Source organism: Rhizobium ruizarguesonis (genome assembly GCF_017357285.1).
Lineage (GTDB): Bacteria > Pseudomonadota > Alphaproteobacteria > Rhizobiales > Rhizobiaceae > Rhizobium > Rhizobium ruizarguesonis.
Genome location: NZ_CP071681.1, coordinates 230,687 through 461,372, shown reverse-complemented (window position 1 = coordinate 461,372; position 230,686 = coordinate 230,687). Strand labels below are relative to the sequence as shown.

At 61.0% G+C, this 230,686-nt stretch carries 196 protein-coding genes, 1 pseudogene and 1 riboswitch (2 of these 198 cut by a window edge); of the genes and pseudogenes, 91 read left to right on the top strand and 106 right to left on the bottom strand.

The annotated features are described in order from the left end of the window. Positions 1-542, top strand: the 3' portion of a protein-coding gene (locus J3P73_RS33200) for an ABC transporter ATP-binding protein (RefSeq protein WP_027688735.1). Its footprint begins 247 nt before the window's first position; 542 of the gene's 789 nt are visible here — the last part of the coding sequence; the start codon falls outside the window, past its left edge; it ends in the stop codon at positions 540-542. Further along, entirely contained in the window at positions 539-1,309 is a 771-nt protein-coding gene (locus J3P73_RS33195; protein WP_024320203.1) for an ABC transporter permease, read from the top strand. Before J3P73_RS33200 ends, J3P73_RS33195 begins: the two co-directional genes overlap by 4 nt. A gap of 87 nt (positions 1,310-1,396) precedes the next feature. Here J3P73_RS33195 and J3P73_RS33190 read toward each other — a convergent pair whose 3' ends face one another. Next, complete coding sequence (locus J3P73_RS33190; RefSeq protein ID WP_130666018.1) at positions 1,397-2,323, bottom strand: alanine--tRNA ligase-related protein; 927 nt, start codon at positions 2,321-2,323, stop codon at positions 1,397-1,399. A gap of 90 nt (positions 2,324-2,413) precedes the next feature. Between J3P73_RS33190 and J3P73_RS33185 the strand changes: the two genes are divergently transcribed. After that, entirely contained in the window at positions 2,414-2,845 is a 432-nt protein-coding gene (locus tag J3P73_RS33185) for an antitoxin Xre-like helix-turn-helix domain-containing protein (RefSeq protein ID WP_018070805.1), read from the top strand. Continuing rightward, positions 2,842-3,324: an RES family NAD+ phosphorylase gene (locus J3P73_RS33180; RefSeq protein WP_130707073.1), complete on the top strand. Its 483-nt coding sequence runs from the start codon at positions 2,842-2,844 to the stop codon at positions 3,322-3,324. Before J3P73_RS33185 ends, J3P73_RS33180 begins: the two co-directional genes overlap by 4 nt. Before the next feature lie 186 nt (positions 3,325-3,510). On the opposite strand, the gene J3P73_RS33175 is transcribed toward J3P73_RS33180, so the two are convergent. The 6 genes from J3P73_RS33175 to J3P73_RS33150 all read right to left on the bottom strand — a co-directional run bounded on the left by J3P73_RS33175 (position 3,511) and on the right by J3P73_RS33150 (position 8,949). Next, positions 3,511-3,912, bottom strand: a complete 402-nt coding sequence (locus J3P73_RS33175; RefSeq protein ID WP_226306592.1) for a type II toxin-antitoxin system VapC family toxin — start codon at positions 3,910-3,912, stop codon at positions 3,511-3,513. A gap of 5 nt (positions 3,913-3,917) precedes the next feature. After that, on the bottom strand, positions 3,918-4,172 hold the full coding sequence (locus tag J3P73_RS33170) for a type II toxin-antitoxin system Phd/YefM family antitoxin (RefSeq protein ID WP_024320200.1): 255 nt from the start codon (positions 4,170-4,172) through the stop codon (positions 3,918-3,920). A 162-nt stretch (positions 4,173-4,334) separates the two neighbouring features. Further along, positions 4,335-5,321: a 4-hydroxythreonine-4-phosphate dehydrogenase PdxA gene (gene pdxA / locus J3P73_RS33165; RefSeq protein ID WP_027688738.1), complete on the bottom strand. Its 987-nt coding sequence runs from the start codon at positions 5,319-5,321 to the stop codon at positions 4,335-4,337. Positions 5,322-5,352: 31 nt separating this feature from the next. Beyond that, the gene (locus J3P73_RS33160) at positions 5,353-6,486 is read right to left on the bottom strand and encodes an iron-containing alcohol dehydrogenase (RefSeq protein WP_024320198.1); all 1,134 of its coding nucleotides are present in this window, start codon (positions 6,484-6,486) and stop codon (positions 5,353-5,355) included. A 358-nt stretch (positions 6,487-6,844) separates the two neighbouring features. Beyond that, positions 6,845-8,032, bottom strand: coding sequence for a sialidase family protein (locus tag J3P73_RS33155; protein ID WP_207580098.1), 1,188 nt, complete (start codon positions 8,030-8,032; stop codon positions 6,845-6,847). 11 nt (positions 8,033-8,043) lie between these two features. Then, positions 8,044-8,949, bottom strand: a complete 906-nt coding sequence (locus J3P73_RS33150) for a dihydrodipicolinate synthase family protein (protein ID WP_018070812.1) — start codon at positions 8,947-8,949, stop codon at positions 8,044-8,046. Positions 8,950-9,276: 327 nt separating this feature from the next. Between J3P73_RS33150 and J3P73_RS33145 the strand changes: the two genes are divergently transcribed. The 7 genes from J3P73_RS33145 (at position 9,277) to J3P73_RS33115 (ending at position 16,802) form a co-directional block, all read left to right on the top strand. Next, positions 9,277-10,911 carry an ABC transporter substrate-binding protein gene (locus J3P73_RS33145; RefSeq protein ID WP_130680618.1) on the top strand — a complete coding sequence of 545 codons (1,635 nt, stop codon included), beginning with the start codon at positions 9,277-9,279 and terminating at the stop codon, positions 10,909-10,911. Positions 10,912-11,040: 129 nt separating this feature from the next. Next, positions 11,041-11,997, top strand: coding sequence for an ABC transporter permease (locus tag J3P73_RS33140; RefSeq protein ID WP_003552254.1), 957 nt, complete (start codon positions 11,041-11,043; stop codon positions 11,995-11,997). A 2-nt stretch (positions 11,998-11,999) separates the two neighbouring features. Next, positions 12,000-12,956, top strand: coding sequence for an ABC transporter permease (locus J3P73_RS33135; RefSeq protein WP_027688742.1), 957 nt, complete (start codon positions 12,000-12,002; stop codon positions 12,954-12,956). Then, the gene (locus J3P73_RS33130) at positions 12,953-13,960 is read left to right on the top strand and encodes an ABC transporter ATP-binding protein (protein ID WP_018070816.1); all 1,008 of its coding nucleotides are present in this window, start codon (positions 12,953-12,955) and stop codon (positions 13,958-13,960) included. The genes J3P73_RS33135 and J3P73_RS33130 overlap by 4 nt, the downstream gene beginning before the upstream one ends. After that, positions 13,960-14,952, top strand: a complete 993-nt coding sequence (locus J3P73_RS33125; RefSeq protein ID WP_025398453.1) for an ABC transporter ATP-binding protein — start codon at positions 13,960-13,962, stop codon at positions 14,950-14,952. Before J3P73_RS33130 ends, J3P73_RS33125 begins: the two co-directional genes overlap by 1 nt. Next, positions 14,949-16,013: a four-carbon acid sugar kinase family protein gene (locus J3P73_RS33120; protein ID WP_130707076.1), complete on the top strand. Its 1,065-nt coding sequence runs from the start codon at positions 14,949-14,951 to the stop codon at positions 16,011-16,013. The genes J3P73_RS33125 and J3P73_RS33120 overlap by 4 nt, the downstream gene beginning before the upstream one ends. A gap of 24 nt (positions 16,014-16,037) precedes the next feature. Beyond that, positions 16,038-16,802 carry a FadR/GntR family transcriptional regulator gene (locus J3P73_RS33115; protein WP_027688744.1) on the top strand — a complete coding sequence of 255 codons (765 nt, stop codon included), beginning with the start codon at positions 16,038-16,040 and terminating at the stop codon, positions 16,800-16,802. A gap of 84 nt (positions 16,803-16,886) precedes the next feature. Here J3P73_RS33115 and J3P73_RS33110 read toward each other — a convergent pair whose 3' ends face one another. From J3P73_RS33110 to J3P73_RS33075, 8 genes are all read right to left on the bottom strand, one after another. After that, positions 16,887-17,339 (bottom strand): DUF421 domain-containing protein, encoded by a 453-nt coding sequence (locus J3P73_RS33110; RefSeq protein ID WP_018070819.1) that lies wholly within the window; start codon positions 17,337-17,339, stop codon positions 16,887-16,889. A gap of 10 nt (positions 17,340-17,349) precedes the next feature. Beyond that, on the bottom strand, positions 17,350-18,582 hold the full coding sequence (locus J3P73_RS33105; protein WP_130707077.1) for a protein-L-isoaspartate(D-aspartate) O-methyltransferase: 1,233 nt from the start codon (positions 18,580-18,582) through the stop codon (positions 17,350-17,352). A 290-nt stretch (positions 18,583-18,872) separates the two neighbouring features. After that, on the bottom strand, positions 18,873-19,160 hold the full coding sequence (locus tag J3P73_RS33100) for a MurR/RpiR family transcriptional regulator (RefSeq protein WP_018070821.1): 288 nt from the start codon (positions 19,158-19,160) through the stop codon (positions 18,873-18,875). Between the two features lie 124 nt (positions 19,161-19,284). Next, positions 19,285-20,277, bottom strand: coding sequence for an inositol 2-dehydrogenase (iolG, locus tag J3P73_RS33095; RefSeq protein ID WP_130674366.1), 993 nt, complete (start codon positions 20,275-20,277; stop codon positions 19,285-19,287). Positions 20,278-20,319: 42 nt separating this feature from the next. Further along, positions 20,320-21,123 (bottom strand): TIM barrel protein, encoded by an 804-nt coding sequence (locus J3P73_RS33090; RefSeq protein ID WP_027688747.1) that lies wholly within the window; start codon positions 21,121-21,123, stop codon positions 20,320-20,322. 84 nt (positions 21,124-21,207) lie between these two features. After that, positions 21,208-22,002, bottom strand: coding sequence for an ATP-binding cassette domain-containing protein (locus J3P73_RS33085; RefSeq protein WP_130707078.1), 795 nt, complete (start codon positions 22,000-22,002; stop codon positions 21,208-21,210). 2 nt (positions 22,003-22,004) lie between these two features. Beyond that, positions 22,005-23,126, bottom strand: coding sequence for an ABC transporter permease (locus J3P73_RS33080; RefSeq protein WP_018482320.1), 1,122 nt, complete (start codon positions 23,124-23,126; stop codon positions 22,005-22,007). Positions 23,127-23,250: 124 nt separating this feature from the next. Next, the gene (locus J3P73_RS33075; protein WP_018067898.1) at positions 23,251-24,198 is read right to left on the bottom strand and encodes a sugar ABC transporter substrate-binding protein; all 948 of its coding nucleotides are present in this window, start codon (positions 24,196-24,198) and stop codon (positions 23,251-23,253) included. A 174-nt stretch (positions 24,199-24,372) separates the two neighbouring features. Between J3P73_RS33075 and J3P73_RS33070 the strand changes: the two genes are divergently transcribed. Continuing rightward, positions 24,373-25,368: a LacI family DNA-binding transcriptional regulator gene (locus J3P73_RS33070; protein ID WP_130707079.1), complete on the top strand. Its 996-nt coding sequence runs from the start codon at positions 24,373-24,375 to the stop codon at positions 25,366-25,368. A gap of 368 nt (positions 25,369-25,736) precedes the next feature. Here J3P73_RS33070 and J3P73_RS33065 read toward each other — a convergent pair whose 3' ends face one another. Then, positions 25,737-26,747: an IS30 family transposase gene (locus tag J3P73_RS33065; protein ID WP_017968913.1), complete on the bottom strand. Its 1,011-nt coding sequence runs from the start codon at positions 26,745-26,747 to the stop codon at positions 25,737-25,739. A gap of 431 nt (positions 26,748-27,178) precedes the next feature. Between J3P73_RS33065 and J3P73_RS33060 the strand changes: the two genes are divergently transcribed. Both J3P73_RS33060 and J3P73_RS33055 read left to right on the top strand, forming a co-directional pair. Then, positions 27,179-27,796 carry an outer membrane protein gene (locus J3P73_RS33060; protein WP_130698737.1) on the top strand — a complete coding sequence of 206 codons (618 nt, stop codon included), beginning with the start codon at positions 27,179-27,181 and terminating at the stop codon, positions 27,794-27,796. Positions 27,797-28,043: 247 nt separating this feature from the next. Then, positions 28,044-28,955, top strand: a complete 912-nt coding sequence (locus J3P73_RS33055; protein WP_024320181.1) for an acetamidase/formamidase family protein — start codon at positions 28,044-28,046, stop codon at positions 28,953-28,955. A gap of 17 nt (positions 28,956-28,972) precedes the next feature. Here J3P73_RS33055 and J3P73_RS33050 read toward each other — a convergent pair whose 3' ends face one another. The 4 genes from J3P73_RS33050 to J3P73_RS33035 form a co-directional block, all read right to left on the bottom strand. Further along, positions 28,973-29,875, bottom strand: coding sequence for an NAD(P)H-binding protein (locus J3P73_RS33050; protein WP_207580268.1), 903 nt, complete (start codon positions 29,873-29,875; stop codon positions 28,973-28,975). Between the two features lie 93 nt (positions 29,876-29,968). Then, positions 29,969-30,826 (bottom strand): helix-turn-helix transcriptional regulator, encoded by an 858-nt coding sequence (locus J3P73_RS33045; protein ID WP_018069403.1) that lies wholly within the window; start codon positions 30,824-30,826, stop codon positions 29,969-29,971. A 90-nt stretch (positions 30,827-30,916) separates the two neighbouring features. Then, complete coding sequence (locus tag J3P73_RS33040) at positions 30,917-31,819, bottom strand: proline iminopeptidase-family hydrolase (protein ID WP_130776486.1); 903 nt, start codon at positions 31,817-31,819, stop codon at positions 30,917-30,919. A gap of 64 nt (positions 31,820-31,883) precedes the next feature. Beyond that, on the bottom strand, positions 31,884-32,696 hold the full coding sequence (locus J3P73_RS33035; RefSeq protein ID WP_018069401.1) for a helix-turn-helix transcriptional regulator: 813 nt from the start codon (positions 32,694-32,696) through the stop codon (positions 31,884-31,886). 128 nt (positions 32,697-32,824) lie between these two features. Here J3P73_RS33035 and J3P73_RS33030 point away from each other — a divergent pair, with 128 nt between their 5' ends. Genes J3P73_RS33030 through J3P73_RS33010 form a run of 5 tightly spaced genes read left to right on the top strand, consistent with a single transcriptional unit; the run spans position 32,825 to position 38,793 of the window. Beyond that, positions 32,825-33,715, top strand: coding sequence for a proline iminopeptidase-family hydrolase (locus J3P73_RS33030; protein ID WP_018069400.1), 891 nt, complete (start codon positions 32,825-32,827; stop codon positions 33,713-33,715). Positions 33,716-33,766: 51 nt separating this feature from the next. Further along, a complete protein-coding gene (locus J3P73_RS33025; RefSeq protein WP_018069399.1) occupies positions 33,767-34,705 on the top strand; it encodes an ABC transporter permease in 939 nt (312 codons plus the stop codon). Then, a complete protein-coding gene (locus J3P73_RS33020) occupies positions 34,702-35,553 on the top strand; it encodes an ABC transporter permease (RefSeq protein ID WP_130657710.1) in 852 nt (283 codons plus the stop codon). Before J3P73_RS33025 ends, J3P73_RS33020 begins: the two co-directional genes overlap by 4 nt. Next, positions 35,550-37,259 (top strand): dipeptide ABC transporter ATP-binding protein, encoded by a 1,710-nt coding sequence (locus J3P73_RS33015; protein ID WP_018069397.1) that lies wholly within the window; start codon positions 35,550-35,552, stop codon positions 37,257-37,259. Before J3P73_RS33020 ends, J3P73_RS33015 begins: the two co-directional genes overlap by 4 nt. A gap of 19 nt (positions 37,260-37,278) precedes the next feature. Then, a complete protein-coding gene (locus J3P73_RS33010; protein ID WP_018069396.1) occupies positions 37,279-38,793 on the top strand; it encodes an ABC transporter substrate-binding protein in 1,515 nt (504 codons plus the stop codon). Positions 38,794-38,877: 84 nt separating this feature from the next. Here the strand turns inward: J3P73_RS33010 and yghU are convergent, their stop codons facing one another. Then, the gene (gene yghU, locus J3P73_RS33005) at positions 38,878-39,753 is read right to left on the bottom strand and encodes a glutathione-dependent disulfide-bond oxidoreductase (RefSeq protein WP_018069395.1); all 876 of its coding nucleotides are present in this window, start codon (positions 39,751-39,753) and stop codon (positions 38,878-38,880) included. A gap of 211 nt (positions 39,754-39,964) precedes the next feature. Here yghU and J3P73_RS33000 point away from each other — a divergent pair, with 211 nt between their 5' ends. Then, a complete protein-coding gene (locus tag J3P73_RS33000) occupies positions 39,965-40,213 on the top strand; it encodes a type II toxin-antitoxin system ParD family antitoxin (protein WP_018069394.1) in 249 nt (82 codons plus the stop codon). A 6-nt stretch (positions 40,214-40,219) separates the two neighbouring features. Here the strand turns inward: J3P73_RS33000 and J3P73_RS32995 are convergent, their stop codons facing one another. Further along, positions 40,220-41,068 (bottom strand): NAD(P)-dependent oxidoreductase, encoded by an 849-nt coding sequence (locus J3P73_RS32995; protein WP_050566539.1) that lies wholly within the window; start codon positions 41,066-41,068, stop codon positions 40,220-40,222. 221 nt (positions 41,069-41,289) lie between these two features. Between J3P73_RS32995 and J3P73_RS32990 the strand changes: the two genes are divergently transcribed. From J3P73_RS32990 to J3P73_RS32980, 3 genes are all read left to right on the top strand, one after another. Continuing rightward, complete coding sequence (locus J3P73_RS32990) at positions 41,290-41,757, top strand: universal stress protein (RefSeq protein WP_018069392.1); 468 nt, start codon at positions 41,290-41,292, stop codon at positions 41,755-41,757. A gap of 117 nt (positions 41,758-41,874) precedes the next feature. Continuing rightward, a complete protein-coding gene (locus J3P73_RS32985; RefSeq protein WP_018069391.1) occupies positions 41,875-42,789 on the top strand; it encodes a DnaJ C-terminal domain-containing protein in 915 nt (304 codons plus the stop codon). 2 nt (positions 42,790-42,791) lie between these two features. Next, positions 42,792-43,115 (top strand): chaperone modulator CbpM, encoded by a 324-nt coding sequence (locus tag J3P73_RS32980; RefSeq protein ID WP_026236977.1) that lies wholly within the window; start codon positions 42,792-42,794, stop codon positions 43,113-43,115. Between the two features lie 43 nt (positions 43,116-43,158). Here J3P73_RS32980 and J3P73_RS32975 read toward each other — a convergent pair whose 3' ends face one another. Genes J3P73_RS32975 through J3P73_RS32965 form a run of 3 tightly spaced genes read right to left on the bottom strand, consistent with a single transcriptional unit; the run spans position 43,159 to position 45,331 of the window. Beyond that, positions 43,159-44,088 carry a phosphatidate cytidylyltransferase gene (locus J3P73_RS32975; RefSeq protein WP_018069389.1) on the bottom strand — a complete coding sequence of 310 codons (930 nt, stop codon included), beginning with the start codon at positions 44,086-44,088 and terminating at the stop codon, positions 43,159-43,161. Continuing rightward, a complete protein-coding gene (locus J3P73_RS32970; protein ID WP_130718475.1) occupies positions 44,085-44,705 on the bottom strand; it encodes a lysophospholipid acyltransferase family protein in 621 nt (206 codons plus the stop codon). Before J3P73_RS32970 ends, J3P73_RS32975 begins: the two co-directional genes overlap by 4 nt. After that, positions 44,702-45,331 (bottom strand): CDP-alcohol phosphatidyltransferase family protein, encoded by a 630-nt coding sequence (locus J3P73_RS32965; protein WP_165417484.1) that lies wholly within the window; start codon positions 45,329-45,331, stop codon positions 44,702-44,704. The genes J3P73_RS32970 and J3P73_RS32965 overlap by 4 nt, the downstream gene beginning before the upstream one ends. Before the next feature lie 207 nt (positions 45,332-45,538). On the opposite strand from J3P73_RS32965, the gene J3P73_RS32960 reads away from it, so the two are divergent. From J3P73_RS32960 to J3P73_RS32930, 7 genes are all read left to right on the top strand, one after another. Further along, complete coding sequence (locus J3P73_RS32960; RefSeq protein WP_024320165.1) at positions 45,539-46,525, top strand: BMP family protein; 987 nt, start codon at positions 45,539-45,541, stop codon at positions 46,523-46,525. Between the two features lie 8 nt (positions 46,526-46,533). After that, positions 46,534-47,946, top strand: coding sequence for an amidase (locus J3P73_RS32955; protein ID WP_130674350.1), 1,413 nt, complete (start codon positions 46,534-46,536; stop codon positions 47,944-47,946). Beyond that, positions 47,943-49,475, top strand: coding sequence for an ABC transporter ATP-binding protein (locus J3P73_RS32950; RefSeq protein ID WP_207580097.1), 1,533 nt, complete (start codon positions 47,943-47,945; stop codon positions 49,473-49,475). The genes J3P73_RS32955 and J3P73_RS32950 overlap by 4 nt, the downstream gene beginning before the upstream one ends. Further along, on the top strand, positions 49,465-50,514 hold the full coding sequence (locus J3P73_RS32945; RefSeq protein WP_130718481.1) for an ABC transporter permease: 1,050 nt from the start codon (positions 49,465-49,467) through the stop codon (positions 50,512-50,514). Before J3P73_RS32950 ends, J3P73_RS32945 begins: the two co-directional genes overlap by 11 nt. After that, a complete protein-coding gene (locus tag J3P73_RS32940; RefSeq protein ID WP_130689177.1) occupies positions 50,511-51,455 on the top strand; it encodes an ABC transporter permease in 945 nt (314 codons plus the stop codon). The genes J3P73_RS32945 and J3P73_RS32940 overlap by 4 nt, the downstream gene beginning before the upstream one ends. 25 nt (positions 51,456-51,480) lie before the next feature. Beyond that, the gene (locus J3P73_RS32935) at positions 51,481-52,770 is read left to right on the top strand and encodes an amidohydrolase family protein (RefSeq protein WP_130718483.1); all 1,290 of its coding nucleotides are present in this window, start codon (positions 51,481-51,483) and stop codon (positions 52,768-52,770) included. Between the two features lie 442 nt (positions 52,771-53,212). Then, on the top strand, positions 53,213-54,205 hold the full coding sequence (locus tag J3P73_RS32930; protein ID WP_018069380.1) for a carbon-nitrogen hydrolase family protein: 993 nt from the start codon (positions 53,213-53,215) through the stop codon (positions 54,203-54,205). 335 nt (positions 54,206-54,540) lie between these two features. Here J3P73_RS32930 and J3P73_RS32925 read toward each other — a convergent pair whose 3' ends face one another. The 3 genes from J3P73_RS32925 to J3P73_RS32915 all read right to left on the bottom strand — a co-directional run bounded on the left by J3P73_RS32925 (position 54,541) and on the right by J3P73_RS32915 (position 57,209). Continuing rightward, the gene (locus J3P73_RS32925) at positions 54,541-55,425 is read right to left on the bottom strand and encodes a protein-L-isoaspartate O-methyltransferase family protein (RefSeq protein WP_018069379.1); all 885 of its coding nucleotides are present in this window, start codon (positions 55,423-55,425) and stop codon (positions 54,541-54,543) included. Between the two features lie 272 nt (positions 55,426-55,697). Beyond that, a complete protein-coding gene (locus J3P73_RS32920) occupies positions 55,698-56,396 on the bottom strand; it encodes a ribonuclease activity regulator RraA (RefSeq protein WP_130674346.1) in 699 nt (232 codons plus the stop codon). 27 nt (positions 56,397-56,423) lie between these two features. Beyond that, complete coding sequence (locus tag J3P73_RS32915) at positions 56,424-57,209, bottom strand: SDR family oxidoreductase (RefSeq protein ID WP_207580096.1); 786 nt, start codon at positions 57,207-57,209, stop codon at positions 56,424-56,426. Positions 57,210-57,306: 97 nt separating this feature from the next. On the opposite strand from J3P73_RS32915, the gene J3P73_RS32910 reads away from it, so the two are divergent. After that, on the top strand, positions 57,307-58,179 hold the full coding sequence (locus J3P73_RS32910) for a LysR family transcriptional regulator (RefSeq protein ID WP_130657697.1): 873 nt from the start codon (positions 57,307-57,309) through the stop codon (positions 58,177-58,179). Between the two features lie 6 nt (positions 58,180-58,185). Here the strand turns inward: J3P73_RS32910 and msrA are convergent, their stop codons facing one another. Beyond that, complete coding sequence (msrA, locus tag J3P73_RS32905; protein ID WP_003551975.1) at positions 58,186-58,695, bottom strand: peptide-methionine (S)-S-oxide reductase MsrA; 510 nt, start codon at positions 58,693-58,695, stop codon at positions 58,186-58,188. Between the two features lie 185 nt (positions 58,696-58,880). Between msrA and J3P73_RS32900 the strand changes: the two genes are divergently transcribed. The 6 genes from J3P73_RS32900 to J3P73_RS32875 all read left to right on the top strand — a co-directional run bounded on the left by J3P73_RS32900 (position 58,881) and on the right by J3P73_RS32875 (position 65,443). Further along, positions 58,881-60,026, top strand: a complete 1,146-nt coding sequence (locus J3P73_RS32900; protein WP_130689173.1) for an extracellular solute-binding protein — start codon at positions 58,881-58,883, stop codon at positions 60,024-60,026. Continuing rightward, positions 60,026-60,916, top strand: a complete 891-nt coding sequence (locus J3P73_RS32895) for an ABC transporter permease (RefSeq protein WP_018069373.1) — start codon at positions 60,026-60,028, stop codon at positions 60,914-60,916. The genes J3P73_RS32900 and J3P73_RS32895 overlap by 1 nt, the downstream gene beginning before the upstream one ends. Beyond that, on the top strand, positions 60,913-61,740 hold the full coding sequence (locus J3P73_RS32890; protein ID WP_018069372.1) for an ABC transporter permease: 828 nt from the start codon (positions 60,913-60,915) through the stop codon (positions 61,738-61,740). Before J3P73_RS32895 ends, J3P73_RS32890 begins: the two co-directional genes overlap by 4 nt. Positions 61,741-61,765: 25 nt before the next feature. Beyond that, positions 61,766-62,848 carry an ABC transporter ATP-binding protein gene (locus tag J3P73_RS32885; RefSeq protein ID WP_130692045.1) on the top strand — a complete coding sequence of 361 codons (1,083 nt, stop codon included), beginning with the start codon at positions 61,766-61,768 and terminating at the stop codon, positions 62,846-62,848. A gap of 331 nt (positions 62,849-63,179) precedes the next feature. Continuing rightward, the gene (locus J3P73_RS32880; RefSeq protein WP_130689171.1) at positions 63,180-64,970 is read left to right on the top strand and encodes a methyl-accepting chemotaxis protein; all 1,791 of its coding nucleotides are present in this window, start codon (positions 63,180-63,182) and stop codon (positions 64,968-64,970) included. Further along, positions 64,970-65,443 (top strand): chemotaxis protein CheW, encoded by a 474-nt coding sequence (locus tag J3P73_RS32875; RefSeq protein ID WP_018069369.1) that lies wholly within the window; start codon positions 64,970-64,972, stop codon positions 65,441-65,443. Before J3P73_RS32880 ends, J3P73_RS32875 begins: the two co-directional genes overlap by 1 nt. A gap of 151 nt (positions 65,444-65,594) precedes the next feature. On the opposite strand, the gene J3P73_RS32870 is transcribed toward J3P73_RS32875, so the two are convergent. The 16 genes from J3P73_RS32870 to J3P73_RS32795 all read right to left on the bottom strand — a co-directional run bounded on the left by J3P73_RS32870 (position 65,595) and on the right by J3P73_RS32795 (position 81,173). Then, complete coding sequence (locus J3P73_RS32870; protein WP_024320151.1) at positions 65,595-66,428, bottom strand: inositol monophosphatase family protein; 834 nt, start codon at positions 66,426-66,428, stop codon at positions 65,595-65,597. Positions 66,429-66,533: 105 nt separating this feature from the next. Continuing rightward, positions 66,534-67,427, bottom strand: a complete 894-nt coding sequence (locus tag J3P73_RS32865; protein WP_130657692.1) for a ribokinase — start codon at positions 67,425-67,427, stop codon at positions 66,534-66,536. A 23-nt stretch (positions 67,428-67,450) separates the two neighbouring features. After that, positions 67,451-68,098, bottom strand: a complete 648-nt coding sequence (locus J3P73_RS32860; RefSeq protein ID WP_130705728.1) for a TenA family protein — start codon at positions 68,096-68,098, stop codon at positions 67,451-67,453. A 2-nt stretch (positions 68,099-68,100) separates the two neighbouring features. Continuing rightward, positions 68,101-68,943 (bottom strand): BtpA/SgcQ family protein, encoded by an 843-nt coding sequence (locus J3P73_RS32855; RefSeq protein ID WP_018069364.1) that lies wholly within the window; start codon positions 68,941-68,943, stop codon positions 68,101-68,103. 35 nt (positions 68,944-68,978) lie between these two features. After that, positions 68,979-69,752 carry a glutamine amidotransferase gene (locus J3P73_RS32850; protein ID WP_018069363.1) on the bottom strand — a complete coding sequence of 258 codons (774 nt, stop codon included), beginning with the start codon at positions 69,750-69,752 and terminating at the stop codon, positions 68,979-68,981. A 36-nt stretch (positions 69,753-69,788) separates the two neighbouring features. Further along, positions 69,789-70,868: a phosphotriesterase family protein gene (locus J3P73_RS32845; RefSeq protein ID WP_130676584.1), complete on the bottom strand. Its 1,080-nt coding sequence runs from the start codon at positions 70,866-70,868 to the stop codon at positions 69,789-69,791. A 4-nt stretch (positions 70,869-70,872) separates the two neighbouring features. Beyond that, a complete protein-coding gene (locus tag J3P73_RS32840; RefSeq protein WP_018069361.1) occupies positions 70,873-71,877 on the bottom strand; it encodes an ABC transporter permease in 1,005 nt (334 codons plus the stop codon). Further along, complete coding sequence (locus tag J3P73_RS32835; RefSeq protein ID WP_024320145.1) at positions 71,874-72,695, bottom strand: ATP-binding cassette domain-containing protein; 822 nt, start codon at positions 72,693-72,695, stop codon at positions 71,874-71,876. The genes J3P73_RS32840 and J3P73_RS32835 overlap by 4 nt, the downstream gene beginning before the upstream one ends. Beyond that, positions 72,692-73,645, bottom strand: a complete 954-nt coding sequence (locus J3P73_RS32830) for an ABC transporter substrate-binding protein (RefSeq protein WP_018069359.1) — start codon at positions 73,643-73,645, stop codon at positions 72,692-72,694. The genes J3P73_RS32835 and J3P73_RS32830 overlap by 4 nt, the downstream gene beginning before the upstream one ends. Positions 73,646-73,683: 38 nt before the next feature. Next, on the bottom strand, positions 73,684-74,706 hold the full coding sequence (locus J3P73_RS32825) for a LacI family DNA-binding transcriptional regulator (protein WP_018069358.1): 1,023 nt from the start codon (positions 74,704-74,706) through the stop codon (positions 73,684-73,686). A 254-nt stretch (positions 74,707-74,960) separates the two neighbouring features. Next, complete coding sequence (locus J3P73_RS32820; RefSeq protein ID WP_027688776.1) at positions 74,961-76,031, bottom strand: ABC transporter ATP-binding protein; 1,071 nt, start codon at positions 76,029-76,031, stop codon at positions 74,961-74,963. Further along, positions 76,028-76,855, bottom strand: a complete 828-nt coding sequence (locus J3P73_RS32815) for a carbohydrate ABC transporter permease (protein WP_027688777.1) — start codon at positions 76,853-76,855, stop codon at positions 76,028-76,030. The genes J3P73_RS32820 and J3P73_RS32815 overlap by 4 nt, the downstream gene beginning before the upstream one ends. Continuing rightward, entirely contained in the window at positions 76,852-77,754 is a 903-nt protein-coding gene (locus tag J3P73_RS32810) for a carbohydrate ABC transporter permease (RefSeq protein ID WP_027688778.1), read from the bottom strand. The genes J3P73_RS32815 and J3P73_RS32810 overlap by 4 nt, the downstream gene beginning before the upstream one ends. 175 nt (positions 77,755-77,929) lie before the next feature. Then, positions 77,930-79,162 (bottom strand): ABC transporter substrate-binding protein, encoded by a 1,233-nt coding sequence (locus tag J3P73_RS32805; RefSeq protein WP_207580095.1) that lies wholly within the window; start codon positions 79,160-79,162, stop codon positions 77,930-77,932. A gap of 62 nt (positions 79,163-79,224) precedes the next feature. Beyond that, complete coding sequence (locus J3P73_RS32800) at positions 79,225-80,127, bottom strand: sugar phosphate isomerase/epimerase family protein (protein ID WP_027688780.1); 903 nt, start codon at positions 80,125-80,127, stop codon at positions 79,225-79,227. An 11-nt stretch (positions 80,128-80,138) separates the two neighbouring features. Beyond that, positions 80,139-81,173 (bottom strand): Gfo/Idh/MocA family protein, encoded by a 1,035-nt coding sequence (locus J3P73_RS32795; RefSeq protein WP_130698437.1) that lies wholly within the window; start codon positions 81,171-81,173, stop codon positions 80,139-80,141. Positions 81,174-81,309: 136 nt separating this feature from the next. On the opposite strand from J3P73_RS32795, the gene J3P73_RS32790 reads away from it, so the two are divergent. Both J3P73_RS32790 and J3P73_RS32785 read left to right on the top strand, forming a co-directional pair. Then, entirely contained in the window at positions 81,310-82,353 is a 1,044-nt protein-coding gene (locus J3P73_RS32790) for a substrate-binding domain-containing protein (RefSeq protein WP_024320137.1), read from the top strand. 50 nt (positions 82,354-82,403) lie between these two features. Continuing rightward, positions 82,404-82,652: a type II toxin-antitoxin system Phd/YefM family antitoxin gene (locus tag J3P73_RS32785; RefSeq protein ID WP_245002766.1), complete on the top strand. Its 249-nt coding sequence runs from the start codon at positions 82,404-82,406 to the stop codon at positions 82,650-82,652. A gap of 44 nt (positions 82,653-82,696) precedes the next feature. On the opposite strand, the gene J3P73_RS32780 is transcribed toward J3P73_RS32785, so the two are convergent. Further along, positions 82,697-84,031 (bottom strand): LLM class flavin-dependent oxidoreductase, encoded by a 1,335-nt coding sequence (locus J3P73_RS32780; RefSeq protein WP_207580094.1) that lies wholly within the window; start codon positions 84,029-84,031, stop codon positions 82,697-82,699. Between the two features lie 321 nt (positions 84,032-84,352). On the opposite strand from J3P73_RS32780, the gene J3P73_RS32775 reads away from it, so the two are divergent. Next, positions 84,353-85,570 (top strand): SfnB family sulfur acquisition oxidoreductase, encoded by a 1,218-nt coding sequence (locus tag J3P73_RS32775; protein ID WP_130829027.1) that lies wholly within the window; start codon positions 84,353-84,355, stop codon positions 85,568-85,570. 81 nt (positions 85,571-85,651) lie between these two features. On the opposite strand, the gene J3P73_RS32770 is transcribed toward J3P73_RS32775, so the two are convergent. Both J3P73_RS32770 and J3P73_RS32765 read right to left on the bottom strand, forming a co-directional pair. After that, positions 85,652-86,860: an acyl-CoA dehydrogenase family protein gene (locus J3P73_RS32770; protein ID WP_207580093.1), complete on the bottom strand. Its 1,209-nt coding sequence runs from the start codon at positions 86,858-86,860 to the stop codon at positions 85,652-85,654. Positions 86,861-86,938: 78 nt separating this feature from the next. Continuing rightward, positions 86,939-87,985, bottom strand: a complete 1,047-nt coding sequence (locus J3P73_RS32765; protein WP_207580092.1) for a substrate-binding domain-containing protein — start codon at positions 87,983-87,985, stop codon at positions 86,939-86,941. Positions 87,986-88,220: 235 nt separating this feature from the next. Here J3P73_RS32765 and J3P73_RS32760 point away from each other — a divergent pair, with 235 nt between their 5' ends. The 11 genes from J3P73_RS32760 to J3P73_RS32710 all read left to right on the top strand — a co-directional run bounded on the left by J3P73_RS32760 (position 88,221) and on the right by J3P73_RS32710 (position 101,150). Continuing rightward, a complete protein-coding gene (locus J3P73_RS32760) occupies positions 88,221-89,705 on the top strand; it encodes a sugar ABC transporter ATP-binding protein (RefSeq protein WP_207580091.1) in 1,485 nt (494 codons plus the stop codon). Then, positions 89,702-90,763 carry an ABC transporter permease gene (locus J3P73_RS32755; RefSeq protein ID WP_207580090.1) on the top strand — a complete coding sequence of 354 codons (1,062 nt, stop codon included), beginning with the start codon at positions 89,702-89,704 and terminating at the stop codon, positions 90,761-90,763. The genes J3P73_RS32760 and J3P73_RS32755 overlap by 4 nt, the downstream gene beginning before the upstream one ends. 17 nt (positions 90,764-90,780) lie before the next feature. Then, entirely contained in the window at positions 90,781-92,178 is a 1,398-nt protein-coding gene (locus J3P73_RS32750; RefSeq protein WP_207580089.1) for an LLM class flavin-dependent oxidoreductase, read from the top strand. A 122-nt stretch (positions 92,179-92,300) separates the two neighbouring features. Continuing rightward, positions 92,301-93,911, top strand: coding sequence for an ABC transporter substrate-binding protein (locus J3P73_RS32745; RefSeq protein ID WP_130698442.1), 1,611 nt, complete (start codon positions 92,301-92,303; stop codon positions 93,909-93,911). A gap of 40 nt (positions 93,912-93,951) precedes the next feature. Beyond that, positions 93,952-94,941 carry an ABC transporter permease gene (locus J3P73_RS32740; RefSeq protein WP_130692017.1) on the top strand — a complete coding sequence of 330 codons (990 nt, stop codon included), beginning with the start codon at positions 93,952-93,954 and terminating at the stop codon, positions 94,939-94,941. Continuing rightward, complete coding sequence (locus tag J3P73_RS32735) at positions 94,938-95,762, top strand: ABC transporter permease (RefSeq protein ID WP_130698444.1); 825 nt, start codon at positions 94,938-94,940, stop codon at positions 95,760-95,762. The genes J3P73_RS32740 and J3P73_RS32735 overlap by 4 nt, the downstream gene beginning before the upstream one ends. Beyond that, on the top strand, positions 95,759-96,544 hold the full coding sequence (locus J3P73_RS32730; RefSeq protein WP_130692013.1) for an ABC transporter ATP-binding protein: 786 nt from the start codon (positions 95,759-95,761) through the stop codon (positions 96,542-96,544). The genes J3P73_RS32735 and J3P73_RS32730 overlap by 4 nt, the downstream gene beginning before the upstream one ends. After that, a complete protein-coding gene (locus J3P73_RS32725; protein WP_207580088.1) occupies positions 96,541-97,323 on the top strand; it encodes an ABC transporter ATP-binding protein in 783 nt (260 codons plus the stop codon). Before J3P73_RS32730 ends, J3P73_RS32725 begins: the two co-directional genes overlap by 4 nt. An 11-nt stretch (positions 97,324-97,334) precedes the next feature. Then, positions 97,335-98,429: an aminotransferase class V-fold PLP-dependent enzyme gene (locus J3P73_RS32720; RefSeq protein WP_130698446.1), complete on the top strand. Its 1,095-nt coding sequence runs from the start codon at positions 97,335-97,337 to the stop codon at positions 98,427-98,429. 72 nt (positions 98,430-98,501) lie between these two features. Next, on the top strand, positions 98,502-99,365 hold the full coding sequence (locus J3P73_RS32715) for a glycerophosphodiester phosphodiesterase (RefSeq protein WP_197726625.1): 864 nt from the start codon (positions 98,502-98,504) through the stop codon (positions 99,363-99,365). Between the two features lie 129 nt (positions 99,366-99,494). Continuing rightward, positions 99,495-101,150 (top strand): GGDEF domain-containing protein, encoded by a 1,656-nt coding sequence (locus tag J3P73_RS32710; protein ID WP_207580087.1) that lies wholly within the window; start codon positions 99,495-99,497, stop codon positions 101,148-101,150. Between the two features lie 75 nt (positions 101,151-101,225). On the opposite strand, the gene J3P73_RS32705 is transcribed toward J3P73_RS32710, so the two are convergent. The 7 genes from J3P73_RS32705 to J3P73_RS32675 all read right to left on the bottom strand — a co-directional run bounded on the left by J3P73_RS32705 (position 101,226) and on the right by J3P73_RS32675 (position 108,413). Beyond that, positions 101,226-102,035, bottom strand: coding sequence for an inositol monophosphatase family protein (locus J3P73_RS32705; protein WP_130698449.1), 810 nt, complete (start codon positions 102,033-102,035; stop codon positions 101,226-101,228). Then, on the bottom strand, positions 102,035-103,039 hold the full coding sequence (locus J3P73_RS32700) for a LacI family DNA-binding transcriptional regulator (RefSeq protein WP_130692005.1): 1,005 nt from the start codon (positions 103,037-103,039) through the stop codon (positions 102,035-102,037). Before J3P73_RS32700 ends, J3P73_RS32705 begins: the two co-directional genes overlap by 1 nt. Beyond that, positions 103,023-103,802 carry a glycerophosphodiester phosphodiesterase gene (locus tag J3P73_RS32695; RefSeq protein WP_130692003.1) on the bottom strand — a complete coding sequence of 260 codons (780 nt, stop codon included), beginning with the start codon at positions 103,800-103,802 and terminating at the stop codon, positions 103,023-103,025. Before J3P73_RS32695 ends, J3P73_RS32700 begins: the two co-directional genes overlap by 17 nt. Continuing rightward, positions 103,802-104,857: an ABC transporter ATP-binding protein gene (locus J3P73_RS32690; RefSeq protein WP_075223663.1), complete on the bottom strand. Its 1,056-nt coding sequence runs from the start codon at positions 104,855-104,857 to the stop codon at positions 103,802-103,804. The genes J3P73_RS32695 and J3P73_RS32690 overlap by 1 nt, the downstream gene beginning before the upstream one ends. Next, positions 104,857-105,699 (bottom strand): carbohydrate ABC transporter permease, encoded by an 843-nt coding sequence (locus tag J3P73_RS32685; protein ID WP_207580086.1) that lies wholly within the window; start codon positions 105,697-105,699, stop codon positions 104,857-104,859. Before J3P73_RS32685 ends, J3P73_RS32690 begins: the two co-directional genes overlap by 1 nt. Before the next feature lie 2 nt (positions 105,700-105,701). Then, the gene (locus tag J3P73_RS32680; protein WP_207580085.1) at positions 105,702-107,003 is read right to left on the bottom strand and encodes a carbohydrate ABC transporter permease; all 1,302 of its coding nucleotides are present in this window, start codon (positions 107,001-107,003) and stop codon (positions 105,702-105,704) included. 63 nt (positions 107,004-107,066) lie between these two features. Continuing rightward, on the bottom strand, positions 107,067-108,413 hold the full coding sequence (locus tag J3P73_RS32675) for an extracellular solute-binding protein (RefSeq protein ID WP_018069329.1): 1,347 nt from the start codon (positions 108,411-108,413) through the stop codon (positions 107,067-107,069). 247 nt (positions 108,414-108,660) lie between these two features. On the opposite strand from J3P73_RS32675, the gene J3P73_RS32670 reads away from it, so the two are divergent. Next, the gene (locus J3P73_RS32670) at positions 108,661-109,119 is read left to right on the top strand and encodes a YbaK/EbsC family protein (protein WP_018069328.1); all 459 of its coding nucleotides are present in this window, start codon (positions 108,661-108,663) and stop codon (positions 109,117-109,119) included. A gap of 84 nt (positions 109,120-109,203) precedes the next feature. Continuing rightward, entirely contained in the window at positions 109,204-110,199 is a 996-nt protein-coding gene (locus J3P73_RS32665; protein WP_130707123.1) for a Tim44 domain-containing protein, read from the top strand. Positions 110,200-110,226: 27 nt separating this feature from the next. Here the strand turns inward: J3P73_RS32665 and J3P73_RS32660 are convergent, their stop codons facing one another. Continuing rightward, positions 110,227-111,258: a hydroxyacid dehydrogenase gene (locus J3P73_RS32660; protein ID WP_024320113.1), complete on the bottom strand. Its 1,032-nt coding sequence runs from the start codon at positions 111,256-111,258 to the stop codon at positions 110,227-110,229. 277 nt (positions 111,259-111,535) lie between these two features. On the opposite strand from J3P73_RS32660, the gene J3P73_RS32655 reads away from it, so the two are divergent. The 7 genes from J3P73_RS32655 to cydX all read left to right on the top strand — a co-directional run bounded on the left by J3P73_RS32655 (position 111,536) and on the right by cydX (position 119,472). Next, positions 111,536-112,135 carry a HupE/UreJ family protein gene (locus J3P73_RS32655; protein WP_018069325.1) on the top strand — a complete coding sequence of 200 codons (600 nt, stop codon included), beginning with the start codon at positions 111,536-111,538 and terminating at the stop codon, positions 112,133-112,135. A 290-nt stretch (positions 112,136-112,425) separates the two neighbouring features. Further along, entirely contained in the window at positions 112,426-113,004 is a 579-nt protein-coding gene (locus J3P73_RS32650; RefSeq protein WP_024320112.1) for a GbsR/MarR family transcriptional regulator, read from the top strand. A gap of 4 nt (positions 113,005-113,008) precedes the next feature. Next, positions 113,009-114,745, top strand: coding sequence for a thiol reductant ABC exporter subunit CydD (cydD, locus tag J3P73_RS32645; RefSeq protein ID WP_207580084.1), 1,737 nt, complete (start codon positions 113,009-113,011; stop codon positions 114,743-114,745). Continuing rightward, entirely contained in the window at positions 114,742-116,433 is a 1,692-nt protein-coding gene (locus J3P73_RS32640; protein ID WP_130775659.1) for an amino acid ABC transporter ATP-binding/permease protein, read from the top strand. Before cydD ends, J3P73_RS32640 begins: the two co-directional genes overlap by 4 nt. 74 nt (positions 116,434-116,507) lie before the next feature. Beyond that, positions 116,508-118,088: a cytochrome ubiquinol oxidase subunit I gene (locus tag J3P73_RS32635; RefSeq protein ID WP_130693476.1), complete on the top strand. Its 1,581-nt coding sequence runs from the start codon at positions 116,508-116,510 to the stop codon at positions 118,086-118,088. A gap of 6 nt (positions 118,089-118,094) precedes the next feature. Next, positions 118,095-119,249: a cytochrome d ubiquinol oxidase subunit II gene (gene cydB, locus J3P73_RS32630; RefSeq protein ID WP_130773282.1), complete on the top strand. Its 1,155-nt coding sequence runs from the start codon at positions 118,095-118,097 to the stop codon at positions 119,247-119,249. Between the two features lie 100 nt (positions 119,250-119,349). Next, a complete protein-coding gene (gene cydX, locus J3P73_RS32625; protein WP_018069319.1) occupies positions 119,350-119,472 on the top strand; it encodes a cytochrome bd-I oxidase subunit CydX in 123 nt (40 codons plus the stop codon). Between the two features lie 43 nt (positions 119,473-119,515). Here the strand turns inward: cydX and J3P73_RS32620 are convergent, their stop codons facing one another. The 5 genes from J3P73_RS32620 to J3P73_RS32600 all read right to left on the bottom strand — a co-directional run bounded on the left by J3P73_RS32620 (position 119,516) and on the right by J3P73_RS32600 (position 125,716). After that, positions 119,516-121,519, bottom strand: a complete 2,004-nt coding sequence (locus tag J3P73_RS32620) for an aldo/keto reductase (RefSeq protein WP_163884663.1) — start codon at positions 121,517-121,519, stop codon at positions 119,516-119,518. 38 nt (positions 121,520-121,557) lie between these two features. Then, a complete protein-coding gene (locus J3P73_RS32615; protein ID WP_130705711.1) occupies positions 121,558-122,640 on the bottom strand; it encodes an ABC transporter ATP-binding protein in 1,083 nt (360 codons plus the stop codon). A 24-nt stretch (positions 122,641-122,664) separates the two neighbouring features. After that, on the bottom strand, positions 122,665-123,501 hold the full coding sequence (locus J3P73_RS32610) for a carbohydrate ABC transporter permease (protein ID WP_130707128.1): 837 nt from the start codon (positions 123,499-123,501) through the stop codon (positions 122,665-122,667). Beyond that, positions 123,498-124,358 (bottom strand): carbohydrate ABC transporter permease, encoded by an 861-nt coding sequence (locus tag J3P73_RS32605; RefSeq protein WP_130764339.1) that lies wholly within the window; start codon positions 124,356-124,358, stop codon positions 123,498-123,500. Before J3P73_RS32605 ends, J3P73_RS32610 begins: the two co-directional genes overlap by 4 nt. Before the next feature lie 83 nt (positions 124,359-124,441). Continuing rightward, positions 124,442-125,716, bottom strand: a complete 1,275-nt coding sequence (locus tag J3P73_RS32600) for an extracellular solute-binding protein (protein WP_075223652.1) — start codon at positions 125,714-125,716, stop codon at positions 124,442-124,444. An 84-nt stretch (positions 125,717-125,800) separates the two neighbouring features. On the opposite strand from J3P73_RS32600, the gene J3P73_RS32595 reads away from it, so the two are divergent. From J3P73_RS32595 to atzF, 8 genes are all read left to right on the top strand, one after another. Then, positions 125,801-126,718, top strand: coding sequence for a helix-turn-helix domain-containing protein (locus J3P73_RS32595; RefSeq protein WP_207580248.1), 918 nt, complete (start codon positions 125,801-125,803; stop codon positions 126,716-126,718). A gap of 213 nt (positions 126,719-126,931) precedes the next feature. Next, positions 126,932-127,040, top strand: a riboswitch (guanidine-I (ykkC/yxkD leader). A 74-nt stretch (positions 127,041-127,114) separates the two neighbouring features. Then, on the top strand, positions 127,115-128,188 hold the full coding sequence (locus tag J3P73_RS32590; protein ID WP_018069314.1) for a putative urea ABC transporter substrate-binding protein: 1,074 nt from the start codon (positions 127,115-127,117) through the stop codon (positions 128,186-128,188). 65 nt (positions 128,189-128,253) lie between these two features. After that, on the top strand, positions 128,254-129,072 hold the full coding sequence (locus tag J3P73_RS32585; RefSeq protein ID WP_024323449.1) for an ABC transporter permease: 819 nt from the start codon (positions 128,254-128,256) through the stop codon (positions 129,070-129,072). Then, positions 129,069-129,899: an ABC transporter ATP-binding protein gene (locus J3P73_RS32580; RefSeq protein ID WP_018069312.1), complete on the top strand. Its 831-nt coding sequence runs from the start codon at positions 129,069-129,071 to the stop codon at positions 129,897-129,899. Before J3P73_RS32585 ends, J3P73_RS32580 begins: the two co-directional genes overlap by 4 nt. Further along, positions 129,896-130,717, top strand: coding sequence for an urea amidolyase associated protein UAAP1 (locus J3P73_RS32575; RefSeq protein WP_130792198.1), 822 nt, complete (start codon positions 129,896-129,898; stop codon positions 130,715-130,717). Before J3P73_RS32580 ends, J3P73_RS32575 begins: the two co-directional genes overlap by 4 nt. 11 nt (positions 130,718-130,728) lie before the next feature. Further along, on the top strand, positions 130,729-131,379 hold the full coding sequence (locus tag J3P73_RS32570) for an urea amidolyase associated protein UAAP2 (RefSeq protein ID WP_075223650.1): 651 nt from the start codon (positions 130,729-130,731) through the stop codon (positions 131,377-131,379). A gap of 3 nt (positions 131,380-131,382) precedes the next feature. Beyond that, the gene (gene uca / locus J3P73_RS32565; protein WP_207580245.1) at positions 131,383-134,922 is read left to right on the top strand and encodes an urea carboxylase; all 3,540 of its coding nucleotides are present in this window, start codon (positions 131,383-131,385) and stop codon (positions 134,920-134,922) included. A gap of 1 nt (position 134,923) precedes the next feature. Continuing rightward, the gene (atzF, locus tag J3P73_RS32560) at positions 134,924-136,729 is read left to right on the top strand and encodes an allophanate hydrolase (protein ID WP_207580243.1); all 1,806 of its coding nucleotides are present in this window, start codon (positions 134,924-134,926) and stop codon (positions 136,727-136,729) included. 97 nt (positions 136,730-136,826) lie between these two features. Here the strand turns inward: atzF and J3P73_RS32555 are convergent, their stop codons facing one another. From J3P73_RS32555 to J3P73_RS32545, 3 genes are read right to left on the bottom strand one after another with little or no spacing between them, the layout of a single operon-like run. After that, positions 136,827-137,237, bottom strand: coding sequence for a VOC family protein (locus tag J3P73_RS32555; protein WP_075223647.1), 411 nt, complete (start codon positions 137,235-137,237; stop codon positions 136,827-136,829). An 18-nt stretch (positions 137,238-137,255) separates the two neighbouring features. Further along, positions 137,256-138,353, bottom strand: a complete 1,098-nt coding sequence (locus J3P73_RS32550; RefSeq protein WP_130718513.1) for a Gfo/Idh/MocA family protein — start codon at positions 138,351-138,353, stop codon at positions 137,256-137,258. Between the two features lie 10 nt (positions 138,354-138,363). Then, positions 138,364-139,374, bottom strand: coding sequence for a Gfo/Idh/MocA family protein (locus J3P73_RS32545; RefSeq protein ID WP_024323457.1), 1,011 nt, complete (start codon positions 139,372-139,374; stop codon positions 138,364-138,366). 365 nt (positions 139,375-139,739) lie between these two features. On the opposite strand from J3P73_RS32545, the gene J3P73_RS32540 reads away from it, so the two are divergent. Further along, the gene (locus J3P73_RS32540; protein WP_207580242.1) at positions 139,740-140,900 is read left to right on the top strand and encodes a fumarylacetoacetate hydrolase family protein; all 1,161 of its coding nucleotides are present in this window, start codon (positions 139,740-139,742) and stop codon (positions 140,898-140,900) included. A gap of 1 nt (position 140,901) precedes the next feature. Here the strand turns inward: J3P73_RS32540 and scpA are convergent, their stop codons facing one another. After that, positions 140,902-143,040 (bottom strand): methylmalonyl-CoA mutase, encoded by a 2,139-nt coding sequence (scpA, locus tag J3P73_RS32535; protein WP_207580240.1) that lies wholly within the window; start codon positions 143,038-143,040, stop codon positions 140,902-140,904. Positions 143,041-143,273: 233 nt separating this feature from the next. Here scpA and J3P73_RS32530 point away from each other — a divergent pair, with 233 nt between their 5' ends. After that, entirely contained in the window at positions 143,274-144,632 is a 1,359-nt protein-coding gene (locus J3P73_RS32530; RefSeq protein ID WP_207580235.1) for an LLM class flavin-dependent oxidoreductase, read from the top strand. A gap of 1 nt (position 144,633) precedes the next feature. Here J3P73_RS32530 and J3P73_RS32525 read toward each other — a convergent pair whose 3' ends face one another. The 5 genes from J3P73_RS32525 to J3P73_RS32505 form a co-directional block, all read right to left on the bottom strand. Continuing rightward, entirely contained in the window at positions 144,634-145,287 is a 654-nt protein-coding gene (locus J3P73_RS32525; protein ID WP_032995493.1) for a methionine ABC transporter permease, read from the bottom strand. After that, positions 145,268-146,353 carry a methionine ABC transporter ATP-binding protein gene (locus J3P73_RS32520; RefSeq protein ID WP_207580232.1) on the bottom strand — a complete coding sequence of 362 codons (1,086 nt, stop codon included), beginning with the start codon at positions 146,351-146,353 and terminating at the stop codon, positions 145,268-145,270. Before J3P73_RS32520 ends, J3P73_RS32525 begins: the two co-directional genes overlap by 20 nt. A gap of 89 nt (positions 146,354-146,442) precedes the next feature. After that, positions 146,443-147,282, bottom strand: a complete 840-nt coding sequence (locus tag J3P73_RS32515; RefSeq protein WP_075223642.1) for a MetQ/NlpA family lipoprotein — start codon at positions 147,280-147,282, stop codon at positions 146,443-146,445. A 241-nt stretch (positions 147,283-147,523) separates the two neighbouring features. Continuing rightward, positions 147,524-148,084 carry an FMN reductase gene (gene msuE / locus J3P73_RS32510; protein WP_207580228.1) on the bottom strand — a complete coding sequence of 187 codons (561 nt, stop codon included), beginning with the start codon at positions 148,082-148,084 and terminating at the stop codon, positions 147,524-147,526. 216 nt (positions 148,085-148,300) lie between these two features. Continuing rightward, positions 148,301-149,503 (bottom strand): MFS transporter, encoded by a 1,203-nt coding sequence (locus J3P73_RS32505; RefSeq protein ID WP_024323464.1) that lies wholly within the window; start codon positions 149,501-149,503, stop codon positions 148,301-148,303. Positions 149,504-149,859: 356 nt separating this feature from the next. On the opposite strand from J3P73_RS32505, the gene J3P73_RS32500 reads away from it, so the two are divergent. Together J3P73_RS32500 and J3P73_RS32495 are read left to right on the top strand one after the other, a co-directional pair. Then, entirely contained in the window at positions 149,860-150,318 is a 459-nt protein-coding gene (locus tag J3P73_RS32500; RefSeq protein ID WP_130691971.1) for a helix-turn-helix domain-containing protein, read from the top strand. Positions 150,319-150,345: 27 nt separating this feature from the next. Continuing rightward, on the top strand, positions 150,346-152,295 hold the full coding sequence (locus tag J3P73_RS32495; RefSeq protein WP_130698467.1) for an SARP family transcriptional regulator: 1,950 nt from the start codon (positions 150,346-150,348) through the stop codon (positions 152,293-152,295). A 119-nt stretch (positions 152,296-152,414) separates the two neighbouring features. On the opposite strand, the gene J3P73_RS32490 is transcribed toward J3P73_RS32495, so the two are convergent. Genes J3P73_RS32490 through J3P73_RS32475 form a run of 4 tightly spaced genes read right to left on the bottom strand, consistent with a single transcriptional unit; the run spans position 152,415 to position 157,635 of the window. Next, positions 152,415-153,842 (bottom strand): arabinose isomerase, encoded by a 1,428-nt coding sequence (locus J3P73_RS32490; RefSeq protein WP_207580227.1) that lies wholly within the window; start codon positions 153,840-153,842, stop codon positions 152,415-152,417. Between the two features lie 30 nt (positions 153,843-153,872). Beyond that, positions 153,873-154,877 (bottom strand): ABC transporter permease, encoded by a 1,005-nt coding sequence (locus tag J3P73_RS32485; RefSeq protein WP_130698469.1) that lies wholly within the window; start codon positions 154,875-154,877, stop codon positions 153,873-153,875. Then, positions 154,874-156,439: a sugar ABC transporter ATP-binding protein gene (locus J3P73_RS32480; protein WP_207580226.1), complete on the bottom strand. Its 1,566-nt coding sequence runs from the start codon at positions 156,437-156,439 to the stop codon at positions 154,874-154,876. The genes J3P73_RS32485 and J3P73_RS32480 overlap by 4 nt, the downstream gene beginning before the upstream one ends. A gap of 26 nt (positions 156,440-156,465) precedes the next feature. Continuing rightward, on the bottom strand, positions 156,466-157,635 hold the full coding sequence (locus J3P73_RS32475) for a sugar ABC transporter substrate-binding protein (protein WP_130698471.1): 1,170 nt from the start codon (positions 157,633-157,635) through the stop codon (positions 156,466-156,468). 194 nt (positions 157,636-157,829) lie between these two features. Here J3P73_RS32475 and J3P73_RS32470 point away from each other — a divergent pair, with 194 nt between their 5' ends. Then, positions 157,830-158,696, top strand: coding sequence for a helix-turn-helix transcriptional regulator (locus J3P73_RS32470; RefSeq protein WP_163884656.1), 867 nt, complete (start codon positions 157,830-157,832; stop codon positions 158,694-158,696). Between the two features lie 721 nt (positions 158,697-159,417). Here J3P73_RS32470 and J3P73_RS32465 read toward each other — a convergent pair. Continuing rightward, on the bottom strand, positions 159,418-159,564 hold the full coding sequence (locus J3P73_RS32465) for a DUF1127 domain-containing protein (RefSeq protein ID WP_003552150.1): 147 nt from the start codon (positions 159,562-159,564) through the stop codon (positions 159,418-159,420). A gap of 717 nt (positions 159,565-160,281) precedes the next feature. Here J3P73_RS32465 and J3P73_RS32460 point away from each other — a divergent pair. Beyond that, complete coding sequence (locus tag J3P73_RS32460; RefSeq protein ID WP_207580225.1) at positions 160,282-161,211, top strand: TauD/TfdA dioxygenase family protein; 930 nt, start codon at positions 160,282-160,284, stop codon at positions 161,209-161,211. Positions 161,212-161,406: 195 nt separating this feature from the next. Here the strand turns inward: J3P73_RS32460 and J3P73_RS32455 are convergent, their stop codons facing one another. Further along, complete coding sequence (locus J3P73_RS32455) at positions 161,407-162,687, bottom strand: FAD/NAD(P)-binding protein (protein ID WP_245002780.1); 1,281 nt, start codon at positions 162,685-162,687, stop codon at positions 161,407-161,409. Between the two features lie 249 nt (positions 162,688-162,936). Here J3P73_RS32455 and J3P73_RS32450 point away from each other — a divergent pair, with 249 nt between their 5' ends. The 3 genes from J3P73_RS32450 (at position 162,937) to J3P73_RS32440 (ending at position 164,908) form a co-directional block, all read left to right on the top strand. After that, a complete protein-coding gene (locus J3P73_RS32450; protein WP_024323470.1) occupies positions 162,937-163,146 on the top strand; it encodes a hypothetical protein in 210 nt (69 codons plus the stop codon). Between the two features lie 125 nt (positions 163,147-163,271). Further along, a complete protein-coding gene (locus tag J3P73_RS32445) occupies positions 163,272-163,511 on the top strand; it encodes a hypothetical protein (protein ID WP_024323471.1) in 240 nt (79 codons plus the stop codon). Positions 163,512-163,702: 191 nt separating this feature from the next. After that, positions 163,703-164,908, top strand: coding sequence for an MFS transporter (locus J3P73_RS32440; protein WP_245002779.1), 1,206 nt, complete (start codon positions 163,703-163,705; stop codon positions 164,906-164,908). 78 nt (positions 164,909-164,986) lie between these two features. On the opposite strand, the gene J3P73_RS32435 is transcribed toward J3P73_RS32440, so the two are convergent. The 7 genes from J3P73_RS32435 to J3P73_RS32405 form a co-directional block, all read right to left on the bottom strand. Further along, positions 164,987-166,789: an adenine deaminase gene (locus J3P73_RS32435; RefSeq protein ID WP_207580223.1), complete on the bottom strand. Its 1,803-nt coding sequence runs from the start codon at positions 166,787-166,789 to the stop codon at positions 164,987-164,989. A gap of 568 nt (positions 166,790-167,357) precedes the next feature. After that, positions 167,358-168,563, bottom strand: coding sequence for an L-2-hydroxyglutarate oxidase (lhgO, locus tag J3P73_RS32430; RefSeq protein ID WP_130707147.1), 1,206 nt, complete (start codon positions 168,561-168,563; stop codon positions 167,358-167,360). Positions 168,564-168,755: 192 nt separating this feature from the next. Then, positions 168,756-170,192: an HlyD family type I secretion periplasmic adaptor subunit gene (locus J3P73_RS32425; RefSeq protein WP_130663029.1), complete on the bottom strand. Its 1,437-nt coding sequence runs from the start codon at positions 170,190-170,192 to the stop codon at positions 168,756-168,758. Further along, positions 170,189-172,333 carry a peptidase domain-containing ABC transporter gene (locus J3P73_RS32420; protein WP_130755214.1) on the bottom strand — a complete coding sequence of 715 codons (2,145 nt, stop codon included), beginning with the start codon at positions 172,331-172,333 and terminating at the stop codon, positions 170,189-170,191. The genes J3P73_RS32425 and J3P73_RS32420 overlap by 4 nt, the downstream gene beginning before the upstream one ends. A 43-nt stretch (positions 172,334-172,376) precedes the next feature. Next, entirely contained in the window at positions 172,377-172,685 is a 309-nt protein-coding gene (locus J3P73_RS32415) for a hypothetical protein (protein ID WP_130657632.1), read from the bottom strand. A gap of 67 nt (positions 172,686-172,752) precedes the next feature. Further along, a complete protein-coding gene (locus J3P73_RS32410) occupies positions 172,753-173,973 on the bottom strand; it encodes a GTP-binding protein (RefSeq protein WP_130657631.1) in 1,221 nt (406 codons plus the stop codon). 22 nt (positions 173,974-173,995) lie between these two features. Beyond that, entirely contained in the window at positions 173,996-178,795 is a 4,800-nt protein-coding gene (locus J3P73_RS32405; protein ID WP_245002778.1) for a DUF4082 domain-containing protein, read from the bottom strand. A gap of 7 nt (positions 178,796-178,802) precedes the next feature. On the opposite strand from J3P73_RS32405, the gene J3P73_RS37845 reads away from it, so the two are divergent. Then, the gene (locus tag J3P73_RS37845; RefSeq protein WP_245002777.1) at positions 178,803-179,138 is read left to right on the top strand and encodes a hypothetical protein; all 336 of its coding nucleotides are present in this window, start codon (positions 178,803-178,805) and stop codon (positions 179,136-179,138) included. Positions 179,139-179,665: 527 nt separating this feature from the next. On the opposite strand, the gene J3P73_RS32400 is transcribed toward J3P73_RS37845, so the two are convergent. Further along, complete coding sequence (locus tag J3P73_RS32400) at positions 179,666-180,850, bottom strand: GTP-binding protein (RefSeq protein WP_207580222.1); 1,185 nt, start codon at positions 180,848-180,850, stop codon at positions 179,666-179,668. 102 nt (positions 180,851-180,952) lie between these two features. Continuing rightward, the gene (locus tag J3P73_RS32395; protein ID WP_207580221.1) at positions 180,953-187,987 is read right to left on the bottom strand and encodes a DUF4082 domain-containing protein; all 7,035 of its coding nucleotides are present in this window, start codon (positions 187,985-187,987) and stop codon (positions 180,953-180,955) included. A 639-nt stretch (positions 187,988-188,626) separates the two neighbouring features. On the opposite strand from J3P73_RS32395, the gene J3P73_RS32390 reads away from it, so the two are divergent. After that, positions 188,627-189,934 carry an exopolysaccharide biosynthesis protein gene (locus J3P73_RS32390; protein ID WP_018071895.1) on the top strand — a complete coding sequence of 436 codons (1,308 nt, stop codon included), beginning with the start codon at positions 188,627-188,629 and terminating at the stop codon, positions 189,932-189,934. Between the two features lie 76 nt (positions 189,935-190,010). After that, positions 190,011-191,519 carry an O-antigen translocase gene (locus J3P73_RS32385; protein WP_130705798.1) on the top strand — a complete coding sequence of 503 codons (1,509 nt, stop codon included), beginning with the start codon at positions 190,011-190,013 and terminating at the stop codon, positions 191,517-191,519. Between the two features lie 72 nt (positions 191,520-191,591). On the opposite strand, the gene J3P73_RS32380 is transcribed toward J3P73_RS32385, so the two are convergent. From J3P73_RS32380 to J3P73_RS32355, 6 genes are read right to left on the bottom strand one after another with little or no spacing between them, the layout of a single operon-like run. Then, positions 191,592-192,809 carry a DegT/DnrJ/EryC1/StrS family aminotransferase gene (locus tag J3P73_RS32380; protein WP_130774386.1) on the bottom strand — a complete coding sequence of 406 codons (1,218 nt, stop codon included), beginning with the start codon at positions 192,807-192,809 and terminating at the stop codon, positions 191,592-191,594. After that, on the bottom strand, positions 192,806-193,777 hold the full coding sequence (locus J3P73_RS32375; protein WP_130707152.1) for an NAD-dependent epimerase/dehydratase family protein: 972 nt from the start codon (positions 193,775-193,777) through the stop codon (positions 192,806-192,808). The genes J3P73_RS32380 and J3P73_RS32375 overlap by 4 nt, the downstream gene beginning before the upstream one ends. Continuing rightward, positions 193,774-194,493, bottom strand: coding sequence for an acyltransferase (locus J3P73_RS32370; protein ID WP_130705801.1), 720 nt, complete (start codon positions 194,491-194,493; stop codon positions 193,774-193,776). The genes J3P73_RS32375 and J3P73_RS32370 overlap by 4 nt, the downstream gene beginning before the upstream one ends. Next, a complete protein-coding gene (locus J3P73_RS32365) occupies positions 194,483-195,586 on the bottom strand; it encodes a DegT/DnrJ/EryC1/StrS family aminotransferase (protein ID WP_130705802.1) in 1,104 nt (367 codons plus the stop codon). Before J3P73_RS32365 ends, J3P73_RS32370 begins: the two co-directional genes overlap by 11 nt. Continuing rightward, a complete protein-coding gene (locus J3P73_RS32360; RefSeq protein ID WP_018071889.1) occupies positions 195,583-196,620 on the bottom strand; it encodes a Gfo/Idh/MocA family protein in 1,038 nt (345 codons plus the stop codon). Before J3P73_RS32360 ends, J3P73_RS32365 begins: the two co-directional genes overlap by 4 nt. Further along, entirely contained in the window at positions 196,617-197,123 is a 507-nt protein-coding gene (locus J3P73_RS32355) for an acyltransferase (RefSeq protein WP_130657623.1), read from the bottom strand. The genes J3P73_RS32360 and J3P73_RS32355 overlap by 4 nt, the downstream gene beginning before the upstream one ends. A gap of 551 nt (positions 197,124-197,674) precedes the next feature. On the opposite strand from J3P73_RS32355, the gene J3P73_RS32350 reads away from it, so the two are divergent. Next, on the top strand, positions 197,675-198,439 hold the full coding sequence (locus J3P73_RS32350; protein WP_018071887.1) for a response regulator transcription factor: 765 nt from the start codon (positions 197,675-197,677) through the stop codon (positions 198,437-198,439). A 224-nt stretch (positions 198,440-198,663) separates the two neighbouring features. Here the strand turns inward: J3P73_RS32350 and J3P73_RS32345 are convergent, their stop codons facing one another. The 7 genes from J3P73_RS32345 to J3P73_RS32315 form a co-directional block, all read right to left on the bottom strand. Next, positions 198,664-199,653: a glycosyltransferase family 2 protein gene (locus tag J3P73_RS32345; RefSeq protein ID WP_130657621.1), complete on the bottom strand. Its 990-nt coding sequence runs from the start codon at positions 199,651-199,653 to the stop codon at positions 198,664-198,666. Positions 199,654-199,747: 94 nt separating this feature from the next. Then, positions 199,748-200,794, bottom strand: coding sequence for a glycosyltransferase family 8 protein (locus tag J3P73_RS32340; protein ID WP_245002776.1), 1,047 nt, complete (start codon positions 200,792-200,794; stop codon positions 199,748-199,750). Then, positions 200,791-201,843: a UDP-glucuronic acid decarboxylase family protein gene (locus J3P73_RS32335; protein ID WP_018071884.1), complete on the bottom strand. Its 1,053-nt coding sequence runs from the start codon at positions 201,841-201,843 to the stop codon at positions 200,791-200,793. Before J3P73_RS32335 ends, J3P73_RS32340 begins: the two co-directional genes overlap by 4 nt. Before the next feature lie 45 nt (positions 201,844-201,888). Further along, a complete protein-coding gene (locus J3P73_RS32330) occupies positions 201,889-203,382 on the bottom strand; it encodes a sugar transferase (RefSeq protein ID WP_130657816.1) in 1,494 nt (497 codons plus the stop codon). Positions 203,383-203,389: 7 nt separating this feature from the next. Then, positions 203,390-204,256, bottom strand: a complete 867-nt coding sequence (locus J3P73_RS32325; RefSeq protein ID WP_018071882.1) for a WecB/TagA/CpsF family glycosyltransferase — start codon at positions 204,254-204,256, stop codon at positions 203,390-203,392. A gap of 625 nt (positions 204,257-204,881) precedes the next feature. Beyond that, positions 204,882-207,008 (bottom strand): right-handed parallel beta-helix repeat-containing protein, encoded by a 2,127-nt coding sequence (locus J3P73_RS32320; RefSeq protein ID WP_207580220.1) that lies wholly within the window; start codon positions 207,006-207,008, stop codon positions 204,882-204,884. Continuing rightward, positions 207,005-208,324 carry an O-antigen ligase family protein gene (locus J3P73_RS32315; protein ID WP_130773234.1) on the bottom strand — a complete coding sequence of 440 codons (1,320 nt, stop codon included), beginning with the start codon at positions 208,322-208,324 and terminating at the stop codon, positions 207,005-207,007. Before J3P73_RS32315 ends, J3P73_RS32320 begins: the two co-directional genes overlap by 4 nt. Before the next feature lie 451 nt (positions 208,325-208,775). On the opposite strand from J3P73_RS32315, the gene J3P73_RS32310 reads away from it, so the two are divergent. The 7 genes from J3P73_RS32310 (at position 208,776) to fcl (ending at position 216,584) form a co-directional block, all read left to right on the top strand. Then, positions 208,776-208,934 carry a hypothetical protein gene (locus J3P73_RS32310; RefSeq protein ID WP_018493932.1) on the top strand — a complete coding sequence of 53 codons (159 nt, stop codon included), beginning with the start codon at positions 208,776-208,778 and terminating at the stop codon, positions 208,932-208,934. Positions 208,935-208,943: 9 nt separating this feature from the next. Then, a complete protein-coding gene (locus tag J3P73_RS32305; protein WP_130718565.1) occupies positions 208,944-209,894 on the top strand; it encodes a glycosyltransferase family 2 protein in 951 nt (316 codons plus the stop codon). Further along, the gene (locus tag J3P73_RS32300; RefSeq protein ID WP_207580219.1) at positions 209,891-210,991 is read left to right on the top strand and encodes a glycosyltransferase family 4 protein; all 1,101 of its coding nucleotides are present in this window, start codon (positions 209,891-209,893) and stop codon (positions 210,989-210,991) included. The genes J3P73_RS32305 and J3P73_RS32300 overlap by 4 nt, the downstream gene beginning before the upstream one ends. Continuing rightward, the gene (locus tag J3P73_RS32295; protein WP_130774388.1) at positions 210,985-212,127 is read left to right on the top strand and encodes a glycosyltransferase family 4 protein; all 1,143 of its coding nucleotides are present in this window, start codon (positions 210,985-210,987) and stop codon (positions 212,125-212,127) included. The genes J3P73_RS32300 and J3P73_RS32295 overlap by 7 nt, the downstream gene beginning before the upstream one ends. Beyond that, positions 212,124-214,322: a GumC family protein gene (locus tag J3P73_RS32290; protein ID WP_130691935.1), complete on the top strand. Its 2,199-nt coding sequence runs from the start codon at positions 212,124-212,126 to the stop codon at positions 214,320-214,322. Before J3P73_RS32295 ends, J3P73_RS32290 begins: the two co-directional genes overlap by 4 nt. A gap of 101 nt (positions 214,323-214,423) precedes the next feature. Then, positions 214,424-215,527 carry a GDP-mannose 4,6-dehydratase gene (gene gmd / locus J3P73_RS32285; RefSeq protein WP_018483890.1) on the top strand — a complete coding sequence of 368 codons (1,104 nt, stop codon included), beginning with the start codon at positions 214,424-214,426 and terminating at the stop codon, positions 215,525-215,527. Then, on the top strand, positions 215,520-216,584 hold the full coding sequence (fcl, locus tag J3P73_RS32280) for a GDP-L-fucose synthase (protein ID WP_130691933.1): 1,065 nt from the start codon (positions 215,520-215,522) through the stop codon (positions 216,582-216,584). Before gmd ends, fcl begins: the two co-directional genes overlap by 8 nt. A 580-nt stretch (positions 216,585-217,164) precedes the next feature. Here the strand turns inward: fcl and J3P73_RS32275 are convergent. After that, positions 217,165-217,431, bottom strand: a complete 267-nt coding sequence (locus tag J3P73_RS32275; protein WP_018483888.1) for a DUF2277 domain-containing protein — start codon at positions 217,429-217,431, stop codon at positions 217,165-217,167. 442 nt (positions 217,432-217,873) lie between these two features. Next, positions 217,874-217,984, bottom strand: a pseudogene (repC, locus tag J3P73_RS32270) (replication initiation protein RepC); the annotation flags it as partial. A 424-nt stretch (positions 217,985-218,408) separates the two neighbouring features. Between repC and J3P73_RS32265 the strand changes: the two are divergent. From J3P73_RS32265 to fhuB, 3 genes are read left to right on the top strand one after another with little or no spacing between them, the layout of a single operon-like run. Continuing rightward, positions 218,409-219,221: an ABC transporter ATP-binding protein gene (locus J3P73_RS32265; protein WP_130692165.1), complete on the top strand. Its 813-nt coding sequence runs from the start codon at positions 218,409-218,411 to the stop codon at positions 219,219-219,221. A gap of 13 nt (positions 219,222-219,234) precedes the next feature. Next, a complete protein-coding gene (locus J3P73_RS32260; RefSeq protein ID WP_207580218.1) occupies positions 219,235-220,113 on the top strand; it encodes an iron-siderophore ABC transporter substrate-binding protein in 879 nt (292 codons plus the stop codon). Then, positions 220,113-222,083 (top strand): Fe(3+)-hydroxamate ABC transporter permease FhuB, encoded by a 1,971-nt coding sequence (gene fhuB / locus J3P73_RS32255; protein WP_130774438.1) that lies wholly within the window; start codon positions 220,113-220,115, stop codon positions 222,081-222,083. Before J3P73_RS32260 ends, fhuB begins: the two co-directional genes overlap by 1 nt. A 261-nt stretch (positions 222,084-222,344) precedes the next feature. On the opposite strand, the gene J3P73_RS32250 is transcribed toward fhuB, so the two are convergent. The 6 genes from J3P73_RS32250 to J3P73_RS32225 form a co-directional block, all read right to left on the bottom strand. After that, positions 222,345-224,489 (bottom strand): TonB-dependent siderophore receptor, encoded by a 2,145-nt coding sequence (locus J3P73_RS32250; RefSeq protein ID WP_130774437.1) that lies wholly within the window; start codon positions 224,487-224,489, stop codon positions 222,345-222,347. A 264-nt stretch (positions 224,490-224,753) separates the two neighbouring features. After that, positions 224,754-225,635, bottom strand: coding sequence for an alpha/beta hydrolase (locus J3P73_RS32245; protein WP_130774436.1), 882 nt, complete (start codon positions 225,633-225,635; stop codon positions 224,754-224,756). Positions 225,636-226,391: 756 nt separating this feature from the next. Then, positions 226,392-227,624 carry an amidohydrolase family protein gene (locus J3P73_RS32240; RefSeq protein WP_130707168.1) on the bottom strand — a complete coding sequence of 411 codons (1,233 nt, stop codon included), beginning with the start codon at positions 227,622-227,624 and terminating at the stop codon, positions 226,392-226,394. Positions 227,625-227,633: 9 nt separating this feature from the next. Then, a complete protein-coding gene (locus J3P73_RS32235; RefSeq protein ID WP_130722659.1) occupies positions 227,634-228,983 on the bottom strand; it encodes an 8-oxoguanine deaminase in 1,350 nt (449 codons plus the stop codon). A gap of 37 nt (positions 228,984-229,020) precedes the next feature. Then, positions 229,021-230,217, bottom strand: coding sequence for an amidohydrolase (locus tag J3P73_RS32230; protein WP_130773224.1), 1,197 nt, complete (start codon positions 230,215-230,217; stop codon positions 229,021-229,023). 18 nt (positions 230,218-230,235) lie between these two features. After that, positions 230,236-230,686, bottom strand: partial view of a questin oxidase family protein gene (locus J3P73_RS32225; protein WP_018071851.1) — the end only. Its footprint extends 587 nt past the window's final position; 451 of the gene's 1,038 nt are visible here — the last part of the coding sequence; its start codon lies beyond the right edge, outside the window; the stop codon is at positions 230,236-230,238.

Genomic DNA, 230,686 nt, shown 5'->3' with positions numbered 1-230,686 from the left:
TCGCCTTCGTCTTTCAGGACGCAACGCTGCTGCCGTGGCGGACTGTGAGGGAGAATGTCGCGCTGCCGCTGCAGGTGGGGAAGAAGAGCGTCTCGCGATCGGTCGATCCACGGCCCGACCACTGGATCGAACTGGTCGGCCTGTCGCATCTGGCCGACCGCTATCCGCATCAACTGTCCGGGGGCCAGCGCCAGCGCGTCGCCATAGCGCGCGCGCTTCAATGCGAGCCGGATATCCTGCTCATGGACGAACCCTTCGGTGCGCTCGACGAGATCACCCGCGAACGACTGAACGACGAGCTTCTGGACGTCTGGCGCCGGACCGGCACGACCATCCTGTTCGTGACCCACAGCGTCATCGAGGCGATCTATCTCGGCGGACGCGTGCTGGTCCTGGCGGCCAATCCGGGCCGCGTTCAGGCGCTGATCGATCTGACGCCGCTGAAAGACGAGCGCGGCCTCTGTCGGCGCGAAAGCCTCGATGTCCAGGAGACCGCAGCCCATCTGCGCCGATTGCTGCAGCAGGGGAGTTCGGCTGCATGACGCATCGTCCGTTGTCGTTCGCCGAGGCAATCGGCCTTCCTGTTATCGGCGCCCTCTCGTTGCTTCTCGCCTGGCAATGGCTGGTGCCGGCTCTCGGTATTCCGGCCTATATCGTTCCAACGCCGCTGGCGATCCTGCGCACGCTTGGCATCGAATGGCGCTTCCTGCTGTCGAATGCGATCCCGACATGGGGCGAGGCGGGTCTCGGTTTCCTCCTGGGCAACGGTCTCGCTGTGATCATGGCGATTGCCTTTGTCTATAATCCGCGCTTCCAGGCCGCCTATTTTCCCGTTGTCCTGCTCTTCAATACCATCCCCGTGCTGGCGCTTGCGCCGATCATCATCCTCATTTTCGGCCTCGGCATGCTGCCAAAGGTCATCATCGCCGCTCTCATCTGCTTCTTCCCAACCCTGGTGAATACGGCTCGGGGCCTCAATCTGGCAACGGCGAGCGAGCTTGACCTGATGCATGTGCTTTCGGCGAGCGGGTGGGAGACGTTCTGGCGCCTGCGCGCGCCACGATCTGCCCCCTTGCTTTTTGCGTCGCTGCGCATTTCGGCAACCACCTGTGTGATCGGCGCGATCGTCGGGGAGTGGATCGGTTCGAACCAGGGGCTGGGCGCTGTCATCATCCAGTCGACATTCAACTATCAGGCGGAAAGGCTTTTTGCCGCCGTCGTGCTCGCCTCTTTCTCCGGCATCGTCTTTTTTGCCGCTGTTGCCCAGATCGAGCGGATTTTCCGTCGGCTGCAGCCGGGGCAGAGCTGAAAGCGTTCAATGCGGGCGCTGCAACGCTGACGCTTTCCAGGATATGACAAGGTCCCCGCTGTTATCTGCAGGAGGCCTTGCCCGTTGCTACTCCTCCATGCTCTCACGGATGTCGGAGAGATCAATGCCATGGGTGTCGAACCACCAGTCGGGACTCATGTCGGAATGGCGGTCACGCAGACGCAGATATTTGGCGCGCAGCCGCTTCTGGCGTTCGACCTCTTCCTTGAAGAAGGGGCGATCGAGCGTGCCGCCCATCTTGTGGATGCGACGGAGCAGTTTTCGCAAGACGTATCCCTGCTCCTTATTGCCCGGCCGGTAGCCGCTTTCCACGATCGTCATGACCGTCTCGCGCAGCGTTCCGAGCGCATCGACTTGCGGCGTGCCGTTGACGATCATGTCGAGACGTTCCGCGCCGAAGCCGACGTCGATGCAGGTTCCGAGCGGATTGACGATGTTTCCGATCTCGACGCCATCCTTATAGAACTCAGTGCAGTATCCGCTGATGCTGCCATCGCTCCACATGCATTCCGGATCCGGCACGATGGGCACGCGCGCCCCATAGAGCGGCGTCCATTCCACCAGACGGTCGGGATGGATCGTCACATGATCCGGCACGAGCCCCAGCGTTCCCAGAAACTCGAGCCAGAAATCGATGGCGTTGCCGACGGTCATTTCCCTGAAGGAGAAAAGGCCGAGCATGGTGAAATGGAGAAGATGGGTTCCGTCGCCGATCTCGTCGAGGTCGCCCATGCGCAGGCAAGCCTGGCTGTTTGCGACGGTTCCACTATGGGAGGGATCGGAGAAGAGGGGCTTGTACTGCTGCATTCCAGCGCTGCAGAAGAGCGTGGTATCATCATGCGGCCGTACGGATTGGATGCGTATGAAATCGATGCCCTTGGAAAGGCAGAACTGTTGATATTGCTGGATCAGGCGTCCCGCGGTGACATAGGCAACCTCCTTCGTTGTTCGTGTGCCTTTGGAAAAGATAGTGGTCTCCGGCGTGCACGGCAACCTGCCGCTATCGAGGATAAGCCGAATGGCGCTCTTGAAGATTGGCTCACTTGAGGCTAAATATAGCCTCAAGTGGAAAGGAGCTTTGCCATGATGGGATTTGCAGTCATCGCCGACGTTCTCGGACTGCCCGCCAGGGAACCCGCATCGCGCTCAGCCTTTGGCCTGCTCTCCAGCATTGAGGAAGGCTTGCCGGTCAAGGCGCTTGATCGCATGGCGCTGCTTCTGGCGCCTGATGATACCCAGTTCAAATATAGGCTCGTTCCAAAGGCCACCTATGAGCGGCGCAAGTCCAAGCATCGGCTCTCCTCCGACGAGGGCATAAAGCTCGCCCGTCTGGCGCGCGTCTGGGGATCGGCGCTGGATGTCTGGCAGACCGAGACCGAGGCCCGCGATTTCCTGTTTCGGCCGCATGCAATGCTGGAGGACAGGCGGCCAATCGACGTGGTCATCCAGAGCGAGATCGGCGGCGAGCTCGTGCTCGATATTCTCGGAAGCCTGAAATACGGCAGCGCTGCGTGAGCGCACAGGTTCTTGACCGCACACTGACATCCGTCCGCATCGGAGATCCCAACGGAAGCTATCCGATCTTCGACGCCACCGGCTCGACCATCGCGCCGGGACGGTGGAACACGTCGGGCAGCGCGATCATCTATACGAGCGAGCACTATTCGACGGCGCTGCTCGAAAAGCTCGTCCACGGCAGCGGGCGACTGCCACCCAACCAGCACTATGTCACGATCACCCTACCGCGTGGGCTTAGCTACGAGGTCTTCTCCGAGCCCGCGTTGCCCGGCTGGGACAGTATGCCGGCGAACGTCAGTAAGGCTTTTGGCGAACGCTGGTGCCAGGAAAAACGCAGTGCCGTCCTGCTGGTCCCAAGCGTCGCCGCCCGCGTCGACCGCAACATATTGATCAACTCGGCCCACCCGGAATTCCCATCGATCACGGCGAGCCTCCACCAACCGGTCTTCTGGGATCGTCGCTTGTTCGGCATGTGACGGGTTGCGGTGCAATCAACGTTTCCGCAGAGCAGATCAAAACGCCGGACAGATGAGGCTTGGTCAGCAGATCATGATGCTGCCACCAAATGCATTGATAGGAGCTCTCGGCCGACGTAGCCAAGGCCTTTATCCAATGGCACAGCAGGCCATTTTAAACGAGGAGGAGGTGGCTGCCTCGACTGCTCACGCGCCCGTCTCCCATGGATTTATCACCGCTGCGCCGGTATCGCCGAAATCGCCGACATTGCGAGTGACGACAATCAGATCATGAACGATCGCGGTTGCGGCGATCAGCCCGTCGATATCGCCACGCGGCCGGATGGCGGCGATGCGGCCCCATTCGACGGCGATCTCGTCGGTCACCGGCAGGATCCGGTCGCCATGATCATAACGTAGCTTGCGCAGCCACTCGGTGAGATGCGCCGCGGTCTTCGGATCAGATTTCTGTTTGAGGGCAATTCCGCGCATGATCTGGCCAAGCGTCAACGCACTCAGGCGGATGGTGAGCGGATCGACGGAGCGCAGCCACGAGACCGCCTGCGGCGTGCCGCGTCGCGCCTCCGAGACGATGTTGGTGTCGACCAGCTACATCAGAGGGGGACGTCGCGGCTTGGCGTCTTGTTGCGTGCTTCGACCGCATCGGCGAACTCATCGTCCCAGGCGGGGCCACCGATCAGGTCGTCGACGAGCGTCGGCCTGCCGGCGCGCAGGGCGTCGTAGTCGCGGGCGGACAGAACGACGGCCGTGCGTTCGCCACGCACGGTCACCACCTGCGGCCCTTCTTGTCGGGCCTTCTGCACGACCTTCGAAAATTGGTTTTTGGCGTCCTGTAGTTGCCATTCCACCGAATCCGCTCCTAGCTAGACTGTCTAGCTGTGTACGCGCAGAATGCTTGTGCGTAAACCGCGGGACGTTCCACAGAGTCCGGTTCTGCTATTAGGTGTCATAACGAAGCTCGACATCATTGTGTCGGCAACGGCGCTTGTCGGTCCTTCTGGAAGTCGCGATCACGCCCTCAGCCGCGGCGAGCGGGCCATGAGCCGGGCGTAGGCGATGGCCGAGAGCATGTTGACGTGGTTGGCCTTGCCGGTGCCGGCAATGTCGAAGGCGGTGCCGTGATCGACCGAGACGCGGTCGATCGGCAGACCAAGCGAGACGTTGACCGCCGTGTCGAAGGCCACGAGCTTGATCGGGATATGGCCCTGGTCGTGATACTGGGCGATGACAAGATCGAAGGCGCCGTTATAGGCACGGGCGAAAACCGTATCGGCCGAGATCGGCCCGACGACGTCGATGCCCTTTGCCCGCGCCTGCTCGACGGCGGGTGCCAGAAATTCCATGTCCTCAGTGCCGAACAGGCCGTTTTCGCCGCAATGGGGATTGAGGCCGGCAACGGCGATGCGCGCCTTGCGGCCGAGCCGCAGGAAATGATTGTGGCCGGCTTCGATTGTCGCCAGCACCCGCTCGGTCTTGGCGCGCTCGATCGCACCCTTCAGCGAGATATGGGTGGAGACGTGGATGGTGTTCAGCCGCTCGGAGGCAAGCAGCATGAAGGAGCTCTTCGACCCGGTGAGATGCGCGAGCAGCCCGGTATGGCCGTCATGGTGATGGCCGGCAAGGTTCATCGCCTCCTTGTTGATCGGCGCGGTGACGATGACATCGGCTTCACCTGACATTGCGAGATCGACGGCGCGAGTGATATAGCGCACCGAGGCATCACCGGCGACGGGGCTGACCTTGCCGATCTCGGGTAGGGCCGCGCCGAGCGCGACCTCGTCGACGGCGATCCTGTCGTCACCGGGTGCATCGGCAGGCCCGAACCGCAGCCCGGCGCCGGTGACCCGGTCGGCGCGCTCCAGTGCTTCGACATTGCCGACGATGACGAAATCGCGGCGCTCCTCCCTTGGAAGGGCAGCCAAGGCCTTGACGATCACCTCGGGGCCGACACCAGCCGGATCGCCGAGCGTCACAGCGACTTTCGCATTCCTGTCCATCGATCGAATTCCTTCTAAAAAACCTTACCGCTTAAAAGGCGGCCGCGTAAATCGCGCGAATGTCGGCGCGAGAGAGATCGCGCGGATTGTTGTCGAGCAGACGGCGAATGGCAAAGGCGTCGTCGGCCATGGCGTCGAGATCGGTTTCCGGCACACCGAGGCCGGAGAGCTTCATCTCGATGCCGAGTTCGCCGCAGAAAGCATAGGCCGCATCGAAGACGGATGTGACATTCCCGGAGGTTTCACGCCCAAGCGCTTCCATCACCGCCTTGGTTTTCTCAGGCGCGGACGGTGTATTGAAGGCGAGAACATGCGGGAAGATCAGCGCATTGGCCGCGCCGTGGGCGACATGCCAGCGTGTGCCGAGGGGATAAGCGAGCGCATGGCCGCCGGCGGTGTTGACCGGGCCGAGGCAGAAGCCGCCGTAAAGCGAGGCGAGCGACAGGCCGGCACGCGCCTCGGCGTCATTGCCATCCTTGACGGCGCGGGCGAGATATTTGCCGACGAGGCGCGTTCCCTCGATCGCATAGATGTCGACCATCGGATGGGCCTTGCGGTTGGTGAAGGCCTCGACGCAATGGGCCATGGCATCGACGCCGGTTGCCGCCGTCGTGCGGGCCGGGACGCTGAAGGTCAGGGCCGGATCGATGACGGCGATGTCGGCCAGCATATGCAGGCTTTCCACGGCAAGCTTTGCCATCGTCGCGGGATCGGTGACCAGCGCCCGGATGCCGGCCTCGCTGCCGGTGCCCGATGTCGTTGGCACCTGGGCGAGCGCCACCTTGCGCGGCCCATGCACCTTGTTCGGCCCAACGACCTCGTGCAGCGTCTGGGCGGAGCCGGCAAGCACGGCGGCAAGTTTTGCCAGGTCCATGGCGCTGCCGCCGCCGAAGCCGACGATCAGCTCGGCATCCGCGGCGTTTGCCGCCGCCAGAACTTTTTCGAGATTGGCCGTATCCGGTTCAGGCGTCACTTCGGCAAAGACCGCAACCTCGCCCTTCAGCTCCAGCACGTCGATGCGCGAAGCGTTGAAGGCATCCGAGATGACGAGTGTGCGCCGATAGCCCTTTTCATCAGCCCATTTGCCGAGCTTTCCCGCCGTGCCGACGCCGAATTCGATCAGATGCGGCCGAACTATTGTGATCGGCGAATCCAAGCTGGCCATGAACCAGTCCTCCCTGCAAGATCTTGCGGCAATATCGTCGCCCTCTTTAATGTAAAGTTGTAAGATCATTGTCAAGCCAGCATTCCGGCGAACGCAATTTTTTATCATCCGATGTGCGCTCGGTCGTGCGCTTTAAGGCGGCGTTGCACGCTCGTATCGATAAAGATATCAGCGTGTTATGAAATATGTGACGATGAAAAAGGCATGTCAGACACAGCTGGTCATCATCTGTGCGGCGGGGGTGATTAATCCGACCCTGTTGTCAATTTTCCTGTCAGCAATTCCACAGCCGCTGTGATCCTGCATCCTTTCGCACGTGAGCGGATGCAGGTTTACAATTTTCCGGCCGCCGCTTTATTTACGGCAGGAATTGCGGGGCGAGGCTGATATGTTTGATGGCTCGCCGGTAGTAGGTGTAGGCAATATGGAGCGTGCCGTCACCGCCCTGGACGATCGACGGATAAGAGAATTCGCGGTTCAGCGAATCCTTCGAATTGTTGCTGAGACAGAAGCCGTCGCCGGTGTCGAGATCGATGCGATGCGCAAAGCTCCTGCCGCCATCCCTTGATATTGCCAGGCTCAGCGGCGCACGCGGCACACCCCAGACGGCCTTGCGTGCGCTGTTATCGGCAACGACGGCGGTCTCTCCAGCCTCGCCACCCTCGATTTCGTCATAAAGAGACTGGCGCCGTGCATCCGACATGGCGGCATTCGAATGGTTGTAAACCATTGCGATTGCTCCGTCATTCAGGATTGTGGCCTGGATCGAGGAGTTGTTGTTCGGCAATTCGGCGGGCTCGGGCGCACTCCAGGTCTCGCCGCCATTGGAGGATCGGCTGGACAGGATGTTTTCGGCGAAACGGTTGCGGTAGAAGGCGATCATCTCGTCGCCGCCAAGCGGCAGGATGTTCATATGCACCGCGCCGATACTGTCTGGAATATCGCGCATCTGCCAGCTCGCGCCGCCATCACGCGACATCAGCACCGCAGCCGTATCGGCATCGCCGCTCCAGCGCTGGCCGTTCAGGCCAACGCAGCGAAAGACCGGAAGCAGCCAGTCGCCCCTGCCATTGACGACGATCTGCTGGCGAACAAAGGTGCCGGGGCTGTCGCAGAGGATACGAACCGGGCCGAAGGTCTGGCCGTCATCGCCTGAAATCCGGTATTTGACAACTGAACCGTCCTGATTTCCGGAAGTCTGCGAGGTATAGAGCAGCCATATCCTTCCGTCTGGAGCGTTGAAAATCAACGGGTTCTGTTCGGATTTCTCTGGGTCGTCGCTCATCTTTTCCGGCACGGACCAGCGCTCGGAGCCCGGCGCCAGCCGCGACATGTAAATCGAGATATCACCCATGCCCTCCATCGTGCCGCCGAACCAGACGCAGGTCAGCGTGCCGTCGGGCAGAAAGGCGAGATTTGCGGCATGGTTCTGGATGCAGGGGGAGGGCAGATAGGCATCTGCGCGGCCCCCGACAGTCGGGTGAGGAGCGATGGCCCCGGTCATCAGGGCCGGAACGGCTTCCGGAGGCAGGCCGGTAAAACTCATGACGGATCTCCTCAAGGCAGCTTGGCATAGCTTTCGGCGAGTGCAGCATAGTCGGCATCGCCGAGCGGCATCAGCGGCGCGCGTGTGCGCTTCCAGGCGGGATTGCCGGTCTTCAGCCCCACCATTGCCTTGATGGTCGGGATCTGGACGTAGGAATTGGAAAGCGTTCGATAGGCGTTGATGCGCGCTTGCGCCGCTTCGACATCGGCGGCGCGCGCCTCGTCGTGGACATGGTCGTAGACGGTGCGCAGCGAATTCGCCACGAGATTGGAGGTCGCGGTGATGCAGCCGGCACCGCCCGCTTTCAGCAACGGCAGCAGTAGCGGATCGGCACCCGCCAGCACCGAAAAACCTGGATAGGCGGCGATGATCGCCTGCATGTTGTTGAAATCACCGGCAGATTCCTTTATGCCGACGACCGTTTCCGGGAAGGCCGCAATCAGGCGCCCGATCAGCGGAATGGAAAGCGGAACGCCTGAGACCTGCGGAATATGATAGAGGATGACCTGCAAGCGGGTGTCGGCGACCTTTTCCAGCACCTGCGAATAGGCGGCGAAGAGGCCGTCGTCGGAGACACCCTTGTAGTAGAAGGGTGGCAGCATCACCACCTTGGTGACACCAAGCGACAGCGCGTGCCGGGTGAGTTCCACAGTCTCGGGAATGGCGACGACGCCGGTGCCCGGCAAAAGCCTGTCGGCAGGAATGCCGGCCTTCAGTGCTGCTTCCAGAATGGCGCGGCGCTCGGCTCCGGAGAAGGAATTGGCCTCGCCCGTCGTGCCGAGCAGCGCCACGCCATGGCATCCCTCGGCCAGCAACTGCCGGCAATGGTCGGTGAAAAGGGCGAAATCCGGCCTATTGTCTGCCGTCAGCGGCGTTGCGGAGGCGCTGAAAACGCCGGTAATCCTGTGCTGGCTCATTTCCGCCCTCCTCGGCGCGTCCTGTCTTGCCGATCCGTGTTCGAACCGGGGGCTGCGCGTTCCAATTGTCATCCGTCTGTCGCGATGGAGTGCAAAGAACTTTTATATTGCCGCGCTTTTGTCAAGAAGACAAAATGCCGTGACGCCGCTGCAAAAAGTTATCTATCTGTTATAACTTATATATTTTCAGGAGAAAATTTTGTTCGAACTGAAAATGCGATTTTTTGTTGACATATTTACAATAACGAGAGAACGATACGGAACGGATTGTGCTGCGCCTGGCAGGTGCAGGGAGAGCGCTGCCGAATTCACTCTGGGAGGAATGCCATGTCTGATCAATCGGATAAAACCAATATATCACGTCGCAACGCGCTGAAGCTCGGCCTTGCAGCCGGCGTCGGCCTCACCGTATTCGGGATGAATGCCCGCATCGTGCTCGCCGATGAGGGCCAGGTCCTGAAGGTCGCAAATCCGGCCTTCGACCAGGACTGGTCGCCGCTGCGCGGCGGCGGCAGGACGTTCCGCTGGAATTCCATCTGGTGGGCATCGCCGATGTATTTCGACAGCGAAGGCAATATCAAGCCCTACGTCTTCACCAGCTGGGAATCGGCCGACAACACCGTATGGACCTTCAAGATCGATCCGAAGGCTGTCTTCTCCGACGGCAGCAAGATTACCTCGGCCGATGTCAAGGGATCGTGGGAAGTCTCCTCGATGCCGAACACCAAGAACCAGCGCGCCGACCAGGTGCTGAGCAGGGTCAAGGGTTACGCCGAAATCGCCGCCGGCTCCGGCAACGAACTGACCGGTGTCGCGACACCCGACGAAGGAACGGTCGTCGTGACGCTGGCTGCTGCAGACCCGATCTTCTTCATGCGCCTGGCAAACCATATCGCGCCGATCACCAAGGCGTCGCAGTCGCGCGGCAGCGACGGCGAGGAGATCATCGATTGGTACAAGCCTGACAGTAAGCCGGTCTTCTCGGGTCCGTTCAAACTCACCAGCATCGACATCGACGCCGGCAAACTCTCCTTCGAGCCGAATGAGAACTTCTTCGGACCGAAGCCAAAGCTTGCCCGTATCGATATCACCTCGATCGAGGACAATGTCACCGCGACGTCGCTGATCAAGTCGGGCGAGTTTAACGCCCATACCGAACTGATCACCTCGACCATCATCCAGGATCTCGGCCCGGAATTTTCCGCCGGCCCGCTGATTCCGACCAGCCAGCACTTCTGGTTCAACATCTCCCGTGCGCCGATGGACGATCCGAAGGTTCGTCAGGCGCTGATCATGGCCGTCGATCGCGATGGCCTGTTCAAGGCTTCCTATCCCGACGGGCCGCACAAGAAGGCGGACCAGATCCTCAACTCGGTCCCGGGTGCGGAGAATTCCGGCTTCGAGCCCTATCCCTACGATCCGGCGGCTGCCAAGAAGCTGCTTGCGGAATCGACCTATGGCGGCCCGGAGCGCCTGCCGAAGATCCTGTTCGTCGGCATCTCGGGGCCAGCCATTCAGGCTGCCGCCCAGTTCATTGCCGAGCAGTGGCGCCAGAATCTCGGCATCACTGCCGTCGACATGAAGCCGCAGCAAGATTCCTATGCGGGTCCGGATCAGAACTCGGTCCAGATCTTCCGCGACGACGTCGGCACCCGCGTGCCGGATGCCGTCTCCTATCTGGCGGGCAGCATCGCCTCGACCTCGTCGAACGCGCAGAACAAGCTCGGCGGATACAAGAACGACAAGGTCGACAGTGCCCTTGCCGAGGCAACGACCAAGGCTGCGGATGATCCGCAGCGCATTGCTCTCGCCCAGGAAGCCCAAAAGGCGTTCCGCGAGGATTGGGCTTTCATTCCATGGTATTCTCAGGCGATGTCGCGCTGGGCCACCAAGGAGGTCAAGGGCCTGGAAAAGAACCTTGACTGGCAGGTCGTCGAACCCTGGAACATTTCCATCGGTTGATCCGGCGCAACCGCCTCAATCGGCAGTAACCCGCGCGAAGGCCGCAAGGCCTTCGCGCAAGTTTCAAGAAGAAGAGATGCGATCGCAGCCAAAAGCGGGAACGCATCGAACAACAGGTGGGAGGTGGCCTTGCTGCGCTACGTGCTAACCCGATTTGCCATCTGGATTCCGTCCGTTCTGGTGGTGATGCTGGCCGTTTATGCGCTGGCCTTCTATGGCGCCGGCGATCCGATCAAGCTGATCTTCCTGCGCGCGCCGGGCGACGTCGCCTATAATCCGCAGCGCATCGAAGCCATTCGCGAAAGTGCCGGCCTCAACAAGCCCTTCATCGTCCAGTTCGGCCTTTACATCTGGAACCTGCTGCACGGCCAATTCGGCAACTCGCTGACATCGGGCCGCTCCGTCTGGGCGATGGTCTCGGCCGCCGCACCCGTCTCCTTCCAGCTTGCCCTCTGCTCCATCATCCTGACCGCCGTCGTTGCAATCCCGCTCGGCATGATCGCCGCGCTCAACCAGAATTCGCGCATCGACTATGCCATTCTGGGCTCCGCACTCTTCCTCTGGGCGATCCCGGCCTATGTCGCCGGTCCGCTGCTGATGGTCGGCCTCATCGTGCTTCTGCCGGGTGCGAGCGTGCCTTACGGCTGGGGCGGGATCCTCGATGTCCGTATCCTGCTGCCGCTGCTCGTCCTTTCCTTCCAGCCGATCGCGCTGATCGTGCGCCAGACGCGTGCCGCCGTCATCGAGGTCCTGTCGGAGGATTTCGTCCGGACCGCCCGCGCCAAGGGCGTACCCGAAATCATCGTGGCGCTCCGCCATATCCTGCGGCCGGTGCTGACGCCCGTCGTCACGCAGCTCGGCCTGATCATGATCACCATCGTCAACGGCGCGATCTTCGTCGAACTCGTCTTCGGCCTGCCGGGCCTCGGCCGGTTGACGGTGCAGGCGCTGATCAATTCCGATTATCCCGTCATTCTGGCGATCACTCTGATCGGATCGTTCCTGGTGATGGTCTCGAACCTCCTGGTGGATGTGCTCTATCCGCTGCTCGATCCGCGCGCCAATGATTCAAGAAGGAGCCGCTGACCATGTCCGCCATCCCTCTTTCCACCATCGAAACCGTCGAAGAACCGGTCAGCCTGTGGCGCGACGCCTGGTATCGACTGAGGCGCAACCGGCTTGCCATCTTCGGCCTCGTCATCGTCGTGATCCTCGCCTTCACGGCGATCTTCGGGCCTTACCTCACTCCCTATGATTATCTGAGCCAGGATCTCAACGCCCGCAACGTCCTGCCGTCGATGAGCCACCTCTTCGGAACCGACGATCTCGGCCGCGACGTGTTCAGCCGGGTGGTCTTCGGCACGCGCACCGCTTTCCTCGTCGCCGTCATCGTCACCGTCTTCGCCGTGCTGATCGGGCTGGTGCTCGGGGCCGTCGCCGGTTTCTTCGGCAATCCGTTCGATCGCGTCATCATGTGGCTGACCGACGTGACGATGTCGGTTCCCAACCTGCTGCTCGTCGTCGTCATCAACGCCTCGCTGAAGTCGCCGATCAGCAAATGGATGGAGGCGCGTTACCTCGCGACCCTCAATCCCTTCTACCGCGAAACCATGTGGGTGGATTTCATCCTCGTCTTCGGCTCTATGGCGCTGATCTCCTGGCCGCCTTACGCCCGTCTCGTCCGCGCCCAGGTGCTGTCGATCCGCAGCCGGCCCTATATCACCGCGGCCCAGGCGCTCGGCCTATCAAACTGGATCATCATCAAGCGTTATGTCATTCCGAATGCGCTGGGGCCTTTGATCGTCTCGGTCAGCGCCGGCCTGGGCACGGCGATGGTGCTGGAAAGTGCTTTCAGCTTCCTTGGCGTCGGGGTCAATCCGCCGACGCCGAGCTGGGGTAACATGATCTCGGACGGCCTGCGTGTCTGGCAGCATTATCCCCACCTTCTCGCCGCTCCGGCGGCCGTGCTCGGCCTTGCCTCGGTTGCCTTCAGCTTCCTTGGCGACGGCCTCAACGACGCGCTCAATCCGCGGGGCAGCAAATGATGGACATGAAAAGCACCAACCGCCTGCTCGATGTCAGGGGCCTCACCGTCGAAATCGATGGCCGCAATGGCCCCGCCATCGTCGTCGACGGCATCGATCTCCATGTCGACAAGGGTGAGACGCTTGGTGTGGTCGGCGAATCCGGCTGCGGCAAGAGCCTGACCATGCTGAGCCTGATGCGGCTCCTGCCGAACAAGATCAAAGTCACCAAGGGATCGGCGACATTCGACGGCCGCGACCTGCAGACGATGTCGAATAGAGAGCTGCGCAAGGTGCGCGGCGGCGATATCGGCTTCGTCTTCCAGGATCCGATGACATCGCTGAATCCCGTCATGCGCGTCGGCGATCAGATCTGCGAGCCGCTGATCTATCACCGCGGAATGAAAAAGGCGGAGGCCCGCAGACGTGCCGTCGAGCTTCTGCGCCTTGTCGGTATTCCTGGCCCGGAAGAGCGCCTGCAGGCCTATCCGCACGAACTTTCCGGCGGCATGCGCCAGCGCGTGATGATCGCAATCGGCCTTGCCTGCAATCCCAAGCTTTTGATTGCCGACGAGCCGACGACGGCGCTCGACGTCACCATCCAGGCCCAGATCGTCGATCTGGTGAAGGATCTCAGGACCAAGCTCGGCATGTCGGTTGTCTGGATCACCCATGATCTGGCGCTGATCGCCGGCCTCGTCGATCGTGTCGCCGTGCTCTATGCCGGCACGGTGGTCGAAGATGCGCCGGTCGACGAGCTCTATGCCCGCCCGAGCCATCCCTATACGCGCGGCCTGCTGTCTTCGATCCCGAAGCTCTCGGACCCGCCGGCAAGCCGGCTGAGCTCGATCGGCGGCACGCCGCCGGAGCCTGGCCGCCGGCCGAAGGGTTGCCCATTTGCGCCGCGCTGCCCGCTTGTGGAGAACATCTGCCGCGAGAAGGTGCCGCGGCTGGAACCGTTGAGCGGCAGCAGCAATCACCGCGCCGCCTGTTTCGTCGTCCAGAGAATGCAGGAGGCCGCGTGATGGGTGCTCAGCCACTGCTCAAGATCGAAAATCTGGTCAAGCATTTCCACGTCAAGCTCGGCGCCTTCGGTGAACGCTCGGCAACCGTCTATGCGCTCGACAATGTCAATCTCGACATCATGGAAGGCGAGACGCTGAGCCTGGTCGGCGAATCCGGCTGCGGCAAGTCGACGACCGGTTTCACCATCCTCAACCTCTACAAGGCGACCAGCGGCAAGGTCGTTTACAAGGGCCAGGATCTCGCGACGCTCGACGAAAAGCAGATGCGGCCCTTCCGCCGCGACCTGCAGATCGTCTTCCAGGATCCGTATTCGACCCTCAATCCGCGCATGACGGTGGGCGAGGCGATCGGCGAGCCGATCCTCTTCCACAAGCTCTGCACCAAGGCCGAGCTGAAGGACAGGGTCGCGACGCTGCTCACCGATGTCGGCCTGCCGACGCGGTTTGCCCAGCGTTACCCGCATGAGCTTTCCGGCGGCCAGCGGCAGCGAGTCGTGATTGCCCGCGCGCTCGCCTGCCAGCCGAAATTCATTGTTTGCGACGAGGCGATCTCGGCGCTCGACGTGTCGATCCAGGCGCAGATCATCAACCTGCTGCTCGATCTGCAGGAAAAATATGGGCTGACCTATCTCTTTATCGCCCATGATCTCGCAGTCGTGCGCCACATCAGCACCCGTGTCGGCGTCATGTATCTCGGGCGGCTCGCCGAACTTGCCACCCGCGAGGAGCTCTTCGACAATCCGCTGCACCCCTATACCAGGGCGCTGCTGTCGGCCGTTCCGGAGACCGATCCCGAACATGAGCGCACCCGCCAGCGTCAGATCCTGCAGGGCGATGTGCCGAGCCCGCTGAACCCGCCGACCGGCTGCCGCTTTCACACGCGCTGCCCGATTGCCATGGATGTCTGCAGCAAGGTCATCCCCGCGTGGCAGGAAGCAAAACCCGGCCATCTCGTGGCCTGTCACGCCGTCAACACCGGACAGACCGCATGACGCTGAAGGCCGTTATCGTCGCCGATGATCTGACGGGTGCGCTCGATACCGGCACGCCCTTCGTCGACGCCGGACTTTCGGTTGCGGTCGCCGTCGATGTCGAGGCTGCCCAGGATGCGATCGCCACCGGCTGTGATGTCGTCGTCGTCAACACCGCTTCGCGTGCGCTTGGCGAACCGGAAGCTGCCGAGAGGGTCCGCTTCGCGACCGCGGCACTTCGTGGCGTGAAGCCCGCAGTCGTTATGAAGAAGATCGACTCCCGGCTGAAGGGCAATGTCGCGGCGGAGAGCCTGGCGCTGGCCGATGCGCTCGGCCTGGAGACTATCCTGGTGGCGCCCGCTATTCCCGATCAGGAGCGTCTGACCTTTAGGGGCTGTGTTGTCGGCCGCGGCGTCGACAAGCCACTGCCGATCGCCGATCTGTTCGAAGGCCGTACGGGCAATGTTGCTGTTGCCGATGCAAAGGACGATAGTGATCTCGACCAGATCGTTGCCGATCATGACTGGCGGCTGACGCTTGCGGTCGGCGCACGGGGTCTGGGTTCCGCACTTGCCCGCCAGCTCGGCGAGACGGGGCAGCAATCGGTGCCGGAGTTTGCGGCGACCCGGCGTACCCTGTTCGCCTTTGGCTCGCGCGACCCGATTACCGCTACCCAGATGGACCGGCTCGAAGCCTCGGGTGTCCTGCGCATGGTGGTGGACGCGCCGATGGGGCAGGTCGAAGTCGGGGAGGGTATGGCGCTGCCGGCGCTGCTGCGTTGCACCGGCGATATGGCGGCCGATGCGGCATTGGTCGCCCGCCGTTTTGCGGCAGGCGTCAGATCGGTCATCGACGATACCAAGCCTGACATGCTGATGGTCGGCGGCGGCGACACGGCGCTTGCCGTTTTCCAGGCGCTCGGGGTCAGAGTTCTGGCGCCGAAGGGCGAAATCGAGGCCGGCGTGCCGTGGTTCGATGTCACGGCCGTCGACGGACGGCATTTTCGGTGCGCGGTGAAGTCCGGGGGCTTCGGCAAGCCCGATAGTTTGCTAAGACTGGTTCTTTGGAATCGGGCGGCATAGTAAGATACCGCCGGGGAGAATGACGTGGCTGAAGTGAATGGCGAACCTTTGAACGCGGAAGCCGGCCCGCCGGGTAAGCCTGAACGCGGCAAGGCCGTCAAGCTGGTCGATCGCGTCTTCGACCAGTTGCTCGAGCGTATCCGCGGCGGAAACTATCCGCCGGATTCACGCCTTCCCGGCGAGCATGAGCTTGCCTCGATGCTGGGTGTATCGCGGCCGATCGTCCGCGATGCGCTGGCGCGCCTGCGCGATCAGGGCATGGTCTATGCCCGGCAGGGCGCCGGCACCTTCGTCAGCGCGCATGGATCGCCGACGACGCAGCTTGCCTATTCGCCGGTCAAGACGATCGCCGACATTCAACGCTGCTACGAATTCCGCCTGACGATCGAGCCGGCGGCGGCCTATTTCGCCGCCAAACGCCGCAATGAGCAGGCCATTCAGAAGATCGCCAGCGCGCTTGCGGATCTGCGTGAGGCGACCAGCCATCAGCTTCACCGCACCGACGCCGATTTCCTCTTCCACCGCGCGGTGACGGAAGCTGCCAACAATCATTATTACACGGCCTCGATCGATGCGCTGAAGGCCCATATCGCCGTTGGCATGCATCTCCACGGCCTCTCTTTGCTCGGCCCCCGCCAAGGGTTGGAACAGGTCTATGAAGAGCATAACGCCATCTACAAGGCGATCGCCGATGGCCGGCCTGACGATGCACAAAGACTGATGAAGGCGCATCTCGAAGGTTCTCGGGATCGCCTGTTCGAGGGCAGGGTGCTCGACCTATCCTTCTGACGCGCATTCCCAAGCGCCAAGCAGCTCGGAAATGGCAAGAGAGTTCATGCCCTTAAAGCGGGATGTCTCCTTCGTCGTCGATTGTCAGCCGGATTTCTGCTTCTTGATGATGCTGATGTTGCCGCTCACTTCGAGGATGGCAAATTTTATCTCCGTAACGCTCTCAATGCCTTCCTGGCTTCGAGCCGCTTGCATGACGTCCTCCTTCTGCAGTCGGGCGCCTTTGAGCGCGCGCTCATCGTAGACGCCATCCGTCACCAGAACGGTTGGAACGCCATCGATGATATGAGCTGCGCGAGGCCACCACCTCTTCACGTAAGACAGGCCGATGTCGGTCGTAAACAGCGTGAGGATCAAGACGACGGCGTTGGTGATCGAGAAGTCATCGCCCAGCATCGCCTGCTGGGTGGTCTCGGAAATCACCAGCACGATCACCAGATCAAACGGCGTCATCTGAGCCAATGTCCGTCTTCCCGACAAGCGGATGATCACGAGCAGGGTGAAATAGATTGCCAGTCCGCGTAACACCGCATCCACCGTGCCGCCCTCATGGAAAGATGAAAGTGGATTGGCTGCGCGTCTCTCCATCCATGCCGATGATGGTAGGACGCGGGCCCGGGAGTTGCGTTTGCAGACGGAACACGATCCGCGTCGGTCCTGCCGGGTCGGCAGGAAACACATAGCCTATCCGGCCTTCGCGCACGAAAGTCGCCTTTTGGGGTGGATCGATGCCCTGAACCGAGAAGGTTTGCAGAAAGGCGGCATCGATCGTGAAGACCCTGTCTTCGGATGACGGCGTGAAGTTCACGGTCATATTCTCGGGAGCATTCCATCGGGAGATGACGGGAAAGTCCACGGACCCATCGGCCAACAGAAGAGTTTGCCGCGAAAATGGACCGCCTCTTCCAAGCAAACCCAGCAAGCAGGTCAGCAGAAGAAGCGTGAACACGATCCAGGAAATACGTTGAACCGCCCAGTAAGTTTGCTGAAATTCGGTGTAATCGACCACACCTTCCGGCAACGCGGGCAACGGGTGTATCTTTCCCATGCCCCCTCCCTGTGCGTCTTGCGGAGAACTTGGCTCGGAGGCAAGCGTTCCCTCCAATGAGGGGGCCGTGGCCGTGTACATCGGATGGGTAGCAGTCCAGGCATCTTCGCCGATCAAGGGAACGAAGAGCACCCCGCCGAGATCTTCTTCTTCGAACGCGGCGTCCCCGGTACGCGTGACCCGTTTCAGGCGCTGCGCGTCACAGCGGCCGACCGGAATGATGAGCCGCCCTCCGAGGCCCAACTGCTCTTTCAAGGCGGTTGGCACCTCTGGTGCGCTCGCAGAAACAATAATGGCATCGAAGGGGGCGGCCTCCGCCCAGCCCTTGCTGCCATCGCCGACGCGAACGTCAATGTTGCGGTATCCCAGTTTCTCAAACCGTTGCTTGGCCTGAAGCGCCAGCGCTTCGTGGCGCTCGATGGAATAGACGTGCCTTGCTACCCGGCTCAGGAGGGCTGAAGCGTAGCCGGAACCTGTTCCGACCTCGAGCACTGTGTCACCGGCATCAAGATTGGCCTTTTCGAGCATCAGAGCCACGATGAACGGCTGCGAAATTGTCTGGCCTTGGCCGATCGCCAGCGGTGCATCCTCGTAGGCGAATTCCTCGGAGCCTGGAGGAACGAATTTTTCGCGCGGCACCGTGCGCATGGCTTCGGTCACGCCTGGATCACGAATGCCACGACGCGTAACGTGGTGCTCCACCATGCGATCTCGGACGCGCGTCATATCCATGGATCAGTTCCACTGTCGCCGACTGCACCTTGGGCAAACTTATGGGTGGTGCAGAATGTAAAACAAATGGGCGACCGGGGAGTTCCTGAAAGGAGCAGGTTTTCGGCAAGCGCCAAGGGAATAGCAAAGCGACACGCAAGCGTGTCGCACTTGAAAATAGAATGTACCCGATTCCACGAACAGAATCCCAATCAGGCGCGGGAAGACGTCAAAGTGCCACGTAAACGCGAGCGCTGATTTTTCAGCACGCGGAACGGCCGTTCGTCGAACAGGGATAGCCAGACAGCCCCCTAGCGATGATTTGCGGAAATCTTGCGAAGATGATCTCTTATCATCGCGCGAAACTCGCGCAATGTTCGAAACCCGATGTGCTGTGCAAGTCGGTGAACCGTCGTTTGAGAAACCCTGCAATTGCGGGCAATCGCAGCGGCACTTTCGAATGCAATCATTTCCGGCCGTTCTATAATCTGCCTCGCGACCTGTTCGAGACTGTTGGGAAAGACGATCTGCCGTTTGGCGATCAGGTACTTCAGTTCCTGCAGTGTCGCGGGAGGACGGTGGTCTCTATCCTGTAGCATTGCGCTTCACCTTCCAAAGATCCGTCTTCCAGCAATCTCGGTGCGACCCGGATGCATATGGAAGGCGGCGCGTCATCCCCGGTGGCGATGCGGCCATGTGAGGACATGGCCGCATCGAAACTTGTTAATCGACCCGCACCGGCCTGCCCGTCTGCCAGCTCACGGTGGCGGCCTCCGCCAGTTTCTGAGCCTGGAGGCCATCAATTCCGCCGGGCTTCGGCGAACGGTTGCCGCTGTCGATCGCATCAATGAAGGCATTGATCTCGTTGGCGTAGGCCTGGGCGTAGCGTTCAAGGAAGAAATACTGGACGGGATCGCCGCTAACACCATTCGCATTGGAAAGCTCGACGCTGGTTGCATGGATATTCCTCGCCGCAAGCATGCCTGTAGCTCCGTGGACTTCGATGCGCTGGTCGTAGCCATAAGTCGCCCGGCGCGAATTGGTGATAACGGCAATGCGCCCGGAAGCCGTCTGCATCTGCACGGCTGCAGTATCCACATCGCCCTCGGCTCCGATCGCCTTATCAACGAGCGAGGATCCAAGTGCATTCACGACGACGAATTCTTCCCCCATGAGGAAACGGGCCATGTCGAAGTCATGAATCATCATATCGCGGAACAGGCCGCCGGAGGATTTGACGTAATCAGCCGGCGGCGGCGCGGGATCTCGGCTGGTGATCGTCACGATCTCGATTTCGCCGATGTCCCCGTGGCGCAGGCGCGCTTCCACGTTGGCGAAGTTCGGGTCAAACCGGCGATTGAAGCCGATCATCAAAGTCGACTTGTTCTTCTCGACGACGTCGAGGCAGGCATTGATGCGCTCGACCGACAGGGACACCGGCTTTTCGCAGAGGATAGCCTTGCCGGCCTTCGCCGCCGCCTCGATGAGATCGGCGTGGCTGGGGGTCGGTGTCGCAATCAGGATCGCATCGACGTTTGAGGACGTGATGACATCCTCCGCGTCGGCAACCTCGGCGCTCGTCTGCGCGGCAAGTGACTGCGCCGATGCTCTGAAGGCATCCGCCACATAGACGAGCTTCGCCTTCGGGTTCGCCGCAATAGTCGCGGCATGCACCTTGCCTATTCGGCCGGCGCCGATCACTCCAAACCTGATCATTGATATTTCTCCATGACGTCTAAGTGTTGACTATCGAAATCTTCAAACCGTGAAGGCGTCGCGGAAACGGGCAAGCGCCGTCTCATCGTCGCCGGAAGCCCAGGCCTCCATGCCGATCGTGCCGCGATAGCCCATATCCTTGAGCGCACGAGCAATTGCCTTGTAGTTGATCTCTCCGGTACCCGGCTCCATGCGGCCCGGAACATCCGCCACCTGGATTTCGCCGATATGGGGCAGAGCGCGCCGGCATAGCTCGATTAGGTTTCCTTCGCCGATCTGAGCGTGATAGAGGTCGAGATTGAGCTTCAGCGCCGGCCGGTTTACTGACGAAACGAGCGCAAGCGTATCTTCGGCCTTGGCAAACGGTGTCTTGGGGTGATCGACTGCTTCGTTGAGGTTTTCGAGCACGAAAGTGACGCCCTCTTTCTCGCCGAGGTCGGCGATACGGCTAAGCGTGTCGTGCGCCTTGAGCCACATGGCGCCCGTCACTTTGTCGGCCTTGACCACCGGCAAACCCTGGCCGTCAAGACCGGTCCCGTGCAGGTTGAGGCGCGGGCAATTGAGCTCCCTGGCGACCGGGATCGATTGCTTCGCAGTTCGCAGCAATTCGTCTGCGCCCGCGTCATCGGCAAGCGTTCCAGTCACATAGCCCGTCATTGACGAGAAGACCGCTCCTGATCTTGCAAGGGCGGCGATGTCATGTTTCGTCCAATCCCAGATCTCGGCGTGAAAGCCGAGTTCGGTGATGCGCTTGAGCCTATCGACGACGGGCAGCGACTTGAAGACCATCTCGGCACAGACCGCGAGCGTGAAGGGGGATGAGGCATTCGGCGAGCCGTCGTTCATGACCGTATTCCATGATTGATGATTGAGTGAAAGGCGGCGACGGCCCTTGAAAACCAATCGAACGCCGCCTCGGAACCAAGCCGGCTAGATCGTGCCACCGAGTTCTTCGGACAATTGCTGCAGTTCCTTGCCGCCGGCCATGAGGTTCTGAAGCTCATCCATCGCGATGTCCGCCTTACCAAAGGTGCCAAGCGTCTGGCCGCGATTGAGGATGGTGAAACGGTCCGCGACGGCATAGGCATGGCGGACATTGTGGGTGATGAAAATGACGCCCAATCCTTTCTGTCGAACTTGGTGGATGTATTTCAGCACCATCGAGGTTTGCGCCACGCCGAGCGCCGAAGTCGGCTCATCGAGAATGAGGATCTTGGCGCCGAAGTAGACCGCACGCGCAATCGCAACGCATTGGCGTTCGCCTCCAGACAGAGTGCCCACTGCCTGATTGGGATCGCGGATATCGATGCCGATCTTGTGCATCTCCTCACGCGTGACATTGTTGCAGTGTGTAAGGTCGAGGTGACGGAAGGGGAAGAAGCCCTTGCGGGGCTCTCGTCCCATGAAGAAATTGCGGGTGATCGACATCAGCGGGATCATGGCGAGATCCTGATAGACGGTCGCGATGCCAGCATCGAGCGCATCGCGCGGGCTGCTGAAATTGACAGGCTTGCCTTCGACCAGGAACGCGCCGCCGCTTGGACGGACAACGCCGGAGAGCGTCTTGATCAAAGTGGATTTGCCCGCGCCATTGTCTCCGAGGAGACAAAGCACCTCTCCGGCCGACACATGCATCGATACGCCGTTGAGAGCAATCACCGAGCCGTAGTGCTTGACAATGTCGGTCACTTCAATGATCGGCATTCGAATATTGGCATCAGCCATGATCAGCGCTCCCCGGTAACCTTGCGGCGGATGAAATTGTTGAAAAGAACGGCCAGCAGCAGCATCGAGCCCAGGAAGACCTGAAACCAGTCGGAATCGAACTTGGTGTAGGTCAGACCGATCGAGACCGAGCCGAAGATGATCGCGCCGAAGAAGGCGCCAATCGCCGAACCATAGCCGCCTGTCAGCAAGCACCCACCAATGACGGCGGCAATGATCGCCTCGAACTCTTTCTGAAAGCCGCGTCTGGCATCCGTGGAGCCGGCATCGAGCACAGTGATGATGGCGACCAGAGCCGCCGCGCATGCCGTCAGCGCAAACAGGCCGGTCTTGACCCTGTGGACCGGGACGCCAGAGTTTCTCGCCGCATTGGGATCACCACCGGCGGCAAAGATCCAGTTGCCCATGCGAGTGCGCAGGAGGACCCAGGTCGCAGCCAGGGCAAGCGCCACGAACCACAATACCGATACCGGGATGCCCGTGACCTTCGGCATGCCGTTGGGGAACTTGTCGATCAGGTCGTGATCCGCAAGCCAGACAAAGACGCCCTTCAGCGCATCGCCGGAAAAAAAGCCAAGCAGCGGACTGTCCTTGACGCGGTCGCCGATGCCACGAAGCTGCGTTGAGCCGCCTGTCGCCCATTTCAGGCCGACGAGCGTCAAGCCACGGAGAATGAAGAGGAATGCCAGGGTCACGATGAAGGACGGAAGGCGCGTGTGAATGACGATCTGCCCGTTGATCGCCCCCATGAACGCGGCAAAAAGCATCGTCATGACGATGGCAACCGAAAGCGGCTGGCCGAAATTCGTAAGGATGACGCCGAAAATCAGTCCCGCAAAGGCCACCATCGAGCCGATCGAAAGATCAAACTCGCCGCCGATCATCAGAAGGGCCGCCGCAATGGCCAGAATCCCCAATTGCGACGCCGGCGCCATGATGGTCATCAGGCCGGAAAGCGAGAACATGGTACGGTCGGCGGTGAGAAAGAAAAAGACGATGACGAGAACAAGGCCAGCCACGGCACCAAGCTCGGGCCGCCGCATCATGTGCGTCAAAAAACTTACTTGTTTGACGCGCTCATCGGCCTTCGGCGCAGCCGCCGTTCTCTGCTCAAGCGAAGCCATAACTCCTCCCACGGATCATAATTTAGGGTAGCGTTGGCGCTGCTCGGCAGCGCGGTCAGTCGGCCAAACCCCCTCCCCATCAAGGGGGAGGAGATTCTGGGAGAATGCCCTTCGGCAATTCCGGTTAGCGAATACCCTTGGCGGAAAGATCCACGACTTGGGCCGCCTTTTCCTTAGTGATAAGGTTCGGGCCGGATGGAACATTCCCCCCCGGGATAAGCCCGTATTTGGCATAGTTGGCCAAGAATACGACCGGTAGATAGCCCTGCAGGAACTGCTGCTGATCGATCGCGAAGGCAGCCTTACCGTCGGCCACGGCCTTCAGGAAATCAGCTGAAAGGTCGAATGTCGCCACCTTGATCTTGCCGGTCATTCCGACATCCTCGACGGCCGCGAGCGAAGGCTCGCCGGCCGTACCGGCACCAAGCGCCATGACAGTATCGACGGCAGTATTGGAACTCAGCGCTGCCTTGACCTTCGCACGGACATCAGCCGGATCGTTGCTGACGGGTAGAACCGTGACCTTGCCGCCGAAACCGTCGGCAAAGCCCTTGCAGCGCAGATCGAGCGAAACATTGCCGACCTCCTGGTTCACGCACAGGCCTTCCTTGCCGCCCAGCTCATGCAGTTTCCCACCGGCGGCTTTGCCGGCGGTATATTCGTCCTGGCCGACATGCAGCAGCGCTCCCAACTCCTTTGAAACGTCGGAACCGGAATTGATGGAAATAACCGGGATACCGGCGGCGACAGCCTTCTTGATGGATGGACCGAGTGCTGAGGCGTCTGGAATGGAGACGATGAGCCCATCGGGCTTCTGATTGACGGCCGCATCGATGAGCTGCCCCATCGACACCATGTCGAAAGTTTCCGGAGCGCGATAATCGACGCTAATACCCATGTCCTTCGCCGCTGCGTTGACGCCGTTCTTGACGACGGACCAGAAAGGATCATTGGCCTGGCCGTGGGTGACGGCGACGATGCGAATGTCAGCGGCATTGGCTATTGCCGAAGAGCACATGAGCGCAGCAGCAACGGCCGCGCCCGCGAGAAGCGATTTCAAACCGAATTTCATTTTACCCTCCCAAAAACAGTCCGCACTACGCGAACCTCCCAATGCTACCGGTTGCAACTCCATTTGCACCCGGTAGCAAGCTCGATAAAACTACTTTATTGTCGACAAAAATCAAGCATCCATTCCATTTTTATTTTTTTGTGGAATATTCATTCCATTCAGGAGGAGACGGCCATGCGTAAACGGGCGACAGCGAAAGAGGTGGCGGAAGCCGCCGGCGTGTCGAAATGGACCGTCATTCGTGCGTTCACGCCGGGTGCGTCGATTACGGAAGCAAGCCGACAAAAGGTGCTTCAGGCGGCCGAGGTTCTCAACTATTCGCCTAACCTGCTTGCCCGCAGTCTTGCGACGAACACCACCCATCAGGTGGCCGTCTTCGTCGATGACTTTGCCAATCCGCACAAGCTTCCGGTTCTGGAGATGTTGACCGAGCGCCTGCAGGCGGAGGGTCTGCTGACAGTATTGATCAACATCAACCGCCATTTCGATCACGTTCACGCCTTGATCAACGCCGACCAACGACAATTCGATGCCGTGATACTGTTCGGTACGGCCTTTCGCGAGGAAACGCTCGGTGAGCGACGGCTTGGCCGAGGTTTCCCGCCGATGTTCGTTCTTGCAAGAGACAGCCAAATCCCTGGCGTTCCCGCGATTGCCTGCGATGCAGAACTCGCTCTCGGCGAGATCGTCGATTACCTGTTTAACAAGGGATATCGCCGTCCCGGTTTTATGACGGGAGCGAGAACCTTGTCGACCGCGCTGGGCAGGCGCCATCACTATGCAAGTTTTTGGCGCCGGAAAGGCATCGAACGCGTCACCGAATTAGCCGCGGAAAGATACAGCGCCCAAGCTGGCGCAGAGGCGGCGCGCATCTATTTGAGCACGACTGCGCCCGAGTCGCGCGTCGACGTATTGATGTGTGAAAATGACATCTTGGCGCTGGGAGCGATGGATGTCATCCGTAGCGAGTTCGGCCTAAGAATTCCGCAAGACGTGGCAGTCGTCGGCTTCGATAACATCGAACTCGGCGAGGCTCCCGCCTACGAATTGACCAGTTACCAACAGCCCACCGAGGCGATGATCAATGCCCTGGTCGCTATGATAACCGGAAAAGACGACAGCGAAACGGTTGTCATGCCCGGGCGCCTCGTGCTGAGATCATCGGCATGAAATGACCCCAAGACGCGGCCGCGAAGCATCCGTGCGAAGCACTTCCGACGGACTGACCATCCTTCAGAATGGGATGTACCAAAAGACACCGCTTTGGGCGGCCTGCCTGCAACTCGAATCCGACATGCAAGGCGACATCCTCATGCACTGAGGAACACCCGGTCATTCCGCAGCCGGCTGACTCGGCGATGACCTTCGATAGAATCTCGATCCGTTGCAGGTCGCGCTCGCTCATCGATATCAGTCCCATCCGCAATCTCCACCGTCATCAAACCCGGGGAGTGTGACATTCTAACTTTGCAGAAACAGGACACTTCAACTTTGCGGGGTGAGTTCATGCTGAACCGCGACCTGCGGGCTTTGAGAGGCTAACCGGTGCGCCGGATTTGGGCGAGGAGTTTCTGGCGGAAGACTTCTGCCGGTGTTTTGTAGCCGAGGCATTTGCGTGGCGTTGCGTTCAGGCGGTTGCAGATCTCGGTCAGATCGCGGTCGCTGAGAGACAGTGGATCGACCTCTCTCGAAAGCCATTTCCTGGCCCGTCTATTGGTGTTCTCGACGGTGCCCTTCTGCCACGGGGATTGCGGATCGCAAAACCATGTCTGCGCTCCGATGCTGGCCTGCAGGTAAGGCCAGTCAGTGAACTCCGTGCCACGATCGAAGGTGATCGAGCGGCGGGCGAGGTGGGGCAGGGATTGCAGCACCTGGATCAGGCCGTCCATCACCGGCCTCGATTGCCGGTCATTGTTGCGCAGCAAGACGGCAAATCGGCTGACCCGTTCGACCAGCGACGTCACGTTGGCCTTTCCGAACTTCTTGCGAAACTGGATGAGATCGCATTCCCAATGCCCGAACTGTTTGCGCTCGGCGACGGCGTCTGGCCGGTAGAGAATGTTGACATCCGGGGTGAACCGCCTGCCATGGCGGCGTCTGGCGTGGCGCGGCCTGCGTCTGGCACGATGCTCCGGCAGGTGTCGCCACAGTTTGATCGCGTGACCGTCCGAGGAATAGGCGAACTTATAGATCGTCTCATGGCTGACGGAGATCGGATGGCGCTCAAGCTGCAATCGGCCAGCGATCTGTTGTGGCGACCAGCCATGCATGATGCGCTCGATCACCGATTGGCGCAGCTGCGAGAACCGGGCAAGTTTGCGCAGCTTGGCACGCCGTTCTCGCGCCATGTCATTGGCCATCACGCAGTAGTAACCGTTGAGGTCCGGCATCTCACGATCCTCGAACGTATTGCGGCGCAGCTCACGGAAAATGGTTGAGCGATGCCGGTGCAGCTTCTCGGCGATCACGTCAACGCTGATCCCAGCCGTGCGCCAGCGGGCAATCTTGCGGCGTTCCTCCATATCGATCTGGGAGTAGGTGCGCTTCATATCTCGTTCCTTGCAGGGATAAATCGTTGTTATCTATTGCAAGTCGCGCTTCATCCTTGAACCCACCCCGGCTACACAACAAAGTGGCGTAATGCATGTTATGGAACTACAATACCCGTTTAATTACAATGATTTAATTTTTAGCCTCTATTTATGACCGCAGTTTTGCGGCCGCAAAGTTGAAGTTTCTCCAAAGTTGGAATGTCACATTCTCCGAATAGCGCGGCCAGCGATCGACATTTTTCCGGTGGCTCGCTCGAAGCCCCGCGCGACCTTGGCGGAAGCGCCGCGTCCAAGACGCGCACGGTCACAACATATCTCAACAATAAAGTGCAAACCGCAACACCGAACCGCAGCATAGTGCATCGGTCCCAGCCGACTTGCCGGTTTGCTGAAGCCCTCTCCAATAATCGAAATGACGAGGCACTTTAATGTACACAAAGATAATCGTGTTGGCCGCCGTGGCTTTCTCGGCGGTGCCGGCCATTGCCGCCGATGCCGTGGTTCAGGATCCTGCTTACGTTCAACAGGAACAGACCCAGTCGGCCTTCGACTGGTCGGGATTTTATCTCGGGCTTCAAGGCGGATACACCTCGACACATGCGAGCTACCTCAACGGATCCGAGCAGGATCTCGATGGAGGTTCGACGGGTATTTACGGCGGCTATAATTTCCAGCACGGTCCTTTCATCTTCGGTATCGAGAATGACTTCAACTACAACTGGAAGGATGGAAGCGACGTTTCCCTCAAATGGGACGGCTCGGCGCGTGGTCGCGTGGGATATGCCCTGGACCGTACGCTGATCTACGGAACCGGGGGTTTGGCGGCCGCGGGTGGAGAAGTCGACGTGCCTGGAATTGGCAAGAAGGACGACATTCTGATTGGCTGGACCGCCGGTGGCGGTGTGGAACGGGCCCTAACCGACAACATAATGATGCGGGCTGAATATCGCTATGACGACTTCGGACGCAAGGATTTCGGTTCGGCGCTCGGCGATTTCGAGGTGAATCAGCAAAAGGTAACAATCGGCACCAGCTTCAAATTCTGAACGTCGATCTGATCACGCTTCGACTCGGTCGAGGCGTGATCATCCGCGAATCCGGCCCGGTGCGCACAAAGATAGGCTGATTTGACGGCCTGCCCATCGGCCCCGGAATTGCGGCCGACCTGTATTTTTCGGGCGGTGCTGCGGATATTGGCATTGCAGGCAATCTCTGATCTAGTCTCGAACTCTCTCCGCCGGGCAGTTCAGCCGCAGGCTCATCATATTCGAAACGAGCGAGAGCTGTATTCTCATGACCACTCACCGCTTCATTCCGACGATCTTTCACAATGTCATCGGTTCTCTTCCGCCGGCCCTGCACATCGCCGACGGCGACACCGTCGTCACTGAAACGCTCGACGCCGCCGGGCATGACAAGGATGGCATCAAGCAGACATCCGGCCCCAATCCGATGAACGGCCCGATCTTCGTGGAAGGTGCTGAGCCCGGAGATGTGCTGAAGGTCGAGATCATCAGCATGATCCCGACCAGGGACACGGGTTTTACCCGCAGCGTCGTCGCGGCCAGTGTGGTCGATCCGGAGGCGGTTCGCGACCTGCCGCCGCGCGATATCGCCATCTGGGCGATCGACCGTGAGGCATTGACCGTCCGGCTTTCCGAGCCGGTCGGCGGCCTCGAAAATTTCGTTCTGCCGCTTGCCCCGATGATCGGCTGTTTCGGCGTGGCGCCCAGCCTCGGCCAGGCGATATCGACCGCAACCAGCGGCGAATATGGTGGCAACATGGACTATCGGCTGTTCGGCCCCGGCACCACCGTCCGCTTGCCCGTATCGGCCCCCGGCGCCCTGTTCTTTCTTGGTGACTGTCATGCCGTGCAAGGGGATGGCGAGATCGTCGGAACCGGCATCGAGACGACGTTCGAGGTCACCGTGCGTCTGACGGTGGAAAAGAAGGCCGGACTGGTCTGGCCGCGCGGCGAAACCGCTGACGACATCTTCACCATCGGCAACGCCCGGCCCCTCGATCAGGCGCTCCAGCACGCGACCAGCGAAATGCTGAACTGGCTGGCCTCGGATTATGGCCTCGACAAGACGGCGGCCAGCCATCTGCTCGGCCAGGTGGTGCGCTATGACGTCGGCAACGTCTTCGATCCGGCCTATACGATGGCTTGCCGTGTTGCCAAGAAGTGGCTGACCCGCGGATAGGTCGCTCAGGTTGAACGTCACACGATATCTTGCCGGATTTCAGGACGAAATGACTCGAGGGCAACGGCAATATCCGTGCGGCCACGGCGGATTTCGCCGACACCGGCTTCGGCTCCGATCAGGCCTTTATTGTGCGCCTCGGCGAGCCTGACGATCAGCTCCGCGTAACTTTCCGAAAGCCCCGACCGCATCAGCGTTGCCGGCCAATTGGCGCGTGGCAGTTCGTGTGCAACGACGCTCCGCGCCAGCACCTGGCCTAAAGCCGCGGCGATGTCGAGCGCCGTGTATTCCCGCGGCCCTTCGCCATGGACAATCCGCGGCAAAGGGCCATGATCCTCATCGGTCAGCAGAAGGTCGGCGGCCATATCGCCGATATCGGCGGCGGAGACGGTCGCGAAAGGTCGCGACAGCGGCAGGTGCATGCTTGGCATCACACCGGTCTCACCGGCGATCGTCAGGTAGCGTGCCCAGTTTTCCATATGTTCGGCCGAACGCAGAAAGACCATCCTGGCGCTGCACTCCCGGAACCGCTCCTCCATCGCACGGAAGAGGCTGGTTATGCCGGTATCGATCGTCAGATGCGCGCCGTAATCCGAGATTGCCAGGATGCACGGCGGCCGGGCGGCATCGATCGCCTCCGCCATCCGCTCGATCGACTGCAGCATCTGGCGGCTGGCATCGGCGGCGCGAGGATTGATCGGGCAGATGAGCTGTACAGCCGTCGCATCTCTCATCGCGACGGCCATGGCATCGGCATCGCCGACCTCGGCCATGGCGATCTCGCATCCGAGCGCCGCAAGGGGTGCGGCTTTAGCGGGATCACGGAGCACTGCCCTGACGGGTGCGCCCTTGGCCCGAAGTCTTGTTATCGTTGCCTTGCCGACCTTGCCGGTGGCGCCAAAGATGACAAACATGATCATTCCTTCGACTGAGAACAGAGGAAGGAAGATGTACTGCCGCCGGGGGTATTGCCTGCGCATTCGGCCGATCCGTTGCAGGATCGGCCAATTTTTTTAATTGCGCGAGCGGGTAATGGTGCCGGGGCTGATGCCAAGCAGCCGCTTCATGCTGTTTGCCATATGGCTTTGATGCGCAAAGCCGGCCTCAAGCGCAATCTGGCTCAAGGGCAGGCCGGAACTCCGGATCAGCACCTCGACGCGAGCCACCCGGCGGTGCAGCACATACCGATGCGGCGGCATACCGAAACTGTTTCGAAACTGTGTCTTCAGATGCGAGAGGCTCAGTCCGGCAAGACCTGCCAGTTCGGCAAGCGAAAGCGACGTGTCGAGATTATCCTCGATGTAGTCGGCAAGCATCCGCTTCTGACGGGGCGAGAGCGCTCTGCCGTTATCCACCGGACGAGAGGTATCGCCGCTGGCCTCGACCAGACGGAGCGCGAGGGCCGTCGCCAGCGTATCGGCATAGAGGTTATCGGACGGCACATCCGCTTCGAGTTCCGCTTTCAAGGCCCAGGCGATTGCCTCGAGCCGCGGATCACGGAGCTGAAATTGCGGCACGATTGTCGTCGCGGGATCGCGGCCGAGATCGATCGCAGCCCGATGGAAAAGATCCTTGCTGATCCTCAGCCGCAGGATCATGCATTCGCGGTCGTCCTCCCAGACACCATCGAGCCCGGCCGGCACCACATCGATATCGCCATGCTTCTGCAGTCGGCGATGCTCCCGCCCGTCGCAGCGGCATTGCGCCCGCACCGGCCGGCCGACATGGATTCCGAGGCGATGATAGGGCGTGCCTGAAATATGCGTGCGGCCAGGCGGGATGCGCACAAGATCGGCCTCCAGACCGCGCCAGCCGCGCGCCCTGCTCGTTGCGAGGATTGTCGCGCCGCCTGTCTGCGGATGATCGTTCATCGGCCCGTTTCCTTCGCTCTCGAAGGGACAGACTATCCCAAGCGTCGCCTTCGCGGCAAGAAACGGTGTTGCCGGCGTGGGCGGGTTTTCTCAATCGTGCCGTGACAGGAAACCGGAAACGGTTGCCAGGCAAAGCTGCTTTTCCTCGACATGCGGCATATGGCTGGAATTTTCGAAGAGCACCCATTCGCAGCCGGGAACCCGTTCGAGATAGGGCCTGACCACCAGGGGTGTTGCCTCGTCGTATTTTCCCGAGATCAGCAGCGTCGGGGCTTCGATGCGGTCCAGCCTGTTCTCGATCGTCCAATCCTTCATCGTGCCGATGACGTGAAATTCGGTCGGGCCGTTCATGTTGCGGTAGACGGTGTTGTCCTCGTCCATGATTGCAAAGGTCCGCGCCACTTCAGGCGGCCACGGCACCACGCGGCAGACATGGCGGTCATAGAAGACGCGTGAGGCGGCGATATATTCCGGATCGGTGAGGCTTCCTGCCAGTTCATGCTTCAGCAGCGTATCCTGCACCTCTCTCGGCAGTTCCTGCCTCAGCCGGTTCGCCTCCGAAACCCAGGTGTGCATGTTGGCCGGCGAGTTGGCGATAACAAGTGCCTTCAGGCCTTGCGGCCGGCGCACCGCATGTTCGGCGCCGAGCATGCCGCCCCAGGACTGGCCGAGGAAGGCGTAACGATGCTGAATGCCGAGATGGGAAAGCAGCGCGTCCAGTTCTTCGAGAAACAGGCCGACCGTCCAGAAATCCGGGCCTTTTTCCGGAAGTCGGGTGGAATTGCCATTGCCGAGTTGGTCGTAATGGATGACGGGACGGCCGTCGAGGGCGGCGATATCCTTGAAGGAATCGACATAATCATGCGTGCAGCCGGGCCCGCCATGGGCAACGACGAGGGGCAGCTTGCCGCTGTCCAGCGAACCGGTGACGCGATACCAGGTGCGATAGTCGCGAAAGGGCAGATAGGCTTCATTGGTCGTGACTTCGCCCACTGGTATCTCCATCTCTTAGCAGTGATGAAAAAGCATAACGCGGCGGCGACTGTGAAGGCAGCTATCACAAGTTATAGGGTGGCCAATTATGGGTCGGCCGGTCTTCGAGCAGGCGGTAATGGGTGGCGCGAACCACCGCCTGGGTGCGGTTGCGGGCGCCGAGTTTCTTTGCCGCGGCGTTCAGGTGCATCACCACAGTCGGCACGGAACGGTCGATGATGCGGGAAATTTCCTTGGCAGAATAACCTTCCGCGGAATGGCGCAGGCACTCACGTTCCCGCTCGGTCAGGCGGATCGTACCGACGCTCTTCGCCCGCGTGTCGAAAAGCGAATAGGCGGTCTCATGGAAAACATGGGCAAGCAGATTGAAGTCGGCGATATAGCGTAATGCGTGCCGTTCGAAATCTTTGTTTCGACCGAAGCGGATGCCGGTGACGGTCGCATAGTCGCCGCGTGGCATATGAACCGGCACGGTGACGCCGGTCGACATATCGCGTTCACTCAAATAGCGCGTCACCGGCGCGGTGTCGTCGTTCATGAAACGGTTGATCAGCGTGTCAGCGTCCGGGTCATAGTTCCAGAAGAAAGGTGCGGAGGTGCGTAGCGCCACCTGCTGCACCGGATCGATACGGAAATAGCCGCGATTGAACCAGTAATCGTGCATGTCGTCCGAGATATTCCGCAGCTTCAGCAGCGATGGTATCATGATCGCGCCATCGAGATCGTAGGGCACCGGCGTATAATCATAGATCAGCGCCTCGAAGCCGATCTGCTTCATCGCCTCGAAGGCCTGGTCGATCCGGCCGTCCAGCGTTTCGTGTGCTGTAAACTGCCGTCTGATCGTTCCAATGTCGTCAAGAATGGGCTCGTCAAGCATGGGCTACTCCCAGGTTCGGCATGGCGCCCACCCTATCACTTCTTATAGCTGGCACAGAATGGGATTTAAGGTAAAAATTTAGCCATGCCCAAATATTGAGCAAGCGAAATCTTCTGCCGGAGCGATCAATGTGGCGTGAAATACGGCCGGACGAGCGATTCGAGATCGATGTCGATGGCTATCGCGTCGTTGCCTATAGTTTCGGGACCGGCACAGAGACGGTTTTTTGCCTGAACGGCGGGCCGGGCCTGCCCTGCGATTACCTGCGCGAGGCGCATTCCTGCCTCACCGACAAGGGCTATCGTGTCATCGCCTTCGATCAACTCGGCACCGGCGCCTCCGACCGGCCGGACGATCTCTCGCTCTGGACGATCGGCCGTTATGTCGAGGAGACCGAGACGGTGCGTAAAGCGCTGGGGCTCGGCAAGGTCCACATGCTCGGCCATTCCTGGGGCGGCTGGCTGGCGATTGAATATGCGCTGACCTATCCCGAGAACTTGAAGACGCTGATCCTCGAGGATACCGTCGCCGACATGCCGCATCTGATCTCGGAACTGGAACGGCTGCGCGCAGCGCTCGGTCCCGAAACAGTGTCGATGATGCAGAAGCACGAGGCGCAGGGCACCTACAATCATCCGGAATATCTCGCGGCCGTCACCATCCTCAACTATCGCCACGTCTGCCGTCTGCCGGAATGGCCGGCACCGGTGCGGCGCTCGCTCGACGATTGGAACATGGCGCCCTACGAGACGATGCAGGGACCGAACGAGTTTCTCTATATCGGCAACCTCAAGGACTGGAACCGCATCCCCGATCTGCCGCGACTGACGCTGCCGGTGCTCATCACGACGGGCGAGCATGACGAGCTGACGCCAGCCTGTGCGCTCAGGATGAAGCTTGCGCTGCCGAATGCCGAGCTGAAGGTATTTGCCAACGCCAGCCATATGCCGTTCTATGAGAACCCGCAGGATTACTATCCGGCGCTTCTCGATTTTCTCGACCGGCACAAGGCAGGCTGATGCAAGAGGGAGCGGACCGAACCCGACGAAGACAAAGGGGCGATCGCCGTCATGCATCGCTATAAATTCGTTCTGACGCGACCGCTGCAGTTCCTGCCCGTGATCTTCGGCATCAGCGTCATTACTTTCATTCTGGTCCGGCTGATCCCCGGCGATCCGGCGCGCAATATCCTCGGGACGCGTGCGACGCCGGCGGCCCTTGCCAGCATTCGCGCCCAGTATGGCCTCGACCAGCCGATGTGGCTGCAATATGTCTATTTCCTCAAGAACCTCGCCAATGGCGAGATGGGCAAGTCAATCCTTTACAAGATCGACGTGCTGAAGCTGATCGTCACCCGTATCGAGCCGACACTCGCCCTCGTCGTCTCCAGCGTCGTGCTTTCGGTCCTGATCGCAGTGCCGATGGCGGCGATTGCCGCACGCAATGCCGGCCGGGCACCGGACCACGCGGTGCGCATCGTCTCGACCTTCGGCATCGGCTTTCCGCCCTTCTGGCTGGGGTTGATGCTGATCATCCTCTTCAGTGTCGAACTCGGTGTGCTGCCGGTTTCGGGCTATGGTGCAACGATCGGCGAAAAGCTGTCGCATCTGGTGCTACCGAGCCTGACGGTCGCGCTGTCGCTCTCGACCGTGCTGACGCGCAGCCTGCGGGCGGCGATGATCGAGCAACTGAAATCGGATGTCGCGACCGCGGCGCGCGCCCGCGGCATGCCCGAAGGCATCGTCTTCTGGCGGCATGTGCTGCCGAATTCGCTGGTGCCGACGATCAATCTGCTTGCCGTCAATATCGGCTGGCTGATCGGCGGTACGGTGGTGGTCGAGAGCGTCTTTGCGCTGCCCGGCATGGGACAGTTGCTCGTCAGGGCAATTTTCTCGCGCGACTACATGGTGGTGCAGGGCGTCGCCATGGTCTTTGCCTGCGCCACCGTGCTCATCAACTTCATCGCCGACATCGTCACTGTCGCCGTCGATCCGAGGGTGAAGCTATGAGCATCGAGGCGATTGCCCCCACCTCCCCCGGCTGGCGCCAGTTCTTCGGCCGGCGGCCGATGCTTGTGCTCAGTGCCGGCCTGCTGCTGTTCTTTGTCCTGCTGGCGATCGGCGCGCCCATCGTCGCGCCTTACGACCCGATCATGCAGAACGCCGAGGTGCGCCTGCAGGCGCCTTCGCTGTTGCATCCCTTCGGCACCGACAATTTCGGCCGCGATATTCTCTCCCGCGTCATCTGGGGCGCGCGCCTCGACCTGCAGATGGCGCTGATCGGCGTCATCTTTCCCTTCCTGATCGGCACGACGGTCGGCACCATCGCCGGTTTTTTCGGCGGCATCGTCGATGCGCTGTTCATGCGCCTCGTCGATATCATCCTCGCCTTCCCTTTCCTGGTGCTGATGCTGTCGATCATTGCGATCCTCGGACCGGGCCTCGGCAGCTTCTATATCGCGATGGCGCTTGTCGGCTGGGTTTCCTATGCGCGGCTGATCCGGGCGCAGATGCTGGTGCTGAAGGGCAGCGACTATGCCGTTGCCGCCGTCAGCCTCGGCTTCAGCCGGCCGCGCATCATGTTCCGCCACCTGCTGCCGAACGCGATCGCCGGTTCGATCGTCTTTTCGATGTCCGATGCGACGCTGGTGCTGCTCAGCGGCGCTGCCGTCAGCTACCTCGGCCTCGGCGTCCAGCCGCCGATTGCCGAATGGGGTGTCATGGTCGCGGAAGGACAGAGCTTCATCACAACAGCATGGTGGATCACGCTGTTTCCTGGCCTCTCCATCGTCTGCCTCGCCTTCGGCTTCAGCATGCTGGGTGACGCGCTCGGCGAACTGCTGGGGGTGCACGAATGAGCGGCTCCGTGCTGTCCGTCCGTGATCTCACCGTCAGGGCGCATGTCGATTCCGGCCCGCGCACGCTGCTCGATGCGGTCTCGCTCGACCTCGGCAAGGGCGAGATCCTCGGTCTTGTCGGCGAGAGCGGCTCGGGCAAGAGCCTGTTCTGCCGTTCCCTTGTGCGCCTGCTGCCCTCCTCGCTGCTGAAGATCGAAAGCGGTAGCGTGCTGCTCGAAGGGCGTGACCTCATGCGGATCGATGATAGCGAGATGCTGAAAGTGCGCGGCGGCGAGATCGGCATGATCTTCCAGAACCCGACCAGCCATCTCGACCCGGTGATGCGAATCGGCGATCAGATCGCCGAGGGCATCCGCTATCACCAGGGCCTCGGCGCCCGCGAGGCCCGCACTGCGGCGACGGAAATCCTGGCGCAGGTCGGCTTCCCCGATCCGAAGCGCCAGTACGACAGTTATCCGCACGAATTTTCCGGCGGCATGCGGCAGCGGGCGATGATCGGTGTGGCGCTGTCCTGCAATCCGAAGATCCTGATCGCCGACGAGCCGACCACGGCGCTTGACGTGACCATTCAGGCGCAGATCCTGCGGCTGTTGATTGACATTCGCGATCGGCGCGGCCTGTCGATCATTCTGATCACCCACGATCTCGGTATCGTCGCCCAGACCTGCGACCGCATCGCCGTGCTGCGCGGCGGCAAGCTACTCGAAGAGGGGCCGAAGCGGACGATTCTGGCGCGGCCGCAGCATCCCTATACGATCAACCTGATCAACAGCCACCCTTCCCTGCCGGGCGAGATATCAGCGCCGCTGCTCGAGATTGCCGAGGCCAGCAAACCGGCCAGGCCATTGCTCGAAATCGACGATCTCCACGTGCGTTTCAGAGCCGGCGGCGCCCTGCTCAGGGGCGGTGCCAAGACGGTCAGCGCCGTTGCCGGCGTCAGCCTGCAGATCATGCCGGGCGAGACGGTCGGCATCGTCGGCGAATCCGGCAGCGGCAAGAGCACGCTTGCCCGCGCCGTGCTCGGCCTCACACCGCTTTCCTCGGGTCACGTCACCTTCGACGGCGTCGATCTGGCGCTGCAGAAAAGCGCTGGCCTGGCAAAGCTCAGGCGCGAGACGGCGATGGTGTTCCAGGACCCATACAATGCGCTCAATCCGAGGCTGACGATCGGCCAGATGCTGGCCGAGGTGCTGAAGGTGCAGGGCAAGGTCGCCAGGGCCGATATCCCGGCGCGGATCGGCGAACTGCTCGATCTCGTCGGCCTCGAACGCGAATTCGCCGGCCGCAAACCGCGCAGCATGAGTGGCGGCCAGTGCCAGCGCGCCGGCATCGCCCGAGCCCTCGCCGTCGATCCGAAGCTGATCATCGCCGACGAATGCGTGGCCGCCCTCGACGTCACCATCCAGGCCCAGATCATCGAGCTCTTCCGCGAGCTCACGGCGAAGATGAACCTCACGCTGATCTTCATCGCCCATGATCTCGCGATCGTCCGCAATCTATGCGAACGGGTCGTCGTGATGTATCGCGGCGAAATCGTTGAGGAAGGTCGTTCCGAAGAGGTCTTCGCGCGGCCGAAGCATCCCTATACGGCGGCGCTGATCGCCGCCATTCCCGACATCGATCCTGACAAGCGGCTGCTTCAAGACGCCGACGGCAAGGACGATCCGCATTCGATGCCGATCCTGCCCATCAAACGCATGCCATAACAACGAAGGGAACGAACTCATGACAAACAGGTGGAAATCAATCGGGCTTGCAGCCTTGCTCGCCGGTCTGACGCTCAGCGCAAGCTATGCCGAGGCCGCCGGTGTACTCACCATCGGCCGCCGCGAGGATTCGACGACATTCGATCCGATCAAGACCGCGCAGAACATCGACAACTGGGTGTTCTCCAACGTCTACGACGTGCTGATCCGCGTCGACAAGACAGGCACGAAACTGGAGCCGGGCCTTGCCGAAAGCTGGACCGTCTCTGATGACGGGCTGACCTACACGTTCAAGATCCGCGACGCAAAATTCTCGGACGGTTCGCCGCTGACGGCGGAAGACGCGGCCTACAGCCTACTGCGCATCCGCGATGACGCTGCCTCGCTCTGGAGCGATTCCTATAAGGTGATCGACACGGCAGTGGCGACCGACGCACACACGCTGACGATCAAGCTCAAGAACCAGTCCGCGCCGTTCCTGTCGACGCTGGCGCTGCCGAATGCCTCGGTCATCTCCAAGAAGGGCATGGAATCGCTGGGCGCCGATGCCTATGGCGAAAAGCCGATCGCATCCGGCGCCTTCGTGGTCGAGGAATGGCGGCGCGGTGACCGCGTCATCCTGAAGAAGAACCCGAATTTCTGGCAGGCGGACCGGGTGAAACTCGACGGTGTCGAGTGGATCTCGGTGCCTGACGACAATACCCGCATGCTGAACGTTCAGGCCGGCGAGCTGGATACGGCGATCTTCGTTCCCTTTTCTCGCGTCGAGGAGTTGAAGAAGGACCCGAACCTCAATGTCGATATCGACGCTTCGACCCGCGAGGATCATCTTCTGATCAACCATGCGCATGGCGCGCTCGGCAAGAAGGAAGTCCGCCAGGCGCTTGACCTCGCGATCGACAAGAAGGCGATCGTCGATACCGTCACCTTCGGCCAGGGCACGGTCGCCAACTCCTATATTCCAAAGGGCGCTCTCTATTATTATGCCGACAATCTGCAGCGGCCTTATGATCCCGAAAAGGCAAAGGAGTTGCTGGCGGCCGCCGGCGCCTCGGACCTGACGCTGAACTATCTGGTGCGCGCCGGCGACGAAGTCGACGAACAGACGGCCGTTCTGGTCCAGCAGCAGCTGCAGAAGGCCGGCATCACGGCCAATCTGCAGAAGGTCGATCCGAGCCAGGAATGGGACATGACCGTGGCCGGCGACTACGACGTCTCGGTCAACTACTGGACCAACGACATTCTCGACCCGGACCAGAAGACCACCTTCGTCCTCGGCCACGATTCCAACAACAACTACTCGACCAATTACAAGAACGAGGCGGTGAAGGAATTGGTTGCCAAGGCGCGTCTCGAGCTGGACCCGAAGAAGCGCGAACAGATGTATGTCGATCTGCAGAAGATGGCCAAGGACGACGTCAACTGGATCGACCTCTATTACAGCCCCTATATCAACGTCTCGCGCAAGAACATCGAGAACTTCTACCAGAACCCGCTCGGCCGGTTCTTCCTGGAAGACACGGTCAAGAACTGAGTTCGGGCAGTATGCAAATGCTCCGCCGCCGTAAAGGCGGCGGAGCTTCATTTATTGCTGCGACAAATGGCCGGGGCCGCTTGCTTACTCGGCGGCGGCGAGCTTGTCCTGCGTCCTGGTGTCGAAGTCGCTGGCGTCGTGGCGCTCGTGCAACTGGCTCGAGGGGTCGCCGGAGAGCCGGTTGACCATCCGGCCGCGTTGGACGGCCGGCCGGCTGTAGATGGTGTCTGCCCAGCGCAGCACGTTCTTATACTCTTCGACCTGCAGAAACTCGGCTGCACCGTAGGTCCAGCCCTTCACCAGGCCGCCATACCAGGGCCAGACCGCAATATCGGCGATCGTATATTGGCTGCCTGCCAGATATTCGCTTTCGGCAAGGCGACGATCGAGCACGTCGAGCTGACGCTTCACTTCCATGGCGAAGCGGTCGATCGCATATTCGATCTTCGTCGGCGCATAGGCGTAGAAATGGCCGAAGCCGCCGCCGAGATAAGGTGCGCTTCCCATCTGCCAGAACAGCCATGACAGGCATTCGGCGCGCTCGCTCGGTTCGGTCGGCAGGAAGGCGCCGAATTTTTCAGCGAGATAGGTCAGGATGGCACCGGATTCGAAGACGCGGATCGGCTTTGGCCCACTACGGTCCATCAGCGCCGGTATCTTGGAATTGGGATTGACCGCGACGAAGCCGCTTCCGAACTGGTCGCCATCGCCGATCCTGATCAGCCAGGCGTCATACTCCGCACCTTCATGGCCAAGGGCCAGCAGCTCCTCGAGCATGATGGTGACCTTCTGGCCGTTCGGCGTTCCGAGCGAATAGAGCTGCAGCGGATGGCAGCCGACCGGAAGCTCCTTGTCATGCGTCGGCCCTGATATCGGGCGGTTGATGCTGGCGAATTGGCCGCCATTCGCCTTGTTCCAGGTCCAGACCTTCGGGGGCGTATAATCGGAAGTACCGCTCATCTTTCAAACTCCTGGTATTGATCGGACAGAGCGCGACGCCAGTTGGGCTGCCGCATTTTTCCTGACATAGCAGAGGCGACGAGGTTTTGTCAGAGGTGTCGAAGCGCTTCACACAATCGTCAGAGCGCCGGCCATATATCAATTTACGCTGTGAACACTAGGGTTTTGTAAGTACCAAAAATTGGCATATTGGACTCAAAGGAGATTCAGGATGGCTAGAAATACGTCCATATCGCTCAGTGACCATTTCACCAGCCTCATTGATACGCAGGTTCAGGCTGGCCGCTATGGTTCAGCCAGCGACGTTGTCCGGGCGGACCTTCGCCTCCTCGAAGAACACGAAGCCAAAGTGAAGGCATTGCAGGACGCCTTGATTGAAGGCGAAGAATCCGGCGCTGCCACGCCCTTCGATTTCGATGCGTTCAACGCTCGCAAACGGGCGGCGTTCGAGGCGAAATGACAGGCGTCATATTTTCTCCCGCCGCGCGATGATCTCGTCCAGCTGCCCCACGAGCACGCGATCGCCCTCGACGTCGCTCGCCATCCTGGAGAAGACATCCGCCATGCCGCGGAAAATGGTCGCCGCCGGATCATCCTCTCCGAGGAAATCGGCAATCTCCTGCATTTCGGCGACCCATCGATAGGCTTTCGCATACATGTCGGGAATGGATCCCGACAGCTTGCGATCGACGTCGGGAAGGCTTTCGGAGAGTTCGGCCATCAGGCTTTCGGCAGCACCCGAACGCGATGCCGCAAGCAGCACGGCGGCGCCAAGGCCGGTAAATCCCTTGTTGATGCCGGCATAACACATTTTCAGCGCAGAGGCGGCGCCGAGCGGTCCGTCGAGCCTGCGGATCTGCAGGCCGCAATCTTCGAGCAGCCTGCTTCGCTTGGCGGGGTCGCCGCTGATATAGAGGGTCGGTCCTGATTTGCCGGGAATCGGTGGCCCGCCGATGATGGCGCCGTCCAGTACCTCGACGCGGCTGCCTTCGAAGCGTGCGGCCAATGCCTGCATCGTTTTCGGCGCAATCGCGTTGAGGTCGATGAAGGGCGGCGGCTCGGGCAGCGTCGACGATATCTCCGCCACCAATTCGGCGACCCTGATCGCCTCCGCCGGCGGGACGATCGACAGGATCAGATCGGCCCTCGTCAGTTCCTGGCGGCTAACTGGAACCATGCCGGCCGCCTTCGCCCGGGCAATCGTCTGCTCGCTCCTGCCTTGGAGATAGGTCGGCACCATGGCGCCATGGGCAATCAGCCGTCTGGCGACAGCGCTTCCCATCGCGCCAGATCCGATAATCGCAATATTCGGCATGTGAACCTCGATGAGTGTCGACATCATGTTAGATTGCCGCTCTGGGCGTGCCGTCAACTCGCGAAGATGTCGCGGCAGGTCTTGTCCTTGAGTCAGAACTGCGTTCGTGTGCGCGCCGCCGTTGCGACATTGCGGCATTTCTGTTTGATATCAGTCAATGTTTAGCCGCTCGACGATCAGTATGATCGGCGCGACCATCGCATTCAAGGATATGGATTTCAATGTATCGAACGATCATCTGCGGCATCGGCATGGGTTCCAGGCAGACGGCAATCCGCATCCTGCGCCGGGCTGCAGCGCTGGTGGATGAAGGCGGAAGCGTCATCGTCATGCACGTCATCGAGAATATCCCGCACCGTCACCTGATGGACCTTCCCGAAGAATTCGAAACGAACGCCATCGTCGACGCCGAAAAGAAACTGTCATCGCTCTGCAAGGAGCTGGAAATACCGGCGGTCATCGAGGTTCGCATCGGTGTTGCGGCCTCCCTGCTGGTGTCTTCGGCAAGGGAGAAGTCGGCCGATCTCATTCTGCTTTCATCGCATGTGCCCGATATCACCGACTACGTCTTCTCCTCGATCGTCGAAAAGGTCGTGCGCCACGCCGGATGCTCGGTTCTTGTCGATCGGCGGCCAGCGCCAGCGCATGAAGGCTCAGCATCGCAAGCGGAAGATGTGGCACCGCTCTAACCTCCACAAGGCCTCCTGAAGAGCAATCCGGGCGGCCTCCCCTCCCCGATGGCGGCCCGGCAACCTATATCATTCCCAAATCAACCGGCAGTATTCGCTGCCTGACCGGAGATATGTATGAGCCAGGATCCATATGAGCTTCTGGGCGTAAAGCGGGATGCGACGCAAAAGGATATTCAAAGCGCGTTCCGCAAGCTCGCCAAGAAACTTCACCCCGACCTCAACCCCGGCGACAAAAAAGCCGAGGAACGGTTCAAGGAAATTTCGGCCGCCAACGAGATCCTGAGCGACGAGGAAAAACGCGGCCGCTTCGATCGCGGCGAGATCGACATAACCGGCGCCGAGCGGGCGCAGCGCAACTATTACCGCGACTATGCCTCGAAGAGCGGCCCTAGCGATCCCTATCACAACAGCGCAGGCTTTGCCGATTTCGGCGACGCCGACGATCTGTTCGCAAACTTCTTTTCGCGACGTACCGCCGGCGGCCAGGCCCGCAGTCATGGCCGGGACAGCCATTTCTCGATGGAGGTTGGCTTTCTCGACGCCGTAAACGGCACCAGGACGGAGATCAAGCTGCCTGAGGGCCCAGCGCTCGATGTACAGATCCCGCCGGGAACGCGCGACGGCCAGACTTTGCGGCTCCGCGGCAAGGGCGAGCCGGGTATCGGCGGTGGGCCGGCGGGCGATGCCCTCATCGACATCCGTGTGCGGCCGCACCGCTTCTTCACGCGCGACGGCGACGACATCCGGCTCGAACTGCCGATCTCGCTCGGCGAGGCCGTGCTCGGCGGCAAGGTTCGTGTGCCGACGCCGTCAGGGCCTGTCAATCTGACGCTGCCGCCTCATTCCAACACCGGCAAGGTCCTGCGTCTCAAGGGCAAGGGTGTTGCAAAACGCGGCGGTGAACATGGCGACGTCTACATCTCCCTGAAGATCGTGCTGCCCGATGCCCCGGATGAACGACTGACGGCCTTCGTCCAGGAATGGGCGACGGCAAACCCATACGATCCGAGAAAGAACATGGAGGCCTGATCATGGATGATCTCGAATTCCGTCTTTACTTGAAAATCGACATCGTCCAGCTCGACCTCTGGGTCGAAGAGGGTTGGCTGATCCCGGAGACGTCAGGAGGCCAACGGCAATTTCGTGACGCCGATGTCGCACGCGCCCGGCTGATCCTGGACCTCATGGGAAACATGGGTGTCAACGAAGCCGGCGTCGATGTCGTCATGGACCTGGTCGACCAGTTGCACGGCCTCAGGGGCACGATGGGCAAGCTGATGACCGCCATCAGCAAGCAGGAGCGGGATGTTCAGCGCCGGCTGTTCGAGAGCCTCGAGGAAATCGACCGGTTTTAAACGATCGGCCGCATGCCTTCGAATATTCGCCTGTCCCCAGTTCTCAGGTGGTGAACCAATAGCGGATGATGTGAAAGAATAACGGGGCGGCGAAGGTGATGGAATCCAAGCGGTCGAGCACGCCGCCGTGACCCTCAATCACATAGCCCCAGTCCTTGGCATTGAGGTCGCGCTTGATGGCCGAGAGCACGAAGCCGCCGAAGAAGCCGGCGACGACGATGACCGTGCTGATGGCAGCTGCCTGCAGCGGGGAGAAGGGTGTCAGGCGATATAGCAGTGTTCCCACGAGGATGGCCGAGGCGCCGCCTCCGACCAGCCCTTCGATCGTCTTCGACGGGCTGATGTTCGGCGAGAAACGGTGCTTTCCGAGCAGCTTGCCCCAGACATACTGGAAAACGTCGCTGAGCTGCACGACCACGACCAGATAGACGAGAAGAAGTGCCGGCGGCGTACCAGTCTCCAGCATAAGGAGTGCGGGTGCGTGGCTGATCGAATAGACCGTCAGCATCAATCCCCATTGCACCCTGGCGCTGCGGGCGAGGAATTCGTTGACGTCGCCCGTCAGGGTCGCCACTGCCGGCAGGATCAGGAAGGCATAGACCGGGATGAAGATGGAAAAGAGGCCGTACCACTCGGTTCCGAGCAGCACGTAATGGATCGGCAGCACCACGAAGAACGACAGGAAAAGCGCCAGATGATCGCCGCGTCGCGATGGCGTCAGCGTCCAGAATTCGCGAAGCGCCATGAAGGATAGAAATGCGAACAGGACGACCGTCGACGTTTCGCCGAGCAGGATCGCGCCGCCGAACACGGCAACCATGATCCACCAGGAGCGGATACGGGCGTTGAGGTTCTGAACGGTGGCGACGGAGCCGGGTTCTGTCGCGCGTCGCTGCAGGGTGAAACCGATGGCGGAGGCGACGGCAAGCAGGCCGAGGATAGCGGCTAGCACGAGAGAGAACATACTGGTCATGCGGTGTGCCCCCCATCCGCGAGCTCGATGACAGCGGCACGGGCGCGCGCCAGGAATGCAGCCTTTTCCTCGCCCTGTTCGACGCGCAAGGGTTTGCCGAAGCGCGCCGTGCAGGTGATCGGCACGATCAGCATGCTTCCCTTGGGCAGGATGCGCTGGAGGTTGTCGAGATGGATCGGCACCAGATCGACATCGGGGAAACGGCAGGCAAGGCGAAAGATGCCGCTGCGGAACGGGGCGATCTCATCGGTGGTGCTTCTCGTTCCTTCCGGGAAAATCAGGACTGAGCGCCCCTCCTCAAGCAGGCGCTCTATCGGAGCCAGCGGGTCGGTGTCCGGCGGAGGCTTGCGGTCTATCAAGACGGCGCGCAGGCCTTTCTCTGCGATGAAACGGCGAAAGGCGCTCGTTCCCCAATAGTCCCGCGCCGCAACCGGATGGGTCATCCGGCGCACCGGCCAGGGCAAGGCGGCCATGACGGCGACGGTATCGATATGGCTGTTGTGATTGGCGAAATAGATGCGCCGACTGGGATCGGGCGCGCAGCCCCGCCACTCGCTTCGAGCGCCGACCAGGATACGGACGAGCAGCACGAGAAACCGACGGATAATCGCGATCATAGTCTCTCCAGGGAAAGTTTCAGCCTCAACGTCCGGGTGATGCAGGTGACGAGGCTGCCGGCCGCGATGATCGCGGATGCAAGGATCAGCGACCAATGGCTGGGGGATATCAGCGTCTCGATGCTCTGGGCGACGACGCCCGCCGTCAGCACCGCCATGCGGCGTTGCTTGGCCATGATGCCGCTGAAATCCTGAGGAAGACCCACCGATCCTCCGAACACCCTGATATAGGCGGTAAGGGCTGCGAGCAGCGCAGACAACCAGCCAAGCCAGCCAAAGCCGCAGGCATAACCAGCCGCGATCAGAAACAGGCTGTCGGCGACCCGGTCGGGGAATTCATTATAGAGCGGCCCGCTCTTGGTTTTCTTGCCGCCTTCGATCGCGACCATTCCGTCCAGCAGATTGCAGACGAGCCGCAGTTGTACCGAGATCGCCGCGCAGACCATGGCTAGAGGATGTGTTGTGAAAACGATGAGCGCTGCGCCTATACCCGCGAATACGACCGACAGCAGCGAGATGCCGTTCGGTGTCGCGCCGCCCCGCGCCAGCCACGCGCTGAGGCCGATGGCCCAGGACGACGACCGGCTCGCGATCGGTCGCCGCGAGGCGCCCTCTTCTTCCCCCATTTCATGTCCCCCAACCCCAATGATCCTTGCATATCCTGCCGATGTCGTCACGCCAAGATATGACACCCTGTAAATCCAGCCCATCGCCTCCGCGCTTCGGCGAACATGGGTCGAACAGCCTGATTTTTAAGCCCGTTTACTGCTTGACACATTTTTGGGCGCTACTATGATTTTTGAACCAAATGGTAAAAAAAGGGGAGCAAAACAATGACCAAAGACATGCTGATTTCACGCCGGGCAGTGATCGCGTCGGGCATTGCGCTCGGCGTCAGCGGCTTCGCCCCGCTGGCAAGGGCGGCTGCGCCACTGAAGGTTGCCGGCATCCATGCGTCGCCAGTGGAAAATGCCTGGAACTCCTGTCTGCACAAGGCACTGCAGGACGCGGCCAAGGAAGGCGTCATCGAATATGTCTTCTCCGAAGGCGTCTCTGGCACCGATTATCCGCGCGCCATGCGCGAATATGCCGAACAGGGCAACAAGCTGATTATCGGCGAGGCCTATGCGGTGGAAAAAGAGGCCCGGCAGGTCGCGGCCGATTATCCCGATACCGCTTTCGTGCTGGGTTCGAGCGGCGAGCAGGCCGGCGACAATTTTGGCGTCTTTGGCACCTGGAACCATGACGGCGCCTATCTTGCCGGCATGCTGGCGGGCAAGATGACCAAGTCGAATGTCGTCGGTTCGGTCGGCGCCATTCCGATCCCCGAGGTCAACATGCTGATCAATGCATTCGCGGCCGGCGTCAAGGCGGTCAACCCGGACGCAAAGCACCTCGTCTCCTTCATCGGCACCTTCTTCGATCCGCCGAAGGCCCGCGAAGCCGGTCTTGCCCAGATCGACGCCGGCGCCGACATCCTGTTCGGCGAGCGCATCGGTACTGCCGATGCCGCCAAGGAACGCGGCATCAAGTCGGTCGGCTCGCTGATCGACTATACGCCACGTTATCCGGATACGGTGTTTGCCAACGCCATGTGGTATTTCCGCCCAATCCTGGACGCTGCGATCGCCGATGTTGCCGCCGGAAAACCGGTCGGCAGGAACTACACGTCCTACGGCCTGATGAAGGAAGGCGGCAGCGACATCGTCTTCGTCAAGGGCGTGGCACCTGCCGATGCGGAGGCTGCGATGGAAGCCAAGCGGGCAGAGATCAAGGCCGGCACCTTCGAAGTTCCGAAGATGATGGACGAACCGAAGTAATTCGGCTCATGCAAGGCGATGCGACGGATCTGGCGGCAGTGATCAGGCATGGCAGCCTGAGCGCTGCGGAGGCGATGCAGGCTTCTCTTGCCTCAGCCGTGCTGCAGGAGCCGCTCGGCGCCATCGCCTATCTCGATGCCGCCATGGGCTTCGCTTCGGCCGAGGCCCGCGACAGTGAGCGGCGGAGCGCGCCCGATCGCTTTGCCGCCAGGCCCTTTGCCGGGGTGCCAACCCTGGCGAAGGATCTCGGCGGCCCCTTCGCCGGGCTACCGGTAACGGCAGGTTCCGGTCTCTTCGAAAGAAAGGGCGGCGAAGCGGACTCCGATCTGGCTGCCCGTTTCCGCGACGCCGGCTTCTGTCTGTTCGGCCTGACGACGAGCCCAGAATTCGGCCTGTCGCTTGCGAGCGAACCGGCAATCGGGCCGATCTGCCGCAATCCGCTCGATCCGGCACGGACCGCGGGCGGCTCTTCCGGCGGTGCGGCGGCAGCGGTTGCTGCCGGGATCGTGGCGATCGCGCATGCCACCGATGCCGGCGGCTCGATCCGTGTGCCCGCCGCCTGCTGCGGCCTTGTCGGAATGAAGCCGACGCGCGGCGCCATTCCGGGCGGGCCATCCTTCGGCAATCACCTCGCCGGTATCGCCAGCGAACTTGCGATCTGCCGTTCGGTGCGGGATACGGCCTTGATTTTCGCCACGCTAAGCGGCAAATCGCGAGGACCTTTTCCGGACCCCTCCCCTGTCGATATCGACAATGGCCGTTTGCGGATCGGCCTGCTTGTTGATACCGGCTCGGCCTATCCGACGGAGGACGATCGGCTCGCAGTCGTCGAGGATGCAGCCCGCGCGCTGGAGAGCGATGGACACGAGATCGTTCCGCTCGCCTGGGCCGAGTTCGAATGGAGCGTCGCTGCCGGCGGCCGCGCCTTCGCCGATATCGTCTCCGTCAACCTTGCGGCACTCATCAAGGCGGCGGCTCTGGATGAAAGCAGGGCCGAGCCTCTGACCCAGGCCTTCGCGGCGCGCGGACGAACGCTTCCGGCGACATCGCTCTGGAAGACGCTTGATGATGCCGTCCTGGTAAGCCATAGGCTCTGGGAACTGTTCGACAGGGTCGATTGCATCCTCATGCCGATGCTGTCCTCCGCGCCTCTTGCGATCGGTTCCTTTCCGTCCGATCATGCCGACACGGATCTGCATCTCGAGCGGATGACGGCATTTGCGCCGCTTGCCTGCCTCGCCAATATTTCGGGTTTTCCTGCTTTGACACTGCCTTTCGGACAGGATGAGCACGCCATGCCGCTGCCGGTGCAGATCATGGCGCCGATGGGGTACGAGCCGCGTCTGCTGTCGCTTGCCGCACGCCTGGAGGCCGAGGGGCGGTGGCAGCATCGTTTTCCCATTGCGGGATTGCCGTCATGACTGGGCCCGTGCTGGAAATTGTTGGCGTCAGCAAGCGCTTCGGCGACAATCTCGCCAATGACGATATTTCGATGACGCTTGCAAAGGGCGAGGTCGTGGCCCTGCTTGGCGAGAACGGCGCGGGCAAGACCACGCTGATGAACATCCTTTTCGGCCATTACATGCCGGATGCAGGCCGGATCCTGATCGAGGGCACGGAGGTGCCGCAGGGCAAGCCGCGTGCCGCAATCCGCGCCGGCGTCGGCATGGTGCATCAGCATTTCTCGCTGGCGCCCAATCTGACCGTTCTCGAAAATGTCATGACCGGCACGGAAAGACTGTGGTCATGGCGCTCGGGAACAACAGCGGCGCGGAAGAAGCTGCTCACAATTTCCGAGCGCTTCGGCCTCAAGGTCGATCCGGATGCCCGCCTTGGCGACCTGTCGGTCGGCGAGCAGCAGAGGGTCGAGATCCTCAAGGCGCTCTACAACGATGCCCGCATCCTGATCCTCGACGAGCCGACGGCGGTGCTGACCAACATCGAGGCCGAGCGGCTGTTCACGACGCTGAAGGAAATGGCCCGCCAGGGCCTGTCGCTGATCTTCATCTCGCACAAGCTCGACGAGGTCATGGCCGCGGCCGACCGCATCGTGGTCTTACGCGGCGGCAAGATGGTTGCTGAGCGCAAGGCATCGGAAACCAGCAAGGCGGAACTGGCCGAACTGATGGTCGGCCGCCGCGTGACGCGGCCCGTGCGCGAGCCGTCGACACCGGGTGCCGTTGCCCTTGAAGCTGCCAATGTGACGGTGCGCACCGGCGGCGTTGATCGGCTGAAATCGGTCAGCTTCCGGCTGCACCAGGGCGAGATCCTCGGCATCATCGGCGTTTCAGGCAATGGCCAGGCGACATTGGCGCATCTTCTCTCCGGTATGCTGGCGCGCAGCGGCGGCGACCTTCTGCTCTTCGGGGAAGCCGTCGGCAATCTTGGTGTTTCCGATGTCGTCGACGCCGGTATCGGCCGCATTCCCGAGGACCGTAACGAGGAGGGCGTGATCGGCGAAATGGCGATCTGGGAAAACGTCGTGCTGGAGCGCATCGCATCGCCGGGTTTTTCGCGCAATGGCCTCGTCAACCGCAAGGCGGGCATGGCTTTCGCGACCGAAATTATCGACGGATTCGATGTCCGCGGCGGCGGCCCGGCCATCCGCACCCGGCTGCTCTCGGGCGGCAATATGCAAAAGCTTATTCTCGGCCGCAACCTGCATCGGCGGCCGCGCATCCTGATTGCCGCGCAGCCGGCGCGCGGTCTCGACGAAGGGGCCGTGGCCGCTGTCCACGCGCGCCTGCTCGAAGCCCGCCGGCAGGGTACCGCCGTGCTGCTGATCTCGGAAGACCTCGACGAGGTGATCGCGCTTGCCGATCGCATCCAGGCGATCGTCGGCGGGCGCCTGTCTCCGCCCGTCGAGGCCGAAAGCGCCGACGCCCGCAAGCTGGGGCTGATGATGGCCGGCGAATGGCAGGAAACCCCAGAGGCCGGCCATGCGATTTGAGCGCCGCGAGCACCGCCCGCTTTACCTGCTGATCGTCACGCCTGTCGTTGCGGTGATCGCAGCGCTGGCGCTTTCGGGTATCCTGATCGCTATTGCCGGCGCGCCTGTTCTCGATGCCTATTGGCGCATCCTGACCGGTGCTTTCGGCTCGCGCCTCTCGGCAACCGAAACGCTGACGCGGGCAACGCCGCTGATGCTGACAGGACTTGCTGCCGCCGTCGCCTTCCGGGCGCGGCTCTGGAATATCGGTGCCGAAGGCCAGTTCTATCTCGGCGCCATCGCCGTTGCGGCGGCAAGCTCGAAGCTGCTCGGCAATCTTCCCGCCCCCATTCTCATTCCGCTGCTGCTGCTGGTCGGCGCGATTGCCGGCATGGTGCTGATCCTGATCCCGCTCTGGCTCAGGCTGCGCTTCTCCGTCGATGAGGTCGTCACCAGCCTGCTCTTGAATTTCATCGCCGTACTCTTCGTCTCGATGCTGATCGATGGCGTTCTCAAGGATCCGCTGGCCTTTGGCTGGCCGCAGTCGCAATCCGTCAGCGATCATGCCATGCTGCCGAAGCTGATTGCCCGCTCGCGCCTACATATCGGCTTTGCGATCGCGATCGGGCTAGCCATTATCGTCCATTTCGTCCAGTCGCGCACCGTGTTCGGAATGCAGTCGCGCGCCGCAGGTCTCAACCCCGGCGGGGCCGTCTTCGCAGGCGTCCCGCTCGGCAAAACGCTGGTGAAGGTCGCCTGTCTCTCCGGCGGGCTTGCGGGGTTGGCGGGAGCGATCGAGGTCATGGGCGTCAAGGGTTATGTGACGACCGACCTGTCGCCAGGCTTCGGCTATGCCGGTATCGTCGTCGCCATGCTCGCCAATCTCAATCCGCTCGGTGTCGTCTTCGCCGCCATTTTCACCGCCACCATGTTCGTGGGCGCGGACGGCATGAGCCGCGGCCTCGGCATCCCGACCTATATCGCCGATGTCACGGTGGCGCTGTCGCTGCTGACGATGCTGATCGCATTGTTCTTCACCCAATACAGGATCCGGCGCTGATGCAGCTGTTCGACATCATCGCCTCCGCCGGGCTCTGGGCGGCGATCCTGCGGATCGCCACGCCGCTGATTTTCGGCACGCTCGGCGCACTGCTTTGCGAACGGGCGGGCGTGCTCAATCTCGGCATCGAAGGCATCATGACCTTCGGCGCGATGATCGGCTGGCTTTCCGTCTACCACGGCGCCGATCTCTGGGCCGGCCTGCTGATTGCGGCTGTGGCCGGCGGCGTCTTCGGCCTGCTGCATGCGGGGCTGACGGTGACGCTCGGCCTCTCCCAGCATGTCTCCGGTCTCGGCGTCACGCTGTTTGCCTCCAGCTTCAGCTATTATGTCTTCCGGCTGATCGTGCCGCTTGCCAATACTCCACCCACCATCGTGCCGTTCCAGCCGATCGCCATTCCTGGTCTCTCGACATTGCCCTTCATCGGGCCGGCCTTCTTCACGCAGACGGCGCCGACCTATCTCGCAATCCTTATCGCCCTGCTGATGGCCTACATCATCTTCCGCACGCCCGTGGGGCTTGCAATCCGCATGACCGGCGAGAACCCGCATGCAGCCGAAGCCCAGGGCGTCAATCCGATGAAGGTGCGCTATGGCGCGGTCATCATGGGAAGCGCGCTGATGGGAATGGGCGGCGCTTTCCTGACACTGTCGGCCTTCAACAGCTTCTTCCCCACAATGGTGCAGGGACGCGGCTGGATCTGCATCGCGCTCGTCGTCTTCGCCTCCTGGCGGCCTGGCCGCGCGCTTTTCGGCGCCCTGCTCTTTGCCTTCTTCGATGCCTTCCAGCTTCGGCTGCAAACCGCACTCAGTGGGCTCGTGCCCTATCAGCTGTTTCTGATGACGCCCTATATCCTTTCCATTGCCGCCCTTGCCGTCATGGCCCGCCGCGCCCGCGTTCCACAGGCGCTGATGCAGCCCTATCGGCGCGGCGAACGCTGAACCACTTCCGTCCAATGAGGCTCCGATGCTCGATCTGATCGTCAGAAATGCAAATCTACCCGATGGCCGAAGGGGTATCGATATCGGCATCCAGGGCGGCAAGATCATCACTGCCGAGCCCAATCTCCAGGCGCAGGCGCAAGAAGAGATCGACGCGTCAGGCCGGCTGGTCAGCCCGCCTTTTGTCGATCCGCATTTCCACATGGACGCCACCCTGTCGCTCGGCCTGCCGCGCATGAACGTATCCGGCACGCTGCTCGAAGGCATCGCGCTCTGGGGGGAGTTGCGCCCGATCGTGACGAAGGAGGAACTGGTTGATCGTGCGCTGCGCTATTGCGATCTGGCGGTCACGCAGGGCCTGCTCTTCATTCGCAGCCATGTCGACACCAGCGATCCCAGACTGGTGACCGTCGAGGCGATGATCGAGGTTCGCGAGAAGGTCGCGCCCTATATCGATCTGCAGCTGGTCGCCTTTCCCCAGGATGGCTATTACCGCTCGCCGGGCGCAATCGATGCGCTCAACCGCGCCCTCGACATGGGCGTCGATATCGTCGGCGGCATTCCGCATTTCGAACGGACGATGGGGGAAGGTACGGCGTCGGTCGAGGCGCTCTGCCGCATCGCCGCCGATCGCGGCCTGCCGGTCGACATCCATTGCGACGAAACCGACGATCCGCTCTCGCGCCATATCGAGACGCTGGCTGCGGAAACCATCCGCTTCGGCTTGCAGGGGCGCGTCGCCGGCTCGCATCTGACCTCGATGCATTCGATGGACAATTATTATGTTTCCAAGCTCATTCCGCTGATAGCGGAGGCCGAGATCAACGTCATCCCCAATCCGCTGATCAACATCATGCTGCAGGGCCGGCACGACACCTATCCGAAACGCCGCGGCATGACCCGTGTGCGGGAGCTGATGGATGCCGGGCTCAATGTTTCCTTCGGGCACGACTGCGTCATGGACCCCTGGTATTCGATGGGGTCGGGCGACATGCTGGAGGTCGGCCATATGGCAATCCATGTCGCGCAGATGGCCGGCATCGACGACAAGAAGAAGATCTTCGACGCGCTGACCGTCAACTCGGCGAAGACGATGGGCCTTGCAGGCTACGGCCTGGAAAAGGGATGCAGCGCCGACCTGGTCATCCTTCAGGCCAGCGACACGCTGGAAGCGCTGCGGCTGAAACCCAACCGCCTGGCGGTGATCCGCCGCGGCAAGGTCATTGCGCGGTCGGCGCCACGCATCGGTGAGCTTTTCCTGGACGGGCGCCCCGCACGGATCGACGGCGGGTTGGATTACGTGCCTGGTTATTGAGCTGCGGCGGAGGCTTTCCTGCTTACCGGAGCAGCTTCCATCTGCGCCAACACAAAAGGTCCGCGAAGTCGCCCACCCTCTAACCTAAATGTGAAAAACAAGTATCTTGTGATGCACTATTCGCTTTCGGCACGGGCGTTGCGAGCGGTTTAGCTTGCTGAAGATATTTCCGTGAAGCATTCGCTTCGCCTGACCGTCGCATGGTTTTGCGACATCACAAATATCAGCCGCAAAACCGTCGCTTTAGATTATCGCAACAGCTTGACGAATCAGCACCCGCTCGACAATTTTATTTCGGCGTGGCTTGCGCCTAACCTCCCAGACCTTCCCCAGCATGGTCTTGAACGGAGGCAAAGGGACTTTCGTCTCAGGCCGCTGTCTTGGTCCGATCGTTTCGGGCGGGTTGCTGGGGAACTGCGTCCGAGACGTGAAAGGCCTGACAATGACGCAAAACGGAAATCTCAAACGCCTTGTACGTGCTCGCGCAGCCAAAACCGGCGAATCTTACACCGCAGCTCTTCAACATATCCGCCAACTACCGGACGAGCCCGTGATCCGTTCAATACGGATCGCTGTCGCCCAGACATCGCTGTTCAACGATCCTCGTGATATTTCGGCGCTCCGTGCCAGCGGATCGGAAATGCGCCGCCTTATGGAGGAGGCGCATACGACAGGCGCTCGACTCATACACTTCCCCGAGGGCGCGACCTGTTCGCCTAACAAGCGCATCATGTCTGAGAATGGACCTCGGGAAATTGGCCCGTCCGATTGGACTCGCTGCGAATGGAGTGTTTTGCGGGAGGAACTGGAGGCAACCAGAAAATTTGCGAGTGAACTTAAGCTATGGACGATATTCGGCTCCGTCCATCAGCTCACTTCGCCACATCGACCGCATAACAGTCTCTATGTGATATCCGATCGTGGAGAGTTGGTGACACGTTACGACGAGCGTCTGCTATCGAATACGAAGGTCTCTTTTATGTACTCGCCGGGAAAAAATCCGGTGACCTTTGAGGTGGATGGTCTCCGTTTCGGCTGCTCGATGGGCATGGAACTGCATTATCCGGAAATTTTCACAGAATATGAACGGCATGATGTCGATTGCGTACTGTTCTCCACCACAGGCGAGACGCCTTCAAAGCCTTCACTGGCTTTCGCTGCGGAGGCATTAGGACACGCTGCTAGTAATTCCTACTGGATCAGTTTTTCAGCTCATGCGCCGCAGAGCGTCACGGTCCCTTCCGGAATAGCTGCGCCTGATGGGCAATGGGCGGTGCGATGCCCCACAAGTGGGGAAGCTGCGATCGCTGTTACGACCATCAGAAATGATCCAGTGTCTCCTGCAAGACCTTGGCGGCGAAACGCTCGTGCCGACCTTTACACGCCTCACCAGATAGATGGTGATCCGAGGAGTGACGGTCGCAACCTATTCTGACGAATAGGCACTGGTCAGCGGGGTGGGTTACCCGCTGACCTGCCGCTGCACGGTAAGGACGAATTTCCTGCCTTGTCGCGGAGATCCTGACTTTCGAACGCGGCAAAAGTCGGGATTTTTGCAACACACGGGTAGCGGCACAGATTGGTGGGAAGCGGGCGGTCTTCTTCCCATTGGGTTTCGCGGGATACCCACCATTCGGTATTGCAGAAGTCGGTCGCAGATCGTCGATTTCTGCGGCTGATATTTGCGACAGAAAATCCCTGGAAAATCAGCGCTTCCGGTACTGTCGCGGAATTTAGGAATTACGCGACAGTATGATGCCGAACCGTCGCCTAAGCATAGGCTAGGCACCAGCCGGGAGCGCGAACCCAACATCGCTCGGCCGGCACCTCATCAGTACGATACAGCCGGGTCACCCGCTTGTGCTCCCCGCTCTCGAACGCCGCCGCGAGCGCTTTTTCCGATTCCTCATCGCGCATTCCTTCACAGGGGAAGATGGCGACCGGCGAAATCCATTGCGCGTGAAATTCCTCGCCCCTACGCGTCACGAGGAACACAGCTCCGCGTAGGTGCATGTTGCTCCAATTGCTGCTGCTAAATCCAAGATCGGTCGTAAGCGGTAGGATCAGCCTTCCACCATTATTGAGCCGGTCCAGCCAGATATTCGCGGGCTGGGTCGCGCCGGCGTTCACATAGATCACATCGGCTGAATCAAACGCTACGGAGCTGCCATCGCCCTGGACCACGGAAACGATCGGATAGGCAGCGAGATTTGCTTTCGCCCGCGCAGCAAGCTCCTGCTTGAACTCAATCGCCGTCACCCTGCCGGATGCGGCAACGAGGTTCGCCATGATCGCAGAATAGTAGCCGGCACCAGCGCCAACATGCACGATGTGCTCGCCTGCTCGCAGGGCGGCCTGCGAAAGCAGGAAGGCATGAAGTGAAGGTTGTCCGTTGTTGATGTGACGCTCAGGGACTATACCAACAACGTCATCCGTATAGAGGTAGACCGGGTCGGCGGTGGGGGTCGGAACATAGGCTTTTCGCATTCGGAAGATCGGCCACGGACCGGGACCAAGGAAATCTTCTCGCGGTACTTCGGCAAAGGCTGCTTCAACACGTTCATCGACAACTCTCACAGCCCCCGTGATCTGCTTCGCATAAGCTCGCCGCACGATCTTCATTTCGTCAGGTGTCATCGGCAGAACCAACTCCATGGATTCCTGTCGCGAAAGTCCCGAAACATGTGACAGATATGATCCAAGTCAATGTGGACCTGCAAAGTCCGCTCCAGGCGTCCTCGCCTCCTGCCATGAACGGCCGAGATGGGGTTGGAGCCGGCCGTTCAAATGTCGCAAAAATCCTAAGTTCGCGACAAAAATCGCCACCGCAGAAAAGTCCGGGAAATTTCTGTCGCAAAAGTAATTCACGTTTTGGGTTACGAGCTGGGCTAAACCGTGGCCACTACAATCCGCCTTGGCCCGGAGCTTTACTTCTTCGAGGCCTCGTAAAGCGCTTTTGTTTCGGCGTTCATCGGGTACAGGCCGGGCAGCGGCACGCCTTCATCGATCTTCGTCATGATCCAGGCTTCCATGCGCTCCTGTTCCGGCGCTTCATCAAGCACCGCCTCGAGCAGATCGGCCGGGATCAGCACCGCACCGTCCTGGTCGACGACGATGATGTCGTCAGGGAAAACAGCCACGCCGCCGCAGCCGATCGGCTGCTGCCAGGCGACGAAGGTGAGGCCGGCGACCGAAGGGGGTGCTGCGACGCCACGGCACCAGACCGGCAGGTTGGCATCGAGCACGCCGGCAAGGTCGCGCACGACGCCGTCGGTGACGAGGGCGGCAACACCCCTCTTCTGCATGCGGGCGCAGAGGATATCGCCGAAGATGCCGGCATCGGTGACGCCCATCGCATCGACGACGGCGACACAGCCTTCCGGCATCGCCTCGATCGCGGCGCGCGTCGAGATCGGCGAGGCCCAGGATGCCGGCGTCGCCAGATCTTCGCGGGCAGGCACGAAGCGCAGGGTGAAGGCCGGACCGACGATGCGCGGCTGGCCTGGCTTCAGCGGAACGGCGCCACGGATCCAAACGTTTCGCAGGCCTTTCTTCAGAAGAACGGTCGTCAGGGTCGCCGTCGAGACGGTCTTGAGGGTTTCTATCGCTTCAGCGCTGAGGGCCATCGGGTATCGGTTCCAATTCGGTTTCTGTCAGATGCTCTGGATCATGCCGCCATCGACGCGGATCACCGATCCGGTAAGATAGGAGGCAGGCTCGCTTGCCAGGAAGGTGACGACATTGCCATATTCTTCCGGCCGGCCATAGCGGCCGAGCGGGATGCTGCCGGTGCTCTCAGCGACAACGTCATCGATGGAGCGGTTTTCGCGTTTGGCCTTCTGCTCGTCGAGGAAGGTGATGCGGCCGGTGGCAATCCGGCCCGGCAGGACGATGTTGACGGTGATGCCGTCGCGCCCGACCTCGCGCGCCAGTGTTTTCGACCAGCCGACCAATGACAGGCGCAGCGCATTGGAGATGCCGAGATTGGGGATCGGCGCGACCACGCCCGACGAGGTCGAGGTGACGATGCGCCCCCATTTGCGTGCCCGCATCTCAGGCAGCACCCGATCGGTAATGGCAATGACAGAGAGGACCATGCTCTGGAAATACTGGTTCCAGACCGTCGGATCCTGGCCGGAGACGGTGGTCGGCGGTGGGCCGCCGGTATTGTTGACGAGGATATCGACCGGTCCGAACTGGCGCTCGATTGCAGCGACATGCGCATCGATCGAACCGAGATCGAAAAGATCCCATTGCAGTGCCAGCGCCTTGCCACCTTCGGATTCGACCGCAGCCGCGGTCTTCTCAGCGGCGGCGAGATCGATATCCGCTGCGGCAATTCTGGCGCCTTCGCGCGCAAGCTTGGCGGCAATTGCACTGCCCAATCCGCCGCCGGCGCCAAGCACCAGGGCCGTCTTGTCCTTCAGGCCGAAATCCATTTCATCCATCTCCTCATAGGGTCTGGCCATCTTTCGGAGCAATGGATCGTAAATAAAATATCGCTTTTGCTTCGTTCAGGAGATAGAAAAACTATCGATGGACACACGTTTTCTCGAAACCTTCGTTGTCGTTGCCGAGCGGCACTCTCTGGCGGAGGCCGCCCAGCGGCTGAACCTCACGCCCGCCGCTGTTGCCCAGCGTATCCGCGCCTTGGAGGCCGAGCTCGGGGTGCGGCTGCTGGTGCGCTCCGGCCGCGTGATGCGGCCGACGGAGGCCGGTTTTGCCATTCTCGAACGTTGCAGGGATCTGGTGCGCGACACACGCGACCTGAAGGCGATGGCCGGCACCTCGACGATTTCGGGCGAGATGCGGATCGGGGCGATCAATACGGCGCTGACTGGTATCGTTCCCGGCATTCTCCACCGCCTTGCGCAGGACTATCCGCTGATCGAGATCTTCCTCAAGCCGGGCGCGTCGATGGACCTCTATGCCGAGGTTTTGAACGGCGCGCTGGACGCGGCCTTCATTATCGAGCCGCGATTTCCGATGCAGAAGACGCTGACTTTCAACAAGCTACGCCAGGAACCCCTGGTGCTGATCGCTCCGCGGCACTGTGAGGGGGCGGATCCGTTTGAACTGTTGAAGTCTCTGCCCTTCATCCGCTACGACCGCAACCAGTGGGGTGGTCACATCGCCGATGAATTTCTGCGCGAGAGCGGCATCCATCCAGTCGAGCGTTATGAACTCGACGCGCTGGAGGCGATCGCGGTGATGGTAGACCGCGGCCTCGGAATCTCGATCGTGCCGGATTGGGCGCCGCCCTGGCCGGCGGGATTAGATATCGTCAAGCTGCTCCTGCCCCGCTCGTCCGCCGTGCGCACCGTCGGCATCGTGGTGACGCGATCCTCGCCACGGGCAAATCTCGTCGCCGCGCTTCTGGAAACCAGCCGCGCGGCGATGGGAGCCTGATCAATTTCAGGCGATCTTCTGGCGAACCGGCAGCTTCCAGCCGGGCCGGACGAAGTGGCAGGTATAGCCGTTCGGAATCCGCTCCAGATAATCCTGGTGCTCGGGTTCGGCTTCCCAGAAATCGCTAACCGGCACGACTTCGGTGACGACCTTGCCGGGCCACAGGCCTGATGCGTCGACATCGGCGATCGTATCCCTGGCGACGCGCTCCTGCTCAGGGGTGACGTAGAAGATTGCCGAGCGGTAGCTCAAGCCAACATCGTTACCCTGGCGGTTGCGGGTGCTCGGGTCGTGGATCTGGAAGAAGAATTCGAGGATTTCCCGATAGCTGATCCTTGAGGGATCGAAGATGATCTCGATCGCCTCGGCATGGGTTCCGTGGTTGCGGTAGGTGGCATTCGGCACATCGCCGCCGGTATAGCCGACGCGGGTCGAAATCACGCCCTTGTATCGGCGGATCAGGTCCTGCATGCCCCAAAAGCAACCGCCGGCGAGGACTGCACGTTCTTCGGTCATTGGATATCTCCTTTTCCGCAAGAGATAGTATCTCCTGCCGCCGATTTCCACATGGCGCAAAGAGCACAGCTGTGCAATTTCCTCCAGATACGCCCGATCTGTCATGTCGATGTTACGCGCCGGCGCTAGCAAGGCCTTGGACAATCCTGCGGAGGCTGAGCCTCGACACCTGATGGAGACGGGTTATGAATAGACGCGAATTTCTGATCACATCGTCAGCTGCAGCCGGTCTGCTGGCTCTTCCGCGTTTCGCATCGGCTGCGGCCGGCACGATCGATCTCTACAGCGGTTCGGATGCCAATATCGTCGACCTCTGGAACAACACCATCCGCCCGGCCTTCGAAAAGGCGCATCCCGGCGTCGCGTTGAAGGTCACCGATGCCGGCGACAATAATGGTCTGCGCGCCATCGCCGACCGTGCGCTCGCCGCTCTGAAGACGAAGACCGATCCGCAGGCCGACCTTTTCGAGCAGTTCGATCCGCGCCTGCCGTCCGGCGGCATCGATGCCGGGCTCTGGGTCAAGTTCTCCGGCGAGAACATCGAGGGCTACGACCACATCAATCCGCTTGCCTTCGACACACCCTACTCGCTGCCCTATCGCGGTTCGCAGGTCCTTCTCGCCTACGACACGACCAAGCTCGATCCGAAGGATGCACCGAAGAGCTGGGATCAGCTCACCGCCTGGATCAAGGCCAATCCGGGCCAGTTCATCTACAACAGACCCGACAAGGGCGGTTCGGGCGGAAACTTCGTCCGCCGCGCGATCCATGAGGCCAATGGCCGCGATCCGAAGAAGTTCAAGATCGACAATTTCACCGCCGACTTCGCCACTGAGACGCTGACGCCGGCCTGGAAGATCCTCAACGACCTCGCCCCGGCGCTCTATGACAAGGGCGCCTATACCGCCGGCAACACCCAGTCGATACAGCTGCTCGCCCAGGGCGTCGTCACCATGGTGCCGGTCTGGTCGGACCAGGTGCTGCAGGCGATCTCGCAGGGCGTACTGCCTGATACGACCGGCCTCGTGCAGCTTAGCGATCTTGCGCTTTGCGGCGGCTTCTCCAGCATCACCGTCTTCTCGAACGGCGCCAACAAGGATGCGGCGCTGAAGCTTGCCGCATTCATGCTGACGAAGGAAATGCAGGAAGCGATCATTACCGAGATCGGCGGCTTCCCCGCCATCTCTTGGGATCACATCTCCGACGACCTCCGCAAGAAATATGCCGACGTCATTCCGTCGACCATCCCGACTTTCCCGGGCGGCGATTGGGAAAAGGCGATCGCCGACGGCTGGTACCGCAATGTTGCGCCAAGCATCAGCCGCACCTGATGTCCGCTGACACTGCGCCGGCGGTTCTGCGCCGTCACCGGTCCATCAACAGGGGGAGCTCGATCGGGCTCCTTCTCGTTGCCCTACCGGTCCTCCTGCTCGCATGGCTGATCGTCTTTCCGATCCTTTCGGCGGTCGTCGGCACGATCTTCGTTCGAGGCCCTGACGGCGCGACGGAATTCTCACTTGCCTCCTATCGCTTCTTCTTCACCGACGGCTACAGCCTCGGCAATTTGTGGCTGACGCTCTGGACCACCGCCGTCTGCGGCATTCTGCTTCTGGCGATCGGCCTTCCGATCGCGCTTTACCTCCGGTTCTCGCAAGGGCGCCTTGCCGCCTATGTGCAGGCTCTTGCGATCTTCCCGATGTTCGTGCCGTCGATCATTCTCGCCTATGCGCTGATCAGGACGATCGGGCCAAACGGCACCGTCGATCTTTTGCTGAACGCCGTCAGCCTGCCGAAGCTGCGCACGCCCTATCTGACGCCGTGGGGACCGGTCATCGGCCTCGTCTGGGACAATCTTCCCCTGACGGTGCTGATGCTAACGGCGGGGCTCTCCTCCATTTCGAACAGTGTGATCGAGGCCGCTCGCGATGTCGGCGCAGGCCCGCTCCGGCTGTTCATCTCGATCATTCTTCCGCGCATGGGCAATTCCCTGCTGGTGACCGCGTCCTTCGCTGTGCTCGGCATCTTCTCCGCCTTCACCCTGCCCTATGTGCTCGGCTCGGCGTCGCCGGAGATGATGGGGCCGTTCATGCAGCGCACCTTCGCCGACATGAACGACCCGCTGAACGCCATGACCCAGGCCGTCATCACATTCGGCTTCTGCCTGGTCTTCGGTATCTTCTATATCAGGTCGATCGCCCGCAACCGCGAGGCCCAGCCGTGAGTGCCGGCAGATCGAGCTTCGGCCTGCGATTCGACTGGATCGGCTTGCTCTTCGCGTGCCTGCTGACGCTGTTCATCGCGCTGCCGCTGATCGTCGTCGGAACATGGGCTTTCACCGAGGTCTGGCGTTATCCATCGGTGATCCCGCAGCAATTCGGCCTGCGTTTCTGGGGCCAGACGCTGGCACGTCCGGATGTCTGGGACGCGCTCTTCCTCAGCCTGCGGTTGACGACGACGGTGACAATTCTTTCCGCTGTGATCTGCCTTCCCGCGGCTTACGCCTTCGCGCGCATGCGTTTTCCCGGCAGGAACGTCCTGTTTCTGTCGTTCCTCGCATCGCATGCCTTTCCGAAATTCGGCCTGCTCGTTGCCATTGCCGGCATCTTCCTGCAGCTCGGCCTGATCAGCACCTTCTGGGGCGTCGTGCTGATCCAGCTGGTCGGCACGCTGATGCTGATGATCTGGATTCCGGTCGCAGCCTTCCAGAATGTCGACCGGCGCATGGAAGAGGCGGCGCGCGATGCGGGTGCCACACCGCTGCGCGTCTTCTGGTCGATCACCCTGCCGCAGGCCGCACCGACGATATCAGCCGCACTGCTTTTGACCTTCGTCGGCACCTTCTACGAGACCGAAGGCGCCTGGCTGATCGGTGCGCCCGAGATTCGCACCATGCCGGTGCTGATGATCAGCTTCATCAACAACCAGATCGTCGTGCAATACGGCGCCGTACTGTCAGTCATGCTGTGGGTGCCGTCCTTTATCGCGCTGATGTTTGCGCGCCGCGTGATCGGTACCGGCGCCTTTGCGAGGGGCTTCGGCGCATGAGGTCAGTTCAAGGAAGGGTTTGAGAATGGCACATCTTTCGATCGAGGGCGTTTCGAAGCTGTTCGGGACCACCTTTGCCGTTCGCGACTTCTCGCTCGAAGTGGGCGACGGCGAGCTCGTCTGCCTGCTCGGCCCATCCGGTTCCGGCAAGTCGACGCTACTCAGAATGATCGGCGGCTTCGAGCGCCCGAGCAGCGGAACGATCCGCATCGATGCGAAGGATGTGACAACGCTGCCGCCCGAGCGGCGCCCGACCGGCATGGTGTTCCAGAGCCATGCGCTCTGGACGCACATGGATGTCTTCAACAACATCGCCTTTGGCCTGAAGCTCCGCCGGCTGCCGAAAGCGGAAATCCGTGAGCGTGTCGAGGCTGCACTGGCGCTTGTCGGTCTTGCCGATTACGGCCGCCGGATGACGACGCAACTCTCCGGCGGCCAGCAGCAGCGTGTCGCGCTTGCCCGCTCGCTGGTGCTCGAGCCGAAGATCCTTTTGCTCGACGAGCCCTTCGCCAGCCTTGACCAGCATCTGCGCGAAAGGCTGCGGGAGGAAGTGCGCGATATCCAGCAGCGCCTCGGCATCACCACGCTCTTCGTCACCCACGGCCAGGACGAGGCTTTAGCGCTCGCCGACCGCATCGTCGTCATGCGCGACGGAGGCACCGAACAGATCGCGCCGCCAAGCACCATCTACCGGCAGCCGCAGACAGCCTTCGTCGCCGGCTTCATCGGCTCGATGAATTTCGTCCAGAGCAACACCCGGAACGGCGTTTGCGAGCATCCGCTCTTTCCGCTTGCGGTTCCCGTCGAGGACGGGCCGGTGACGCTGGCCGCCCGCCCGGAAGCGCTGACGATCCGTCCCTCGGGCCGGGTCGATGCTGCGACAGTCCATCGCGTCGTCGATTTCGGCACCCACAAGATGGTCGATGTCGATCTTGCCGACGGCACCCGCCTGAAGGCGATGGTGGCACCGGATGATCAGATCCGGGCCGGGATGAGAGTCGAGCCGAGCTTCGCCGGCTTTTTCATCTTCCGCGACAACGAGCTTGTCCACGCCGAGTTGCAGATCATGCCGCAGTACCTCGGCGACCGCACTAAGTCGCACACATAGATGCCTTTGATTCGGCATGAACGGCGCTTCAAGCTGTTGACTACGCCAGCTCACGCCGTGTGATCTGATGCCAGGTCTGATGTTTCGAACTAAAGTTAAAGTTTAGTCCGCGTTTTCCGTGGTCTTTTTGTGTATCCGCGGTTGTGCGGGGCGACCGCCATTTCGATTATCTGAAAAAATTCAAACAGAAATGAAGGAATTTTACACGAGTGCATTAGTACATTTACATATTATAAACGTCTTTATTTAAGAATTAGCACTACCAAAAGTAATGGTATTTGATGGGTTTCCGCACGCGTTAACGGCCCATTCTGAAACGTTGGAGGAATGAATGTTGGGATTTGGCGCTGGCGCCGATGCAAAGGCCGTTCTCGAAGCGATGAGCAAATCTCAGGCGATCATCGAGTTCAAGCTTGACGGTTCAATCATCTTCGCGAATGAAAACTTTTGCCGGGCGCTCGGTTATCAGCTTTCTGAAATCGTTGGTCAACATCATCGCCTCTTCGTCGATCCGGCAGAAGCAGCCAGCTCCGACTACAGAGACTTCTGGGCAAAACTGGCGCGCGGTGAGTTCGATCAACGGCAGTATAAGCGCATTCGCAAGGACGGCACGGAGGTCTGGATCGAAGCCTCCTACAACCCGGTCTTTAGCGGTGGCAAACCCTATAAGGTCGTCAAATTCGCGACCGATATCACCGCGCAGAAGCTGAAGGCGGCCGAAGATGGCGGTAAGCTGAACGCCATTTCGCGCGCCCAGGCGGTCATCGAGTTCACTCCGAAAGGCGAAATCGTCAATGCAAATGACAATTTCCTGACGACACTCGGCTATGAGCTGACGGAAATCCAGGGCAAACATCACTCCATGTTCTGTGAGCCAAGCTATAGCAACAGTGAAGATTATCGTCGGTTCTGGACGAGGCTTGCCGCGGGAGAATTCGTTGCGGATGAGTTCTTGCGTATCGGCAAGGGCGGCAAGAAGGTCCATATCCAGGCATCGTACAATCCGATCTTTGACATGAACGGCAAAGTGTTCAAGGTCGTCAAATTTGCGACCGATGTCACCACGCGCGTCGGAAATGTCGACCAACTCGCGGGAGCGCTGAAGGCTTTATCAGAAGGCGATCTGACTCAGACCATCGCCCTGCCCTTCCTGCCCACCTTGGAGAAGCTGCGCGCTGATTTTAACGACGCTTCATCGAAGCTTCGCGTTACATTGCAGACAATCTCGCAGAACGCTGGCGCCATCGCTGCGGCATCGCAACAAATACAATCTGCCTCGAACGATCTCTCCAAGCGTACCGAGCAGCAGGCTGCTTCCGTCGAGGAGACGGCCGCAGCGCTTGAGGAGATCACAACCACCGTCGCTGATTCCAGTTCCCGCGCCCAGGAAGCAGGGCAGCTTGTTCGCAAGACCAAGGAGAACGCGGAGAATTCTGGCAACATTGTCAGTCAAGCCGTGGATGCGATGGGCAAGATCGAAAAGTCCGCCGGCGAGATCGCCAACATTATCGGCGTGATCGACGAGATCGCTTTCCAGACTAATCTTCTGGCGCTCAATGCCGGCGTCGAAGCGGCCCGAGCCGGCGACGCTGGCAAGGGGTTCGCCGTCGTTGCCCAGGAAGTTCGCGAACTCGCCCAGCGATCGGCCAAGGCGGCAAAGGAGATCAAAGAGCTGATCAATGCCTCGAACGAACACGTCAAAAGCGGGGTTGCCTTGGTTGGTAATACCGGCAAGGCATTGCAGGAAATCGTGACCCAAGTCGTGCAAGTCGACGGTAATGTCGGCGCCATCGTCGAAGCCTCCAAAGAGCAGGCAACGGGTCTCAAGGAAATCAACACCGCCGTCAACACGATGGACCAGGGCACACAGCAGAATGCCGCCATGGTCGAGGAGACGACGGCCTCGGCGCATAGCCTTGCCAAGGAAGCAGAGCAGCTCTTCGATCTCCTCGGTCAGTTCAACATCGGGACAGGTGCCGGTGCATCTCGTGCTGCCCCGGTTGCAGCCGACCGGCATTTGCGGGCTATGCCGTCGCCAGCCCGTCAGATGACGGCGAAGGTGGCCCGAGCATTCAACGGGAATGGCGCGCTTAAAGGCGGCGACAGCTGGGAGGAGTTTTGATGGCGTCGATATCCAAAAATCGCGAGGGACGTACGTCTCTTGAAATCATTGCATTCCAATTGAATGGTCAGAGCTTCTGCATCGAGACCACCTCCATTCGAGAGATACGTGGATGGGCGGCTTCGACGCCGATCCCGCATGCGCCGCCGGAAATGGTCGGTATCATTAACTTGCGAGGCGTCGTCATTCCCACAATCGACTTATGTCGCAAGCTGGGGATGCCGTCGTCGGAAGCGACCGAACGCAGTGCAATCGTGGTCGCGGAAGTTCACGGCAAACCGATCGGCCTAATGGTGGATCAGGTCACCGATATGCTTTCGATCAACGCCGATGATCTGCAACAGGCTCCAGAGATTGTCAGTTCGCCGGACCGCTCATACTGTGAAGGAATTATCACTCACCAGTCTGGGATGATTTACTTTCTCAGCTTGACCAGAATGTTCGCTGACGACGACAAAGCATTGGCCGCTTAGTTGTCCCGGTTCGGCGTTCAAATCAAAGAGTAGAGCATGATGTCGTCCGAAATCCGCCCATAGACATCATGCTCTAGCACCGCGCCAACACAGTTGTCGGCTTGGCATCCGCTCATGCGGAAGCGGGATGATTGCACCGGAATGCGCCGGTTCATGTCTTGATCTGGAAGCCTCCCAGCAGCCATGGATGTAACGCCTTGCTGGCGGCCAGGATATCGCTCTTTCCGACAACCTTAGCGCCGGAAAAACGGGTGACGATGCCGCCCGCCTCTTCGACCATCAGCGCCGAGGCGCCGAAATCGTGGAGAGACAGCCCGTCTTCGAAGAACCCGTCCAGCCGGCCGCAGGCGACATAGGCGATCGACAGTGCCGCCGAGCCGAGGCGGCGCACGCCTGCCGTATTCGCCATCAGGCGTTTGATCGCATCGAAATAGATCTCTTCGGAAACCGCCTTGAGCTGGCCCGGGATCGGCAGGCCGGCGCCAACGAGCACATTTTCGATGTCGCCGACATCGGCGCAGCGGATGCGCTCGCCGTTCAGATAGGCGCCGCCGCCGATCTCGGCGCTGAACAGCTCGTCCTGCATGGCATCATAAACGACGCCCATGACGAGCCTGCCGCCTTCGACGATCGAGATCGTCATGCCGAAATGCGGAATGCCCCAGGCGTAATTGGTCGTGCCGTCGATCGGGTCGATGTAGATGATTGGCGTTTCCGGACCCGCCGTGCGGTTGCCGACGGCTTCCTCGCCCTGGATGGCATAGTCCGGGAAGGCCTTCGTCATCTCGTCGACGATGATTCGCTCGACGGCAACATCGATTTCGGTCTGATAATCGCGCGGCGCCTTGGCGAGCATTTCTGCCGACGTTCGTCGCCGCAGGGAGCCGCGGGCGGTTTCGCCCGCCTTCAATACCGTTTCGGCAAGCACGACGAGGCGGGAGGAGGCGGTCGGGGAAAGACGCGCGGAAATCGGGGAAGTTGTCATGAGAAAAGTCCGGATGCTGCTGATATGACGGAGTGAATCGCAAGGAGCCCATCCCTTCGCAGAGGCTGATGATGGTTTTATGAAGCTGCAAGCCACACCGAGCGGCTATCTCAGGATCGCTTCAAGCTCGGAAATGGTCGGAAATGCCTTTCTTGTTCCATGTCTTGAGACGGTGATGGCTGCGGCTGCAACTGCGTGTTCGATGGCTAGCCTGTCCAGCCGCTGCCCGCGCAGCGCGCAGGATGCAAGTGCTGCGGCCATGAAGGTATCGCCTGCGCCCGTTGTATCCACAACATCGCAGATCTGGGCGGGCACTTCGATACTATCGTGCCGGTTCACGAGCGTCGCGCCGTCGCCGCCCAGCGTCAGGACGATTTCGCGCAGCCCCCGGCTCAGAAGATATTCGGCAGCATCCCTGCCCGTCGTTCCCGTCAGGGCCTGCGCCTCGCCCTTGTTCAGGAAGGCGATGTCGATCAGATCCCAGAGATCGGAGAAATAGGAGCGCACCGGCGAGGGATTGAAGGCGGTGACCATGCCGATCGCTCTTGCATGCTCCAGGATGTCGCGGGTCGTCTGGTCGGACAGATTGCCTTGCAGCATCATCAGATCGCCGGAGCCGGCCGTCGACAGGATACGCCTGACATCGAAGAGGGACAGGCTTTGCGCCGATTGCGTCGTCGTGACGATGGCATTTTCGCCGCCCGGCAGCCGGAAGATGATCGAGACGTCGCTCGATGCATCTTTCATTTCGATCAGTTCGCTCCGAAGCGGCTCGTCTGCGAGGTAATGGCGTATCGTATCGGCCCTCGCATCCCTGCCGATAGGCGCCACCAGCGTTGTCGGAACGCCGCAGCGGGCCATGACGACAGCCTGGTTCGTGCCCTTGCCGCCGAGATCGCTACCCCCGGCATTGCCCAGGATGGAGGCGCCGATGACGGGAAGTTCGGAAACGGCGATGGTTTCGTCGATGGCGACGTTACCGATTATGTAGGCGCGCATGCATCCGCTTTCGCAAGGTGAGGCTAAAGGTAAGGCGCATCGTGAAAATCGACCTCGAGCTGCATCGCCCGGCCGAAGATCGCGCTGAGCCGCGCTTTTTCATCCTCTTCCAGCGTTTCTCCGGCGATGTCGAGTTCATTCTTCAGCCATTGCGCCTGGGCGGCGAAGTTCGGATCGACATGCAGGTCGACCCATTCTTTCAAGAGCGGATCGCTGATCGGGCAACTGGCCGCCGCCTTCGACCAGGTCCAATACATCCACTCGGCCGCAAACATCGCCGCGACCGTGTCGAGGAAACCGCCTTGGCGGGCGATCTCCAACATGCCGGTGCGAAAGGCCTCGACCTCGGCGATGCCGGTATCGAAGGACGAGGGATCGATGCCGCGGCTGGCGAAGGTGCGCTCGAAATAGGCGATTTGCTCGTTGGCGAGCGCATCGAGAACCGCGATCAGCCAACGCTTCTGCATCATCGTCTTGGCGGTCGCCGCCGCATAGGCGAAGATCGAGATGGCGCTGTCGACGAAGGCCCCTTCATAGACGAGATAACGTTCGAAAGCCGCCTTGCTCAGCCTGTCGTTCTTGACGTCCTCGACGAAGCGGTGGCTCAGCATCGTCCGGAAGACAGCATCGTTCTCGCGCAGGATGCGGGCCGAAAGGCTCTCTGCCGCCATGCTCAGCCCTCCAGTCCCGGTTCGGCCGCCGCCCGGAAGGCGCGCACCCGCTCGACGTCGACCGGGTTCCACCAGACGCCGCCGTGCTTCAACGAAGACGCAACGATGACGCCGTTGGTGCGGGCGAGAATATCGACGATATTGTCCTTGTTGACGCCGGAGCCGACGAGCAGCGGCAGGTGTGTCGCCGCACCGATCTCCTCGATTTCTTCCATCGTTGCCGAATTGCCGGTTCGCTGGCCGGTGGCGATGACGCCGTCGGCATCGAAGAAGGCGAGATCGCGCGTCAGTTCCTGGATCGAGCGGTCGGCGACGATGGCGTGGCTGCCATGCTTGACGTGGCTGTCGGCAAAGACCTTGATGTGCTCGGCCCTCAACAGCGAGCGGTAGCGCATGGCCTCGGCCGCCCTGCCCTCCATGAAGCCTTCATTGGCGACATAGGCATTGGCCCATTGATTGACGCGGATGAATTTGGCGCCACCCGCCATGGCAATGGCGAAGGCTGGAATCGGTGCGTTGGCCAGCACGTTGACACCAAGCGGAATGCCGGCGGCGCGCGCGATCCGGTCGGTGACGATGGACATGAAGCCGGTCGTCTCGGGGCCGATATCCTCGGGCTTCGAGAACGGCACATCGCCGTGATTTTCGATGATCAGCCCATGCAGGCCGCCTTCCACGCAAGCTTCGGCGTCGCGCATACACGCGTCGTAGATCGCATCCATCGCAGCCCCCCGGTAGCGCGGCGCGCCCGGAAAGGCCGGGCAATGGATCATGCCGATCAGAACCTTGTCCCTGCCGAAGATATCCCTGATGGCGTTGGACGGCCTGTCCGAAATTTCCTGCATGTCATTCCCTTTCCAATTCCTGCCGCGCGCTGAAATCACGCCTGCTTTTCGGTGAGCCAGCCGAGGATGTTCTTCCAGAGCCGGCCATAGCCTTCCCATTCGCAGAACGCGGGCGAGAGCCAGTGCGGGCCGATATCGGACGTCCAGGCTGCCGTCCGCCCAGTGCCGTACGTGCCGACGACGAGCAGCGGATGGCCGCCCTGATCCTCCGGCAGGCGCGCGACGATCTCGACATCGGCACGGTCTCGCACTTCGACCTCGTTAACGCCGAGAAGCACGGGCCAGGCGCCTTCGAGACCCTGCATCGTGGGATGCTCCGGCTTCACGACCTCAGCAACGGTGCCCTCGGGAATTTCGACGCGGTCGTCATACGGCAGGCAGGTGACGGGCAGCGTGTCTTCGACGGGGGTGCGCCGCCAGCGCGCCTTGCCGTCGATGCCCTGGAAGGAGAAGTAGCCGCCGACCATCAGCAGGCCGCCGCCCTTCTCCACCCACGCCTTCAGAAGCTTCAGGCGGTTCGGCACGGTGCGCGAATGCAGCCACACATCCGGTGGCAGCAGCAGCGAGTTGGCGCCGATATCGGAGAGAATGATGGCGTCATAGGCATCGAGCCCGGCCATCTCGAAGGGGAATTTCTCCACTGCCTCGTGCGCCGGCATATAGGTGAGCTCGAAGGCGCTGCCGGCGAGCGCCTTGACCAGCGGTTCGGCGCCGAGATGGAAGGTGACGCTGCCGAACTGGTCGAAGCCTTTGTAATGCGTGGCGGAGCTGACCCAGCTCTCGCCGACAAGGAGGATTTTTTTTGTCATGGTCTGCGGTACCTGTGATCGATTGAATTGATGGAGCTAAGCTCCGGCATGAAAGACGCGGCGCGGATTGCTGCGCATCATTTCGTCGAGAACCGTCCTGTCGAGGCCGTGCCGCTGAAGACGGGGAAGGAAGTGGCGGAGGATATAGGCGTAGCCATTGCCGCCATAATGCGTCAGCATCATCTTCAGAAAGACGTCGTGCGACAGAAGAACCCGGTCGAGATAACCGGCCTCGACGAGACGCACGATCGCACGCGCCGCCTCCTCGTCGCTCGGGCATTGCACCTGCTGGTCGGCATAGAAGAAATCCATGCCGATCATGTCGTATTCGATGAAGGCGCCACGCTCCGCCAGCTCGCTCTGGTAGGCGATGTCGTCATGCGACGGATTCATATGGCAAAGCACGGTGTGGCGGAGATCCGCCCCCTCCTCCGCCACCACGTCGAGCACGCGGTGGCCGAGACGGAACCAGCCCGGCAGATGCACCATCAGCGGAAGCCCGGTCAGCACCTGTGCGCGTGCCGCACCGCGCAGCGACTTCTCCTCCTCAGCGGTGAAATCCGAGGAGACGCCGATCTCGCCGATCAGGCCGATCCTGACGCCGGTGCCGTCGACCCCTTCCCTCGCCTCGCGGACGATTTCACCCGCGATCTCGTCGACGCTCATCGCGGCGACGCCTTCAGGATGTGAGGAGCCGAGGTAATAACCCGCCCCCATCACGATGTTGAGACCGGATGCTTTCGAGATGCGCTGGAGCGCCAGGGGATCACGGCCGATGCCCTTGCAGGTCGGTTCCACCACGGTGCGCCCGCCCGCCGCGGCGAAATCCTTGAGTTCTGTCACTGCCAGACGTTCGTCATCCAGCGTGATATTGTGCTTGTTGACGAAGGGGTCCTGCCGGAGTTCACCGAGGATCTCCATGCAGACGAAGCTTTCGGCGAGATATTGCCGTTCCGGCGTCTTCGGCGCATGCCACCAGCAGCGGCAGTCGTTGAGGATATGCTCGTGCATCAGTGTCACGCCGAGTGCATCCGCCGAAACGGGGCCGGTGACGGTCATCACCTTGCCGGAGCGGACATGCGCTTCGGACAGGCTTTCTGTTGTCTGCTCGCTCATCGCTTCATCCTTTCCTGCCCAACCGGAAATGGAAATTGGCCGTGAAGATGCGCGTATTCAGCCAGATGGCGACGAGGATGATGGCGCCGGTGACGATCTGGGTGAAGAACGGCGATATGTGCATCAGGATCAGGCCGTTGCCGATGACGGCGATGGTCAGCGTGCCAAGCACGGTGCCGAGGATGGTGCCGCGTCCGCCCATCAGCGACGTTCCGCCGAGCACCACGGCGGCGATTACCTGCAGCTCGAAACCGACGGCGGCATTGGACGAACCGGAGCCGAGGCGAGCGGCGATCAGCAGGCCGGCGACGGCGCAGGCGACGCCGGAGATGATATAGACCGAGGCGATGATCCATTTGGCGGGCATGCCGACGCGCCGCGCCGCCTCTGCATTGGAGCCGACCGCCACGACCTGCCGGCCATATTTGGTCGCGGTGATGACGACATAGCCGAGAATGGCGATGGCGACGGCAATGACCGCTGGGATCGGGAAGCTGAGGATTTCGCCCCGACCGAGCGCGAAGAAGCCCGGCGCATCCTTGATCGGAATCGAATAGCCCTGGGTCAGATAGAGCGCCAGGCCGCGCAGGATCGAGAGGCCGGCAAGCGTGACGATGAAGGCCGGGATGCCCTGATAGGCGGTAAACCAGCCCTGCACCAGCCCCATGAAGCCGCCGAGCACGATCATGCCGATGACGACCGACGGCCAGGGAACACCCATCGCCATGATGATCGCCGCGACCGCATTGACGAGCGCGACCTGCGAGCCGACCGAAAGATCGATGCCGCCGGTGATGATGACGAAGGTCATGGCGATGGCGACGATCAGGATGGGAGCGGCTTGGCGCACGATGTTCAGGATGTTGCCGAGCGTGAAGAAGGTTTCGCTGCCGATCGAGAAGAAAATCATGCAGGCGAGGAAGAAAATGGCGATCGACAGGACCTGTGCGTGTTCACCGAAGAAATCGGCGACGCGCGAGCCGTGGCCGCGTTCCGTATAAGCCGTCATTGCCTGGCTCCTTCACCGACGATCAGCCTGACGAGATCTTCGAGATTGGTGCTGCCGATCTGCCGTTCGGCCACCTTCGTGCCCTCGTACATCACCGCAATGCGGTCACAGACCCGGAAGAGATCCTGCAGCCGGTGGGTGATGAGGATCACCGAAACCCCATTTGCCTTGACGCGGTTGATCAGGGCCAGAACCGCCTCGACCTCGGCGACGGCAAGTGCGGACGTCGGCTCATCCATGATCAGCACCTTCGGCTTGAAGGAGGCGGCGCGTGCGATCGCGATCGCCTGACGCTGCCCGCCGGAAAGCTGGGCGACCTTCCCGGTCAGCCTCGGGATGCGGATCTCAAGCGAATCCAGCATCTTGCGGGCTTCGGACAGCATCGTCCTGGTGTCGAGAAACGGCCCGCGACTGAGTTCGCGGCCGAGGAAGAGATTGCCGACGACATCGATATGGTCGCAGAGGCTGAGATCCTGGAACACCATTTCAATATTTCTGCCACGCGCGTCCGCGGGGCCGGAGAAGCGAACCTCCTCACCTTCCATGGTGATGGTGCCGGCATCGGGAATGTAGGTTCCCGAGATGATCTTCGTCAGCGTCGATTTGCCGGCGGCGTTATCGCCGACGAGGCCCAGGCATTCCCCGGGGAAGATGTCGAGATCGACGCCGCGCAACGCCTGGTGCGAGCCGAAGGACTTGCGGATGCCGCGCAGCGAGATGCGCGGGTCGGATCGGGTGCCGCCGGATGTGCCGGTTCCGGAGGGTGCGACCCCTCCGGAACCGGCGGCAGCGATGTCACGCTGTCCGCTCTCGATCATTTGAAGACGGCCCGGTATGGCTCGACATTCTCCTTGGTCACGATGGTGATCGGCACCGAGATCGTCTTGGTGACGGCTTCGCCGGCCGAGGCCTTGACGAGCGCGTCGACGGCGGCACCGCCCATCGCGGCCGGATCCTGCTGGACGACGGCGACGACGAAGCCGGCATCGATGCCGGCAATGGCTTCGGCAGTCAGATCCCAGCCGAACACCTTGATCTTGTCCTGCTTGCCCTGGCTCTGGACGGCGGCGATCGCCCCCATCAGGGCCGGCTCGCCGGTGGCGTAGATCGCGGTCAGGTCGGGATTGGCGGTGATCAGGTTTTCAGCCGCCGCAAGGGCGTTGTCCTGGATGTTCTGCCCGTCGACGACGCCGGCCATTTCAATGCCGTCGACGCCTTTCAGGGTCTTCTCGAAGCCGTCCTGGCGGATGTTCTGGATGAACGAGTTCAAGGCGCCGACGACGCCGAGCTTGGCCTTGCCGCCCATGTTCGCCTTGACGTAGTCGAGGAAGTATTTGCCCATGTCGGCGCCGGCTGCGGCATTGTCCACGCCGATCTGCGCCTTCTGCGGGCCATCAGGCAGGATGGCGTCAATGGCGACGACGGGAATGCCGGCATCGGCCGCCTGCTTGACGGCCGGCATGATGCCGTTGACGTCGATCGCCACGACAGCAAGGCCGGAGACCTTTTCCTGGACGTAGGTTTCGATGGCGCTGTTTTGCGCCGTCGTCTCGTTGTTGGCGTTGAAGATCACCAGCTTGACGCCGGCAGCATCGGCCGCCTTCTGGGCGCCCTCATTCATCTGGTTGAAGAAAAGCGCCTGCTGGTTGATCTGCACCAGTGCGACCGTCTTCTTTTCCTGCGCCTCAGCGCTGGACAGGCCGATGAAGGTCAATGCCGTAAAGCCGGCGGCTGCGATCATCGTTCGTCTTGTCAAATTCAGTGTCATGTTCTCATCCTCTTTTGGTTTTTTGACGTTGCTGATTATTATTTCGCAGGCGGCGCAACGGAGTTCCGCACCACGATTTCGACAGGCACCAGTTCCTCCGAAGCGGATGGTTTCCACTCGTGCCAATTGGTTTCCAGAAGCAGCTCCAGCGATCGCCGGCCGATCTGGCGCACCGGCTGGCGGATCGCCGTCAGCGGCGGCGCAAAAAGATGAAGCGGGCCGACATCGTCGAAGCCGATGACCGAGATGTCGCCGGGGATCGAGACGCCCCGGCTGCCGAAGACCTCGACGAGCCCGATGGCGATCTCGTCGGAGCTGGCGAAGATCGCCGTCGCCTCTCGGTCTCCGGCGAGATATTCGAGCGCCGCCGCACGGCCGTATTCGATGGTGTATTCGCCGGCATAGCGGTCGGCCCGGGCTTCCTCGCCATGCCGCTCCCTCAGCGCCTTCAACAGGCCGTCATAACGCCTGCGGGCGCTGATCATGCGCTCGTCGCCGCCGATGAAGAGGACGTGGCGATGGCCTTGCTCGGCCAGGTGCTGGCCGGCGAGATAACCGCCCTGCTCATTGTCGCAGAACAGCTTCGGCGCCTTCGAATCCGGAATGTCCTCATCGACGATGATGACCTTGCCGCTGCCGTTGATGAGGGCAGCGAGCGCACCGTCGTCGGGATGGTTGGTGACGAAGATCAGGCCGTCGACGTGATTGCGCTCGATCAGTTGCAGATATTCGATCTCGCGCCCCGGCCGGTTGAGCGTGGCGTGCAACGAGACCGCAAGCTTCTTTTCATCGGCCGCCTGCTCGACGGCGGCGACAAGGGTCGCGAAGAAAGGGTTGGCGATATCGGGCACGACGAGGCCGATCGTGTCCGAGCGCCCCCTGCTTAAGCGACGCGCATGCGGGTTCGGCCGGTAGTTCAGCGTCTTGATCGCATCCTCGATGCGCTTCTTGGTCTGAAAGGGAAGATCGAGGCTTCCGTTGACGAAACGCGACACTGTCGTGACCGACACGTTGGCCGCGGCTGCAACATCCTTCAGACTTGGTGTCGTTCCCTTGGCCATTGATTGGACCTATTGTAAAGCGGTTTAGTAAAGCGCTTTACAAGACAATATCGATTGCGCCCCGTTGTCAACAGCGTTGATCGTGCGGGATTTGTTTTTCTTGCGGTCCGATCGAAACTCGACCGGACAGGCCCTCAGGCGATCGTCGGGTCGAGCTTGTCGCGCAGCCAGTCGCCGGTGACGCTTTCGAGATCTGGCTCGACGGCGTCAACGGGTTCGATTTATGGCAATTCCAAGCCGACGGGCTGGGGCCTTTATATGACGTGATCCGTCGACGCGTCGAAGAGATGGATCTGGTCCGGATCGACCGAAAGTCCGATCATGTCTCCTGCCTTGACCCTGTCGCGGCGCGTCTCGACGATCGTCAGTTCCGGCTGGGTCTCCGCGACGATGAAGGTCGAGGAGCCGGTCGATTCGACGAATGCAATCGGCACATCGAAGCTACCATGTCCGGCCTCGACGACGCCGATATGTTCCGGCCGGATGCCGGCGATGAGCTTACGTCCGGGCTCGATGGCGCGGGTGATCGCAAGCGTCTGCTTCACTGCGCCGAAATCCAGGATAAGGCTCTGGCCGCCTTCCGCGACGATCGCGGGAATGAAATTCATGGCCGGCGAGCCAATGAAACCGGCAACAAACCGGTTCGCCGGGCGGTCGTAGAGGTCGAGCGGCGCGCCCTGCTGTTCGATGATGCCGTCGCGCATCACCACCACATGGTCGGCCATCGTCATCGCTTCGACCTGGTCGTGTGTGACGTAGACGAAGGTTGCGTTCAGCCGGTCGTGCAGCGACCGGATTTCCTTGCGCATGTGGACGCGCAGCGCAGCATCGAGATTGGATAGCGGCTCGTCGAACAGGAAGGCCTTGGGATGGCGGATGATCGCGCGGCTCATGGCGACACGCTGGCGCTGACCGCCGGAAAGCTCGCGCGGATAGCGCTTCAGGAGATGCGAAAGACCTGTTGTCGCCGCTACGTCCTCGGCCGCCTTCTTGGCCTCGGCCCTGGCGATGCCGCGGATGCGCAGGCTGTAGGTGAGGTTTTCCTCGACCGTCATATGCGGATAAAGAGCATAGGACTGGAACACCATGGCGACGTCGCGCTTGCGCGGCGGCACGCCGTTCATCAGTTCGCCGGCAATCCTGAGATCGCCCGACGAAATGCTTTCGAGGCCGGCAAGCGAGCGCAGCAGCGTGGACTTGCCGCAGCCCGAGGGGCCGACGAGCGCGACGAAGGTGCCCTTGGCGATCGAGAGGTCGATATTCTTCAGGGCGTGGAAGGCGCCGTAATATTTGTTGACGCCTCTGAGCTCGATCTGTGTGGTCATTTGAGGGCTCCAGAGGTGAGGCCGGATACGATGCGGCGCTGCAAGAGAACGAAGATGGCAAGGATCGGCGTCACATACATCGTGGCGTAGGCCATGATGTTGTTCCACTCGTTGGTGTTCGGCCCCATGAAGGAATTGAGGCCGACGCTTGCCGGCTGAAGATCAACCGCCTGGATCATCGACTTCGAATAGACGAATTCGCCGAAGGCCTGCATGAAGATCAGGATGGCACTGACCAGGATGCCGTTGCGGGCGAGCGGCAGCACGATGTTGAAGAAGGCGCCGACGCGCGAATTGCCATCTACCAGGGCCGCCTCCTCCAGTTCCTGGGGAACGCTCATGAAGGTGGCGCGCACCAGGATGACGAAGAAGGGCATGCTCTTTGCCGCGACCGCAATGATGACGGCAAGCCGTGGATAATTCAGCATGCCGATCTGCGAAAAGCCGACGAAGATTGGCGTGATCATCAGCGATGCCGGCAGGACCTGCAGCATCAGGATCAGGAACAGACCGATATCCACCCAGACATTGCGGTATCTGGCGAGCACATAGGCGCAGCCGACGCCAAGCAGGGTGATGAGTGCCATGGAGCCGAGAGCGATGACCAGCGAGTTCCAGAGATAGCGGCCCATATCCCGGCTTTCCCAGACATAGGCATAGGTGCCCCATTGGGGTGCAGCCGGCCAGAAGCTCGGCGGCGTCGCGAACATCTCCGAGCCGCCTTTCAGCGCGGTGATGTACATCCAGTAGAGCGGGAACAGATAGATCGCCGCCATGACGACCGACATTGCGAGCATTAGGCGATCGCGGTTCGTCGTATTCATCCGCGCACCTCGTGGCGTGTGGACCGGACATAGACGACGGACGCGAACATGACGAAGACGATCATGATGACGGAGATCGTTGCGCCCTTAGCGAAGTCGTATTGCCGGAAGGAGAGATCCCAGGCCCAGTATTGCGTGACGTTCGACGAGTTGTTCGGCCCGCCCGACGTAATCGCGGCGAAAAGATCGAACTGTTGCAAGGTGAAGATCAGGCCAAGCGCGATGATGGCGCCGATGGTCGAGCGCATCATCGGCAGCGTGATCGTCCAGAAGCGCTGCCAGATATTGGCACCGTCGAGTTCGGCCGCTTCGTAGAGATCGGCGGGAATGCCGGCGAGGCCGACGGAAAGCAGGATCATGTTGAACGAGGTGCCGAGCCAGACATTCGCGATGATGACGGCATAGAGCGAATAATGCGGGTCCGAGCGCCAGAAGATGTTGCCGGAGATGATGCCACTTTCCTTCAGAATGAAGTTCAGCACGCCGAAATCGCCCGAGAGAATCCAGTTCCAGATGGCGCCGACGACGAGGCCCGGCATCACCCAAGAGACGAGGAACAGGCCGCGCATCCATGAGGCGCCGGGAAAATTGACCCAGAAGAACAGCGCCAGGCTGAAGCCGATCAGGAACTGGCCGGCGATGGAGCCGACGACGAAGATGACGGTGTTGTAGAGGATCGACAGCGTTTCCGGCTGTGCGAAGAGGTCGGTATAATTCTTGAATCCGACGAAGGGACGCGAGAAGGTCCCGAGGCTGAACATGTCGACCTCCTGGAAACTCATCACGACATTGTAGATCAGCGGCAGCCCCGCCATCAGGAACAGAAAACCAAGCGGGAAAGCGACCAGCACGATATCGAAACCGCGACCGTCCCTGACGCTCATCAGGATCCTCTTCATGCGTCCTCCGATACTCCGAACGGGGCCGCCTGGCGCATGATGCGGAAGACGGCCCCTGCCGGGAGGAAATGATGGGATGAATCGAGGTTCATCCGGTTAAAAGACGCGTTGCTTCCGGTTTCTCTTCTCCCCGCTGGGGAGAAGAGGGAGCAAGCGGCTCGCTCGCAGCCAACGATCAGCCTAGTACTGCCTTGATCTTGTCAGCTGCCTGGTCGAGCGCGTCTTTCGGGCTCATCTGGCCGGTCAGTGCTGCCTGGATGGCGTCCTGGATTGCCTTGGAGATCTTCGGCCATTGCGGATGCGGGCCGCGCGGCTTGGCGTATTTCAGCTGTTCGAGGAAGACCTTGAGGGCTGCATCCTTCAGCGGCTGGCCGGTCTCGGGGATCGAGATGTCCGAACGGGCCGGAAGCTGGCCGAAGTTCTTGAACATCTTGTCGTCCTGCGAAGCGAAATATTCGAGCGCCTTGAAGGCTTCGGCCGGATGTTTGCTGGTGGCAAAGATCGCCCAGTTGAAGTCGCCCATGGCCGAGGAGCGTTCAGCCCCTTCCTTGGGAACCGGAAGCAGGGTGACGCCCCAGTCAAACTTCGCTTCCTGCGTCATGCGGTCGAGCTCCCACGGTCCCGAGATCGCCATTGCCGCATTGCCGGAATTGAAGGTACCAGTCGAATCCCACTGGCCACGCGTCAGCGTATCGGGAGAAGCGAGCTTCTCGTCCATGATCGTCTTCCAGATCCCGAGCGCCTTCACCGCGCCCTCGGCATTGATATGCTCGTAGCTGCCGCCGCCCATCTGTGCCCAGGGAAGGAACTGGAAGGTGCCTTCCTCATTGGCCTTGGCCGAGAAGGCGAGACCATAGACGTTCTTGGCGGGGTCGGTCAGCTTGCGCGCATCTTCGACCAGCTCATCCCAGGTCTGCGGCGGCTTGTTCGGGTCGAGGCCCTTGGCTTTGAACATGTCCTTGTTGTAGTAGAGCGCGATCGTGTTGGTTGCCTTCGGCACGCCAAAATACTTGCCGTCCCACTCGACCGATTTCAGTGGGCCGGGGAAATAATTATCCGGCTTGATGATGGTCGACTTAGCAATCATGTCGGTGAGATCGAGGAAGGCGCCGCGCGACGAGAATAGCGCATGCTCCGGATTGTCGACGGCGATGATATCGGGCGCCTGGCCTGTGGCATAGGCGCGCATCGCCTCGGTGACGACGTCGTCGAACTGGATCAGCCGATATTCGATCTTGATGCCGTTGTTCTGGGCGTTGAACTCCTTGATGAGGTTCGGCGCCGGCTGGGTGTCCTTATCCAGCGACCAAAGCGTCAATGTGACGTCTTCGGCCTTGGCCGACAGGCCGAACAGCGAGACGCCTGCAAGCGCGAGAGCGCCCAGAATTACATATTTGCGGATAGCCATGGTTCTCCTCCTTTGTGGTTATCCCCGTTTCCGGCAATTCCTCCTTGCCGGAAACGATATCATCAGATGGGATCGACGACGAATTCGCCGCCCCGGGCATGCTTGAGGTGGTTCAGCGCATAGACCTGGCCGGTCATTTCAAGCGCGTCGCGGTAGACCGGGTCGTGCCAGCCTTCGATGTCGATCGAGCCAGACCAGCCGGCAAGGCGCAGCTCGGAAATGATGTCGGTCCAGTTGCTGTCGCCGAAGCCCGGCGTGCGCATGAAGACAAACTTCTCCTTGCCGAAGATACCGTGTTCCTTGATGACCTCCCAGCGGATGGTCGCATCCTTGCCGTGGACATGGAAGAATTTGTGCGCCCACTTGCGGATCTGCGGCAAAGGATCGATCAGATAGACCATCTGATGGCACGGCTCCCATTCCAGACCGACATTGTCGTCAGGTGTCTCGTTGAACATCAGTTCCCAGGCATCGGGATTGTGGGCGATGTTCCAGTCGCCGCTTGCCCAGTTGCCGTCCATGGCGCAATTTTCGAAGGCGATCTTGATGCCCTTGTCGGCAGCGCGCTTGGCGAGTTCGCTCCAGATCTGCTTGTAGCGAGGCAGGCTGTCTGTCAGCGGCTTGCCGCGGATGCGGCCGGTGAAGCCCGCAACGCAGGTGGCGCCGAAATGATGGGCATTGTCGATGCAGTCCTTCCAACCCTGCAGCGTCTCGAGGTCGATTGCGCTCTCTTCCAGCGGATTGCCGAACATGCCGAGCGTCGAGATGGTGATGTCGCGGTCGCCGATCGCATCGAGGCAGCGTTTGCCGAGTTCGGCAAGGTCCTGGCCCTTCGTCGTCTGCCAGAAGAAGGGCTCGAAGCTTTCGAAGCCCATGCCGGCGATCTCGCCGATGCGGGTAGCGGCATCGCCCTTGTTGCCGCTGACCATGGTGCCGATACGAATGGATTTTGCAGGGTTGCTCACGTCAGTTCATCCTATGCTGAAATTTCGACGCGCTTGCCCGTCTTGGCGCTTTCGATCGCGCCGAAGACCATGGCAAGGCTTCTGATATTGTCGGAATTGGCGGTCTCGGGCCGTCTTCCGGTGCTGATCGCCGCGATGAAGTCGGCGATGACGCTGGCGTGGCCATGGGTTTCCTCGTCGTGTTCCGGACCGGGAACGTTTACGGCAGCGTGCCCACGCAAAAGGCCGGGCTCTTCACCGGCGACAGTCGCCTTGAAACTCTCCTCGCCATCCCAGGTGAGCATTCCCTTCGAGCCGACGAGGCGCCACTGGCTTTCCCAACTGGTGCGTTCGCCTTCAGCGCACCAGGATCCGCGATAGGAGAAGACGATGTCATCGGAAAATTCGAAGATGGCGTTGGCCGAGGCGCCGTGCCGATACCACGAGCCCTTCGGATTGCGCTCGACGCAATAGACGGTGAGCGGCTTCCGGCCGGCGACGTAGCGGGCCGCATCGAAGGTGTGGATCGCCATGTCGAGAAGCAGGACGTTGTCCATCTCTTCGCGGAAGCCGCCGAAATGCGGCGCCAGGAAGAAGTCGCAATGGATGCCGGTGAGTTCGCCGATCGCGCCGCTGTCGACGAAGCGACGCAGGCGCCTCACGCCTGATATGAAGCGACGGTTCTGGATGACAGCGTGGATGCGGCCGGTCTCGGCGGCAAGGTCGACCAGCGCAGCGCCCTCGGCAAGCGAGGCCGCCATCGGCTTTTCGCTGAGCACATGGCAGCCGGCCTTGAGTGCCGTCGAAACGACGTCGTAGCGTGCGGCCGGAATGACGATGTCGAACACCAGGTCGGCCTTCGTGGCCGCGATGACGTCGGACAGGTCCGAACCGATGACGGCGCCTTCAAGCCCGAACTCCGCGGCAAGCTTTTCCGCCGTCTCCCGGTTCAGGTCGACAAGGCCGACGATGGTGATGGAATCGGCCAGCAGCGGGTTGGAAGCGATGGCTCGCAACCAACCTTTGGACATAGCTCCGCACCCGCACAGAATGGCACTGAATTTCACGATTTCCTCCAGGGGAATGGTGTCAACTCTCCTCGTGACACGCACTCCGTAAACGTTTACGACTGTATGCGGAAACATTTTGCGGTGTCAATAGACGCCAAATGGGAAATTACCGATGGGAGGAAAATCGTCAGCGATGAAGGGGATTCGCCAGCTTGCCGAACACTTGAATATCTCGATCGGCACGGTCTCCCGCGCGCTGAACGGCAAGCCCGATGTCAATCAGGAAACCCGCCGGCGGGTGCTGGCAGCAGCCGAGGAACTCGGCTACGTCGCCAACCAGTCTGGGCGGAGCCTGAGGCAGGGGGAGACGAAAGTCATCGGTTTGATGATCGAATCCAGCAAGGAAACGGTCGAGAACGCCGACAACTTCTTCCTCGGCGTCACCAGCGGCCTGCAGAGCGTCTTTGCCCGCCACAAGCTCGACCTCATCATGCTGCCCTGCCCGAGCGATGAGGACCCGCACGAATATCTGAAGCGGATGGTGGCGCGGCGCATCGTCGATGCGATGATCATTTCGGACACGCAGCGCGTCGACCGACGCATCGACTTTCTATCGCGGGCGAAGATCCCCTTCGTCGCGCTCGGCCGCAGCCTTTCGGCCAGCAATTTTCCCTGGATCGATCTCGATTTCGAAGGCGTGGCTGACCATGCCGTCGAGCGGCTGGTCGCGCTGGGACATCGCCGGATTGCGATCACCGCGCCGTCGAGCGAGGCCAACCTCGGCTATCTCTTTATCGAAAGCTATCGCCGCGCGCTCGAGCGGCACGATATTCCTTTCGATCCGTCGCTCGTCATCCGCGTCAGGTCGAGCGAACAGGGCGGCTATCAGGCGGCCCATGAACTGCTGCTGCTTGAAGAGCGGCCGACGGCGGTGATCCTGATCTACGAGCTGATGGCGATCGGCCTTTACCGCCGCCTGATGGAATCGGGCGTCATGCCCGGCCGCGACCTTGCGGTGATCGGCTTCCGTGACGCTCCGCGCGCACGGTTCCTGCAGCCGTCGCTGAGCTGCTTTCGCATCTCGCTCTACGATCTCGGTGTCGCGCTCGGCCGGATGCTTCTCGCCACCATGCCGGCTTATCGGCAGTTCTATCCGGGAGGCGACCGCAACATCATCTGGCCCCTCGAACTGATGTCGGGCGAAAGCGATGCGTTCGATGTGGGCGCCATGGTCTAAGGGTGGCAGGCTGGGTATATTCCCTGCTTGATGTAGAGCGGATGGTTTCGATGAAAATGTCCTCCATGACCGACGCAGCCTTCAACCGGAATCCCAGCAAGGCGAAGAAGGAAGCGAGCGAGCGGCCGCTGGTGATCACAGATCGCGGCGAAGCGGCCTATCTCCTTGTCAGCTATGCGGAATTTCAGCTGAACTGGACGCCGAAGACGCTGTTTGAGGCATTGCGCGATTCCTCCGCTGATGAAAGGGAATTCGAACCCGCGCGGCTGGGCTTTGACAACAGGACCGTCGAATTCTGACGGTTACGGCATCGTATTGCCGCGCGGGGATTGCCCGTAGTGTCTTACGCACTGGCGGAGAAAAACCGGTTCTCCGGCCGCGGCAATCCGAGATGTTCGCGCAGCGTCGTGCCCTGATATTCGCTGCGGAACAGGCCGCGGCGCTGCAGTTCGGGAACCAGCCGTTCGGTGACGTCGAGGAGACCCTGCGGTAGATAGGGAAAGACGATGTTGAAACCGTCCGAACCCTCCTCGTCAAGCCAGCGCTCCATCTCGTCGGCGATGCTGGCCGGCGTGCCGACGAAGGCAAGGCCGGCATAGCCGCCGTAGCGTTGCGCCAGCTGGCGCACCGTCAGATTTTCCTCCGCCGCAAGCTTCAGTACCTGTGCCCGGCCGGTCTTGCTGGCATTGGTGTCGGGAATATCTGATGGTAGCGGTGCGTCGGGATCGAAGCCCGAAGCATCATGGCCGAGCGCGATCGAAAGCGAAGCGATGGCGCTCTCGTAATGCACCAGGCTGTCGAGGGTGGCGCGCTTGGCGCGGGCCTCGTCGATGCTGTCGCCGACGATGATGAAGGCGGCGGGCAGGATCTTCAGATGGTCGCGGTTGCGGCCGATGGCTTCCATGCGACCCTTGATATCGGCATAAAGCGCTTTGCCGGCGGCCAGATCGCGCGGCGAACAGAAGACCATCTCGGCGGTCTCAGCGGCAAGCTGGCGGCCGGGGTCCGACTGGCCGGCCTGGACGATGACGGGCCAGCCTTGCGGCGGCCGGGCGATGTTGAGCGGCCCGCGCACGCTCAATTCCTCGCCCTTATGACCGAGCACATGCATCTTCTCCGGATCGAAAAACAGGCCGCTCTCCCGATCGCGGATGAAGGCATCGTCGGCGAAGCTATCCCAGAGCCCGGTGACCACGTCGTAGAATTCCCGGGCGCGATGATAGCGCTCGCCGTGCTCCACATGTTCGTCGAGGCCGAAATTGAGCGCGGCGTCAGGGTTCGACGTCGTGACGATGTTCCAGCCGGCGCGGCCACCGCTGATATGGTCGAGCGAAGCGAAACGACGGGCGATGTGATAGGGCTCGTCGAAAGTGGTGGAGGCGGTCGCGACGAGGCCGATACGCTCCGTCACCGCCGCCAGCGCCGACAGCAGCGTGAAGGGCTCGAAGGAGGTCACGGTGTGGCTGCGGCGCAGCGCCTCGACCGGCATGTTGAGCACAGCAAGGTGATCGGCCATGAAGAAGGCGTCGAATTTCGCCCGCTCCAACGCCTGCGCGAAGGACTTCAGATGCGCGAAATTGAAATTGGCGTCGGGATAGGAGCCGGGATAGCGCCACGCGCCGGTATGCAGGCTGACGGGACGCATGAAGGCGCCGAGGCGCAACTGCCGTGGGGTCATGACTTTCCTCATGGATCGGGCAAGGCGGCCGCCTGCCCCGCATTGGGCGTTCTGTCTGGAGCCGCTGCGGCGACGCATCGGATATCGGTTACGTAGGAACTCGACGAATTCAAATCGAGGCCGGCTCAGCTAATTTCCGGTAGCGATTTCGGTGCTTTTCCGGCCACGTTTTCGCAGAACCGCCCGTCTGAGACACTAATCGCGGCAGTCAGAAGCCGATAAGCAAACACTTTTCATTTTCTATCACATCTATAGAATTTGTACTCTTATCTCGACGCTCGATTTCTTTCACCGATAGGGCCGTCAGAAATGGAGACATCGATGAACACCGTGCTGAGGCAAGCAGACCAGATCCGGCCCGTGGCCGACCGTATCGGCAGCGACGAGGAGGCGATCGCCACTGCCCGCAGACTGGCGGCGCAATTTGCCGCACGCGCTGCCGAGCGCGACGCCGACAGGATCCTGCCTTTTAGCGAACTCGATCTTCTCGCCCAGTCCGGCCTTTTGGCGATCACCGTGCCCTCGCAATATGGCGGGCTCGACGTCTCCAACGCCGTGCTTGCCGAGATCACCGCGATCCTGTCGGAGGCGGACGGCTCGATCGGCCAGATCCCGCAGAACCACTTCTATATTCTCGAGGCGCTCAGAACCGACGGCGGCGAGGAGCAGCAGCGCTATTTCTTCAGCCGCGTGCTGGCCGGCGATCGTTTCGGCAATGCGCTGTCCGAGCGCGGCACGAAGACCGTCGGCCACTACAATACGCGCATCAGCCGCGACGGTCCGGGTTACCGGATCAACGGGCGCAAATTCTATTCGACCGGCGTCCTCTTCGCCGACTGGATCACCATCTTTGCGCTCGATCCGGAGGATCGGCTGACCATGGCTTTTGTGCCGAAGGGCACCGAAGGTGTCGAGATTGTCGACGACTGGGACGGTTTTGGCCAGCGCACCACCGGCAGCGGCACGACGATCCTCGACAATGTCTATGTCAGCGCCGATTCCGTGGTCTTCCATCACAAGGGCTTCGAGCGGCCGACGACGATCGGTTCCGTTGGTCAGATCATCCATGCCGGCGTCGATCTCGGCATCGCACGGGCGGCCTTTGCCGAAACGCTGGAGTTCGTCAGGACGAAATCGCGCCCTTGGATGGATAGCGGCCTTGAGCGTGCCTCAGACGATCCGCTGACGATCGCCAAAGTCGGCCAGATCGCCATCCGGCTGGAAGCCGCAACGGCTCTCGTGGAGCGCGCCGGCCACAAGGTCGATGCCGCGCAGGTCGAAACGACGGAGGAAAAGGTGATCGCGGCGACGCTGGCGGTCGCTGCGGCGAAGGTGCTGACGACCGAAGTGGCACTCGAGGCCGCGAACACGCTTTTCGAGCTTGCCGGAACCTCGTCGGTACAAACAGGCCTCAACCTCGACCGCCACTGGCGCAATGCCCGCACCCATACGCTGCATGATCCCGTGCGTTGGAAATATCACGTCGTCGGCAACTACCATTTGAACGGTGTGACACCGCCGAAGAACGGCGCACTCTGAAATCTCCCGCTCTTCCAAACGAAAACCCCATTGCCGGTGTCGGCAATGGAGTTATTCATTTTCGATGACAGCGTGGCAACCTCAGCTATAGAGGCTGACCTCCGGTATCCTGTCGTTCAGCACGAATTCACCGACTTCCTTCGCCTTGTAGAAGACGGGATCGTGCAGCGTATGGGTGCGGACATTGCGCCAGAAACGGTCGAAACGGTATTTGTCGGCCGTCGAGCGCGCGCCCGTCAGCTCGAAGACGCGCGAGGTGATGTCGAGCGAGACATGGGTGGCGTGGACCTTGGCGGCATAGGCTTCCGCTGCTGCCTCGCCGCGCTCGCGCGCGGTGACGTCGCGGCCGCGGGCAAGGCCCGCCTGCACGGCGGCTGCCGCACTGTCGGCAAGGGCCGCCGAAGCCTTCAGCGCGGCAGTGAATTCGCCGACGCGTTCGAGGATATAGGGATCATCCGCTGCCCGCTCGACACCGGAGGTGATCCACGGCCGGGTGGTGGTGCGGACGTAATCGACGGCAGCCTGCAGCGCGCCTTCGGCGGTGCCGAGATAGAAATTGACGAAGACCAGCTGGATGAACGGCGTATTGAAGGTCGAAAGCACCGGCGGCGCTGCGTCGGCTGCAGCCGGCGCTCCGACGAAATCTTCCTCGTAAACGGGGAAATCATGAAATTCGACGCTGCCGCTGTCCGACAGGCGCTGGCCGATATTGTCCCAGTCGTCATTGGCGACGTAACCTTGACGATTGGTCGGCACGGCGAAACCGGTGATCTTGTCGTCGAGCGTCGCATTGGCATTGATGTAATCGGAGACCCGCGCTGCCGTGGAGAAGGACTTGCGTCCGTTCAGCACATAGCCGTTGCCGCGACGGGTGAGCACCAGCCCGGGATCGCGCGGATTGACGGCCGCACCCCAATAGAGGTTCCTGGCGACCGTATCGCTACCCAGCGCATGGGCGCGGGCGGCATCGAGGGCCCAATAGATGTACTGGCTGTTGACATAGTGGTAGCCGAGCAGCTGGCCGATCGAGCTCTCGCCACGGGCGAGAATGCGCACCAGCCTCAGCCCGTCGACCCAATCGAGGCCACCGCCGCCGATCTCACGGGGATGAAGCGCATTGAGCAGGCCGGCATTCTTCAATTTGACGATTTCGCCAAGCGGCGGTCGGCCTTCGCGATCGAGGTCTGCGGCGCGCCTGGAAAGGTCGGCAGAGATATCCTCGGCACGGGCAAAGAGGTCTTCGCGCGTCGGGTTGCGGCTGGCCGCGAAGACGACATTGGATTGGCTCATGGGCGGAACTCCAATTCTCCAAAAAGATGATCCGACGGGAGCCACACGCTTCCGCCGGAAGGATCGAAGTGCGAGGTCTCAGAACAGCTTGTCCGGGATCCAGCTGGCGGTCGCCGCATCGCTCGTGCTGAAGGCCGGGATCTTTTCGGCCAGTTCCTCGATCGTCTTGACGCCGGCTGCACGCAGGCTCTCCTGCGTCAGAAGCGTCGGCTTCACGGTGATTTGGTGGGGAACCGTCTGCCCGGCGATTTCGAGGGCTGCGGCGCGAATGGAGACGGCGCCGACGACGGCAGGATTGGTCGCGACGGTCGCAACCCACGGGCTGCCTTCCTCGGTGATTTCCTGGATATCGGCCGTCGAGACGTCGGCCGAATAGATCTTCAGTTTCTTGGCGATGCCGAGATCGTTGGCGGCGAGCTTCACGCCGCGAGCGAATTCGTCATAGGGGGCGAAGACGACCGATATATCGGGATTGGCAGTGAGCACGGCCTTCGCCTGATCAGCGGTCGAAGTCGCCGTCGTGTCGCTGACATTGCCGAAGCGGGCCTTTTCGACCACGCCTTTATTGTCCGTCTTGAACTTGTCCCAGACCTCGTTGCGGCGGTCGAGCGGCGCGAAGCCCGCAACATAGACATAACCGGCGCTGAAACTGTTGCCGTTGTCCTTCACCACCTGTTCAAGCGCCAATGATGCGAGTTCGTGATCGCTCTGCTCCACCTGCGGAATCTTGGGATTGTTGAGGTTGACGTCGAAGGCCACGACCTTGATGCCCTTGTCGAGCGCCTGCTGCACGACGTCGCCGAGCGATTCAGGCAGACCGTGGTCGATGACGATGCCCGAGACGCCGAGATTGATCGCCTGGAGGATCTGTTCGCGCTGCTCGGCGGCATCCTGCCGGCCGGGGAAGATGCGCAGGTCGATAGCCAGCGCCTTGGCCTGGGCTTCAGCCCCCGCCTGATAGGCCTGGAAGAAATCGCCGGCCGAGATGTAGCTGATCAGCGCGACCTTGACGCCGCCCCTGTCGAAAGGGGCAGGAGCGCCGGACAGACCGTCGGCTTTTGCGCCTTGAATGAAGATGAACGGAATGACGGCGGCAGACAGTGCGAGCCGTGCGAGGGATTTCATCGTCGCGTTCCTTTTAGCAATCGGGAGCGTCGTCTGACAGGTCTGGCAGCCCTCGCGACGCGTCGGATTATTAGATATAATCTCTATGTTTTTAGTAGAGTAAATGATCCGATTTTATGGGCTGTGGGAGATTCTTTGTTTCCCGAGGGCAGTTCGTGGGGGAAAGGCGTGCCTGGAGTTCGACCGCCCGGACAGGGCACACTCCGGCTTCGATTGCAGCCCCGGACCTTTATCGATGCCGCTTCTTCACATTGAAAATATCACCCGCAGTTTCGGGTCGACGCGGGCGCTTGCCGGCGCTGATTTTTCGATGGAGCGCGGCGAGATCGTGGCGCTGATGGGCGCAAACGGCGCGGGCAAATCGACGCTGGTCAAGATCCTTTCCGGCGTGCTTCCGGCCGATGGCGGCATGGTCAGTCTCGATGGCCGCGCCTTTGCGCCACGTAGCCCGGCCGAAGCGGCTAGGGCCGGTGTCGTCACGGTGCATCAGTCGACGGATCTCGTCGGCGCGGCCGGTCTGAGCGTTGCCGATGCCCTGCTGCTCAATCATTTTGCCGATCGCAGCACACCCTTCTTCGTCTCGCGCGCCGGCATCCGCCGTGCGGCGCAGGCAATGCTCGATGCCGCCGGCTTCACCCTGCCGCTGGACCGTGATTTCGGCACCCTCGCCAGCGCCGATCGGCAGCTGGTGGCGATCGCCCGGGCGCTTGCCAATCGCGCCGATCTCCTCATTCTCGACGAGCCGACGGCGAGCCTCTCCGGAGAAGAAAGCCGCCGCCTCTTCGATATTCTGCTTAGGCTTCGCCAAAAGGGCCTGGCGGTCCTCTATATCTCGCATCGCACCGCCGATCTCGAAGCGATTGCCGACCGCGCACTTGTCATGCGCGGCGGCCGTGTCGTCGGTACCTTCTCGCGGCCGATCGATTTTGCGAGCGCCATCGAAACGATGATCGGCCGCAGACTGGATGCGGCCCGGCCGGATGCGCGGCCCGCGACCGGACCAGTGATTTTCGAGATGCGCGATATCAGACTGCTCTCTGAGGCCGTCTCTTTCGATCTGTCATTGCACGAGGGCGAGGTGGTGGCGGTAACAGGCGTGCTCGGCGCCGGCAAGAGCCGGTTGCTCCAGGCGATCTTCGGCGTGACGGCGCTTGCCGGCGGCCAGATGTTCCTCGATGGTCGGCCTTATCGGCCGAAAAGCCCGGCTGAGGCAATTGCGGCGGGTGTCGCCATGGCCGCCGAAGACCGTCACCGTTCCTCGCTGATGCCGCCGGCATGGCCGGGCCATTCGCTGTCGGCGACGATCAGCCTGCCGCATCTTGGCAAATGGTATCCGCGCGGTTTCCTTGTCGGCGGCCGTGAACGACGCGAGGCCGAACAGGCGATCACCCGTCTCGGCATCAAGGCCGCGGGTCCGCTCGCCTCGGTCTGGTCGCTGTCCGGCGGCAACCAGCAGAAGGCGGTGATCGCCCGCTGGGAGGCGGAACCGAGCCGGCTGCTGCTGCTCGACGAACCCTTCCAGGGTGTCGATGTCGGCGCCCGTCACGACATCATCCGGGCAATTCGCGCCCGCAGCGACCGGGCGACGCTGATTGCGACCTCCGACCCGGAGGAGGCCTATGAGGTGGCCGATCGCATCCTTGTCATCGACCGCCACGTGTTGAGGCCAGCAGCAGGCGGAATTGCCGCTCCTTCCGCCATTCAGGGAATATCCGCATGACGACGATCGATGACGACACTCTTCCACAGGCAAGCGCCCGGCCGAAGGCATCGCCGCAAGCCGATAGCGGTCGTCTCACCGCCCTCGGCGCGTTCCTGCGGGCGGGCGCGGTGTTCATCCTGCTGGCACTGCTCGTCGTCGGCTTCACCATCGCCCAACCCGCCTTCATCAATATCGCCAATCTGATGAGCATCCTGCAGGCGGTGTCCGTCGTCGCCATTCTCGGCGCCGGCGTCACCGTCACCCTTGCCGTCGGCGGTTTCGACCTGTCGATCGGAGCCGTCGCCGCATCGAGTGTGATGGCGGCGAGTTACGCGATGATCGTCTGGGGCCTCGACGCCTATGCGACCGTGCCGCTGGTGCTCGCCTTCGGCGCGCTGGTCGGCCTCGTCAACGCCTTCCTCATCGTCCGCCTGAAAGTGCCTGATCTGCTCGCGACACTGGCGATGATGTTCCTGCTTTCCGGCCTGCAGCTGATCCCGACAGCCGGCCGGTCGATCTCTGCGGGCCTCACCCTGCCCGACGGCTCAAAAGCGACCGGCGCTTACGACCCGGCCTTTTTGCTGATCGGCCGCTACAGCATTCTCGGCACCCTGCCCGTTTCGGTGGTGCTGATGGCGGTGGTCGCCATCGCACTCTTCATTCTCACCGAACGCACCCGCATCGGCCGGCTGCTGTTTGCAACAGGCGGCAACGAGGTCGCGACCCGGCTTGCCGGCGCCTCGACCGTGCGGCTGAAGACGCTCGCCTATGTCATTTCGGGCACGCTGGCATCGCTCGGCGGCATCGTCATTGCCGCCCGCGTCGGGCGTGGTGACATTTCCTCCGGCGGCTCGCTGCTGATGGATTCGGTCGCCGCCGCGTTGATCGGCTTTGCCGTCTTCAACCTGCGACGTCCAAACGTGCTTGGCACCATTGCCGGCGCCGTCTTCGTCGGTGTGCTGCTGAACGGCCTCACCATGCTGAACGCTCCCTACTATACCCAGGATTTCGTCAAGGGCGCCGTACTCGTCGGAGCCTTGGCGCTGACCTACGGCCTCGGCCGCAGCAATCCCTAATTCCAAGGAAGAAAGACATGACCCGCGAAATCAGGCTGAACGCCTTCGACATGAATTGCGTCGGACACCAGTCGCCAGGGCTCTGGCGCCATCCACGCGACAAGTCCTCGACCTACAAGGATCTCGACTACTGGGTGCATCTGGCAAAGACGCTGGAGCGCGGCAAGTTCGACGGGCTGTTCATCGCCGACGTGCTCGGCGTCTACGATGTGCTGAACGGCAATGTCGACGCCGCACTTCGCCATTCGGCGCAGGTGCCGGTCAACGATCCGCTGCAGCTGATCCCCACCATGGCCTACGAGACCGAGCACCTCGGCTTCGGCCTGACGGCGTCGCTCTCCTTCGAGCATCCCTACACCTTCGCCCGCCGTATCTCGACGCTCGACCACCTGACCAAGGGTCGCGTCGGCTGGAATATCGTCACCTCCTACCTCAACAGCGGCGCGCTCAATATCGGCCAGCCGGCACAGACAAAACATGACGATCGCTACGATCTCGCCGAGGAATATCTCGAGGTCTGCTACAAGCTCTGGGAGGGAAGCTGGGAAGACGGCGCCGTCGTCCGCGACCGGGAAAGCGGTATCTGCACCCATCCTGACAAAGTCCATCCGATCCGCCATTCCGGCAAGCACTTCAATGTGCCCGGCATTCACTTGAGCGAACCCTCGCCGCAACGTACACCGGTGCTCTATCAGGCCGGCGCCTCCAGCCGCGGCAAGGATTTCGCCGGCGCCCATGCCGAATGCATCTTCGTCGCCTCTCCGTCGAAGCCAGTGCTGAAGCGTTACGTCGCCAATGTCCGCGAGGCGGCCGAACGGGTCGGCCGCAACCCGCGCGAAATCCTCGCCTTCAACCTGCAGACCGTGATCCTCGGCGAAACGGATGCGGAAGCGCAGCGGAAGTTCAACGAATACCGCAAATACGCCTCCTTCGAGGGCGCGCTGACACTGATCTCCGGCTGGACCGGCATCGATTTCGGCCAGTTCGGACCGGACGAGGTGCTGCGGCACCGCCATACCAATGCGGTGCAATCGGCCGTCGAGACCTTCACCACCATCGATCCCACCAAGGAATGGACGGTGCGCGAAATGGCCGACTGGGTCGGCATCGGCGGTTTCGGTCCTGTTTTCGTCGGCTCGCCGCAAACGGTCGCCGATCTGATGCAGGAATGGATTGAGGACACCGATGTCGACGGCTTCAATCTTGCCTATGCCGTGACGCCCGAGAGTTTCGAGGATGCCGTCGATCTGCTGGTGCCGGAACTGCAGAAGCGCGGCGTCTACAAGACCGACTACGCCAAGGGGACGTTGCGGGAAAAACTTGGGGGAGCGGGGCCACGGCTCGTCGCGCCGCATCCGGGTGCCGCTTATCGTAATCTCTTCACCGAGCCTGCCCGTGTCGCGGCCAACGGCTGAGCGAATAATGGCTGGGTGACAAAAAATATCTCGCCCAGCCCAACCATTCGAATCTAACCTCTATGACAATTTGCATTTCGCCCTGAATATGGGCACCCGAATTTCACCGATCAGGAGGGGTCATGACCGTATCATCTATCTCGCGGCGCACGCTGATGAAGGGCACCGCCCTGCTGCTTGCCTCGACGGCGCTCGCCCGGCAGGCGTTTGCGCAGGCTGCACCCAGCGGCGGCCGGCTGATCGTTGCCGCCGATTCCGAGCCGAAGAACCTCAACCCTGCCATCGTCGCCTCGAACGGCGTCTTCTTCGTCGCAAGCAAGGTGATCGAGCCGCTGGCTGAAGCGTCGTTCGACGGCAAGGATGGGCTTTCGCCGCGCCTTGCCACCTCCTGGGAGGGCTCGGATGACGGCCTCTCCGTCAGCTTCAAGCTGCGCGATGGCGTCACCTGGCACGATGGCAAGCCGTTTACCTCAGTCGATGTCGCCTTCTCGGCGCTCAACATCTGGAAGCCGCTGCAGAATCTCGGCCGCCTGGTCTTTGCCAATCTCGAAGCCGTCGATACACCTGACGATTACACCGCGATCTTCCGCTTCTCCAAGCCGACGCCGTTCCAGCTGATCCGCAACGCGCTGCCGGTCGTGACCAGCGTCGTCGCCAAGCACATCTTCGACGGTACCGATATCGCCACCAATCCGGCCAACAACACGCTCGTCGGCACCGGTCCGTTCAAGTTCGCCGAACACAAGGCCGGCGAATATTACCGGCTGACGCGCAACGAGAATTACTGGGACAAGGACCAGCCGAAACTCGATGAGATCGTCTTCCGCGTGCTGCCCGATCGCGAAGCAGCGGGCTCGGCGCTCGAAGCCGAGGAAATCCAGCTTGCCGCCTTCTCGGCTGTGCCGCTGGCCGATCTCGATCGTATCTCGAAGGTCGCCGGCATCAAGGTGATCTCGAAGGGCTATGAGGCCCTGACCTACCAGCTCGTCGTCGAGATCAATCATCGCCGCAAGGAGCTTGCCGATCTCAGGGTGCGTCAGGCGATCGCCCAGGCAATCGACAAGAAATTCGTGGTCGACACGATCTTCCTCGGCTACGCCGCCGCCTCCACCGGTCCCGTGCCGAAGAATGCGCCGCAGTTCTACACGCCGGATGTCGCGGCCTATGATTTCAATCCGGCGGCGGCCAACGACATTCTCGACAAGGCCGGATACAAGCAGGGGCCCGATGGCAACCGCTTTACGCTGAAGCTTCGCCCCGCGCCATATTTCAACGAAACCCGCCAGTTCGGCGATTACCTTCGCCAGGCGCTGGCCATGATCGGCATCAATGCCGAGATCGTCAATGCCGATGCGGCCGCGCACCAGAAAGCTGTTTATACCGATCACGAGTTCGATCTCGCCGTCGGCCCGCCGGTCTTCCGTGGCGACCCGGCGATCTCCACCACCATTCTCGTCCAGTCCGGTACGCCAGCCGGCGTGCCCTTCTCCAACCAGGGTGGCTACGTCAATCCGGAACTCGACAAGATCATCCTGCAGGCATCCGAAACCATCGACACGGCGGCGCGCACCGATCTCTACCGCAAGTTCCAGCAGTTGGTCGTCGCCGACCTGCCGCTGATCAACGTTGCGGAATGGGGCTTCATCACCGTTGCGCGCGATACCGTGCTCAACGTCTCGAACAATCCGCGCTGGGCCGTTTCGAACTGGGGCGATACCGCGCTGCAATCGTGATAGAATCGGCGGCAATTCTCTTCCAGAGGCCCTGTCAGGCGTGAAACGAGCCATCATCCTCCTGAGGCGCAGGGCGATCAGCAGTATTCCGGTGCTGCTGATCGTGGTGATCTTCACCTTTTTCCTGCTCGAATCCGCCTCGGGCGATGCCGTCGACGCCTATCTCGGCTCGATCGGCGGCGGCGATGCCGCACTTAGGCAGTCGCTGCGCCAGAGCTACGGCCTCGACCAATCGATGTTCGCCCGCCTCTGGCTCTATCTTTCCTCACTCGCACGCTTCGATCTCGGCTGGTCGGTCGCCTTCGGCCGGCCGGTTGGCGCGCTTATTGCCGAACGCCTGCCCAATACGATGCTGCTGATGGGCAGCGCGACCGCACTCTCCTTCGGCCTCGGCTCGGCGCTCGGCATTCTCGCCGGGGCGCGGCCGGGCAGCCTGCGTGACCGGCTGCTGTCGATCGGTTCGTTGATCGTCTATGCCATTCCGAGCTTCTGGCTCGGTCTGGTCTTGAGCATCGCCTTTTCGGTGAAGCTGCGCTGGTTTCCGATCGCCGGCGTCGAGACGATCGCTTCGGGCAACACAGGATTTTCGCGCGCTCTTGATATCGCCGACCATCTGGTTCTGCCGGTCGGCGCGCTCGCCTTGATCTATCTCGCTCTGTTCCTGCGGGTGATACGCAGCGGCATGGCCGAGGCCTGGAAGCTCGATTTCGTGCTGTTCGCCCGCGCGAAGGGTCTATCGCGGAGCCGGATCGTGCTGCGCCACGTGGCGCGCAATGCGCTGCTGCCGCTCGTCACCATGCTCGGGCTGCAATCGGCGGCGATGCTCGGCGGCAGCGTGGTGATCGAGAGCGTCTTCGCAATCCCGGGTTTCGGGCGGCTGGCGCAGGAGGCGGTCAACGGCCGCGACGCGCCGCTGTTAATGGGCATCGTCGTCACCAGTGCCGTCCTCGTCATCTCGGTCAATTTCCTCGTCGATCTCGTCTATGCCGCGCTCGACCCGCGCATCGGCGCTTCGGAGGGCGGCGCATGAGCCGCCTGCTGCGCACGCCGGAAGGTGTGATCGGGTTTGCGATCCTTCTTGTCCTGCTTTCGGCCGGGCTGCTCGCCCCTATCCTTTCACCGGGCGATCCCCTGAAGATTGCCGGCCGTGCGCTGCTGACGCCCTTCACCGATCCGGCTTTTCCGCTCGGCACCGACCGGCTCGGCCGCGACGTCCTGGCGGGCCTGCTCTATGGCGCGCGAACCTCGCTCGCCGTCGGCCTGGCGGCAGCGTTTTCGGCCATGGTGCTGGGGCTCTGCGTCGGCATGGCGGCCGGTTTTGCCGGCGGGCTCGTCGACGAGGCGCTGATGCGGGTTGTCGACGCCTTCCAGATCGTGCCGGCTTTTTTGCTCGCCCTTGCCTTCGTCAGCACCATCGGGGTGTCGACGCCTGTCGTCGTCATTGCCATTGCGCTCGGCACCTGGGCCGATCCGGCGCGGCTGACGCGAGCGCAGGTGCTTGCGATCCGTGAGCAGGATTACGTTGCCTCGGCAAAGGTGATGGGCATGCATCCGGCCGAGATCGCCCTTCGGGAAATCCTGCCGAACGCGCTGCCGCCGGTGCTGGCGCTTTCCGCCACCATCGTCGCCGGCGCGATCCTCACCGAAGCAGCACTTTCCTTCCTGGGTCTGGGCAACCCCAATATCGCCACCTGGGGCTCGATGATCGCCGAGGGCCGCAGCGTGTTGCGTTCGGCATCCTATCTCTCCGTCATACCGGGTGCGGCACTGGCCGTAACCGTGCTCGGCGTCCATCTCTTCAGCGAAGGCCTCGGCAAGGCGCTTGGCGACGACGGTGCGAGGGCGGCATGAGCATTTTCTGCAGCCTGCGGCAGCTTTCGGTCACCTATGGTCGCGGCAGGAATGCCGCCCTCGACCGCGTCGACCTCGATATCGCAGCCGGCGAAAGGCTGGCGATCATCGGCGAAAGCGGCTCCGGCAAGAGCACGCTCGCGCGAGCACTTGCCGGCCTGCTGCCGGAGGGAGCGAAGGTCCAGGGCGAATTGCTCTGGCCTGCACTTGGCCATCCACCCCGCCCCGGCCGCGATTTCGGCCTTGTCTTCCAGGACCCGGGCTCGAGCCTCAACCCCGTCCTGACGATCGGCGAGCAGATCGCCGAGGGCGCCAGGCGCCATCTCGGCCTCAGCTGGAAACAGGCCTATGTCAGGGCCGAGGAATTGCTCGGGCGGGTGCGGATACCGCAGCCTGACAAGGCGATGCGGGCTTTTCCGCATCAGCTTTCTGGCGGCCAGCGCCAGCGCGTGGCGATCGCCGCCGCCATCGCCGCGAAACCGGCGCTGCTGATCGCCGACGAGGCGACCAGCGCGCTCGATGTGGTGGTCCAGGCCGAGATCGTCGGCCTGCTCGACGGGCTGGTGCGCGAGGACGGCCTGACGTTGCTCTTCATCACCCACGACATCGCGCTTGCCTCCGGCTTTGTCGATCGCATCGCCGTTTTCCGCAATGCGAGGCTGGTCGAGGCAGGCCCCGTCCGTTCGGTGCTTTCTGCGCCGAAAAGCGACTATACCGCCGCCCTCATCGCCAGCCATCGCGACCTCGCGACGCCACCGCTGATCGAAGAGGTGGCGTCATGAACGACATTCTGCTTTCCGTCGAAAACCTGTCGAAAGGGTTTTCTTCCTCGGGCCGCCAGGTTGCTGCCGTCGATCATGTGTCGCTCACCATCGCGGCAGGGGAAACGCTCGGTCTCGTCGGCGCCTCCGGCAGTGGAAAATCGACGCTGTCGCGCATCCTGCTGCGGCTTCTCAGCGCCGATGCCGGCTCGATCCGTTTCGAGGGTGAGGATTGGCTCGCGCTGAATAGCGCGTCTTTGCGCCGCCGGCGGGCGCGTATGCAGATGGTGTTTCAGGATCCGCTTGCGGCCTTCAATCCGCTGGCGAGCGTCGGTGCGGTGCTCGACGATCCGCTTCGCATCCACGGCGTCGCCGCGAAGAACCAGCGCCCCGGCGAGATCGTCATGCTGCTCGAGCGTGTCGGCCTCACCGCAGATCATGCCGCACGTCCGGTGCGGGCACTCTCCGGCGGCCAGCGGCAGCGTGTGGCGATTGCGCGGGCGATTGCGACGCGGCCATCGCTGCTGGTGCTCGACGAGGCGGTCTCGGCGCTCGATGTGACCGTGCGCGGCCGGATCCTCGAGCTCCTGGTCGATCTGCAGAAAGAACAGGGCATTGCCTGTCTGTTCATTTCGCACGATCTTGCCGTGGTCCGGGCCGTCTCCCACCGCATCGCCGTCATGGATGGCGGGCGGATCGTCGAGACCGGCCCGGCAGCGGCGGTCGTTGCCGCGCCGCAATCGGAGGCCGCCCGCGCACTCGTTGCCGCCGTCCCTCGTCTCGTGACCGATCCTTGCTGAAGGAAGTATCCATGCCCGATCTTGGTTGGAATCCCCTGCATGGCGTGCCCTCCTATCCCGCGGAGCGCTACGCCGTCCTCGCCGACAGGATCGGCGGCATATTGCACAGCCGCAACGATATATTGCTGGTGCAGGCAGAAGCGGTGGTGGCGCTCGAGGCGGCGGCGGTCAGCCTTGCGCGCCCTGGCCTGACAGCACTCAACATCGTCACCAGCACCTATGGCGGCTGGTTCGGGCAATGGCTGCGGCGGGGTGGCGCGACAGTAGAGGATGTTGTCGCCGAACCGGGCCTTCCGATCGAGATCGAAGCAGTCGCCAAAGCACTTCAGACGGGTCCGAAGATCGACGTGCTCGCGCTGGTTCATGCCGAATCCGCGAGCGGCATTCTCAACCCCCTGCCGGAGATATTGGCGCTTGCCCGGGCTCGCGGCGTCGTCACCGTCGTCGATGCGGTCGCCTCGGTCGCTGGCCACCGGCTCTATGTCGACGATCTCGGCATCGACATCGCCGTGATCGGCCCGCAGAAAGCGCTCGGCGGGCCGGCCGGTCTGTCCGCACTCTCGGTCAGCGGCCGCGCCTGGGATCTCATTCTCAGAGATGGCGCCGCGCGCGATTCGATATTGTCGTTGGCGGATCAGAAGTCATGGGTCGATGGCGGCCGACGCGGCCTGCCGGGAACACCGGCGCCGCTGGAATTCTTCGCGCTGGAGGCGGCGCTTGACCGCATCGAGGCTGAAGGCCTGGAAAATGTCGTCGCCCGCCATGCGCTGGCAGCATCGGCGACACGAGCGGGGCTTGCCGCACTCGGAGCCCCAGCCTGGGTGCCGGCAGTAAAAGCGTCGAACCTGGTCACGGCCGTGCCGGTGCCGGAGGCGCTGGCGCCTGCCGCGCTGATCGCAGCTGCCGGGCAGCTCGGGGTTGAGCTGACCGAAGGCGTCGGAACCGCGCCGGCCCGTCTCGTGCGGCTGAACCACACGGGTCCGCGCGCCGCATTCCAGACGGTGCTGTCGAATGTCGTGGCGTATGGCGCCGCCCTCAGGCAGGCAGGCCATCCCTCGGATATATCAGCCGCTTCGGAGGCAATATCCGCAGCTTACAGTCGATGAAAGCCGTCTTCGGCCCTTGATAATCATGGATCATCAAGGCAGGAGAGTAGCAATCGCGGAGACTTGGTGCAGATGACAAGATTGCTGGATGCGCAGGGCCTGGAGATTTCACATGAGGGGCATCGCACCCGCCTGAAATGGCACCGGTTGCGCAAGCGGTTTGCCGATCCGTTGTTCTCAGCCGAAGTGATGGCGGAGGGATTTGCAGCAGGCGCCTCGATGGAGCTCGATCTGCGCGTCCGCGCCGACGGCGGTTTCGTCGTGCTGCACGATGAGGAGCTCGAAGGTGAAACGACTGGGCAGGGAGCGATCGCCAAGAAGAGCATCGGCGACCTCACCGCTATCAGGATGCAGGAGGGCGACCGGCCGCTGATCTTGAGCGAGGATCTCGCCGCCATGCTCCAATCGGCCCACCCGGCCGCGCTGCTGCAATTCGACATGAAGGATGACTTTGAAGCGATCGGCGCCAGGGGCATTGCGCATCTGGCCGCGCATTTCCAGGATATCGCCGCCTCGGTGATCGTCAGCGGCGGCAGCCTCGACCTCATCGTCGCGGTCAAGGAGAAGCTTCCCCATCTTCTGCGAGGGATCGATCCGACCGACAAGCTCTACGATATCAAAAAGGCCAACGGCTGGAAGGCGGTCGAGACGGAACTGCGCGCCGACCTGCGCGGCCCGACCGAACCGGACACGATCTATCTCCACTGGCCGCTGATCCTTGGTGCCGCCAATGAAGGCCTCGACATGATCGCGCTCTGCCAGGACGAAGGCAAACGCGTCGATGCCTGGACCTTCACCCTGAAGGATCCGGAGGCAGGTTTCAGCGAAGAGGAATGGCTAGGCTTTTCGACGCTGATGGCCCTGAAGCCGGATCAGATCACCACGGACGAGGCACCGGCGACCGAACGCGCCTGGCGCCGCCGCATGGCGGATTAACCGGCGGACGTTGGAGCATGATGGCGAAAGGTGTGAGAGGCTTTCGATACCCTGTTTCCAGGTTTGTCGCCTGCTTTTTGCAGTTTGCATCATTTTAAACTTCTGATGCTATCCATAGCCAGCAGACAAATGTTGGTGTCCGATATGCAAGTTGTTGATGCCGAAGCAAATACTCGACAAGCAAATTCCAGCTTACAGGAAGCGTGGCACCTTGGATGTACAGGCCGTTCGGTTGAGGCCCTTACACTGGCCGGCGAAATTCTTGTTGATGCCAAGGCGCGGGGCGACGACCGGCTCGCCGCGCAATGCGACACGGATATTGCCTGGTACTGTTTTCAAATCGGCAAGGCCGAACTTGGACTGACGCATGTCCGGCGGGCGATAGACTTCTGGAAATTGACCGGGGAGCGCAAAGAGGAAGCCGTTGCCCGGGCCTATTTCGGATGGTTGCTCTTGGAACTGGGCTTGCCGGAGGAAGCAATCGAAGAAGCGACCCGCGCGTTGGATCTGGCCGACAAGGCCGCGGACCCGAAAGCACAAAGCCTGGCCACCAACGTCATCGGAATTATCTTCTGGTGCAACAAACAGCCCGACCGGGCCATCCTGATGAGCGAGAGGTCTGTCGAACTCGCCAGATCGATTGGCAATAAGAACTATGAATGCTGGTGGCTCATCAATCTCGGCGGCTCTCATTCGGAAGGCGGATATATCGCGCGGGCGCTCGGCCAGCCGGAGGAAGAACACCAGATGCTGGTCAGAGCGCTGGCACTGACCGAACAGGCGCTCGACATCGCAATCGAGATCGGCGACAGCTGGGCCGCACGCCTCTGTCTCGGCAACCAAGCCGAGTTCTACAGCCACCTGGGCGAGCATGAGAAGGCGCTCCAGTGCATGGTCCGCTATCGGCTGTTTCAAGAGAACAGCTATGTCAGGGACAGGCAGCAATATCTCTACACTTTGGGCCAGATCTACAACAATTCCGGAAAATTTACGGAAGCCCTGTCGCCGCTGCTCGAGGCGGTGGAGCTGATCGACGCCGGCGGAAGTTTCGATTCCTATGTGCAGATCTATCTTTATCTGTCGCAGGCCTATGAGGGGCTGGGGCAGTTCGATCCGGCGCTGGAGGCACATAAGAAATACCACCAAGCCTATTTGCGCAATAGTGCCGAGAGTACGCAGCGACGCGCACGTCTCGCCGAAATCTACTATGAAACCAAACGGTTCAAGGAAGTTGCCGAAACGGAGTCGAAGCGCGCAGACACGCTGGAGGCCTCCTATCAGAAATTGCAGGAGCAAACCGATATCCTTGCCAACGCCGTCTATCTGGACGCACTGACCGGGCTCTATAATCGCAAATATCTCGACAGCCGCTTTAAAGCGCTGACATCTGAGAAGCGTCCATATTCCATCGCGATGCTGGATGTCGATCACTTCAAGTCGATCAACGACAACTTCTCTCACATGATCGGCGACCGGGTCCTGGGTGCCATTGGAACCATATTGCGCAGCCAGCTACGCATTACCGATCAGGCAATTCGCTTTGGCGGCGAGGAATTCGTCGTCCTGTTCGCCGGCGCTCCCCGAGGCGCCGCAGATCTCTGCGAGAGGCTGCGTTCGGCGATTGAACGATGGGACTGGTCTGAGATCTGCAACGGGCTGCACGTCACGATCAGCATAGGTCTCGCCAGTACCCTGTCTGCCAAGTCTCCGAACGAGATTTTGGCGATCGCCGATCAGAATCTCTATGCGGCGAAAAAGACCGGTCGCAATCGCGTTGTTGCGTAACAGGCGTTCCGTAACTTTCGGGCAAAGTTCGCAGTCTCACAAATCGGGCGGATCGCGTCTGTGGGAGAGGTGTATCTATAGCCCCTCGATGTCGAGGATGAAGGCGAATTCGCCGGCAAGCCCCGGCGAGTAGGCGATGACGGGTCCGCCGTGCGCAAGCAGTTTGTCGACCGGCGGCATCGCCACCACAGCGCCGGCCTCTTCGGCGATCAGCGCGCCGGCGAGCATGTCCCAGGCATTGAGATGGCGTTCGTAATAAAGGTCGGCAGCACCCTCGGCAACGCGAACGAGGTCGATCGCGGCCGCGCCCATGCGGCGATAATCCATGCCGCGTTCATGGAGCCGCCGCGAGAGCGCGAGATGGTCGTCGAAACTCGTCTTGCGGGAATGGCCGAGAATGACAAGAGCATTGGCCGGATCGACGGTCGCCGCCGCATGGACCGGAATCCCGTCCTTGAAGGCGCCACCGCCGCGCACGGCGTGAAAGACTTTCTCTCCGGCGGCGTCGTAGACCACGCCGATCTCCACCTTGCCGCCGACGACGAAGGCGATCGAGACGCCCCAGTGCCGGAAGCCCCTGATATAGTTGGTCGTGCCGTCGATCGGATCGACGACCCAGGTGCCACCCTTACCCGATCGTCCGCCGCTCTCTTCGCCCATGAACGTATCATCAGAAAAACGCGAGAGCAGGCCGTCGCGGATTGCCTGCTCGGCCCTCCTGTCGGCGATGGTGACGAAATCCTGCAATCCCTTGTTCTCGACGGCAAGCGAGCCGGGGTCAGAGTCGCGCCGAAACCGGGCAACCTCCCGTCCGACCTCGAGGGCAACGGTGATGGCGACCTCCGCCCGTGCGCGGATGGCGGCGGGATCGAATGCGGAATTCATCACGCAGTCCTTCTTTTGATCAGTGTCACCGGCGTGAATTCGACACGCGCCGTCAGGTCCGGCTCGACCATGCGGCTCATCAGCAGGTCGACCGTCTTTTCGGCCTGGACGTCGCAGGGTTGGCGGATGGTCGTGAGATCGTAGGCGGCCCAACTCGCCTGAGGAATGTCGTCATGGCCGATGATGGAGAGCGGCGGCGCATCATCGCGGCCGCGGCCCTGCATGATGCGATCGACCACGCCGCAGGCCATGTAGTCGTTGGCGCAGAACAGCCCGTCGATGCCGGATGCGGCAAGTTCGGCTGCAGCATCGTAGCCGCTCCGGTAGTCGTTGATCCTGACCTGCAGAAACTGCGCCTCGACGCCGAGCTGCTTGCAGCGTGCGATGAAGGCCTCGCTGCGCCGCCGCGCCGTATAGGATATGGCAGGGGCGGCCATCACGGCGGGCTTTCGCACGCCGCTGTCGATCAGGTGGGTGGCGGCGAGATGGCCGGCCATGCGGTCGTCGGAGATGATGCGGTCGACGAAGGGAATGTCGTTGCCCTTGTTGATCAGCACGATCGGCACGCCTTCGGCCGCGCACTGCTCGCAGATCTCGGTCGGCGGTGCGTCCGAGGTGACGATGACGCCTGATACGGCGTAATGCAGCAGTTGGCCAATAACCGTCGAAGTATCAGCCTCCGGCGAGGTTGGCAGCAGGATGGGGCGGAAATTGCGGGCGAGCAGCACTCTTGCCAGATTCTCGATCTGCAGAGTGCGGAACGGATTGTCGAGGCCGGCAGCGACGAGACCGACGAGATCGGAGCGTTTGTTGGTCAGGCTTCGGGCAAGATAGTTCACCCGGTAGCCGAGTTCCTTGGCGGCTTGGTAGACCTTCTCGCGCGTCTTCGGCGAGACGCTGGCATCCGGCGTGAAGGCGCGCGACACGGCAGCGCGTGAGACGCCGGCCACGCGCGCCACGTCAAAGGAGGTTACCTTGCGCGGTCCCTTATCCTTGTCTGCCAACTGCTTTTTCCCTGCCTGCCGGTGGCCGCATCAGATCGGGCAGATCCGTGCAGATGCCGAGAACCGGAAGTTTCATGATATCAGCGAGGATGGCCGGCCGCTCCTCGTGCCAGAGCACGATCTCGCGGCCTTCCTCAAAGGCGCGGCGCATCAGCGCGTCAGTCACCAGATCCTGCGGACGCTCGCCTGCCCTCTCCCAGCAAAGATGCAGAATATCGGCGCCGGCCTCGTCGCCGAGCGCATGCGGATCGTGGCCGACCCGGATCAGCACGGAAAGCGGAAAATCGCAGGCGGCGTCGCGAAGTTCGCGCACCTGAGCCGTATCGAAGGAACCGAGACAGGCGAAATGCTGGTTCATCTCGGCAAGGTGCCGCCAGCAAAGCAAGCCGGTTCCAGGCGCTTTGAGTTCGACGTAGAGACCGGTTCCGGTCTCGCGGCCGAGAACGGCAACTTCCGAAAAACTCGGCACGTCGACGCCGTCGAGCCCTGCAAGCTCCGCCGCCGTCATCTCGGAAATGCGGCGGTCGATTCCGAAGACGCGCTCGAGGTGGTCGTCATGCGAGACGACGACCACGCCGTCCTTGGTCAGTTGCGTGTCGAGCTCCCACATCTCAGCCCCGAGTTCGGCGGCGCGGCGGAAGGCGGTGATGGTGTTTTCACGTTCATGGCCGCTGGCTCCGCGATGGCCGATGCAGAAAGGAAGCCGGCCCTTGCCCGACGGCCAGCCGTAACGCTCGAAAAATGCCGAGAAATCGCGGGTCATCAGAGCCTCCTGCCATTTTCGTCGAAGACGAATACGCCGCGGCTGTCGATCGCCCAGCGGACGTCGTCGCCGACGTGAATATCGCTGCGGACCGGCTGGATCGAACGCAACAGCGGTCCGCCGGCAAGAGCCACGTCGTAGAGGTTCTCGCGGCCCTGCGTTTCGGCAAAGGTGACCTTGCCCGGCACGGTAATGTCGCCTGCCGGCGTGAAATGCTCCGGCCGGACGCCGAGCATCAGCTTCGTGCCTTCGGCGGCGCCGATGGTCACAGGCAGCGGCACGCGGATCTCGCTTTGCGGGATGGTGAAGGCGCCCTTGTCCACGACGCCGCGCAGGAAGGTGATCGGCGGATTGCCGAGAAAGCCGGCAACGAAGGCGGTCTTCGGATCGTTGTACATTTCGGCCGGCGTGGCGATCTGGACGATCTCGCCTTCCTTCATGATGGCGATGCGGTCGCACATGCTCATCGCCTCCACCTGATCGTGAGTGACGAGAATGGCGGTGATGCCGGTTTCGCGCTGCAGGCGGCGGATTTCCGATCGCATTTCGAGGCGCAGCTTGGCGTCGAGATTGGCGAGCGGCTCGTCGAGCAGCAGCACATCCGGCTTGCGGATCAGCGCGCGCGCCAGGGCCACACGCTGCTGCTGGCCGCCGGAAAGCTCGGCCGGCCTGCGGCCCATCAGGTTGCCGATCTGAACGAGGGCAGCGATGCGGTCGACTTCCTTGCGGATCTCGGCAGCCGGCATGCCCTTCACCTTCAGCGGAAAGCCGATGTTCTCGGTGACCGTCATGTGCGGATAGAGCGCATAGGACTGGAAAACGACGCCGACATTGCGGGCCTGGCTCGGCAGATCGGTGACATCGCGGTCGCCGAAGAGGATGCGCCCGCCGCTCGGCCGGTGGATGCCGCAGACGGAAAACAGCGTCGTCGATTTGCCGCAGCCGGAAGGGCCGAGCAGCGCCAGCATCTCGCCGCTGCCGACTTCGAGCGTCATGTTCTCGATGACTTTGGTGGAGCCGAAGCTCTTCGAAAAATTGTCGAGGAGGATGCGCATCAGCCTTTGCTCCCGCCGCCATAGATGTTCATGAGATATTTGTTGAAGAGCGCGTAAACGATCAGCACCGGAACGAGGTAGAAGACGCCGACCGCTTTGAACATGTTGAAGTCATAATTGTTATCGTCGGCGAGGAAGGCCGCGAGATAGACCGAAAGCACCTGCACCTGATTACCAGGCGCCAGCACCTGCGGCAGGATGAATTCGCCCCAGCCGGAGAGGAAAGAGAACAGGCCGAGCGCCATGATGCCGGGCTTGACCTGCGGCAGCACGAGGCTGCGCCAGACCCGGAAGCGCGAGGCGCCGTCGACGACGCCGGCCATCTCGATTTCCCAGGGCACGGTGTCGTAAAAGCCCTTCATCAGCCAGATGCCGAGCGGCAGGTCGATCGCCGCCTTCACCAGGATGACGCCGAGCAGCGAATTGTAGAGGCCGATCATCTGCAGCACGATGAAGATGGCGATGATCAGCGTCACCGACGGGAAGGCATGCAGCACCATGACGCCGGCAAGGAAGAAGCCGCGCGCCGGTACGTTCAGTCGTGACAGAACATAGCCCGCCATCGACGAGACAATAACCACGAGGCTGGTGGTGCAGGCAGCAAAGAGCAGCGTATTTACAGTCACCTGCCAGATGTTCGCCTTGCCCTCTGTCGTCTGCCACAGGAAGCGCCAGTGGTCGAGCGTCAAGCCCGAAGGCAGCAGCGCGTCCGCCTGCTTGATGGTCACAGTGTCGAGGAAGAGATAGACATACATCAGGAGCAGCGGCAGGCTGACGATGGTCAGCGCCGTTATGACCGGCCAGCTGCGGTAATTTGCCGAGGGCTGCGATCGTTCGGCCATGGTCAATCCTCGATCAGGGGCTTGGCGACAAGCGTGCCGTAGTTGAAGACGCGCAGATAGAGGAGCGACAGCGTCACGCCGATGACGACGAGCACCAAGGCCATGGCGGCACCCAACCCGTATTCGAGATTGCCGGCATAGTTTCTGAGCGCAGTGTGATAGGCGGAGAGCGCCCAGACCTCGGTCGCGTTGCCCGGTCCGCCATTGGTCGCGAGCAGGATTTCATTGAAGGAGGCAAGCAGCGACAGCGTCTGGTAGCAGGTGACGAAGAGGATCGGCCAGCGCATCTGCGGCAGGATGATGTAGCGGATCTGCTGCCAGCGCGAGGCGCCGTCGACCTCGCTCGCATAGAACTGGCTCTTCGGAATGGCCTTCATCGCCGAGGAGAAGACCAGCATGCCCATCGAGGCGCCGATGAAGCCGTTGATCAGCACGACGAAGAACCAGGCGTTATAGGCGTTGTCGAGAAGATAGTTCTTTGGCGGATAGCCGAACTTGCCCATCAGGATCGAAATGAAACCGGTATCCCAGGCAAGCCACTTCCACAGCATGACGTAGATGACGACGGGGGTGATGCGCGGCAGGAGCCAGATGCCGCGGAAGATCGAGGCTGGCGTCGGCGGCATGTAATGCGTCCAGATCGCCAGCAGCAGCGCATAGCCGACATTGAACAGCATCAGCACCAGCGCGACGTAGAGCACGGTATTCAAGAGCACGCGCGCCATGTCGGGTGAGGTTGTCATGCGCGAGAAATTGTCGGTCGTCCAAACCCAGCCGGTATAGGTGGCCTTGGCGACCGTTTCCTTCTGCTCAGCTGTCAGTTTGAAACCCAGACTATCCAGCGCCGAAAAGAGCTGCTCCTTGCTGTCGAAGCGGGTGTTGAGGACGGAGCGGTTGAACTGTTCGGAGATCTGCTTGACATCGCGCGTCGAAGGCCGGTCGGCGAGATCCTTGATCATGCGCTCGACGTCGCGGCGTGCGGTGAACACCTCACCTGCATGTTTGGTGCGCAATTCCGCGGCAATCCCCGGTGTCAGCCCGAGGCCATCGACAGCCTTGATCCCCGCCTCGTCGATCGTGTAGCGCGGTTCGGCCATTTCGGCGGCAATATCGGGCAGCGCCGATTTCAGCGCGATCAGGGAATTAGGCGCGATCTGGTAGACGCCGCCTGATATGCCGGTCGCCGTCGTCATGCTGGTCATCGAAAAGACCGCCGTCAGAACGACCGGCATCAGGAAGAAGAGGATGATCATGATCGCGGCAGGCGCGATCATCACCAGTCCGAGCGTTCTGGACGATTTCATGGAAGCCCCCTCGTCGCGGACCGACCGGGCGGCGCTGACGCCGCCCGGAAGAGTGCTTCGATCTTAGCGGATGACGATCTTGTCGCCGAGCGTGCTCTTCAGCTCGCTTTCTGCATCACTGACCGCGGCGTCTACGGTCTTGGCGCCGGTCCAGGATGCTTCGAGGTTCTTCCACATGATGTTCCAATATTTGCCGAAATCGGAATTGTTCGGCATCGCATTGGCATGCGGCAGCAGGCGCTCGGTGGCTTCACGGGTCCAGCGGTCGGCCGAATAGAAGTCGACCGTCGATTCCGACTTGGAGATGCCGAGATGAGCTGATTTGACCGCATGCAGCGCGTTGGTGCGCGGCTCGGAGGCGATCTTGACCAGCTGGGCGGCGATCTCGGTGTCTTCCTGGTCGTGACCCGCGGTCAGCAGGTAGACGAGCGGATGGGTCAGCGTGTTGGCCTTGCCGCCTTCGCCGGCGGGGATCAGCGTGAAGATCACGTTGCCGAAGAAGTCCTTCAAGCCCTCCTGGTTGACGAGGCGGGCATAATGCCAGGTGCCGCCGTCCCAGATGCCGGCCTTGCCGGTGGCGACTTCCTTCCACCACTGGTCGCCCGGCATGCCGATGTGGTTCTTCTTGGTGACGCCTGCCTTCACGGCATCGGCGAAGAACTGATAAGTGCGGGTCATCGCCGCCTTGTCGAAAACGAGCTTGCCGCCTTCTTCCATCGTGCCGCCGAAGCTGGTGTAGAACTGCCAGTAATCAGGGCCGTTGCTGGTGCGTGGATAAAAACCGTAGCCGGCCTGGACGAGGCCCTTGTCCTGCATTTTCTTGGCGTCTTCGAGCAGGTTCTTCATGGTGTACTTGCCGTCCTGGACGCTCTGCGGCAGCGCATCCAGATCGGCATCGCTGTAGCCGATCGCCTTCATGTAAGGCTTCCAGAAGAACATCGGGCGGGATTCAGCATCCTGCGGGATGCCGTAGACGGTGCCGTTATAGGACGCGATCTTCAACAGGTTTTCATAGATGTCGCTGAGCGGCCATGAGTCGAGATCGACATAATCTTCGATCGGAACGATGAGGCCCGCCTGCGACCAGGGTGCGATGTCTTCATGGCCGCTGACGACGATATTCGGGGCGGTCTTGGCTTCGGCGGCAAGGGTCAGCGCCTGCTTGAAGTCGTCCCAGCCGGAATAAGGCTTCTTCTCGACGGTGATCTTCAGGTCTTCGCCCTTCAGAGCGGCTTCGCGCTGCAACTGCTGGGCTGCGATCTCGATGGCGTCGAGGCGATAGACGTCGTTCGGGCCGGTGCCGCCGGCCCAGACGCTGATGTGAACGTCCTTGGCGAGTGCAATTGCGGAGGTCGAGGCCAGGATGGCGGCTGCGACGGCAAGCGATTTCAGTGTCGGCAAAATGGTCATCTTCTTCGTCTCCCTAGAAGAGCAGTGTGAGGCCTCTTGACGGGTCAGCACTGCTGATGATGACCGCTCCGAAACCCCACGAAAACGTGGCGTATCCCGCTCTAGGGGTTGAACGTAACGGCCGAATGACAAAATTGAGCACGTGTGCAAAATTATTATGACGATGTCCGCGCGACTTGCAAGCGGCGGTTTTCGACAGGCGTCTTTTACGCTTCAAATTGCGTATTTCCTGGGCTAGCATCGCGTCATGAGCCTTGAATCTGTCCGCGCCTTCCTCAGCGCCCACGCACCCGATATCGAAATCATCGAAACCGCCGAGAGCTCCTCGACGGTGGCGCTTGCCGCCGAAGCCCACGGCGTCGAGCCAGCCCAGATCGCCAAGACGATTTGCCTGCGCGTCGGCGAGCAGATGATGCTGGTCGTAGCCGGCGGCACGGCAAGGCTCGACAATCGCAAGTTCAAAGACACCTTTGGCGCCAAGGGGCGCATGCTCGGCGCTGAGGAGGTCGTGGCGATCACCAGCCATCCGGTCGGCGGCGTCTGCCCCTTCGGCCTGCCTTCGCCACTGCCCATCTATTGCGATATCTCGCTGAAACGCTTCGATGAAGTCGTGCCGGCGGCCGGCTCGACGAACTCGGCCGTGCGCATCGAAACTGGGCGGTTGGCCGAGCTGACCGGCGCCAGTTGGGTCGACGTCTGCCAGTAATGAAGCCGAAGAACTTCACACCGGGGAAAGAGTACCTATATTAGGTCCCGACATGCCGTGATTGTGCATGACAGGAGATCAGGAATGCCGAGTGCCGTTTCGCGTTTTGCCAAGATCGCGGCAATTGCCGCACTGACGAGCGCCACCGTTTTTGCTTCCCTCGACGATGCCGAGGCGCGCCGCGCCGGCAGCTTCGGTTTCGGAAGCCGCGGCACGCGCACCTTCCAGGCCCCGCCTGTCACCCGCACCGCACCTGCCCCCGCAGCGCCGATCGAACGGTCGATGACGCCGCGTCCGCAGACCACGGCACCTGCTACCGCTCAGCAGCCCCTTGGCGCTCAGCGCCCCGGTTTCTTCGGCGGCTTCGGCCGTTCGATGATCGGCGGTCTGATTGCCGGTGGCCTTCTCGGCATGCTGCTCGGCCACGGTTTCGGCGGCGGCTTCGGCTTCCTCGGAATGTTGCTGCAGATCGCATTGATCGGCGGCGCCGTCATGCTCGCCATGCGTTATTTCGCCAACCGCCGCCAGCCTTCCTACGGCGTCGGCGGCCAGAGCCAGTCCTATAACATGTCGCCGACGAATAAGTCGTCCTTCCAAATCCCGGCGATCGGGTCGGGAGGCGGTTTCGGTGGGCAGTCGCGCAGCAATCGGCCGAGCGACGAGATCGGGTTGGCGCAGGCCGATCTCGATCAGTTCGAAGAACTGCTGACCCAGGTGCAGACCGCTTACGGTGCCGAGGATTACGGCACGTTGCGCCGGCTGACGACGCCCGAGGCGATGTCCTATCTTGCCGAGGAACTCGGCGAAAACGCTACCAACGGCGTGCGCAACCGCGTCTCCGACGTCAAGCTGCTGCAAGGCGATATCGCCGAGGCCTGGCGCGAAGACGGCCAGGAATTTGCGACGCTCGCCATGCGCTATTCGTCGGTCGACGCCATGGTCGAACGCGACAGCGGCCGCGTTGTTTCCGGCGACGACCGCCGTCCGAGCGAAAGCACCGAGGTTTGGACCTTCGTGCGCAAGCCCGACGCCGACTGGAAGCTCGCCGCGATCCAGGGTGCCGAGCAGCGCGCCGCCTGAGGCGGCGCGTCACGTCGGCATTCTGTTCTAGTTCACTTCGACCGGTTTGGAACGCATGCGGGAAACCGTCTCGCGTTCCGCTCGCTTGCAGCGCATCGGCGGCAAGCCGCGATCCATCAGGTCCATGTCTTCGAGCACCATGTCGCCCATTTTCTTGAAGGCGCTGTCAAGCGCCCCAGCCCGGTGCGCCGAGCGGATGAAGCCTTTCAGGCTTCGCACCGGATGATCGGTCGGCAACGGTTCCTGGGGGTAGACATCGCTCGCGGCGACGATGTGGCCTGACGATACGGCCGCCATCAGCGCATCGAAATCGACGACATCGGCGCGGCTGAGCAGGATGAAGGCCGCGCCCCTGCGCATGCTGGCGAAGGCCTCAGTGCCGAGAAATTTGCTGTTTTCGCTGGTGACGGCGGCGGCGACGAAAATGAAATCGCTCTTTGTCAAAACGTCCTGAAGGCTTGCGGGCTCGACGCCATTTTCCTCGAGGACCGAGCGCGGCAGCCAGGGATCGAACACCCTGATCCGGGCCCTGAAGCCGGACAGGACCCGGCGCAGCGCTTTGCCGAGATCGCCGAAGCCGACGATGCCGATCTCGGAGCCGGCGATCAGTCGCGCGCTTGCATTTCCCTCACCGCCCCAGAGCTCGTGGCCCGCTCGGAAAGCGACATCCGCGTCGACGATACCGCGCGCCAAGGCCAGTGCGAAGCCGAGGCCGATTTCGGCGACCGGCTCGGCAAAGACCTGCCCTGTGGTGACGACATGGATGCCGCGCTGGAAGAGCACCTCATAGGGCATGTTGTTGAGAAGATTGCTTTCGACGTTGAGGATCGAGCGCAAGGCCGGCATTCTGGCCAGCGTTTCGGCCGAAAGCGGCGGCTGGCCGATGATGTAGCGCGCGCTTCCGAGGATCTCGTCGCTAAGCCCGGCGATATTCTCGGGATCGGCCTCGACGATCTCGTATTTCGCATGCAGTTCGGCGCGCGCCTTGTCGCTGAAAATCAGATCGAGCGTGCGCGGCTCGGGCGCGCTGATCGCCAGCGGCCGTTCGGTATTCGTCATGGCGTCTCCTCCATCACGGCGGTCTGCGCCGTCTCTATCGGACGATTGATAGCCTCTGTGGGGGGCGGTTTCCAGTTCGATCTTGAGTCGCGGGGCGCTGGGAGAAGCTATCGAAAGCGGCATCTGCCTATCAGATAAGCACTTGAATTGGCTTGGTATTTCATGGCATTTTCGTTGACGGCGCGAATTCTTTGAACTAGCGTGATGTACGCGACTTGGAACCATGCCGGTGTTCGGCAGCCGCAGGATATTCGAAAATTCACGAGGGGAATGAGCAATGAAATCAGCAATCAAGAGCGGCCTGCTTGCCTTGGCTGCCGCAGCGCTTCCAGCCGTCGCCTCGGCCCATCCCGCGATCGGCGAAGCTGCCGGCTTCAGCCATGGCTTTGCCCATCCGATCTCTGGCCTCGATCATGTCCTCGCCATGGTGATGGTCGGTGTTTTCGCATTTCAGCTCGGTGGCCGCGCCACCTGGCTCGTGCCGACGACCTTCGTCCTGGTGATGGCGCTCGGCGGTGCCCTCGGCGTTGCCGGCATTGCCGTTCCCTTCGTTGAAATCGGCATCGCGCTGTCCGTCGTCGTCCTCGGCGCCGTCGTTGCGCTCAACGTCAAGGCGCCGCTGGCCGCAGCACTTGGTGTCATCGGCGTCTTCGCTATCTTCCACGGTCACGCACATGGCGCCGAAATGCCGGAAAATGCCGCCGGCGCCGCCTATGCCGCCGGCTTCATGATCGCAACCGCACTGCTGCACCTCGCCGGCCTTGCGCTTGGTTACGTCATCGGCCGCGCCGGTGAACGTCAGGGCGTTTTCGTGACGCGTACGGCCGGCGGCATTGCCGCCATAGCAGGCGTCGGTCTTCTGGCCGGCTTGATCTGAGCCTGACGGCATTCCTGAACCAAAACCAGGCGGCGGCCTAGACATCTCAATCCGACAGAACGCCCGGCATGCGTAACGCATCGCCGGGCGTTTTTGCGTCGTCGCTGCAAAGCGCTACGGATTTGATCCAAGTCAAATTCAGCCACGTCGCGTCCGGCTATATCTAGCCAAGGATCAACGAAGGGACATCCAAATTGACGCAGGCCAGCCTTGCCGATTGCCGGAGGAACGCGAAGGTCAGTATAGTGATTTCAGAAATTTCTGAAATCACAGACGCAACGGAAACGACCATGAACCTTCCGCCTCTCGTCCAGTCCTTCGTTCTCCACTTCGGCGAAATGGGGTCGCGCTGGGGAATCAACCGCACGGTCGGCCAGATCTACGCCCTGCTCTTCGTTTCGCCCGCGCCCGTCTGCGCGGAGGAGATCGCCGAATCGCTCGGCATCTCGCGCTCCAATGTGTCGATGAGCCTGCGCGAATTGCAGGCCTGGAACCTCGTCATCCTGAAACACAAGCCGGACGATCGCCGCGATTTCTTCACCACGCCGGACGATGTCTGGCACATATTGAGGACGCTGGCCGAGGAGAGAAAGAAGCGTGAAGTCGATCCGACGCTTTCGGTTCTGCGGGAGATCCTGATGCAACGGCCGGCGAGCGACGCAGAGCGGCATGCGCAGCAGCGCATGAGCGAGATGCACACGCTGATCGAGCAGCTGACGCATTGGTATGAAGACGTAAAACAACTTGAAACAGAAAGGCTTGCAACGCTACTCTCGCTCGGCGCGAAAGTGACCAAGCTTCTGGAGGCCAAGGACCGGGTCGTTTCGCTCGGCCGTAGCCGCCGGCCGAACCCTGCGAACAAGAGTTAGCGCCATGGGCACTGCTTTCTTCGACGCGAAGGACACACAAGAGGCTCGGCCACGGGATGGTGGTGCCGTTACGCCCGGCCGCGACGGGGCGAAAATCGGGCTCCGCAGGGCGGCGATGCTGCAGGCGCTGGCTGCGGCCATCTGGATTCCGCAGGCCGGATTGCTGGCCGTCTCGGTCGGGCGCATCGCCGATGGCGGCGGATTGCATGACGTTCTCTGGCCAGCCCTCGGCATCCTTGTCCTCGGATTTGCAAGAAGTTGTCTCGACGCGGCTGGCGGCCGCCTGGCCTTTCACGCCGCCCGCGCCGAGCTCAGCCGCAGGCGGCAGATTGCCGCCGCGGCCCTTTCCATGTCGTCGCCCATCGATCGCGGCCGCCCCGCCTCTGGTAAAGCCGCAAGTGTCATTGGCGAACAAGCCGAACTGATCGTGCCTTATCTCGCCCGTTTCCAGCCGGCGCGCATGAAGGCGAGCCTCGTGCCGCTCATCATCCTTGCCTTCATCCTGCCGGTCTCCTGGATCGCCGCGCTGGTTCTGCTATTCGCCGCGCCGCTGATCCCGATCTTCATGGCGCTGATCGGCTGGCGTGCCCAAGCGGCCAGCGAAAAACAACTCGTCGCGACCGGCGGCCTCAACGGCTTCCTGCTCGATCGGCTGCGCGGACTGGCGACCATCCGTGCGCTCGACGCAGTCGATGCCACGGCACTGCGCCTACGGTCGGAGGCGGAGTCGCTGCGTGTGCGCACCATGGCGGTGCTGAAGATTGCCTTTCTGTCCTCGGCGGTGCTCGAGCTTTTCGCCGCGCTCGGCGTGGCGATGATTGCGGTCTATGTCGGCTTCAGCCTGCTCGGCGAGATCCGCTTCGGCACTTTGGTAGGTCGGCTCGACCTGACCGAGGGACTGTTCATCCTGCTGCTCGCACCGGCCTTCTTTGAGCCTCTGCGCGAACTCTCGGCCGTCTGGCATGATCGGGCGGCGGGCGAAGCGGCGCTGAAGGCCCTGGACACCCTCGCTGCCGGCGGCCTGTCCATTCGAGGAGCAGTCGACGTCGCGCCAGCGGTCTCTGCCGTCGCCGAAGCGCCGGCCATCCGTCTTGAGAATGTCGATTTCCGCTACGCCGCCACTGAGCCGTTGATCCTCGACGATTTCAACCTCGATATCGCGGCCGGCGAACATCTGGCGCTTCTTGGCGCCAGCGGTTCCGGCAAGTCGACGCTTCTTTCGCTGATTTCAGGACTGGCGCCCTGCACCGCTGGCCGCATCGTCATCGGCGGCATCGAGCTCGCGGATGATACTGCCACTGCCTTGCGCGGCAACATGGCGTGGATCGGCCAGAGACCGCATATTTTCGCCGGCACCATCGCTGGCAATATCACGCTCGGCAGGCCCGGTATCCCACGCGGCGATGTGGCAGATGCACTTGACGCCGCCCGGCTCGGAAAAGTCGCCGCCGCCTATGGCAACCGGCCGCTCGGCGAAGGCGGGATCGGGCTTTCCGGCGGCGAGGCACTTCGGCTTGCGATCGCTCGGGCCGCCTGCAATCCGTATCTCCGGATTATCCTGGCCGACGAGCCGACAGCGCATCTCGACGCCGCCACCGCCGCCGAGGTTACCGACAGCCTGCTTTCGCTCGCCAGGGGCCGCACTTTGATCGTCGCGACCCACGATCCGCTGCTTGCCGCCCGCATGCATCGCGCCATGCGCATCGATGCCGACATCGTTATGAGGGAGGCCGCTGAATGAGCGGATTTGCTGCAGACCTCAAGCCGATCCTGCGTCTGTTCCTTGCCGAGCGCCGGCGTGCGCTGTTGCTCGGTGCAGCACTTTCGGCAGCGACGGTGACAGCCGGCATCGCCCTGCTCGGCCTGTCCGGCTGGTTCATCACCGCCACCTCGCTCGCCGGCCTTTCGGCCGCTGCCGCCATCACCTTCGACGTCTTTGCGCCCTCGGCTGGCATCCGCCTGCTCGCTATCGTCCGTACGGCCGCGCGCTACGGCGAAAGGCTTGCGACCCATGACGCAACCCTCAGTGTGCTCGCCGCCCTGCGCGAAAGGCTGTTTCGCGGCTTTGCCGAACCGGGTGCGGCTCGCACCCTTTTGCATCGTCCCGCAAAGCTGCTCTTCCGGCTGACGGCCGATATCGATGCGCTCGATTCCCTCTACCTGCGCATCCTCGTGCCGGCCGCGGTCGCGATCGGTGCAGCCCTGGCGGCAAGCGTGGTGCTGGGGTTGATGCATCCCCTGTTCGGTCTGTGCTTCGGCCTTTTTCTCGCCGGTGCCGGCCTCGCCCTGCCCTTGATCGCCGGGCGGGCGGCGCGCAAACATGCCCGCAGACGCGCCCATGGCATCGAGGCGCTGCGGTCGCGAACGATCGATCTCGTTGCCGGCCAGACAGATCTGCTGATGGCCGGCCGCCTTGCCGCGCAGACAGGTATCATCGCTGCGGCCGACGCCTACTCTGCCCACGCCGACGACCGGCTGAACCGTGTCGAAACCGGCCTGACATTCGGCTTCGGCCTTGTCTCGACCCTGCTGCTGACGGCATCGCTGCTTGCCGTTGCGGCACTTGCGGAAACGAAGGTGATTACCGCTCCTGTCGCCGCACTCGGCCTGCTCGTCGCCTTTGCGGCAGTCGAACCCTTCACAGCGCTACGCCGTGGTGCCCTGGAACTCGGTAGGACGCTGCTTGCGGCAAGGCGCATCGCGCCGCGGCTTGCCGTTGCGGCGGCACCCGAACCATTGGCGGTGCCGTTGCCGGGAGGCGTTTTTTCGCTGGCGAAGGTGTCAGCCTTCCATGAAAACTCCACCGTGCCGGCGCTCGAGGATATCGAACTCACGCTTCAACCGGGCGAACGCCTCGCCGTCATCGGCAGCAGCGGTGCCGGCAAGTCGAGCCTGCTTGCCCTCCTGTCCGGCGAATTGCCGGCAAGGAGGGGAAGCGTTGCCGCGATGACGGCAACGCTGCTGACGCAACGGACGGAGCTTTTCGAAGACAGCCTGCGCGGCAACCTGCTCCTTGCGAACCCGGATGCGAACGAGGCCCGTCTTCGCGAAGCGCTTGCCGCCGCCGGCCTGCTTACCGATGTCGAGGCCATGCCTGGGGGGATCGATACGCGGCTCGGCGAAGGTGGCCTTGGACTTTCAGGCGGCCAGTCGCGCCGTCTGGCGCTTGCCCGGCTTTTCCTGCGCGACACGCCGCTCTGGCTGCTCGACGAGCCGACCGAGGGCCTCGATGGTGTCACTGCCCGCGACGTGCTCGCCCGTCTTTCCGCGATGGCGGCGGGCCGCTCGCTGGTGATCGCAACGCATATCCGCCGCGAGGCTGCGATTGCCGACCGCATCGCCGTCATCGAAGGCGGCCGTATCACAGAAATTTCGCGCCGCGGAGAGGCGGCGTTCGAAAAGGCGCTCGACCGGCTTCGGCCGGACTGAGCAAAACCGCATGCCCTGAGCGCTGATCGGCGCTGAGGAACGCCTGTACCGCGTGGGACCGTGGGAGAAAGACAATGGAACTAGATATCGTAGCGCTTTCGCGCTTCCAGTTTGCGCTGACGGCGCTTTACCACTTCCTGTTCGTGCCCCTGACGCTCGGCCTGTCCGTGCTCTTGGCGATCATGGAAACCGTCTATGTCATGACCGGCCGCCAGATCTGGCGGCAGATGACCAAATTCTGGGGCGGGTTGTTCGGCATCAACTTCGTGCTCGGCGTCGCCACCGGCATCGTCATGGAATTCCAGTTCGGCATGAACTGGAGCTACTACAGCTACTATGTCGGCGACATCTTCGGTGCGCCGCTGGCGATCGAAGGCCTGATGGCCTTCTTCCTCGAGGCGACCTTCGTCGGTCTGTTCTTCTTCGGCTGGGACAAGCTGTCGAAGGTCGGGCATCTCGTCGCCACCTGGGCGGTGGCGATCGGCTCGAATTTTTCGGCACTCTGGATCCTCATCGCCAATGGCTGGATGCAGAACCCCGTGGGATCGGCGCTCAATCCGCAGACGATGCGCATGGAAATCACAAGCTTTTTCGACGTGGTCTTCAATCCCGTCGCCCAGGCGAAATTCGTCCATACGGTGTCGGCAGGTTACGTCTGCGCCTCGATCTTCGTGCTCGGCGTCTCCGCCTGGTATATCCTCAAGGGCCGGCATATCGAACTTGCCAAGCGCTCGATAACGGTCGCCGCCTCCTTCGGCCTCGCCTCGGCTCTATCAGTCGTCGTGCTTGGCGACGAGAGCGGTTATCTCGCGACTGAGAACCAGAAGATGAAGCTCGCGGCAATCGAGGGCATGTGGAAGACGGAACCGGCGCCGGCGGCCTTCACCGCCTTTGGCTTCCCCGACCAGGAGGCGCGCGAAACGCATTTTGCCGTGCACATTCCCTGGGTCATGGGTCTGATCGGCACGCGCTCGCTGACGACCGAAATCCCCGGCATCGACAAGCTCGAACAGCAGGCCGAAACCCGCATCCGCGACGGCATCAAGGCTTACGACGCGCTGATGCAGATCCGTTCGCCACCGGCACAGCACCAGGTTGCGCAGGAAGTGCGCACCTCTTTCGAGGATCTCGGCCATGATCTCGGTTACGCTCTTCTTCTGAAGCGCTACGTCGACGATCCGCGCCAGGCGACCGACGAGCAGATCGTTCAGGCCGCGCGCGACACCATCCCGCACGTGCCGACGCTCTTCTGGTCCTTCCGCATCATGGTCGGTCTCGGTATGTTTTTCATCCTGCTGACGGCGACCTTCTTCTGGCTGTCGGCGCGGCGCCAGCTCGAAAAGTACCCGCTGCTTCTGCGGATCGCGGTGTTTGCCATTCCGCTGCCTTGGGTCGCCATCGAATTCGGCTGGATCGTCGCCGAGTTCGGCCGCCAGCCCTGGGTGATCGAAGGCGTGCTGCCGACGGCTGCTGCCGTCTCCAGCCTCGGCGCCAGCACGGTGCTTCTGACCATCATCGGTTTTGCGGCACTCTATACGACGCTGATCGTCATCGAGATGAGCCTGATGATCAAGGCGATCAGGCAAGGGCCGGAGCCGGACGACGAGCCGGAAGCCCATCTGATTTCCGAAACCCTCGTCCCGGCCGCGGAGTGACCTGCCATGATCCTTCACGAACTCATCGACTATGAAACCCTGCGTCTCATCTGGTGGCTGCTGCTCGGTGTATTGCTGATCGCCTTTGCGACGACAGGCGGTTTCGATCTCGGCGTCGGCACACTGCTGCCTTTCGTCGCCCGGACCGATACGGAACGGCGCGTGGCGATCAACACCATCGGCGCCACCTGGGAAGGCAATCAGGTCTGGCTGATCCTCGGCGGCGGCGCCATCTTTGCTGCCTGGCCACCGCTTTATGCGGTCTCCTTCTCGGGCTTCTATCTGGCGATGTTCGCGATCCTCTTCGCACTCATCCTGCGCCCGGTCGGTTTCAAATACCGGTCTAAGCGGGAAAGCGCCAGCTGGCACAGCGGCTGGGACTGGGCGCTCTTCGTCGGCGGTTTCGTGCCGTCGCTGATCTTCGGCGTCGCCGTCGGCAATGTGCTGCAGGGCGTACCTTTCCGCTTTGCCGACGATATGCGGATCTTCTATGAGGGCTCGTTCTTCGCGCTGCTCAACCCCTATGCGCTGCTCTGCGGCCTGCTTTCCCTAGCCATGCTGACGATGCATGGTGCGGCCTGGCTGGTGTTGAAATCGAGTGGCCCGGTCGCAATGCGTGCCAGAAGCTATGGCAGCATCGCCGCCCTTGCCGTTATCGTGCTTTTCGCACTCGGCGGCCTCTTCCTTTGGATCGGCGTCGGTGGCTATCGCATCACCAGCGATATCAGCCCGATCGGTCCCTCCAATCCGCTGCTGAAGACCGTGGCGCTGGAGAAAGGCGCATGGCTTGCAAATTACGGCGCTCATTCGTGGATGATCATCGCGCCCGTCCTCGGCTTCGTCGGCGCGGCACTGGCCTTCATTGCCATGCGGGCAAGGCGCGAGATCATGACGCTGCTTTTCAGCAAGGTGGCGATCTTTGGCATCATCTCGACGGTCGGCCTGTCGATGTTCCCGTTCATCCTGCCCTCCTCGCTCGATCCGCGATCGAGCCTGACGGTCTGGGATGCATCCTCCAGCCACATGACACTGTTCATCATGCTTGTGGTGACGGTGATCTTCCTGCCGATCATCTTCGCCTACACAGCCTGGGTCTACAAGGTTCTGTGGGGCAAGGTCGATGAGAAGTCGATCACCGATAAAAATAGCCACGCTTACTAGAGCGGCTCAGCAGAACCGCTCTAACCTTTTGTTTTTAAGCAATTCCGGACGGAAAACCGCTTCGCACTTTTCGTGGAATTGCTCTGAGGGAGATGAAACGATGTGGTATTTCGCATGGATCCTCGGCCTGCCGCTGGCCGCCGCCTTCGCCGTCCTCAACGCCATGTGGTATGAGCTGATGGACGACGCGGCCAGGAAGAAAGCTTCCGAGCTGCGCAAGTAGAAATGCAAAGGGCGCGGTTCAAACCGCGCCCTTTCCTGTTGCTTCAGCCTTCCAGCCACTTCACCTGTTCGGGTGTGAGCTTGATGTCGAGCGCCGAGAGACTGTCTTCCAACTCGGCGACGGTGCGCGGGCCGATCAGTGGAATGACCGGGAAAGGCTGGGCGATCACATAGGCGAGTGCGATGTGGATCGGATTGCGGCCGAGTTTGTTGGCAAGCTCGATGGCACGGTCGCGGCGTCCGAAGTTGCGCTCGGAATACCAGACCCGGACGATCTCCTCATCATCTCGCTTGTCGCGGCCGGCGCGGTCGGTAAAGAAGCCGCGGCCCTGGCTCGACCAGGCAAAGTTCGGGATCTGCTTCTCGTTCAGCCACTTTTTCCAGTCGTCATCGGAAGCGGCGACGCAGCCGGCCCAGATCGGGTCGAGCATCTCGGCGAGCGAGAAGTTGTTGGAAAGTGCTGCCGGCGCCGTCTTGCCGGTTTTTTCGGCATAGGCGATCGCCTCGTCGAAACGCGCCCGGGTCCAGTTCGAACCACCGAATATGCCGCGGATGCGTCCGCGCTTGACCTCCGCATCCATGGCATCGACGAACTCGCCGACCGGCACGTCGGTATTGTCACGATGCATGAAATAGATATCGACATAGTCGGTCTTCAGCCGGGAAAGCGACTGGTCGAGCTGCTTTGCGATCATATCGGGATAGCAGAGCGGCGAATGCGCACCCTTGCCGATCAGCACGATCTCCTCGCGCGGCACCTTTCGGCTCGTGTGCCAGTCGCCGAAGATCGCCTCCGTCTTGCCGCCGCCATAGACATAGGCCGTGTCGAAGGCATTGCCGCCGGCCTCATAGAAGGCGTCGAGCGTCAGCGAGGCGGAGGCAAAATTCGGGAAGAATTCGAAGCCGAGTGTCACCACCGAGGCCGGCTTGGAAATGCCGGGAATCTGACGCTGCGGAACGCTGTTGCCGCGCGCGACCGTGCCGCCAGCAATGTTTGCCGTGCGCTTGCTGGCTTTCTCCACGCCGTATTCAAGACCGACCGAGGCGCGCCACTGGTCGAGTACACGCAGGTTTCCGATCGAATCTGCCCAGCTCATGCCAGGAGAGCTGAATTCGGTCTTGCCGGCGCGGATGGCATCGCCGGCCGCATCCGCCTCGAAGGAATAGAGCCAGCGGTCCTCCCTCAGTTCGACGGTTTCTCGGCTGCCGCCCTTGAAGATTTCGATCTTGCCGACGCCGCCCTTATGGCCGGAGGCGAACCAGAAGTCCTGAACCTCGATCCGGCCCTCGGACCCGATGATGCGCAGCACATTGTCCTGCTGCGCCATGATCGAGCAGGAGACTTCGGCGATGATCTCGTTCGGGAACTTGAGCACGGCAGATGCCCATTCATCGACGCCGCTCTCTCCGAGATGGGCGACGCCCGAAACCTTCTCCGGTTCGAGGAAGGCCTTGCCCTCTGCGGCACCGGCGATCAGCCTGGCCATCGAGACCGGATAACCGCCGACATCGAGAATACCGCCGCCAGCAGTATCGTTGGCGAAAAGCCGGTGTTCCGGCTTGTAGCTGCCCATATTGAAGCCGAAGCTCGAGCGGATGATCCGAATGGTGCCGATGACGCCGCTTTTGACGAGCTCGACCAGCTTCTCGGTCTGCGGATGCACGCGGTACATGAAGGCCTCGCCGGCAAAGACGCCGACTTTTTTCGCCTCGTAGTAAACCGCTTCGGCATCATAGGCCGAGAGCGCGATCGGCTTTTCCACCAGGATGTGCTTGCCGGCGCGTGCCGCCTTGATCGCCCATTCGGCATGGCCGGTGTGGGGGACGGCGATATAGATCGCATCGATCTCCTTGTCGGAGAGCAGCGCCTCGTAACCATCGACGATGCGGGCGCCGGGGAAGTTTTCAGCAAGGCCCGGCTTTGCAGGATTGCGGGTGGCGATCGCCACCAGCTTCCCTGTGCGAGAATGAGCGACGCCATCGGCAAAGGTGCGGGCGATGGTGCCGGGGCCGATGATGCCCCAGCGGATTGGTTGATCTGAAGTCATGGAAAATCCTCTTTCGTCTTTCTGTCCTGGGATTTGGTTCAGCGAAGCCGTTTACCGGCGCCGTCGAAAAGGAATGCGCGGTTGGCGGGAAGGCCGACTGTCAGCGTTTCGCGATTGCCGGCGACGCGCGATTCCGGCCGCTCGATGATCAACTGCTCGGGGCCGATGGTGGCGTAGATATAACTGGTATTGCCGAGATGCTCGGCGACGTCGATGGTGACGGTGAGGTCGGCATCGCCCACGCCGGCATCGACGAAATGTTCCGGACGGATGCCGAGCGTTACCTTTGCGCCGGCTTCAACGGAATCGGCGACTGGCAGCGTCAGACGCGTATTGGCGTCGCTTTCCAGCGCGATCACCGCCCTGCCCGGCTGCGCCTCGAGCACCACGGCCTTCAGGAAATTCATCTTCGGTGAACCGACGAAGCCGGCGACGAACTGATTGGCGGGATCGTCGTAGAGGTCGAGCGGTGCGCCGATCTGCTCGATATTGCCGGCGCGCAGCACGACGATCCTGTCGGCGAGCGTCATCGCCTCCGTCTGGTCGTGGGTGACGTAGATCATCGTCGTGCCGAGCTGTTTGTGCAGTCTGGAGATTTCGACGCGCATCTGCACGCGCAGTTCCGCATCGAGGTTCGACAAAGGTTCGTCGAACAGGAAGACCTGTGGTTCGCGGACGATGGCGCGGCCGATCGCGACACGCTGGCGCTGGCCGCCGGAAAGCTGCTTCGGCCGCCGCTTCATCAACTCGGTGATCTGCAGGATCTCGGCGACATGGCGCACGCGCCGCTCGGTGTCGGCTTTCGGGTTGCCGTTCATGCGCAGGCCGAAGCTCAAATTTTCCTCTATGGTCAGGTGCGGATAGAGCGCATAGGACTGGAAGACCATGGCGATGCCGCGATCGGCCGGCTCGACGTCGTTGACGACCCTGCCGCCAATCTGAAGCTCGCCTGATGTAATGTCCTCGAGGCCGGCGATCATCCTGAGCAGCGTGGACTTGCCGCAGCCGGAGGGGCCGACGAAGACGACGAATTCGCCGTCCTTCACCTCCAGATTGGCGCCGTGGATGATCTCAAAGCCGCCGAAGCGCTTGACGATGTTGCTGAGTGAAAGCTCTGCCATGCAGCCTCCCGATTATTTGCCCGATTATTTGATTGCGCCGGCCGCGATGCCGGCGATGAAATGGCGCTGAAGAGCCACGAAGATGACGAGGATCGGCGCCGTCAGCAGTACCGCGCCGGCCATGATGCCGCCCCAGGAGACCTTGGTGAGGCCGATCAGCGTTCCCAATGCCACAGGCGCCGTCATCATCCCCGGTCTGGAATTGATCAGCAGCGGCCAGAGGTAATTGTTCCACGAGTGCAGAAAGAGAATGATCGCCAATGCCGCCATGGTCGGGCGCGCCAGTGGCAAGGCGATGCGCAGGAAGATCTGCCATTCCTTGACGCCCTCGACCCGGGCCGCATCGAAGAGCTCGCCCGGCATCATCGAGAAGGATTGCCGCATAAACAGCACGCCGAGCGAATTGAACAGTGGCGGCACGATCAGAGCTACCCAGCTGTTTGCCAGCTTGAACTCGCGCGCCACCATGATGAATTGCGGGATGACGACCACGGAGAAGGGAAGCGTGATCGTGCCGAGGATGATGGCGATGACGACGGAGCGGCCGACGAAACGGTAACGTGCCAGTGCCCAGCCGGCCATCGAAGTCAGCAGCACCGAGAGCACTGTATAGATCAGCGCCACGCCGATGGAGATCACCATTGCCCCGATGAAATCGGTATCGGCCTGCAGGTTTTTGAAGTTCTCGACGAAGTTGGTCGATGGCCAGAGCACGATGTCAGGGCTGAAGATGCCGTTGTCGGGCATGGTCGAGAAGACGAACATCATCCAGAGGGGAAACAGCCAGATTATCGCCAGCGGCGCCAGTGCGGCATGCAACGCGATCTGGCGCAGCAGAAGGGATTGCGATTTGGATTTCATTTCGGATCCCTCCCGACCCAGAGATTGAGAAGCGAGATCGCCACGGCGAGTGTCGCCATCGTATAGGCGATCGCCGAGGCGTAGCCGAAGTTCAGCGAGGTGAAGCCCTGGCGATAAAGCAGCAGGCCGAGGGTCTCCGTACCGCCGCCGGGACCGCCGCGATTGGTGATGAGGAAGGGCTCGGTGAAGAGCTGCATCGTGCCGATCACCGAGAGCACCACGCAAAAGAGGATGATCGGTTTCAGGAGCGGCAGGGTGATGTGGAAGAACTGCTGGACCTTGCTCACCCGGTCGAGTGTCGCTGCCTCGTAGACATCATCGGGAATCGACTGCAGGCCGGCGAGGATGATGATGGCGTTGTAGCCTGCCCAGCGCCATGTGACGGCAAGGATGATCAGCGCCATGGCGGCATTCGCGTTGTCGAACCAGGAGACCGGGCTGAGACCGACGGCCGAGATCAGCTTGTTGATGATCCCGAAATCGAGGCTGAACATCAGCCGGAAGACGGCAGCATAGGCGACCTCGCCGACGACGACAGGCGCAAAGAAGGCGAAGCGGAAGAGCGGCCGCGCTTTCAGCAGCGGCGAATTGAGCATTACGGCCATAACAGTCGCAAGCGCGATCATCACAGGCACCTGGATCACCAGGATGATCAGCGTATTGTAGAGAGCGTTGTAAAAAGCCGGGTCATAGAAGAGCCGGCCCCAATTGGCCTGAAAACTGAATTTCCACGGATTGATTCGTGTGTTCTGAAACGAAATCAGGAACGAATTGATGATCGGCCAGACCCAGAAGGTGGCAAAGACCAGCAGATAGGGGGCGAGGAACGCATAGGCGCTCCGGGTTCTGAACGGCATCAAGCCTCCTCCTCACGAACGAATGACCGGCCGCTTTGCAAACCGGGGGAAAGCCGGGCGCCTGAAGCGCCCGGCATCGTCATTCATTGCGCGATCGGAAGGCCGGTCGCCGATGCGATCTGGTTGGCGGCATCGTCGAGAGCCGCCTTCGCATCGGGATAGCCGCCAGCGAAGAACTTCGTCTGCGTTGCCTTGAAGATGGCTTCGGCATCGCTCTGGAAGGCGGTGCCGCGGCTCGGCACGATCTTCGGCAGTGTCGCCAGAATATCGGCCCAGACCTTCTGGCCGCCCCAATAGGGCTGCGGCTCATTGACGAAGGGATCCTTCTCGGCCGAAAGCAGCGACGGGACCAGACCGAATTCCTTCAGCATGGTGATCTGGCCCTCATCCGTGCCGAGGGCGTAGTTGACGAATTTCCAGGCGGCTTCCTTATTCGCGGATGTCGCCGAAATGGCGAGCGACGAACCGCCGAGATTGGCCGCATGCGGGCCATCGGCCGTCAGGCTCGGCATTCTGTAGACGCCCCACTTGCCCTTGAGATCGGGAGAGGTCGAGCGCACGGTGCCCTCATACCAGCCGCCATACAGCTGGCTTGCGGCCTTGCCGGCGGTATTGGCCTGGATCTTTTCGTCCCAGTTGGCCGACGTCAGCGTCCCGGCATCCTTCATCTCCTTCACCTTTTGCAGCGAGGCGACGCAGGCCGGCTGGTTGATGGTGATATTCTGGCCGTCGGTCGAGTAGTAGCCGCAGCCCTGTTCGTTAGCGATCATGCGAAACCATTCGCTGTCGCCGTTGAAGTCGGCCTGCGCCATGACGACGCCGGGATTGGCGGCGGAAATCTTTTTGCCGGCAGCGATGAAATCGTCCCAGGTGCTGATCGTGCTCGGATCGACGCCGGCCTTTTCGTAGAGATCGCGGCGGTAGAAGACGGCGACAGGACCGGAATCCCACGGCATGGCATAGGCGACATCGCCGACTTCAAGCTCGGTGCGCTTGAAATCTGGGAATTTCGCCTGGATATCGGCCGTGTAGCCGAGCTCCTTCAGATTGGCGAAGCAATCCGGGAAACGGCTCCAGAAGATTTCAGCCTCGAAATTCTCGATGCTGACAATGTCAGGCAAGCCGTCGCCGCCGGCAGCACACGCTGCGAGCGTCTTGTCGAAGACCTGGCTGTTGCCGAGGTCCTCGACCGTGATTTTGATATCGGGAAACTGCTTGTTGAAGCCTGGAAGCGTGGATTTCAATGCCGATGCGGCAACATTCCAGCTCCAGATGGTGAGATTGGCCGACTGCGCGTATGCGGAGCCGGAAGCAAGCACTGCGACAGCTGCGGTCGCAGCGAGAAGTTTGAAGCGCATTGAAAATCCTCCCTTTTCAATTGCCGATCTTACGAACGCGGTTAAACTATCTGGAAGGGAGCGGGTGTCTCCTAAAAAGGGAACATGAATTTGGCGGAAAGTAAGATCGGCACACGTGCAATCTACCAGCCCGGCGCGAGCAGCATCGAGGGTTTGCCGACAGCGCTCCAGATGTTTCATGCCCATCCGCCTGTCATGGCCATGCCGCACTGGCATGCGCAGGTCGAGGTCAACTACGTGATGCGCGGCACCGTGCACTACCGGATGAGCGACCACGAATTCCGGCTGGACGCCGGCGAAATGTGCCTCTTTTGGGGTGGTCAGCCGCATCAGATGGACGAATCCTCGGATGATTCGCTCTATGCCGGCGCCCATCTGCCGCTCGTCTATTTCTTCCGGCTGCGCCTGCCGATCAGCGTTTCCAGCCGGCTGATGAAGGGCGAGACGCTGCTGACCTCGGCAACGGATGCCGCCGACAGCGAGAACTTCACCCGCTGGTTCCGCTATGCCAACTCAGGCGATCCCGCAAAGGCCCAGCACGCCGTCGACGAACTGCTGCTGCGCATCGAGCGGATCGCGCTCGAACCCTATTCGATGACGTCGCAGGCGGCCATCAATCTCGACGGCGATCACCCGTATCCGCATTCCTCGCGCAGCGTCGCGCGCATGTGCGATTTCATCGCCGCCAATTTCCTGCACGACATCGATTCGGTCGATATCGCCCGCGCCGCCGACCTGCATCCGAAATATGCGATGAACCTTTTCAAGCGATCGACCGGCATGACGCTCAGCAAATATGTGACGCTGCTGCGGCTGTCGCGCGCCCAGGCGATGCTGATGAGCGAGGGCGCCAATGTGCTGCAAGTGGCGATGGACAGCGGCTTCGGCTCGATCAGCGCCTTCAACAAATCCTTCCGCCACATCGCCGGCATGTCACCATCGGACTTCCGCCGCGATATCCGGCTGGTGACGACGATGCCCTCCGGCGCTTTCCGCAACTAGCTCAGGGCCAGCCGCAATTCGGCGTTCTGGTGCGTCTGTCTGCGACTTGTTTTTCACTGGGTAAAAAAGAACCAACGCCTAAGGTGGCGGCAGAATACGCACATTTTCTGTGCAAGTGCATGCACTATTGCATTTTCCAGGAAATTGGTGCCATCGCACTCTCAATAAAATCAATGATTTATAATTTGGCACGCACTTTGCTTCGATAGTTGCAGAGTTGGTGGCTAGGGTTCCGGCGTCGCAAGGCGTGGCTGGTCCGAGAGCTACCACCGGCAGGGGAGACATCCCGCCGGGTGCACGGCGGGACAAAAGCCCGGGAGACCTCGTAAGCCAAGGGATTGGCGGCACGATGGTCATTGCCGATCCCTTTTGAAGAAAAGCAAAAGGGGAATTTCAATGCAGACTTTTTCGAAGATTCTATCGATTACCGCGCTGACGGCGTCCCTGGCGCTGGGACTCGGCTCCGTCGCCAAGGCCGAACAGAAGACCGACTTCAAGGTCGCCTGGTCGATCTATGTTGGTTGGATGCCCTGGGGTTATGCTGCTGATCACGGCATCGTCAAGAAATGGGCCGACAAATACGGCATCAAGATCGAGGTCACCCAGTTCAACGACTACGTCGAATCGATGAACCAGTATACAGCAGGCGCCTTCGACGCCGTGACGCTGACCAACATGGACGGCCTGTCGATCCCGGCTGCCGGCGGCGTCGATACGACAGCCGTCATCGTCGGCGACTTCTCGAACGGCAATGATGCCGTCATCCTGAAGGACAAGGCGAGCCTTGCCGACATCAAGGGCCAGAACGTCAATCTCGTCGAATTTTCCGTCTCGCATTATCTGCTTGCCCGCGCGCTCGAAAGCATCAAGCTGACCGAGCGTGACGTCAAGGTGGTCAACACGTCCGACGCCGATATGGTCGCCGCCTACAAGACGGCAGATGTCACCGCCGTCGTCACCTGGAACCCGCTGGTCTCGACCATCCTCGAGGATCCCACGGCCAAGAAGGTCTTCGACAGCTCGCAGGTGCCGGGTGAGATCATCGACCTGATGGTCGCCAATTCAGGCGTGCTGAAGGACAATCCGAATTTCGGCAAGGCGCTCGCCGGCATCTGGTATGAGACCGCAGCACTGCTGACCGCCGACAGCGCCGACGGCAAGGCTGCCCGCGAGGCGATGGGCCAGGCATCGGGCACCGATCTCAAGGGTTACGAGTCCCAGCTTGCCGTCACCAAGCTGTTTGCCAAGCCGGCCGATGCCGTTGCCTTCACCGCCTCGGCCAGCCTGCCGAAGACGATGGATCTCGTCCGCAACTTCCTGTTCGAAAAGGGCCTGCTCGGCAATGGCGCGCCATCGGCCGACGTCATCGGCATCGAAATGCCGGATGGCAAGATCCTCGGCGATAGCGGCAACGTCAAGCTGCGCTTCACCGAGACCTACATGAAGGCAGCCGCCGACGGTTCGCTCTGAGCGATGTCCAAGCAGCGGTGCGGCTTTGACCGCACCGCCCAACCTTCATCAGCGGAGCTTTCCTCATGCGCTGGATCAACACGAGGCCGAGCCGGGGCGCGCAGCTTGCCTTGACGCTGCTGCCCTTCGTGCTGCTGATCGTTGCCTACACGGTCGGCTCGGCGGCACGGCTGGCGGAAAACGCCAACGACAAGCTGCTGCCCGGTCTTGCCGGTTTTGCCGATGCGATCGATCGCCTTGCCTTCATCGCCGATCCGCGCACCGGACAATATCTGCTCTGGTCCGATACGGGCGCGAGCCTGGTCCGGCTGTTCGCAGGCCTCGGCATCTCGACGCTTACCGCGCTTATCATCGGCATGCTGATCGGCATGCTGCCTTATCTCCGAGCCCTGCTCTCGCCCTTCGTCGCCGTCATCTCGATGGTGCCGCCGCTGGCGCTGCTGCCGATCCTTTTCATCGCCATGGGTCTTGGCGAAGCCTCGAAGATCGCGCTGATCGTCATTGGCGTTGCGCCGACGATGATCCGCGACCTTGCGCTGAAGGCGCTGGAGCTGCCGCGCGAACAGATCGTCAAGGCTGAAACGCTCGGCGGCTCCTCCTGGCAGATCGGCCTTCGTGTCGTGCTGCCGCAGATCCTGCCGCGGCTGATCACCTGCCTCCGGCTTCAGCTCGGTCCTGCCTGGCTGTTCCTGATTGCGGCCGAAGCGATCTCGTCGGATTCTGGCCTCGGCTACCGCATCTTTCTCGTCCGCCGTTATCTCTCGATGGACATCATCTTTCCCTATGTCGTCTGGATCACGCTGCTGGCCGTGGTCATGAATTATATCCTCGATCGCATCCGCATTGCTGTCTTCCCCTGGTCTGAGCTGGAGAAGCAGGCATGAGCGAACTGGTGATCGAAAAGGTCTGGAAAGAGTATGGCGACCAGATCGTGCTTGAGGACGTGTCGCTGACGGTTGCCTCGCGCGCCTTCGTCGCCCTTGTCGGCCCGTCCGGCTGTGGCAAGTCGACGTTCCTGCGCATGCTGCTCGGCCAGGAGCGGCCGACGCGAGGGACAATCCTGCTCGACGGCAAAGCTCTGCCGCAGGAGCCGGGGCCGGATCGCGGCGTCGTCTTCCAGCGCTACTCCGTCTTCCCGCATCTGACCGTGCTCGGCAATGTGCTGCTTGGGCGGGAACTCACAGCGTCTCGCTATAAAGCCAAGCTTTTCGGCGCTGCCCGTCGCAACGCCATTGACGAAGCCCGGCGGCTGATTGCCGAAGTCGGCCTTTCCGGCGCCGAGGACAAATATCCAGCGCAGCTTTCAGGCGGCATGCAGCAGCGGCTGGCGCTGGCGCAGGCCCTGATCATGAAACCGAAGGTGCTGCTCCTCGACGAGCCCTTCGGCGCACTCGACCCCGGCATTCGCGCCGAAATCCACACATTGATGAAGCGGCTCTGGCACGAAACCCAGATGACCGTCGTCATGGTGACGCACGACATGCGCGAGGCCTTCACGCTGGCGACGCGCGTCGTCGCCTTCGAGCGCAAGCGTGACCGCCCGGAGGAAAAGGAGCGCTACGGCGCGACGATCACCAAGGATATTTCGATCTGGCCGCCGAGGCTTGCCGGCGCGCCCTCTATCTTCAGCCCCGACCGGGACGGCCCGGTCATTTCTCTGGGCCTTCGCCGGGACGACCCGGCTTCCAGTCCGTCAGGAGAAAAACCATGATGCATGTCAGGCGTTCGCCCGAAGAAATTGCCGCCAACCGGCAGCGCTACGAGGAACATCAGAAGAAGGGGTTGGAATTTGCCCCGAAGGCCTTGCCGGCGCCAAGCCCCCTGCCTGCCCCTGCCATCGATGCGGCTGCGATCATCCATCAGGAGACTATCCCCGGCGGCTGGTACTGGTCGACTACGGTCAAGCGCGGCGAGGCGCTCCGCATCGATCAGGGAGAAGGCGGATCGACCGTGGCGCTCGTTGCCTGGAACGCCACTGATACCAGCGAGCGGCTCAATCTCGTCGATACGGTCAAGGTGCAGTGGACGACCGCCCTCGGCAAGGGCCGCGTCATCTTCTCGGATATGGGCCGGGTGATGTTTTCGCTGATCGAGGATAGTTCCGGCGCGCATGACTGCCTGATGGGCGGCTCGACGGCAGCTTCGAACGCTGCAAGATATCCCGGCGTCAAGACCCGCAACACCCGCGACAATCTCGTGCTCGTCGCCGGCAAGCTTGGTCTCACCAGGCGCGACATCCCTGGGATTCTCAACCTCTTCGCCCCGGTCCGAGTCGACGATGACGGCGGCTTCCAGTGGCGCGGCAAGCTCTCCAACAGCGGCGATTATGCCGAACTGCGCGCCGAGATGGACATGATCGTCGGGTTTTCGAATTGCCCGCATCCACTCGATCCCGATCCGGTCTATGCGCCGAAGCCGGTCATCGTCACGCGCTTTCGCGCGCCCGCACCTGCAGTCGACGACCTCTCGCGCACGGCGACCGCCGAAGCCGTTCGCGGCTTCGAGAATAACGCCGCGATGCTGGCCTGAGGAGGATGACGATGACCGATTTCATCAAGACTTCAGCTTCGCGCAGCCTCGAAAACGCCGTGCAGGACCACTTCATCCCGGCCGAAGCGCCATGGTCCGGCATCGTGCGCAAGGGCCAGACCATCCGCATCGAGGACAGCTACGGCCAGCAGGCGATCGACACGCTGTTTTATCGTGCCGATGATTTTGCCGAGCGTTATTCCAACCAGGATACGATGCGGGCGCAGGGCGGCGCCTATATCGGCACCGGCACGAAGATCATTTCGAACGAAGGCAACGTCATGCTCATTATGACGGCCGACAGCTGCGGCCGACACGATACATCAGCAGGCGCCTGCTCCTGCGAGAGCAACACCGTGCGCTTCGGCCACGGCACCAAATACCTGCATGCCTGCCGCGACAATTTCGTGCTCGAGGTGACAAAGCACGGCATGAGCAAGCGCGACATCGTGCCGAACATCAATTTCTTCATGAACGTGCCGATCAAGCCGAACGGCGAGATGACCATCGTCGACGGCATCTCCGCGCCCGGCGACTATGTCGAGCTGGTGGCTGACATGGACGTGCTCTGCGTCATCTCCAACTGCCCGCAGATCAACAATCCCTGCAACGGCTTCGATCCAACGCCGATCCGGGTGCTGATCTGGGACGGCGAGGACTGATCGATGTTCACCAAGGTCCTGATCGCCAACCGCGGCGAAATCGCCGTCCGCGTCATCCGCACATTGAAGAGGATGGGCATCGCCTCGGTCGCCGTCTATTCCGATGCCGATCGGTTCTCGATGCCGGCGCTGACCGCCGACGAGGCCATACGCCTCGGCCCGGCGCCAGCCGCCGAGAGCTATCTCAACGTCGATGCCGTCATCGCCGCCTGCAAGGCGACGGGAGCCCAGGCCGTGCATCCGGGCTATGGCTTCCTCTCGGAGAATATCGGCTTTGCCGAGCGGCTCGCCGCCGAAGGCATCGCCTTTATCGGCCCGCGGCCGGAACATCTGTCAGCCTTCGGCCTGAAGCACACGGCGCGCGAACTGGCGAAAGCCAGCGGCGTGCCGCTGCTGCCCGGCACCGATCTCTTGCAGAGCGTCGACGAGGCGCTTTCGGCCGCCGAGACCGTCGGTTATCCCGTCATGCTGAAAAGCACGGCCGGCGGCGGCGGCATCGGCATGCAGCTCTGCGCCGATGCAGCAGGCCTCAAGGCCTCCTTCGAAAGCGTGCAGCGGACGGCGCGGGCCAGCTTCGGCGATGCGCGCGTCTATATCGAGCGCTTCGTTGCCGAAGCGCGCCATGTCGAGGTGCAGATCTTCGGCGACGGCAAGGGCCGGGTGATCGCGCTCGGCGAGCGCGACTGCTCGCTCCAGCGGCGAAACCAGAAGGTCGTCGAGGAAACCCCTGCCCCCGGTCTTTCCGCGGAAACGCGGGCGCGGCTGCACAAGGCGGCGGTCGATCTGGGAAGTTCGGTCTCCTATGAATCGGCCGGCACCGTCGAATTCATCTATGATCCCCAGCGCGAGGAATTCTATTTCCTCGAGGTCAATACCCGCCTGCAGGTCGAGCATCCCGTCACGGAAGCCGTCTTCGGCATCGACCTCGTCGAATGGATGATCCGGCAGGCGGCCGGCGAGGACGTGCTCTCGGGCGCTAGAAGCCTGACGCCGAAGGGCGCGGCGATCGAGATGCGGATCTACGCCGAGATGCCGCATGCCGATTTCCGCCCGAGTGCCGGCCTGCTGACCGAAGTCGTCTTCCCGAACAATGCCCGCGTCGACGGCTGGATCGAGACGGGAACCGAGGTCACGCCCTTCTATGATCCGATGCTCGCCAAGCTGATCGTGGCGGCGAGAGACCGGCCGGCGGCGATCGAGAAGCTGAAGGCAGCACTCGCCGAAACGTCGATATCAGGCATCGAGACCAATCTCGATTATTTAAGAACGATCGCCGCTTCCGAACTGCTTGCCGGCGCCAAGGTGGCGACGACGGCGCTTCGTGACTTCGCCTTCGTTCCCGATGTCGTCGAGGTGCTTGCGCCGGGTGCGCAGTCGAGCATTCAGGAACTACCGGGCCGGCTCGGCCTCTGGCATGTCGGCGTGCCGCCGAGCGGGCCGATGGACGAGCGCTCCTTCCGTCATGCCAACCGCCTCGTCGGCAATGCCGGCGTGACAGCGGCACTCGAACTGACGGTTTCCGGCCCGACGCTGCGGTTTTATGCCGACCAGACGATCGCGCTTGCCGGCGCCCGGATGGCGATGACATGTGACGGCATAAAGTTGCCGCACCATGCGCCCGTACTGATCCGCGCCGGTCAGATTCTATCGATCGGCACGATCGAAGGACCGGGGCAGCGCGCCTATCTCGCCGTCGCCGGCGGTTTTGCCGCTCCCGTCGTGCTCGGCTCGCGGGCGACTTTCGGTCTTGGTCAGTTCGGCGGCAACGCCACCGGTGCGCTGAAAACGGGGCACGTGCTGCATTTTGCCCGGCAGACGCCGGCCGAACCGGTGATACCCGCGGCGGAGCCAGCCGCCTTGACGCGCGAATGGGATGTCGGCGTGGTCTACGGCCCGCACGGCGCGCCAGATTTCTTCGTGGACAGCGATATCGAGACGCTGTTCTCGACGGCCTACGAAGTGCATTTCAACAGCGCCCGCACCGGCGTTCGCCTCATCGGCCCGGCCCCGGTTTGGGCGCGCCACGATGGCGGCGAGGCGGGGCTGCACCCCTCCAACCTGCACGACAATGCCTATGCGATCGGTGCAATCGATTTCACCGGCGACATGCCGATCATTCTCGGTCCTGACGGTCCGAGCCTTGGCGGCTTCGTCTGCCCGGCGGTGATTGCCCGCGACGAGCAGTGGAAGATGGGCCAGTTCAAGCCCGGCGACCGCATCCGTTTTCATGCAGTCGTGCGGCCGGAAGACCCGGTCGCTGGTCCAGCGGTACGGCGGGTCGCGGAAGAGACGGGTTCGCCGATCGTCGGCACCAGCGAGGACGGACCGGTTTCGGTCGTCTATCGCCGCCAGGGCGACGACAACCTGCTCGTCGAATATGGACCGATGACGCTCGATATCGCGCTTCGGCTGCGGGTGCATCTGCTGATGCAGGCCGTTGTCGAGGCTCGCCTTCCCGGCATCGTCGACCTTACCCCCGGCATCCGCTCGCTGCAGATCCATTATGACGGCACGCAGCTGACGCGCCGGCGCCTGCTGGGGCTGCTCTGCGAGATCGAGGCCACGCTTCCGGCAGCCCAGGAGGTCACGGTGCCGAGCCGCATCGTGCACCTGCCGCTTTCCTGGAACGATCCGGATGCGGAGCTTGCGATGCGCAAATATCAGGAGCTGGTGCGCCCGAATGCGCCCTGGTGCCCGTCGAACATCGAGTTCATCCGCCGCATCAACGGTCTTCCCGACGAACAGGCCGTCCGCGACATCGTCTTTGATGCCAGCTACCTCGTGCTGGGACTCGGCGATGTCTATCTCGGCGCGCCGGTTGCCACCCCGACCGATCCGCGCCACCGTCTCGTGACGACGAAATACAATCCGGCCCGCACCTGGACGCCGGAAAATGCCGTCGGCATCGGCGGCGCCTATATGTGCATCTATGGCATGGAGGGACCGGGCGGCTACCAGCTCTTTGGCCGCACCATCCAGGTCTGGAACACTTGGCGGGAGACGCCGGTCTTTGCCAAGGGAAAACCTTGGCTGCTGAACTTCTTCGACCAGATCCGCTTCTTCCCGGTCAGCAATCAGGAGCTGACCGAGGCGCGCGCAGCCTTCCCGCATGGCGGTTATCCGATCAGGATCGAGGAGACGGAATTCTCCTATGCCGCCTACGAGAAGGAATTGCAGGCGAACGCGGCGTCGATCGGTCGTTTCAAGGCAACACAGCAGGCCGCCTTCGATACTGAGCGCCAGCGTTGGAAGGAAGCCGGGCTCGACAGCTTCGTCACCGACGAAGGCACGGGCGAAAGTCCGGACGGGGACATTCCCGACGGCTGCTTCGGTGTTGCCAGCGCCGTACCCGGCAATATCTGGAAATTGCTGGTCGAGCCGGGGGCCTCGGTTGCGGCCGGCGACACACTCGCCATCATCGAATCGATGAAAATGGAAATCAACGTCACCGCCCATGCGGCAGGCCGCGTCCGCGACCTGCGCGCCGGGCCGGGAAGAAACGTCAAAGCTGGCGATATCATCGTCGTTCTGGAGGAATGCTGACATGCTGCCGACCATCCTCGATCTCTCAAGCCTTCGCGCCGCCTATCAATCCGGCCTGACGCCGCTCGACGCCATCGAAGAGGTGATCGCGCGGCGTGCCGCCTCGAAAGATCCGGCAATCTTCATCACCCCGGTGCCGGATGACGAGCTGCGTGCCGCCGCGAAAGCCTTGATGGCACGCGCGCCGGAGGCAAACAGCCTGCCGCTCTGGGGCGTTCCCTTCGCGGTGAAAGACAATATCGATGCCGCCGGCCTGCCGACGACAGCCGCCTGCCCGGCCTATGCGTATCGGCCGGAAGCGGACTCCACCGTCGTTGCCCGGTTGAAGGCAGCCGGCGCCATCATCATCGGCAAGACCAATCTCGATCAGTTCGCGACCGGCCTCAACGGCACGCGCTCGCCCTATGGCGCGCCGCGCTCGGTCTTCGATGCGGCCTATATCTCCGGCGGCTCGAGCTCCGGTTCTGCCGTCACGGTTGCTTCCGGCCTTGCGGCCTTTGCGCTCGGCACCGATACGGCAGGCTCCGGCCGGGTGCCGGCTGCCTTCAACAATCTGGTCGGTATCAAGCCGACGCCGGGTCTCTTGCCGAATACCGGCGCCATACCGGCCTGCAAGAGCGTCGACTGCATCACGATCTTTGCCGCGACCGTCGGCGACGGTGTTACGATCCGCAAGGTCGCCGAAGGCTTCGATGCCGCCGATGCTTTCTCGCGTCGCTCCAAGCCGGCGAACCTGCCTGTGTCGGGGTTGCGCATCGGCGTCCTCGCCGACGCCGAACGGGAATTCTTCGGCGACAAGGAGGTGGAGGCGCTCTACGACCAGGCGATCGAGCGGGCCAGAGGGCTCGGCGCCATCATCGTGGCGTTCGATTACGCGCCATTCCGCGAGGCGGCCGCCCTGCTTTATGACGGGCCGTGGGTCGCCGAACGCCTGGCGGCGGTCGAGACCTTCCTCGCCACGAACGCGGCCGATTTCGACCCCACGGTCAGGGGGATTATCGAAGGCGCCAAGGGCAAGACCGCGGTCGAGGCTTTCAACGGCCGATACCGGCTGGAAGAATTGCGTCGCAAGACCGAAGCCGAATGGGAAAAGGCCGACGTGCTTCTGCTGCCGACCGCACCGACCACCTATACGGTCGCCGACATGCTGGCCAATCCCGTCGTGCTCAACGGCCGCCTCGGTCGCTACACCAATTTCGTCAACCTGCTCGATTGCGCGGCGATCGCCGTTCCGGCCGGCTTCGGAAAAGGTGGGCTGCCGGGCAGCGTTACCGTTATCGCACCTGCCTTCACCGACGATGCGCTGGCGCCGCTTGCCGATGCGCTGCACCGCGCAGCAGGTTCCGGCATGGGCATCGACCGGCAGGCTGCGATCCCCGAAGCAAGCCGTGTTGTCCCTGGCGATGACGGTTTCATCGAAATCGCGGTCGTCGGTGCGCATCTGACTGGCATGCCGCTCAATCACGAACTGGCAGGCTCGGGCGGGCGTCTGGTCAAGACCTGCCGCACGGCCGGCGACTATCGCCTCTTCGTTCTGCCCAATACCACGCCAGCGAAACCAGGGCTGCTGCGCGACCCAGGCCATAACGGCCAGGGGCTGGAGGTCGAGGTCTGGGCACTGCCGGCCGATGCTTTCGGCAGGTTCGTCCAGAAGATTCCGGCACCCCTCGGCATCGGTAAGCTGACGCTCGAAGACGGTTCCAGCGTCTCCGGCTTCGTCTGCGAGGCCCATGCGGTGAAAGGTGCCGAGGAAATCACGGCGCTTGGCGGCTGGCGCAACTATATCAGCGCCAAGCTGGCGAGCTGAGGGAAGCCTTGCATGGCAGCAAAGCTCATCCGGCGCCTGATCGATCTGCTGCGGGACGGTCTGACCGCCCGCAGCGAAGCGATCGGCGGCGCCTGTGTCAGCCTTGGCGGCTCTGCGAGCGTTCGGCAAGCTCGACGATGATGCCGTCGGGATCGCGAACGAAGGCGATCTTGTTCAGCATCTCGGAGTGGACGGCGAAGCGCGGCCGCTCCTTGATCTCGACGCCCGCCTGTTCAAGGCGGGCGAAGGCCTCGTCGACATTGTCGAAATGGAAGGTGAGGTGCCGGACGCCGGCCGTATCTTCAGGCACGTCGATCGCCCTCGACGCGCCGCCGGGCGGCGCAAAGACCTCCAGCATGCCGCCGCCCGCATCGAGGAACGCGACCTGCATGCCATTCGCCATCGTCTTGCGCAGCACGAGGCTGAGGCCAAGCAGGCCACAGTAGAAATCGACAGTGCGGTCCATGTCACTGACCGTCATGCCGACATGCTCGAAGGATTTCAGCATGCGAGAGCCCTTCCCGGTTCAGACGGTGGCCGCAGCACGCCATTCCCCTGCCGGAAGCCAGGAGCGATAGAGCGGATGATCGGCGGCGATCGGCATCGGCGTCGGCTGGCCGGTGCGCTGCGAGAAATAAGCGGCCGTTACCAGTTCCAGCGAATTGCGAGCATCCTGCAATGTCACCGGTGGGTCGGTGTCCTCGACGATCGCCTTGTGGAAGAGCTCGAACTGACGGGTGTAGCCATCCTCGCCAGGCACATAGGCGGCGAGCACTTCGTCGATCCGGGCCTGATGTTCCTCTGTCCCGGCGACGAACGTCCACGGATCACGGCCCATCGTATAGGGTTCGATGATGCTTTCGGCGACGAGGTCGTTGAAGCAGAAGCGCAGCCGCGAGATCTCCTTGCGCGAACCCAGCGTCATCGACAGCGTCGCCAGCGAGCCGTTCTGCATCTTCACCGAAAGGGCTGCCGTATCCTCGACCTCGATCGGATTGACCAGTGTCGCCCCATAGGAAAACACCTCGGCGCAGGGGCCATGCACATAGTTCAGCATGTCATGGGCGTGGATGGCGTGGCCGAGGAGGCCGCCGCCGAGTTCGCTCGCCCATTTGCCGCGCCACGGCACGGCATAATAATCCGGACCGCGCCACCAATGTGTCTCGATCGTCGTCAGGAACGGCTTGCCGGCAAGGCCGCGCTCGATCAGCAGTTTCAGTTTCTGCAGCCCGGAGCCATAGCGATACTGGAAGATCGGCATCAGCTTTCTGCCGGGGTAACGGGCAAGAATGCGGCCCATCTCGTCGACCTCGGCGATCGAGCCGAACAGCGGCTTCTCGCAAATCACATGCTTGCCGGATTCGATACCCTTGCGGCACAACTCGAAATGTGAGCTCGGCGGCGTCGAAATGTCGATGATGTCGAGATCGTCACGGGCAAACAGCGAATCCGCATCCTGGGTATATTCGCCAATGCCGAATTCCTCGCACAGCGCCTTGCCGCGCTCCTCATCGAGCGAGCAGAGCACGGGAACTTCGAAAAGCTCCTTGTTCCAGCCGAAGCCGGCCAGATGCCGCGCAGCGATGCCTGCGCCGATGACGCCGACGCGCAATTTCCTGGTCATGATATCCTCCTCAGCGAGCGCCGATGCGCGCGGCTTTCGCCTGGGCTTCCAGCGAAAGACGGCAGACTTCAAAAACGTGATCCTGGGTCATCGCCGTCTGCGTGCGGTTGCCGACGTCGGCGGTGAACGCGTCGAAATAATCAAGCTTTTCGCCGCTGCAATCGATATGGGTCATTTCCTTGCCGTTGACCAGGAAGAGGTGATCCTTGCCCGGCCGGCCGGCGATATCGATATATTTGCGCAGTTCGATGTAGCCTTCGGTGCCGAGAATGGTGAGGCGCCCGTCGCCCCAGGTCGGCAGCGCCTCCGGCGTGAACCAGTCGACACGGACATAACCCGCCGCCTTGTCGGAGCGCAGAAGCACCTCGCCGAAATCCTCGAAGGCGGGCTTGTCGGGCATGCCGAAATTGCCGATCGAGCTGGCGATGACCTCGCCTGTGGTCGAGCCAGTATAAAACAGGAACTGGTCGACCTGGTGTGAAGCGATATCGACGATGATCCCACCGAAGGCTTCCGGGTCGAAGAACCAGTCCGGTCGGGTCGGCAGCTGCAGCCGGTGTGGACCGACACCGAGCGTCTGGATTACCTTGCCGATCGCGCCTTCGGCGACGAGCTTGCCGGCCTTGACGGCGGAGCGCACGCAGTGGCGTTCGGAAAAGCAGATCGAGAAGATCTTGCCGGTCTCGGCAACGGTGCGCCTGACCTCCTCGAGCTGGGCGAAGGTCGTCACGCCAGGTTTGTCGGTCATCACGTCTTTGCCCGATCTCATCGCGCGGATGGCAAGTCCGGCACGATCACGGGGGATTGCGGAAATGCAGATGACATCGATCGACGGATCGTCGAACAGCTTTTCCCGGTCGATCTGCGGCGCGTCAGGATAGGTCTTCTCGAAGGCCTCGCGCAATGCCGGCACCGAGGTCTGCGGGCAATAGCCGACGAACTCTCCGCCTGCGGCCAGCAATCCCTTCACGTGATCGAACGTGTGCCCATGGTCGATTCCGACGACGGCAAATCTCAACATCGCTGCAACATCCTCCTGGGATTTTCGTGCGGCCGGCTGACGCCAGCCTCCTCCATGTCGGCCAAAACAGATAACGAAAGCCGGCTCCTGTCAAGGCGAGATGGAGGGCAAAATCGTCACCGCCTGTATTTAAATATTTGAAATTTAACAGTTATTTTGTATCTAAATAGTTATTTTGTGAGCTTTTGCGATTGGATTCCCGAGAAAGGCCGCGCTTGAGCCGATCGAGAAAAAGTCTTTTTCCCCAACGCATCTTGCCCCGTCTTCATGAATGTGATCGATTTTGGTCGCCGCCGGGTTGGAGGGCGGCAATACCCCGCAATTTTAAAAAGAGCGCTTCTCGCTCGTCTTGATGAAAGATCACCATGTCTCAAGCTCTTCTCGATGTCGCCGCTTCGGATGGTCTTTTTGTCGGTCGCATCTGGAATCCCGAGGTTGCCGGACCGAGCATTGTGACATCACGCAAGGGCGTGCTGGTCGACATCACGTCGCGCGAGGCGCCGACGCTGAGCGCCCTGCTCGAGCGGCAGGATGCCGCCGGCTTCGTCCGTGCAGCAAGTGGCAAGGCGGTTGGCTCGCTGGCGGACATCGCCGCCAACAGTACCGGAGCTCCGGATCAAACGCGCCCCTATCTCCTTGCGCCCGTCGACCTGCAGGCAGTCAAGGCCTGCGGCGTTACCTTTGCGCAGTCGATGATCGAGCGCGTCATCGAGGAGAAGGCGGCCGGCAATCCGGAACGCGCCGCCTCGATCCGCGAGCGTGTCAGCACGCTGATCGGCGGCAGCCTCACCAATCTGAAGGCCGGTTCGCCGGAGGCGGCCAAGGTCAAGCAGGCGCTGATCGACGAGGGCATGTGGTCGCAATATCTCGAGGTCGGTATCGGGCCGGACGCCGAAGTCTTCACCAAGGCGCCGGTGCTCTCCTCGGTCGGCTGGGGTGCGGATGTCGGCCTGCATCCGATCTCGACCTGGAACAACCCCGAGCCGGAAATCGTGCTCGCGGTCAACAGCCGTGGCGAAATCAAGGGGGCGGCACTCGGCAACGACGTCAATCTGCGCGACGTCGAGGGCCGCTCGGCACTGCTGCTCGGCAAGGCCAAGGACAACAACGCCTCCTGCTCGATCGGTCCTTTCATCCGCCTGTTCGATGCCGGCTACAGCCTGGATGACGTCCGCAATGCCGAGCTTGACCTGAAAGTCACCGGCCAGGACGGTTTCGTGCTGCACGGCAAGAGTTCGATGTCAAAGATCAGCCGCGACCCGACCGATCTCGTCAAGCAGACGGTCGGCGCCCATCACCAATATCCCGATGGTTTCATGCTCTTTCTCGGCACGCTGTTTGCGCCGACGCAGGACCGCGACGCGCCAAAGCAAGGCTTCACCCACAAGATCGGTGATGTCGTCGAGATTTCCTCGGCAGGCCTCGGCGCGCTCGTCAACACCGTGCAGCTCTCCACCGAATGCCCGCCCTGGACCTTCGGTATTTCGGCGCTGATGAGTAACCTCGCAAAGCGCGGTCTGCTCTAAACTACTGGTTTCGCCGCCTGCCCTGCAGCAGGTCGAGAACGGAGTTTGCCGCTTCGAGAACATTTGTCCCCGGGCCGAACACGGCTGCAACGCCGTGTTCGTGCAGGAATTCATAGTCCTGACGCGGGATGACGCCGCCGCAGACGACGATGATATCACCACCGCCCTGTTCCCTCAGCCTGTCGATCAACTGCGGCAGCAGCGTCCTGTGACCGGCCGCCAGCGACGAGACGCCGACGACATTGACCTTTTCGCTGAGTGCGACGCCGGCAGCTTCCTCCGGTGTCTGGAAAAGGGGACCGGCGAGCACGTCGAAGCCGATGTCGCCGAAGGCCGAGGCGATCACCTTGGCGCCTCGGTCGTGTCCGTCCTGACCGAGCTTGGCGACCATGATCTTCGGCCGGTGACCCATGGCTTCCGTCACCTCCGTCATGCGGGTCTTGAGCACGGCGAGTTCCGGCTCGTTTTCATACGCCTCGCCGTAGACGCCCTTGATGACTTCAGGGGTCGCGGCATGATCGCCGAAGGCAGCGCGCATGGCGTCCGATATTTCGCCGACCGTGGCGCGGGCGCGCGCCGCCTCGATGGCGGCTTCCAGCAGGTTGCCCTTGCCGTTCTGTGCGATCTCCGCCAGGGCCGCCAGCGCCTCACGCACGGCTCCGCCATCGCGCCGCCGCTTCGTTTCTTCGATACGTCTGATCTGAGCTTTGCGCACCGCGCTGTTGTCGATCTCCAGAATGTCGATCGGTTGCTCGTTGTCGAGCCGGTAGCGGTTGACGCCGACGATGACCTCTTCGCCCTTGTCGACCGCCGCCTGGCGGCGTGCGGCCGCTTCCTCGATCAGCCGTTTCGGCAGGCCATCGGCCACGGCCTTGGTCATGCCGCCCAGTGCCTCGACCTCCTCCATCAAGGCCCAGGCCTTCTCGGCAAGCTCGGCCGTCAGGCTTTCGACATAGTAGGAGCCGGCGAGCGGATCGACCACTTTTGTCACGCCGGTTTCGTGGCTCAGGATCAGCTGCGTATTGCGGGCAATGCGTGAGGAGAATTCCGTCGGCAGCGCGATCGCCTCGTCGAAGGAGTTGGTGTGCAGCGACTGCGTGCCGCCGAGCACGGCCGACATCGCCTCGAAAGCGGTGCGGATGATGTTGTTATAGGGGTCCTGTTCCTGCAGGGAGACTCCGGAGGTCTGGCAATGGGTGCGCAGCATCAGCGAGGACTGTTTCTTCGGATGAAACCCTTCCATGATCCGCGTCCAGAGCAGGCGGGCGGCGCGTAGCTTGGCGGCTTCCATGAAGAAGTTCATGCCGATGGCGAAGAAGAAGGACAGGCGGCCGGCGAACTCGTCGACGCTCAGGCCTTTGGCGATGGCGGCGCGGACATATTCGCGGCCGTCGGCCAGCGTGAAGGCCAGTTCCTGCACCAGCGTCGCGCCGGCTTCCTGCATGTGGTAGCCGGAGATCGAGATGGAGTTGAACTTCGGCATCTCGCGGGCGGTATAGTCGATGATATCGGCAACGATCCGCATGGATGGTTCGGGCGGATAGATATAGGTGTTGCGGACCATGAACTCCTTGAGGATGTCGTTCTGGATGGTGCCAGAAAGTTCGGCCCGTGGAACGCCCTGCTCCTCGCCGGCCACGATGAAGGAGGCAAGGATCGGGATGACGGCACCGTTCATCGTCATCGACACCGACATGTCGCCGAGCGGAATGCCGTCGAACAGGATCTTCATGTCCTCGACGCTGTCGATTGCCACACCCGCCTTGCCGACATCGCCCTCGACGCGCGGATGATCGCTGTCGTAACCGCGGTGGGTGGCAAGATCGAAGGCGACCGACAGGCCCTTCTGGCCGGCGGCCAGATTGCGGCGATAAAAGGCATTCGATTCCTCTGCCGTCGAGAAGCCGGCATATTGGCGGATCGTCCAGGGCCGGCCGGCATACATCGTCGCCCGCGGGCCGCGGGTGAAAGGAGAGAAGCCGGGAAGCGAATCAAGATGCCCGGCGCCGTCGAGATCCTCGGCCGTATAGAGCGGCTTGACGGCAATGCCTTCCGGCGTCTGCCAGATCAGCGTTTCGGGCGAGGTGCGCAGTTCCTTTTGCGCAAGCTCCGCCCAATCCGACAGCGTCTTCTTCGTCATGCGGTTCCTCCGGCTTTTTTCATTCCCACCCTACCATTTCACCGGCTCCTCGTGCGATAGAGCCCGAACAGGATGATTTTAGGCCGAGCCGGCCCAAAATCTGAATCCTGTTCTATATTATATAGTTAGAGCATGATGTCGTCCGAAAACCGCTCACACTTTTCGGCATCATGCTCTAGGATAATTAATGCGGCAAATCCTTGATTTCTATTGCCGGCTTTGGGACCCGCCTCATGAAGACCATGCAGATCTATGCCTTTGACATGAACTGCGTCGGGCATATCAACCACGGCCTGTGGACGCATCCGCGCGACCGCTCAGCGCATTATACCGATCTCGACTACTGGACAGAGTTTGCCAAGACCGCCGAACGCGGCAAGCTGGACGGCATCTTCCTGGCCGATATCGTCGGTGTCTATGATGTCTACAAGGGTAGCCCGGCGCCGGTGATCGAGACGGGCGCGCAGATCCCGGTCAATGATCCGATGATCCCGATTTCGGCGATGGCCTATGTCACCAAACATCTGGGTTTCGGCGTCACCGTCAACACCACCTACGAGCCACCCTTCCTGCTGGCGCGGCGCATGTCGACACTCGATCATCTGACCAAGGGACGGATCGGCTGGAACATCGTCACCGGTTATCTCGACAGTGCCGCCCGCAGCATGGGTTTCGACAAGCTGCCGGAACATGATGCGCGCTACGATGCGGCCGAGGAATATCTCGAAATCCTCTACAAGCTCTGGGAAGGGAGCTGGGACGACGATGCGGTGCTACGCGACAAGGCGGGCGGCACCTATGCCGATCCCTCCAAAGTGCGCACTGTCCGTCACGACGGCAAATATTACCGGATGGAGGGCATCCATCTCTCAGAACCCTCACCGCAGCGCACGCCCCTGCTCTTTCAGGCCGGCGCCTCTGCACGCGGGCAGGACTTCGCCGCCCGACACGCCGAATGCGTCTTCATCGCCGGGTCGAATCCCAAGGCGGCCAGGCCGACCGTCGATGCGCTGCGGGCGAAGGCGGAGGAATTCGGCCGCGGCGCCGACGCATTGAAGATCCTGAGCCTGACCACCGTCGTTGTCGGCCGAACGGAGAAGGAAGCCCAGGACAAGCTGGAGGAATACCGCCGCCATGCGAGCGTCGAGGCCTCGCTTGCGCATTACTCCGCTTCGACAGGCATCGATTTTTCGAAGTATGAATTGGACGACGTCATCGACCAGAGCTCGACCAACGCCAATCAATCCGCACTTGCGGCCATCACGAAACAGGCAGCGAAGCCGGTGACGCTGCGTGACATCATCGACCAGATGGTACTCGGCAGCCGGATGAAGCCGATGGTGGGCTCGCCCGACCAGATCGCCGATCATCTCACGACATGGATCGAAGAGGGTGACATCGACGGCTTCAACCTGGCGCGAACCGTGGCCCCGGAAAGCCTGCGCGATTTCGTCGAGCTGATCGTCCCGGTGCTGCAGGAGCGCGGCGTCTTCAAGGCGGACTATGCTGCAGGGCCGTTGCGGCAAAAACTTTTCGGCGGCGGGAACGGCAGGTTGCCCGCCGCTCATCCCGCAGCCCAGTTCCGACGCTGATTTATCGGTGGTCCAGCCTGGCAACCAGCCGGTCGCCAAGCCACTGGATGCCGCAGACGAGCACGATGAGGACGGCCACCACCGCGATCATCACACTGGTTTCGAAACGCTGATAGCCATAGCGGATGGCGAGATCGCCGAGGCCGCCGGCGCCGATCGCGCCCGCCATGGCCGAGGCGCCGATCAGCGTCACCAGCGTGACGGTGAAACCGGCGACGATGCCTGGCAGCGCTTCAGGCACCAGCACCTCGCGGATGATGGTCCAGCGATTGCCGCCCATGGCGCGCACGGCATCGATCAGCCCGCGGTCGACCTCGCGCAGCGATACTTCGGCGATGCGGGCGTAATAGGGCGTTGCGGCGATGGCGAGCGGCACGATGGCCGCCCAGGTGCCGAGCGCCGTGCCGACGATCAGCCGCGTCAGCGGAATCAGCGCCACCAGCAGGATGATGAAGGGCACCGAGCGGAAGCCGTTGATGACGCTGCCGAGCACGCGGTTGATCCAGAGGTTTTCGGCGATGCCGCCGCGCGCCGTTGCGACCAGAGCAAGGCCGAGCGGCAGGCCGGCGACGAGTGAAATCACTCCCGAGGCGACGGTCATCAGGATCGTCTCCCAAAGGGAGCGAATGAGCAGTTCAAGCATGATCGGTGTCATAACCAAGCACCTCCACCCGGGCGGACCGGGCCATCAGGAATTGTTCGACCTTTCCGGCAAGGGCGGGGTCACGCGCGGGAACGGCGATGAAGAACCGCGCCACCGGCTGGTTCTGGATGTGGTCGATGCCGCCATGGACGAGGCGGAAGGAATGCGGCAGCGCCGCCGAGAGTTCGGCAAACAGCGCGCCCTGCGCCTGCGGGCCGGCGAGATCGACGCTGAGGATCGCTTCGCTGCCCGCCGCAGCTGACAGCCGGCCGGCGATATGCTCAGGAAGCTGCGGGCGGATGCCGCCGAGCAGGCTCCTGGTGATATCAGCCTGCGGGTTGGCGAAGATCGACCAGACCTGCCCTTCCTCGACGATCCGCCCGGCATCGATGACTGCGACGCGATCGGCAATGCCGCGGACGACTTCCATCTCATGGGTGATCAGCAGAATGGTCAGCCCGAGCTTACGGTTGATGTCATTGAGCAATGCCAGGATCGACCGGGTCGTTTCCGGATCGAGCGCCGATGTCGCCTCGTCGGACAACAGCAGTGCCGGGCGTGCCGCGAGCGCCCGGGCGATGCCGACGCGTTGTTTCTGGCCACCGGACAGCGATGCGGGATAGGCCTTCGCCTTGTCGGCAAGGCCGACGAGCTCGAGCAGCTCATGCGCCCGTTTCAGGCGCTCACTCTTTGCAAGACCCTCGATCTTCAGTGGCAGCGCGACGTTTTCCTCGACGGTTTTGGCGGAAAGCAGATTGAAATGCTGGAAGATCATGCCGATGCGGCGGCGCAGCGGCTGCAGGTCCTGTTCTGAAAGTCCGGTGATATCTCGGCCTTCGATGAGGATCTCGCCGCTATCGGCGCGCTCCAGGCCGTTCAGGCATCGGATCAGCGTCGATTTGCCGGCGCCGCTGCGGCCGATGATGCCGAGGATTTCGCCTCTCTTCACCGTCAGCGAAATGCCGTCGAGGGCTGCAGTGGTTCCGAACCGCCGCTTCACGTCGGTAAGCCTCACCACCTCTTCGGTCGCCGTTTGCGGCTCTGCCGCGATCGCCGTGCTGGAAACAAAGGAATTCATGTGTTTTTCCTTACAAATGCTGAAGGCGGCCCGGGCAAAGAACGCCCGGACCGCCTCTCGGCAGGCCTTAACCCCAGCCCTGCCCCGGATCAATAGGCGCTAAGACCCGTGCCCTTGTAGACCTTGTCGAACTCGGCCTTGACGGTCTCGTTCTGATAAGAAGACACAAGCGTCTTGACCCAGTCGGCATCCTTGTTCTCGTCCTTGACGGCGATGAAGTTGCGGTATGGATTGTCGGCGATCGGCTCCTGGGCAATCCGTTCGGCCGGAGAAAGACCGCTTTTCAGCGCCCAGTCGGTGTTGACGATACCGGCATCCAGATCGTCGATCGAGCGGCCGACGATGCCGGCGTCGAGTTCCTTGATCTCGATCTTCTTCGGATTGTCGGTGACGTCGGCGACGGTCGCGAGAATCCCGGTGCCATCCTTGAGTTTAATCAGGCCTTCACTCTGGAGAACGCGCAGCGCACGGCCTTCGTTCGAGGGATCGTTCGGCACGCCGATGACGGCACCTTCCGGGATCTCGGCGACGGACTTGTACTTCTTGGTGTAAAGGCCGATCGGCCAGACCCCGGTATAACCGACGCGAACGATGTGATAGCCGTGCTGCTTGATCTGGTTGTCGAGATAGGGCTGGTGCTGGAAGGCGTTGGCGTCGAGTTCGCCGCGTTCCAGCGCTTCATTCGGCTGCGTATAGTCGTTGAAGGTGATGGTCTCGATCTTGAGGCCCTTCTTGGCCGCCTCGCTCGCGACCACGCGCCAGATGTCCTCCTCCTCGCCGGCCATGATGCCGACCTTGATCGACTTGTCCTCGGCAAAGGAAGGAGCGGGTGCTGCAAAGGCAAAGAGGGCGGCAGCAGAAACGGCGACGGCGGCAAGAGCCGCCCGGCGCGAAAGGTGGAAGCCGTGAAGATTTTTGTTCTTGGTCATTTTATATCCCGTCTGACTGAATGAGGCCAAGCGCCCCGAGCAGACCGATCATGGCAAATGCGCGTATCGGGAGCGAAGCACGAATGTCTGATGTGGAGGAAGGGCCGGAAAAACTCTTGCCCTGCCATCGATATCGGCAGGATAAATTTCCATGAATTTTGTGGACTATATTTAGTTGAGAGGGATGGCCGAAATGAAAACGGCGCCTTAGCGGCGCCGTTTCAAGCCTATCCCGCACACTTCACTCGGCGGCGATAAGCGCTTGATTCCGGCTGGGAAAGAAGGCCGCGAGCTCGCCGATCACCTCCCCGATCCGCTTGGAAAGCGGGTCGGATGAGACACGGTAATCGGTGAAGTCACGGTCGGATGCGTAAACGGCGGTCGGCAGCGTGTGTGACATGAAGAAACCGAAGAGCGGGCGAAGCTGGTGCTCGACCATCAGCGCATGCCGGTCGCCGCCGCCGGTCGCGGTGATGATGACCGGCTTGGCGCGCAACTCATGCGGGTCGATCAAGTCGATCAGATGCTTGAAAAGGCCGGGATAGCTGCCCTTGTACGTTGGCGCTCCGATGACCAGCACATCGGCATTGACGATGTCGTCGATGACTTGCCTGGCGCGACTGTCGAGATCGTCACGGCGCAGCGCCTGGCCGAGCGAAGGGCCGACATCGGTCAGGTCGTAGATGCTGTTGTCGAAGCCGTATTTCTCGGCGGCGAGACCGGCAATGTTTTCGACAAGCGCAAAGGTCTTCGAGGGGCGGTTGAAACTACCCGCAAGGCCGACCAGTTTGGGAGCAGACATGCCATTTCCTTCCAATATCGTGCCGAAACCGACGTCATCATTCTCACGAATATTATCTATAAAAATAGTGGATTAAAGGAATGGTGATCCCTCTTCCCCATAGGAGGAGAAAAATACGTTCGGGCCTGTGGGCGATGCGACGCGCGTAACTGCAGGATGCATCGAGCCGGAGTGCCGGTGACATTCCGGCTCGATCGATTGTCCGTAGCGATCGCCTCAGACTGGTTTCTGCTTGGGAATGCGCGGCAGGAAGACCGTCAGGAGACCAAGCAGCGGCAGGTAGGAGCATATGCGGTAGACGAAATCGATGCCATGGGTATCGGCGAATTCGCCGAGCAGTGCCGCACCAAGCCCCCCTGCCCCGAATGCGAAGCCGAAGAAGACGCCGGCAATCAGCCCGACGCGCCCGGGCACCAGTTCCTGTGCGAAGACGACGATTGCCGAGAAGGCCGAAGCGAAGATCAGGCCAATGACGATGCTGAGCACACCCGTCCAGAAAAGGTTCGCATAGGGAAGCAGGAGCGCGAAGGGAATGACGCCGAGGATCGAGAACCAGATGACGAAACGCGCGCCGAAGCGATCGCCGATCGGCCCGCCGAGGAAGGTGCCGACGGCGACCGAGCCGAGGAACAGAAAGAGCATCAGCTGTGCCTGCTGTACGCTGAGGGCGAACTTGTCGATGACATAGAAAGTGAAGTAGCTCGACACGCTGGCCATATAGACATTCTTGGTTGCCGTCAGCAGCACGAGAATCAGCAGCGCCCAAATGACCCGGTTCTGCGGCAGCGGCAGGGTCCGGCTGATTGCCGGCTTGCTGGCATTCTGGCGCCTGTGGCTCATGTACCAGTTGCCGACCCAGCTCAGCACGAACATGCCGACCATGGCGATGGCGGCGAACCAGGAGACGCTGTGCTGGCCGAGCGGCAGCACGATGAAGGCGGCAAGCAGCGGACCGATCGCCTGACCGGCATTGCCACCGACCTGGAAAAAGGATTGCGCGAAACCATGGCGACCGCCGGAGGCAAGACGGGCAACGCGCGACGATTCCGGGTGGAAGACCGCCGAGCCGAAGCCGATCAGGCTTGCGGCAACCAGCAGCAGTTCGAAGCTGCCGGCATTGCCGAGCAGAATGAGGCCGCAAAAGGTGCTCGCCATGCCCACAGGCAGCGAATAGGGCATCGGCCAGCGGTCGGTGACGATGCCGACCAGCGGCTGCAGCAGCGAAGCCGTGACCTGGAAAGTCATGGTAAGGAGGCCGATCTGCACAAAATCGAGATCGTAGTTCGCCTTGAACAGCGGATAGAGCGACGCGAGCAGTGACTGCATGATGTCGTTCAGCATGTGGCAGAAGCTGACCGCCATGAGGATGGACATCGTTGTTTTTTCGAAACGGGGGGCGCTCTCGGCAACGGTTGCCATCAATGCTTCTCCTGCACAGGCACGGCCGGTGCGGTGCCACGTCGCTTTGTTCGATGGATTTTCGGGCGATCGGGGCTGGGAAGACTCTCGTGCGACGGTCGCTGAAGTGCATCTAGCGTAAGCGGAGACGCAATTACAGCCCAGTTTTATCCGTTTTGGTACGGCTTTTGTTCGATTTGCTCTCCGGACAAGTGATTTCTGCCCAGCTTAGCGTCTTTCCAGACGGGCATTCATATCACAGTCAGTCGCGATCATCGCATATCCAGTATGCTATGTGAAAACAACCATGGAAAAGCCATGCAGGGGATACTACAGCTGCACCGATTGAAAAAAGCGATCGAGGCTGAAAACACACGATGAATGTCAAGACAGCGAATGCGATAGACAGCTATGTCGGAGCGCGCATAAGGATGCGCCGGCAGTTGCTCGGGATGAGCCAGGAACGGCTCGCCGAGCAGATCGGCGTGACCTTTCAGCAGGTTCAGAAATACGAGAAGGGCATCAACCGCATCGGCGCGAGCCGTCTGCAGCGGATCGCCGATGTGCTTCATACGTCGCCGAGCTTCTTCTTCGAACAGGAGAACTCCGAGCCGTTGACGCTGCAAGGGCTGGATCTGTCGGCGAATACTGATCCAGTTGCCGAATTCCTGCGAACGAAAGAGGGTTTGGTGCTCAATCGCGCCTTTCTGAAGATTGCCGACCGCAATATCCGCGAAACGGTCATCGCGCTGGTGAAGGCGATGGCGCAGGCGGAAAGTCGCGGCGTAACATCGGGAGCCTCCGTAACGGATATCACTCTTCCGCTCGGAGAATAGCCAGGGATATCGGCAGGCAGTATCCGCATGAAGCTCAGGCTCGAGTCATTTGGTGAGTTGCGGCTGATCGATCTGGCCGGGCAACCCGTGGCGTTCCCGGAAAAGGGTCTGCTTGCGATTTGCTATTTGCTGGATCGTTATCTGCAGAACGGGGCCGGGAGCGAATATCCGCGCTCGGCGTTGGCGCGGTTCCTATGGGACAGCCATGACAATCCTGACATCATGGCCAACCTGCGCAAGACCATATCGCGCATTCAGGCACGTCAGACCGAGCTCGGCACCGAGCTTCTAATCTTCACGGCGACCGGTGTGCGGATCAAGCCGGATGCGTTTGTTTGCGATCTCTTCGAACTCGCCAAGTCCGATGGCGGTGGCGCACTTGAAAATTTGCGGCGGCTGGTTGCCGTCCTACGCCAGGATTTCCTGGCTGTGCTCGCCGACCAAAGCGTCAGCACGCAGCAATGGATCGCCGGCCAGCGCGACAGGCACATGGCGATCCTGGTGGATGCACTGAAGACGGCGCTGCCCACGGCCCGGTCGCGAGAGGATATAAGCCTGATCAAGGAGGCGGCGCTCAGGATTTTCCGCGATGCACCTGATGACGAGAACATTCGTCGTATCCTTCTCGAAGCCTACGAATCCGAGGGGCAGCTGGAGAATGCCCGCCGGCTTTTTGAGGCCAGCAGGCATGGTTTGGAAAGCGCACTCGATATCGGCCTTGACGTTCAGGCTTTGAGAGAGGTCCGCAAGGTCTTTGCCGGCAGTCAATCGCCGCCGAGCGTTATGGAGCCACTGAGTGACGACGGCAGTCGGGTTGCTCGTCCCCTGCCCCGTCTCGTGCTGCTGCCACCTGGCGGGATGGATGCGGCCGGTGCTTTGCCGATGCTCTCCGGACCGCTGATCGAGGACGTGACGATCGGCCTTTGCGCGCTGAATACGGTGTCCGTCGTGGCGCCGCATACGGCCGCTCGGATCGCCCGTCATGCCGACAAGGCCGAGCTGATCCTGCGTCACTCGATTTCCTATGTTCTCGATACGAGGCTGACCGATCATGCGGGCATCCCTACGCTCTTTGTTCAGCTGATCCATGCCGGCGGCGATGAGGTCATCTGGGCCGAGCGTTTCAACCTTGAGAAATATGATTTGATAAGTCACCGGCGCGACATTGCGCGGCGGATCGCCAGGGAGCTTGCCGGGCAGGTCCGCCGGCATGAAACCATGCGCCACTCCTTCGAGGGCAATTCGGCCGCCTATCACAGCTACCTTCTTGGCCTGCGGGACGTGAAGCGGCTTTCCCTTCCCGATATTCGCCGCTCCCGGAAGGCGTTCCGCGAGGCGCTTCAACACAGCGCGCATTTTGCCCCTGCGCTCAGCGGATTGTCGCGCACCTTTGTCGTCGAATGGCTGCTGACGGCACGCGGCGACAGAGAGCTTTTGGGACTTGCAGAAGATTATGCGAACCGGGCGATTGTCGCCGATCCATCGCTGGCAGCCGGCTTTCGTGAGCTCGGCGTCGCCAAGCTTTATCTCGGGGACATCGATGAAAGCCTTCTGGCGCTGAAGCTCGCGGAAGAATTGAGTCCGCATTATGCCGACGGCATTGCAAGTTATGCCGATACCCTCGTTCATGCGTCGCGCCCGGCCGATGCGTTGATCAAGATCGATCGGGCGATCTCGCTCAACCCGCTAAGCCCGACAGATTATCTGTGGACGGCGGCCGGCGCCAATTTCGCCCTCGGCCATTATACCGAGGCGCTGGAGCAGATCTCCGCAATGGACGACCGCACACCGGCCGACCGGCTTTCGGCTGCCTGCTGGGCCATGCTCGGCGATACGAAAAATGCGCGTCTCTATATGCGCAAGGTGCGCGAGATCTATCCGGACTTCGACGTCGACAAATGGCTTTCCGTCGTTCCCTTCAAGGAGCAGTGGCAGAAGGAGCAGTATCGTGAGGCGCTGCGCCGGGCCGGTTTCTGAGATCTGGTTCTGAAAGCCGGGAAAGTCCTGTCACGCCCGCGTCACGCGCGTCTTTCGTTCAAGGCGTTTAAGCTGTCTCTGTTTTGTCGGCATGCGCTGCCGTGTAACGTCTCATCTTGTTAGCAGACCTTTACGACGTCCAGATCCAGCAGTTTTCCAAGCTTCTCGATGCGCCCGGCAACATGTCCGATGCCAACTGCGCAATGGTGGGCTGGCCCTTGCGAGTTCCACGCTTCAACAAAGCGCCGGGCTCCGAGTGGAAATTGATAACGGCTGTTGGTGTTACCGATTTCGAGGATCGGGCCGGCGACGGAGGCGCCTTCGGCGCAGAGCAGCTTGATGTTGCCAGCGTCCTCGATGATCGAAAGGAGCGTCACCGGCCCATGCTGAACCGACATCTCAACGCTGACGCCGGAGCCGACCTTGCCGTGAAAAACTTTAAGGGGCCGGATCTTGGTACGCCCCTGGGCAATTTTGGTATGCCCCGGCCCGTCATGCCCCATCAGTACGACGTCAGCGGCGAAATCCATGGCATAATACTCGGTGAATGAACCGCCCACACCGAAGCTGTCCATGATCTTCATGGCCTGGGCGTTCTTGATCTCGTATTCGCCGGCAACCGGCACGCCACTGGCCGTCAATATCGAACAGCCTACGATTACCGAGGTGATGATATCCTCATATTCGTGGCCGGGCTGGGACTCGTAGTAATAAGCAAGCGAGCCGAGCGATTTCTTGTCGACCAGCTTGCGAAGCGCCACGGCCGTCTTTGCCGCACGTGCCAGTTCCTTGGGGTCGCAATCCGGCTGGACATCGAATTCGGCTACGATCGTCGCCAAGCAGGTGGAGACGTCTTCCTCGCTCACATCCCGCCGCAACTGCGCCAGTTCGTCGATTTCCAGCACCTCGATATGGGTGCCGAAGGCCGCTGCCTGCGCGGTGAGATCTGAATAGATATCGAGCATGCCGTTGTAGTAGCGGCCCATGACGCCGAGCCGGTTATGCGCCATCACATGCGCGACGCGGGCGGCCTCAATCCAGTCGTTGATCTCGTTCTCGACCATCGGATCGCCGGTGAGAACGCCGGTCACCTGGTGAAAGCTTATGCCCGCCCGACGGAAGACATTGGCGATTTCAGGGACGGGGCAGGCAGAGCAATGCGCCAGCCAGTCGCCGGTCATCGCTGTCCGATCGCCGAGGGCGTTGAAAGTGGCATAGTCGATGGCTGCGGTCGGCTGCAGATTGAGGATGATCACCGGAACCTTGGCGCGACGGACCACTGGAAGAACCGTCGAAGACAACGCATAGGTGGTGATGTAGAGAAAGATGATATCGACGTCGGCCTGGCGAAACTGGTGACCGGCCTCGATCGCCTTTTCGGGCGTGTCGATCAGCCCGAGGTTGACCACCTCGACGCCCGGGCGCGCAAGCTTTGCCTCGACGGTATCGACATAGCCGCGCAACCGCGCTTCCAGACCTTTGAATTGCGACCAATAGGCCTCCAGACCGATACCGAAAAGGCCGGCCTTCAAGGGGCGTTCAGACATTTCTGTTTCTCCGATGGAATGAGAATGGCGTCAGCTCTGCAGGCGCACGCGCAGCTGATCGACGCCGACCGCCATTAAAAGGACGACGCCTCGTGTCACGTCCTGCCAGAAGGAGGACACGTTCATCAGCGTCAGGCCGTTGTTCAGCGTGCCAAGGATCAAAACGGCAATCAGCGTGCCCCAGACACTGCCGCGTCCGCCAAACAGGCTGGTACCGCCGAGGATGATGGCAGCAATGATGGTGAGCAGGTGCTGCCCGGCGGCGTTCGGCGCTGCGGCGCCAAGCATTGCGGCAAGGATGATGCCGGCTGCGGCTCCTGAAAGTCCGGAGACGACATAGAGCACCATCTGGGTCCGCTCGACGGGCACACCGAGCAGGCTGCTTGCTTCCGGATTGCCGCCGGTCGCATAGACGAAGCGTCCGAACGGTGTCTTTGACAAGATCAGCCAAAGTGCGACGAAGACTAACAGCATCAGGATGATAGGAAACGGGATGCCAAAGAGGCGCCCTGACCCGAGCCAGTTGAAAGCCGGAACGAAGAGCGGCTTCGAAAGTCCGCCGGTCAGCACCATGGAGAGACCGGAAAAGATGCTCATTGTGCCGAGTGTGGCGATGAGCGGATTGAGCTTCAGCCGGGTGACGATGAAGCCGTTCAGGACGCCGACCGCGCAGCCGATGATGAGAGCGGTGACGCAGCCGGCCCAGATGTTGATTCCGTTCGCATGCATCAGCGCCACGATGACGCCAGCAAGACCGGCGACGGCGGCAACGGACAGATCGAGCCCTCCGCCGATGATCAGCGGGGTGCCCGCGGCTGCCATCAGCCCGATGAAGGCCATGTTGGTGCCGATGTTGGACAGGTTGCTCAGCGTCAGGAAATAGGGGGAGAGAACCGAAAAGGCGATCAGCAGCAGGATGTAGAACACCAGCAAGAGAACGATGCCGGCAGCCGAGCGGCCAAGAAGGTCGCTGAGCGAATTTGCCGACCTCATCGACGCTTCTGACGCTGCGGGAATGGAAGGCGACTTGATCATGTTTTCTCCAGTTCATTCGTATCGCGGAGGGCCGCCCGCGGCTCGGCTGCCCGCATCAGGTCCGTCGCGGTCGCGTCCTGCCCAAGCTCGGCGACGACTTTGCCATCCTCAAGCACGAGGCTGCGATTTGCGAGCCCCGCCACCTCTTCCGCGTCTGAGGAGACGATCAGGATCGCCAGCCCCGCCTCCGCCAGGCGGCGGATTTCCATGTAGATCTCGCGCCGGGCACCAAGATCGACACCGCGCGTCGGCTCTTCGAGGATCAGAAAATTCGGGTTTCCGAGCAGCCAGCGGGCAAGGCAGATCTTCTGCTGATTGCCGCCGGACAGAAGGCGGATCTCCTGATCCGGACCTGATGTTTTGATCCCCAGGGTTTTGATCCATTCACGGGTGCTATCGTCTTCCCGCTTCCGGTCGACAACGCCGGATTGCGTGAATAGTCCGAGGTAGGGCAGTGTCGTGTTGGTTCGCACCGACAAATTGCCAATCAGTCCCTGGCGCTTTCGCTCCGCGGCCACGAACCCGATGCCGCTACGCACTCTCTTTCGCGGGCCAGAGAGACCGATGTCGATATCGTTCAATTGGATGGCTTTGGCACGGGCGCCAGGCTCGGCGCCATAGATGGCCCGGCCCATTTTCTCGGCGCCGGAGCCGATCAGGCTGAAGACGCCGAACACCTCACCGCGTCGTACAGTAAATGACACGCCATCGAGCCATCCGGGAAGAGACAGTCCGTCGACGGACAGGACGGTCTTTGCGTCCTGAAGCACTTTCGATTTGACGGGGTAGAGGTCGCCGAGTTCGCTGCCGAGCATCGCCGTCAGAACTTCGTCGCGACTGGTGTCGCGGGTTTCGAACTCACCTCGGACCTCGCCGTCACGCAAGACAACGATACGGTTGCTGAGCCGGAAGACCTCGTCAAGATAATGCGAAATATAGATGATGGTGACGCCTTGGTCTTTCAGGGCCTCGATGACGTCGAACAGATTGTCGGCATCCGCCTCGCTCAGCGACGCCGTCGGCTCATCCATGATCAGGATCTGCGCCTTGCCGGCCAGCGCACGGGCGATTTCGACAATGCGCTGTTCGGACAATGGCAGCGAGCCCATGCGCCGGCCGGGTTCGATATGATCGAGCCGCAATCGCTTGAGTAGCGCCCGCGCCTGTGCGTCGACGGCCACCCGATCGATCATCGGAATACCCAAAAAGCGTCGCTTCGGCATGGAGCCAAGCGCGATGTTTTCGGCGACCGAAAGGTCCGGATGAACGGAAAGCTCCTGCGGCATAAGCCGGATGCCGGAAGCAACTGCATCCTGAGGGGTGGCGATATTCCTGGCCGTGTCGTCAATTCTAATCTGTCCACTGTCCAGCGTGTAGACACCGGAAAGGATTTTCATGAGGGTCGACTTGCCCGCACCATTGGCGCCGAGAAGCGCCACGATCTCGCCCGCATCGGCCGAAAGCGACACGTTCTTCAATACAGTCACGCCGGCAAATGCCTTGTTGACATTGGCGATCTGGAGCCGCGGATTGCGGCTCCCTTCGGTGCTATGGACGGTCATGTCACGCTCCCCTGACGCTATCTCGCTCATTGCTGAGGGAGAATGGCCTCATAGCCCTTCAGCCAATCCTGCTTCTTCAGGTCTGCGAGGTAGGTCGCGAATTCCGCTTCCGGAAACACGTATTCATCCGCCTCGCCGGCACAGGGAAATTCCTTGTAGAACTTGCAGATATTGGCCTTGGTGACCATTTGGTGCGTCACGAAGGTCGCCTCCGGGACAGGCTTTCCGGCAAGAGCGGAGAGCGCGATCGGAATCAAATAATTGCCGTAGCTGCCGGGGAAGGAACCGGTGGCAGCAACCAGGTTCGGATCGGTGGCGAGCGCCTCGGCCTCATCTGCCCCATTGCCAACCGCAATTGCCTGATCGACGCGACCGGCAGCCCGCACGGCCTGCAACATTCCCATCGTCGCCTGATCGTTGATGGCAATGATGAGGATGGGCGCGCCCGGCGGAATGCGACCAATGATATTGTTCATCTGCGCGAAGGATTCCTGCAGCGTGTTCTTGGTATCGATCTCGATGATATGGTCGGCCGGGAAATCCTTGGTCAGCGCCATAAAGCCGGCCCGCTGACCGTCCGTGCGCATGCGCGGGATGACGCCCGACTGCGGTAGAGCGCCGATGACCAAATAACCGGTCTTCACGACATCGGCGCCGAATTTCTTTGCGGCCGCCGTTGCCAGATAGGACCCACCCATGAAGCCAGATTTTGGATTATTGACGCCGAAGAAGCTCGCGCCTGGCATCGGGATGTCGATCGCAGTCACCTTCGTGCCGTCCTGTTTGAAGACATCCATCACAGTCTGCCCGAAATTGGCGTCTGTCTGGAATTCGATGACGTAGTCAACCTTGCGCTCTGCGAAGGACTTGGCATTTGCCAGGGCGGTCGGCCCGTCGAGGCGATTATCCGCAATCACGAGTTCGACGCCCGCAGCATCGGCGTTCTGCTGAATCCCCTTTTCGACGAGCACGCCGAAAGCGATATCGCGCTGCAGATTGGCGAAACCAATACTGTAGCTCTTTCCGTTCCTCGGCGGCGTCGCCTTGGCCGCATCCGCCGCCATCGCCTTCAGATTTTCGGCCGATAACATGTTGCCATCGAACTTCACCGGATCGAACCCGTGAAAATCCTCGGCATAGGAAGCAGAAGCCGCAAGGCATGCGGCAACCACCAGCAGTCTGGCTTGATTTTTCATATCTCTCTCCTCCCGGCCACTGCCCTCCCTGGCAGCGGCGGCCCGCTGATGATCTCAGCAAATATTTGCGTGGCCATTCTAAAACTGACCTTGCCTTCTGACGTTAGCACTAAGCATTTTCGTTGACACGCTGGCAATTTCCGTAAAAGTGATCTTTTGCATGCAAAATATGATCCTCAATCTGGGCCGCCGTCATGCAGAGCTACTTCGTCTACATGCCCGATAACCGCCTCTGCGCCGCGTGGGGCTGCACGGCCATCTCCACCGGGTATACAGAGATCGGATCGAATTCCGACTACCCGCCGAGCCGCCATCCTGACGACCACCATTTCAGCTGGTCGCGCGGCCGTATCCTGAGCGCCTATCAGATCGTGCAGATCAGCGCGGGCAGCGGCCGGCTGGAGTTCGGACCAGAACGTCGGCAGGTTACCATCGCCGAAGGCTCTATTTTCCTGCTCTTTCCCGGCGTCTGGCACCGTTTTGCTCCGGACCGCCGGACCGGATGGGTCGAACATTGGATCGAATGCCGGGGAAGCGCCTTCGATTTTGCGCGCGATGCAGGCCTGTTGCGCCCCGAACAGCCGGCCCATGCCAGCAGCTCCGAGATTTCTGGTGTTTTCGCGTCGATTCACGCGCTGGCGCAGGACGATTGCCTGCGCAATCAGCCGCTGCTGTCGACCCTCGGCCTTCAACTGCTGGCCCTTATATGCCGCCCCGCCGATCTCAACACCAATGCTGCCGACAGGCTCGTCGATCGTGCACGGATGATTCTGATGGAGCGCTGCGGCCGGCCTCTGTCTGTCGAACAGCTCGCCGACGAACTTGGCGTCAGCTATCCCTATTTCCGGCGTCTTTTTCGCGAGCAGACTGGCATGTCGGCCAAGCAATATCAGATGAGGGTGCGCATCCAGCGGGCCGTCGACTTTTTGGTGAACACTGACAAATCGATCAAGGAGATCGCCGGCCTCCTGGGTTTTCACTCGGCGTTCCATTTTTCGACCCAGTTCCGGCAACTGATCGGCTCCAGCCCGACGGATTTTAGGGCCGTTAAACACTCGTAAGGGCCGCCTTGGCGCGGATTGAATCAGACACCCTATGATCTTTCGGAACCGGCCAGTCTTTCGGAAATCGAGGCATGTGAGGCTTCGCTCTCGATCATCATAGCCGACAACCTCTTTACCAACGCCGTTTCTGGGAAGCCAGGCTACTCGCGAAACCGAGACATTCGGTGGGTCAGCTGTTGTGCGGATATCGCGCCAAAGCGGAACCCGGCCCCTGGCAAACAGACCTCCTTTTAGGACAGAGTCCGAGGGTCTGCGACAGGCGCCTCCAGGGAACCGCCAGCTGGCTCCAAAGGAAGACGGGTACGATTGAGTGGATGACGCGACGTGGAACAGCCGCACTCGATCTCGATCTGTAGCAGGGAAGGATGGGATACGAAAAAGCCTGCCGCGGGAGGAGGTGCGGCAGGCTTTCTGAAAACCGAACAGCGACTGGGAGGAGGAGTGCCGCTGTTCCGACAGACGTCCCTTGGGAGGAGGAGTGGGCCGTCTGAAAGTCGAAGCTTTGCGGGAGGAGGTGCATTGCTTCGATGGGTCTGATTATACACCGACCATGGATGGTGCCAATGTCTTATGCTGCACTGCAGCTATGCAAGGAATACAAGGCGGAAGGCTTACAATGCGAACCAGGACCCCAACGAGCTCAGCCACGGAGCTCGACGCAAAAACGCCCGCATCAGGAGCGGGCGTCAAGCGGCGTTCGATATCAAATGCTGTGCGGTTAGCGCGCGATCGATGCGCGGGCAACGCTGCGGATGTCAGCGCGGTCGATACCGAGGTCCTGCAACTCACGGCTGGACATGCGGCCGAGTTCGGTGACGGTCTGACGGAACTTGCGCCAGTTGTTGAAAGAGCGTGCTACGTTCATGATAATCCCCTTTCCTGAGGGCTGTCTGACGTCAGCAACCTTTGCTTGGCTCCGGCGTCGTTTCGATGATTGGAATATAGGAGGTTCAATCGGTTTAAAACAGCGACAATCTCTCACCTCAGCTATGCGATGAACGCATAGGCTGTTTCTTTTTTGGGCGAATATTCTCTTTTTTAAGCCGCGGAGGTGAAAGCCGTCGGATCGACGGAGTTCGTGTCTCGCGTCACAGAGTGAACCCGATGCTGCAAACAGTTCTTGATGGCACGTGTTGAGTGCCAAGCGCCCGAAGTATCCGACATATCCGGACGGAAGCGCTGAGCGGCATATCCCAACGCCACGGCGTGACGATATCGGGGCCTAAATTCTCCGAAGAAACAAGCAGGATCCCTGCCACGCTGAGCGTCTTGCTGAACAAAACCGGTTGGCCAAGGCACTGCTGGTCTGCGGACCCTGATTTGCGGAAGCGCTCCAGTGCCTTCGGTGAAACGATGCATCGCTGAAGGCCCCAAGTGAGGAATTCGTTGGGAAGAAGAGGCTATCGAAGGCGGCTGTTTCGGGCAAGCGGCCAAAATTAGAAAATTCTATCTATGGATTTCATAGATTATATCGTTCCATCGCCCTGTCGATTTTGACAATGAGATTTTCGAACGCCCGGCGGATGCTTCGCTCGGCGCATGTGACTTGCCGTCTTCTTCCAAGATCAACCAGGAGATTTCCATGAGCAATCCAGTTCTCGTCAATCAGATCATTCCCGAGTCCGATGTCGTGCCGCTGACTGGCCGCGTCGGCGCCGAAATCAGGGGTATCCGCCTCGGCGGAGACCTTTCGGATGCAACGGTGGCGGCCATCCACCAGCTTCTCCTGAAACACAAGGTCGTCTTCTTCCGCGACCAGGAACATCTTGACGATGCCCAACAGGAATTATTCGCACGCCGCCTGGGCAACCTTGTGCCTCATCCAACCCAGGGTCCGGTGACCGGCACGGCCTCCATCCTCAATCTCGATTCCAGCCGCGGCGGCGGCAGGGCGGACCAATGGCACACAGATGTCACCTTCGTGGATGCCTATCCTAAATTCTCGGTCCTTCGCGGCGTCGTCATTCCGGCAGCTGGAGGTGATACGATCTGGTCCAACACCCATGCCGCATACGAAAGTCTGCCGGCATCGCTCAAATTGCTGGCGGACAATTTGTGGGCCATTCACAGCAATGCCTATGACTACGCAGCCGTGCGCCCTCGTGCCACCGCTGAAGAGAAGAAGCATTTCGAGGACGTTTTCACCTCGACCATCTACGAGACCGAGCATCCGGTCGTGCGTGTCCATCCCGAAACCGGCGAAAGATCGCTGCTGCTCGGCAATTTCGTTCAGCGCCTGGTCGGCTTGTCGAAAAGCGACTCCGCGAAACTCTACGAGGTGTTCCAGTCCTACGTTACCGCCCCGGAAAATACCGTGCGCTGGCGCTGGAGAGCCGGGGATGTGGCGATCTGGGATAATCGCGCGACCCAGCACTATGCTGTCAACGACTACGGCGACCAGCACCGGGTCGTGCGCCGCGCCACTGTTGACGGCGACGTCCCCGTCAGCGTCGACGGCCGCCGCAGCATAACCCACGTCAAGGCCGCCAAGCCGAAAGCAAAGGCCGCGTAAGCGCGGCCGGACAGGGGGCGACCATGCAGCTTCATATGCCGCGGCGCCTGCCGCCGCTTGCGCCACCGACAGTCATCCATGCATCGCGAAGAGCCTGACGGCGCCCCATTCGCGACCCGCTGCATCGCCCAGCGCGGCGATGCAGCATTGGTCAGCTGTTGCCATCCATTCACAGGTTGGGACTTTCACACGTCGTCACAGGCTTTGACGACGTGCTGCGCTTTTGGCCACGTCACCAATCCAGCTGCTGAGCAACGACGCAGCCGCATGGCTTTGCAAGACGATCTGAGGCACCAGATCGATATCCGGAAGGCTGCCCAGGCCGAGCGGTCCCATTGCGAACAGCCCATGTAACGCGCTCGCCTTGGTCCGCCCGCATTCATCTACGACGATACCGATCTCGAGTTCGTCACGCGTTGCAAGCCCCGCAACGATAAGCGAACGGACAAGCGGGCTATCGGTCCCGGACGGCCGGAAGCGGCAGTCTATCGTCAGGTCCGCGGGAAGGACCTCGAGCCCGGCCGGGCCTGAAAACAGCACGCCGTTCGTGGCGATGCAATTCACTTTTCCCTTCCTCACGGCGATCGCGCCGCTGGCGATCGCATGATGCAGGCGCTGATAGTGCTCCGGCGGCAAGCGGTTGCGATGACTGTCGTAAATGGCCTTCACGTGGCGTTTGAACCGCGCCCGCTCTTCCGGCGTCAATCCCGCCCAGAGGTCGCGCGCACGTGAACGAAATCCGTTCATAATGCCTTGCCATCCCGAACCTTCCAGATCGGCTTTGCCGGCGGCCTCACGCAGGAAACGGAACGCGCCGCGTAGCGTCCCCGGCATGGGTTGGTCCGTGACAATAGCTCCGACGGCGGCGGGAGCATGCGACTGAGGCAGGAAGCCCGATTCCGAGATCAACGTGACATGGGAAATCTTGGCGTCCGCCAGCAGTCCGAGCGCCCTGTCGACCGCGTGGATGCCGCCGCCGATCACGACGGCGCTTTGCGCTCCACCGGCAGGCGCCGTGTCCGAATTTTCCCGCATCCCGTAACCAGTGGCGAGAAACACCGCGTCAAAGCGGGTTCGCTGCTCCGCTCCAAGGAATACGGAATAGCCTCCGTCCAGATGCCTATCGATCGCCGTTACCGTATCCGAGCCAAATTGGACGATGACATCAGGCCGATCGGCCAGGGCTTCGGCGAAGCGTTTGTACACATAGGTGCTGAAGATTTCTCCGGGCACAAAGGCGTGTTCGAGACCGGCAGGATCCGAGATCAGCCGATCGCGCCACGTGTCATCGGTTTCGAGCCACCGGCGAAAATCGTCCGGCAGCTCGGGATCAACGGAAAGGTCGCGAACGCGGCTGGTCAGCACCGTCGACGCGGGCTGACTTATGCCCTCGCCGATATCTATCTTTGCTCGCGGATCGAACATCACCAGATGGAAAGGCCGATCAACTCTTTTGAAAAGAGCGATTGCGGTCATGATCCCCGTGAAGCCTCGGCCGACAATCGCAATCCTTGCGAGGTGGTCCGCATCCTGGCTCTTCGAATTCGAAGAACGTGACGAGAGAAGAGTCATTCATCGGCTCCTTCTGCGTTGGACGGTCGATCTAAATTCGCCCGATCCGACCAGTCGCATAATTCTCTACTAAAATAATAGAAAATCATATCCCGAACGCAAGCACTATTCGACCTGGAACGATGACTGCGTGGTTTTGGCGTCTGGCGGGCCTTGGCCGCCTTCCGGCTGCCGGCTTCACACATTCCCGAGCACGGCTGCTGGGCCATGCTCGGCGATACGAAAAATGCGCGTCTCTATAGGCGCAAGGTGCGCGCGATCTATCCGGATTTCGATGTCGACAAATGGCTTTCCGTCGTTCCCTTCAAGGAGCAGTGGCAGAAGGAGCAGTATCGTGAGGCGCTGCGCCGGGCCGGTTTCTGAGATCTGGTTCCGAACGGCGGGAAAGTCCTGTCACGCCCGTGTCACGCGCGTCCTTCCTTGAAGAGGACTACGCTGTCTCCGCTTTGTCGGCATGTGCCGGCAAAGGAAGCCGGGGGAACACTCAGATGCACGAAACAGCCGAAGCAACAGTCACGCGGAAGAGTGAGGAAGAGCTCAAGGAGCTGGCATCGCTCGCCAGGCTGGTCGCCTATGCCCGAGAGAACGCCAGGGAGCTGAACGCCGAATTCTCTGCCTATTGCCTGGATCTTGCGCTGGGCGCCCTGCTGCAGGACCTGGATGGAAGCGGCGTATCCCTCTCCCAGGCAAACGATCAGGACAGTTTTCTGCCCGGCACGCGGCACTGAACGACTGCTGACTGTCAGGTATTTTGCCACCATGGCTCGAGACGCATGATATGGCCGAAGCCTCCGGTGAACTCGAGTGCCGGCAATATCGGCAGCCGGCGTCGCAGACCCGACAGTCCGCCGGCTGCCCATGCTAGATGATCATCGTGTCGAACAGGCGTGACCGCGATTGCCAACAGAGGCCGATCATCATGACTAGCGTGCGTCTCCCGGGTAACGTTCTCGTCGCCGTCATGATCGCCTGCGTCGCCACGTGTTACGGCTTCGGCCTCAGCCTGTTTCCCCAGATCATCCCCGACATGCGGAAAGATCTTGCCTTCGACTATGCGTTCGTCGGCACTGTCACCGGCTTGGTCCAGTTTTCCACGGTGGCATTTGCCGTGCTCGGTACCTGGCTCGTCCATCGCATCGGTGCCGCACGGACGGTGGTGGCGTCCGTGTCGCTCTGTGGGCTTTGCCTGTCGGGCATCCCCATCATCGACAATCTCTATATTGTTGCCGGCCTGCTGATGGTCGCCGGCGCGACGGGCGCATCGACCTTCGTGCCGATGATTAACCTCGCCTCGCGGGTGGTGAGAGCAGAACAACGCGGCTTTGCCATGAGCCTGATCTCCAGCGCCCCGGCCTTTGGCGTCCTCATCAACAGCGCACTCGTGGCGGCATACGCCGGAAGCGGTCACTGGCAGATGGTCTGGTATCTCACAGGCGCCGCCACGATCACACTAGCCATTATCACCCACATCCTCTTCGGGCGGGCCGGCCTCTTCGACGGCGGGACAAGTCACGAAACGCTCGCGTCAACTGCCGGCGCTTCAGCAAGCCTGCGCTCCATCATGCCATGGGTGGTGCTGATCTTCGCGCTCGGCTTCATCAACGGCCTGATGCCCTATCCCTATCTCACCTACCTGTCGCCGTTCCTGCGCGAGGAACTCGGCTATTCCGTCGGCTTTGCCTCCTGGCTCTGGGCAACGATCGGGGCCGTGGGGATCGGCGCAGGCTTCGCCATCGGCACAATATCGTCGCGCCTCGGATCGCGCTATGCCATGCTAGCCTGTTACTCAAGCTTCCTCGCCGCCGGCGCCCTCGTCGTCCTCGATCCCTCGATGGAGCTCTCGATCCTGTCAGGCATCTTCTTTTCGCTGGGCTTTTATCCGATCTATGGCCTGCTGCCGGCCTACGTCTCACATCGCGCCACGCCACGCCTTGCGGTGACCGTCTTGGGCATCTGCACCGTGTTCCAAGGCATCGGCGGCACTACAGGGAACTTCTTTGGCGGCGTGATCAAGACATCGACGGAGAGTTTCAGCGGCATCTATCTCGCCGTTGCAGTCACGGCCGCCGTCGCGGCGGCGATGACGATTTTGCTGCCGAAGGATCAAAGCGGGCAGGCCGAGTAGCGTCTGCCGAGGCTGCCTTTGGCGCAAACGCTATTATATGTTGGCATCCTCGCCGCCGCGCCGACTGTTTTTTGCCGGTCAGGCCTTTTCGAAGAGTGGCGAGATCACCATTTCCGGCACCAGCACCAGACCCTTGTCGGTTATCCGGATTTCCGGGATGACTGATAGTGGGATGAGGTTGAAGCCCATATAGGCGATGGTGCAGCCTGCCTTTTCCCATTCGAGCTTCAAGGCCTTTACCTCGTCGGCAACCTGGTGCACGCGCTTGTCGGACAAAAGCCCGGCGATCGGCAGTGGCACCAAGGCCGTCACCTTGCCATCCATGACGACACAGACGCCACCCTGCCTTTCCGCGATCGCATCGAGCGCCACTTGCATATCCGCTGCATTGGTGCCGGCGACAATGATGTTGTGGCTGTCGTGGCCAACCGAAGATGCGACCGCGCCTTGTCTGAGGCCGAAGCCGTTGAGCAGTCCGTGGGCGACATTGCCGGCAGACTTGCCGTGACGCTCCACCACTGTCACGAAGCAGAGGTCGTGCTTGTCGAAATGCGCCTGCCAGTCATTGGCCGGCTCCAGCGTGACGGTGACATGGCCGAGGGTGATGCCAGGCAGCTCCGTCTTGATCGTATGAGCAACGACCGTCTCCGTTGGCAGGTCCGGCGTCAGTTCGAGGTTCTTTGGCAGCTTGACCGTGTGGTAGGCGGCATCCGGATAGCGGTACGGTTTCGACAGGGCTTCGTCGAGGATCGGCGTGATCTTCTTGCCGTCGACGACGAGTTCGCCACCATACCAGGTGCTGACCGGCGTAAGGTCGTCGGTGAGAAGCACCAGGTCGGCGCGGCGTCCGCCGCCGAGACCGCCAATTTCACCTTCCATTCCGAACCGCGTTGCGCCGTGCAGCGAACCCATCGCCCAGGCCTGTTCCGGCCTCATGCCGTATTTCACGGCTTCGCGCGTTACCCAGTCCAGGCCGAAGGCGAGCAGATCCTCCGCATCACGGTCGTCGGTGCAGACGGCGACGCGCTTGTGGGAGGCGCCGAGCTCGGTGATCGTCTTGATCGCCTGCGGCAGCGAATGCCAGGGAGTCGTCGGCGGGCCGCCGCGCAGGAAGATCCACACGCCGGCTTCCAGCAGGTCGTCGGCAATGTCGCGGTCTATGGCTTCATGCGTGTCGGTAACGCCGGATGCGGCATAGGCGGCAACGAACTCTCGTCCGTAGACATGGCCCGATACCGGCCTGCCGCGCTCGAGTGCTGCAGCCAGGATCGCATGGCTGCGCTCGTCGCCCATCGCAACGGGGACGAAATCCATCTTCTCACCGAGAGCCACGGCTTCCGGCCATTTGTCGAACAGCGCCGCGATCTTGTCCGGCGTCAGGTCGCCGCCGGCTGTTTCCAGATCCGGCGTCGTCGCCGGCACGGTGCTCGGTACGGTCAGGAAGATCGACAGCGGCGCCTGCCGTGCATCCTCGAGCATGGCCTCGACGCCGGCGACGTCCATCACGTTGCCGATCTCGTGGCTGTCGCAAAAGATCGTCGTCGTGCCGTTGAGGAGAGCCGCCTCGGCATAGGCGCAGGCCGTCACCATCGAGGATTCGATATGGATATGCGGATCGACCAGACCGGGCGCGATGATGCCGCCCTTGGCGTCGTAGAGCTTAGCGCTTGCGCCCCTGTAGCTGCCGGCCGGCTTGACGGCCGCAATGCGGCCCCCCGAAATCCAGACTTCCCGCCCGTCGAGAAAGCGCTCCGAATAGGTGGACAAGACGCGTGCGCCCTGGATGACCAGGTCTGGTTCGCGACGAGCGGAGGCGACATCGGCAAGACGGCGGGTCATGGTCGAGAGCGGCTGAACGGAGAAGCGGGTAAGCGTGCTCATGAAAACCTCATTTCCAGGGCGGGGAGAACAGGCAAGATTGTAAGGAACGCCGTCGGCGGAAGGAAGCACCAATAGTTCTTGTCTCTGGCGCAGGCCCCGGCCTATTGGAAAGGGGCAACCGGCAGGGATGCCCTACCGCTCAGGGCAACCGAGCAAGACTGACAAGCTTCTGGTGAGGACGCAAGGTTTGGCGGATCGCCTCCATCGAACCGGACCAGCGTACTCGCGGCATGGGGCTCAACGAACCGGTCGAAACCGTCGAAGATGTCGTAGATCGGCACAGGCATGGATTTTGTACTCCGGTGCGGCTGTCGCGTTGATGTCTCGATCGATCTCAGGCGTCAGCCCGTCTTCCGGCGACGGGAGAATGAAGAAACGAAAAAGGCTGCCACCCGGAGCCGGATAAACGGCACGGCGCCGGTCGCATCGAAGCTATGCCAGTTCTCCCTGTCCTGCCCTGGCACGAGGTCGACCTCCCGCTGGCTCCGCAGCCCCGAGCGACCGGCATCGTTCATTCCGGCTTCGAGAAATCTTGTCTTGAACGTACCGGTTTCCCTCACGGCTTCGTTCAGCCGGCGGAAAAGCACCTGTCGGCGATATCCCGGCCAATCGGGATCGACGATGTGGCCGCTGGCGACGGCGCATTGCAGACGTGCAGCATGCGACCCGTCCTTAGGAACAGGAAATCATGCTCCAGGCGCCCGTCCCGCATGACGGCCTGGGCCCGGATGCCCGCTTCCATCGGCTGAAGGTCTTCGAGTGTCAGAGATGGGCAGTATTTGCGGCACGCTTCCAGATAGTTTTTCCGCCACAGCGAGTCCCTGAATTCGTGCATGGCGCCCCCTGCGTTCTTCCAGAGAAGCCGCCATAGGCCCGGAAACGAGAGACACTCGCTGAGATCCCGGATGTTTATGCTGAATTTCGGATACCCCTCGCGCGCCATTCCCAGAACCGCATTGGGTCCGACGGTAAGGCTGCCGTCGATCATCTTGGTGACATGAATGCCAAGGAATGGAAGCGACGGATCGGGCACCGGATAGATCAGGTGCCTGACCAGTCCATTCCGCGACGGCGGCAGACGGAAATATTCGCCCCTGAACGGTATGATCTGATGATCGATCTTGAGGCCCGCAAGTTTGGCGATGCGGTCGGACTGCAGGCCGGCGCAGGCGATCAGCTGTCTGGCCCGCCATTGGCGCCCACCCGCTGCAATCTCCACGAGATCCGAGGTTTCGCGGATCGCGGAAACCTGCGTATTCAATTCGATTTCCACGCCCTGAGCGGCCAGATGAGCGCCCATGGCGACGCACACAGCCTTGTAGTCGACGATACCCGTCGCCCGAACGAAAATTGCCGCGACGCCTTCGACCATGGGCTCCCGTTGTTTCAGCGTATTCCGATCGAGCCATTCGATATCGATGTTGTTGATCTTTGCCCGTTCGGCCAGATCCTTCAGGCGGCGGTGTTCGAGCTCGTTGGTGGCAACCACCAGTTTTCCGCATTGTTCATAGGGTACAGCCTTCTCCCTGCAGAACGCCTTGATGGCATCGGCCCCCTCCCGACAAAGGCGCGCTTTCAAGCTGCCTGGCGCATAGTAGATTCCCGCGTGGATGACGCCGCTGTTGTGCCCTGTCTGGTGGAGGGCCAAGCCAGGCTCCTTTTCAAGGAGAACGACACTTGCACCGGGGCGCTTTTCCAGAACGGCCATGGCGGTGGCAAGACCAACTATACCGCCGCCTATGATGCAGACGTCGTGAATCATTGCGACACTCATTCCCAATCGATCGAAGTTAATACTGAGCGAAAGCTTGGCGCGTTCGGCGATTCGTTGATAGTGCGCGCCCCTGAAAGCCGGGCAAATCCGACTTCACGACATGCGGGCGGGCCAGGCCGCGGCCATGGGATGCGAAATATGTGCCTTGAATCTCACTCGGGATCTCGTTCGGGGCAAACTGATCGTCACGACCTACGGTTCGCGTATTGCGTTGTCGAGGCCACGCAGCAGCGGATACAGGAAATAGGAGATCACCGTACGGTTGCCGACCTTGATTTCCGTGGTCACAGTCATGCCGGGAAGCAGCCGCACCGGCACATCTGTGGCATTCAGCCGGGTATCGGCAAGCAGGATCCGAGCCTTGAAGAAGGGGGCGGCCGGCTGGCTGGGCGTGGCTGTCTGCTCCTGCTGGCCCGTGAGGAAGGTGTCCTGGCTGATGGTCCTCACCTCGCCTGTCGCGGTTCCGTATTTCTGGAACGGATAGGCGTCGAGCTTGACACGGGCTTCCTTGCCGACGGCGACCCGGCCGATATCGCGCGTGTTGATCGAGACTTCCGCTTCCAGCGGCACGTTAATGGGCACGAGTGTGACCACCGGCTCCGCCTCCCGCACCACCGAACCGACCGAGCGCTGCGCCAGGTCGAGCACGACGGAATCGGCCGGCGCCGTCAGCACGACCATGTTGCGGCGCAGTGCCATCTTCTTCAGTTCCTCGTCCGCCATGTCACGCTGGCCGCGCAGCTCCACCAGTTGCTCCATCGCCGCCCGGCGGAAATCCTCGATGAAGGCCTGGCGGTCGGCGCTCAGCTTGGCATAGGCGTGCGCGGCCTCGTCGGCCCGGCCGCGGACGGCCGTCAGATCGGACTCGACGTCGAGGCGGGCGTCGCGCGAGCCGAGCAGCGTGATCAGCGAGCCGCTCTGCTTGTTGTAGAGCCGCTCCCGCGCCGCCTCGATCTGAGAGAGCCCATCGCGCCTGTCATTGAGCACGGCCTCCTGGTTCTTGCTCGCCAGAAGAGCGGCTGACTGGCCGGCGATCTGCTGCTCGAAATTCTGCAGCTGCGCCGTGTAGAAGGCCCGTCGCTGGCCGAAGAGCTGCGCCTGCAGCATCTGGTCGGGCGTATCTCCCGCCGTGTAATCGTTGCCGGCAAGCTCGGCCTCGATGCGCCGCACCTGGGCGTCGAGCGCGGAGAATTTCGCCTGCTGCTGGTCGACATCGGCCTGGCTGAAAGTAGCGTCGAGGGTCGCGAGCGTCTGGCCGGCATGCACCACTTCGCCGGCCTTCACCTCGATCGTGCGGATGATCGAGGTTTCGAGCGGCTGGACGACGATGGTCGGCTGGGTGGTGACGAGCTTGCCGGGCGCGATCACCACCTCGTCGATCGACGACACCGAGGCCCAGATGATCGCCGAAGCAATCAGCGCCGTCACGCAATAGAGCGTCATGCGCGCAACTCTGGGCGGCGCGCGTTCCTCGAGCTCGACGGCATCGGATTGGAACTCCGCAATTGCCGGCGGCAGCGGCGGGCGGGCGGTCAGTTCCCTTCCCTTGCCTGAGGGAGCCTTGTCTGAAGGGCCTTTGCCTGAAGGGACCGGCAGGTTCTCGCTGGGTTTTCTGGTGTGCGCGTTCATGCGACCTGCCTCATCTGCTGGGACCACAGGTGGCGATAAGTCATGCAGCGCGATACAAGCTGATCGTGCCGGCCGATATCGGCGACCTTGCCACGATCGATGACGAGAATGGCATCGGCATCGACGAGCGTCGAAAGCCGGTGCGAGACGATGATGACGGTGCGGCCGGCGGCGATGCGGCTCAGATTCGCGCGGATGATCGCCTCACTGTCGGGGTCGAGCGCGCTCGTCGCCTCGTCGAAGATCAACAGCTTCGGATCGGTGATCAGCGCGCGGGCAATGGCAAGCCGCTGCTTCTGGCCGCCTGACAGGTTGGAGGCGTTTTCCTCCAGCATCGTGTCAAAGCCACGCGGCAGGCGCTCGATGAACTCCTCGGCGCCGGCGATACGGGCAACTTCCATGATCTCCTCGATGCTGGCATCGGGCTTGGCGGCGGCAATATTCTCGCGCACCGAGCCGCGAAACAGGAAACTATCCTGCAGCACGACGCCGATGCTCGTTCTCAGATGCACGAGGTCGATCTCGCGGCTGTCATAGCCATCCATGCGCACGAGGCCTTCCTGGCTCTGATAGAGGCCCTGGATGAGCCTTGTGATCGTCGTCTTGCCCGAGCCGCTCTTGCCGACCACGCCGAAGAGGCAGCCCGTCGGAATGGCGAAGGAGACATTGTCGAGCGCCGGCGCGCTATCCGGGCCGTAGCGGAAGGTGACCCTGTCGAATTCGATGCGACCCTGCAGATGCGGCCGAACACCTCGCCCGCGGCCCGCCTGCTCCGGCCGCTGATTCATGATCTCGCCGAGCATGCGCACGGAGAGCGCGACTTCCTGATATTCGTGCACCATGGTGACGATCTGCACCAGTGGTCCCGAGACCCGGCCGGCGAGCATGTTGAAGGCAACCAGCGCGCCGATCGTCATCGCGCCGCTGAAGACATCGAGCGCGCCGAGGCCGATGATCGCGACGCTCATCAGCTTCTCCAGCAGTCCGGTCATCGCCTGGGCGATGGTCGAGATCTTGTCGACCCGGAAACGCACGGAGATCGACTGGGCCGAATAATCGTCCCACACCTTGCGCTGGCGCGGCTCCAGCGCCAGAGATTTGACGGTGCGCATGCCGTGCACGGTTTCCACCAGCAATGCCTGCCGGTCGCCTTCGGCCTGATAGAGCGCCTGCAACCGGCGCTGGAACGGCCCGACGAGCATCATCACCACGAGCCCGACGAGGGCGGCAAAACCGAGCACGACAAGCGTCAGCTTGACGCTGTAGAGAAGCAGGATCGGCACGAAGACCAGGAGCGAAACGCCGTCCAACAGTGTGAGAAACAGCCGGCCGGTCAGGAATTCGCGGATGCGCCCCGTCTGCTGCATATGCTTGACGAGAACGCCGGCCGAGGCCTGCTCGAAGAGCGCGATCGGCAGGTTGAGCAGATGGCCGAAGGTGCGGGTCGCGACGCGGATGTCGATCCTGTTCGTCGCATAGAGCAGCAGATAGCGGCGCAGGAAGGTGAAGGTCGCGTCGAAGACGAGCGCGATCGCAATGCCCACTGTCAGAACCGTCAGCGTCGCATAGCTCTGATGCACCAGCACCTTGTCGATGACGAGCTGAAAGAAGATCGGCGTCGTCAGCCCCAGCCCGTAGAGCACGAAGGCGGCGAGCGCGACATCGCGGAAGAAGCTGCGCTGCTTGATGATCTCGGGGACGAACCAGCGGAAGCCGAAGGGCCGGTCCTCATCGGACATGCGATAGTTGCGCTTCAGCAGGATCACCGATCCGAGCCAGGCCTTGGCGAACTGCTCTTCGCTGAGCATCATCACTTCGGCGCGTGATGCCAGCGGGTCGAGAACGCGGATTCTCTCATCCTCTCCGCTCCCGACAGCGCCGGCGATGACCACCCAGTTGCCGTTCGTCAGCTCGGCGAGCACCGGGAATGCCTCGCCAAGTTGGAACAGGGATCGCCAGTCGAGCGTCAGATGCCTTGCCCTAAGGCCGGCATCCTTGGCCATGCGCAGCAGCTGCCGCAAGGCAACAGGATCGTTGCCGACGGCATAATCGTGCTGCAATCGTTCAGGAGCAAGATCGACGCCGTGATGACGCGCGACCAGCGCAAGACAATGCAGGTTAGTATGCAGAAAACCACTCATGGCCCACCCGAAACAATACGAGACCGAGGCAATATTTGTTTTGTCAGTTGAAGTTCGGCGAGGCGTTCGAAGCCCCGGCCTGCACTGACTGGATATCGGCAGCCGCCGCAGTTGACATATCGCCGACGCGACGGACCGCACCCGCCTCGACCAAACCGCCAAGCGCCTTCTGCATGAGATCGACCGCATTGGCGAAGGCATCGACCGGCATGATGATGCGCTGGCGGAAAACCGGCTTCGGATTGTTGTTGGCGTCACGATCGGTGGCCGAGAGCGACATCAGGTCGATCCGCACGATCGTTCCCGTGATGGTGATTTCGCCGATGCCATCTGCGTAAAGTTCGTTGCTCATTGTTCTCTCCTCCGGTTGATAATCAAAACGTCTTCATCTCAGGGCGTCTTACGTCCATTAGGATGCCCTAACTATTTGAATGTGCGTGCTGCCAGGCCGGAAACGGGTCCCGAAGCCCGGCGGCGGTCTGCGGATCGAAGCCCGTCTCCTCACCGATCAGGCAGTCGCCGAGCGCGGTGCGGATTGCGTCTTCGTCGAAGCCGGCGCCGATGAAAACGAGTTCCTGGCGGCGGTCGCCCCAGACCTCGTCCCAATGCCGGTCGATGAGCTGGCGAAACTGCGGATAACGCGGCCATTGCGCCTTCGGCACGGACGCCCACCAGAAGCCCTTGGTGTCGATGCGGCACTGCGTGCCGGCAATCGACAGCAGTCCGATCTCGTCGGGCCTTGTTGCCAGCCAGAAATGGCCTTTCGCGCGGATGAGGCCCGGCCATTTCCTGTCGAGAAAATCCCGCAACCTGGAGGGATCGAACGGCCGGCGGCTGCGATAGACGAAGCTCGAAATGCCGTATTCCTCCGTCTCCGGCACATGGTCGCCCCAACCGAAGAGTTCCTTGTGCCACAGCGGATGGCGGGCAGCTCTCGCTTCGCTGAAGAGGCCGGTGTTCAGGATAGCGTCGAGCTTCAACCGGCCGAAACCGGTCTCGATGACGCGGGCATCGGGGTTGAGTGCGGCAACGATGCGGCGAACCTCGGCAAGCGCTGCAGGCGGCACATCCTGCGCCTTGTTGATGACCACGACATCGGCAAATTCGATCTGCTCGACGAGCAGTTCCACCAGCCTGCGCTCGTCGTCTCCGTCTCGGCTCTCGCCGCGATCCCTCAGGAATTCCGCGCTCGCATAATCGGCCAGAAGATTGACCGCATCGACGACGGAAACCATCGTGTCGAGCCGCGCGACGTCGCAGAGGGCTGCCCCGCTCTCGTCGCGGAAGGAGAAGGTGGCTGCGACCGGCAGCGGCTCGGCGATCCCGGTGCCCTCGATCAGCAGATAGTCGAAACGGCCGGCGGCAGCGAGGCGGCGCACTTCGCTCAGGAGATCGTCGCGCAATGTGCAGCAGATGCAGCCATTGGTGAGCTCCACCAGTGTCTCGTCCGTGCGCGACAGGTTCGCTCCCCCGTCGCGGACGAGATCTGCATCGATATTCACCTCGCTCATGTCGTTGACGATGACGGCGACCCGGCGTCCCTCGCGATTGCGTAGGACATGGTTGAGGATCGTCGTCTTGCCGGCGCCAAGAAAACCGGCAAGGACCGTGACCGGAAGTCTGTTGTCTGCACTCATCATCGGTACTCCCCGCTCGCTTCTTTTACGCCGCGAGCTGCGGTCTGAATGCTACGTCCACATAGTAGTTTGTGCTGTTATAGCTGGCATTTGGGAACACGCCGCTCGACCCATAGGCATAGACGCCGTTGGTGCCGCTGAGCGCCGTCAAGTCGCCGTTCGTCACATCGGTGCTGAAGTAATTGCCGGTCGCCGAATAATTGCCGTTGGTGCTGTAGGATACGACATAGGTCGTATCGGCGGCGACCGCGACCTGCTGGGTGAGCGTCGCGGTCTGCCAGCCGCTTGCCGTTTCGTTGCTGAAGCTGACGCTGCCGAGCAATGTGCCCGAGGCGGTCCAGAGATAGCCGGTATGCGCGCCTGTATTGTCTGCCCCCTTGTAGAAGCGGATGCCGGTGACCCAGCCTGCCGTATCGGCCTGGAATTTCATGCCGAGATTGAGCGGCTGGTTATCGTTGACGGAGACGATTGAAGGCGTCGCATTGGCGGCAAAGAGGTTCTGTTCCGGCCCTGCCGTCTGGCCGCCGGTGATGGTGAGCGCAACCTGCGCCGACGCCGTGCCGCCCTTGCCGTCTGCAATTGCGTAGCTGAAGCTCGCCGGTCCCGAATAGCCTGCCGTCGGCGTGAAGGTCACCGTCTGGGCTTGGGCATCGTAGGCGACCGAGCCGTTGATCGCGCCGCTGACGCCGGTGATGACAAGCGGGTCGCCATCGGCATCGGTGTCGTTTGCCAGGAACACTGAGGCCTGGATGGTGATCGGCGTGCCGGTATTGGTCGACAAGCCGCTGTCATTGGCGGCAACCGGAACCGCATTCTGCGCGCCGCCCTGCTGATAGAGCACGTCGACCCAGTAATTGCTCGCATTGTAGGAAGCGGTCGGGAACAGGCTGCCCGAGCCATAGGCATAAAGGCCGTTGCCGCCGCTCGCAGCACTCGACGGTGCCGTCAGCGCGCCGTTCGTATGGTCCGTCGTGAAGTAGTTCGCCGTTGCGGAATAGAAGCCGTTCGAATGGTAGCTCGCCACATAGGTCGCGCCGGCGGTCACATTGATCGGCTGGGTGAAGGAAACCGTCTGCCAGCCGCTCGCCGTCTCGCTGATGAAGGTCGCCTGGGCCAGAACCTGGCCGCTCGCCGTCCAGAGCGAGCCGACATGCGTGCCGGTATCCTGGGCGCTCCTGTAATAGGTGAGCCCGGTGATCTGGCCGCTGGCGGAAGCGATGAACTTGACGCCGAGTTCGACCGAGTTGGCGTCATTGGCGGCGGTAACGCCCGACGTGTCGGCGCCGGTGAACAGGCTTGACGTCGTGCCTCCGCCGGGCGGCGTGCCGACAGTGAGGCTGACCGTGGCCGAGGCGGCTCCGCCGTACCCATCCGAGATCGAATAGGAGAAGCTCGCCGCACCCGTATAACCCGCCGTCGGTGTGAAAGTGACAGACTTGGTCTGGCTGTCGAAGGTCACCGTTCCGTTGATCGCACCGTTGACGCCGGTGATGCTGAGCGGGTCGCCATCGGCATCGGTATCGTTTGCAAGCAAACTGGCTGCGGCAATCGACAGTGCAGTGTTGAAATACGTCGTGTAGCCGTTGTCATTGGCAGCGACCGGCACCGCGTTGCCCGTCGACTGATTGTAGACGACATCCACCCAGTAGTTCGACGACTGGTAGCTGGAGGTCGGGAATGCCGAGCCCCCGACCGCGTAGACGCCATTGCTGCCGGCCAGCGCCGTCAGCGCGCCATTGGTATGGGCTGTCGTGAAATAGCTTGCCGTCGCCACGTAGGAGCCTGTCGTGTGGTAGGAGGCGACATAGGTCGTGCCGGCCGCGATATGCACTGGGTTGGTGAATGTCGCGGTCTGCCAGCCGTTCACCGATCCGCTGTCGGCGAAGCTGGCGGTCGCGACCAGCGTGCCGTCGGCCGTCCACAGGGAGCCGGTATGCGGGCCGGTATCGCCGGCCGCCTTGTAGTAGCGGATGCCGGTAATCATGCCGCTGGACGAAGCGACGAACCTCATCCCGAGTTCCAGCGACTGACCTTCGTTGAAGCTTGCGCCCGTCGGCCCTTCGCTTGATGTAAACAGCGTTTCCCCGGCAGGGCCCTGGTTTACGGTGAGGCTGACGTTGCCCTGATCCGTGCCGCCGCGCCCATCCGACAGCGTATAGGTGAAGCTTGCCGGCCCCGAATAATTGTTGGTCGGCGTGAAGATGACGGTGCCGTTCTGCCTATTGAGCGTCACCGTGCCGTTGACGGCATTGCCGACGGCCGAAATCGTCATCGCATCGCCATTGGGATCCGTATCGTTTCCGATGAGCGAGGCGATCGAGATGACGACGCTGTCGTTGCGGGTGATGGTCAGCCCCGTATCGTCGGTCGCAACCGGCGCGCTGTTGGGCCCGGCATCGAAGACCACGTCGACCCAGTAGTTGGTGCCGGTGCCGAGGCTCTGGCCGGGGAATGTGCCGGCATTGTCGCCATAGGCATAGACGCCGCCGCCATCGACGGCCTTCAGCGCACCGCTGGCATAGGGGCTGCCGAAATAATTCTCGGTGGCGGAGTAGAAGCCGCTGCTGTGATAGGAAGCCACATAGGTCGTGCCGGCGGCAATCTGGATCGGGCTGGAGAACATCACTGTCTGCCAGCCGGAGAGCGACTCACCGACGGACACGCCGGTCGCCAGCAGCGTTCCGTTGGCGCTCCAGAGGCTGACGACATGGTCGCCGATATTGTAGAAGCCCTTGTAGAAGCGGATGCCCTCCACGGAGCCTGCCGTCGTCGTCTGGAAGCGCAGGCCGAGCTCGACGGAATCGCGATCGATCGCCAATTCGACCGCCGGCTTTTCCGCAAGCGTCCAGAGGCCCGTCGCTCCCGGCAGGGTAACGGTCACCTGCTTGCCCGCCGATGGCGCTTCCATGTTGACGCTGTCGTCGACGGCCCGTGACGTGATCGTGTAGGTTCCGCTCGCCTGGACGACCCAGTTATAGCTCCAGCTCTCGCGGCCGGTGGCCTTGAACCAGTGCTGGCCGCCATCGGTCGAGACTTCCACGCCGGCAATGATGCCGCCGCCGAAATCCTGCGCCGTTCCCGTGATCGTCACATGCTGCCCTTCCAGGAAGCTTGCGCCGACGATCGGCGAGGTGACCGACGAGGTGGGCTTCAGCGTGTCGGTCGATTGTGTCGCAAGGATCAGGCTCGCATCCAGCGTCGTCGGCTGAATGCCCATGTCCGCGAACATGTTGACCATCGCCTGCTGCACGTTGCGATCGGTTGACGTGGCCGGGCCCTGGTGGTTGTCGCTCAGCCCCCAGGACCAGAAGACTGTGCCGGCGCCGAAGACCAGCGCGCCGCTTGCCGCCCGGTACATGGTCAGGCTATGGGTCGCCACCGCATCGCCGACCGTCGCGCCGTAGTCGCGCAGATACGTGCTCACCGAGACCGACGAGAGCGACAGGTCGATCAGTCCAGCTGGACGGAAACCGTTCTCGACGTCGGAATCCCACTCATAGCCGAGCAGGTTCTGCACGAGACTATAGGTCTCGCCCTCCTGCAGCTCCGAAACGTCGGTATTGCGCCAGAAGCGCAGGTTCGAATAGTCGTAGGGGATGGAGATCGTATCCTGGCGGTAGCTGTCCACCTGGAACATCGTGCCCGTCAGCGCATTCTCCGGCTGCTGCCCCGGATCGGCATAACGCGGATCGCGCCAGGTGCCGGTACCGACATTGCTCGGATCCGTGCTCGTGCCCCAGGTTTCCTTGTAGCACACCATGGTGCGGTAGGCCTGGCCGCTGCCGTCGATGCTGCTTTCCCAGCGAACCTTCCAGTAGCACTCGTTGCCGCTCCAGAAGGCGAGGTTGACGCCGGCATCGCGCGCCGCCTCGACATTGGTGCGCTGTTCGGCAGACCAGTATTCGTCATGCCCGACGGAGAGATAGGCATCGTGGTTGAGCAGCAGCGCGCCGTTGCGCGTCGCATCGACGCCGGAAATATAGGAAACGTCGTAGCCGTTCTGCTCCAGCCACGAGATGGCAGAGGATTCGACGCCGAAGATGTAATCGTGCGAACCGCCGATCGGGCTCGTATTGGTGATGATCGGCCTGTTATAGCTGACCGCCGAGGCCCGGCCGATGGCCTGCAGGCCGCAGCTGCAATTCGGCGGCAGGTAGCCGATCATGTCTGCGGGATCGACGGGCACTTCGCCATAATAGAGGCTGGCGCCGCCCCAGGCATTATAGGCCTGCCATGTCGTGTCGGACGTCTGGAAGACGATATTGCTGGTGGAGGCGTCGTCGCGCACGACGAAAGGAATGATGCTGGCATCTTCGACGCCGTCCTCGCGCACCAGCTTGGCGAAATAGACGCCGGAGACCGCGTCCGTCGGAATCTGCCAGCTCGCCGAGACCGACCAGTTGCCGCAGTCGATCAGGCCGAGCGACATATCGACGATCGGGTGCGGCTGGATCTGCGCCGTGGTCAGCGATTGTTCGATGGAGCCGACCTTGCGCGCCCCGTCCCCGCCATAATAGCCCATGCGGTAGATATCGATGCGGTAATGGGTGGAATCGGTGGCGATCTTGAAATCGACGGTCTGGCCGATATTCGTGCTGATCTCGGTGGCGAAGCCCTGGATGGTGCCGCCGCCGTCGCCCTCCAGACCCCACTCACTGATCGGGTTGCCCTGCTTCAGGTTTTCGAGCGCGATCTTGTTGGGCGTCGCCGCAGCCGCGGCCGCGGCCAGCGGTGCCGCCAGTGCTGTCGGGGCCGCAGTCGTCTCGGCAGAAACGTCCTGGCTCGGCTCAACCGAGATGGATGCTATCGACGCCTGAAGGCGCAACGAAGCCGTGTCGAGACTGCTGGAAGAACTGACCGGCGCCGCCGTCTTGGCGCTGCCGGTATCGGCGTCGCTGGCAATACCCGTAAGCGTGGGAGCGGCAGGCAGTGTCGCAGCCTCCTCGGACGGATCCGGGCCAAGCACGGTGCGTTGCGATGTCGAGGAAGGCGTCTGGAAGACCGTCGCAGCCGACGCCGTCTTCGTGGACGTGTCCTGCGCCCCGCCATCGGCCGCAGGCGCCGGCATCGCGGTCGACGATGCAGGGGACGATTGCATGTCGCCTGAGGATATCAAGGAAGGTGTGACCGTGCCGGTGAAAGAGGATTGGACGGTTGCGCTGCTCTGATTGGCAAAGCTTGGGGAACCATCGGTACTCGTCGAAGATACGACCGTCGCGGATCCAAGGACTGCGCTCCAGGCAGCGGATGCACGACAGATACTCAACGCTCCACCAAATGTACTCAGGTACTCACGATTACTGACATGAATTCTCCGCATTAGCGGCGTCCCCTTCCGCATCGGCCGGCCCTTCGACCGCTATAGAAGACGTTCATTCTGGCACCTTTGCCAAGGGAACGTATGACAGCAATCTGGGGTATGTGGGTGGTACCCCCATACGCCGATATGATGACCCTCACCGCATACCAGACCGACAAGGCCCCAAAGCTGCCTGCGGTTACTGCCAGTGCATAACCCCGAAAATCGAAATCGATTTTCGGAAAGGATTATGCGCCCATTCAAAGTGTTAGAGCGTCCTTAGCGCGTCTGAAAGACGCGCGGCGCTCTCAGTGGCTGACACTGGTTGAAAGGGAATTCTGGGCCGGCCAGCTGGTCGAGCCGGTTAACGCGAGGGTTGTCCTGCGCCGCCCCGTGTTACCACGCCGGAAACGGATCTTCGAGGGTGGCCCAGTCGCGCGGATCGGCGCTGGCGAGGCATCCGTCCAGTGCGGTCCGCACACCTGTCTCGTCCATATCAACGCCGATAAAGACCAATTCCTGCCGACGGTCGCCCCAAGCGCTGTCCCACCGGCTCTCGAGCTGCTGACGAAACTGCTGATGGCTCGGCCAGTCTTGTCGAGGAACGGCCGCCCACCAAAGCCCCATGGGCTCACAGCGTCGTTGCACCCCGGCAGCCGACATCAGACCCACGTGACGTGGGCGCGTGGCAAGCCAGAAATGGCCTTTGGCGCGGATTACCCCCGGCCAGGGCTCGTCCAGGAATGCTCGAAACCGCATGGGGTCGAACGGACGCCTCGTGCGATAGACAAAGCTCGAGACCCCGTATTCCTCCGTTTCCGGAACATGCTCATCCGGGCTGTACAATTCCTTGTGCCACAGGGGATGGGCAGCGGCCTTTGCTTCATCGAAGAGGCCCGTATTGAGGACAGTTGAAAGAGAAATCTTGCCGAAATCCGTCTCCACCTGGAGCGCATCCGGGTTGAGAGACGTAACTATCTTGCTCACCTCTGCGCGAACCTCTTCAGTCGCGTCCGAGATCTTGTTGATCACGACAACATCGGCAAACTCGATCTGGTCCACCAGCAGGTCGATGAGTGTCCGCCGGTCCTCACCGTCGCGCTGCAGGCCACGGTCGGCAAGCAGATTGGCACTGCTGTAGTCGGCCAGCAGGTTTGCAGCGTCGACCACGGTGACCATCGTGTCGAGCCTAGCAAAGTCGGAGAGCGAAACACCATTCTCGTCGCGGAAGGAAAAGGTTGCCGCGATAGGGCATGGCTCGGCAATGCCGGTACCTTCGATCAACAGATAGTCGTATCGCCGCTCTTCGGCCAGCCGTCGCACTTCCGTCAGAAGGTCGTTGCGCAGGGTACAGCATATGCAGCCATTGCTGAGCTCGATCAATGTCTCCGTTGTCTGCGAGAGGTTGCAGCCGCCGTCGCGAATGAGACTGGCGTCTATGTTCACATCGCTCATATCGTTGACGATGACGGCGACCCGCAGGCCTTGACGGTTATTCAGGACGTGACTGAGGAGCGTCGTCTTGCCAGCGCCGAGGAAGCCGGCCAGCACGGTCACCGGGAGCCGCTCGATCCTGTTCATCGGCATTCCTTGAACGTGGGCGATCGAAGCGCTCTTCGCCGCGACCAGCATTTGCGTCGTATGAGCCTCATTCGAAATCGGTCCGTAACCTTGTCCTTTTTGTCACCCGACGAGCTGCGGCCGGAAGACAACGTCGGCATAGTAATTCGCTGAATCGAAAGAGTTCGTCGGGAAGAGACCTGTGGTGGCGGATCCGCCATAGGCATAGACACCGTTGCCGCCGGCGACGGCACTTGACTGGGCTGTCAGCGGACCGTTGGTGACGGCACTGGCGAAGAAGCCATCCGTTGCCACGTAGGCGCCGGTCGTGTGGTAGGAGGCGATATAGTTGGTGTTGGCGGCAATCGTGACCGGGGTTGTGAAGTTCACCGTCTGCCAGCCGCTCCCCGTAGTGCTGGCGAAGGTGGCGGTGGCGAGCTTGGTGCCGGTCGTGGTCCACAGGTCGACGACGTTCTGACCGTTGTCGTTGGCGCTGCGATAGAATTTGATGCCCGTGACATCACCGACGACGTTCGACTGGAACTTGACGCCGACCTCGAGCTGCTGACCGTCGTTGAGGTTCGTCTGGGTCGGCGTGCTGGAGGCGTTGAACAGGCTGTAGGTCACAGGCGCCACTGTCGCAGTGATGTTGAAGCTCTCGTTGGCGGCAAGGCCGCCAAGGTCGGTCGCCGTCACCCTGACGCCGTAGGTGCCGGCTGCCGTCGGTGTGCCGCTGAACGTCCGCGTCGTGGCGTTGAAGGCGAGCCAGGCGGGCAGCGCCGTGCCATCGGCGGCCGTTGCCGAGTAGGTCAGCGTCTCGCCGCTGTCGACATCGGTGAAGGTGGTCGTCGGCAGCACGAAGGAGAAGGCGGAGCCGACGGTGGCGTTCTGGGCGGCTGTCTGGACGGCCAGCACCGGCGCGTCGTTGGCCCCGTGGATGGTGACCGTCAGGTTTGCCGTGGCCGTCGCGCCGGCGCTATCGCGCATCGTATAGCTGAAGACATCGCTCAGCGTATTGGTCGACTGCCGCAGCGCCTGCACGGCCGCATTGCTCTCGTTGATGGCATAGCTATAGACGCCCGATGCACTGAGCACGAGACTGCCATAGGTGCCGTTCAACGCCGAGCCGAGTGTGCCCGACGTCGCGCCGAAGTTGACCGCACTCACCGTCTTGGTGTCGCCGGAATCCGGATCGGTGTCGTTGGTCAGCACGTTGCCGCTGGCAACCACACCACCCGAACCATTGGCGACACCACCCTTCTCGGTCGCATCCCCCGCATCGGCAACCGCCGTCGGCGTCGTGTTGCCGGGAACCGACACGGCGATGTTGAAGCTTTCGTTGGCTGCAAGACCGCCAAGGTCTGTCGCCGTCACCTTGACGCCGTAAGTGCCACCTGCCGTCGGCGTGCCGGAGAAGGTCCGCGTCGAGGCGTTAAAGCTCAGCCAGGCGGGCAATGCCGTGCCGTCGGCAGCCGTTGCCGCGTAGGCCAGCGTCTCGCCGCTGTCGACATCGGTGAAGGTCGTCGTCGGCAGCACATAGGAGAAGGCGGAACCGACGGCGGCGTTCTGGGTCGCCGTCTGGACGGCCAGCACCGGCGCGTCATTGGCGCCATGGATGGTGACGGTCAGATTTGCCGTGGCGGTGGCCCCGGCGCTATCGCGCATCGTATAGCTGAAGACATCGCTCAGCGTGTTGGTCGACAGGCGTAGCGCCTGCACGGCGGTATTGCTCTCGTTGATCGCATAGCTATAGGCGCCAGATGCATTGAGAACGAGACTGCCATAGGTGCCGTTCAGTGCCGAGCCGAGCGTGCCTGATGTCGCACCAAAGACCACTGCCGTGACGGTCTTGGTGTCACCGGCATCCGGATCGGTGTCGTTGGTCAGCACGTTGCCGCTCGCAACCACGCCACCCGAACCATTGGCAACCCCGCCCTTCTCCGTCGCGTCCCCCGCATCGGCAATCGCCGTCGGCGTCGTGTTGTTTGCGTTCGAGGGACGAAAGACCACGTCGGCCCAGTAATTGGTGGCGCTGAAAGTGGCGTTCGGGAAAATGCCTGCGGTGGCGGAGCCGCCATAGCGGTAAACGCCGTTGCCGCTTGCCGGAGCAGTCAGCGGACCACTGGTGACGGCAGTCGTATAGAAATTGGCGGTCGCCACGTAGGCGCCTGTCGTGTGATAGGACGCGACATAGGTTGTGTTGGCGGCGATTGTGACGGGGTTTGTGAAGTTCACCGTTTGCCAGCCGCTCGCGGTGGTGGTGGTGAAGGTGGCGGTGCCGAGCTTGGTGCCCGTAGAGCTCCACAGATCGACGACGTTCTGACCGTTGTCGTTGGCGCTGCGATAGAACCTGATGCCGGTGACAGCCCCGGCAACGTTCGACGTGAACTTGACGCCAAGCTCGAGCTGCTGGCCATCATTGAGGTTCGTCTGGGCCGGCGTGCTGGAGGCGGAGAACAGGCTGTACGTCGATGGCCCCGCCGCGGCGGCGATAGTGAAAGTCTCGTTGGTCGAGAGGCCGCCGATATCGGTTGCCGTGACCTTGACGCCATAGCTGCCTGCTGTCGTCGGCGTGCCGGAGAAGGTGCGCGTCGAGGCATTGAAGGCAAGCCAGGCGGGCAATGCCGTGCCGTCGGCAGCCGTTGCCGCGTAGGCCAGCGTCTCGCCGCTGTCGACATCGGTGAAGGTCGTCGTCGGCACCACGAAGGAGAAGGCGGAGCCGACGGTGGCATTCTGGGTCGCCGTCTGGACGGCGAGCACGGGCGCGTCATTGGCGCCGTGGATGGTGATGGTGAGGTTTGCCGTGGCGGTGGTGCCGGCGCTATCGCGCATCGTGTAGCTGAAGACATCGTTCAGCGTGTTGGTCGACTGCCGCAGCGCCTGCACGGCCGCATTGCTCTCGTTGATGGCATAGCTATAGGCACCAGATGCATTGAGAACGAGACTGCCATAGGTGCCGTTCAACGCCGAGCCGAGTGTGCCCGACGTCGCGCCGAAGTTGACCGCACTCACCGTCTTGGTGTCGCCGGAATCCGGATCGGTGTCGTTGGTCAGCACGTTGCCGCTGGCAACCACACCACCCGAACCATTGGCGACACCACCCTTCTCGGTCGCATCCCCCGCATCGGCAACCGCCGTCGGCGTCGTGTTGCCGGGAACCGACACGGCGATGTTGAAGCTTTCGTTGGCTGCAAGACCGCCAAGGTCTGTCGCCGTCACCTTGACGCCGTAAGTGCCACCTGCCGTCGGCGTGCCGGAGAAGGTCCGCGTCGAGGCGTTAAAGCTCAGCCAGGCGGGCAATGCCGTGCCGTCGGCAGCCGTTGCCGCGTAGGCCAGCGTCTCGCCGCTGTCGACATCGGTGAAGGTCGTCGTCGGCAGCACATAGGAGAAGGCGGAACCGACGGCGGCGTTCTGGGTCGCCGTCTGGACGGCCAGCACCGGCGCGTCATTGGCGCCATGGATGGTGACGGTCAGATTTGCCGTGGCGGTGGCCCCGGCGCTATCGCGCATCGTATAGCTGAAGACATCGCTCAGCGTGTTGGTCGACAGGCGTAGCGCCTGCACGGCGGTATTGCTCTCGTTGATCGCATAGCTATAGGCGCCAGATGCATTGAGAACGAGACTGCCATAGGTGCCGTTCAGTGCCGAGCCGAGCGTGCCTGATGTCGCACCAAAGACCACTGCCGTGACGGTCTTGGTGTCACCGGCATCCGGATCGGTGTCGTTGGTCAGCACGTTGCCGCTCGCAACCACGCCACCCGAACCATTGGCAACCCCGCCCTTCTCCGTCGCGTCCCCCGTATCGGCAACCGCCGTCGGCGTCGTGTTCGAGCTCGGTGTGGTAAACATCACATCGACCCAATAATTCGTCGACTGGTAGGTGCTTGTGGGGTACAGGCTGGCGCTGCCATAAGTGTATACGCCGTTGCCGCTGGCCGGCGCTGTGAGCGGGCCGCTCGTCACGTTCGAGGTGAAGTAGCTAATGGTCGTGGAATAATGACCGCTATTCGTGTGATAAGACGCGGTGTAGGTTTGTCCAACGGTCAGCGACACCGGGCTGGTAAAATAGGCAGTCTGCCAGCCGCTGGCAGTCTCGTTCGTGAAGGTGAGGGTCGCAAGCTTCGTGCCGGTGTTCGACCATAAAGAACCCGTATGCGTACCCGTATCGAGGTCGCCCTTGTAAAAACGAATGCCGGTGATCGTGCCTGCCACGGAAGTCTGGAATTTGACGCCGAGTTCAACGGCTGAGGTATCGTTGGTATTGACGACCGCTGGCGTCGCCGAACCGAAGAGAGAGGTGTAACTCGGCCCGCTGACGGTGACCGTGCGTCCCGCGGAGGGTGTTTCCAGGTTGACGTTATCGTCGACTGCGCGGGACCGGATGGTGTATGTGCCCGCGGTCTGCGGCGACCAGGTATAAGTCCAGTTCTCATCGCCCGTCGCCGGATGCCAGCTCGCCCCGTTGTCGGTCGAGACTTCGACCGCGGCGATGACCCCGCCTCCCGTATCGGTAGCGGTGCCGGTAATCGTCACGGCGGATCCAACGGTCGCAGTGGCGGGTACCGTGATGACCGAGGTCGGTGCAGTATGGTCTGACGAAGCAGTCCCGGCAGTAAGCCCGGATTGCAGTGTCCCCGGCTGAATGCCCATGTCGGCAAGCAGATTGACCATTGCCTGCTGCACGCGAGGATCGGTCGCAGTCGCCTCGTTATCGTGATTGTTGCTCAGGCCCCATGTCCAATAGACCGTACCGGCGCCGAACACCAATGCACCGCTCGGCGCACGATAGAGCGTCAGATTATGGGTCGCGGTCGCATCGCCGGTCGTATTTCCATAGTCGAGCAAATAGGTGCTGACCGGAAGCGTCGTCGACGACAGCTTGACAAGACCAGCTGGATCGAAGCCGTTATCGGACGCTTCGTCCCATTCGTAGCCAAGATAGTTCTTGGTGAGCGTTGCCGTCTGGCCAGGTTGAAGATTGGCGACGCTCGTATTGCGCCAGAAGCGCAGGTTGGCGTCGTCATATCCGACCGTGATCGCGGCGAGATTGTTGCCGACATCGTCGACCTTGAACAACTGTCCGGTCAGTGAGTTTTCCGGGTTTCCGCCGCCGATGGCAGGCGGGCTGAGGCGCGGGTCGCGGAAGGTGCCTGTCCATTCGTTTGAAGGATCGAGGCTGGTACCGGGCGGTCCCCAGGTCTCCTTGTAGGTGATCAGGGTGCGATAGGGCGTACCGTCGGCGCTATAGGCATTGCCCCAACGGGTACGCCAATAGACCTCGTTACCGCTCCAGAACATGAGGTTGACGCCCGCATCGCGCGCGGCTTCCACATTGGTTCGCTGTTGACCGGACCAGTATTCGTCGTGCCCCGCATCGATATAGGTTTTGTGATTGAGCAACAGGCTGCCGTAGCGGTCGGCGTCGACGCCCGACATATAGGAGACGTCATAACCGTTCTGTTCCAGCCAGTAGATGCCCGCATATTCGGCGCCGAACAGGTAATCCTGCGGACCGGCATAGGTGCCGACCCCACCGCGGGTCGCAATCGGTCTGTTGTAGCTGACCGCATAGGCGCGGCCAGCACCCTGCCCCGTCGCCGGGCCGTTGCCTCCATAGAGGTTTGCGCCACCCCAGCCGTTGTAAGCTTGCCAGGTCTCGTCTGCGGTCTGGAAGACGATGTCGCTCTGGCTGGCATCATCCCGCACGATGAACGGGATCTGATTTTCACCAGAGGTGCCATCCTGACGCACGAGCTTGGCGATGTAGACGCCAGAGACCGCATCATCAGGTACCGTCCACGACGCCGAGACTGCCCAGTTGCCGGCATCCACCGTGCCGGTTGTGGCATTACGCAACGGGTTGGGCTGCGTCTGCAACCCGGTATGCTGCATGGTCGCGACCTTGCGGGCGCCCATGCCGCCATAATAGCCGAGCCGATAGATGTCGATCCGGTAGTTTGTGGAATTGGTATTGATCTTGAAGCTGACCGTCTTGCCGTTGTCGACGCTGATGTCGGTCGCAAACCCTTCGATGTTGGTGCTGCCGGCACCGTCGATGCCCCACTCGCTCTCCGGATTACCCTGCTTCTGGTTTTCCAGCACGATCGCGTTGCTGGCCGCCGCCGCAGCGGCCGCCAGATTTTGCGTTGTCAGCGACCGCTGTGTAGAAGGCTGCGTAGAGGGTGGCGTCGTCACCGAGCCGGACAGGGTACCAACACCCTTCGTGGTGGTGCCCTTTCCGGTCTCTCCGCCACCGGGCAACGATCCGTTCAAGATCGTCGAATCCGTCCACGTTGCGGTCCCGCGCCAGCCCGAGAGAGGGGACAAGTTGCGATCGAGAAGCGGATCACTGACCGAGGCGCCGATGGCCTTCTTGATCGTCGCCACATAGTCCGGCCCTTCGGTCAGCCTTGTTCCCGGCAACTGACCATCTTGCTGAAGCAAGGCGCCGCCATGGGCCCAATCGAGAATCCGTGTGGGGGACGTATAATAGCCGCACCCGCACACACCAAAGGGCATGCCAACCGCCAGCGCATTTGCTCCAGCATGCTGCCCGGTCGACTGCGCCGACGGCGTCGATTCGAGAATGACGACCTTGCCCGAGTGCGCACGCTCGCCCGTCACCGCAGCAGAACCTTGCCCCGAAACTGTCGGTGCAGGGCTTTGTGGCAGATACGGAGCCAAAGGATCATCGCCTATGAGGCTCATTCCAGCGTAGGTGCGATAAAGGGACGATTGAGCCCCGAATGCAACTCCGTTCGCATTCCGCCCGAAACCTCCAAAACCAGGCGTATGGGCGGGCAACACAGACGCGGCAGTGTCACCGCCTCGCAGCCCCATCTCGCGATTTGTTGCGAAAGCGTCGGGCAAGGGCGGCGATACGCGGGTGATATTGGCCCGACCGTCCGGGTCGTCGATCACGCTCACTCTATGTTCAGAGTCATGCTCGTTGAGCGCCGCGTTGTTGTGGGGATTGTCGACAAGGGCACCATACTTGTTTCCATCCGCAGTTTGCACGGATGCCGCAAGTTGAGCACCGTCCTCGTGCCTTTCTGCAGGCTTGCGCGGCTTTCCCTTGCCGCCGACGGTCAGCCATGCGGGAATCAACGAATCCACCAGGAGTGAGCGCGAGGTCCACCGACGAGCGTTGCGATACATGGCAGGCACCTCCCGCGAGATTATCAGGATCGAATCTATGAGGACCGCTCGATACGCGGCCCTGAATTGTAGTCGAAAAATGAGAGAGTATATGCTACGCCTTTCGCTCTACAGGCGGCATCCTTTGGGCAACCGGCCGTGTTGGACGCCCACATGATCGATAAGACGCGCCAAGATTCGCCGCTTGCTGTGCAAGGCTTGAAGCCGCCTAGGCGGCTGAGATGGCGGCGTATTCACTCGTCAAGATCTGGCACGAGAAGGGCCTTGTGCAGCACCGCCGGCGCTGCTTCGAGTTGTCGAACGAAAGGCGACGCCGCCGGTCAATATCGTCGTCCGGCAAAATTTGGCGATGCGAGCATAAAGGCTCTGCCGCGGGGGATTGCGGTTCTTCGAGGCTAGCGCGCCCGAGGGGACTCCCTCTGTCGCGCCGAAGATATGTGTTTCTGCTCGATTTGGGCTTAAGCACCCTCCCCACCTCATCAATTGTGATTAGGCAAAGTAACCGACCTCCACCTTCCTCAAGGCTTCGCCAGACTGCACACTAGCGATCTGGTTTCGGGCTTGGCGTCCGGCGTTCGAACAGCGCTCAAGGCATTGGACCAGCGTCCGTTGAAGGATGCTTTGAAGGCGAGACATGTAATGAATCTATCGCACCGTGCCCCTCACCCGTTCTTTCGCGCCACGTTTGTCATCAGCGCACTCGTCTTTCTTGCCGGAGCCGTGTCGCCGGCTCTCGCCGATAGCGCCCCTTTGGCTCCGCAAACGAAAATCCGCCTGACGGTCGTCCAATGGATGCCGTCCAAGGGCCAGTTTGAGCGATGGGATGCGATCGGCGGCGAATATACGGTCTCAGATGCCGGTGAAGTCTCCCTGCCCTTTCTGGGGCCGCAGCCGGTTGGACTGGACAATACGAGCCTCACCAACGAGATTGCCAAGCGCCTTCAGGCAAAGATGGGTTTGGCCCAGGCACCTGCGGTGACGATCGACGTTCTCGACTATCCGTCCATTTACGTCGTCGGAGACGTGATGGCGCCGGGAGAATATAAGTTTCACTCCGGCCTCAGCGTCCTGCAATCCCTGGCCATGAGCGGCGGCCCGTTGCGGGCGCCGGCACAGCAGCGATCGCAGACGATCACTCTTGTCGGCGACTTGCGGGAAATCGACCATTCGCTGCTACGCAGTTCGGCAAAGCTCGCGCGGCTGCAAGCGGAGATGGCCGGCGCGAAGGAGATCGTCTTCGATCAGCCGCCGGCTGCCGATCGGCAATATGCCGAGAGTCTCTACCAGGAGGAGCGGGTCATTTTTCAGGCTCGTGCAAACGCGCTGGACAAGCAGTCGGTGGCTCTCGCCGAATTGCGCAATCTCTTGACGGCGGAAATCGATACACTGGAAGAAAAGCTGAAAGGCTCGGATGACAATATCCATTCGGTCGAAGAGCAACTGACGAGCGTGAAGACGCTGGTCCAGAAGGGCCTCACGATCACTTCACGCCAGATGGATCTGGAACGATTGCTCACCACCTATCGCTCCGACCGGCTCGACCTCGTGACGGCCATCATGCGGGGCCGCCAGGCGATCAACGAGACGACGCGCAATCTCGAGGGACTTTCCGACACTCGCCGGAGCGAGATCGCTTCCGAAGTGCAGGCGGAAAAGGCCAATCTCGACCAGCTCAAATTGAAGCGCGACACCACGCAACAACTGCTTCTCGGAGAACTGTCGACCGGCACCAACGAGAATAACCGCGATGAAGAACTCCCGCTGACCTTCATCTTGAGCCGGCGGGACAAGGGACAGGTCAATCAATTCCAAGCCTCCGAAACGACGGAACTGGCGCCGGGCGACGTGGTCAGGGTAACCCAGCCCCGTATCACGGATACGCCGTCCGAAGACGCCGCTGCACTTCCTGTTCAGACAGAGGCACATATCAGTCAGGCAAGCCGGTGATACGCGAAAAGCACGTGCTGCAATCGACCCCGCGTGCGATTGAAGGCCAGCACGGGATAACGGACATGGGCATTCGATGACGTTGCGCATGACCCCACCCAGCAGCCCGACCTACACCCAGATCCTAAAATCGACGATGCTGATGGGCGGCTCTTCGCTCGTCAACGTCGCACTCAGCATTATCAGAAACAAAGCCATGGCTGTTCTGCTCGGGCCGGAAGGCGTGGGACTGATGGGCCTTTACGGGTCGATCCTCGATATCGCCCAGGCGATTGCCGGGCTTGGCGTGGGCAGCAGTGGCGTGCGCCAGATTGCCGAAGCTGCGGGCACCGATGACGCAGAAACGATCGCACGATCAGCAACAGTGCTGAGACGCATATCGATAGTGCTCGGATTATTTGGTGCGCTCCTTCTTGCCGCGTTGGCATTCCCGGTCTCAAATTTCACTTTCGGCGACTACCAGCATGCCGGTGGCATTGCATTGCTGTCGCTGGCAATCTTCTTTCGACTGGTCTCTGCAGGGCAGACTGCATTGATCCAGGGCCTGCGCGGCATTGCCGATCTTGCCCGTATCAACGTGCTCGCCGGGCTTATCGGCACGGCTGTCAGCATCCCGCTGATCTATCTGTTCGGCCTGCAGGCGATCGCACCGTCCCTCGTGGTGATTGCGGCTGCCTCAATCCTCCCGACCTGGTGGTACAGCCGGCGGATCTGCCCGCATCCCTCGCCAATGCCCACGCGCCAGTTCGGTCGGGAAGTGTCCGCACTGCTCAGGCTCGGCTTCGTCTTCATGGCAAGCGGGCTTCTGACCTTCGGCGCAGCTTACGCCATCCGCCTCATCGTGCTGAAGGAGGGCGGCGTCATGGCGGCTGGATTGTACCAGGCGGCCTGGGGCCTTGGCGGTCTTTATGCCGGCTTCATCCTGCAGGCGATGGGGACGGATTTTTATCCGCGCCTGACTGCGGCAGCCGAGAACAATGCCGAATGCAATCGGCTGGTCAATGAACAGGCGGAAATCAGCATGCTGCTCGCTGGCCCCGGCCTGCTCGGCACCTTGACGCTTGCACCGCTCATGATGAGCCTGTTCTATTCGGCGGAATTTCATGGGGCAGTCGATCTTCTGCGCTGGATCTGCCTTGGAATGATGCTGCGGATTATTTCCTGGCCGATGGGTTTCATCGTCGTGGCGAAGCGTACCCAGGCGATTTTCTTCTGGACGGAGGTTGCGGCGGCGGTCGTGCATGTGGGGCTTGCCTGGCTCTTCGTATCGCTGCTCGGTACGCAAGGAGCCGGTATGGCGTTTTTTGGCCTCTATGTCTGGCACAGCATCCTGATCTATGTGATCGTGCGGAAGCTGACCGGTTTTCGCTGGTCCGCCGCCAATCGCAGACACGCGCTGCTTTTCTTGCCCGCATCGGGACTGGTATTCCTGATGTTCTCGATTTTGCCGCTGTGGCCGGCGACGGTGATTGGCTTCGTCGCCGTCGCTCTGTGCGGGCTCTATTCGCTGCGCATGCTGATCGACCTGCTTCCGCCGGAGTCCGTGCCAGCAACCATCCGCGGATGGATCACGAAATCAGCATGACGAACAATGCGCGCATCCGGAGATACGCGCATTGTTTCGTTATGCAAATTGCTACGTCAGGCAAATGCGGGTTCAGGCGACAGCGACATCCATGGCACGTTGCACGCTGGAGGCTCCGACGGTCGCTTCCGCAAGGGCTGCGCGAAGTGCCTCAACAACCCGGTCCATGTCAGACAAGGTCATCTGGGCATAAAGCGGCAGGATTATCGTTTGCTGTTGCGCAGATACGCTTCGCATCAGGCTCATGGCAGCGCGGTGGGAGCTCTCACCAGAATATGCTTTCTCCAGATGAATGTTCATCACCCCGCGCCGGGTCGAGATCCCCTGATCGAGCAGGGTCTGCATGACGGCGCGCTGGTCGATCGTATCGGCCAGTCTCACACAGAAGCTCTGCCAGTTGCTGCGAGCCCAGCGCGGCTCGGTCGGCAGAGAAAGCCCGGCAATCGTCGACAGACGTTCGCAATATTGCTCGGCAAGCAGCCGGCGCTGGGCAACCAACTCCGGCAGCCGCCGCAACTGCTCGCGTCCGACGGCCGCCTGAAGATCGGTCATCCGGTAATTGTAACCCAACTCGTCATAGTCTTCGAAGATGACCTGTTTCGAGCCGTGACGAACGGCATCGGTGACGCTCATGCCATGCTGGCGCCAGAGCCGGAACTTCCGGTCATATTCGGGATTGGCCGTCGTCAACATGCCGCCATCGCCTGTCGTGACGACCTTCCTGGGGTGGAAGGAGAAGCAGGCAATGTCGCCATGCGCTTTGCCGATCTTTTCCCAACGGCCGTCCCACAGGATTTCGCTTCCCGTCGCACAGGCTGCATCCTCGATGACCGGTATCTGATGGCGCTTGCCGATCTCCACGATGGCGCGGAGATCGCAAGGCATGCCGAGTTGATGCACGCAGAGAATTGCCCTGGTGCGAGGCGTGATTGCCCTTTCGATCAGACTGGCTTCGATGTTGTAACCATCTTCTTCAATATCGACGAAAACAGGCACCGCATCGCAGTAGCGAACCGCGTTTGCGGTCGCGATGAAAGAATGGCTGACCGTGACGACTTCATCACCGGCGGATACGCCGACCGCCTTCAGGGCCAGATGCAACGCGGTCGTGCAATTGGACATGGCGCAAGCATGCGCGGCGCCCACAAAGGCAGCGAATTCACGCTCGAAAGCCGCGACTTCCGGCCCTTGCGTCACCCATCCCGACAGAATAACGCGGCGCGCAGCCTCAGCCTCTTCCTCCCCGAGGACGGGTTTGGCGACCGGAATTGTGGATTGAGATGAGCTCATGCAGCCGCCCCCCCTGCGTTTGTCTGCATTTGCCACCAGGCAACGAGATCACGAAGCCCTTGCTCCATAGAGATCTCCGCCTTGAAGCCGAGGAGCCGTTCGGCCTTGCTGATATCGGCAAGGCGACGGGTCACACCGTTGACCGTGCGGGCCTCTTTGTGCTGCGGTTCGAGTGAGGAACCCATAATGTCGCTCAGCATCTTCGCGAGTTCCAGCAGGCTTATTTCCTTGCCGCTCGCGACGTTGAACACTTCGTCCGTGACATCGCTTTTGGCGGCCAGAATGTTTGCGCGGGCGATGTCGCGTGCATCGACGAAGTCCATCGTCTGGCTACCATCCCCATAGATGAGGGGCGGCATCCCGGCCATCAGGCGTTCCATCCAACGGATCAGAACTTCCGTATAGGCGCCGTAAACGTCCATGCGCGGCCCATAGACGTTGAAGTAACGGAGCGCGACATAGCGCAGGCCGTACATCTCCGCAAAGCTACGCATCAGCCCCTCGTTGAATGTTTTCGCCGCGCCGTAGATCGTCCGGTTATTGTACGGATGATGCTCTTCGGCCGTTGGAAAATTCTCGGCAAGCCCCAGAACGGAGGCGGAAGAGGCAGCAACTACCTTCGATACGCCCGCCTTGACGGCGGCTTCGAGAACGTTGAACGTGCCCTCCGCAAGGACATCGAAAGCCAGCCGTGGCTCTTCGGCGCATTGCGTGATGCGGATGGCGGCCTGATGGAAGACGATGTCGACGCCTTCGAAGACTTTTGCCAGAAGCGCTCTGTCGCGGATATCTCCGTCGATGATCTTAAGAGGCGCGCTTGATATTGCCGAGCTGAGATTGTCCCGGCGCCCGCGCACGAAATTGTCGAGGACGATGATCTCGCGAGGTTTTTCCAATGCGACAAGATCAGCAATATGCGAGCCGATCAGACCGGCACCGCCGGTAATGAGCACCCGTTTGTCTCTCATGATCTTCCCTCACGCAACATGTTCGTCATCGGATCATTATCCGAACGCCAACGTATGAATTTTGCAGGGACACCTGCGGCGACTGAGTACGGCTCGACGTCGGAAACGACAACTGCCCCCGCTCCAACGATCGCCCCCTTCCCGATGGTCACGCCGGGAAGAATGGTCGCATTCGTTCCGATATCGGCCTCTGCACAGATTCGTACCGGCCTGATTTCAAGATCCGTGCGAATGATCGGCACATCCAAGGGCAGTGCCGTGTGGGTCGAGCCAAGCACCTTGGCGCCAGGTCCCCACCCGACAGAATCCTCGATCACGAGATCGCGAGCGTCGAAATAGGCCATCGGCCCGATCCAGACATTGTCGCCGATCTTGCATCGGCCGTCGAAGCGACCCTGGATATAGGCCTGAGCCCCGATGAACACCCCATTGCCGATGTCGAACGTCTCGGGATGTTTGAAACCGGCACCGCCTGCAACCTGCAATCCTGTGCCACAGCTCCGCGCGATGGCTTGCCAGATGGCTTTTCGCATCAGAGTATCGATGACACCGTCACCGGTCGCGAAACGACCGTAGAGTTCAATCAGGCCAGCGCGCCCGTATGACTGCCTGAGTTCTTCGGCCAGCCCGGCCTGGTAGGCAGGGTCCGCCGGCCTTTCATGACGGCCATGGACCGCCTGCACGATCCGGGCCTCGCCCGCACGATTAGCTGACATAGGTGTTCTCCAGCGCGGCGGCCACCTGGTCGACGTGCCACGCCGGCATCTCGGGATAGATCGGCAGCGAGAGGACCTCCCGTGCGGCAGCTTCCGAGATTGGGAAATCGCCTGCCTTGTAACCAAGGTCGGCATGGGCCTTCTGCAGATGAACCGGGATCGGATAGTGTAGCCCGGACTGAATGCCCTCTTCGCTCAATACGCGCTGAAGCTGGTCGCGATCGCGGCTTCTGATGGCATAGACGTGATAGACGTGGCGCCGGTCGGTGATTTCAACAGGCGTCCTGAGGTTCGCCGAACCGCCAAGCAGCAACGAGTAGCGGCGTCCATGGGCGCGCCGCGCTTCGGTCCAGGCTTCGAGATGCCGGAGCTTGATGCGCAGGATCGCGCCCTGAATGGCATCCATGCGGTAGTTGAAGCCCTTCAGCAGATGGTGATAGCGCTGTTCCTGGCCCCAGTCGCGCAGCATGCGCATCGTCTTGGCCTGATCGTCGCTGTTCGTGACGACCATACCCCCCTCGCCGCAGGCGCCGAGATTTTTGCCGGGATAGAAGCTGAAGCAGCCTGATGTGCCGATGCTGCCGGCGCGCGCGCCTTTGTATTGCGCTCCGTGCGCCTGGCAGGCGTCCTCGATGACCGCTATACCGTGATGGTCGGCAATCGCCTTGATCGCGTCCATGTCAGCCATCTGACCGTAGAGATGGACGGGAACAATGGCCTTGGTTCGGGGTGTAATCTTTGCCTCGAGTTGAGATGGATCCATCGTGAGCGTCACCGGCTCGACATCGACGAATACCGGCCGCGCGCCTGCGTAGCAGATCGCCGATACGGTCGCGACGAAGGTGAACGGCACGGTGATGACTTCATCGCCGGGGCCCACGCCTGCCGCGAGAAGCGACAGATGCAGGGCACTCGTCCCGGTGTTGACGGCTATCGCATGTTTGACGTTGCAATAGTCCGCGAATTCCTGCTCGAGGCGAGCGACCTCCTCGCCCAGTATGTATTGCCCCGAGGCCAGAACACCGAGCACGGCGGCGTCGATTTCGCTCTTGATGGATTGATATTGTGCCTTGAGGTCCAGGAACGGGATCATGCAATGCGCCTCGCCTCTTCAAGCTCGATGATACGACCGCGCTGGGCGAGCGATCGGCTTGCGGCTTCAAGGATGCGAACGACCCGCAACCCGGCTTGGCCATCCGTAATGGGCCGCGAATTTTGCTCGATGCAATCGACGAACTGATCCAGTTCGCGTTTCAACGCCTCGGTCATATCGAGCTTGGGCGCCCACATGTCGCCGCTGCGGTAGCCGACCATCATCTGATGCACCTTCTCGCCATATGCATCGGAATTGGGGCACATGGTGATGCCCTTGTCATAGACCTTGATCTTTTCGCTGGGCTCCAGATCGTCATAGACGATCATCTTGCTGCTGCCGCCGATCAGCGTGCGGCGCACCTTGACCGGGGCCAGCCAATTGACGTGGATATGTGCGATGAGCTTGCTCTCGAAGAAAAGCGTCAGATAGGCGATGTTCTCCGGCTCGCCGAGCACATGGCTCATGCCCGTCGCAGAAACGGCTACCGGCCTTTCCTGCACAACATGGTCCAGGATGGAGAGATCATGCACCGCGAGGTCCCAGATGACGCTGACATCGTGCTGGAAGAGCCCCAGATTGACCCGAACCGAGTCGTAGTAATACATGTCGCCGAGGCCGCTTTCGACCAGTTCGCGCATCTTGCGGACGGCGCCGGTATGGACGAAAGTATGATCCACGGCCAGCACGAGGCGTCTGCGCGCGGCTTCTTCGACCATCCGCGAGGCTTCCTCCGTCGTCGAAGCCATCGGCTTTTCGACGAAGACATGCTTTCCGGCCATCATAGCCTGCATTGCGAGCTTGAAATGGGTGAAGACCGGCGTCGCGATAGCGATGGCGTCCACTCTCGGATCGCGCAGGACTTCCTCGAAATCATCGGTGATCGTCACTGCGGGGTAGCGGCTTTTGACAGCCGCCAACCGTTCGACATTGAGATCACAGACTGAAATGAGCTGCGCGCCGGCCGCTTCCGAGATGTTACGAACCAGATTCGGACCCCAGTACCCATACCCAACAACGGCGATACCGATCATTGCACTTCTCCCAACGCTTGCATGTTGACTGATCGGTCATGAACGCGACCGATGATCCTGGCCGGAACGCCGACAACAATGGCGCCGTCGGGCACATCCTTGGTTACAACCGCGCCGGCGCCGACCTGTGCGGCTTCTCCGATGATCACGCCAGGCAGAATGGTGGCGTTGCTGCCGATCGACGCGTGGCGCTTTACCAGGGTAGGGATGAGGACCCAGTCGGTCTCCGTCTGCAGGCTGCCATCCGGATTGACGGCGCGCGGGTATGTGTCGTTCGTAAACATGACCCCGTGGCCTATGAACACGCCGTCTTCCAGCGTCACGCCCTCACAGAGGAAGGAATGGCTGGAGATCTTGCAGTCTTTTCCGACGATGACGTTCTTCTGAATCTCGACAAAGGTGCCGATGCGCGTCCCTGCGCCGATCGTGCAGCCGTATAGATTCACAAGATCTCGATGATGGATGACGCTGCTGTCATCCAGCTTGACGTTTGATGCAATCATCCCTGCAAAATCCCTACTCCTGAACAAGCCCCGACTTTCAGTTGAAACAAACAATCGCTTGATTGCGCCCAAGGTTTCACACCGACAGGACTAATATTTCTCTACGCTCCAAAGAGAATTGTTTTCTCCATCTGAGTAAAGAAACAAAACGTTTAAGGTTATTCACCTAAAGGCGTATCTACTTATGACGACTTACGCCTTGGTTCATGCCCTCGACCAACATTGGTGGCGGGTCACCTCTCGCACCTGTCGCCAGGCCTACGCCGGAGACAGCGATTGTTTCCATGCATTTAGTGGCCCTCGCCAAGATGCGGTGTAACGACGGAGACTATCCTTCAGGCTGCCTAGTAATAGTTAAGTCTACCTCAGATTTATCTTTCTATTTCCGCCTTGCAATGAAAGTTGTGCGCTACTTAGCCTATATTAGCTACTGTAACGTTCCGCGAATTGTGGTATTCAATTCCTACTTTAGAGTTTCCTAAACCCCCGTATTGAGAGGGGTTGGTACTCGGGCCGTAGTGGGGCGTAACGTGTTAGGGGAGGGTGAAGCTGTGAATTCAGCACTTATACCGAATTTAGACCTTAGGCAGGAAAACTTAGCCTTTCCCATTAAGATAGAAAGTAACTCGAACGCACTTGCCCTGTCGGCAAGACAAACGCATTCGCTTGTCATTCTCGATAATCGTGAACTCGATCGGCAATGCTTGGCGCAATGCATGGCTGCCCAAAAGGCGGATCTGCAGATTCTGGCATTTGGATCAATTGAGGAATGGAAGCAGAAGCGCGACGAATATCCTCCGCTTTCGGCAATCCTCTTGAATGTCGGCGGCAAAAAGATCGATGAACCGGCCATTTCGGAGCAAATCCGGAATCTTTCGTCGGAATTCGCATCGACGCCACTCATCGTACTGGCTGATAGCGATGATTTCGGCCAAATCGTTAGGGCGCTTGAGTACGGAGCCAAAGGGTTCATACCCGCCTCAGTCAGCGTCAGTGTATGTATGGAGCTGATCGCGCTGTCAGTGGCAGGAGGAATTTTTGTGCCTGCAAGCGCCCTGTTCGCCATGCGTCACTTGCTGGACTCGAGCAATTCGACCGCCCGCCCGCTCGCCGGCATATTCACGGATCGTCAGGTTGAAGTCGTGGAGGCGCTCCGACGCGGCAAGGCGAACAAAATTATCGCTTATGAGCTTAATCTGCGAGAAAGCACGGTAAAGGTGCATGTTCGCAATATTATGAAAAAGGTCAAAGCAACGAATAGGACGGAAGTCGTGTTCAAGCTCAACGACCTGTGCCAGACCAGTATTTCGGCATGAGTGTGAATAAGGCGTTATACTAATCGTTGTTTTCGTATCTTGGAACCACAGTCTTGCTCAAATCACCCCGGTGGCGCGAATGCGTCACCGGGTCTTTTGATATCGGGGCCCCCTCCACCACGTCTCCCGCAATCTTGGCATGAGTAGCGCGATCGAGCGCTGAACCGCCCGACTGTTGTTTGCGCGTACTTGGGGATGAACTAACCTAGCCCGGTCCTACCTATTCATCCTGCAACTCGTCGCCCGATAGAATTCAAGGCGCACCAGTACCTTGGGCCGATTGTTTGCTTGCAGACCAACTTGATCCAGGGCAATGAATTTCGCACCTCGGGAGAAACCTCGAGAGCAAAGCGCTGAATAGCCACGGCTGTGGGAACATCGAAATTATTGAATGCCATGCCGGCCAGCCGAACCGCCTCTTTCCCGAGATCCCTGGCAAGAAAACGTCTTAGTTTCTCATCGTTCCTGAGGCTTTCCGCGCCTTGGCGAAACAGAATATCGAAAGCCTGTTTTCTTTGTCGAAGGTCAGGAAGGATACTTTGTCCATAGTATTGTAGCGACATGTTCGAAGCATGTCTGCGGTATACTGCCTGGTCTTCGTTGATGTAGCCGACCCCAGCATGTGATGCGAGCCGCAGCCACATCTCCATATCACCGGCATGCGGCAGTTCCTTATTATAGCCGCCGACCTGTTTTTGCAGCGTCGTTCTCACGACGGCCGTCGGTGTGGGAACCAGGTTGTTTGCTCCACTCAACCGTATGAATTGCGGACCGGACAATACCTGCATGGGAGGCACACCATTGTCGCCGAGAGGATCGACGCGCTTACTGACGCCACTCGGCTCAGCTATGAGCGCGTTCCCGAACGTAAACCCCACCTGCGGATGATTGCGCATCAGCTCGGAAGCGCGCCCCAGCGCGCCCGGCAAGAGATAATCATCCGCAGAGAGAAGCAGGAATAAGTCGCCGCCCGCCCACTCGATTCCCCCGTTATAGGTGGCGATATGGCCCTTGTTTGCCGTGTGCCGCCGATAGGTGACCCGTTTGTCCCGGGATGCCAGAGCCATTCCGACTTCCGGCGTATTGTCTGGCGAGCAGTCATCCAGAATAAGCACGCGCACATCGACGCCTGCTTGTGAAAGAACACTTCCAACACATTCCTCAAGGAAATGAGCGTAGTTGTAGCAGGGAATGACGACATCAACGCTGTGCAACCTTGTTCCTCCGCAGGCAATCGTTTCGTTCGGAGCATTTCATCGAACCCGAACTCGGCTTCGTTTCGCTCTTACGCGTTCTTCGCTCCCCGATTCACTGGCGCGACGTCGATGCGTGTGCCCGCATAGTCGATTTCGTGCAGGACCATGCTGCTCTCAACAAGGCGGATCGGGCAAGCAGCCGCGAGCCTGCGCGCTTCAGGCCACTCTGGACGCGCGCCCACCGGGTAAGCGCAAAACGGGTCCGGGACCGAAACGTATCGTAGAAGGCGATGTTCGGGCTCAAGCTTCCTGATTTCCAGGGCTTCACGTTGGTCACGAAATGAACGATCGCGAGCTTCTGCTCGAGCGCGATGCGGGCGATCGCCTGCGTTGGCTCGAACTGAAAATTCCAGGCGCGGTCCAGGATCTTCCACTTTCCGTCGCAGGCAAAGTTAAGAGCGTCCTGATCCGAATATTCCGTCGTCGGAAAGCGGTCGAGATAGTCCAGAGATCGTTCCGATATTCGCTCGTTTCGCCATTTTTCAAGGTCGATAAGAAGAATGCCGGCGTTAAAATAACGTTCGACGCGAGGGCCGCCGGTTGCACCTGGTCCATTGCGCACCACATTGTCCAGCCAGTAGTCCGGTACAGCGCCGATCACTGCCTCGCCGAGGTCAGTATTCCACAACTGTTCAAGCGCAGTCAGGACCAGGATGTCGCCATCCAGATACAGAACCCGATTGCAGGTCTGCGGAAGGAACTGCGGCAAAAGGAGCCTCGCGAAGGTCATCCTCGAAACGCCAGGGCGAGTGGAAAATCCGCTTGCGAAGGACAATGTGGCGATGGGATGCCACTGAATGACTGCAGAATTTGCGGGCAGAGAATCAAAGATCAGTTGCTTTGTTTCTTCGCCTATTCCCTCATGAACGACATGGATATTCAGGGGCCATGCGCTTCGGTTATTCTCGGCGACCGATCTAAGGGCGGTCGCCAAGGGAACGGCGTAGGCCGCATCGACCGCAAAGACGATGGGCCCCAACCGCTGTGTTGCACCCGCAGGGGCGGCTCCTTTTCGTATGCTATGCACATTCATGTTTCCGGCACCATCCCATCGAAAGAACACGAGCTTCGACTTGCAATGATCGACGTTGCTGTTCACGGCCCGATTGATACGGCTTCCTGAACGGGAAGGCCGACGGCCGGGGTAGGCAGATTGGTGTAGGCCGTTCGCGAGGACTGGACGCCAAGCGTGCTCTTGACGCCGCCAGAGAGCTTCCACTCGAAATAAGCAATCGTTCTCTCAAGCCCCTCACGAAGGTTCACCTTCGGCTGCCAGCCCAGTTGTTGCGTTGCGCGGCTGATATCCGGCTTGCGCTGTGTCGGATCGTCAACCGGCAGGTCCTTGAAGACGATGCCGGACTTCGATCCGGTCATTTCGATCACCATTTCTGCCAATTCACGGACCTGGAATTCTCCTGGGTTACCGAGATTGATCGGACCCGTAACGCCAGCCGGCGCCCCCATCAGGCGGATGAAGCCCTCAATCAGATCGTCTACATAGCAGAAGGAGCGCGTTTGCGTGCCGTTGCCGAAGATGGTGATCGGCTCGTTTTGAAGCGCCTGAACGATGAAATTGGAGACGACGCGGCCGTCATTGGTCTGCATGCGCGGCCCGTAAGTATTGAAGATGCGCGCTACGCGGATTTCCACGCCATATTGACGATGGTAGTCGAAGAACAATGTTTCGGCACACCGCTTGCCTTCGTCATAACATGCCCGCGGCCCTATGGGATTGACACTGCCTCGATATTCCTCGGGCTGAGGGTGGACTGCCGGATCGCCATAAACTTCGCTCGTGGATGCCTGGAAGATCTTCGCCCTGGTGCGTTTTGCCAAGCCGAGCATATTGATGGCCCCGTGCACATTGGTCTTCACGGTCTGTACGGGGTCGTGTTGATAGTGGACCGGAGACGCCGGACAGGCGAGGTTGTAGATCTCGTCGACCTCCACATAGAGCGGGAAGGTAATGTCATGGCGAAGCACCTCAAAGCGAGGATCGTCAAGAAGATGCAGCACATTGTCGCGCGAACCGGTGTAGTAATTGTCCACGCAGAGGACGTCATTGCCCTCTCGCAAAAGCCTTTCGCACAGGAATGATCCCAGAAAGCCGGTGCCGCCGGTTACCATAATTCGCTTTTGTCCGTGCATTGGTGTGCTCCGTTGTTGACGGTTGCCTCGCGAAAGCGAGGATGGTCAGTAGGCTCCCCTGCGCTTGAAGACCGCAGGGATTGTGCTGAGAAGAATTTGGCAGTCAAACCACAGCGACCGGTTGTCGATGTAGAACTCGTCGAGTTGCTGCTGCAGCTCGATATCCGCATTGCTTCGTTCGGATATTTGCCAAAGGCCCGTGAGCCCCGGCGTGACGGAACGGCGCTTGTTTCGAAATTCGCCGTCCATAGCCAGGAGGTGATATTCCGGGAACGGACGCGGCCCGACGATGGCCATCTGGCCGGCAATGATGTTTGCCAATTGCGGGAGCTCGTCGATGCTCGAAGAGCGCAGCATATGTCCTATAACCGGAAGGATGCGCGGATCGTCCTTGAGCTTGAAGTGGCTCAACCACTCGGCGCGCATAGCAGGGTTGTCTCGGAACAGTGCCTCAAGGCGCTGTTCTGCATCTTGGTACATCGTCCTCAATTTCAGGACGTGCACCGGCTTGCCGGATCGCCCTTCCCTGGTATGCCGGAAGAAGACGGGACCTGGATCGATGGCATAGATTGCGGCCGCTGCAAATGCGATGAATGGCGCGACCACGATCATTGCAGGGATGGCGATTGCGAGATCGAGGATTCGGCGAACCAGATCCGCGTTGACCCAACTCCCACCGGTGGTGAGGCGAATACCGATCTCTCCGCCGACATCCACAGGTCGCAAACCGCTTACCTTGAGGCTCGGCGTGTCGGACAGCAAAATGACTTCGGCGAACTTCCGACGCAGCCCCGCCAAGTCGGGTATAAGCGAGCCTGTGTCGCCCGCAATCACGGCAATGGATGGCACGCCATCGGGCAATGCCTCCAAAGTATCAGGGGAAAATGGCTCCGGCCTGATGCCATACTGCCAGCGGCTCTTGAAATGGGCCACCAGAGCGGGAGTAAGGTTGCACCCCCCTATGACAACCGCGCGCTCGCCCCAGATTCCAAGTCTCCAGCATAGGCCTCGTGCAAGCCAATGCACAAGCGGCTGAACAATCAGCCCGAGAGCGAGGAACCCAATAACGGCAAGCAGCAGTCGTTCCCCTTCCGGCAGGATAATTGCTGCGAATGCCGTCAGGACGGCCACCTTGACGGCAGCCATGGTGCGCCGCCGCAGATGTTCGTGGTCATGCAACCGATATCCAGGATAGAGGCCGGCCGATGCGTAGAGAACAATGGCAGCGAGCGCTGCGATCGTGAACGTGCGCTCCGCTATCGTGCCCTCCGAGCCGCTGGGGAGAAAGGACAGGAGAGCAAAATAGGCAATCAAATAACCTGCAATGTCGCCGGCGACCAGGATGGACGAGGTTGCAAGCCGAGGAAGCCGGCGCCGTAGCGCGACGGGCATATTCGGCCCTGCCCGTACAAAGGGATCGGCGGGCTTGGCTGCGATGGGTGGCACGGAACCTGCCGGAATCGCCCGCGCCGCCATGTCATTTGATATGGCTGCCTTCGACGGACCCGGTGTCATTGCTGGCGACGCAAATAAGGACATGATGGCTTTACACCTTTGCAGCTGCTGCTTTTGGCGCGCTTGATCCAAAAACCGCGTCTTCGATCGGAAACTTCCGAAGTCCCAGTCTCTGGAATGCCGTCAGTGAGATGAAGGTCGGCACGACGAGCGCATAGCGCCGCCACAGCCGTCGCGGCTCGCATAAAAGACGAAACGCCCATTCGAAGCCGCTTCTTTGAATGAACCTTGGAGCCTGCCGCTTGAGGCCGGCGTGGAAATCGAATGCGGCTCCGACACCGATGAGCATCGATGCTTGCAGACTATCGCGCATGCGCGCCATCCAGAGTTCCTGCTTGGGACTGCTCAGCCCGACCCAGATGATATCGGCACCCGACCGATTAAGCCGGTCAGCAATATCCGTTTCCTCCTGCGTCGACAGTTTGCGAAAAGGCGGCGCATAGGTGCCGACGATCCGTGCTTGCGGAAATTTTGCCAGAAGGCGTGCCTGCAGTTGTTCGAGCGTTTCGGCCGTTGCACCATAAAGGAAGTGGCGCAAGCCCTTGGAGCTGCCGGCATCGAAAACGGATAGCATGAGATCCGGTCCATAGACCCTGTCGCTTTCGGCATGACCAGCACGCTTCAATGCCCAAACAAGCGGCATGCCGTCGGGAGTTACGAGGAAAGCCCGGTTATGTATCGACCGAAGCTCGGGATCATCTTGACAGCGGACGATGCCGTGTGCGTCGCGAACGCAAACATATTCCTTCCTGCCGTCTTCGATCGCTTTTTGAATAAATCCAGTCGCGCTTTTGAGATTAACTGCCGAAACGCGAACACCAAGGACATTCGTCCATTCAAAGGAACCCTTTGGATGAAGAACTGAAGTCTGGCTGCTGCCTGCTGTTTGCTTTCCCATGACCTACGCTTTCGCGATCGAAACTGTCATCAGAATATCCCGGCAGGCCGATTGCCTCCATACTTGCGGCTCCAGCTATTGGACGTAGAAGAGATTTCAACTTTACGTCTTATGCCGCGATGACGTACAATATTCGAAGTAAGTCTATGTACCCCTCAGCTTACCCTGTTGCTCTTTTTGATGACCGTTGGCCCGAAATAGCGCTTCGACCCGCGCAGAGCTGCAGAAGCTATTCACTCAAGCGTGATCAAAGCTAGTGAGGCTTGAGCACAAACAAAGCCGGAAAGAGAGAGTTCAGGGAATTCCTGTGTACTCCTGAGCAGGTGGAACACTTGAGCCTGGCAGGATCTTCGGACGGATCTGGCCGCGGCTTCGCCTGGACACTCAAAAGGCCTTCACCTTGACGCGATCGATCATTCGACGGCTCGGCGGGAGCCTCGCGCAGGATGCGAGTTGGGCAAGGGTTGGAATTTCGCTTTGAGATCGGCTCGCCACGCTCGTCTGGTCACCGTTCCTGCCTGCGGCAGTTACCAGCAGCGCGTGCACGCCATAACCGGAGGGTGTTCCAAGTCGCCATAGCTGCGGACTTGTCGCCGCAGGACACCGCTCGTCGAGGCTCCTTTCGTTACTCGGGCGGCGCGACTACGCTTCCGGTGTCCGCCCCAGCCTTCTGAAGATCTCCTAGACTGCCAAATTCTCCCGAACGCATGATTTCCGGATTTATCCTGAAGCTCTTGTTGTTCAAGTTGCCGCTGTAGCGGTTGCGCGCGAATTGCACAAATCCAGGCCCAAGATCGGGAGTGTTGACATACGCTACAATGCCGCTGTCATTGTTAACCGATACAACATTCTCCTCAATACGATTAGGGCGCGCCCATGGCGGACGCCAACCCCTGCCGGTACCGATATCAACGCGAAAAGCCGCGCCCGATCCGTGTGTGATGACGTTTCCCGCCACCAGGTTGCTCCAACCGCCGTTGATACCGATCGCCGCGACGTTGCCCGAGAGCGTATTTCCCTCGATACGCAGCCCGCTCGCCTTCCCATCCGTATAGATCGCCCAGCTGATAGGAGACGGCCATTCGCTGGTATTCTCATATCCGGGAGGCCAGAAGGTCCCATCGACCCTGTTCATGAGATGACCGGTCCCGGTCACCAGATTGGAGCGGATGGTGCTGTTCAAAGGATCTGCCTGCTCGCCCATCATCTTGATGGCGCCGCCATCTGCGGTCTGCTGATTGGCGTTACGGATCTCGTTATGCTCGATGATAGCGTTATAGACGGCGTCGTTGGAACCCCACAGCGAACCGCCGGCGATTCCGAACTGCGCCGTGTTTTCGATCAGGTTGTCGGCGATCCTGACATTGTCAGCCGCCTGGAACCATATTCCGGCGGTTTCAATGTAAACCTTTCCGATGTCATGGATATGGTTTGAAAGGATCCTGCAGCCGTTCGACTTGCCGAACGTGCCATAATTTGTGCCGACGTAAATCCCGTTGCCAGCCACATCCGCAATCACATTGCCGGCAATCAACGCATCCTTGCTTTCCGTCACATGGACCCCGACGCCGACGTTTTCGATGCTGTTGCCGAGAATCTTGACGCCATCAGCGTGTTCGATCCGTATGGCGCCAAATCCTCTGGTTTCCGTATAGAACTTGCCGCTGCCTTCAGGAGCTCCATCTCTAAACTCGAGCCCTGATACGACCATCCCATCGGCCCCATCCAATTTGAAGAATGTCGGCAGAATGCCAGCAACGACGACGGGATTGGGTAACGACTGATCGACAGGGATATAATGAAGCTGGCCCGCGACAAGGTCGTACCACCACTCTCCGGGAGCATCGAGCAAGGCCTTGGCTCCGGTTAGGAAATAGCGGCTCCCTTCTGCGGTAAAGAAATAGCCTGTGCCTTTCGTATAGACAGTCCGGCCTGCGCCATCGATGGATACAACTGGGAGCGTGTCATTGCCCCACTGGCTTCCCGGTTGATACCCCCCAACGATGTCCACGACCAGCCCACTTGTATCACCCACTGCCGGAAGATCGCCGGCATGGAAACAAAAGCGCGTGTTTCCTTCCCACACGTCGATGGCAGGCTCGCACTTTGCGGCAAACAACCATCCCTTGCGTGGATCGCCATCAGCGGGAGCGTTGGGATATCGAGCCCGAGTTTGGCGTTTCCCATTGACGAAAAGGTCACCGACCCCTTCATCAGGTGGCAATTTCAGCGGCGCCGTCCAGCGACCATCGGCCTGCTGGGCCCAATTGCGCACGCGTAGCCCCCCATGCAAAATCGGCGCTTCATTGCATCTTGCCGTGAGGATCAAGCCCCTGTCGCGGGGGTCAAAGACGATCGGCTGAGTAAGGTAGTAATCGCCTTTACCCAGCGCGATTGTGTTGGTGCCGCCCTTCTCACGGGCAGCATCACGGGCTCTTTCAATGCTGGCGAAAGGGCCGTCGCCGCCCTGCTGATTTGCTGTCGGAAGGAGGCCACTCCAGGTGTCTTTGCCATCGGGAGAAACGTAAAATATCGTCCGCGCCCCAGCGCTGCTGCTCAATACGTCGCTTAAAGAAGTCCCATTCAACTTGGCTGAGAAAGTCGCGGGAGCTTCCGCGCAAGTCGCCTCCCTGACGAGCATCTGCAAGCGCTCAGGCGCATCTATCTCGGTCCCGACTGGAGCCGGATTGCCGGACTGCGGAAAGAGCATGACAGGCAAAATGCTCAGGATCAGTTCAAAACGCCGCCTCATGATATCTGCAACCCGCTCGCAAGGCCACGCGAGGGCGCCTGCCAAGATGGCGAACGGCTGATCGAAACGACGGGCGCGTACAGCGAAAACATGATGATGGCTGCGGTAAACAGGATGAAGATGGTGTCATTCTGAGCGAAAAAAATACTCTCAGTCAGATTCATCACCAGAATCATGATCGTAAAGACATTGAGCCAGAGCCACCCGTACTGCGGGTCATGACAATGAAGGGTCGCGCCCTGGCGGATTGCATGGAGAAGCAGCAGAACAAACGGAATCATTCCCATTATTCCAAAGCTCAACAAGATATCGCGGTATCCATTATGCGCGTGAGGCGCCGCCCATCCGATCTTTAGCCACATGCGCGTCGCTTCGGGGTTCGCGGTTGTCCAGAAAGCCTGGTAACCGTAGCCAAACATCCAACGATCGGATATTTCGCGATCAACCAGCTCCCACAATGGCACCCGACCGGTCAGAGTCGCGTCCTTGCCGAGCGCTTCAAGGGCCGGAACCAGGAATTCGTGAAGCGAAATCAGAATGGCGACAGACAGCTGAACGAAAAACAGGACGATGACGACGCGGCCAATGCTGCTGCTTTTTTGCAGGAGGGAATAAAAGCCGATCAGGCAATACGCCACTGACGTTGCAATGATCGCGGTCATCGATCCGGAGCTTGCAAGGCAGACCATACCCGCGGCCAACAAGATGAACGCGGTTCGCCGCAGGCCGAGCGTCCCGTCGATCAGCACGGCCGACGCCACCAAGATCATCAGAGACGCGTACCAACCCAGGACGTTCTTGTGAATGAAAATGCCCCGCATAGTACCATCCGGCATACTGGCAAGGCTTGGTGACACCACTGACAAAACCACGCTGAGGACGATGCAGGCTCCCAGGGTCACAAATAACAGGAACAGCAGCTGCCTTGGCGTGAAACGTATCGCCAGGACATAGGAAAGAAGCACGCAAAACAAAAGGCCGATTGCGCGCCTCAAGGTCGTTGGAGGTCCTATTGACCAAAGGGTGGACAAAAACGGCAGGACAAGGATCAGGGGAACAATCAGATTTCGCCTGAGCGCCATTAGAAATTGCGGAAAATTGCGTATCAGGATCACGATTGTAAATACATAGACAGGAAAGCAAGGAAGACGCAGTATAGATTTGGCGGATTCGCTGAGCGTTCCGTCCGCATCGGCCAGGATAAGTGGCAGAAAGGCGCCTGCCTGAAAGAAGAGGGATATGCCGGCGCCCCAGCATTCTATGGCCCGCCAACTAATCGTCGGTCCGCTGGCAGTTCGGAGGCTATCTACTCTCATTATCCGTCCCGACTGACTTGAAAAGACAAGCGACTGTTGATCGCCGCAGATCAAAAAACAGGTGTCGGCCTTCGTGCTGCACTGCTCTCAAGCAATCATCCAGCCACATCCGCAGTCAACCTGTCCTAGCGAAGGGCGGGCTACGCCTAATGCACCTTCGCTCCACCCAAAGACGGTGTTGTGCGTAAGCTTTCAGCCGGTATTCACCCAAAAGGCGGGTCTTCATATCCGCCGATTGCCCATAAGAGCAGATGTTGCGCATGTCCGTTCACCGCTACCGTGGCGATGAGTGTCTTGTGAAGCGTGGTGGGTAAGCCGCGGTTCCACTGGAATGAGGCAACAATTCTGACAGAGGCTCTCTCTGCAGTCGAAGCCTGGAAGGTTTAGGATTACTATGTTTCTGCGTCACGATCCTAGTTCTCTATGCAACACGACGGGCGCTCTACTCGCCGTGGCGATCTCAACGGCTCTGCGCGACATGCTGTTCGGCCGACAAGGTCTTTTGGATATCACCGTCACCGAGGCTCCGAACCTCGATGGCTGCGTAAAGGTCGACGTCCTAAGCAACTTTGCGCTGCTGTACAGCGGTGCATCGCCGCAACTCGCCTGAGAGCGCGTCATGGAGCAGCCGGCCCTCAGTGTCCTCATCAATAATTACAACTACGCTCGCTTCGTTGAGCGGGCGATAGACAGCGTGTTGAGCCAAGACGCGCACAACGTCGAGATAATCGTCGTCGATGACGGCTCCACCGACCAGTCGCGGTCCGTTCTGGAAGCGTATGACAGCCGAGTGAAGGTGATCTTTCAGGAGAACGCGGGACAGGCCGCTGCGATCAATACCGCTGTGGGATCAAGCATGGGCGAGATCCTCTGTTTTCTGGATGCCGACGACTGGTGGGCGCCGAGCAAGCTGTCGGCGACGGCTGCAGCGTTCCGCGCAAACCCTCAAGCATCGCTCGTCTATCACCGACTGCAGCCAACGCTTGTCGATGGCACGCTGACTTCCAAGCCGATCCCTCGAAGTCTGTGTTCGGGCGCTTTGTCGCCACTACTCACCAGATCGGCTGGTTGGTGGCCTTTTCCGATGACGTCAGCCATCGCGGTACGACGTAGCGCGTGGAATGCTGCGGGCAGCATTCCCGAACAATTCCGCATATCAGCCGACGCCTGGCTCGTGGGGATCTATCCGTTTCTGGGAGACGTCATTGCCATGCCGGATCCGCTTGGATTCTACCGCATCCACAATAACAACTGGTATCGCTCGACCGAGGATGCCACCACGCTAAGGAGGCGGATGACGCACTGGCAGCAAACTGTTGAAGCAACGAACCTGTTTCTCTCAGCCCATCAACTGCCGGCAAGACTACATCTGACGGATCACTATCCCTATCGCATCGCGTCGGCAAAGCTGCAGGGAGCCGATGCACGCACCCGGTTCAAGCTTGCCGTCGAAGGCCTCTTCTTTGCCGGCGAACCGAACCTGCTCAGGCGGACGCGCGATAGTTTGCGCTCGGCGCGCGGCCTGTCACGGTTCGGTCTGGACGTCGGCTTGTCGGAGGCAGCGAAATGAAGGCGCTGCTATTGGTCTCCGAACTGGAAGACTATACCATCTCATTTGCCAGCGGCGTTGCCCAACACCTGAACGTTGTGCTTGCCGTGCCACGCCGGCGCTATGCACATCTCGCCTCCTCCATCGATCCGGCTGTCGATCTGCACCTTCTGGACTGGCCGAGACACCGTTCTCTCTCCAATCCCTGGTTTCTGTACCAGCTTACGCGTCTGATCCGGCGGGAACGGCCGAACCTCATTCATCTCCTCAGCAATTCGACACTTTGGCTGAACCTCGCCGTGCCGTTCTGGCGCCCGATCCCGCTTGTGACGACCATTCATGACGTGGAAATCCATCCCGGCGATTCCGATACGCGTACGCTGCCCGGCTGGGCCCCCGAATTGATGGTGAAGCAATCTGGACATCTTGTCGTCCACGGCGAGGGGCTGAAGCGGCTGGTCCTTAATCGATATTCAAAATCGGCGGACTGTGTCCATGTCCTGTCGCATCCCTCCATCCTTCGCTATGCGGAGCTCGCCCGGCGACAGAAGATGGCGCCGCGCGAAGCGGATGGAACTATACGCGTCCTGCTCTTCGGACGGATTTTCGCCTACAAGGGCCTGGAACATCTGGTCCGGGCCGAGGCGATGCTCAAGGACGTACTTCCCAACCTGCGCATCACGGTCGCAGGCCGTGGCGACAATCCGCTGATCTTCCAGCCGCTCATGGGAGATGCCGGCCGCTACGATATTCGCAATCGTTTTATCGAGGATACAGAGGTCGCCCAGCTTTTCCTGGACACCGACATCGTCGTGCTTCCCTATACGGAAGCATCCCAAAGCGGTGTGCTCAACCTTGCCGCCGCATTTGGCAAACCGGTCATCGTTACGGATGTCGGCGAGTTGCGGGGCACCGTTCAGCTCAACGGGTTGGGAATGGTGATCCCTCCCGGAGATGCCAAAGAGCTCGCGGCGGCTATCAGGACATTGGCAGACAACGGCGAGCTTAGAAACAATTTCGGTGCAAATGCGCTCGAATGGGCCAAAGGACCGAATTCGCCTGAACGGGTCGGCGCCCAGGCCGCGGCCGTTTATCGGGAGGTGGTCGGGTCATGCTGACGGAGGCCCTCACGGACAGAAGTCGACTGGCAGCACGGAGCGCGGCCAGCGTCCGCCACTATGTTTCGGGCGGCTGCGAGAAAGGCGGCGGCATTGGCAGGCTGGTCGGATATATAACAGAGACGGCGAAAGAGACCGGCACGAAACATTTCGTCACCGATACCAGAGGGGCTCGATGGTCCAAGGTGACGTCACCCGCACGCCTGCTCAGAGCCATCCTGACGATGGCAAAGGACCGGATTGTTGCGCCAGCCCGCATTCACCATATCCATATCGCTGGCCGCGGCAGCACCTCCCGAAAACTGATCCTGACCGAGGCTGCCCGATTGTTCGGGTGCTGCCACATATTGCACCTGCACGACTACGACTACGGCGGCGACTTTGAGAAACGCTCGCCGCGCCAACAACGGCTCATACGTCGGATGTTTCAGAATGCCGATTGCGTTGTGGCGCTCGGCCGGCGCGATCGCATGACACTGACGACACTTTTGGGCGTGGACGAGCGCCGCACGGTCGTTGCCCATAATTGCGTCCCCGATCCCGGGGCACACAATATTCGCGTCGGTCAGACACCGTTGATCGTATTCCTTGGCCGGTTGAGCGAACGCAAGGGGGTCACGGAGCTTCTGTTGGCCCTGAGCCACCCGGTCATGAAAGAACTCCAGTGGCGGGCCGTACTGGCAGGCGACGGACCTGTCGAGGATTATCGCCGTCAGGCTGACGCCATGGCGCTTTCAAATCTGGTAGAGATGCCCGGCTGGCTTGACGCCGATGAGGCGCGAGCCCTGTGTGCGCGTGCAGATATCCTGGTCTTGCCTTCGCACGCCGAAGGTCTGGCAATGGCCGTGCTCGAAGGGCTGTCCCACGGGCTCGCCGTCGTCACCACGCGTGTTGGGGCGCATGACGAAGTCATTACCGACGGTGAAACCGGCATCTTCGTCCCAGTCGGAGACCAGGATGCCCTGGCCGCAGCCCTGGCGAAGCTGGTGTCCGATCCAGAAATCTGCATCCGCCTCTCAGTCCAGGGGCGCGCACATTATCTCAACCATTTCAGCATGAGGGCCTATATGCGGTCGCTCGAGAAACTTTACGAAACCGTTTCCGCGAAACCTCAAGCAATGGTTAGCGCACGATGACGATTTCCACTGTTCCGCCGGACCGCAACCTTCCGATCTCACAGATGCGCTACGATCCTCGCTTTCAGGTGGAGACCAAGGCGGACAACTTCGATCTATCATCCGCCTTCCGTCTCGTCCGGCGAAGAATGATCATGATCATCGCGATAACCGCGCTTCTGATGGCGCCCACGGTGATTATTATCTCTGGGTTGAAGCCCGCCTATCAGGCCTGGGCCCGATTGATTATCCACCAGCCTCTCGCAACATCACTTGGTGCCGACGAAAGCCACAGTGATCTACTTGACGCGAAATCGGAGACTGAGCGGCTTCTATCCAGAGGCATCGCAGAGCGAGTCGTCCACGAACTGCAGTTCAACGTGCGGCCGGAATTCAATCCGGCGCTGCGCGAGATCTCGTTCATTGACACGATCCGGGCAAAGTTGCGCGGCCTGTTCGACACGGAAAAACCCACCTCGCCTGTACGCGACAACATCGACGCCATCATCCCGGAATTTTTTAGGGCGCTCGGCGTGTGGCACGAAGATAAGAGTGACGTTATTCAGATCAGCTTCACTTCGAATGATCCTGAACTCGCAGCCGCGGTCCCGAACCGGATCATCAGCATTTACCTCGATGAACGGAAGGACAGTCTCGGTGGCCGTCTGGATTCAGCGCAAGAATGGATCCGACAGCGCATCACCGAACAGCAGGCTCGCGCCGATATTGCTCGCGACGCTGCCCGCAACTATCAAGAATCGATGGACGTCGTCTCGAAAGAGGACGCTCAGGATGAACGGATCAAGTCACTCATAGAAGTCACTGGCCGCGAAGGGAAAATCGAAGAAAGCCGGCTTGAGGTCAAGGCGACGATATCCACGCTGGAAGCAGCGGATAACGCTTCGGTCGCTGCGGAGAATATCGCCGTCCCCGACAACATTGCCACAAAGCAACGCGATCTTCGCGCACAGGAGCAAGATCTCGCCCGCCTTCTTCAGACATATGACGGCAATGCCGAGGCCGTGGTGGATTTACGTGGAAAGATCCAGGAATCCCGTGCCGATCTCAACCTTGCGACCAAGCAATATCTCCAAACAATGCGCGCCAAGCTCGCCGCACTTGATCACGAAGCTATGTCAATACAATCCATCTTGGCTGAGGCTCATGAAAAACGCACACGCGATGCCATGGTGCAGACGGAATTGACGCGACTGCAACATATCGCCGACAAGGAACAAACGGCACTCGACAAGCTTGAGGATCAGCGCCGTGACCTCGCCGCGAAGGCCATGCTGCCGGGGGCGGAATTGGAAGTTCTATCACCGGCTTCAGTGCCGATCGCGTCACAGGGACGTGGACGGCTTTTCTATCTGGTGGGCGCCCTCCTGGCTGCAATCTCGGGAGCCGTAACGGCTGCTTTCGTGATCGAAATGTCGGACCGGACAGTCCGGAGTTTCGACCAAATAGCTGCAATGGCGCGTACGATCCCGGCTGGACTAATCCCGCGTCTGGCGCGGTGGGAAAATTCGAAAACGATGTTCGAACATATGCCCGTCCCGATGTTTGACGAAGCAATCCGTACCGTGGTGCTTTCACTCAAGCAGTCCAATGGCGGCAAGTTACCGAACAGTATCGTCGTTACCTCGGCCCACAGCGGGGAAGGCAAGTCGCTTGTCGCGAGATCGCTGGCTATCGAACTTGCCGCCGCCGCAATTCCGGTGCTGCTGGTCGATGGCGACCTTCGGCGGGGAAAACTCGATTCGTTTTTCAGGTCGGGGTTAATGTACGGACTGAACGAATTCTTGAATGGTCAGGCCGATATCCGCGACATCGTCTACCGCCATCCAAGCGGTATCGACTTCATTCCATCTGGAAGATTTAGTCTCCAGCGGCGCACCCGTTCGAATGGCCTGGCAGAAATCATCGAGATGGCGGGCGCGGCCGGCCAGATTGTTATCTTCGACAGCGCGCCTGTGCTCGCCTCGACAGATACCGTGCATTTGACTGCCCTGGCGGAAAGAACACTGGCGGTTGTCAGATGGGGAAAGACGAGCCGCCGCGCGGTCGAGTTCAGCCTGCAGCAAATGAAAGGCTCGCGAAATTCTGAAATTGTTGTTGCGATCAACAATGTAAATCCCAAATTGCACGCGCTGTATAATTTCAGTGACTCGGAACTGTTTTCGAAATCCCTGATGAAATACTATAACTTAAAATAATGAATACTTCGTATATAGGGCGCGAGCGGTCACTTTTACGAAATTGCACAACTACACAGCATAATCTGCTTCTGCATTAGTAATCGAGTTGGAGGGCAATCATGGATACGGGAATGACAAAGAATCGAAAAGTCGCGCTGATTACGGGTATAACAGGTCAGGACGGTGCGTATTTGGCCGAATTGCTCCTGGAGAAGGGCTATATTGTTCACGGCCTCAAGCGACGCTCATCATCCTTCAACACCAGTCGCATCGAACATCTATACGAGGATCCCCATGTCGAGAATCCCCGCTTTATTTTGCATTTCGGGGACATGACAGATTCAACGAATCTCATCCGTGTCGTTCAGGAAACGCAGCCGGACGAGATCTATAATCTCGCCGCACAGAGCCACGTTCAAGTCTCTTTCGAGACGCCGGAATATACGGCTAACGCGGATGGCACCGGCACCCTTCGGCTACTTGAGGCAATTCGCCTCCTGGGGCTGACCAGGAAGACCCGCTTCTATCAAGCGTCCACCTCAGAGCTCTACGGCAAAGTCCAGGAAGTCCCGCAGAGCGAAACGACGCCGTTCTACCCCCGATCACCCTACGCGGCGGCCAAGCTCTATGCCTATTGGATAGTAGTCAATTACCGCGAGGCATATGGTATGCACGCCTCGAACGGCATTTTGTTCAATCATGAAAGCCCGATCCGCGGCGAAACATTCGTGACGCGTAAAATCACCCGGGCGGCGGCTGCGATCCATCTTGGGCTGCAGGAAAGGCTCTACCTCGGCAACTTGGATGCCAAGCGCGACTGGGGACATGCACGAGAATACGTCCGCGGCATGTGGCTGATGCTGCAACAGGACGAACCGGAGGACTATGTTCTTGCGACCGGCGAAACGCACTCGGTTCGTTCCTTTGTCGACAAGGCCTTTGCCAAGGTGGGCATGCCGATTGATTGGCGTGGGAACGGGGTTGAGGAAAAGGGATACGATAAGACATCCGGTCAGTGTGTGGTGGAGGTCGATCCAGCCTACTTCCGTCCGACTGAAGTTGATCTTCTGATTGGCGATCCGACGAAGGCGCATACGAAGCTTGGCTGGAAACATGAGACCAATCTTGATCAGCTGGTTGCGGAGATGGTTCGCGAGGATCTGAAAATCATGGCACGAAATGTTCCGTCGGTCGGTGTAACCAAAGGATTTGCCCATGCCTGAGGTGATCTACAGCCTTGCCGGAAAAAGGGTCTATGTCGCGGGCCACCGCGGCATGGTGGGCTCTGCGATCGTGCGGCGTCTCGCTTCCGAGGGCTGCGAGATATTGACGGCAACCCGCGCCGAAGTCGATCTCAGACGGCAGGACGAGGTGGAGGCCTGGATGAGTAAGAATCGTCCCGACGCTGTCTTCCTAGCTGCTGCGAGGGTCGGCGGTATTCTCGCGAACGCTACCTATCCGGCCGACTTCCTTTACGACAACTTGATTCTCCAAGCGAACGTCATCCACGCAGCCCATAGAACTCACGTCGAAAAACTGATGTTTCTGGGCTCGTCCTGTATCTATCCGAAATTCGCCGATCAGCCGATCGTCGAGGACTCGCTTCTGACTGGATCGCTTGAGCCCACGAATGAATGGTATGCGATCGCCAAAATTGCCGGATTAAAGCTCTGCCATGCTTATCGCAAACAGCACGGCAGAGATTTCATCTCGGCCATGCCTACCAATCTCTATGGTCCAGGGGACAATTTTGACCTTGGATCAAGCCATGTCATGCCGGCGCTCATACGCAAGGCGCATGAGGCCAAGATCAACCAGCAGCAAGAGATATGCATCTGGGGCACTGGCACGCCGCGGCGCGAATTTCTGCATGTTGACGATTGCGCCGACGCCTGCCTCCATCTCATGAAGACCTATTCCGCCGAAAGTCATGTGAACGTAGGTTCGGGCGAAGACATTACCATCCTGGATTTGGCATACCTCGTCTCCAAGGTCGTTGGTTTCGAAGGCACGATCACGCGCGACCTCACCAAGCCGGATGGCACGCCACGTAAACTCTTGAGCGTCGACAAGCTTCGTACTCTCGGCTGGTCTCCTAAGATAGGTCTGAAGGAGGGTATTGCGGACGCCTACCGCTCCTTCCTTGATGGGCATTATCTCGAACGCAGCAACAGGGCTTTGTCGGGCGACTTGATCGGTCAAAGCGATATCAGTTTTGAGAGAGCCAGAACTTCGGCGCTTCACGCGCCCACGCTCTCCTCAGTCGTACACCATCCCTAGCGCACGGCGAATTTGCACGAGGGATAATAAGGTTTTGTCTCGGGGGGGACGCATATGCTGGGGGGAGCAAATAATGCAACCAGTGGAAATTAGGGTTGCAGCGTTAATTTTCCTGATAACCGTGTGGGTGATGATTATCAGAGCGGCAATGGATTTTTTCGCGGTCCAGATGCCGATATCGCTTGTCGCGTTCTTACACGGATAGTCCATGTCCGATGGCTCCGCGAGATTACCTTCGAACCGCGGTGGGCACCCTTTCCTGAAGCAGGCGTTCAGTTTCTCCTCGCCGATCTTTGGCGCAAGTGGGTCATCGATGAGGCGGTGAACCCCTCAATCGGCTGAGTGGTCTATCCTCCTTGCGCAGACCAGCCGGCCTTGATGCCGGCAGTCGGCGGGTAAAGCCGCAAGAACGCGGCATCACCGAATTGACGGTAAGCGCGTAAATCGAAGCGCCGGAAAGCAAGATGCGTGTGCTCGAGCCAATCTTGCCGGCGGTCGAACGGGTCTACGCTCATCGAGGAGCCTCAGCGCTACACCCTGTCTAAAGCGAGCGAAGCGATGACACGCCCCCCCTACAAAATCATGCGAACCTCGTCAGGTTTTTCGCACGCGCTTTTGCAGCTTCTTCCTCGCGGTTGTGCGGCGGATGTGAAGTCTCGAGCGAATCGAGCAATTCGCGCGCGCATGCCGCGATCGAAACGATTGCGTGTTCGAACGCTGCCTCATTGCGTTTCGAGGGTTTGGTCGTTCCACTCAGCTTTCGTACGAACTGCAATGCGGCATCATGGATTTCCTGATCAGTCGCCGGCGGATCGAAATTGAACAGCGTCTTTATGTTTCGGCACATGACTTGCTCCTAGTCATCTTCATCTCCTTTCGGCCTTAAGACGGCCTGCCCGCTCAACGGGCAGCGCTGGTGCTACGATCCTTTACCTGTTCGCAAGGATCTTCTGGCCAACCATCAAACCGTGCATCCTAGGCCGCTCCACCTCGGTTGTGAACATACCTTCACCGCCGTTGTCGGACCGGATGAAGCCAACCGTTTTTTTGCATGAAACCATGTCACGGTACCCGTCGCCATAGCGACTACCCTTGATCATCTCATTCTGCCGCACCTTGATCGGGTGGATCACATTTGACGACAACAAAGATAGATCCTTCTGAATATCAAGCCGAAGCAATCCCACAGGCGCCGTCACGCTTCGGCTGCCCATTGCGAGCGTGAGAGGCCAGGAATTTGGCTGCGTCTGCCGACCGCGCCCTTCCCTCCACGATCGTGCTCGTGACGCCGTTTTCCTCCCGACACCGCCATTAAGGCGCATCAACGCCATCAACATCGGGGCCAGAGAAAACTCCCCTCGCCGCGCATTTGCCGTCAGATCCCGCAAATAGCCGCCGGCCGGATACATTGGGCGCACCGGTTAGCGCAGCAAAGCTGCAAGCTGACGGCGGCGCGGAGGTGTAATTCTCCCTCCTCTGGAATAAGCGGGGATCTCAATGCTCGCGATCGATTCTGTTGCCTGAAGAGGGCAAGGGCCTTTTGTGAAATTTGGGAGCTCCCAACTTCTTCCTGACAACACTTCGAACGACTGTGCCAGACGAGCTAGAATTGCCCTGCGTCCAGCGGGGTTGGCCGACATCTTACGACTCAGACGGTGCCGACTGAGCGACCGATCGCGCTTGGAAAATCAAACTGACCAGGTGGCCGAAAGGCGTGCCATCAGCACAAGGATGACGAGTACCTAGGCCGGGGAATAGCGAAAATACTTGATTGACAGTCTCATCTTTAGTACCGACCCCTATCACCCGGTTAGAGGATGTCACGTGGCTACACTCCCCCCGACGCAAGATCCGCCTCCGACGGCCGAAACTTTCGTCGCCGAAAATATAGGCCTTTCGATAGAGGGGAACGAGATTCTCCGCGACGTAAGTCTTAAATTTCCCGCAGGAGAGGTTGTGGCGCTGGTCGGCCACAACGGCTCCGGTAAATCCAGTCTTCTCAAGATGTTGGCTCGCCAGCTTGTGCCGACCGCCGGATCGATTTCTTACGGGAACCGGGATCTTAGGATGTATAGCGAACGCGTCTTCGCTCGTTCGGTCGCATATCTGCCCCAGGATGTCACGACCGGATCGGAAATGACGGTCCGCGAGCTTGTGGGATGCGGTCGCTATCCGTGGCACGGAGCGCTCGGCCGCTTCACCAAGAACGATGAAGCCAAAGTCGAGGAAGCTCTTCGAGCAACGCACATCGAGACGTTCGCCGACCGTATCATGGGAACACTATCGGGCGGTGAGCGGCAGCGTGCCTGGATCGCGATGCTGATCGCTCAGGATGCTCGCTGCCTGTTGCTCGACGAACCGACTGCGGCACTCGATGTTGCTCATCAGATCGAGGTGCTCTCACTTGTGCGACGCTTGGCGCATGAGGGTGGAAGGAGTGTCGTCATCGTTCTCCACGACATCAACATGGCCGCTCGCTTCTGCGATCGGATTCATGCCTTGAAACGTGGTCGCGTGGTTGCCAGCGGAACACCAAGCGCGATCCTCGCGCCGAACACGCTGCAAGAGATCTATGGGATCGACATGGATGTGATCTCCGCGCCCAACCTGCCCTATCCGCTTGCCTATGTTTGCTGAGGCTGAGCGTTCAATGGGGATTTCGCGGCGCTCCTTTTTGCAATTCGCGGCTGCCTCGGTCGTTCCAGCTCCGCTATTTGCACAGTCGATGGGCCCAAAGATCGTCAGCCTCGACTACGGTCTTGCGTCCACTCTTTTATCCCTCGGATTGCCTCCGGTCGGGATCTCGGACCTCGCCGATTGGGACAGATGGGTTGTCGAGCCGCCGATGCCAAAATCCGTTGTCGATATCGGCAGTTCGTTCGAGGTCAATTTTGAAATTCTCGTCACGCTGAAGCCCGACATTATCTTGACCACACCTTACCTGGATGAGCTGTTGCCCAAACTACCGTCGGTGGCGAAAGTCGTTCGGCTGGAAATCTTTACGCCGGGCATCGGACCTATTCTTCCCGCTGCCATCGCGGCGACGCGTAAATTGGCCGTTGAGCTTGGCCGTGAGAATGAAGCAGAGCAGTTCCTTGCGCGAGCCGACGCCTTCTTTGCGCAATGCCGCAGTCGCCTGGTGGGCAAGAACCTGCCGCCGGTCGCCCTGGTGAACTTCATGGATGCCCGCCATGCCCGCATCTACTCGAGTCCCGGACTGTTCCACAATGTGCTTGAGCGCATCGGTGTCCGGAACGCCTGGACCAGAGAGTCGAATTATTGGGGCTTTGAAACGATCGGGATTGAAGATCTCTCCAAGGTCACTGATCCGGACGCGCGTCTGATCGCCTTTGACCCCGTTCCTCCGGACGTTCTTGCGAAACTCGCTCAGAGCCCGCTGTGGAACAGGCTTTCGTTTGCACGTCCAGGCCATTTGTCGATTCTGCAGCCAGCCCTGATGTTCGGGATGGTGAACGAGGCCGTGCGCTTCGCGGGTCTTTTGACAGACCTTCTGGAAAAGGAAGCTTGATGGTATCCCGCCGCGACAATATCGGGCCAGCAATTGTCTTCCTCCTCCTGATGTGCGGTGGAGGCGTGGCATCGTGGTTTCTTGCCGCTCCTGCGATGTCAGAAATGGCTCGACCGGATTACGATGTCACGCGAATGGTGTTCACCTATTCGACGCTTCCCCGTCTTGCGACGGCGCTGATTGCCGGAGCCGCGCTTGCCTTGTCCGGTGCGCTGTTTCAGCAGGTTTTGCGAAATCCGCTGGCCGATCCGACAACCCTCGGCGTATCGGCCGGAGCAAACCTGGCGCTGGTGGTAACATCGCTGTTTCTTCCGGACTTGCTAGGCGCCGGCCGTGATCTTGTCGCTCTGATCGGCAGCGCGACCGCGGCTGTAATCGTCGTCAGCCTTGGGGCGCGCCGCGGTTTTTCGCCTTATTCGCTTGTTCTGTCGGGGCTGGTTCTCAGTTTATGGTGCGGCGGCCTCGCTGCCATCCTGACCTATTTGAACCAGCGCTACCTGTCGAGCCTGTTTATCTGGGGCGCCGGCTCGCTGGCACAACAAAGCTGGGTCATTCCCTTATCGCTTCTTTGGAAGTTGGTTGCCGCCGCCATCGTCTGCGCTTTCGTGATCAGGCCGCTTTCGCTTCTCGATCTTGGCGAGAGCAGTTCCACGGCACTCGGCGTCAGATTGGTCCGTCTGCGTTTCGTTGTCGTCGCCCTTGCCGTTGCGCTTGCTGCGTTTGTCACGAGCGCCGTTGGGGTGATTGGTTTCATTGGACTGGTCGCGCCGACGATTGCACGATTGTCCGGAGCACGGCGTCCCGCGCAGCTGATCTTCTGGTCCCCCCTGATCGGCGCCGGGCTGCTCCTTTTCGCCGACTCCATCCTGCAACTCGTCGCCGGCGGGCTTGGTGATTTCTTGCCGACGGGGGCGGTGACGGCCATCTTCGGTTCGCCGCTGCTTCTCGCGCTCCTGCGGCGGCTGAAGATCCGTCATAGACTACAGCAATCGCCGACGTTCGGACGGCCACGTCGATGGGATGGAAGGGCACCGGTCATCATCACGGCCGCTGGACTGCTCGTGCTGTTGATGGTCAACGTTTTTCTCGGACGTGACGTCAATGGCGGCTGGGCTTTTGCTTCCGGCGAATTTTCGGTCGATGTCCTTGCGATCAGGATACCTAAAATCCTCGCCGCCCTGGCATCGGGCGCGATGCTTGCTGTCGCGGGCTCCATCCTTCAACGGCTGACCGGAAACGAAATGGCAAGTCCCGAAGTTCTGGGAATCAGTGCCGGCGCGACCTTCGGTGTTGCGATTGCCCTGTTTGCCGTCGCTCCAGGGTTTCCCGGTCAATTTGCATTTGCCGTGGCCGGTGCGATCACTGTGCTTGTTGTCATCTTCGTCAGCTCCCGGCGATCCGCGTTCGCGCCCGAGCGCGTCCTGCTTGCGGGCATTGCCTTAAGCGCGATGGTCGATGCCGTCGTCGGCGTGTTGAGCTCGACGGGAGATCCGAGAGCAGTCCTGCTGATGCGATGGATGAGCGGGTCCACCTATCTTATCGACGGGTCGACCGCCGCAATGGAGGTGGCGCTCGGCGCCGTGCTGATTGCCGTCTCGCTCGCCGTTCGCCGCTGGCTTGACATACTTCCTCTTGGGCCGTCGCCTTCGGCGGCGGTCGGTATACCCTTGGCGAAATCGCGATTTGCGCTGTTTGGCCTCGCAGGATTGTTGACGGCTGCCGCGACGCTCACGGTTGGCCCATTGTCATTCATAGGCCTCATGGGACCTCACCTTGCGCGGGAGGCGGGATTGGTGCGCGCGCTGCCGCAAATGGTTGGCGCCGCTCTGATCGGAGGGGCGCTTATGGTTGGAGCTGATTTCGTCGGCCGCACGATCGTATCGCCCTACCAGATCCCGGCCGGTCTTGTTTCCGCACTCATCGGCGCGCCGTTCTTGATGCTGATGATGCGGAAGCGCCGGGCCAGCTGAGGTTGCCCCTAGGAAGGGGATGGCCATGAGGCAGGCACCCGCAGGGCCGTGGCTGTCATCGCGGCGATGAAAGTCCGCCATCAATAGGAGCGGTTTGCTCCGTCAGCGAAGATCCGCAGACAACCTGTCATTCACGACGCCGGCTACAGTTGCCGCGCGTCTTTTCAGAGGCGCGGCACTGTAACACTTTGAATGACTGCATAATTCCGACGCTCAGATTGCGGACGCCGCCTTGATCAGACAAAGGCGGCGCCCACCACTTTACCAGGAATACTTCAGCGTGCCGACGACCTTACGCCGATCGCCGTAGAACTCAGTTCCGTAATAGCTGGTGGCGAGATACTTATGGTCAAATAGGTTCGTCGCATTGACGCCCAGCGTCACGTCCTCGGTCACCTTGTAGCTGACTGCGGCATCAATCAGAGTATAGCTGGCAAGCGACACCGTATTTGTATCGTCACCATAGGTCTGACCGATATAGCGGACACCTCCCCCGATCGTCAGGTCACCGCGCCATCCATCTCCCGGAATCGTGTAATCGAGCCAGGCCGATGCCAGATGTCGCGGCACGCGGGAAGGCCGGTTACCGTCATTGCCGCCTGTCCCGTCTTCGCGGATTTCAGCATCCCAATAGGAATAAGCAAGCGTCAGATTGAGCCTGTCGTTGATTGCGGCTTTTCCTTCGAATTCGATGCCGCGCACTCCAACCTTGCCAATCTGCTCCTGCACCAGAGGGCTGACATAGCTCGGCACATTGGTTTGGGTAAGATCAAACAGCGCCAAGGTGAAGAGGCCGTCAAACCCATCCGGCTGGTATTTGAGGCCAACCTCGTATTGTTCACCCTGCTGCGGTTTCAACGATCCTGTCACAGCGTAGCCGTTTGCGGTCTGCGCGACGAGCGGCTGGAAGCTTTCCGAATAGTTCGCATAAGCTGCGAGATTCGGCGTAAATTTATACGTCAGCCCGGCCCGCTTGGTGAAAGCTGACGCCGTGTCGTCGTCGCTTGTCCCGCTATCGAGGTAATCCGCAGTCGTGTGAACCTGGTCCCATCGTCCACCCAGGGTAACGATCCATCGATCGTCGAACGTCAATTGCTCCTGAGCATAGATCCCGAGCGCCTGCTGCTTGACGCGCCAGTTCACGTAAGGGCCAAGGTTAATGCAGGAAAGACCGCAATAGACCGGATTATCAATATCGATCGGCCCCGCCGAGCCGAACAGGATGTTTTCGCGCGTATTGTCACTGGTGTAATCGACGCCGACCAGCGTCTTGCTGTCGATCCCGTCCCATGCGGTATCGTACTGCAGCTGGTTGTCGAAGGCGTAGCGATTAGACATGCCGTCAACCGAGAACGCCGTTCGATTGGCCGTCGGATCCAGCGATGCGCCATAGACTTCAGCATAGTCCAGGCTCAAATGTGTATAGCGAGCGTTGGAGCGGAAGGTCAGGTTCTCGTTGAACTCGTGCTCGAACTGATATCCGATGTCGACCTGCTCCGTATTGAAGCGATTGAAGTCCGGTTCGCCGAGGAAGGTGTCGATATCGATATTTGCGCCTGTGGGAAAGCCGCGCGCGCCCGTTCCATCGCGTTTATAATAATCGGTCAGAATGGTGAGCGAGGTCCCCTCTTCCGGCTTGATCGTCAGTGCCGGTGCAATGTAGGTGCGGTCGTCGTTCGAATAATCCAAGCCCTGGTCACCGTCCTTGGCAAGTGCGGTAAGCCGGTAGGTCCACACGCCATCGGCATCAATCGGGCCGCCGAAATCTGCACCCACTTCCTTGGTACCATCACCATAAGACGTGTAAACTTCGCCATGCTTCTCATCCAGGGGCCGTTTGGTGATTGCATTGACCAGTCCTCCCGGGCCGTTAAGGCCAAAGAGGGTCGAAGTCGATCCTTTCAGGACCTCGACGCGCTGAAGACCATAGGGTTCGAGGCGGCTGGCAGTGAACCAGGCGGGAATGCGCGCCGCCAGTCCATCCCGGTAGGTGCCAAGCGCCGTCTGATCAAAGCCGCGAATTCTTATATAGTCGTAGCGGTCGTCGTTACCGAACTCATCCGAAAAGACGCCAGCGGTATAAGCGACCGCCTGCTGAAGATTGTCCACATGACGCTCTTCCAACTCTTTTTGCGTCACCACCGACACGGACGCCGGTACATCGACGACCGGAGTATCTGTTTTGGTGCCTGTGGCGGTATCCTTGGCAACTATGGTGCGATCAGGGCCAACCACACGATCCGACTTGCCGGTTATGACGATCGGGGCCAATTGCGTCGCCTCTTCCGCCGCATTGTCTTGTGCCCAGCCAATGCCCACCGATCCGAACGACACCGTCATCAAAGCGCTGCTCGCAATCAATCGGCTTGTGAAAATGCGCAACTTTCCCTGTAGTCCCACTGTCATACTTCCCCTGTCAGACCAATATTCAGCAGTGTGACGGCCGCCCCTCCGGCCACTGCAGCGAGTCCGTTTACTAAAACAGGAGAATTGGAGTCAACTTAATAATCATCCTTTTGTGACCATCTTTGCTCCTGGTCGGGACCATCAGGGTTAGGGGCAACACGGAGAGACGACGTAATCCCGAACGCCCCGTGTGGCACCGACCTTGACGGGTGCGCGGCACGAGGTCGTTCGTCTCAACTACGATCGTCTAACCGTCGGAGAGCGTCACAGGTCGGTCAAACTCTGGACGGTGAACGCGATGCTAACTGCACGATTCACGGCCGCCGCAAGAACGGACATATGGGTCTCACCGGCATAAAGCTCGAATTCGGTACGCACGCCGTCGGCAGTGCCGTTTAATCGCTCTGCCATCTCCCGCGCCAGGAGGACGGTCCGTTCCGTCTTCCTCTTCTCCAGACGCGCGTGGGCATCCTCGTTCCGGTACTGGAAGGGTGCCAGCTCATCGCCTTCGTATTCTCCGGCGGACAAATGCAGGAAGGGTGCATTCGCCGGTGCCTCTTGACGTTGCGCCTCATTCTTGAGGATTTCGCTGTTCTCCCAATAGATGGTTGGGCTGGCCGCAATCCAATTGGCAAACAGACCTGGACGCTCGAACAGGGCATAGAGAGTAAAGAGGCCGCCGAAGGAATGTCCGAAAAGCGATCGGCGCATCGGATCCAGGATCACCATCTCTGCAATCCTCGGGATAAGCTCGTTTTCGATGAAATCCACCAGCTTACCGGTCCCTCCGATGACAACCGGCGGACCGCCCTCAACGAACGGCGGATAGGATTTGACCGGCGGAGGGCCCAGGTCCCAAGACCGGCGGAGCGGATCATAGGGCTCGTCGGACGGGTAGCCGATCGCCGCGATCACTCCCCAACCGACATTCGTCCCCGTCGGATAAGGTGCCTGAGTGACCAAGCTGGCGACCGCGAAGGGGAAAGTGGCGTTGCCGTCGGTCATGACGAGAAGCGGCCATCCTCCCGCCGGCGGTCTCTCCGCCGGAATGGAAAGGAATATGCGATAGGGCTCGCCGCCCGCAGCAGGAGCCAGATCGAAAAAACACGTTCCGGGCATCGAATAGACGCTGGTATGATTGATCATGAGAAAGTTTTCTGATGCTCGGAAAAGAGGATGGGAGAAGGGAAATTGATGTTGGTGCAGTTCATTAGTGGGTTTCGAAGCTTTCAAGGTTGGTGCAGCGCTTGCTGATATCCGGACTTCCGCGAAAGCGCATCGGCAATCACGGTTCGGAGGTTTGCAGAGGCTGATCTAACCTAATTCCAGGCATGATTTGAAGACGCGGAGCTATCGAGCCGCATTTCGATCCAACAGATGAATTCGCAGGGCCTTCAATTCAATCATCTCCGAACACTGCTAAGCCGACGTCTGTTTCGTAACTTTCCTGGGTTTGCAACCCCGAGGCGGTAACGTGAACCAGACGTCGGAGCCACCCACTTCTCAAGCGTCGTGGCCTTGTGCGCGGCCGGGCTTTTTTCCCCTAAACGACAACCGGCCAAGTATGGAGATTGATGCCGATCATCCATGTGGACGCCACCGGCAGCACTTCCTCTATCGCTGACCCGTTTAGGAGAGCGCCTGTTTAGCCCCGGAGAGATCCGGGCGCCTACGTCGCCGTGAACCCGTTAGAGGCTAGGATGTGCGGACATCAATGATCATCGTATTTGAGCCTCAATGAGTTGCTCACGGGTACTGATCGGACCCTGCCTTTCCAATAGAAAACTAAGGATTCTCATCTCCATAGGCGCAAGCGCTATTCTCTTGCCTGAAACGATGACGGCGTGCGGCCCGAAGCTGCTGGCGGAGACCGATCCGCCTAGAGCGAAGCGTATGCGGTGCCTAGCCTGGGTCCAGGAAAAGCTGCGGCCGCGGGCGAAGGAAGCTCCGACGACCATTTTTCCACCCGGCGCTCGCGGGCGCGATTGTCGCGACGGCATCGGCAGCCGAGGGGGCGTCGAAGACGACGATATCTGCCGCGCTGCCGATCGCAATGCCGTAAGCCTTTCTTCCCAGGAGGGTGGCAGCCTGCGTCGTGATCATCGCGAAGACGCCGTCGAGGCCATCGGGAGTGCCGATCTGGGCGATGTTGGCGTAAAGATTGGCCATGCGCATCAGGTTGACGTCGCCGAAGGGCGTGAACGGATTCAGGACATTGTTGGTGGAGATGGTCGTGACGACGCCGAGCCCTGCCAGGCGGTGAGCGGGTGTCACGCCGCGCGGGACGAGATGGGTCGAATCACGACCGGTCAGGAAGAGATCGGTAGCCGGTAGGACGGTCAATGCGATGCCAGCCTCGGCAAGACGGCGGCCGATCGGCTCCAGTTCTTCCGGCGGCAAAGCAGAGAGCTTGGTGACATGGCCAACGGAGACGCGCCCCTGGTACCGGCGCGCGACGGTCTCGGCGATGACGACAGGGAGATTGGAGCCTGCGGGGTCGAGGTCGAAATCGAGGTGGAAATCGACAGCAACGTCGTGGCGCATGGCGAGGTCGAAGATGCGGCGGATGTGTTCGACGGGCTCCGGATCGGTGTAGGGGCAGCCGCCCACAAGATCGGCACCCATTTTCATCGCCTGTTCCAGCATCTCCTCAGTGCCGGGGTCGTTCGTCAGGCCCTCCTGGGCGAAGGCGCAGATTTCGATGTCGAGGAGGCTGGTATAGTCGGCCTTCAATTTTCTGATCGCCTCGAAGGAGCGGAAGCCGGCGCGCGGGTCGATCTCAACGAAGGTGCGCAGGCGGGTGGTGCCGTGGAGGATCGCCTTTTCAACGACTGCGCCAGCACGGGCATAGACGTCTTCTTCGGTGAAGGCCGCCTTGGCCCTCGAGGTCTCGCTGACGGCCTCCGTGAGTGTCCCGGTGCAGAGATTGCAGCGGCTGATGATGCCGGCCTTGTCGAGGTGGATATGGGTTTCGATCAGGCCGGCGCAGGCGAATTTCCCTCCGGCATCATGGTGGGGTGCGTCGCAGACGAAGCGAGGTGCGATTGCCGCGATGCGGCCTGCCTCGAAGGCGATGTCGGTCGGTTCGGTCAAGCCGGCTATACGGGCATTACGGATGACGAAATCGATCGCCATGGGGCCTCCTCAGACCGACAGAAGAAAATTGCGGGCGACGCGGTTGTGATCGGCAATCAGCGCCTCGATATCGGCACTCTCCGGCATGCCGTCGGTGACGCGCCATTCGCCTGCGATCATGACGCGATCAGCCGTGGTGGCGCCGCAAAGCACGAGGGCTGCCAGCGGATCACCGGCACCGGAGAAACGCAATTCGTCTAGCTTGTAGAAGGCCAGATCTGCCTGGCGGCCCGGCGCGATGATCCCGATGTCGTCGCGACCTAGCAGCCTTGCCGACCCAGCGGTTCCCCAGCGGAGCGCATCGAGGTGGGTAACCGCTTCGGCGCCATAGGTCAGCCGGTTCAGCATCAAGGCATGGCGCACGCTTTCCATCAGGTTGGAATTGTCGTTGGAAGCTGAGCCGTCGACCCCAAGGCCGACAGGCACTCCTGCGGCTTCCAGCTCGCAGGTGCGGCACATGCCTGATGCAAGCACCATGTTCGAGGTCGGGCAATGGCAGATGCCGACGCCGTGCCGGCCGAGTTCGACGATCTCGGCATCGTCGAAATGAATGCCGTGGGCGAGCCAGGTGCGCGCACTCAGCCAGTTGCAGCGATCAAGATATTCCACCGGCGTGCAGGCGAATTTGCTGCGGCAGAATTCTGCTTCCGCTCTGGTCTCGACCAGATGGGTGTGGAGCCGGCAATCGTAGCGTTCCGCCAGCGCCGCGGTTTCGCGCATCAGTTCCAGCGTGACGTCGAAGGGCGCGCAGGGCGCGAGCGCCACCTGCGTCATCGCCCCTTCGGAGCGGTCATGATAACGCCGGAGCACACGCTCGCTGTCGGCAAGGATCACGTCGTCGTCCTGCACGACATTGGCCGGCGAAATCACGCCTTGCTGGTCCTTGATATTGAGACTGCCCCGCGTCAGCGTGATGCGCATGCCGAGGCGGGCCGCCTCCTCGGCCTCGACATCCATCGCGTCTTCGAGGCCGGCGGCATAGAGATAGTGGTGGTCGGAGGTGGTGGTGCAGCCGGATAAGAGGAGCTCGGTCAGCGCGAGACGGACGGCAAGACGGAAGGCTTCGGGCGTCATATGCTTTGCCCAGATCGGATAGAGCGCGCGGATCCATGGCCAGAGCGATTTGTTGATCGCAGCCGGATGGGCACGCGTCAGCGTCTGGAACATATGGTGATGGGTGTTGACGAGACCGGGGATGACGACATGCCGGCCAGCGTCGAAGCGTGCATCGACGGGGATCGCAGGCTGCCGTCCAGGCGCAACCAGCTCGACGATGCGGCCATGCTCGATGACGATGCCTCCTTCGGCGCCTTCTGCCATGATGGCGAGCGGCGATTGGATCCAAAGTCGGCCCTTCATCTGCGGTGCTCCCATGCGCCATACATTGATGGAAAAATCAGACGACGAGCCGGCCCCCACGGGCGATAATAGTGCCGCCGCGAAATACGATGCGATCGAGGGGACGGGCAGCGACGGCTTCTGCCAGCGACGCGGCGGGCAAAATAACAAAATCAGCAGGTGAGCCTGCCTGGAGCGGGCCGACGGAGCGGCCGAGGATTTCGGCCGGCGCTTGCGTCGCCAGGCGGAAGGCCGCTGCCAGATCCTCATCCGAACGGAAATCCTGGCGATCGCAGAGGATGCCGACACGCTCGAGCATGTCGCCATTGCCGAAAGGCGACCAGGCGTCGCGGATATTGTCGTTGGCGCAGAAGAGCCGGACGCCGGCGGCGGCAAGGCGCTTGACTGGTGGCATCGGCACGGCTCCCGGCGCGCTGGTCATGATCGCCACGCCCGATCCGGCGAGGGCCGCGGCAGTGCGGCCGAAATCGGCATCGTCCAAGTCGCCGAGGCAGAAGGCGTGGCTGACGACCACCTTGCCTTCGAGGCCGAGTGCTGCCGTGCGATCGGCGATCTGGCGAAGTTCGAAGGCGCCGAGTGCACCGCCGTCATGCAGATGAATATCGAGCCCGACGCCGTATTTGCCGGCGACGGAAAAGATCGCATCCAGATGGCCGGTCACGTCGTTGTCGATGCCGGCGGGATCGAGGCCGCCGACGAGATCGGCGCCGGCAGCGATGGCAGCATCGAGCAGCCCGGCCGTGCCGGGATTGCGCAGCACGCCGGATTGCGGGAAGGCAACGGTCTGGATATCGACGAGATGACCATGGCTCTGCTTCAGCGAGAGCACGGCCTCGAGGCCTTTCAGGCCGACTTCGGTATCGATGTCGACATGGCTGCGAACGGAGAGAGTGCCGTAGGCTGCGAGCTTCTCCAGCAGGGCGCCGCCGCGGGCTTCGACCGGCAGCGCCACCGTGCGCCGCAGCGATTTTTCCGCCTCGATGCGCTTGGCGACCGTGTCGCCGGGAATATGCGGTATGAAGGGCAGGCCAATCAAAGTCTTGTCGAGATGAATATGGCCGTCGACGAAGGGAAGGCAGAGCAGGCCGCCGGCACCATCGAAACGCGGCACTGCGGGGTCGATGCCGGCAGCCGCATTCGGGCCGATCGCGGCGATCCGATCATTGTTCAGAATAAGCGAGACGATCTCGCCGGCTTCGGTCCTGGCGTTTTCGACTACGAGGCTCGGCGTCATCAATTCTTCCATCATCCGCTATGCAATCAGCCCGACCCGGCGCGCCGCGACGACGCGATAGAGCGGATCCTTCCACACCTCTTCCTCCTGCAGGGCGGAAAAAACCAGGCTGACATCGTGTTCGTCGTCCGAAGCAATCGCGGCGCGCTTGATCTCCGTCCAGGCGGGCGCCTGTCGTCTGCGCATTTCTTCCAGCGCCTCGGCGGTGGGGAGTGCTGGAAAACCGATCTTCGGCACCAGCGAGGCGATCACCTGCCAGAAGGCGCGGTAGAAAGGCTCGGCATTTTCGAGGTGCGGAGAGACGAGGCGCAGCCAGTGCATACCGGTGAGGGAATGGAGTGCGGAAAAATCCATGGTTCCGGCAAAGAGAGCAAGCGAGGTCGCGGCCATACGGCGCGGTGTATCGGCATTGAAGGCAAGGCGGTCGATAACGGGGCGGAAGCCCGGAAGTGCGGCGACGGCGCGGATA

Coding starts and splice junctions, on each gene's coding strand:
- J3P73_RS33195 (WP_024320203.1), top strand. CDS start 539: ATGACGCATCGTCCGTTGTCGTTCGCCGAGGCAATCGGCCTTCCTGTT.
- J3P73_RS33185 (WP_018070805.1), top strand. CDS start 2,414: ATGATGGGATTTGCAGTCATCGCCGACGTTCTCGGACTGCCCGCCAGG.
- pdxA (WP_027688738.1), bottom strand. CDS start 5,321: ATGGACAGGAATGCGAAAGTCGCTGTGACGCTCGGCGATCCGGCTGGT.
- J3P73_RS33160 (WP_024320198.1), bottom strand. CDS start 6,486: ATGGCCAGCTTGGATTCGCCGATCACAATAGTTCGGCCGCATCTGATC.
- J3P73_RS33155 (WP_207580098.1), bottom strand. CDS start 8,032: ATGAGTTTTACCGGCCTGCCTCCGGAAGCCGTTCCGGCCCTGATGACC.
- J3P73_RS33150 (WP_018070812.1), bottom strand. CDS start 8,949: ATGAGCCAGCACAGGATTACCGGCGTTTTCAGCGCCTCCGCAACGCCG.
- J3P73_RS33145 (WP_130680618.1), top strand. CDS start 9,277: ATGTCTGATCAATCGGATAAAACCAATATATCACGTCGCAACGCGCTG.
- J3P73_RS33135 (WP_027688742.1), top strand. CDS start 12,000: ATGTCCGCCATCCCTCTTTCCACCATCGAAACCGTCGAAGAACCGGTC.
- J3P73_RS33130 (WP_018070816.1), top strand. CDS start 12,953: ATGATGGACATGAAAAGCACCAACCGCCTGCTCGATGTCAGGGGCCTC.
- J3P73_RS33125 (WP_025398453.1), top strand. CDS start 13,960: ATGGGTGCTCAGCCACTGCTCAAGATCGAAAATCTGGTCAAGCATTTC.
- J3P73_RS33120 (WP_130707076.1), top strand. CDS start 14,949: ATGACGCTGAAGGCCGTTATCGTCGCCGATGATCTGACGGGTGCGCTC.
- J3P73_RS33105 (WP_130707077.1), bottom strand. CDS start 18,582: ATGGATATGACGCGCGTCCGAGATCGCATGGTGGAGCACCACGTTACG.
- J3P73_RS33100 (WP_018070821.1), bottom strand. CDS start 19,160: ATGCTACAGGATAGAGACCACCGTCCTCCCGCGACACTGCAGGAACTG.
- iolG (WP_130674366.1), bottom strand. CDS start 20,277: ATGATCAGGTTTGGAGTGATCGGCGCCGGCCGAATAGGCAAGGTGCAT.
- J3P73_RS33090 (WP_027688747.1), bottom strand. CDS start 21,123: ATGAACGACGGCTCGCCGAATGCCTCATCCCCCTTCACGCTCGCGGTC.
- J3P73_RS33085 (WP_130707078.1), bottom strand. CDS start 22,002: ATGGCTGATGCCAATATTCGAATGCCGATCATTGAAGTGACCGACATT.
- J3P73_RS33080 (WP_018482320.1), bottom strand. CDS start 23,126: ATGGCTTCGCTTGAGCAGAGAACGGCGGCTGCGCCGAAGGCCGATGAG.
- J3P73_RS33075 (WP_018067898.1), bottom strand. CDS start 24,198: ATGAAATTCGGTTTGAAATCGCTTCTCGCGGGCGCGGCCGTTGCTGCT.
- J3P73_RS33070 (WP_130707079.1), top strand. CDS start 24,373: ATGCGTAAACGGGCGACAGCGAAAGAGGTGGCGGAAGCCGCCGGCGTG.
- J3P73_RS33065 (WP_017968913.1), bottom strand. CDS start 26,747: ATGAAGCGCACCTACTCCCAGATCGATATGGAGGAACGCCGCAAGATT.
- J3P73_RS33060 (WP_130698737.1), top strand. CDS start 27,179: ATGTACACAAAGATAATCGTGTTGGCCGCCGTGGCTTTCTCGGCGGTG.
- J3P73_RS33055 (WP_024320181.1), top strand. CDS start 28,044: ATGACCACTCACCGCTTCATTCCGACGATCTTTCACAATGTCATCGGT.
- J3P73_RS33050 (WP_207580268.1), bottom strand. CDS start 29,875: ATGATCATGTTTGTCATCTTTGGCGCCACCGGCAAGGTCGGCAAGGCA.
- J3P73_RS33045 (WP_018069403.1), bottom strand. CDS start 30,826: ATGAACGATCATCCGCAGACAGGCGGCGCGACAATCCTCGCAACGAGC.
- J3P73_RS33035 (WP_018069401.1), bottom strand. CDS start 32,696: ATGCTTGACGAGCCCATTCTTGACGACATTGGAACGATCAGACGGCAG.
- J3P73_RS33030 (WP_018069400.1), top strand. CDS start 32,825: ATGTGGCGTGAAATACGGCCGGACGAGCGATTCGAGATCGATGTCGAT.
- J3P73_RS33025 (WP_018069399.1), top strand. CDS start 33,767: ATGCATCGCTATAAATTCGTTCTGACGCGACCGCTGCAGTTCCTGCCC.
- J3P73_RS33020 (WP_130657710.1), top strand. CDS start 34,702: ATGAGCATCGAGGCGATTGCCCCCACCTCCCCCGGCTGGCGCCAGTTC.
- J3P73_RS33015 (WP_018069397.1), top strand. CDS start 35,550: ATGAGCGGCTCCGTGCTGTCCGTCCGTGATCTCACCGTCAGGGCGCAT.
- J3P73_RS33010 (WP_018069396.1), top strand. CDS start 37,279: ATGACAAACAGGTGGAAATCAATCGGGCTTGCAGCCTTGCTCGCCGGT.
- yghU (WP_018069395.1), bottom strand. CDS start 39,753: ATGAGCGGTACTTCCGATTATACGCCCCCGAAGGTCTGGACCTGGAAC.
- J3P73_RS33000 (WP_018069394.1), top strand. CDS start 39,965: ATGGCTAGAAATACGTCCATATCGCTCAGTGACCATTTCACCAGCCTC.
- J3P73_RS32995 (WP_050566539.1), bottom strand. CDS start 41,068: ATGCCGAATATTGCGATTATCGGATCTGGCGCGATGGGAAGCGCTGTC.
- J3P73_RS32990 (WP_018069392.1), top strand. CDS start 41,290: ATGTATCGAACGATCATCTGCGGCATCGGCATGGGTTCCAGGCAGACG.
- J3P73_RS32985 (WP_018069391.1), top strand. CDS start 41,875: ATGAGCCAGGATCCATATGAGCTTCTGGGCGTAAAGCGGGATGCGACG.
- J3P73_RS32980 (WP_026236977.1), top strand. CDS start 42,792: ATGGATGATCTCGAATTCCGTCTTTACTTGAAAATCGACATCGTCCAG.
- J3P73_RS32975 (WP_018069389.1), bottom strand. CDS start 44,088: ATGACCAGTATGTTCTCTCTCGTGCTAGCCGCTATCCTCGGCCTGCTT.
- J3P73_RS32970 (WP_130718475.1), bottom strand. CDS start 44,705: ATGATCGCGATTATCCGTCGGTTTCTCGTGCTGCTCGTCCGTATCCTG.
- J3P73_RS32965 (WP_165417484.1), bottom strand. CDS start 45,331: ATGGGGGAAGAAGAGGGCGCCTCGCGGCGACCGATCGCGAGCCGGTCG.
- J3P73_RS32960 (WP_024320165.1), top strand. CDS start 45,539: ATGACCAAAGACATGCTGATTTCACGCCGGGCAGTGATCGCGTCGGGC.
- J3P73_RS32955 (WP_130674350.1), top strand. CDS start 46,534: ATGCAAGGCGATGCGACGGATCTGGCGGCAGTGATCAGGCATGGCAGC.
- J3P73_RS32950 (WP_207580097.1), top strand. CDS start 47,943: ATGACTGGGCCCGTGCTGGAAATTGTTGGCGTCAGCAAGCGCTTCGGC.
- J3P73_RS32945 (WP_130718481.1), top strand. CDS start 49,465: ATGCGATTTGAGCGCCGCGAGCACCGCCCGCTTTACCTGCTGATCGTC.
- J3P73_RS32935 (WP_130718483.1), top strand. CDS start 51,481: ATGCTCGATCTGATCGTCAGAAATGCAAATCTACCCGATGGCCGAAGG.
- J3P73_RS32930 (WP_018069380.1), top strand. CDS start 53,213: ATGACGCAAAACGGAAATCTCAAACGCCTTGTACGTGCTCGCGCAGCC.
- J3P73_RS32925 (WP_018069379.1), bottom strand. CDS start 55,425: ATGGAGTTGGTTCTGCCGATGACACCTGACGAAATGAAGATCGTGCGG.
- J3P73_RS32920 (WP_130674346.1), bottom strand. CDS start 56,396: ATGGCCCTCAGCGCTGAAGCGATAGAAACCCTCAAGACCGTCTCGACG.
- J3P73_RS32915 (WP_207580096.1), bottom strand. CDS start 57,209: ATGGATTTCGGCCTGAAGGACAAGACGGCCCTGGTGCTTGGCGCCGGC.
- J3P73_RS32910 (WP_130657697.1), top strand. CDS start 57,307: ATGGACACACGTTTTCTCGAAACCTTCGTTGTCGTTGCCGAGCGGCAC.
- msrA (WP_003551975.1), bottom strand. CDS start 58,695: ATGACCGAAGAACGTGCAGTCCTCGCCGGCGGTTGCTTTTGGGGCATG.
- J3P73_RS32900 (WP_130689173.1), top strand. CDS start 58,881: ATGAATAGACGCGAATTTCTGATCACATCGTCAGCTGCAGCCGGTCTG.
- J3P73_RS32895 (WP_018069373.1), top strand. CDS start 60,026: ATGTCCGCTGACACTGCGCCGGCGGTTCTGCGCCGTCACCGGTCCATC.
- J3P73_RS32885 (WP_130692045.1), top strand. CDS start 61,766: ATGGCACATCTTTCGATCGAGGGCGTTTCGAAGCTGTTCGGGACCACC.
- J3P73_RS32880 (WP_130689171.1), top strand. CDS start 63,180: ATGTTGGGATTTGGCGCTGGCGCCGATGCAAAGGCCGTTCTCGAAGCG.
- J3P73_RS32875 (WP_018069369.1), top strand. CDS start 64,970: ATGGCGTCGATATCCAAAAATCGCGAGGGACGTACGTCTCTTGAAATC.
- J3P73_RS32870 (WP_024320151.1), bottom strand. CDS start 66,428: ATGACAACTTCCCCGATTTCCGCGCGTCTTTCCCCGACCGCCTCCTCC.
- J3P73_RS32865 (WP_130657692.1), bottom strand. CDS start 67,427: ATGCGCGCCTACATAATCGGTAACGTCGCCATCGACGAAACCATCGCC.
- J3P73_RS32860 (WP_130705728.1), bottom strand. CDS start 68,098: ATGGCGGCAGAGAGCCTTTCGGCCCGCATCCTGCGCGAGAACGATGCT.
- J3P73_RS32855 (WP_018069364.1), bottom strand. CDS start 68,943: ATGCAGGAAATTTCGGACAGGCCGTCCAACGCCATCAGGGATATCTTC.
- J3P73_RS32850 (WP_018069363.1), bottom strand. CDS start 69,752: ATGACAAAAAAAATCCTCCTTGTCGGCGAGAGCTGGGTCAGCTCCGCC.
- J3P73_RS32845 (WP_130676584.1), bottom strand. CDS start 70,868: ATGAGCGAGCAGACAACAGAAAGCCTGTCCGAAGCGCATGTCCGCTCC.
- J3P73_RS32840 (WP_018069361.1), bottom strand. CDS start 71,877: ATGACGGCTTATACGGAACGCGGCCACGGCTCGCGCGTCGCCGATTTC.
- J3P73_RS32835 (WP_024320145.1), bottom strand. CDS start 72,695: ATGATCGAGAGCGGACAGCGTGACATCGCTGCCGCCGGTTCCGGAGGG.
- J3P73_RS32830 (WP_018069359.1), bottom strand. CDS start 73,645: ATGACACTGAATTTGACAAGACGAACGATGATCGCAGCCGCCGGCTTT.
- J3P73_RS32825 (WP_018069358.1), bottom strand. CDS start 74,706: ATGGCCAAGGGAACGACACCAAGTCTGAAGGATGTTGCAGCCGCGGCC.
- J3P73_RS32820 (WP_027688776.1), bottom strand. CDS start 76,031: ATGACCACACAGATCGAGCTCAGAGGCGTCAACAAATATTACGGCGCC.
- J3P73_RS32815 (WP_027688777.1), bottom strand. CDS start 76,855: ATGAATACGACGAACCGCGATCGCCTAATGCTCGCAATGTCGGTCGTC.
- J3P73_RS32810 (WP_027688778.1), bottom strand. CDS start 77,754: ATGAAGAGGATCCTGATGAGCGTCAGGGACGGTCGCGGTTTCGATATC.
- J3P73_RS32805 (WP_207580095.1), bottom strand. CDS start 79,162: ATGGCTATCCGCAAATATGTAATTCTGGGCGCTCTCGCGCTTGCAGGC.
- J3P73_RS32790 (WP_024320137.1), top strand. CDS start 81,310: ATGAAGGGGATTCGCCAGCTTGCCGAACACTTGAATATCTCGATCGGC.
- J3P73_RS32785 (WP_245002766.1), top strand. CDS start 82,404: ATGAAAATGTCCTCCATGACCGACGCAGCCTTCAACCGGAATCCCAGC.
- J3P73_RS32780 (WP_207580094.1), bottom strand. CDS start 84,031: ATGACCCCACGGCAGTTGCGCCTCGGCGCCTTCATGCGTCCCGTCAGC.
- J3P73_RS32775 (WP_130829027.1), top strand. CDS start 84,353: ATGAACACCGTGCTGAGGCAAGCAGACCAGATCCGGCCCGTGGCCGAC.
- J3P73_RS32770 (WP_207580093.1), bottom strand. CDS start 86,860: ATGAGCCAATCCAATGTCGTCTTCGCGGCCAGCCGCAACCCGACGCGC.
- J3P73_RS32765 (WP_207580092.1), bottom strand. CDS start 87,985: ATGAAATCCCTCGCACGGCTCGCACTGTCTGCCGCCGTCATTCCGTTC.
- J3P73_RS32760 (WP_207580091.1), top strand. CDS start 88,221: ATGCCGCTTCTTCACATTGAAAATATCACCCGCAGTTTCGGGTCGACG.
- J3P73_RS32755 (WP_207580090.1), top strand. CDS start 89,702: ATGACGACGATCGATGACGACACTCTTCCACAGGCAAGCGCCCGGCCG.
- J3P73_RS32750 (WP_207580089.1), top strand. CDS start 90,781: ATGACCCGCGAAATCAGGCTGAACGCCTTCGACATGAATTGCGTCGGA.
- J3P73_RS32745 (WP_130698442.1), top strand. CDS start 92,301: ATGACCGTATCATCTATCTCGCGGCGCACGCTGATGAAGGGCACCGCC.
- J3P73_RS32735 (WP_130698444.1), top strand. CDS start 94,938: ATGAGCCGCCTGCTGCGCACGCCGGAAGGTGTGATCGGGTTTGCGATC.
- J3P73_RS32730 (WP_130692013.1), top strand. CDS start 95,759: ATGAGCATTTTCTGCAGCCTGCGGCAGCTTTCGGTCACCTATGGTCGC.
- J3P73_RS32725 (WP_207580088.1), top strand. CDS start 96,541: ATGAACGACATTCTGCTTTCCGTCGAAAACCTGTCGAAAGGGTTTTCT.
- J3P73_RS32720 (WP_130698446.1), top strand. CDS start 97,335: ATGCCCGATCTTGGTTGGAATCCCCTGCATGGCGTGCCCTCCTATCCC.
- J3P73_RS32715 (WP_197726625.1), top strand. CDS start 98,502: ATGACAAGATTGCTGGATGCGCAGGGCCTGGAGATTTCACATGAGGGG.
- J3P73_RS32710 (WP_207580087.1), top strand. CDS start 99,495: ATGTTGGTGTCCGATATGCAAGTTGTTGATGCCGAAGCAAATACTCGA.
- J3P73_RS32705 (WP_130698449.1), bottom strand. CDS start 102,035: ATGAATTCCGCATTCGATCCCGCCGCCATCCGCGCACGGGCGGAGGTC.
- J3P73_RS32695 (WP_130692003.1), bottom strand. CDS start 103,802: ATGACCCGCGATTTCTCGGCATTTTTCGAGCGTTACGGCTGGCCGTCG.
- J3P73_RS32690 (WP_075223663.1), bottom strand. CDS start 104,857: ATGCGCATCCTCCTCGACAATTTTTCGAAGAGCTTCGGCTCCACCAAA.
- J3P73_RS32685 (WP_207580086.1), bottom strand. CDS start 105,699: ATGGCCGAACGATCGCAGCCCTCGGCAAATTACCGCAGCTGGCCGGTC.
- J3P73_RS32680 (WP_207580085.1), bottom strand. CDS start 107,003: ATGAAATCGTCCAGAACGCTCGGACTGGTGATGATCGCGCCTGCCGCG.
- J3P73_RS32675 (WP_018069329.1), bottom strand. CDS start 108,413: ATGACCATTTTGCCGACACTGAAATCGCTTGCCGTCGCAGCCGCCATC.
- J3P73_RS32670 (WP_018069328.1), top strand. CDS start 108,661: ATGAGCCTTGAATCTGTCCGCGCCTTCCTCAGCGCCCACGCACCCGAT.
- J3P73_RS32665 (WP_130707123.1), top strand. CDS start 109,204: ATGCCGAGTGCCGTTTCGCGTTTTGCCAAGATCGCGGCAATTGCCGCA.
- J3P73_RS32660 (WP_024320113.1), bottom strand. CDS start 111,258: ATGACGAATACCGAACGGCCGCTGGCGATCAGCGCGCCCGAGCCGCGC.
- J3P73_RS32655 (WP_018069325.1), top strand. CDS start 111,536: ATGAAATCAGCAATCAAGAGCGGCCTGCTTGCCTTGGCTGCCGCAGCG.
- J3P73_RS32650 (WP_024320112.1), top strand. CDS start 112,426: ATGAACCTTCCGCCTCTCGTCCAGTCCTTCGTTCTCCACTTCGGCGAA.
- cydD (WP_207580084.1), top strand. CDS start 113,009: ATGGGCACTGCTTTCTTCGACGCGAAGGACACACAAGAGGCTCGGCCA.
- J3P73_RS32640 (WP_130775659.1), top strand. CDS start 114,742: ATGAGCGGATTTGCTGCAGACCTCAAGCCGATCCTGCGTCTGTTCCTT.
- J3P73_RS32635 (WP_130693476.1), top strand. CDS start 116,508: ATGGAACTAGATATCGTAGCGCTTTCGCGCTTCCAGTTTGCGCTGACG.
- cydB (WP_130773282.1), top strand. CDS start 118,095: ATGATCCTTCACGAACTCATCGACTATGAAACCCTGCGTCTCATCTGG.
- cydX (WP_018069319.1), top strand. CDS start 119,350: ATGTGGTATTTCGCATGGATCCTCGGCCTGCCGCTGGCCGCCGCCTTC.
- J3P73_RS32620 (WP_163884663.1), bottom strand. CDS start 121,519: ATGACTTCAGATCAACCAATCCGCTGGGGCATCATCGGCCCCGGCACC.
- J3P73_RS32615 (WP_130705711.1), bottom strand. CDS start 122,640: ATGGCAGAGCTTTCACTCAGCAACATCGTCAAGCGCTTCGGCGGCTTT.
- J3P73_RS32610 (WP_130707128.1), bottom strand. CDS start 123,501: ATGAAATCCAAATCGCAATCCCTTCTGCTGCGCCAGATCGCGTTGCAT.
- J3P73_RS32605 (WP_130764339.1), bottom strand. CDS start 124,358: ATGCCGTTCAGAACCCGGAGCGCCTATGCGTTCCTCGCCCCCTATCTG.
- J3P73_RS32600 (WP_075223652.1), bottom strand. CDS start 125,716: ATGCGCTTCAAACTTCTCGCTGCGACCGCAGCTGTCGCAGTGCTTGCT.
- J3P73_RS32595 (WP_207580248.1), top strand. CDS start 125,801: ATGAATTTGGCGGAAAGTAAGATCGGCACACGTGCAATCTACCAGCCC.
- J3P73_RS32590 (WP_018069314.1), top strand. CDS start 127,115: ATGCAGACTTTTTCGAAGATTCTATCGATTACCGCGCTGACGGCGTCC.
- J3P73_RS32585 (WP_024323449.1), top strand. CDS start 128,254: ATGCGCTGGATCAACACGAGGCCGAGCCGGGGCGCGCAGCTTGCCTTG.
- J3P73_RS32580 (WP_018069312.1), top strand. CDS start 129,069: ATGAGCGAACTGGTGATCGAAAAGGTCTGGAAAGAGTATGGCGACCAG.
- J3P73_RS32575 (WP_130792198.1), top strand. CDS start 129,896: ATGATGCATGTCAGGCGTTCGCCCGAAGAAATTGCCGCCAACCGGCAG.
- J3P73_RS32570 (WP_075223650.1), top strand. CDS start 130,729: ATGACCGATTTCATCAAGACTTCAGCTTCGCGCAGCCTCGAAAACGCC.
- uca (WP_207580245.1), top strand. CDS start 131,383: ATGTTCACCAAGGTCCTGATCGCCAACCGCGGCGAAATCGCCGTCCGC.
- atzF (WP_207580243.1), top strand. CDS start 134,924: ATGCTGCCGACCATCCTCGATCTCTCAAGCCTTCGCGCCGCCTATCAA.
- J3P73_RS32555 (WP_075223647.1), bottom strand. CDS start 137,237: ATGCTGAAATCCTTCGAGCATGTCGGCATGACGGTCAGTGACATGGAC.
- J3P73_RS32550 (WP_130718513.1), bottom strand. CDS start 138,353: ATGACCAGGAAATTGCGCGTCGGCGTCATCGGCGCAGGCATCGCTGCG.
- J3P73_RS32545 (WP_024323457.1), bottom strand. CDS start 139,374: ATGTTGAGATTTGCCGTCGTCGGAATCGACCATGGGCACACGTTCGAT.
- J3P73_RS32540 (WP_207580242.1), top strand. CDS start 139,740: ATGTCTCAAGCTCTTCTCGATGTCGCCGCTTCGGATGGTCTTTTTGTC.
- scpA (WP_207580240.1), bottom strand. CDS start 143,040: ATGACGAAGAAGACGCTGTCGGATTGGGCGGAGCTTGCGCAAAAGGAA.
- J3P73_RS32530 (WP_207580235.1), top strand. CDS start 143,274: ATGAAGACCATGCAGATCTATGCCTTTGACATGAACTGCGTCGGGCAT.
- J3P73_RS32525 (WP_032995493.1), bottom strand. CDS start 145,287: ATGACACCGATCATGCTTGAACTGCTCATTCGCTCCCTTTGGGAGACG.
- J3P73_RS32520 (WP_207580232.1), bottom strand. CDS start 146,353: ATGAATTCCTTTGTTTCCAGCACGGCGATCGCGGCAGAGCCGCAAACG.
- J3P73_RS32515 (WP_075223642.1), bottom strand. CDS start 147,282: ATGACCAAGAACAAAAATCTTCACGGCTTCCACCTTTCGCGCCGGGCG.
- msuE (WP_207580228.1), bottom strand. CDS start 148,084: ATGTCTGCTCCCAAACTGGTCGGCCTTGCGGGTAGTTTCAACCGCCCC.
- J3P73_RS32505 (WP_024323464.1), bottom strand. CDS start 149,503: ATGGCAACCGTTGCCGAGAGCGCCCCCCGTTTCGAAAAAACAACGATG.
- J3P73_RS32500 (WP_130691971.1), top strand. CDS start 149,860: ATGAATGTCAAGACAGCGAATGCGATAGACAGCTATGTCGGAGCGCGC.
- J3P73_RS32495 (WP_130698467.1), top strand. CDS start 150,346: ATGAAGCTCAGGCTCGAGTCATTTGGTGAGTTGCGGCTGATCGATCTG.
- J3P73_RS32490 (WP_207580227.1), bottom strand. CDS start 153,842: ATGTCTGAACGCCCCTTGAAGGCCGGCCTTTTCGGTATCGGTCTGGAG.
- J3P73_RS32485 (WP_130698469.1), bottom strand. CDS start 154,877: ATGATCAAGTCGCCTTCCATTCCCGCAGCGTCAGAAGCGTCGATGAGG.
- J3P73_RS32480 (WP_207580226.1), bottom strand. CDS start 156,439: ATGACCGTCCATAGCACCGAAGGGAGCCGCAATCCGCGGCTCCAGATC.
- J3P73_RS32475 (WP_130698471.1), bottom strand. CDS start 157,635: ATGAAAAATCAAGCCAGACTGCTGGTGGTTGCCGCATGCCTTGCGGCT.
- J3P73_RS32470 (WP_163884656.1), top strand. CDS start 157,830: ATGCAGAGCTACTTCGTCTACATGCCCGATAACCGCCTCTGCGCCGCG.
- J3P73_RS32465 (WP_003552150.1), bottom strand. CDS start 159,564: ATGAACGTAGCACGCTCTTTCAACAACTGGCGCAAGTTCCGTCAGACC.
- J3P73_RS32460 (WP_207580225.1), top strand. CDS start 160,282: ATGAGCAATCCAGTTCTCGTCAATCAGATCATTCCCGAGTCCGATGTC.
- J3P73_RS32455 (WP_245002780.1), bottom strand. CDS start 162,687: ATGACCGCAATCGCTCTTTTCAAAAGAGTTGATCGGCCTTTCCATCTG.
- J3P73_RS32445 (WP_024323471.1), top strand. CDS start 163,272: ATGCACGAAACAGCCGAAGCAACAGTCACGCGGAAGAGTGAGGAAGAG.
- J3P73_RS32440 (WP_245002779.1), top strand. CDS start 163,703: ATGACTAGCGTGCGTCTCCCGGGTAACGTTCTCGTCGCCGTCATGATC.
- J3P73_RS32435 (WP_207580223.1), bottom strand. CDS start 166,789: ATGAGCACGCTTACCCGCTTCTCCGTTCAGCCGCTCTCGACCATGACC.
- lhgO (WP_130707147.1), bottom strand. CDS start 168,563: ATGAGTGTCGCAATGATTCACGACGTCTGCATCATAGGCGGCGGTATA.
- J3P73_RS32425 (WP_130663029.1), bottom strand. CDS start 170,192: ATGAACGCGCACACCAGAAAACCCAGCGAGAACCTGCCGGTCCCTTCA.
- J3P73_RS32420 (WP_130755214.1), bottom strand. CDS start 172,333: ATGAGTGGTTTTCTGCATACTAACCTGCATTGTCTTGCGCTGGTCGCG.
- J3P73_RS32415 (WP_130657632.1), bottom strand. CDS start 172,685: ATGAGCAACGAACTTTACGCAGATGGCATCGGCGAAATCACCATCACG.
- J3P73_RS32410 (WP_130657631.1), bottom strand. CDS start 173,973: ATGATGAGTGCAGACAACAGACTTCCGGTCACGGTCCTTGCCGGTTTT.
- J3P73_RS32400 (WP_207580222.1), bottom strand. CDS start 180,850: ATGAACAGGATCGAGCGGCTCCCGGTGACCGTGCTGGCCGGCTTCCTC.
- J3P73_RS32395 (WP_207580221.1), bottom strand. CDS start 187,987: ATGTATCGCAACGCTCGTCGGTGGACCTCGCGCTCACTCCTGGTGGAT.
- J3P73_RS32390 (WP_018071895.1), top strand. CDS start 188,627: ATGAATCTATCGCACCGTGCCCCTCACCCGTTCTTTCGCGCCACGTTT.
- J3P73_RS32385 (WP_130705798.1), top strand. CDS start 190,011: ATGACGTTGCGCATGACCCCACCCAGCAGCCCGACCTACACCCAGATC.
- J3P73_RS32380 (WP_130774386.1), bottom strand. CDS start 192,809: ATGAGCTCATCTCAATCCACAATTCCGGTCGCCAAACCCGTCCTCGGG.
- J3P73_RS32375 (WP_130707152.1), bottom strand. CDS start 193,777: ATGAGAGACAAACGGGTGCTCATTACCGGCGGTGCCGGTCTGATCGGC.
- J3P73_RS32370 (WP_130705801.1), bottom strand. CDS start 194,493: ATGTCAGCTAATCGTGCGGGCGAGGCCCGGATCGTGCAGGCGGTCCAT.
- J3P73_RS32365 (WP_130705802.1), bottom strand. CDS start 195,586: ATGATCCCGTTCCTGGACCTCAAGGCACAATATCAATCCATCAAGAGC.
- J3P73_RS32360 (WP_018071889.1), bottom strand. CDS start 196,620: ATGATCGGTATCGCCGTTGTTGGGTATGGGTACTGGGGTCCGAATCTG.
- J3P73_RS32355 (WP_130657623.1), bottom strand. CDS start 197,123: ATGATTGCATCAAACGTCAAGCTGGATGACAGCAGCGTCATCCATCAT.
- J3P73_RS32335 (WP_018071884.1), bottom strand. CDS start 201,843: ATGCACGGACAAAAGCGAATTATGGTAACCGGCGGCACCGGCTTTCTG.
- J3P73_RS32330 (WP_130657816.1), bottom strand. CDS start 203,382: ATGTCCTTATTTGCGTCGCCAGCAATGACACCGGGTCCGTCGAAGGCA.
- J3P73_RS32325 (WP_018071882.1), bottom strand. CDS start 204,256: ATGGGAAAGCAAACAGCAGGCAGCAGCCAGACTTCAGTTCTTCATCCA.
- J3P73_RS32320 (WP_207580220.1), bottom strand. CDS start 207,008: ATGAGGCGGCGTTTTGAACTGATCCTGAGCATTTTGCCTGTCATGCTC.
- J3P73_RS32315 (WP_130773234.1), bottom strand. CDS start 208,324: ATGAGAGTAGATAGCCTCCGAACTGCCAGCGGACCGACGATTAGTTGG.
- J3P73_RS32305 (WP_130718565.1), top strand. CDS start 208,944: ATGGAGCAGCCGGCCCTCAGTGTCCTCATCAATAATTACAACTACGCT.
- J3P73_RS32300 (WP_207580219.1), top strand. CDS start 209,891: ATGAAGGCGCTGCTATTGGTCTCCGAACTGGAAGACTATACCATCTCA.
- J3P73_RS32295 (WP_130774388.1), top strand. CDS start 210,985: ATGCTGACGGAGGCCCTCACGGACAGAAGTCGACTGGCAGCACGGAGC.
- J3P73_RS32290 (WP_130691935.1), top strand. CDS start 212,124: ATGACGATTTCCACTGTTCCGCCGGACCGCAACCTTCCGATCTCACAG.
- gmd (WP_018483890.1), top strand. CDS start 214,424: ATGGATACGGGAATGACAAAGAATCGAAAAGTCGCGCTGATTACGGGT.
- fcl (WP_130691933.1), top strand. CDS start 215,520: ATGCCTGAGGTGATCTACAGCCTTGCCGGAAAAAGGGTCTATGTCGCG.
- J3P73_RS32275 (WP_018483888.1), bottom strand. CDS start 217,431: ATGTGCCGAAACATAAAGACGCTGTTCAATTTCGATCCGCCGGCGACT.
- J3P73_RS32260 (WP_207580218.1), top strand. CDS start 219,235: ATGGGGATTTCGCGGCGCTCCTTTTTGCAATTCGCGGCTGCCTCGGTC.
- fhuB (WP_130774438.1), top strand. CDS start 220,113: ATGGTATCCCGCCGCGACAATATCGGGCCAGCAATTGTCTTCCTCCTC.
- J3P73_RS32250 (WP_130774437.1), bottom strand. CDS start 224,489: ATGACAGTGGGACTACAGGGAAAGTTGCGCATTTTCACAAGCCGATTG.
- J3P73_RS32245 (WP_130774436.1), bottom strand. CDS start 225,635: ATGATCAATCATACCAGCGTCTATTCGATGCCCGGAACGTGTTTTTTC.
- J3P73_RS32240 (WP_130707168.1), bottom strand. CDS start 227,624: ATGGCGATCGATTTCGTCATCCGTAATGCCCGTATAGCCGGCTTGACC.
- J3P73_RS32235 (WP_130722659.1), bottom strand. CDS start 228,983: ATGAAGGGCCGACTTTGGATCCAATCGCCGCTCGCCATCATGGCAGAA.
- J3P73_RS32230 (WP_130773224.1), bottom strand. CDS start 230,217: ATGACGCCGAGCCTCGTAGTCGAAAACGCCAGGACCGAAGCCGGCGAG.